The sequence below is a fragment of the Pseudomonas asplenii genome (genome assembly GCF_900105475.1).
Taxonomy (GTDB): Bacteria; Pseudomonadota; Gammaproteobacteria; order Pseudomonadales; family Pseudomonadaceae; genus Aquipseudomonas; species Aquipseudomonas asplenii.
This window is the reverse complement of record NZ_LT629777.1, coordinates 683,800-913,399: the sequence shown is the minus strand read 5'-3', so window position 1 is coordinate 913,399 and position 229,600 is coordinate 683,800. Positions and strand designations below refer to the sequence as shown.

Genomic DNA, 229,600 nt, shown 5'->3' with positions numbered 1-229,600 from the left:
ACCAGAGGTCTTCCGGCTGGGCCGGGTAGTGAATCTCGGCGAAGCGCTGGCGAATTTCCTCCAGCACTTTATAGGCCGATTCAAGGTCGGTATCGGGCATGACAATGGCGAACTCTTCGCCGCCATAACGGCCGATGAAGTCGGTCTTGCGCAGACGTTGCTTGAGAAACAGTGCCAGGCTCTTGATCACGCGGTCGCCCATCGGGTGGCCGTGGCTGTCATTGACCCGCTTGAAGTGGTCGATATCGAGCATCGCGAAGCTCAGCGGCTTGCACTCGCGACGCGCACGGAAGCTGCAGTCTTCGAGCAATTGCAGGATATGGGTGTGGTTGTACAGGCCGGTCAGGCTGTCGCGGATCATGCGCGCCTTGAGGTTACGCGCACGCGCCGCGCGGTTGCGCACGGTGGTGATCAGGTGGCGCGGCTTGATCGGCTTGGTGAGGAAGTCGTCGCCGCCCTCGCTCATCGCATCGAGCTGCTTGTCCAGGTCATCCTCGGCGGACAGGTAGATGATCGGCACGCTGACATAACGGTCGTTATGGCGAATCACTTTCGCCAGCTCGGTACCGGTGCAGGCCGGCATGTACATGTCGAGGATGATCAGGTCCGGCTGGAAATCGGCCAGTTCGGCCATGGCCTGGATCGGATCGATCAGGGTCCGGGTGACGATGCCGGCGCTGTTGAGCAGGCGTTCGGTATGCAGGGCCTGGGCCCGCGAGTCATCGATGATCAGGACCTTGTACGGGTCGTACTGGGCAACGCAGGTCAGGATCTCGATTTTTTCCAGCAGGCTGGACGCTTCCAGGGTGCCGGTGAGGAATTCCTGGCCGCCGGCGCGCACGGCGGCCAGGCGGGTGGGCGTATCGGTTTCGTGCAGGCTGAAAAACAGCAGCGGCAGTTTCTGTTCCAGGCCGAGTTGAGCCTCGGCTGCCAAGTGCAGGCCCATGCCGCTGCCACTGAAGTCGACGTCCATGACGATCGCGGCCGGCAGGCGTTCGGCCATCGATGAACGAAATGCCGCGACACTCCCCAGCGTCTGGGCGCTGAGCCCGAAGAACTCCAACTGCTTGACCAGCCGTTCGGCCCGCTCCTGATCCTGCAGCATCAGGTAGACCGGCCGGCGCAACGGTGGCAGGAAGGTGTGTTCGAGTTGGTCGCCATGGCGCAGGCCGGTGCGCGACAGGCGCTGCATCAGACGGTTGAGTTCAGTGATCAGGCCGCTGCTGAGGCGTCCGCGATTGGCATCGACCGCCTCCAGCGAGTGGCTGATGCCATGGGCCAGTTGGATGTGTTCCGGTTGCTCGAACCGCTCGGCGAAACGTAGCAGACGCAGGTTGGCCTCGCTGAGTTCGGACAGATCGCTGCCCGACCATTCGCTGCGCTGCAAGCGTTGCCATATCTCAAGAATCTGACGTGCCTGGTGGATGACCCGCTGGGCAAAGTGGTGCCTGAGGCGCTCGCGGTTGGGGTCTTCTGGCTCGCTCATATACTGACTACTGGTTAGCCGAACGACGGTGTGAGTAATGGCGCTATGCTAGCACTTCTGCGGCCCAATACACGTGCCGTGCGTCAACTTATCGGATTAATTTGGTGACTGCCCGGTCAGTGTTGGCAGTGATGGGGAGGGGCAATTCGGTGGCGCTTGCATGAAGCGTCGCGCGGCGGCTTGATTTATAGTGGTTCGATGGATGGCAACGCTGCCGTGCCGTGATCGATGAATGCCCAGTCTGATGCAATTGCGGGCGGACAGGGCACGATGGGCCAGGGTTGTGGTCAACCGATGAACTCAAGTGATCGAAAGGATTAGAGCCATGCTGGACTGGAAAAAACGCGCCGGCAGCGCGCCGGATCGTGCTGCTGAACCCTCGCCGGCCCGCCGCGGCTACTTCGCTGGCCTGCTGTTCAGTCGGGCCTTGGTGACCCTGGTCGGGTTGTACCTGGTGGTGACGATTCTGCTCGGCTGGTACTGGAGCCAGGAGCCGGCACTGTTTCCCGTCCAGCAGAACGCCCAGATCGCCGCCGAGAAAGAGGGCCGCAAGATGGTCGTGGGCTTTACCACGGTCGAAACCCTCAAGACCGTCGCCGATACTCTCCTGACCAAGCCCGGTGGCTATCTGTCCAACGACCGTTTCCCTCCGGGTGTGTGGCTGGACAACATTCCGAGTTGGGAATACGGCGTGCTGGTCCAGGTCCGTGATCTGACCCGCGCCCTGCGCAAGGACTTCGCCCGTTCTCAGTCGCAGTCGGCCGAAGACGTCGACCTGGCCAAGGCCGAGCCCCGTTTCAATTTCGACAACAGGAGCTGGATGCTGCCGTCCAGCGAGGCGGAGTACCAGGAGGGCATCAACTCTCTGGACCGCTATCAGGCTCGCCTGTCCGATCCGAACCAGAACAACGCGCTGTTCTACGCCCGGGCCGATAACCTCAACAACTGGCTCGGCGATGTCGCTACGCGTCTGGGCTCACTGTCCCAGCGCCTGTCGGCCAGCGTCGGACGGGTCAAGCTCAACACCACGCTGAAGACCGAAAGCGTGATCCCCGGCCAGGCACCACAGGTCGATGAAGAGGTGGTCGAGACGCCGTGGCTGCAGATCGACAACGTGTTCTACGAAGCCCGTGGTCAGGCTTGGGCGCTGTCGCACCTGCTGCGTGCCATCGAAGTCGATTTCGCCGATGTGCTGGCGAAAAAGAACGCCACGGTCAGCGTAAGGCAGATCATCCGTGAGCTGGAGGCGTCGCAGGAGCCGGTCTGGAGTCCGATGATCCTCAACGGCAGCGGCTTTGGCATGCTGGCCAACCATTCGCTGGTCATGGCCAACTACATCTCGCGGGCCAACGCCGCGGTGATCGACCTGCGCCAGTTGCTCAACCAGGGCTGATCGATGAATGTCTCCCCGAACGAGGCCGCGCATCGCGCCGCCTCCGATGCCGAACAGATCGCCTGGGTCGACGACCAGGATCGTCTGCAGGGCAGCATCGCCCGTGCCGACCTGCGTGAGCGCGGCCTGGTTGGGCGCGGGACGTATATCCTGCTGTTCAATTCGGCCGGCGAGCTGTGCGTGCATCGCCGGACCCTGAGCAAGGCGATCTATCCCGGTTACTGGGACGTGGCGGCCGGCGGCATGGTCCAGGCCGACGAAAGCTACGCCGAGTCCGCTGCCCGCGAGCTGGAGGAGGAGTTGGGCGTCAGTGGCGTGCCATTGACCGCCCATGAGCGTTTCTTCTTCGACCAGCCGGGCAACCGGCTCTGGTGTGCGGTGTTCAGCGCAGTCTGGGACGGGCCTTTGCGGCTGCAGCCGGAAGAAGTGTTGGAGGCGCGTTTCATCACGGTGGACGCCGCTCTTCAGGAAAGTGCGTGCAAGCCTTACTGCCCGGACTCCCTGGCGGCGCTGAAGCGCTATGTGCAGGGTGTCGCAAAACCTTTATGAAATGGCGCCGATTGGCTCTTGGGTCATCGGCTTTTTGCCGTTACACTGCGCGACTTTTCAAGCTCGCCCGGCCTGGCCGATCGAGTAGCGCTGCCCCTGCCTGAGTGGGGCTTCGCGGTCGTGGATGCCTGCCCAGGTGCAACGACCAGTCTTTGTCCTCCCAAGAGGATTGCCGGTGGCCAAAAAAGCCGCATCCTTCGCCGCCCTCGGTGGCCTGGTGTTCTCCACCGACGCAGGTCGACATTGCCCGGACTGTAGCCAGCCGGTGGCCGCCTGTATCTGCAAACAAACCCTGATTCCCGAAGGCGACGGCATTGCCCGCGTGCGTCGCGAAAGCAAGGGCCGTGGCGGCAAGACGGTGACCACCATCACCGGCGTGCCGCTGGCCGAAGACGCCCTCAAGGAGCTGGCGAGTACCTTGAAGAGACGCTGTGGCACGGGGGGCGCCCTGAAAGACGGCGTCATCGAGATCCAGGGTGACCATGTCGAGCTGTTGTTGGGCGAGCTGGTCAAACAGGGTTTCAAGGCAAAGAAGTCCGGCGGCTAGCAGCCTCTGTGAAAACCACCGTGAAGTCGACCCGTCAGCCCGGATGAAGGCGGCCGGCAGTCGTGCCCATGGTTTTCACAGAGTCTGTTCCCGAACAGTTTCTAAACTCGGAACTGGATCCGTGGTCTTACGCGGATGCAGGCGAATCGTCATTTTCATTCTTTAGACTGCGCGCAGCCTGGGTCCAGGCAGCGTTACCTGACTTCTTCTATAGGGGACTTCGATGTCCGTACGACGCACACGCAAAGACGATGGCAGCCAATGGACAGTTGCGGACAGCCGCAGTGTTTACGGGATTCGCCATTGGGGGGCCGGATATTTCGCGATCAATGACGCCGGTCGCGTAGAGGTTCGTCCGAACGGCCCGAAAAGTTCACCCATCGATCTCTTCGAACAGGTCGACGAGCTGCGCAAGAGCGGCCTCTCCCTGCCGTTGCTGGTGCGTTTCCCGGATATCCTGCAGGACCGCGTACGTCAGCTGACCGGTGCGTTCGACGCGAACATCGAGCGCCTGGAATACCAGAGCAAGTACACCGCGCTGTACCCGATCAAGGTCAACCAGCAGGAGGCGGTGATCGAGAACATCATCGCCACCCAGAACGTTTCGATCGGTCTTGAGGCCGGCTCCAAGCCCGAGTTGCTGGCGGTGCTGGCGCTGGCGCCGAAAGGCGGCACCATCGTCTGCAACGGCTACAAGGACCGCGAGTTCATTCGCCTGGCACTGATGGGCCAGAAACTCGGCCACAACGTGTTCATCGTGATCGAGAAAGAGTCCGAAGTGGAGCTGGTGATCGAGGAGGCCGCGGCCCTCAAGGTCAAGCCACAGGTCGGCCTGCGGGTGCGACTGTCGTCCCTGGCGTCGAGCAAGTGGGCCGATACCGGCGGTGAGAAATCCAAGTTCGGCCTGTCGGCGGCGCAACTGCTGTCGGTGGTCGAGCGCTTCCGCGCGGCCGGTCTTGACCAGGGCATCCGCCTGCTGCACTTCCACATGGGGTCGCAGATCGCCAACCTGGCGGACTACCAGTACGGTTTCAAGGAAGCGATCCGCTATTACGGCGAGCTGCGCAACCTCGGCTTGCCGGTCGATCACATCGACGTCGGCGGTGGCCTGGGCGTCGACTACGACGGTACCCACTCGCGTAACGCCAGCTCGATCAACTACGACATGGATGATTATGCCGGTGTCGTGGTGGGCATGCTCAAGGAATTCTGCGATGCGCAGAGCCTGCCGCATCCGAACATCTTCTCCGAGAGCGGCCGTTCGCTGACCGCCCACCACGCGATGCTGGTGGTGCAGGTGACCGACGTCGAGAAACACAACGACGACGTGCCGCATATCGAGAACCCCGGCAGCCTGCCGGAAACCGTGCAATGGCTGGTGGAACTGCTGGGGCCGACCGATATCGAGATGGTCACCGAAACTTACTGGCGCGCCACGCACTACATGAGCGACGTCGCCACCCAGTACGCCGACGGCAAGCTGACCCTGGCCGAGAAAGCCCTGGCCGAACAGTGCTATTTCGCCGTCTGCCGGCGCCTGCACAACTCCTTGAAGGCTCGCCAGCGCTCGCATCGCCAAGTGCTCGACGAACTCAACGACAAGCTGGCCGACAAGTACATCTGCAACTTCTCGGTGTTCCAGAGCCTGCCCGATACCTGGGCCATCGGCCAGGTCTTGCCGATCCTGCCGTTGCACCGCTTGAACGAGGAGCCGCTGCGGCGTGCCGTACTGCAGGACCTCACCTGCGACTCCGATGGCAAGATCAAGCAGTACGTCGACGAGCAGAGCATCGAGACCAGCCTGCCGGTGCACGCGCTGAACGAGGGTGAAGACTACCTGTTGGGTATCTTCCTTGTGGGCGCCTACCAGGAAATCCTCGGCGACATGCACAACCTGTTCGGTGACACCGACTCGGTGAACATCTACCAGAACGCCGACGGCAGCGTGTATCACGCTGGCATCGAAACCCACGACACCATCGAAGACATGCTGCGTTATGTGCACCTGTCGCCGGAGGAGCTGATGACGCATTACCGCGACAAGGTCGCCAGCGCCAACATCAGCGTCAAGGAGCGGACCCAGTTCCTCGATGCGCTGCGTCTGGGCCTGACCCGTTCTTCCTACCTGTCGTCTTGAGGTCAGGCCAATAGTTCCTGGGAATTAGCGCCTTCAATAAGGTGTTTTTTCCTTGGTTCATGTAGGTCAAGTCCGGTTGTTTAAAGACCCACCCTCAGCGGTGGGTTTTTTATTGGGCAAAGGCAAAATGATGGCTTCGTCATTTCCGTGTCTTGTGTAGGCGATTTCTCTAACACCTGTTCGGCCCTCTACTCGCTCTTGTCTCTCGGCGAGAATCCCGGATCAAAGTCGGGCCCATGTAGAGGAAAACCCATGTTCGATCCAGCCAACGAGCCGTTTTTCCGTCTGGATGTTGCCGGCTTGTCCCAGCCCTTGGCGGTCAGTTGCTTCAGCGGTCATGAGGCGCTCAGCGAGTTGTTTGCCTTCGAACTGGACGTGCCCAGCGAGGCGCTCAAGACGGACCCCGGCGGACTGATGTATCGCAGTTGTTTTCTGCGTTTGGGGGCGGACGGCCAGGGTATTCATGCGCAGATACAGGGGATCAATTTGCGGTGCAGCGGTTTGGCCCGTGACCATTTCCGACTTTTCCTGGGGCCGCGTCTGGGCGTTTTGGCGCAGCGCCTGCGACGCCGGCTGTTCCAGCAACGCACAGTGCCCGGCATCATCGCCCAGGTGCTCGGTGAACACGGCCTGCGCAAGGACGAGTTTCGCTTCATCCTCAAGGGCCATTGCGTGTTGCGGCCGTATTGCGTGCAGTTCGATGAGTCCGATTTGCGCTTCATCCAGAGGCTTTGCGCCGAGGAAGGCATCCACTTTCACTTCCGGCATTCCCGGGACAACCATCGGCTGGTGTTCGCCGATGGCCTGGGAGCCTTGCGGCGTAGCCGGCCAGCCCGTTTTTGTCCGGATGAGGACGGCGCGGTGGAGGATTTTCGTGTCAGCCTGTCGGGCAAGGTCCGTCGAGGAGGCGCGCGGAGCCAGGAGTTGGCGCAGGGTGAAAGCGATCTGCCGGGACTCCAGTGCGCCAGCTTCCTGCCGCTGTCCGGTCATCCCTGTGCCGCATGGAATCGTCTGTGGCTGCTCACGGCGCTCGAGCATCGTGGCGACAGCAGCGCCTTGGAGCCGCCAGGGCTGTTCTACCGCAACCTGTTCAGCGCGACCTCCTGGGAAGTCGCTCCGCGCTCGCCGGGCCATTATCCGAAACCGCGCTTGCCGGGGCTGTTTCGAGCCTGGGTGGCCGCCGGCGAGCCAGGCTCGCTTGTCGATTCGCAGGGACGCCTGGCGGTGCAATTGCGGGTGTTCTATCAGGGCGAAGGTGCCCGACCGGGCACTTGCCGGTTGCCGCTCGATCGCTCGGCGGTGGGCGATGTCGAGGCGTTCCTGGCTGGACTGGAGCTGGGGTCGCCGCTGTGGGTGCGTTTTGCCGATGGCGACCCGGACCGGCCAACGATTGTCGGGCGCGCCGATACCCGCCAGCCGCATCCGGCGGTGGCCGACGAGCAACGGCCGTGCACGAGCCCGGCGTTCGAGCTGTTACGGGCGGGGCACCCGCTGGTGCTCTTGTGTACGCCCGGATCGGATAGCCAGCCAACCGCCTGCGGTCGGCTGGGGCGCGCGGCGGGTGGTCAGGGCTGGCATTCATGAGGGCGAGCACGTTGTGGCTGTTGCTGGATATCCCCACGGCCCCCGGGCTGGTCGCGGCGTTGCGCGAGCGTTATGCACACTATGAGACTTACCCCTTGTTCGAAGACACGCCATTCCATGGTGTACGCGACTGGGGACCACGCTTGCTCCGGCTGACGGCGGATTGTCCGCTGGCAAGGTTGAGCCAGACCCGCCCCGAGGGCTGGAGCGGTCTGTTCCTGCGTAGCCGGGCGCCGGTTTCGGTGTTATTGGCTCATCTGCGGCAGATGCTGGTGGTGCGTTTCGACGCTGAACATCAGGGTGTGGTCAGCTACTACAATCCGCAGACCGCCAGTTATTTTTTCGACGGCACCGATAGCCGCGAATTGAGCCGCTGGCTCGGCCCGATCAGCCTGCTCTACTGGTACGGCGGGACCTGGGCCGACAAGGCCACCGGCAGCCTCGGCTGGCAACAACTGATCAATCCGCAACTGGCGGGGCCGCCCCTGGGTGTGCTGGAAACCCTCAGTGCGGCCCAGCAACAGCGCTTGCAAAGGTGCCTGCTGGAGCGGCATGCCTACCAGTGGAGCCGTGCCAGTGGTCATGATTACGGCAAGACCTGGAGCCATCTGCAGGAGGGCGTCGCTCTGGGCTTTCGCGACAGTGGCCTTCTCGATGACTGGCTGGGGTTGCGCGCGCAGTACCCGGCGGCTTCATTTCCGCCAGGTTTGCCGGGTGATACGCCGGGTGAGCGGCTGGAGAGCCTGCGCCGGGCCTGGATGGGCGAGCAGGGATGATCGGCTACGGGGTCCAGCGATCCTGGCGGTGCAATTGCCAGGCATAGGACCCCAGGGTCAGGCTGCGCAGCGCCATGAACAGCAGGAAGCCGAGCCACAGTCCGTGATTGCCGTAGTCGCTCAGGGCCCAGGCGAAGGGCAGGCTTATCAGCAGGCTCACGAGCATCGCGTCACGCATTTCCCGAGCCCGGGTGGCACCGATGAACAGGCCGTCCAGCAGGTAGCTCCAGACCGCGACCAGAGGCAGTACGGCCAGGTACGGCAGGTAGCCGAAGGCGGTTTCACGCACGCTGGGGATATCGGTCTGCAGCGTGATGAACAGATGGCCGCCGAATAGGAACAGCAAGGCGAACCCGAGGCTGGCCAACAGCGACCAACCACTCGCAACGACCAGCGAGCGGCGCAGTTCCTGGCGTTGCCCGGCGCCGATGGCATGGCCGCACAAGGCCTCGACCGCATGGGCCAGGCCATCGAGGGCATGGGCGGTCAGCAGCAGACCGTTGAGCAGCAGGGCATTGGCGGCGACTGTTGCATCGCCGAGGCGGGCGCCTTGCACCGTGATCAGAAAAAACACCGATTGCAGCGCCATGCTGCGGATGAAAATGTCGCGGTTGACGGCCAGCAGCGGTTGCCAGTTGCGCCATTGCTTCAGGGCTGCCCAGGCCAGTTGTCCGGGGTAGGCGCGCAGGGCGCTGCCGGTCAGCGCCAGGCCGAGCAGGGCACCGCTCCATTCGGCGATGACCGACGCACGTGCCGCACCGACCACGCCCCACTCCAGGCCGAGCACGAACCACAGGTTCAGGGCGATGTTGATCAGGTTGGTGGTCAGCAGGATCGCCAGCGGCGCCCGTGCATTCTGGGTGCCGAGGAACCAGCCGACCAGGGCGTAGCTGGCCAGTGCCGGCGGTAGCCCGAACAGGCGGGTATAAAAGAAGTCCTGGGTCAGTTGATGCAGCTCGACCGAAGGTTGCATCAGGTTCAGCGCCAGGTGACTGAACGGCAGGGCAATCACCCCGAGGAGCAACGCCAGCAGCAGGCTCAGCAACAGCCCTTGCAGCAGGATCTGACGCAGTGCCGTGCCGTCGTTACGCCCGGCAGCCTGGGCGGCGAAGCCGGTGGAGCCCATGCGCAGGAAGCCCATGGCCGAGGCCAGGAAAATATACAGGCTGGCGCCCACTGCCACGGCCCCCAGTTGGTGGGCATGGGGCAGGTGGCCGATCACTGTGCTGTCGACCAGTGCCACCAGCGGAACGGAAATATTCGACAGAATCATCGGCGCGGCCAGCCCCCAGACCCGGCGATGGGTCGGGCGGTCGCGCCAGTCAGCGATCAGGGTGGACATGCGGGCTCCTCACAAGAGCGCGCATTGTAGCGTCAACCTTCGGGATGTACGGCGCTGATCAGTGAATGATCCCGCTCAGCAGCCAGAGTCCGATCATCAGCCAGATAATGCCGAGGATGATCGAGGCCCGCATGAAGGCCCGGATTGCCGAGTAAAGAAACATCAGGCCGACGATGAGGGCCAGGATACTGATCAGCGAAGTATCCATGCCCAACGCACGGGCCAGACCGTCAACGAAATTGCCGCCAGCATGGGTCAGCAGGTCGAACAGCCCGCTCAGGCCGTCGACGATGAAGCGGATCACCGATCCCAGCACCCGACCCAGCCACTCGAAAAAGCTTTCTACCTGCATGTGCGTACCCTGATGAGCCAATGGCGACGGATTGTAGCCTTTGGCCATGGATCTGGCTGCCAAGTTCCCCGGCGTCAGGAGTCTGCTGAGTAAAAAAGACAGTGCTATCGCTGGCAGTAAACCGACGAGGCCTCAGGAGCCCACGACATGGATCCGCGGCTGCGGAAACAGGTTGTTGAGGGTTTCCAGCAGGCGCACGTGATAGATGGGTTTGCGGAACAGGTCCAGTACCTGCAGGCGCAACATGTCGCTGACATCGTCCATGTCGGCATGGCCGGACGTCACGATCACCGGCAGGTGCTGGCGCGAGGTATGTTCGCGCAGGCGCTTGATCAGCGACATGCCGCTTTCCTCGGGCATGCGCAGGTCGGTGATGACCAGAGCGATGTCCGGGTGTTTGGTCAGGTGGAACAGCGCCTGCTTGACCGAGGTCGCGGTGAAGCAGGAGAAGCCTTCACCCTCCAGCAGCTCGGCCAGTTCCAGGAGGGCGTCCTCTTCGTCATCCACTAGAAGGAGCTGCTGGCGTGGGGGAACAGAGGAAGTCATGGGGGATTCCTGTTGCAGGGTTCGTGTTCCAGTTTAGCGCCTCTTTGATGGGAAGGGGCTCAGGTGCCCAGACCGTTGCTGATACCTTTGAATACGTTACCGATCTTGGTGGATATATCAGTGGAATAACCGATGATCACTACCGCCACCATGGCTGCCACAATCGCGTATTCGATGCCCGAAGCCGCCTCCTTGCGTTGAATGAACAACTGAACCTGCACATACAGTCTGGTAATGAAATCCCGGATCATCTGACAACTCCTTACGCCTTTAAACGCCGTATCAGCTTGTCTTGCGTCATGGTTTCCCTATGCCATCACAGCATTGTCAACAAAACGGCGGGCAACAACTGTAAGAAAGGACTAATCACAAAGTATTAGTTCGGAAGTTCATAGCCATACCTGTCCGCTTTCTTGCTCTTTTCAGCGAAATTTTCCGCCGGTTAATGGCATTTCGTCCTAGCTGCGCTACCGTCAAATAGCGAAAAAGTTGATGTTCATAGCTGCCTGAATGCGATAGCTACAGGGGTCGCGCAGTAGGAAAGGGAGAGCCGTCATGAACAGTCGCGTCACTATGGGGTTGGCGGTCATCTTGTTGATCGCAGCCCTTGTGGCCGGATATTGGGGGTGGATGCTCAGCCACCAGCCCGCACCGTTGGTTCCTGCCGAAGCCCCCGTTGCCGCTCCCGTGAGCAGTGAGGCCGTGGCCGGCAGCGAAGAGCCGATTCGCCAGCCGGTGGTGGTGTTGGCCCACGATGTTCCCGCCTTTGTCCCCCTGACCGCCGCCGACCTGGTGATCGAGAAATTGCGCAATGCGCCCGCTGGCAGTCTCGGTTCGTTAGCGGAGGCGGTGGACCGGATCCCCTGGCGCCCGTTGAAAGCCGGCACCTGGCTCAGCGACGAGAGCTTCCAGGCCGGTGGCGCCTTGGCGCGGATGATTCGCGCCGATGAGCGGGCCCTGGCCGTGGCTGTAGATGAGGTGATCGGTGCCGGAGGGCAATTGAGCCCCGGCGATTATGTCGATGTGCTGCTGTACTTGCGCCAGGATGCCAGCAACGTGCAGCAGTCGGCCCAGGTGGTGATTCCGGCGATGCGCCTGCTCAGTGTCGGCGATCAACTGGGCCTGACCAATGATGGCAAGCCCGCTTCGCCGGGCGACCGGGCCAGTCAGGACGCGCGTCGCGCCGCTGCTCGGACCGTGGTGCTGGCGGTTCCCGAACAACTGCTGAACCGGCTGATGCTGGCGACTCAGGTCGGCACTCTGCGCCTGGCGGTACGCAGTGCCGACGAACATCTGTTGCCGCGCTACTGGGCCGGGGAACAGGTCGGTGCCGGTAGCCTCGATGTGGCCAGCCATGCGTTGTTCCAGTTTACCCAACTGGCCCTGGCCGGGGCGCCGCGAGGCCAGCCGTCGACGGCCATGGGGGCGAGTCGTGCCTCGGGTGTCGAGGTGATTCGTGGCAACCAGACCAGTCAACAAACGCCCTGATCTGCAAGGAAGTGCCGGATGAGTGCAACGCTGTCGAACGTCAAACGAGTGGTCTGGGCCCTGCTCCTGGGGCATCTATCGATACCGCCGGTGCTGGCTGCTACCGCCGCTTGCGGCAGCCTCGGCCCGTTGCCTGCGGTGATCGAGTTGGGCGAAGGGTTGCAACAGGAGTTGCAGTCGCCGTTGGCGATCACCCGGCTGGCGGTGGGGGATCCGAAAGTCGCCGACGTGCGCCTCAACGGCAACAAGGCGTTCCTGCTGACCGGCATGGCTGCGGGAGCCACCAGCCTGATGATCTGGACCGCTTGTGACAGCGCGCCGCGCCAGAGCATGGTGTTTGTCCAGGGCAAGGCCGCGACAGGGCTGACCAGCGCCGCGCTCGTGCCGTCTGTGGATCCGTCGTTGCCCAGTCAGGTGCAGACCGATATCCGCTTCGTCGAGGTCAGTCGCACCAAGCTCAAGGAGGCCAGCACGGCAATCTTCGGCCAGGGCGGGAATTTCCTGTTTGGCTCTCCGGGCACTCAGGTTGTCAATGCGTCGAGTGGTGTCATTACCGGTGGGGTGGCTCCGGATAACGGCAGCTTCAACATCGGTTTCGGTGGCGGTCGGGTCAGGGCGTTGATCAATGCCCTTGAAGGCAGTGGCTTCGCCTATACCCTGGCCCGGCCCAGCCTGGTGGCCTTGAGCGGGCAGAGCGCGAGCTTCCTCGCCGGCGGCGAGATCCCGATCCCGGTGCCCAGCAGCGGTAGCAATACAATTACCATCGAATACAAGGAATTCGGCATTCGCCTGACACTCACACCGACGGTGATCGCGAAAAATCGCATTACCCTCAAGGTCGCGCCTGAAGTCAGCGAGCTGGACTACAGCAACGCGGTGACCATCTCCGGTACGCCGGTGCCGGCGCTGACCATCCGCCGCACGGACACCAGTATCTCCCTGGCCGATGGCGAGAGTTTCGTCATCAGCGGCCTGATCAGCACGCGCAACAGCGCCCAGGTCAACAAGCTGCCCGGACTGGGGGATATCCCCGTGCTGGGGGCGTTCTTCCGTAGCTCCAACCTGCAGCGCGAAGAGCGCGAGTTGCTGATGATCGTCACCCCGCATCTGGTCCAGCCGCTGGCAGCAGATGCTCAACTGCCCGGGTTGCCCGGGGAAAAACTGCGCCAGTACGATCCGAACTGGTTCCGGCTGTTTTTCCTCGACAACGGCAACTATGACCGCCGTACGGGGTTATCGAAATGAGCCAGAGTCTGAGCCAGACCTTCCTGGCAATCACGCGCAACACCACCGACCTTGAGTGGCTGCAGGGTGCATTGGCGCCGTTGGGCCAGGTGGTCAGCGCCGGTGGTAGCCTCGACGAGTTGTTGTCGTTGGTGGATGTCACCTTTGCCGGGCTGATCTTCGTCGGCCTCGATCGGGAGAACCTGGTGGCCCAGAGCGCCCTGATCGAAGGGCTGCTGGAAGCCAAGCCGATGCTGGCCATCGTCGCCCTCGGCGATGGCATGGACAACCAGCTGGTACTCAACGCGATGCGGGCCGGGGCGCGGGATTTCGTTGCCTATGGTTCGCGCTCCAGCGAGGTGGCCGGGCTGGTCCGGCGCCTGAGCAAGCGCCTGCCGACGGTGGCACCGAGTGCGCAACTGGGCGGTTTCACCGTGCTCTATGGCTCCCAGAGCAATGCCGATGGCGCGTTGCTGGCGATACATCTGGCGCTGGTGGTGCAGAAACGTGGACAACAGACCCTGCTGCTCGACCTCGGCCTGCCCCGGGGCGACAGCCTGGCGCTGCTCGGTCTGGAAAGCTCGTTCCATTTCGGCGATGCCCTGCGTCACTTGCGTCGTCTGGACACGACGATGATCGACAGTGCCTTCACCCGCGCCGAGGCGGGCTTGCGCATCCTCACCTATGCCGGGGGGGACGAGCCGCTCAAGCGCACCAGCGCCGCCGAGCTGTACATGTTGCTCAGCGCCTTGCGCCAGCACTTCCAGCACATTGTCGTCAACCTCACCGGGCAGTCCGACAGCGATGCGCTGCGGACCTTCGTCAGCCACTGCGACAAACTGCTCTGGTATACCGATCAGAGTGTGCTCGACTGTCGGCGCAACCTGACGATCCTCAACCAGTGGCGCGAAAAAGGCATGAAGCTCGACCATGCGCGCCTGCTGGTCGATCGATACCTCAAGAACGTCTCGCCCGACTCCGAAACCCTGGGCAAGACCTTTGGTTTGCCGGTCCTGTCGGTGTTGCCGCTGAACGCCGAGGTGCGGATGAATGCCAAGAACCAGGGTCAGACGCTGTTCGAACTGGCCCCGCGTGAAGCCTTGACTGTCGGTCTCAAGACCTTGGGCGAACGGCTGGCCAAGCGTTCAGAAGGGCGGACCAAGGCTGCCGAGGGCTGGCTCAACCGGCTCTGGGGGAACAAGTAATGGCGGAGAAACTGTTCGGTGGCCAAAACCGTTCATCGGCCGGTAATAGCGACCATGAAGGGCTCAAGCTGGTATTGCATCGCTACATCATCGATGCCATCGAAGAGTCGGGAAAAAACCTGCTGGAAAGTTCACGCCAGGCGCTTGCCCAGTTCGTCATCGACAAGGTCGGCGAGTACGTGTCGCGCCTGCATCTGGCAATTTCCCGTTATGAGATGGAACGGCTGGCCGAGGAAATCGTCGATGAGCTGACCGGCTTCGGCCCGCTGGAGGTGTTGCTGCGCGATCCCGCCGTGACCGAAATCCTGGTCAACGGGCCGCACCGGGTGTTTCTCGAACGCGATGGCCTGCTGCACCAGAGCGACCTGCGGTTTATCGACGATCATCATGTGGAGCGAGTCATCCAGCGCATCCTCGCCCCCCTCGGCCGGCGCCTGGACGAATCGTCGCCGATGGTCGATGCGCGAATGCCCGATGGCAGCCGGGTCAATGCGATCATCCCGCCGATCGCCCTGGACGGCCCTTGTCTGTCAATCCGGAAATTTCGCAAGGACATGCTCAAGAGCAACGACCTGGTCGCGATGCAGACCATTGACCAGGCCATTCTCGAGTTCTTCCAGGAGGCCGTGGGCAAACGCTGCAACATCCTCATCAGCGGTGGTACCGGCACCGGCAAGACCACCCTGCTCAACATCCTCAGCCAGTTGATCAATCCTCATCAGCGGCTGGTCACCATCGAAGACGTTGCCGAACTGCAACTCAACCACCCCCACGTGGTTCGCCTGGAAACCCGCCCGCCGAATGCCGAGGGTCATGGTGAGGTGAAGTCCAGCGACCTGATCCGCAACGCCCTGCGGATGCGTCCGGACCGGATCATTCTCGGCGAGATTCGCGGCGTGGAAGTGCTCGACGTGTTGACGGCGATGAACACCGGCCATGATGGTTCGATGAGCACGGTGCACGCCAACAATGCTCAGGACGCGCTGTTGCGGTTGGAGACCCTGGTCGGGCTGACCGGGCGCCAGGTGGCGGAGAAGACCCTGCGTCAGATGATCTGTGCGGCGCTGGACGTGGTGATCCAGCTGACCCGCCTGCCCGACGGCCGGCGTTGTGTCAGCGAGGTGGTGGAGGTGGTCGGGGTGCGTGATGACATCTACGTCACCAACACCCTGTTCCGGCTCGACCGCCGCAGCGGTTCCACCTTCCAGCGCGAAGCGGTCAACCCGGCAGGCGACAAGCTGCGGCGCGAGTCGTACCTGACCTTTGACGATTGAGGAGGTCTGCACATGCTCGGTCCGCTGTTGCTCGGTCTCATGTGCCTGCTGCTGCTCGGCTTCTCGGTGCGGCTGTTTTACCGGGGCCTGCGCAAGAGCGGTGACGAGCGGGTATTGAGCCGGTTGACGGCGGGGCAGCCGCAACTGAGCGCAGCCGCCAGCGCCGTCAGCCCCGCCAGGGAGCGCCTGGACCGCCTGTTCCTGCGTGCCGGGCTGGATCGTCCTGGCGAGCGGCTGGTCCTGTGGCTGCTGGCCTGGGCGTTGCTGGTCATGCTGGGTCTACTGATGGCCGGTTCGCTCGGCCTGCTGGTGATGGTGCTGGCGCCGCCGCTCGGTCTGCGATGCTTCGTCGGCTGGCGTTATCAGCGCCGGGTGCGGCGCATGATCGAGCAACTGCCGCAATTGCTCGATCATGCGGTACGCAGCCTGAAATCCGGCAAGACCCTGGCCGATGCGATTCTCGGCGGGATCGAGGCCTCGACCGATCCGTTGCGCGAGGCCATGGGCCGGGTGCGGCGCAATGTCGAACTGGGGGTCAGTCTGCCGGAGGCGGTCAGTGACTTTGCCGAATTCTACGAGCGCGAAGAGTTTCGGTTTCTCGCGCTTGGCCTGAAGGTCAATCACCGTTATGGCGGCAACGCCAGCGAACTGCTGGAAAACCTGATGAAACTGATCCGCGAACGTGAACAGGGCGCGCGGCAATTGCGTGCGATGACCGGCGAAACCCGCATGACAGCGGTCGTCCTGGCGCTGTTGCCGATCAGTGTGGCGGGTTACTTCATGCTGACCAATCCCGGTTACCTGATGAACATGTGGGCTGACCCGAGTGGCCAACAGATGCTGCTGATGGCCTTTGGTCTGCAGATATTGGGCTGCCTGGCGCTCTGGCGCATGTTGCGGAGCGTGTGACATGGTCCTGTTGATGAGTGCGCTGCTGTTGCTTGCTGCTGTTGTGCTGATCGTCGGCAACCTGCTGCAGACGCGTCAGCGCCAACGGGCCGTCACCGAGCGCTTGCAGGGGCACATGGTGCGTGAGCAGAGCAAACTCAAGCTGAGCGGCTTCTTGCAGTCCCTTGGCGAGACACGTGCCGGCCAGCGTTCGGTGAGCCTCGATAACGAGACTCAGCTCCTGCTCAACCGTATCGGCTGGCGCAAGGCGAACCAGCGCTCGCTGTATGCCGCCTGCCAGATCGGCCTGCCGGTTGTGGCGCTGGTGCTGGTATTGCTCATTCAGCAGGTGTTCTTTCCCGCAGTGGCCTCACCCTGGGTTGCGCCATTCCTCGGCCTGTCCGCCGGCTACCTGCTGCCCAAGCGCTTGCTGGCCCTGGCCGCCGAGCGTCGCAAGCGCCAGGTTATCGTCGAAATCTCGACCTTCATTCCGCTGCTGCGCATCCTGTTCGAGTCGGGAATGGCCGTGGAGCAGGCGCTGCGGGTGCTCGCCAACGAATCCCGGCAGTTGTTGCCGGTGTTGAGCAGCGAGTTGCAAATGGTGCTGGCGCGGGTCGATTCCGGGCTGGAACTGAGCGAGGAGTTGAACAAGATGGCTCGGCTGCTGGCGGTCGATGAGTTGGACGACACCAGCGTCATTCTCCAGCAACTGCTGCAGCAGGGTGGCGGGGCGATGAAGTCGTTGCTGACGCTCAAGCAACTGCTCGATGACCGGCGCCTGACCCGCTTGCAGGAATACATCTCGAAGATGTCGGCGAAGATGTCGGTGGTGATGATGGTGTTTCTGTTCCCGGCGTTGCTGATCGTGCTCGCGGGACCGGGTTTTACCGCCTTGAGTCGGGCCTTCGGTACGTCCTAGGAAGAGCCAGGCAGCAGTTGTTGTACTTGGGTTGCATCAGCGCGTGAACATCAGGGAGTGAGGGAATGAGAGCAGTGATTGCGGGACTGGCCCTGTTGGCGCTGGGCGGGTGTGCCAGCGATGGCCTCGCGCCGTGGGCGGCGCTGGCGGGTGGCACTTGTGGCAAGCCCAGCGCCGATCAGGAACTGGCGCTGAACCTGGCGGACGACATGGCCAACGAGGGCAAACCGCACGCCAGCCTGGCCAATCTGCAGAAGCTGCCGGAAAGTCTGGGCGAGGTGCGCTTGCGCAAGGCCAGGGTCTATCGGCAGTTGGGCCGCAGCGAAGCGGAGCCCCTGTACCGCAGCCTGCTCGGCACCTGCCTGGCGGCCGAGGGCGAGCATGGACTCGGCCAGTTGGCGGCCGCGCGTCAGGACAACGGCCAGGCCATGGCCCATTTGCAGCGCGCGGCACGCCTGGCGCCCACCGATGAAAAGGTGCGCAATGACCTGGGGGTGGTCTACCTCAATCAACTGCGGATCGAGGACGCGCGCTTCGAGTTCCTGACCGCCATTGAACTCAAGCCGGCCGATCAGTTGGCGGCGGTGAACCTGGTCACGCTGCTGCTCTATCAGGACAACTGGAGCCAGGCGGCCGAACTGGTGACCCGCCTGGGCCTGAGTCCCGAGCAGGTCAGCGATGCCCAGGTCCGCGCCCAACAACTGAAGAATCCGCAGCGGTCTGCGGCGAACCGGATGGTCGCGGCCGATGACGCTGGCAAGCCAGCGATCAAGTAAGCCGACGCAAGGGAGGTCGAAATGAAATACCGTGCAGGTTTTGCTCTGGGGTGCCTGTTGTCGTCGCTGACGGTTCAGGCCATCGAACCGGGACCGTCGTCGGGTTATCAGGCACAGACGGAGGCCTGGTTGCAACTTCAACCCAAGGGGCAGGAGCGTTCTCCCACGCCGCAGGTGGTGACGCCGAGCGAGCGTGAACAGATCCTGCAGCGGTGGCTGGACAGCTACAAGCACCCGATTCCGGATTTCTTCAAACAGGACGAAGGCGGGTCGTTAAAGGGCAATTGACTCGCCCCCGTGAATTCAATGAGCCGTCAAATTTCGCTGCCGAAGCCCTCCCGGTGCCAGCGCCAGTGCCAGTTGCGTACGGTTATGCATGTGAGTCAGACGCAGCACCTGGGAGACATAGAGTTTCACGGTATTTTCGGTGATGCCCAGCTCACAGGCGATCTGGTAGTTGGTCTGGCCCTTGCCCACCAGCCGCGCCACCTCCACCTGGCGGGGTGACAACTGACTTGTCCGCGCCACGGTCTCCAGGTTGTCCGCCTCGTTCGGCGCCCCTTCGTCGCTCACCTCGCGCTGAGCTGGCGACGGGCGGCGGACGTTGTCCAGGTCGCGATAGAGGTCGTCGATGGACTCGGCGAGAAATTGCAGTTTCTGATTCAACTGCCCCAGGTTTTCATTCTGCTTGCGTTCGGCGATCACCGCTTCCTGGCGTTGGATGCCTTCGAGCAGTTCATCGAGGTCTACCGGTTTCTGGTAGTAATCGGCGATGCCCGCGCGCAGTGCCTTGATCACATCCTGTTTGTCGGCGAGCTCGGTCAGCATGATCGATTCGAAGATCCGGCGCTTGCCGGCGAAACGTTGCAGCTCGCGCACCAGTTCGACACCGTCCAGATCGGGCAGATGCAGGTCGCACAGCACCAGGGCAACTTCGGTATCTTCCTTGAAGCGGTCGATGGCCACCTGGCTGGACAGGGCGGGCACACAGCGATAACCACTTTTTTCGAGAAACTCGCAGAGTTCATCCACGATCAGTGGTTCATCGTCAACCACCAGGATCTTCACCTCGGATACAAGCTTGTTCACGCGCTACTCCATGCCTTGTCAGCCAATGACTACGAGTTCCCTGCCCACGCGCGCAGCTCTGGGGGCCTGCGAATAAAAATAGACGCACTTTCCCGGCCTGTACATAAACGGTATCCGTCATGAGTGGAGGCTGACGGTCGTACAAAGCAGGCCGATCCAGAGAAAGGGCGCGAACGGCTGTTTCTCCGAGGCTTGCGGCTCAAGGTGCTGCAGCAGTTGTCGGCGACGTTTGCCCAACCGGGACCAGAGCCTGGGCCCCAGCCACAGCCAGAGCAGGCTGCTCACGCCAGCGCCGATCAGCGTGCCGAGCAGGTAGCGGCTGTCGCTGGCCAGGGCCAGGGCGATCAGCAGCTTGACGTCGCCGGCACCGAGGCGCGCCGTGGCATAGCCGGGCATAGTCAGCAGCAGCGCCAGCAGAAAGGCCCAGCCGCCCTGTTCCGCCGTTGCCCCCAGCCAGGTATTACCGCTCCAGAGCAGATAGAACAGCGCCAGTGCCGAGCCACCCAGGGTCAGGCTGTTGGCGATTTCCCGCTGGCGCAGGTCCTGCGCCGCACAGAGTGTGAACCAGACAAGCAGGATGAGGCTGTGCATCGGCTAAAAAACGTCCTTTTCCGATGAATGATTCTATGCTGATAGCAATGTGCAGTTGTCAGGGTAGACGCAGTCATGATCCCGGGCCTCCCCAAACAGCAAAAAGGTGCCGCCGCCATCGAGTTCGCGTTGGTGTTTGTGATGTTCTTCGCGGTGCTCTACGGTTTGATCAGCTACAGCCTGCCGATGCTCATGGTGCAGTCCTTCAACGCCGCGACCGCCGAAGGCGTGAGGCAGGGCGTGCAGGTCGATCCGGTGGCCAGCGGCAGCAATTACGGCAATCTGCTCAAGTCCACGGCAAAGGCGGCCGCGGCACAGCGGGTCACGAGCTGGATTCCACCCGCGCTGAATTTCAATGTGACCACCGATGTCGATGCCACCTACACGGGCGGTGTGCTGACGGTCACGATCAGTTACCCGACTTCCCGCCTGCGCAACGTGTTGCCGTTCCTGGTGCTGCCCGGGATCGGTACGGTGCCCAATCTGCCGGCCAATCTCCGGGCCACCACGAGCATGCAGCTTTGAGTTCCGGGGAGAAGCTGTTCGGCCGTCTGCTCGGCCGTGGGGGTGGGGCGCAGCCATCGCTCGTCCCCCTTGTCGAGTCGCCGGCCTCGGCGGCCGAGTTGCGGGTTCGACTCGACGGCGACGGCCGGGTGCTGGAAGTCAGCGGGCCGCTGCGACATGGCCTCGCGGCGGTCCCTCACGACGATACTTATCCGCTGCGGGATCTGCTGGCGCCGTCCAGCCACTTGTCGGTCGAAGGCGTGCCGGCGGATTGGCTCGGGCAAAGCCTGGACCTGGACTTCAACGGCCTGGCCGGACAGGTTGTGCATACTCGTGGCTGGCTTCAGCCCCACCAGGGCGGCTGGCTGTTGCAGGCGATGGATATCGGTGACCTGCTCAAGGGCAGCCAGACTGCGGAAAACCGTGAATACCTGCAGCATTTCGCCGCGCGAATGAGCGAGCAATTGCGCCTGTGCAGCCTGGCGCGGCTGCCCCAGGTGCTGAGCGAGCAGATCCAGAGTCTGGCGCAGCGCTGGCATGTTCCCTGTCTGGCCCTGGCGTTGCTGGATGAGCCCGGGCAGCAGTGGCAGATCCACAGTCACTATCGCGCCCATGACGCACCGCCGCTCTGGCACGATGGCCAGGCCCTGGGTTCGGGGCTGGACAGCCTCAACGGTATGGCGCCGTTGCGCCTGGAGGTACGTGATGGCCTGAGCGAGCATCCGCGGCTGCTGACGGTGATGGGCAACGCCGATGGGCTGCTTGTGCCCTTTCGCGACGAGCATGGAGTGGCAGCCTGGCTGCTCTGCGGTTTTTATCCGGTTCGGCAACGCGCGCCACAGCTCAGTGATCAGGATTGGTTGCAACTGGCGGCGGCGCTGGCCGCACCGCTGCTGGGGCGCCGTCGGCAGCAATCGCACCAGCAGCAACTGGAACGCCTGGAGTTGCTGCAGGGACTGCTGGGTACCGGCTGGTGGGAGTGGTCGCCGGCCAGGGACCAGATACAACTGGCTGCGTCTCTGGCCCAGGCGCTGGGGCTGCCTGAGTCGGCGGCGGCGCTGTCGCTGGACGATTGGCTGGCGGCGATCCATCCCGCCGACCGCGAGGAGTTGGTCAGTGGCATGCGTGATCTGCAGCGGGGTCAGTCGCTGCTGCTTTGCGTGCGTCTGTATCAGGACGATCCGAGGGACAATCCGCGCTGGTATCGGCTCCAGGGACAGGCGCTGGGCATGGGCGATGCGCAACGGATCGTCGGCTTCATGCTCGATATCAGTGACGTCAAGAATCAGGAACAGGCCGCCGCCGCCGCTCATGCGCGGCTGGACAACCTGATCGCCAGTTCGCCGGCGGTGATCTATGTCCAGCGTTATGTCGAGGGGGCGCTGCTTCCGGTGTTCTTCAGCGACAGCCTGCAGCCATTGCTCGGCCGGACCCTGGACGATTGCGTCCGCGACGGTCTGGCGCAATGGATTCATCCCGAGGACCGCGACCGCTACTTCGAACGGACTCGCCAGTTGTTGCGCGAAGGTTATGTCCATTGCCGTTACCGGCTGCAGGACCAGCGTGGCGAATACCACTGGCTGCTCGACGAAGCCCGGCTGTTGCGTGACGACCTGGGCATGCCGGTGGAGGCGGTGGGGCTGTGGATGGACGTCACCGAGGCGACCCTCGCCGCTGAACGAATCGAGAAGAGCGAGGAGCGCTACCGGATTCTGGTGGAAGACTCGCCGGCGATGATCTGCCGCTACCGGCCGGACCTGACCCTGATCTTCGGCAACAAGCCGCTGGCGACGTATCTCGAATGCGCACCGGAACAATTGCCGGGGGTGAACCTGGGCAGTTGGATGTCGCCGGAGCAGCATGCGGCGTTTACCCGGCGCCTGGAGCAACTGACCCCCGAGGTGCCGGTCAGCACCGCTGAAATCAGCCTGCAATTGCCCGGGCGTGAACATGCCTGGTGGGTCTGGTCGGACCGTGGCGTGTTCGACGCCCAGGGGCGTCTGCAGGAAATCCAGGCGGTGGGGCGCGACAACACGGAAGTGCGCCGCTCCCAGCAGCAACTGACCCAGAGCGCGAAGATGGCCACCCTCGGCGAGATGGCGACCGGCCTGGCCCACGAGATCAACCAGCCGCTGAATGTGATGCGCATGGCTATCGTCAATGTGCTCAAGCGCCTGAGCAACGGCGATGTGCAGATCGACTACCTGCAGGACAAGCTCAACCGTATCGATGCCCAGGTCCAGCGCGCGGCGCGGGTAGTCGATCACATGCGGGTGTTTGGCCGTCGTTCGGAAGTCGAGGCTGCCCCGTTCAATCCGGCCCAGGCGGTTGAGGGGACGTTGTCGCTGCTGAGCGAGGGCATGAAGGGCAAGGGCGTGCAGTTGCGTGTGCCGCCAATCGAGTTCGAGGTTCAGGTGCGTGGTTTTGTCGATCAGTTGGAGCAGGTGCTGATCAACCTGATGGTCAACGCCCGGGATGCGCTGCTCAGCAAACGCGAGAAGAACCGCGATTTCGAACCCTGGATTTCGGTGACGGCCGAGCATGATGAACGTGCGGTGCGGCTGATCGTCGAGGACAACGGCGGCGGTATCGACCCGCGCTTGCTGGAGCGCATCTTCGAACCGTTCTTTACCACCAAGCCGGTGGGCATCGGCACCGGCCTGGGACTGTCGGTGAGCTATGGCATCGTCGAAAACATGGGCGGGCGGATGAGCGTGCGCAACGGCGGCGACGGCGCGCGGTTCTGTGTGGAGTTGCCGCTGGTGCTAGATCACTAGGTAGGCCTTGCCGGTCTGGCCGCAGGTGAGGTTGGCGCCGACGTCGGTTTCGTTGAGATTGATCCCCAAGGAGGACAGCAGGTTATTGACCAGCGGGTCCAGCAATGGGCTGAGCAGGCCAGTTATCACGGGAGTCAGCAGGCTGCTGACACCGCTTATCAGGCCGCCAGCAACGGCGGCAAGGCTTCCCAATGGATTGCCATTGACTGGCTGGTAGACGTTCAGGGTGATCCCCGACAGCGTGTTACCCAGACTGGCGACCACATTCGCCGCGGGGGTTGCGGCAAGGACGCTTGGAGGGAGATTGAGGTTGGGTGGTGTTGCATAGGGTGAAGCAGCGCTGGCAAACACCAGGTCCTGGCTGTTCTGTCCGACGCTGGTATTCACCAGAAGGCCAATGCCACCTGCTGCAAATGCGTTTCTGGCTGGACCGCAACTGCCTACGCCGAGGACTTTGTGGCAGGTCCAGGTTCCCAGGTCGATCAGCGGTAATGGTGTGACTGCCGGTTCTGCTGCCGAGGAGAACGCGCTGGCTGGATCCATCTGGCCCACTTTCAGGTTGGCTATTGAGCTGGTGGTACGAGCCGTCAGGCTTTTGGTGCCGCTGTTGTTTCCTGGGCAGCTATAGGCTGTGACATAACTTTCGGCACCTCCGGAGTCCAGATTGACGTTGAGTTGCTTGGTGTTGAGGACCTGCGGACTGAGTTGCATGCAACCGGCCCCCAACAGGCATGTCGCCGAGTTGATGGTTGCGGCAAGGTTTAGGCTCAACAGTGCGTTCAGGGTGGGTGTCAGATTCGCAACAAGCCCCAAGGTTGCGTTGGCCAGGCCTGTTATACCTTGCAATGCGGGCAGGTTGACGGTGATGAGGGTTCTGATTTGTGCTGTGCGTACATAGATGCGGTTGGGCCCTGATCTTGGATCGCCAGCGACTGCCAGCCGGGGGTCGCCCATCGCGGACAGTTGTGGCGCTTGTATGACTTTCACTTGCAAAGTCACACCAGCCAGCCCCAGTACGTTGATCGGGATAATCGCTACCGCAGCGCTTTGGCTGTTTGCCAACTGGATGACCCCCTGAATCAACTGGAGCAACTGGATATTGGCGTTGAGCCCGCTTGTGAGGGTGCCGGTTTGCAGTTGCAGCAGATCTCCGAGTTTGATCGGGGGGGCATTGGCTGCGGCGATTTGCAGATTGCCCAGAGCCGTCATTACATCAACGCTTGCGCCATTTATTTGCGCCACTGTCGCGGCTACCTGGATCAACTGGGGAACAGATACGGTCGTGCTGAGTAGCTGCGTGTAGTTGCCTGCCGAAACATTCAATTTGATTGCCAGTTGATTCAGATAACTGAGCAGGTTGATGTCTGTGCTTAGCAGGCCATTCCAGCCGGCAGCTGTCAGGCTTACATTGCCCCCCAGCAGCCCCGAAAAGATCGGATTGAGCAGGTTGGACTTGGCCGTATCGATCGTTCCCAACGAACTACGCAGCGTCAATTGGGCCAGTGTCGGTTGGGGCGTTGCAGCGACGGCGGTAGTCGTCAACTGAGTGGTCAGGTTGGTAGCTCCACTTGAAAACAGCGCCTGTATGCCTGCTGCAATGCTGGTTGCAACGGTCTTGCTGGCGATCACGCGAATGGCCGTCGATTGATTTGCGTCGGCCGTGAACGTTCGCAGGTTGGCTGCGTTGGTTGCGATGCTACCGCAGGTGACGTTCAGCGTTTGTCCTGTACCTGGCGTAAACCCGTTACGTGTCGCGCTTTGAGTTGCATAAGTGGCCGCGCTCAGTCCTGCCTGGCAGTTCCCGCCACGGCTGGCAGCTTCCAGCGCCGCCGTATCGGCGACCCGTTGCAGGGTCCGTTTCGCCAGGTACAGGCGCCCGCTATCAACCACCACCACCATGCTCAGTAGCGCCAGCCCGAGTGTCAGCGCGGCCATCAGGCCAATGGCGCCGCGTTGCCGAGACGGACCGTGAAACACCGGAATGCGGCAGGGGAAAGACATCGAGCACTCCTTTGCCGGCTCGTGGCCGAGCGCTTACTTTCCTGTACTGCATGGCAGTGTAGTCAAGGCTGGGAGAGCCGTGGCGAAGGGCCTGGCTGTTGTGGCGAGCAGGATTGCCCGCTCGCCACAATGGGGGGACTTACCTGGGCGGATAGTTCGCCATCACCTGGGCCACGGTCTTGTTGATCGCGGCGCTGCGTTCGGTGGGTGTCGGCAGGTCGTTCACCGGCTGCTCGGCAGTGCCGCGCCATACCAGCTTGCCGTCCTTGCCGTCGAGCAGGTCTACCTGAATGGTCGCAACCTGATAGTCGATGTTGCGGATCTCGGTATAACCCGGGCCGCCCCACAAACCGCCATGCCACGGGCCACCCCAGCCACCGCCGTAATTGGTGCTGACCTGTTGCTGGCGGTTGTCGACGATCAGGTAGGCCTGCACCTTCACATCGGCCGGGCTACCGGCCGGCGCCAGACGCAAGCCACGCTGGTCCAACTGCTCGCTGATCGCCTGGCGGATGCGCTGTTCGGTCAGGTCGCTCTTGATCCGTGGATCATCGGGTCGATACTGCAGCGCGGGTTCTTTCCAGCTCCAACTGCGGTAGCCAGCGAAATCGCGGCTGGCGTCGAAGTCGTGGGTGACCTGTGCGGTCTGGCAGGCACTGAGCAGTATGGCAAAGGCCAGTAAGGCAAGACGGCGGAACATGATTTTTCTCCGGTAGCCTGGCAAGTTGGTTAACTGGGAGGATAGGCCGCCAGGGCTTTTTGCACGGCTTCGCGCAGCGCATCCGCGCGTTCGAGCTGATTGCCCTGGTTGGCGGTTTCGGCGCTGGCGCTCCAGACCGGCTGGCCGGTCGCCCCATCGAACAGGCTGACCCGCGCCACCAGCACCTGGACTTCATAGGTGCGTACGATCGGAACGCTGTTATACACACCGTAGCGGTTGCCATACGGCCCCCCGCCATAAGCCCCGGCGTAGCCATAGTCCTCCTGGACCTGGCGCAAGCGCTTCTCCATATGTACATCGGCGCTCACCCGCAGATCGGCTGGTGCCCCCTCGCGGCGCGGCCTTAGCCCCTGCTCGTCGAGGGCATTGCCGACCATTTCGGCCAGTTGCGCCGAGTCGGCCCAGGTCGTGCCGGCGGGCAGCCGGTCATTGAGCCAGGCCCAGGTCCGATAACGGCCATAGTCGCGGGCCGGCGCCGGGTAGGCGCTCAGGTCCAGCGTTCTGGCCGCCTGGGCCGGTGCCGGCGGGATCGGCATCGAGCTGGCGGTATACGGGTTCGGGCTCGAGCAGGCCGCCAGCCCGAGGCAGAGCGTTGACAACAGGAAACGGCGATTCATTGCATCCTCCGTATTACACCGGACGGCAGATCCAGTGCAGATAACGTCCAAGCCCGGCAAAGCTCGGGTGACGGCGGTGGGCCAACTCCATTTCCAGCAGGTCGACCAGTTCGGCACGGGCCTGGAATTCGACCGGCATGTAGTCATGGAACACCCGCACGCCGCTCTGGCTTTCGACGTGCCACAGACCTTCAAGTTGCGCCGCCAGTTCACGGGGATCAAGCGGTTGTTGCGGGGTCAGGCTCTGTTTTTCACCGGCCATGTCGTTCTTGCGCATCTTGCGGAAATGGCCCTTGAGCAAGTTGCGGTAGATCAGCGCATCGCGGTTGTAGAAGGCCAGGGACAACCAGCCACCGGGCTTCGTCAGTTGGTGCAGCACCGGCAGGATCGCATGGGGCTCGGCCAGCCATTCCAGCACCGCGTGACACAGCACCAGGTCGTAGGGCTCGTTGAGCTGGCCGAGCAGGTCCTGCCACGGTGCCTGGATGAAGATCGCCAGCTGACCGGCCTCGGCGAAGCGCTGGCGGGCGCCTTCGAGCATCGGTTCGGCGGGTTCGGCCAGCGTCACGTGGTGGCCGCGCTGGGCCAGCCACAACGACATATGGCCCAGCCCGGCGCCGATATCCAGCACCCGCAGTGGTCGCTCCGGCAGGGTTTCGGCGAGGTCGGCCTGCAGCACCGCGAGGCGGATCGCCCCCTTGGCACCGCCGTAGATCTTCTCGGCGAAGCGGGTGGCCAACTGATCGAAATGACGGTCGCTCATTGGGCGAACCGCCGTTCGCTGTCGGCCAGCTTGGCCCGCACCACTTCGTTCATGTCCAGCCCCAGCTCGCTGCAGAGCAGCAGGAGATAGAGAATGATGTCTCCGACTTCCTGCCCGGCATGGGCGAGTTTTTCCGCTGGCAACTGGCGCGACTGATCTTCGGTCAGCCACTGGAAAATCTCCACCAGCTCGGCCATCTCGACACTGGCGGCCATCGCCAGGTTTTTTGGGCTGTGGAATTGCTTCCAGTTGTTGCGATCACGGATGCCGTGCAGGCGTTGGGTCAGTTCGTCGAGGTTCATGCGTGGTGTTCTCCTTCCAGGCGACTAGCTTCCGGCGGATGGGAGCGGGAAGCAAGGGCCTTGCTGTCGGGAGAACGCCCAGGCCAGATGAAATATTCATCGACCTCAGCCAATTGTCAGCTTGGCAGGTAGGCCTCAGGCAATCGGCCGCCAATGACCGATCATGTGCTCCAGTTCCCCGGCGCCGGCCAGTCGCAGATCGCCGCTGGAGCCGGGAGCACTGGCGTATAGCACCAGCTCATTGGGCAGGAGCACCGGTTTTCTGAACGTCACGTCGATCTCGATATTCGCCGCCGGCAGGTGATTGCCCAGGGCCGCCAGGGTGCGCGCCTTGTTCCACAGGCCGTGGGCGATGGCCTTGGGAAAGCCGAACAGCCGGGCGCTGAGGGCGCTCAAATGGATCGGGTTGTAGTCGCCGGAAACCTTGGCGTATTGGCGGCCGATATCGCTGGGGCACGCCCAGCGCGTCAGCTCCGCCATCGGTGTCGGTTCGCCGTGCAGAGCCGCAGGCGGTTCGCCCGGCAACTCGACGCCGCGACAAAGCATACGGCTCTCGGCTTCCCACAGCGGCCCCAGGGCATCGTCGATCTGGGTCACCAGGTCGAAGGTCGCGCCCTTTGCGTGGGGTTGCAGGTTCTGCACCTGGACGCCGACCCGCAGGCTGGTGACGCCGCCCAGTGGGCGCAGGATGCGGATGCGGTTGCTCAGGTGCACCAGGCCCAGCAACGGAAAGGGAAAGTGGTGGGCGGTCAGCAACTGCAATTGCAGGGGAAAGGCCAGCACATGAGGGTAGGTGGCAGGCATCAGACCGCTATCGGCAAACCCGCAGATCCGGCGGTAGGCCGCCAGGCGCTTGGTGTCGACGGTGACCCAGCAGCGCAGGCCGTCGCTCGGCAGTTGCGTGCCGGTAATCCTGCGGCGGCGGGCTGCCCGCAGATACAGTCCGGGCAGCTCCGGCGCAGTGGTCAGGTATTGCCAATTCACCAGCATGCTCAGGCCCCCAATACACTTTGTCCACAGACCCGCAGGACCTGCCCGCTGATCGCACCGGAGCCCGGTTGGGCGAGCCAGGCCACGGCTTCGGCGACATCCTGGGGCAGGCCGCCCTGGCCCAGCGAACTCATGCGCCGTCCGGCCTCCCGCAGGGCGAAGGGGATGTGCGCCGTCATCTGCGTCTCGATGAAGCCGGGCGCCACGGCATTGATGCTGATGCCACGCTCGCCCAGCAGAGGCGCCCAGGCCTGGGCCAGGCCGATCAGTCCGGCCTTGCTCGCGGCATAGTTGGTCTGGCCGCGGTTACCGGCGATGCCGCTGATGGAGGCGAGCAGGATCACCCGGCCCTGATCGCGCAGGGTACCGCTGTCGAGCAGCGCCTGGGTCAGCACCTGGGGCGCATCGAGATTGACCGCCAGCACCGCGTCCCAGAACTCCGGGGTCATGTTCGCCAGGGTCTTGTCGCGGGTGATACCGGCGTTGTGCACGAGGATGTCGAGGCCGTCCGGCAATTGCTCCACCAGTTGCGCGGCGGCGTCTTCGGCGCAGATATCGAGGGTAATACTGCGAGCACCGAGACGGGCGGCCAGGGCATCGAGATCGGTCTTGGCCTGGGGCACATCGAGCAGGATGATTTCACTGCCGTCGCGGGCCAGGGTTTCTGCAATCGCCGCGCCAATCCCACGGGCGGCGCCGGTGACCAGGGCCTTGCGGCCGGCCAGCGGTCGGCTCCAGTCATGGACTCGGCTGTTGCAGGCGCCCAGGCGCAGGACCTGGCCGCTGACGTAGGCGCTTTTCGGCGACAGAAAGAAGCGCAGGGCGCCTTCGAGCTGGTCCTGGGCCTCGTCGTCGATGTACAGCAACTGCAGGGTACCGCCGTTGCGCAGCTCCTTGGCCAGCGAACGGCTGAAACCTTCCAGGGCCCGTTGTGCACTGGCGGCGAACGGATCGCGCAGCCCCTGGGGCGCACGGCCGAGAATCACCACATGGGCGCACGATTCGAGGTTTCTCAGCAGCGGCTGGAAGAACTCGCGCAGTTGCTTGAGCTGATCCACCTGCACAAGGGCGCCGGCATCGAACACCAGCGCCTTGAGTTTGGGCCCGTGACCGGGAATCCAGGCACTGCAGCCCGGTATTTCACTGCCGTAGCTGTAGACGGCATCGGTCAGGCGCTGGGCGAAGCCGCCGATCTGCGCGGCCAAGGGCCCACCGCCCAGCAGCAGGGCGCCCTCGACCGGCCGCAGGCGTCCGGCCTGCCAGCGTTCCAGACGCGTCGGTGCCGGCAGGCCAAGCGCGCCGACCAGACGTTGGCCGATCGTCGAGTTGGCGAAGTCGATATAACGGTCAGACATGGAACGCTCTCCGGCGACAGGGGTTCAAAGGTGGACCGCAAAGGCCTGGCGGTGGTTCGTTTTTCTAAGAAAGGTCCTACTCTTTTATCGGCAGTGTCATTCGAATAATAGGGAGTTTTTTATGAATACGTTGCGCCGTGTTGCCATCATCGGGGGCAACCGCATTCCGTTTGCCCGCTCCAACGGTCCCTATGCCAGCGCGAGCAACCAGGCGATGCTGACGGCGGCGCTGGAAGGGCTGATCGAACGCTTCAACCTGCATGGCCTGCGACTGGGCGAGGTGGTGGCGGGAGCGGTGCTCAAGCACTCGCGGGATTTCAACCTGACCCGCGAATGTGTGCTGGGCTCGCGACTGTCGCCGCAGACGCCGGCCTATGACCTCCAGCAGGCTTGCGGCACCGGCTTGGAGGCGGCGTTGCTGGTGGCGAACAAGATCGCCCTGGGGCAGATCGACTGCGGTATTGCTGGCGGTGTCGATACCACGTCCGATGCGCCGATCGGGGTCAACGAAGGGCTTCGACAGATTCTGTTGCAAATCAATCGAAGCAAGGGCCTCGGGGACAAGCTCAAGACGCTGTTGCAACTGCGTCCGGGGCACCTCAAACCGGAGTTGCCGCGCAATGGCGAGCCGCGTACCGGATTGTCCATGGGGCAGCACTGCGAGTTGATGGCCCAGACCTGGAACATTCCTCGTGACGAACAGGACCAGTTGGCCCTGGACAGCCATCGCAAGCTGGCTGCCGCCTACGCCGAGGGTTGGCATGACGATCTGCTGACGCCGTTTCTCGGCCTGACCCGTGACAACAACCTGCGTCCCGACCTCAGCCTGGAAAAGCTCGCTGCGCTCAAGCCGGTGTTCGAGCGTAGCGCCAGGGGGACGTTGACGGCGGGCAACTCCACGCCGCTGACCGATGGGGCTTCGTTGGTGTTGCTGGGCAGCGAAGACTGGGCGCGCGAGCGCGGGCTGCCGGTGCTCGCCTATCTGCGCGATGGCGAGGCGGCGGCGGTGGATTTCGTCAAGGGCGCCGAGGGCCTGCTGATGGCGCCGGTCTACGCGGTACCGCGCCTGCTGGCGCGTAATGGCTTGACCCTGCAGGATTTCGACTACTACGAGATTCACGAGGCCTTTGCCGCTCAGGTGCTGTGTACGCTGAAGGCCTGGGAAGATCCCGACTACTGCAAGAGCCGCCTGGGGCTCGATGCGCCGCTGGGGTCGATCGACCGGAGCCGGCTCAATGTCAAGGGCAGTTCCCTGGCGGCGGGCCATCCCTTTGCAGCGACGGGTGGACGTATCGTCGCCAACCTGGCGAAGCTGCTCGACCGGGCGGGCCAGGGGCGCGGGCTGATCTCGATCTGCGCCGCAGGTGGGCAGGGAGTGACGGCGATTATCGAGCGCTGAGACGCGACCTGCAGGCACTCTGTTCCCCCTGTGGCAGCCGGCTTGCAGGTGATCGCGGCGGATCAGCCGGCAGAGGTATCGACTGACGGATCGCGATCGCCAGCAAGCCGGCTCCCACAAGGTGGACTGCCCCCCAAAAGTTGGACAGTTTCAGCTGCCAGCCTGAGTCCTGTAATCGACTGGACTGCCCCTAAGAAGTTGGACACTGATCCAACCTTTGGTGGGCAGTCCAAGGAGCGAATGGCATTGGAACCTGGCCGTCTGCCCGAGATGGGGTTCTCGGCCATTGTCTTATGCCTGGCGCTGGCCTAAGGTCGCACCCGCCAGCCATCAGGCGATACAAGGGTTAACCATGTCGAGCAACGGACAACGCGGACCACAAAGACAGATTCCAGCCCTGTCGGCTCTGCCACGCCCGCTGTATGCCCGGGCCGAAAGCCTGAATGCCGGTTCCTGGACTCCGCGCCATCAGCATGACTGGGTGCAGTTTTCCTATGCCATCAGCGGTGTACTGGGCGTGCATACCGCCGAGGGCAGTTTCTTTGCGCCACCCCAATGGGGCGTGTGGATTCCGGCGGGGCTGGAGCATGAGGTGGTGACTTCGATGCGGGCGGAAATGCGCAGCCTGTACGTGCGCAAGGAAGACTGTCCGTGGGCGGCGGAACGTTGTCGGGTGCTGGAGGTGACCCCGCTGGCGCGGGAACTGATCAAGAGTTTCTGCCTGCTGCCGGTGGATTATCCCCAGGCGAACAGCGCCGAGTCGCGTCTGGTCCAGGTGTTGCTGGATCAGTTGGCGAGTCTGCCGGAGGTGGGCTTCTCACTGCCGTTGCCACGCCATCCGCGTTTGCTCGGCTTGTGCAATGAGCTGATCGAAAGTCCGGAGCAGGGGGCGAGCCTGGGGCAGTGGGCGCAGCGTCTGGGGGTGTCGGAAAAAACCTTGATGCGGCTGTTCCAGCGTGAAACCGGGCTGAGCTTTCGCGGCTGGCGCCAGCGTATGCGCTTGCTGTCGTCGCTCAGTGCGCTGGAGGAGGGCGACAGCGTGACACGGGCGGCGTTGTCCTGCGGCTATGACTCGACCTCGGCGTATATCGCGGCCTTCAAGGGGCTGTTTGGTTATACGCCAGGAGAATTGTTTCGGCACTGAAGCAGCGACTGGGCGCCATCTTGAGGGGCCATTCGCGGGCAAGCCCTGCTCTTACAGGTTTATCTCGTACACAAAACGGCTGTACGACACTGAGCTGTAGGAGCAGGGCTTGTCGGAGCGCCGAACCGCCGTCAAGAGGCCCTCAAACCCTGCCAAAAAAACTGACTGGATACGTTGATCAGGTCCGGAAACGCTTGACCAGACTGTCCAGCTCGTTGGACAGCCCCGCCAGGCTCTGCGAGTCCTGGCGCGCCGAGTTCGCCAGTTCTGCCACCAGTTGCGCATCGCCGTGGATCTGGCTGATATGCCGGTTGATGTCTTCGGCCACCTGATGCTGCTCCTCCGCTGCCGTGGCGATCTGGGTGTTCATGTCGCGGATCACGTCCACCGATTCGCGGATCTGCCCAAAGCTGTTGCGCGCCAGGCCGATGCGGGTCACCGACTGTTGCGACACTTCGAGGCTGGCGTGCATCTGCTGGGCCACCTGGCTGGTGCGCTTGGCCAGGTTGCCGAGCAGGCCGTCGATTTCCGCCGTGGAGTCGGCGGTGCGCTTGGCCAGGGCACGGACTTCGTCGGCCACCACGGCGAACCCCCGGCCCTGTTCACCGGCCCGGGCTGCTTCGATGGCGGCGTTCAACGCCAGCAGGTTGGTCTGCTCGGCAATGGAGCGGATCGTGCCGAGGATCGACTGGATGTTGTTGCTGTCGTTTTCCAGTTGTTGCATCGACTGGGCCGACTGCTCGATTTCCTGGCTCAACTGGTCGACGCTGTGCACCGCCGCATCGATCTGTTGCTGGCCTTCGCGGGCTTGGCGCTGGCCGCTGTCGGCGGATTCGGCAGCCTGGCTGCAGGAGCGCGCGACCTCGTTGGCCGTCGCGACCATTTCGTGGAACGCGGTGGAGACCATGTCCACCGCCTCGCGCTGACGCCCGGCGGCGTCGGCCATGTCGTTCGACACGCGGGTGGACTTGTGCGACGAGTCGAGGATCTTGTTCGCCGACTGGCCGATATGCTGGATCAGCCCGCGAATCGCCCCCAGGAACTGGTTGAACCAGCCGGCCAGTTGCGCGGTTTCGTCACGGCCACGCACGGTCAGGTTCTGGGTCAGGTCGCCATTGCCCTGGGCGATGCCTTCCAGGCCGCTGGAAACCCCGCGGATCGGCCGTACGATCAGGCTGGCGAAGCTGGCACCGACGATGCCGAAGACCACCACGAGCACGACGGCGATGATCGCGATCAGCCAGGTCAACTGGTTGGCGCTTTTCATCACTTCGCTTTGCTTGACCATACCGATGAAGGTCCAGCCCAGTTGTTCCGATGGCCAGATATTGGCCATGTAGCGTTCGCCATTGATTTCGACATCCACCAGGCCTTTGCCGGCCTTGGCCAGTTCGGCATAACCGCCACCCAGGCTGTCCAGATTCTTGAAGTTGTGCTCCGGTTGCTTGGGGTCGACCAGCAGGTTGCCGCTGTTTTCCATCAGCATCAGGTAGCCGCTGTCACCGAGCTTGATCTGCTTGACGATCTCGGTGAGCTGCTTGAGGGTCACGTCGACACTGACCACACCGCCCTGGGCACCGAGCTTGTTGTCCACGGTGCGCACGGTGGCGACCATCACGGCGTCGTCGGGCGCCCAGTAGTAGGCAGCGGTGCGCAGGGTCTTGCCGGGGTTGGCCTGGGCCGTCTTGTACCAGGGACGTACACGCGGGTCGTAGTTGCCGTACTTCTGATCTGCCGGCCAACTGACGTAGCCGCCGTTGTTGACACCGTAGGACACATAGGAATAGGCCGGATGGCTCTTGCCCAGGCCATCGAACAGGGCGAGCAGTTGCTTGTCCTCTTCGCTCAGCGGGATCTGCGAGGGATCGGCGCTCATGTAGCTCTTGAGCCCGTCATCGGCATTTTTCAGCAGCGGATGATTGGCCATGTACTCGATGTTCTGGCTGACACTGTCGAAGAACACCTGCATCGCGTTATTGACTTGGCGGATCTCCCGGGTACTGCCGTCGAGGAAATTCTCACGCGCTTCACTGCGCAGATTCAGCACCACCAGGATGGCGACCAGCACCACCGGCAAACAGGCCACGATTGCAAACGCCCAGGTCAATTTCTGCTTGATGTTCATCCGTGCTCCAGTTTTTTGTAGGCCCGCAGGTGTCGATGACACGCGGAACAGTGCTGTCGTGAAAGTCGAGCGGTACGAAGCTCCGTTTCGCAGGCGACATGTCGAGGGCTCGACAAAATAACAACTCTCCTTGAACGCTTCGGCCAGGGAGAAAGAAAATTTAGGCCGTCTGGCGAATATTCAGATTTTTGTCGAGTATTCGTGTCCCGGGAATTGTCGCAATTGACAGCATATGAGCACGATCATGGTCCGACGGGTGTCGGCTATTCTGCTTGGGGCACTGGCTTTACTGCAGTAATCTGGCACATTGAGTGCATTGGAGAGCATTCGGGGTCGGCATCTTCCACTCGCTGTGAGAGGATGGCCACGCAACGAATGATGGTCGCGTATTTGGTAATAAAGGACCCAGAATAAAAGCTGATGAAGACTCCAAAACGCATTGAACCGCTGATCGAAGACGGTCTGGTCGACGAAGTGCTGCGCCCTCTGATGAGTGGCAAAGAGGCAGCTGTCTATGTGGTGCGCTGTGGCAAGGAGCTGCGCTGCGCCAAGGTTTACAAGGAGGCGAACAAACGAAGCTTTCGTCAGGCCGCCGAGTATCAGGAAGGCCGCAAGGTACGTAACAGCCGTCAGGCCCGGGCGATGGCCAAGGGCTCCAAGTTCGGGCGCAAGGAAACCGAGGATGCCTGGCAGAACGCCGAGGTGGCAGCCCTGTTCCGTCTGGCCAGTGCCGGGGTGCGGGTGCCCAAGCCGTTCGACTTTCTCGATGGCGTATTGCTGATGGAACTGGTCGCCGACGAATACGGCGAGGCGGCGCCACGTCTCAACGATGTGGTGTTGGAACCCGAGCAGGCGCGTGAGTACCACGCGCTGCTGATCTCGCAGATCGTGCTGATGCTGTGCGCCGGTCTGGTGCACGGTGACCTGTCGGAGTTCAACGTGCTGCTGGCGCCGGATGGCCCGGTAATTATCGACCTGCCCCAGGCCGTCGACGCGGCGGGCAACAACCATGCGTTCAGCATGCTGGAGCGGGACGTCGGCAACATGGCGTCCTATTTCGGTCGATTTGCCCCGGAACTCAAGGAAACCCGCTACGCCAAGGAAATATGGGAATTGTACAAGGCCGGCACCTTGCATCCCGGCAGTGTGCTGACGGGTGAGTTCGACGATCCCCAGGCGCAGGCGGACGTAGGTGGCGTACTGCGCGAGATCGAGGCGGCGCGTTTCGATGAAGAACGCCGGCAGGCGATCCGTTCGGCAGACGATGCTCCTCGCGGCAAACCGGCCGAGGAGCCGACGCCGCCCTGGATGCAGCACTGACAGTGCTGTTGCCCCCCCTGTCGAGAGGGCACCGCGCTCAGTTCTGTGTACAGCAACTGCCCGAGGCCAGATCCTTGAGGATCGGGCAGTCCGGGCGGTGGTCACCGTGGCAGTGTTCCACCAACTCCTGCAGGGTATCGCGCAGGGTGGCCAGTTCGTCGATCTTGCGGTTCAGATCGTCGATGTGCTGGCGCGCCAGGGCTTTCACGTCGGCGCTGGCGCGCTGGCGATCCTGCCAGAGCGTCAGCAGTTTGCCGACTTCCTCCAGCGAGAAACCCAGGTCCCGCGAGCGCTTGATGAACGCCAGGGTGTGCAGTTCGTCCGGGCCGTACACGCGGTAGCCGCTGTCCGTACGTGTGGCGGCCTTGAGCAGACCGATCGACTCGTAATAACGAATCATCTTCGCGCTCAGGCCGCTCTGGCGGGCTGCTTGGCCGATGTTCATGACGTCTCCTTCAGTCGATGTCTTGGGGTTTCCAGGTCTTGAGCAACAGCGCGTTGCTGACCACACTGACGCTGGACAGCGCCATTGCCGCCCCCGCCAGCACCGGGTTGAGCAGGCCGAAGGCGGCCAGCGGGATGCCGATCAGGTTATAGACGAAAGCCCAGAACAGATTCTGCCGGATCTTCGCATAGGTCTTGCGGCTGATTTCCAGCGCTGCCGGTACCAGCCGAGGATCGCCGCGCATCAGGGTGATGCCGGCGGCCTGCATGGCGACATCGGTGCCGCCGCCCATGGCGATGCCGATATTCGCAGCAGCCAGCGCCGGCGCATCGTTGATGCCGTCGCCGACCATGGCCACCACGCCGGTCTTTTTCAGTTCGCCGACGATGGCGGCCTTGTCGGCCGGCAACACTTCGGCGTGCACATCGGTGATGCCCAGGGCCTGGGCGACCACATGGGCGCTGCCACGATTGTCGCCGGTCAACAGGTGGCTGCTGATCTGCCGTGCATTGAGTTGCGCGATGGCTTGCGCCGCGCCGGCCTTGAGGGTGTCGCCGAAGGCGAACAGGGCCAGTACTTGTGGCTGCGGGCTCTGCTCGATCAACCAGGACAGGGTACGACCCTCGGTTTCCCAGGCGTTCGCCAGCTCTTGCAGAGCGCCTGGCGGCAGGCCGCTTTCGTCGAGCAGGCGGCGGTTGCCCAGTGCCAGCGCGCGGTCGTCCAGTTCACCGGCGATGCCACGTCCGGTCAGCGAACGGCTGGCACGGATATCCGCGACTGCCAGGCCACGTTCGGCGCAGGCGTCGAGCACTGCCCTGGCCAGCGGGTGTTCGCTGCCGCGTTGCAGGGCGCCGGCCCATTGCAGCGCCTGCGCCTCATCGCCGTTCACGGCTGACAGGTGGGCGATACGCGGAGTGCCGGAGGTCAGCGTGCCGGTCTTGTCGAATACCACGCGGCTGACCTCATGGGCGCGTTCCAGGGCTTCGGCATCCTTGATCAGGATGCCGTGGCGCGCGGCGACGCCGGTGCCGGCCATGATCGCGGTCGGCGTCGCCAGGCCCAGGGCGCAGGGGCAGGCAATCACCAGCACCGCTACCGCGTTGATCACTGCGGTTTCCAGCGGGGCGCCGTACAGCCACCAGCCGAGCAAGGTCGCCAGGGCCAGCAGCAAGACGCTGGGGACGAACACCTGGCTGACCTTGTCCACCAGTTTCTGGATCGGCGCCTTGCCGGCCTGGGCATCTTCCACCAGGCGAATGATCCGCGCCAGGACCGTCTCGGCGCCCAGCGCCAGGGTCTTGACCAACAGCCGGCCTTCACCGTTGATGGCGCCGCCGGTGACTGTGTCCCCCGGCTGTTTCGGCACTGGCAGGCTCTCGCCGCTGATCAGTGCTTCGTCGGCGTGGCTCTGGCCGTCGACCACCTCGCCGTCCACCGGGAATCGTTCGCCGGGCTTGACCAGCACCAGGTCGCCCAGCCGCAGGGCGCTGATGGCGACTTCCTGTTCACGGCCGTCGATCAGTTGGGTCGCCCGTTCCGGACGCAAGGCCTCCAGGGCGCGGATGGCGCTGGCGGTCTGGCGTTTGGCGCGGCTTTCCAGGTATTTGCCCAGCAGCACCAGGGCGATCACCACCGCCGAGGCTTCGAAGTACAGATGGGGCATGTGGCCCGGATGGGCATTGGCCCACTGGTAGAGACTCAGGCCGTAGCCGGCGCTGGTACCGAGTGCCACCAGCAGGTCCATGTTTCCGGTGCCGGCCTTGAGCGCTTTCCAGGCCGCGACATAAAAGCGCGCGCCGAGAATGAACTGCACCGGCGTTGCCAGGGCGAATTGCAGCCAGGCCGGCAGCATCCAGTCATGCCCGAACGGCTGGGCGAGCATCGGCAGCACCAGCGGCAGGGCCAGCGCGAGGGCCAGCAACAATTGCCAGCGCTCACGTCCCAGGCGTTGTGCCTGGGGCTGGGCGACGGGGCTCTGGTTGTCGTGCAGGCTGGCCGAGTAACCGGCGGCCTCGACCGCAGCGATCAGCGCGGCGTGGTCGAGAGGCCCCACTGACTCAAGGTATGCGCGTTCGCTGGCCAGGTTGACGCTGACAGCACGCACGCCGGCGACCTTGTGCAACGCCCGCTCGACCCGGCCGGCACAGGAGGCGCAGGTCATGCCGCCGATATCCAGTGCCAGCGTCTGGCTGGGAACCTGGTAACCGGCCTGTTCCACCGCCTGCAGCAGCGCCGGCAGGCTGTCGGCCGGTGCCTGGACTCGGGCCTGTTCGGTGGCGAGATTGACGCTGACCGCGCTGGCGCCTGCCACCTTGCGCAAGGCCCGTTCGACCCGGCCGGCGCAACTGGCGCAGGTCATGCCGGCGATCGGCAGATCAAAGGTGGTGGATTGCGGCATGGGCGATACTCCTGAAGAAGTTGCCCACAGGATCAACCTTGCCACCTTGGCAAGGTCAAGCCTCTATTCGCGACATTGTCCGGTTTACTGATAACCCAGCGACACCTGCTTGAGGCGCAGACCGGTCGGGCTGGCGACAATGGCGAACTTGCGCACGTCGCCGCCATTGAGCTTGATCACCTGCTCGGGCGTTGCCAACAGGCTGGCGTTGCAGCCGGGGGCCTGGCCCGGCAAGGACTTCAGGCGAATCGACACATCGCCCGGCGGCAGATTGAAGGAGATGGCCTGTTCGGCGAACAACCGCCCCGACAACTGATCCTGCAGGTAAACGCCGATTTCACAGGACGTGGAGACCTCCAGGCGTTCACGGGAGATGATCAGCACCCCGTAGTTTTCTCCGGCGGCGCTGGCAAAAGGGGAGGCCCCGAACAGGCTGAGAAGGCCAAACAGGCCGAAAGCTGACCAGCGCATGACTGAATCTCCTACGGTTGAATCGTTGATGACGAAGCTTGGCGCAGGGGCGAGCGAAATGCCAGCCCGGCAGATCATTCAGGAACTTGACCTTGCTATGGTGGCAAGCTTGAAACTGTCGCCACCTCAATACAGGAGAAGCATCATGCAAGTCTTCAATGTTCAGGGTATGTCCTGCGGTCACTGCGTCAAGGCGATCACTTCTGCGGTCCAGGCCAAGGATCCGGCGGCCAGCGTCCAGGTCGACCTGGGGGCGAAGGAAGTCGGGGTGCAGAGTCGCTTGTCGGCGGATGAAGTCATCAGTGCCATTGTCGAAGAAGGCTACGAGGCGAAGCTGGCCGGCTGAAAGTGAAGTGATTTGAGCAGCTTGCCCGGCCAACCGAGTACGTGGGTCGGGTATTTATTTAGTTAGCGGCCTATCGGAATGTTCAAGGTATCCGCGCACGGTTAAACTAGCCGGCTGTGCACACAGCTGTTTACCGGATGCCTGATGAACCTACGAACGATCCTGATTCTCGGTGCCCTGAGTGCCTTCGCGCCCCTGGCCATCGACTTTTACTTGCCGGGTTTCCCGGCGATGGCCGTTGCTTTCGGTACCGATGAAAAACATATCCAGCTGACGCTGGCGGTGTATTTCTTCGGCTTGTCCATCGGGCAACTGGTGTATGGCCCGTTGGCGGATCGTTTCGGTCGGCGTGGTCCCTTGCTTGTCGGCGTCGCGCTGTTCACCCTGGCTTCCCTGGTCTGTGCTTTCGCGCCGAGTCTGGAGTGGCTGATCGCCGCACGTTTCCTGCAGGCGCTGGGTGGTTGCGCGGGTACGGTGATTTCCCGGGCAATGGTCAGCGACAAGTGTGATGCCATCGGGTCGGCCAAGGTCTTTTCGCAACTGATGCTGGTCACCGGGCTGGCACCGATCCTCGCGCCGATGCTCGGCGGGGTGTTGGTCAACCTTTACGGTTGGCAGTCGATTTTCATCGTGCTGACGTTGTTCAGTGCGTTGTCCGCCTTTGCCGTGGCATTCGGCCTGCCGGAGAGCCTGCCTGTCGACCAGCCGCGCCAACCATTGTCGGGGGCTTTGCGCCAGTACGGCCGCCTGCTGTCCGACCGGGTGTTCGTTGGCCACGCGCTGACGGGCGGTATCGCCATCGCCGGGATGTTTGCCTATATCGCCGGCTCGCCATTCGTCTTCATCAAGCTGTATGGCATTCCTGCCGAGCATTACGGCTGGTTGTTCGGTAGCAATGCGGCAGGCTTCATCCTGGTGGCCCAGGTCAATGCCCGGCTGCTGGGCAAGTTGGGGCCGGCGCTGCTGCTGGCCCGCGCGGTCTGGGTCTATGTGGCGGCGGGACTGTCACTGCTGGGCATCAGCCTCTTGCACACCACGCAGCTCTGGCCGTTGCTGGTCCCGTTGTTCATCTGCATCGCCAGCCTGGGCTGCATCGTCCCTAATGCCGCCGCCTGCGCCATGCGCGGGCAGGGCGCACGAGCCGGCAGCGCCTCGGCGATGTTCGGCTGCCTGCAGTTCAGTGTTGCCGCAGGCGCCGCATCCCTGGTCGGGCTGCTGCACGATGGCAGCGCCACTCCGATGGCGCTGGTGATCGCCCTGTGCGGGGTGTTGGCGGTAACAGTCGCCATGGTGACCCGGCGCCTGGAAATGGCGCGTGGTTAGTCAGCCAACGGCTCGTTGCTCGGGGAAGGCGTGAGGGGCTTGCAGGCGTGCCTGCAGGGTGCTGGCGAAGGCACGGGCTTCGGCTTCGCTGCGGAAGGTGATCGCGTGCTGGTCGAGCCGGACCTGCCATTGGTTGCCGCGGGATTTTGCTAACGCTTTGACAAGGATCTTCATGGCTGACTTCCTCTGGTTGGCAAAGGCGGCCATTGTAAACCTGATTCCGTGTGGGGATAAGAGGGCGATCACAGATCTGACTGACGGCATTTCTGCCTGTTCTGTCAGAGGGCAATGACGGTTTTTCGCTGAGTCATTGCGCTATCTCTACCGCGCGACCAGGTGGCGGGACGAGCCGAGGTGCCGCCCCGCCGCCCTGACTCAGAACCCTTCCAGGACGATCTTGCCCTTGGCCTTGCCGCTTTCCAGCAAGGCATGGGCCCGGCGCAGGTTAGTCGCGTTGATCTGGCCGAAGTGCTCGCCGACCGTGGTTTTCAGCACGCCCGCATCGATCAGTTCGGCGACCCGGTTGAGCAGATGGTGTTGTTCGATCATGTCCTCGGTCTCGAACATCGAGCGGGTGTACATGAACTCCCAGTGCAGCGACAGGCTCTTGCGCTTGAGTTGACTCACCTCAAGGTTTTGCGGGTCGTCGATCAGGGCCAGCTTGCCCTGAGGCTTGAGCGCTTCGACCAATTGCGCCAGATGCGTGTCGGTCTGGGTCAGGCTGGCGACATGGGTGACGTGCTGCTGGCCGTGGGCCTTGAGTTCTTCGCTCAGCGGCTTGCTGTGGTCGATCACCAGGTCGGCGCCGAGTGCCTGCACCCAGTCCCGGGTCTCGGGCCGCGAGGCGGTGCCGATGACTTTCAGTCCGGTCAACTGGCTGGCCAGTTGCGTCAGAATCGATCCCACGCCACCGGCCGCACCGACGATCAGCAGGCTCTGACCCAGGTCGGCCTTGCCTTCGGGAACTTGCAGGCGCTCGAACAGCAACTCCCAGGCGGTGATCGCGGTCAACGGCAAGGCGGCTGCGTCGGCGAAACCCAGGCTTTGCGGCATGCGCCCAACGATCCGCTCGTCGACCACATGCAGTTCGCTGTTGGCACCAGGGCGGATCAGGGAACCGGCATAGAACACCTTGTCGCCGACCTTGAACAGGCTGACGTCGCTGCCGACCGCCTTGACCACACCGGCTACGTCCCAGCCCAATACCTTGGCTTCACCGTTTGCCGGCGGCATGTGCTGGCGGACCTTGGTGTCCACGGGGTTGACCGAAATGGCCTTGACCTCGACCAGCAGATCACGGGGGCCGGCGATCGGGGTGGGCAGTTCGATATCTTGCAGCGAGTGTGGATCGCTGATGGGCAAGGCGCTGTAGAAGGCAATGGCTTTCATGCTCGGGTCTCCGTAAACGAGATAGGAAGAGGTGAAAGGTCTGGCCTTTCGATGCTTCCATGATTGGCGATTTCCTTCGGCGATAAAACCGGCTAAAACGGCAGTCTCTTTCAATATTTTTTTGATAATGCCGAGGTCGGGATGTTGCGCTTCGATGATTTGCAATTGTTCGTGCGGGCCGCCGACCTGGGCAGCCTTTCCGCAGCAGCGCGGGTCATGGACCTTTCTCCGGCGGTGGCCAGTGCTTCGCTCAAGCGCGTCGAGCAGCAACTTGGCGCGCGCCTGCTGGCTCGCTCGACCCGCAGCCTGCGGCTGACCGCCGAAGGCGAAGGTTTTCTGGCGTACGCACGGGCGGCGCTGGGCAATCTGGATGAAGGGCGACGCTTGCTGGCCAGCGGTCAGGAACAGGTCAGCGGCATTCTGCAGTTGTCGGCGCCTTCGGATTTTGGTCGCAATGTGTTGCTGCCCTGGCTCGACGAGTTCCAGCGCGAGCATCCGCGGCTGACGGTCCGGCTGCTGCTGGGCGACCGGATCGCCGACCTGTTCCGTCAGCCGGTGGATATCGCCCTGCGCTATGGCGAGCCGGAGGATTCGAGCCTGGTGGCGCTGCCGATCGCCGCGGACAATCGTCGGGTGTTGTGCGCGGCGCCTTATTACCTGGCGCGTCACGGTGAGCCGACGACGCTTGAGCAACTGACCCAGCACAACTGTCTGCTGTTCATGCTGGGCGGTCGGGTCCACGATCACTGGAGCTTTCACGATGGCCGCCGTGATATCGGCCTGACGGTCAGCGGCGATCGTCTCAGTGACGATGCCGATGTGGTGCGCCTGTGGGCACTGGCCGGAGCGGGGGTCGTCTACAAGTCCTGGCTGGATGTCGGCAGTGATGTGTTGGCCGGGCGCTTGAAGGTGCTGTTGCCGGAGCTGTCCTGCGAACGAGCGCCGCTGAATCTGTTGTGCGCCCATCGCGCGCAATTGAGTAAGCCGGTGAACCTGCTGCGTGAAATGCTCAGCCGACGTTGCGCCGAACTGTCGCGCCAGGCCCCGGTTCGCCTGGTGCGCGCAGGGCAATAAACGAGGGCTTCTTGTTACAACCCATTCAGGAATAAAGTCGGCGCCTGTTCCATTGTGGTTTAGGCTTGAATCATTGGATCCAGCGCCTAGGCAGTGAAACGCATTTTGTTACGTTCGCCGGAGTTGATCGGGATATAAGGAAAAATTCCCGGCTTTTGGCACTTTTGCGTCTTGGTTTGAATTGAGTAACTTCTCAGTATGGCGTTGTGCAGTCGATCAGTGTTTCAACAGGGAGTGAAAACATGGAATACGCACCTTGCATCAGCCAGATAGCCACGCTGCTTGCCGACCCCAAGCGCAGCGCCATGATGTGGGCGTTGCTCGATGGCAGCGCACGATCCGCCGATGAGTTGGCTCTGCTGGCCGGTTTGTCCCTTTCATCTGCCAGTGCCCATCTGGCCCGCCTGAGTGCCGGCGGTCTGTTGCGCCTGGAAGCCCGTGGCCGCAAACGCTTCTTCCGCCTGTCCGCACCGGAGATCGCGACCGCCGTGGAAGCCCTTGCCAATGCCTCGCTGGCCAGCGCGCCGTTGGCGGTGAATCATTCGATCAAGCTCCAGACCCCGGATACGGCGGCGCTCAAGCGCGCCCGGCAGTGTCACGACCACCTGGGTGGGGAACTGGCCTGTGAGCTGTATCAGCGCCTGCTGGCGGCCGGCTGGATCGAACAGCACGATCAGCGCATCCGGGTGACCAGCGTCGGTGCCCAGCGCTTCGCCGAGCGCGGCTTGTACATCCAGGCGCTGGCCCATGGGCGCCATGAGACGGTTTGTGTCTGCCATGACGTGCGTGAGCGTCGCCCGCATCTGGGCGGCGTGCTCGGCGCGGGGTTGCTGCAGTTGTTCCTGCAGTCGGGCTGGCTCGGCGCGATGGAGGATTCCAGGGCTCTGCGCATTTCTCCCAACGGCGAGCGGCAGATCGACAAGTTCGCCGCCCTGGTCGAGCTGGAACTGGCCGGCTGAATCACACCGTCACCTGCGGCAGGGAAGCTGCAGGCGTCGCTCACGGCTGTAGACAGGTCGCACTCAGGCTTAACGTCATCCGGTGATACCGCACACTCGATCGAGGCATTCGAATCGAGGGACATCCCATGGAAACTCAAGGCTATAGTGCGGCTGAACGACTGGAGCGGTTGCCGATCAGCGGTTATCACCGGCTGATCTTCATCATCATTGCCCTGGCCTTTTTCTTCGACTCGATGGACCTGGCGATGATGACGTTCCTGCTCGGCTCGATCAAAGCCGAGTTCGCCCTGAGCAGCGCCCAGGCCGGGCTGCTGGTCAGTTCGAGCTTCTTCGGCATGGTACTGGGGGCCTCGCTGTCGGGTCTGCTCGCCGACCGTTTCGGGCGCAAGCCGGTGTTCCAGTGGAGTATCGTGTTGTGGGGGCTGGCCAGCTATCTGTGTTCCACGGCACAGACCGTCGAGACGCTGACGCTGTTCCGGGTACTGCTGGGGATCGGCATGGGCATGGAATTTCCGATCGCCCAGTCGATGCTGTCGGAGTTGATCCCGACCAAGCGACGCGGGCGCTATATCGCCCTGATGGATGGTTTCTGGCCACTCGGTTTTGTCGCGGCGGGGTTGTTGTCGTACTTCCTGCTGCCGCTGGTGGGCTGGCGTGACATCTTCCTGGTGCTGGCCGTGCCGGCGGTATTCGTGCTGGCGATTCGTTTCTTCATTCCCGAGTCGCCGCGCTGGCTAGAGCAGGCGGGCCACCACGCGGTGGCGGACAAGGTACTGAGCGGGATCGAGGAGCGGGTCCGTGTTTCGCTCAAGCTCAGTTCATTGCCTACACCTGCGCACCTGCCCCGGGGTGTCGAGCGTGAGCCGAGTTTCTTCTCGGCGTTCCGGCAGTTGTGGTCGCCGATGTACCGCCAGCGCACGATGATGATCTGGAGTGTCTGGTTCTTTGCCTTGCTGGGCTTCTATGGCCTGACGTCGTGGCTCAGCGCGTTGCTGCAGCAGTCGGGTTTTGCCGTGACCCAGTCGGTGTACTACACGGTGCTGATTTCTCTGGGCGGCATTCCCGGTTTCCTGGCGGCGGCCTGGCTGGTGGAGCGCTGGGGGCGCAAACCGGTGTGCATCGTTACCCTGCTCGGCGGCGGGGTGATGGCGTTTTTCTACGGGCAGAGCGCGGTGTTTGGGGGGAATGTGAGCCTGCTGATCGGTTCCGGCCTGCTGATGCAGTTCTTTCTGTTTGGCATGTGGGCGGTGCTCTATACCTACACGCCGGAGCTGTATCCGACCTCGGCGCGGGCCACCGGCTCGGGGTTCGCCTCGGCCATCGGCCGGGTCGGGTCGCTGCTTGGACCCTTGGTGACCGGGTTAGTGTTTCCGGTGATGGGCCAGGGCGGGGTATTTGCGTTGGGCGCGTTGTGCTTTGTGATCGCGGCGCTGGTGGTCGGCTGTTTTGGTATGGAGACCCGAGGGCGCTCGCTGGAGGAGTTGAGTGAAGAGGCGCGCTGATTCGCTCTGTCATCCCGTGTAGGAGCAGGGCTTGCCCGCGAAGGCGTCCTCAATGACGCCAAAAGCTTCGCGGGCAAGCCCTGCTCCTACCGATATCAGCGAGATACAGATATCAGCCAGATACTGATATCGCTCAAGGCTTGACCAGGCGGGCATCCAGGCTGTTCTGCGCCAGGCGTCGGGCCTGGTCCTGGGTCATGCCGAGATGGGTGTGCAGGGCATGGAAGTTCTCGGTGACATAACCACCGAAGTACGCCGGATCATCCGAGTTCACCGTCACCTTTACGCCACGTTCGAGCATGTCGAGGATGTTGTGCTGGGACATGTGGTCGAATACACACAGCTTGGTGTTCGACAGCGGGCAGACGGTCAACGGAATCTGTTCGTCGATGATGCGTTGCATCAGTCGCTCATCTTCGATGGCCCGGACGCCGTGGTCGATCCGCTGGATTTTCAGCAGGTCGAGGGCTTCCCAGATGTACTCCGGTGGACCTTCTTCACCCGCGTGGGCCACGGTGAGGAATCCTTCGGCGCGTGCGCGGTCGAACACCCGCTGGAACTTGCTGGGCGGGTGGCCCATTTCCGAGCTGTCCAGCCCGACCGCGACGAACGCGTCACGAAACGGCAGGGCCTGGTCCAGAGTCTTCTGCGCTTCGTCTTCGCTCAAGTGACGCAGGAAGCTGAGGATCAGGCCGCTGCTGATGCCCAGTTGCTGCTCGCCATCCTTGAGTGCGGCGGCGATGCCGTTGAGCACCACCTCGAAGGGAATGCCCCGGTCGGTGTGGGTCTGCGGGTCGAAGAACGGCTCGGTATGGATGACGTTCTGTTCCTTGCAGCGCAGCAGGTAGGCCCAGGTCAGGTCGTAGAAATCCTGTGAGGTGCGCAGCACATCGGCGCCCTGGTAGTACAGGTCGAGGAATTCCTGCAGGTTGTTGAAGGCGTAGGCCTGGCGCAGGGTGTCCACATCGTTCCAGGGCAGGGCGATCTTGTTGCGTTCAGCCAGGGCAAACAACAGCTCGGGCTCCAGCGAGCCTTCCAGGTGCAGGTGCAGTTCGGCCTTGGGCAGGGCGTTGAGCCAGTCGTACATGTTCGGTTCTCATCAGGTGCAGATGGCGAACATTCTACAGATGTGAAACAAAATATTTGCTAAAACCTGACCAGGCGTTCAGCGTGCTCTCTGTCGCCGACCAAGGAAGAAACGCTGTCGGTTCGCCGCAGTCTGTCAGTCATCACCCTCGAGACCTTGCGATGCTCACTCTGTTACGAGAAGAAAAATTCCTGTTGTTAGCCCTGATCATGGCGGCCCTCGCGTTCCCTCTGGAACACGCGCTGCTGCACAACGGTCGCGGCGTGGCGCTGATTTCCGGGCTGGTACTGATCGGTGCGATCGTCTGTGCCTCGCTGCGTGTGGCCCACCATGCCGAGTTGTTGGCGGAGAAGGTCGGCGATCCCTACGGCACGATGATCCTGACCCTGTCGGCGGTGCTGGTGGAAGTGGTGATCCTGGCGATCATGATGAGCAACGAGGCCTCGCCGACTCTGGTGCGCGACACTATCTATTCGGCAGTGATGCTCGATATCAACGGCATCCTCGGCCTGGCCGCGCTGATGGGCGGGATCAAGCATGGCGAGCAGCCCTACAACGATGACTCGGCACGCACCTACAGCGTGATGATCCTCACCGCGATGGGGGTATCGATGGTGGTACCGGAGTTCATTCCCGAAGCGGACTGGAAAGTCTATTCGGCGTTCACCATCGGCGCGATGGTGCTGTTGTACACCCTGTTCCTGCGCATGCAGGTCGGTTCCCACAGTTATTTCTTCAGCTACAGCTACCCGGAGAAAAAACGCCGGGAGCCCGGTCATGAGGAGCATCCGCAAGGCAATCTGAGCCGGTCCATCGCCATCCTGGTGCTGGGCATCGTGGTGATCGGCGCGCTGGCCGAGGTGATGTCCAAGGCGCTCGACCTGGGACTGGAAGGTACCGGCGCACCGCCGGTGATCACGGCCATTCTGGTGGCGGCGATTTCCGCGGCCCCGGAAATCCTCACGGCCCTGCGCGCGGCGCTGGCCAACCGCATGCAGTCGGTGGTCAATATCGCGCTGGGGGCGTCGTTGTCGACGGTGATCCTGACCGTGCCGGTGATGGAGGCCATGGCGCTCTATACCGGCCAGCCGTTCCAGATGGCGATGACGCCGGTGCAGACGGTGATGGTGTTCATCACCCTGATCGTCAGCGCGATCAACCTCAACGATGGCGAAACCAATGCCATCGAGGGCATGACTCACTTCGTGCTGTTCGCCACGTTCATCATGCTCTCGCTGCTGGGGCTCTAGTGGCTTACCAGGGAATGGTCTCGCCCTTGTAGTTGATGAAGTGATGGCCGCCGCGACCGGCGAAGGCGTTCACCTGGTCGATCAGGCCACGGGTGCTGGTTGCGACATCGATCTGTGCGTCTTCGCCGCCCATGTCGGTCTTCACCCAGCCCGGGTGCATCGACAGCACGGTGAAGGTCGGTGCCTCGATTTCGCTCAGGAAACTGTTGGTCATCGAGTTCAGTGCGGCCTTGCTGGCCTTGTAGAAGGCCAATTCCGGCGCATCGGGGGTGGTCACGCTGCCCAGCCCCGAACTCATGAAGGCGATCACGCCATAGCCGGAACGGATCTGCCCGACGAAACGCTGGGCCAGGGCGATGGGGGCGATGGCGTTGGTCAGGAACAACTGGCCGATCTGCGCCTGTGTGGCATTGGCTGGTTTCTGGTCGGCCGGGCCCTTGACCCCGGCGTTGACGAACAACAGGTCGAAAACCTGGCCTTGCAGGCGTTCGGCGAGGGCGCCGACGGCGGCCTGATCGTCCATGTCCAGGGTTTCGATCTGCACCGGGCCCGCGGCTTTCAGCGCATCTGCCTTGCCGGCATCGCGCACGGTAGCGGTGACGTTCCAGCCATCGGCCAGCAGTTGCTGTACCAGTCCCAGACCCAGGCCTCGTGAGGCGCCGATGATCAATGCGTTCTTACTGCTCATGGGATAATTCCTTGTGTCATGAAGTCTGCGTTCTCAAAGGACAACTCTGTTGCAGCCGATGTTGCAACTCCTGGCGCAACTCGCCAAGTTCGGCGATACGCGTCTCGATCAGGTTCAGCTTGTCCTGTAGCAACTGCGTGACCGCACTGTCCGGATCGGGGGCGTTCCACAGCGCGGCGACGCTATTGCCGATCTCGCCAAGGCTGAAGCCCAGGCGCTGGGCGGTCTTGATATAGAGCACCAGTTGCAGCATGTCCGGTGAGTAGTCGCGATAGCCGTTGGCACTGCGCCGAGCAACGATCAGCCCGCGCTGTTCGTAGAATCGCAGGGTATCGCGGCTGACGGCGCTGGCCTGGGCTAACTCACCGATGCGCATGGGCGGGTCTCTTTGAAAGGCTTGACCTTGGAGCATACTCCAGGCCTTAGGCTCTGTACTCCTTTATGAGTCTGGAGTTGCACCATGTGGAGTACGCAGCACTACCGTCACCTGGTTCGGGTCAGCGGTTGGTACGATCTGATCGTCACCGCCGCGTTTGTCACGCCCTGGACGTTCCTGGCGTTGCACGGGCTTTTGCAGGGCTGGGGGCAGGCGATGGGATTGGCGGGGACACTGCCGTCATTCGAACCGCTGCATGTGCTGATGGCCAACCTCATGGGCTCGATCGTCTGTGTCTGGGCGGTATTGCGCATCCGCGATCCACAGCCGGTGTTCGGTCGTTATGACGCTGTCGGTCGGATGCTGTTCGCGACCTGGCAGGCCTATGCACTGAGCCAGGGCGCCAGTGCATTTATCGCGGTGATCCTGTTTTTCGAGATCGCCTGGGCGATCGCACAGTCGTTACCGATAAAGGATGGGCAGTTGCCATCGGAGCAGGGGGCGCAAGCCTGATGGGCTTTGGTTTGGTTGATCAAAAAACAATCAATTGTTCGCCAGCCGTATCAGGCCGGCCGCCGGGCCACCCTTGCACGGGTTATCCACAGCTTGCTCCACAGTATTTGTGAGCAAGCGCCGAGGCAGCGCATCAGCGTCGTGCAGCTCTCGTCGACACACGCTAAATGCGCCTAAGCCATTGTTTCGAGAAAGTTTCGCCAGCCGTGGTGAGCAACTGTATAAAAATTGATCAGTGCCCGCAAAGCCACGTTACAGAAGGGTTACAGGCGGCTGTACTCAGGTTATCCACAGTCGGGTGCACAGTGATTGTGGGCAAAAGCCCGCGTGCGTTTTCGAGCACTGTCGGGGGCTGTGGACAATTATCGCTGCAGGAGAATGCGCCCGCGACTGAGGTCGGCCAGCTGACGTTGCAGGGTGTCGATCAGGCTGGCGCCGACGGCCAGTTGCAGTTCCACGCCATTGGCGGTGAAGTCTTCCGCGACCACCAGCCCGCCGGCTTCGGCCACCCGCAGCTTGACCAGGGCCAGTTCGCTGAAGCTGCAGGCACAGCGCAATGGCACCCGGCTGATCAGCTCGATACGCTCGGCATTCTGCAGGCACTTGTTGGCGCCGCCGCCGTAGGCTCGGGCCAATCCGCCGGTGCCCAGCTGGATGCCGCCGTACCAGCGGATGACCAGTACCGCGACCTGGTCGCAGTCCTGAGCCTCGATGGCGGCCAGGATCGGTCGCCCGGCGGTGCCGCCGGGCTCGCCGTCGTCGCTGCTGCGGTACTGGTCGGCGAGCTTCCAGGCCCAGCAGTTGTGAGTGGCATCCCGATCACTGTGCTGCTCGATGAAATCCTGAGCCTGGGCAGCGCTGGTGACCGGTGCCGCGAGGGTGATGAAGCGGCTTTTGCGAATTTCCTCTCGGTATTCGCAAAGGCCGGCAAGGGTAAAGGGCATACGAAATCGGCTTTGAGTGAAGGGTCAGAGCGGTGGTGTCAGGCCACAGCCTTTGAGGATGATACGGATCAGGTTGTTGCCGGCCTCTTCCATGTCCTGCTTGGTCAGGCGCGAGCGCCCGGTGACGCGGCAGATCTGCGTGGCGAAGTCGGCATAATGCTGGGTGCTGCCCCAGAGCAGGAAGATCAGGTGGACCGGGTCGACCGGGTCCATCTTGCCGGCGTCGATCCAGGCCTGGAATACGTTGGCCCGGCCCTGGAACCAGGTGCGGTAGTCCTGGCTGAAGTATTCGCTCAGGCATTCGCCGCCGCTGATGATCTCCATGGCGAAGATCCGCGAGGCCTGCGGCTGGCGGCGGGAGAACTCGATCTTGGCGCGGATGTAGCGGGCCAGGGCCTCGGCCGGGTCGTCCTCGGCTCTGAGGTGATTGAAGGTGCTGTCCCACAATTCGAGGATGTTGCTCAACACGGCGACGTACAAGCCCAGCTTGTTGGTGAAGTAGTAATGCAGATTGGCCTTGGGCAGTCCGGCATTCTGCGCGATGGTGTTCATGCTGGTGCCTTTGAAACCATGACGGGCGAATTCATCTTCGGCGGCCTTGATGATCGCTTCTTCGTTTTTCTGGCGAATACGGCTGGCGGGTTTTCCGGCGTGGGCAGGGACTTCAACGGTCATGGGCAGTTCCGGGCTGGTCTGTGGGTGCAACCTGTGCACAGATAACTTACCCGGTGGGTTCAGACAAGTCCCGCCATCATATAAAGCCTGAATATGCCGCGATGGCTGGTCTTTGGGCAGTTAATTGGCGCCAAATCCTTGGATTTTCAGGCCTCCAACAGCCAGCCGGCTTTCACAGATGCCTGATTCCAGAAGGTTCCTGGGCTCAGCGGGTCGCCGCCAGGCTCTCCAGGAAACTCTCCAGCACCAGGTGCGGGCGCCGACCCTTGCGTGTTACCGAGGCCAGGCTCAGGTCGTAGAAACGGCTGCTGGCCTTGAGCGCGCGCAGCCGCCCTTGTTGGACCCAGAGGTTGGCGTAGTGATCCGGCAGGTAGCCGATGTAACGTCCGGTCAGGATCAGGAACGCCATGCCCTCACGGTCGGAGGCGCTGGCGGTGCAGTTGAGTGCCTGGTAATGCGCCTGGATCTCTGCTGGAAGGCGGAAGGTCGGGGCGATTGCATCCTGGCTGTTGAGGCGGGCGTCATCCAACTGCCGGTCATCGACATAGAACAGCGGGTGCCCCACCGCGCAGTACAACAACGAGCGTTCGCTGTACAAAGGCTGGTATTCCAACCCCGAGAGGGCGCTGGCCTGGGGTACTACGCCGACGTGCAGGCGTCCGTCGAGGACCCCTTGTTCGACCTCGTTGGGCGCGATCATGCGGATCTGGATCTGCACGTCCGGCCCGCGTTCCTTCAGTTGTGCCAGGGCATGGGTGATACGCATGTGGGGCAGGGTGACCAGGTTGTCGGTCAGGCCGATGGTCAGTTCGCCGCGCAGGTGCTGATGCAGGCCGTTGACCTCGGTGCGAAAGCTTTCCAGTGCACTCAACAGTTGCAGGGCGGACTGATAGACCTCGCGACCTTCCTCGGTCAGAGAAAACCCCGCCCGCCCGCGCTGGCACAGGCGTAGACCCAGACGCTGCTCCAGGTCGCTCATCTGCTGACTGATCGCCGAGCGACCGATACCGAGCACGGTCTCCGCTGCCGAGAAGCCACCGCATTCCACGACGCTGCGAAAGATCCGCAAGAGACGGATATCGAAATCGCTGACTTGCGCCAGGGGATCGGGGCGGCGGCTGCTCATGGTTTAGTCTGCTGTTAACTGAAGGTTAGAAAAGTTGCATTTCACCGACTTTATCCTCGTGGCAACTTACTCGCAATAACGCTTTCAATGCCCACGCCGCTTAAATGCCTTGCGAGGTTTCGCCAATGAACATGCCAGAAAACGCTCCGTCTTCCTTGGCCAGTCAGCTCAAGCTCGATGCCCACTGGATGCCCTACACCGCCAACCGCAACTTCCAGCGCGATCCGCGACTGATCGTCGGCGCCGAAGGCAGCTGGCTGATCGACGACAAGGGCCGTAGGGTCTATGACTCGTTGTCGGGTCTGTGGACCTGTGGTGCCGGCCACACCCGCAAGGAAATCCAGGAGGCGGTGGCCAGGCAACTGGGCACCCTCGACTACTCGCCGGGCTTCCAGTACGGCCATCCGCTGTCGTTCCAACTGGCAGAGAAAATCACGGCGCTGACCCCGGGCAATCTGAACCACGTGTTCTTCACCGACTCCGGTTCCGAGTGTGCCGACACTGCGGTGAAGATGGTTCGTGCCTACTGGCGGCTGAAAGGCCAGCCGACCAAGACCAAGATGATCGGCCGTGCCCGTGGCTATCACGGGGTGAATATCGCCGGTACCAGCCTCGGTGGTGTGAGTGGCAACCGCAAGCTGTTTGGCCAGGCGATGCACGATGTCGATCACCTGCCTCACACCCTGCTGGCCAGCAACGCCTTCTCCCGTGGCATGCCGGAGCAGGGCGGTATTGCCCTGGCCGAAGAACTGCTCAAGCTGATCGAGCTGCATGATGCCTCGAACATTGCCGCGGTGTTCGTCGAGCCCATGGCTGGTTCCGCCGGTGTGCTGGTGCCGCCGCAGGGCTACCTCAAGCGCCTGCGCGAAATCTGCGACCAGCACAGCATCCTGCTGGTGTTCGACGAGGTGATCACCGGCTTTGGCCGTACCGGCGCGATGTTCGGCGCTGACAGCTTCGGCGTGACCCCGGACCTGATGTGCATCGCCAAGCAAGTCACCAACGGTGCCATCCCGATGGGTGCGGTGATTGCCAGCAGCGAGATCTACCAGACGTTCATGAACCAGCCGACTCCCGAGTATGCAGTGGAATTCCCCCACGGCTACACCTACTCGGCACACCCGGTGGCTTGCGCGGCGGGCCTGGCGGCACTCGATCTGCTGCAGAAGGAAAGTCTGGTGCAAAGCGTGGCCGAAGTCGCGCCGCATTTCGAGAACGTCCTGCATGGCCTCAAGGGCAGCAAGAACGTCATCGACATCCGCAACTTCGGTCTGGCGGGGGCGATCCAGATCGCCCCTCGCGATGGTGACGCCATCGTGCGTCCGTTCGAAGCCGGCATGGCGCTGTGGAAAGCCGGGTTCTATGTGCGCTTTGGTGGCGACACCCTGCAGTTCGGCCCAACCTTCAACAGCAAGCCGCAGGACCTCGATCGCTTGTTCGACGCGGTGGGCGAAGTGCTGAGCAAGCTCGACTGATTCCTTAAATAGACAAGATCCTTTGCGGGGGCGAACGCTTCGCTCCCCGCCGACCCACTTCAGGAGCCCCCATGAGCGCAATCCAGCATTTGATCGATGGCCAGTTGGTCAATGATTCCGGTCGCACCGCTGCGGTGTACAACCCTTCGACCGGCCAGGCCATCCGCCAGGTGCCGTTGGCGAGTCGCGAGACCATCCAGCAGGCCATCGACTCGGCCACGGCGGCATTTCCCGCCTGGCGCAAGACGCCTGCCGCCAAGCGCGCCCAGGTGATGTTCCGTTTCAAGCAACTGCTGGAGCAGAACGAGGCACGCATTGCCCAACTGATCAGTGAAGAACACGGCAAGACCCTGGAAGATGCTGCCGGCGAACTCAAGCGTGGGATCGAGAACGTCGAGTACGCGTGTGCCGCGCCGGAAGTACTGAAGGGCGAATACAGCCGTAACGTCGGACCGAACATCGATGCCTGGTCGGATTTCCAGCCACTGGGCGTGGTAGCGGGGATTACCCCGTTCAACTTCCCGGCCATGGTGCCACTGTGGATGTACCCGCTGGCGATCGCCTGTGGCAACTGCTTCATTCTCAAGCCGTCCGAGCGTGATCCGAGTTCGACGTTGCTGATCGCGCAACTGTTGCATGAAGCCGGCCTGCCCAAAGGCGTGCTGAACGTGGTGCATGGCGACAAGGGCGCGGTGGATGCACTGATCGAGGCGCCGGAAGTGAAGGCGCTGAGTTTCGTCGGTTCGACGCCGATCGCCGAATACATCTATGCCGAGGGCACCAGGCGCGGCAAGCGTGTCCAGGCCCTGGGCGGCGCGAAGAACCATGCGGTGCTGATGCCGGATGCGGATCTGGACAATGCCGTCAGCGCACTGATGGGCGCGGCCTATGGTTCCTGTGGCGAACGCTGCATGGCAATTTCGGTGGCGGTGTGTGTGGGTGATCAGGTGGCGGATGCTCTGGTGGCCAAGCTGGTGCCACAGATCAAGGCGTTGAAGATCGGTGCCGGTACTGCCTGTGGCCTGGATATGGGGCCGCTGGTGACTGCCGCTGCTCGGGACAAGGTGGTCGGCTATATCGATGACGGTCTGGCTGCTGGCGCCGAGCTGGTGGTGGATGGTCGTGGTTTCAGTGTGGCCGGTCATGAGGAGGGCTACTTTGTCGGCGGCACCCTGTTCGACCGTGTAACCCCGCAGATGCGTATCTATAAGGAAGAGATTTTCGGGCCCGTGCTGTGCATCGTTCGCGTGGACAGCCTGGAAGCGGCCATGCAACTGATCAACGAGCACGAATACGGCAACGGTACCTGCATCTTCACCCGTGATGGTGAAGCGGCTCGGCTGTTCTGCGACGAAATCGAAGTCGGCATGGTCGGTGTCAACGTACCGCTGCCGGTGCCGGTGGCCTATCACAGCTTCGGTGGCTGGAAGCGTTCGCTGTTCGGCGACCTGCATGCCTACGGCCCGGATGGTGTGCGCTTCTATACCCGGCGCAAGGCGATCACCCAGCGGTGGCCGCAGCGTGCCAGTCATGAAGCTTCGCAGTTCGCGTTCCCCAGCTTGTCATAAGTAGAAGGGAAGAAGGCCGGCCCCTTGGGGCCGGCCTTCTGCTTTTAAGGGCCTTTCGACCTTTATGACCGAAATCTGAAAATAACGGTTGACGCTCGCTGTCAGGGGCCTATAATTCGCCCCACTTCCGGCGCAGCCAGAACGGAAAACTCCTTGAGATTCAATGAGTTATCTAGTTTCAGGCGGTGCAGCTTCAGGTCATCGAAGCACGGAACAAGCTGTAAAAGAGGTGTTGACAGCAGCGTGTAATGCTGTAGAATTCGCCTCCCGCTGACGAGAGATCGGAAGCGCAAGTGGTTGAAGTTGAAGAGGAAATTCTGAAACTTCTGAAAATAATCACTTGACAGCAAATGAGGCTGCTGTAGAATGCGCGCCTCGGTTGAGCGAACAGCTCACCCACCGCTCTTTAACAACTGAATCAAGCAATTCGTGTGGGTGCTTGTGGTGTCAGACTGAATAGTCACTAGATTATCAGCAACGCAAGTTACTCCGCGAGAAATCAAAGATGTAACCAACGATTGCTGAGCCAAGTTTAGGGTTTTCTCAAAACCCAAGCAGTATTGAACTGAAGAGTTTGATCATGGCTCAGATTGAACGCTGGCGGCAGGCCTAACACATGCAAGTCGAGCGGATGAGAAGAGCTTGCTCTTCGATTCAGCGGCGGACGGGTGAGTAATGCCTAGGAATCTGCCTGGTAGTGGGGGACAACGTTTCGAAAGGAACGCTAATACCGCATACGTCCTACGGGAGAAAGCAGGGGACCTTCGGGCCTTGCGCTATCAGATGAGCCTAGGTCGGATTAGCTAGTTGGTGAGGTAATGGCTCACCAAGGCGACGATCCGTAACTGGTCTGAGAGGATGATCAGTCACACTGGAACTGAGACACGGTCCAGACTCCTACGGGAGGCAGCAGTGGGGAATATTGGACAATGGGCGAAAGCCTGATCCAGCCATGCCGCGTGTGTGAAGAAGGTCTTCGGATTGTAAAGCACTTTAAGTTGGGAGGAAGGGCATTAACCTAATACGTTAGTGTTTTGACGTTACCGACAGAATAAGCACCGGCTAACTCTGTGCCAGCAGCCGCGGTAATACAGAGGGTGCAAGCGTTAATCGGAATTACTGGGCGTAAAGCGCGCGTAGGTGGTTCGTTAAGTTGGATGTGAAATCCCCGGGCTCAACCTGGGAACTGCATCCAAAACTGGCGAGCTAGAGTAGGGTAGAGGGTGGTGGAATTTCCTGTGTAGCGGTGAAATGCGTAGATATAGGAAGGAACACCAGTGGCGAAGGCGACCACCTGGACTCATACTGACACTGAGGTGCGAAAGCGTGGGGAGCAAACAGGATTAGATACCCTGGTAGTCCACGCCGTAAACGATGTCAACTAGCCGTTGGGAACCTTGAGTTCTTAGTGGCGCAGCTAACGCATTAAGTTGACCGCCTGGGGAGTACGGCCGCAAGGTTAAAACTCAAATGAATTGACGGGGGCCCGCACAAGCGGTGGAGCATGTGGTTTAATTCGAAGCAACGCGAAGAACCTTACCAGGCCTTGACATGCAGAGAACTTTCCAGAGATGGATTGGTGCCTTCGGGAACTCTGACACAGGTGCTGCATGGCTGTCGTCAGCTCGTGTCGTGAGATGTTGGGTTAAGTCCCGTAACGAGCGCAACCCTTGTCCTTAGTTACCAGCACGTCATGGTGGGCACTCTAAGGAGACTGCCGGTGACAAACCGGAGGAAGGTGGGGATGACGTCAAGTCATCATGGCCCTTACGGCCTGGGCTACACACGTGCTACAATGGTCGGTACAGAGGGTTGCCAAGCCGCGAGGTGGAGCTAATCCCACAAAACCGATCGTAGTCCGGATCGCAGTCTGCAACTCGACTGCGTGAAGTCGGAATCGCTAGTAATCGCGAATCAGAATGTCGCGGTGAATACGTTCCCGGGCCTTGTACACACCGCCCGTCACACCATGGGAGTGGGTTGCACCAGAAGTAGCTAGTCTAACCTTCGGGAGGACGGTTACCACGGTGTGATTCATGACTGGGGTGAAGTCGTAACAAGGTAGCCGTAGGGGAACCTGCGGCTGGATCACCTCCTTAATCGACGACATCAGCTGCACCATAAGTTCCCACACGAATTGCTTGATTCATTGAAGAAGACGATAGAAGCAGCCCGATATTGGGTCTGTAGCTCAGTTGGTTAGAGCGCACCCCTGATAAGGGTGAGGTCGGCAGTTCGAATCTGCCCAGACCCACCAGTTTAGGTGGGAAGTTGTAGGAACCTGTAGCGATACGGGGCCATAGCTCAGCTGGGAGAGCGCCTGCCTTGCACGCAGGAGGTCAACGGTTCGATCCCGTTTGGCTCCACCATTTACTGCGGTTAACTGTTTCTGCGTTAAAGCTTAGAAATGAGCATTCCATCGTTGTGATGGTGAATGTTGATTTCTAGTCTTTGATTAGATCGTTCTTTAAAAATTTGGGTATGTGATAGAAAGATAGACTGAACGTTACTTTCACTGGTAACGGATCAGGCTAAGGTAAAATTTGTGAGTAATTGCAAATTTTCGGCGAATGTCGTCTTCATAGTATAACCAGATTGCTTGGGGTTATATGGTCAAGTGAAGAAGCGCATACGGTGGATGCCTTGGCAGTCAGAGGCGATGAAAGACGTGGTAGCCTGCGAAAAGCTTCGGGGAGTCGGCAAACAGACTTTGATCCGGAGATGTCTGAATGGGGGAACCCAGCCATCATAAGATGGTTATCTTGTACTGAATACATAGGTGCAAGAGGCGAACCAGGGGAACTGAAACATCTAAGTACCCTGAGGAAAAGAAATCAACCGAGATTCCCTTAGTAGTGGCGAGCGAACGGGGACCAGCCCTTAAGTGGCTTTGAGATTAGCGGAACGCTCTGGAAAGTGCGGCCATAGTGGGTGATAGCCCTGTACGCGAAAGTCTCTTAGTCATGAAATCGAGTAGGACGGGGCACGAGAAACCTTGTCTGAATATGGGGGGACCATCCTCCAAGGCTAAATACTACTGACTGACCGATAGTGAACTAGTACCGTGAGGGAAAGGCGAAAAGAACCCCGGAGAGGGGAGTGAAATAGATCCTGAAACCGTATGCGTACAAGCAGTGGGAGCAGACTTTGTTCTGTGACTGCGTACCTTTTGTATAATGGGTCAGCGACTTATATTCAGTGGCGAGCTTAACCGAATAGGGGAGGCGTAGCGAAAGCGAGTCTTAATAGGGCGTTTAGTCGCTGGGTATAGACCCGAAACCGGGCGATCTATCCATGGGCAGGTTGAAGGTTAGGTAACACTGACTGGAGGACCGAACCGACTACCGTTGAAAAGTTAGCGGATGACCTGTGGATCGGAGTGAAAGGCTAATCAAGCTCGGAGATAGCTGGTTCTCCTCGAAAGCTATTTAGGTAGCGCCTCATGTATCACTGTAGGGGGTAGAGCACTGTTTCGGCTAGGGGGTCATCCCGACTTACCAAACCGATGCAAACTCCGAATACCTACAAGTGCCGAGCATGGGAGACACACGGCGGGTGCTAACGTCCGTCGTGAAAAGGGAAACAACCCAGACCGTCAGCTAAGGTCCCAAAGTCATGGTTAAGTGGGAAACGATGTGGGAAGGCTTAGACAGCTAGGAGGTTGGCTTAGAAGCAGCCACCCTTTAAAGAAAGCGTAATAGCTCACTAGTCGAGTCGGCCTGCGCGGAAGATGTAACGGGGCTCAAACCATGCACCGAAGCTACGGGTATCACGTAAGTGATGCGGTAGAGGAGCGTTCTGTAAGCCTGTGAAGGTGAGTTGAGAAGCTTGCTGGAGGTATCAGAAGTGCGAATGCTGACATGAGTAACGACAATGGGTGTGAAAAACACCCACGCCGAAAGACCAAGGTTTCCTGCGCAACGTTAATCGACGCAGGGTTAGTCGGTCCCTAAGGCGAGGCTGAAAAGCGTAGTCGATGGAAAACAGGTTAATATTCCTGTACTTCTGGTTATTGCGATGGAGGGACGGAGAAGGCTAGGCCAGCTTGGCGTTGGTTGTCCAAGTTTAAGGTGGTAGGCTGAGATCTTAGGTAAATCCGGGATCTTAAGGCCGAGAGCTGATGACGAGTGTCCTTTAGGACGCGAAGTGGTTGATGCCATGCTTCCAAGAAAAGCTTCTAAGCTTCAGATAATCAGGAACCGTACCCCAAACCGACACAGGTGGTTAGGTAGAGAATACCAAGGCGCTTGAGAGAACTCGGGTGAAGGAACTAGGCAAAATGGCACCGTAACTTCGGGAGAAGGTGCGCCGGTGAGGGTGAAGGACTTGCTCCGTAAGCCCATGCCGGTCGAAGATACCAGGCCGCTGCGACTGTTTATTAAAAACACAGCACTCTGCAAACACGAAAGTGGACGTATAGGGTGTGACGCCTGCCCGGTGCCGGAAGGTTAATTGATGGGGTTAGCTAACGCGAAGCTCTTGATCGAAGCCCCGGTAAACGGCGGCCGTAACTATAACGGTCCTAAGGTAGCGAAATTCCTTGTCGGGTAAGTTCCGACCTGCACGAATGGCGTAACGATGGCGGCGCTGTCTCCACCCGAGACTCAGTGAAATTGAAATCGCTGTGAAGATGCAGTGTATCCGCGGCTAGACGGAAAGACCCCGTGAACCTTTACTATAGCTTTGCACTGGACTTTGAATTTGCTTGTGTAGGATAGGTGGGAGGCTTTGAAGCGTGGACGCCAGTCTGCGTGGAGCCATCCTTGAAATACCACCCTGGCAACTTTGAGGTTCTAACTCAGGTCCGTTATCCGGATCGAGGACAGTGTATGGTGGGTAGTTTGACTGGGGCGGTCTCCTCCTAAAGAGTAACGGAGGAGTACGAAGGTGCGCTCAGACCGGTCGGAAATCGGTCGTAGAGTATAAAGGCAAAAGCGCGCTTGACTGCGAGACAGACACGTCGAGCAGGTACGAAAGTAGGTCTTAGTGATCCGGTGGTTCTGTATGGAAGGGCCATCGCTCAACGGATAAAAGGTACTCCGGGGATAACAGGCTGATACCGCCCAAGAGTTCATATCGACGGCGGTGTTTGGCACCTCGATGTCGGCTCATCACATCCTGGGGCTGAAGCCGGTCCCAAGGGTATGGCTGTTCGCCATTTAAAGTGGTACGCGAGCTGGGTTTAGAACGTCGTGAGACAGTTCGGTCCCTATCTGCCGTGGACGTTTGAGATTTGAGAGGGGCTGCTCCTAGTACGAGAGGACCGGAGTGGACGAACCTCTGGTGTTCCGGTTGTCACGCCAGTGGCATTGCCGGGTAGCTATGTTCGGAATAGATAACCGCTGAAAGCATCTAAGCGGGAAACTAGCCTCAAGATGAGATCTCACTGGAACCTTGAGTTCCCTGAAGGGCCGTCGAAGACTACGACGTTGATAGGTGGGGTGTGTAAGCGCTGTGAGGCGTTGAGCTAACCCATACTAATTGCCCGTGAGGCTTGACCATATAACACCCAAGCAATTTGAGTCGAAAGGCCAGATTGCGGTGTATGAAGACGAAGTGAACCGAAAGTTTGCGACTCACAACACCGAAAGCTGTCACATACCCAATTTGCTGAAGCGCGGCCAACGGCCTCGATTCGGTACCCGAATTTCTTGACGACCATAGAGCATTGGAACCACCTGATCCCATCCCGAACTCAGCAGTGAAACGATGCATCGCCGATGGTAGTGTGGGGTTTCCCCATGTGAGAGTAGGTCATCGTCAAGATTAAATTCCGAAACCCCAATTGCGAAAGCAGTTGGGGTTTTGTTTTTGGGGCGTTGAAAAGTCCGGTGTAGGGCTTTTGCCCGCGAAGAGGCCACCACAGCCGACACAAGACCCAACCCCCTCGCCGCCAGCAACCACGCCGGAGGTGTTAAAGTCCTGCCTTCGTTTTTCCAATTCTCCAAGGAAGTCGTCATGCCGGACGCGACGTCACTCAACCCTGCGTTCATGGTTGTTCAGAGCAACAGCCCTGAGGAACTGCGCAGCCTGGTGATCAATGTGATGCGGCGTTATCCCCTGGCGCCTCTGGAGAATGAAATCGCCCTGGTGCAGAGCAACGGTATCGCCCAATGGCTGAAACTGGCCCTGGCCGAAGACGCCGAGGACGACGATTCCGGTGGCTGCGGCATCGCCGCCGCCATTGATGTGCAACTGCCCGGCACCTTCATGTGGCAGCTCTATCGTATGGTGCTGGGTCGCGACGAGATTCCACCCAAGTCGCTGCTCGATAAGGCCCCTCTGACCTGGCGCCTGATGCGTTTATTGCCGGAACTGATCGGCCAGCCACACTTCGAACCCCTGCAACGCTTCCTGACCCACGACAGCGATCTGCGCAAACGCTATCAACTGGCCGAGCGCCTGGCCGACCTGTTCGACCAATATCAGGTATACCGAGCGGATTGGCTGGAAGACTGGGCCGCCGGCCGCCATCAGTTGCGTAGCGTACGCGGCGAGATCAAGCCGCTGAGCCCGGCAAATTGCTGGCAGGCGGAGTTGTGGCGTGCATTGCTGCTGGATGTCGGCACCGAAGGCATGGCTCAGAGCCGAGCAGGGGTGCACCAACGTTTCATCGAGCGCATCAACACCCTTGAGACGGCACCACCAGGCCTGCCACCCCGGGTGATCGTCTTCGGTATTTCCTCGTTGCCGGCCCAGGCCCTGGAAGCCCTGGCCGGTCTGGCACGTTTCAGCCAGGTGCTGCTCTGCGTGCACAACCCCTGTCGTCACCACTGGACCGACATCGTCGCCGACAAGGACCTGCTGCGTAACGAATACAAACGTCAGTCACGCAAGGTCGGCATGCCGCTGATTCTCGACCCCGAAGCCCTGCACCAGCACGCTCACCCATTACTGGCCGCCTGGGGCAAGCAGGGTCGTGACTACATCAACCTGCTCGACAGCTACGACGACCCGAACAGCTACCGTGCGGCCTTTCGTGATGGCCGCATCGACTTGTTCAGCGACAGCACCCCAGCGACCCTGCTCAACCAGTTGCAGGACGATATCCTCGAACTGCGTCCGTTGACCGAAACCCGCGAGCGTTGGCCCGCCGTCGACCTGCAGCAGGACCACTCGGTCCGCTTCGAGATCGCCCACAGCGCCCAGCGCGAAGTGGAAATCCTTCACGATCAGTTGCTCGCCCGTTTCAGCGCCAACCCGGACCTGCGCCCGCGGGACGTGATCGTCATGGTCCCGGATATCGACAGCTACGCCCCGCATATCCGCGCGGTCTTCGGGCAGCTCGAACGCAATGACTCACGCTTCATTCCGTTCACCCTCGCAGACCAGGGCCAACGCGGGCGCGACCCGCTGCTGATCGCCGTCGAACACTTGCTGAAGTTGCCCGACAGCCGTTTCCCGGTCAGCGAAATCCTTGATCTGCTCGACGTGCCGGCTCTGCGCGCCCGCTTCAATATCCAGGAGCGCGACCTGCCTACCCTGCACCGTTGGATCGAAGGCGCGGGCATCCGTTGGGGCCTCAGCGCTGAGCAACGCGCCGACCTCGGCCTGCCCGAAGCGCTGGAGCAGAACAGTTGGCGTTTCGGCTTGCGCCGCATGTTGCTGGGCTATGCGGTCGGCACGGGGGAGGGGTGCGAAGGCATTGAGCCCTATGACGAAATCGGCGGCCTCGATGCCGCGCTGATCGGTCCGGTGGTGGCCTTGCTCGATGCCCTGGAAATCGCCCACCAGGAACTCTGCGAACCGGCTCGCCCGCAGCAATGGGGCGAACGCCTGCAAGCGCTGCTGCAACTGTTCTTCCTGGCCAGCACCGAACACGACGATTATCTGCTGATCCAGCTCGAACAACTGCGCGCGACCTGGCTGGAAACCTGCGAAGCCGTCGACCTGCAGGAACAACTGCCTCTGACGGTGGTCCGTGAAGCCTGGCTGGCTGGCCTCGATCAAGGTCGGCTGTCCCAGCGCTTCCTCGCCGGTGCGGTGAACTTCTGCACGCTCATGCCGATGCGGGCGATCCCGTTCAAGCTGGTCTGCCTGCTCGGCATGAATGACGGCGACTATCCGCGCGCCCAGCCGCCGCTGGACTTCGACCTGATGGGCAGCGACTACCGCCCCGGTGACCGTTCGCGCCGTGAAGACGATCGCTACCTGTTGCTCGAAGCGCTGCTTTCGGCCCGTGAGCAGTTGTATATCAGTTGGGTGGGCCGCAGCATCCGCGACAACAGCGAGCGTCCGGCCTCGGTACTGATCGGTCAACTGCGCGACCATATCGCCAGCGGCTGGCGACTGTCGGATGCCGATGGCGAGCACCTGCTCGAAGCCCTGACCCAGGAACACCCGCTGCAACCCTTCAGCGCCCGCTATTTCCATGCAGGCGATGCCGGTCTGTTCAGCTACGCCCGTGAATGGCAGACATTGCACGAACAGCAGGATGCCGGCGAACCTGGAAGCGAACTCGCACCCTACACTCAGGACGAGCCTCTGACCCTGGCGCAGTTGCAGGATTTCCTGCGCAACCCCGTCCGGCATTTCTTCAGCCAGCGTCTGAAAGTCTTCTTCGAGTCTGCCGAAGCACCGTTGGCCGATGAAGAGCCGTTTGTCCTCGATGCCCTGCAACGCTACAGCCTCAGTGACAGCCTGCTCAATGCCGCCTTGCAGCAGGCGGACAACCCCGAGCAGGCGCTGAGCAACCAGGCTCGCCGTCTGCAAGGCAGCGGCCTGCTGCCCATGGCCGGCTTCGGCGAACTGCTGCAACAGGAACTGATCGAGCCACTGCCCGGTCTGCTGGAACGCTACCAACAACTGTTGATGTTATGGCCGACGCCGGTTCCCAGTGCCCTGCCGGTCAGTGTCGACAGCCAGGGCGTACGCCTCGAAGGCTGGCTGGCCGGCTTGCATCAGCGCAGCGATGGCGGTTACCTCGCCGTCACCACCATCCCCAACAGCATCGGTTCGCTCAAGGCCCGCAAATGGCATCGCCTGATCAAGCCCTGGGTCAATCATCTGGTGGCCTGTGCCTGCGAGCTGCCGCTGACCACCGCGCTGGTTGCCAGCGACGATACTTTGCTGCTGACACCACTCGAGCCGGAGCGGGCCAAGACCCTGCTCGGCGAATTGCTGCTGGCCTGGCAGATCGGCATGCGCCGACCGCTGCCGGTGGCGGTCAAGACCGCCTTCGCCTGGTTATCCCAGCCGGACCCGCTCAAGGGCGAGGCCGCCGCACGCAAGACCTACGACGGTGATGGCATCAACAGCGAAGGCGAACGCCGTGAAAGCGCTGCCCTCGCCCGGCAGTTCACCGACTACAACGCGCTGGTCGCCAGCGAAGAGTTCGAGGGCTGGTGCGACAGCCTCTATCGACCTTTGCTCCAAGCCCCCTGGCGTTCACTGACCGCCGAGGAACCGCGTCCATGAACGACCTCAAGACTCCACTGGCCCTGGCCTTCCCGCTACGTGGCAGCCAACTGATCGAAGCCAGTGCCGGCACCGGCAAGACCTTCACCATCTCCGCGCTGTACCTGCGCCTGGTGCTCGGCCACGGCGGCGAAATGGCCGGTTTCGGACGCGAGCTGCTGCCGCCGCAGATCCTCGTGGTGACCTTCACCGATGCCGCGACCAAGGAACTGCGTGACCGCATCCGCACCCGTCTGGCCGAAGCTGCGCGGTTCTTTCGCGACGAGATAAAGGCCCCGGACGACCTGATCGCCCGACTGCGCGCCGAGTACGCTGCCGAGCAATGGCCGGCCTGCGCCAACCGCCTGGACATCGCCGCACAATGGATGGACGAAGCCGCCGTCTCGACGATCCACGGCTGGTGCCAGCGCATGTTGCGCGAGCACGCCTTCGACAGTGGCAGCCTGTTCACCCAGACCCTGGAAACCGACCACAGCGATCTGCTCGGCGAAGTGCTGCGCGATTACTGGCGGCTCTATTGCTACAAGATGCAGGGGGACGCGCTGCACTGGGTCCGCGCCAACTGGGGCGGACCTGATGCCTTGTTGCCGAGAGTGCGTGCGCTGTTCGGCAACGTGGATCGTGACAGTGAGGACGATGAGCCGGAGCCTGCCGAGCTGATCGAGGCCTGTCTGCTCGAACGCCGTGAAGCCCTGCAGCAGCTCAAGGCACCCTGGAAGCAGTGGGCCGTCGAGCTGCGTGAACTCTGCCTGCAAGGCGTGGCGAGCAAGGCGGTCGATGGCCGCAAGATGCAGGCGCGCTACTTCGAGCCCTGGTTCGAAAAGCTCACCGCCTGGGCCGAAGACGAAGCCTTGGAGCCATTGGATATCGGCACCGGCTTCACCCGGCTGACCCCGGCGGGTATGGCTGAAGCGTGGAAAGGCGAAGCGCCACAGCATCCCGCGCTCGACGCGATGGCCGGCCTGAAGGCCAGCCTCGATGCCTTGCCCACCCCCGATGCCGCCGTGCTGGAGCATGCCGCCCGCTGGGTCGGCGCACGCTTCGAGGATGAGAAACGCCGCCGTGCCGAAATGGGTTTTGACGACATGCTGTTGCGCCTCGATGCCGCCTTGCGCGCCGAGGGTGGCGAGCGTCTGGCTGGACTGATCCGCGAGCAGTTCCCGGTGGCCTTGATCGACGAATTCCAGGACACCGATCCGGTGCAGTACCGGATCTTCGAAAGCATCTATCGCATCGAGGACAACAGCCCCGACGGTGGTCTGTTCCTGATCGGCGACCCCAAGCAGGCGATCTACGCCTTCCGCGGCGCCGACATCTACACCTACCTGCGCGCACGCCAGGCCACCAGTGGTCGCCTGCACACCCTGGACACCAACTTCCGTTCCAGTCACGCGATGGTTCGCTCGGTCAATCACGTGTTTGAACGCGCCGAGCAGCGTGAGCAGGGCCGGGGTGCGTTCCTGTTCCGTGACGGCGAAGAGAATCCGGTGCCGTTCGTGTCGGTGGCGTCCCAGGGCCGCAAGGAAGCATTCCAGATCGACGGCCAGCCACAGGCGGCCCTGAACGTCTGGCAGTTGTCCTCCGAGCAGCCGCTGTCCGGTGCGGTCTATCGCCAGCAGTTGGCGGCCAGTTGCGCCAGCGAAATCGTCGGCCTGCTCAATGGCGGGCAGCAGGGGCGCGTCGGCTTCAGTCGCGACGGTCAGCTGCAGGGCGTGCGGCCGTCGGATATCGCCATTCTGGTTCGGGACGGCAAGGAAGCGCAGGCGGTGCGTGGTGAGTTGGCCGCGCGCGGTGTGCGCAGCGTCTACCTGTCGGACAAGGACTCGGTGTTCGCCGCCCAGGAAGCCCACGACCTGCTGACCTGGCTCAAGGCCTGTGCCGAGCCGGACGTCGAGCGCCCGCTGCGCGCGGCCCTGGCCTGCATCACCCTGAACCTGCCGCTGGCCGAACTGGAGCGGCTGAACCAGGACGAGTTGGCCTGGGAGGCGCGGGTCATGCAGTTCCGTGGTTATCGCACGTTGTGGCGGACCCAGGGTGTACTGCCGATGCTGCGCCGGCTGCTGCATGACTTCCAGTTGCCCCAGACACTGATCGCCCGCAGCGACGGCGAGCGGGTGCTGACCAATCTGCTGCACCTGTCCGAACTGCTGCAACAGGCCTCCGGCGAGCTGGATGGCGAACAGGCGCTGATCCGCCACCTAGGTGAGCACCTGGCGTTGTCCGGGCAAGCCGGTGAAGAACAGATCCTGCGCCTGGAGAGCGACGAGCAACTGGTCAAGGTGGTGACCATCCACAAGTCCAAGGGGCTGGAGTACCCGCTGGTGTTCCTGCCCTTCATCTGTTCGGTGAAGCCAGTGGACGGCAGCCGGCTGCCGCTGCATTACCACGACAGCGCCGGCAAGGCCCAGGTCAGCCTCAAGCCCACTGCCGAACTGATCGCCCAGGCCGACGACGAGCGTCTGGCCGAAGACCTGCGCCTGCTCTATGTGGCGTTGACCCGAGCCCAGCACGCCTGTTGGCTGGGCGTGGCCGACCTCAAGCGCGGCAACCACAACAGCTCGGTGCTGCACCTGTCGGCCCTGGGCTACCTGCTCGGCGGCGGCGCGGTGCTGGCCGAGTCCACTGGCCTGGCCGGCTGGCTGCGGGATCTGCAACAGGACTGCCCGGCCTTGGCCTGTCAGGAGCTGCCCGCGCCCAACGACCTGTCGTACCAGCCACCCCGTAACCAGGCGACCTTGCTCGAACCACTGTTGCCCAAGCGCAAGGCCACCGAGCATTGGTGGATCGCCTCGTACAGCGCCCTGCGCATCAGCGAACAGTTGGGCGCCGGCAGTGACGAAGCACCGGAAAACCCCCAGGCCCAGAAACTCTTCGACGACGAGCGGCTGGACCCGGATGCACCACGCGAAGTCGTGGCCAGCGGCGGCGACATTCACCGTTTTCCCCGTGGCCCGAATCCCGGCACCTTTCTCCATGGTCTGTTGGAGTGGGCCGGTGACGAGCGCTTCACGGCCGACCGCGAGCTGATCGAAAAGGCTGTCGCGCCTCGCTGCAACCTGCGCGGCTGGAAGGGCTGGATCGAGACCCTGAGCGACTGGCTCGCGCATTTGTTGCAGTTACCGTTTCGTCTCGGCGACGGCCAGCCGCCCGTGGCGCTCAACAGCCTCGTCAGCTATCAGGTGGAGATGGAGTTCTGGTTCGCCAGCCACAAGGTCGATGTGCAGCAGGTCGATGAACTGGTCCGTCGCCACACCCATGGCGGCGTTGCTCGGGCGGCTGCCGAGCCGGTGCTGCTCAATGGCATGTTCAAGGGTTTCATCGACCTGACCTTCGAACACCAGGGCCGCTACTACGTGGCCGACTACAAATCCAACTGGCTGGGCGCCGATGATGCGGCCTATACCGAGCAGGCGATGGCAGAGTCGATCCTCGAGAACCGCTACGATCTGCAATACGTGCTCTACCTGCTGGCCCTGCATCGCCAGCTCAAGGCGCGGGTGCCGGACTACGACTACGACCGGCACATGGGCGGTGCCCTGTACCTGTTCCTGCGTGGCTCACGCGCGCCGAGCCAGGGTGCCTATTTCGCCAGGCCGCCACGCCAGTTGATCGAACAACTGGACCTGCTGTTCCAGGGTAAATCCGTACCGAAATCCGAACCCGCCTGGGAGCAGGGGAGTCTGCTATGAAACGTTCCTTTGCCGAGCTGCTGCCCACCGCACTGAACGACGACAGCCTCGCCGAACTGGCGCCACTGAGTCGCGCCGAAGACCTGCTGCTGTTGCTCGAACGCTGGTTCGAACGGGGCTGGGTACGGGCGCTGGACAAGGCCTTCGTGGCCTTCCTGCATGAACTCGATCCCGAGGGTGATCCGCTGGTGCTGCTGGCGGCGGCCCTGACCAGTCACCAACTTGGTCACGGGCATGTCTGCCTCGACCTGTTCGAAACCCTGAGTGAACCGGACTTCGCCCTGTCGTTGCCGCCGGAGGGCGACGTGCAGAGTGGGGCGCTGCTGCTGCCGTCACAGTTGTTGGTGGCGCTCGATGGTGAGGCCTGGTGCCAGGCGTTGCAGTCCAGCCCGCTGGTCGCGCAGGCCGACGATCCGAGCCTGGACGCCGGGCAACGACCGTTGGTGCTCAGTGGCCGACGGCTGTACCTGCGGCGCTACTGGAGCTACGAGCGCCGTATCGACAGCGCTCTGCGCCTGCGTCTCGCCGAACAGGAAGCCACCCCGGACGACCTGCCCCGGCGCCTCACCGAGCTGTTCGGCGCCGCTGGCAGCAGTGGCCGTATCGACTGGCAGAAGCTCGCCTGCGCCCTGGCCACGCGGGGTGCCTTCAGCATCGTCACCGGCGGCCCCGGCACCGGCAAGACCACCACCGTGGTGCGCCTGCTGGCCCTGCTCCAGGCGCCAGCGGTGGAGGCGGGCAAGCCGCTGCGCATTCGCCTCGCCGCCCCGACCGGCAAGGCCGCCGCGCGCCTGACCGAATCCATCAGTGCCCAGGTGCGTTCGCTGACCATCGATGAATCGGTCCGTGCCCGGATCCCCAGCGAAGTGACCACCGTGCACCGCCTGCTCGGCAGTCGCCCGGGCACCCGGCACTTCCGCCATCACGCCGGCAATCGCCTGCCACTGGATGTGCTGGTGGTGGACGAGGCGTCGATGATCGACCTGGAGATGATGGCCAACCTGCTCGATGCGCTGCCGGTGCATGCGCGGCTGGTGTTGTTGGGGGACAAGGACCAGTTGGCCTCGGTGGAAGCCGGAGCCGTGCTCGGCGACCTGTGCCGCGATGCCGAGGACGGTTGCTACAGCGCCGCCACGCGCGCCTGGCTGCAGGCGGTCAGTGGCGAAGACCTCGGCACCAGCGGCTTGCGCGAAGTCGCCGAGGGCAGCCATCCACTGGCCCAGCAGGTGGTGATGTTGCGTCACTCACGGCGCTTTGGCGAAGGCAGCGGGATCGGCCAGCTGGCGCGGCTGGTCAACCAGCAGGCAGCGGACGAAGCTCGTGCCCTGTTGCAGGCAGGCAACCATGCCGACCTGTTCGCCCTGGCGCTCAAGGGCGAGCAGGACCGCAAGTTCGACAAGCTGCTACTCGATGGCGAGGGCAGCAACCGCAAGGGCTATCGCCATTACTTCGACGTGATGCGCAGCGGCCGCCCGCCGGCCTACAGCGACCTCGATGACCCGTGCTGGGAAGACTGGGCGCGCTCGGTATTGCGCGCCTTCGACGAGTTTCAGTTGCTCTGTGCGGTGCGCAAGGGGCCCTGGGGCGTCGAGGGTTTGAACCAGCGGATCACCGCCGCGCTGTTCGCCAAGCGACTGATCGACAGCGACCAGCACTGGTATGAAGGCAGGCCGGTGCTGATGACCCGCAACGACTATGGGCTGGGCTTGATGAACGGCGATATCGGCATCGCCCTGCGTCTGCCCGAGCGCGAGGGGGCTGACAGGAGCCAGCAGGTGCTGCGGGTGGCGTTTCCGCGTAACGATGGTCAGGGCGGAGTCCGCTTCGTCCTGCCGAGCCGATTGAACGACGTGGAAACCGTCTACGCCATGACCGTGCACAAATCCCAGGGCTCGGAGTTCAGCCATACTGCGCTGATCCTGCCCGAGGCGCTGAATCCGGTGCTGACCAAGGAGTTGATCTACACCGGCATCACCCGCGCCAAGGACTGGTTCAGCCTGCTCGAACCCCGTGGCGGGGTGTTCGAGGAGGCGGTGCGGCGCAAGGTCAAGCGCTTGAGCGGGCTGATGCTGGAGCTGGGGTAGCGGTTGTCCAAGCGAGCCTCTTCGCGGGCAAGCCCTGCTCCTGCAGGCTCACGCCCCCTGTAGGAACAGGGCTTGCCCGCGAAGAGGCCCCGACAGACCCCACCCTCTCAACTCCCCACGCTATCCAACGCCGCCGCCTCCTGCCGCCCGATCCCCATGAACCGCCGCACGCGTTCACCCTGGTCACCCTCGCGAATTTCCTGCGGGCTGGCGTCGAGCTGGACCACGCCGTTCTCCATGAAAATCACCCGGTCGGAGATCGACATGGCGAAATCCATCTCATGGGTGACGATCAGCATCGTCATGCCTTCACCCGCCAGGTCGCGGATCACCTTGAGCACGTCCCCCACCAGTTCCGGGTCCAGCGCCGAAGTGGGTTCGTCGAACAGCATGATCTGCGGCTCCATTGCCAACGCCCGGGCGATCGCCACCCGCTGTTGCTGGCCGCCGGACAACTGGTGCGGATACTTGTGGGCATGGGCCAGCAGGCCGACCTTGTCCAGCAGCGCCAGGGCCTGCTGTTCGCTCGATTCGCGACGGGCACCGTGATAACGCGGGGCCAGGGTGACGTTGTCGAGGATGGTGCGGTGCGGGAACAGGTTGAAGTTCTGGAACACCATGCCGATGCGGCGCACGCCCTGGCGTATCTGCGGGCTGTTGGCGCGGTCGCTGGCGCTGATGAAACTCTCGCCGAACAGCACGACTTCACCCTGATCGATACTTTCCAGGCCGTTGAGGGTGCGGATCAGTGAGGTCTTGCCGGAGCCCGACGGGCCGATGATCGAGATCACCTGGCCGCTACCGACGTTGAGGTCGATGCCCTTGAGTACTTCATGATTGCCGTAGTGCTTGTGGATGTTGCGCAACTGCAGCGCTGGGGCGGCTCCGGCCATAGGCCGCGTGCGGACGCTCGCCGGTGACGGCAGCAGGCGCGCCCTGAGGTTGGCGGTGGCGCTGTCGGTGAGCGTCTGTGGCGTGCGCTGGTTGAGGTCCAGATAACGTTCCAGACGCTGCAGCAGCCAGCCGAACAGGCTGACGATCAGCACGTAGTACACCGCCACCGCGCCGAGGGTTTCCATCACCAGAAAATTCTGTGCGTAGAGACGCTGACCGACCGTGAGGATCTCGGTCAGAGAGATTACCGAAACCAGCGAGGTCAGCTTGACCACGGTGATGTATTCATTGATCAGCGTCGGCAGCGCGATGCGGAACGCCTGCGGAATCACGATCAGCCGTTGCAACCCGAGCAGGCCGATGCCGAGGGCACGACCGGCCTCCTTCTGGCCCTTGGCGACCGAGATCAACCCGCCTCGATGGATCTCGGCCATGTACGCCGCTTCGGTGACCACCAGGGCGAACAGCCCGGAGTAGAATGGGTTGGACAGCACCCTGCCGCTCGCCGGGAACAGTTGCGGCAGGTTATAGACGAACACCACCAGCACCAGCAGCGGGATACTGCGAAAGAACCAGATGTACACCGCTGCCGGGGTGCGCAGCCAGGCCAAGGCTGACAGCTTGGCCGAGGCCAGCATGAAGCCCAGCACCATGCCGATGAACCAGGCCAGGGCGCTGAGCTCGACCACCGTGACACAGGCCTGCCAGAAGGCGGGCATCGAGAACAGCGAAAGGAAATAGGGCCAATCGAATTGCATGGAAACCTCGGTGATTCAGGGCCTGGCGCCTGTGGGGCAGAAACACGGCCCCTGTAGAAACGGATGGGCGCGGGTGACACCCTCCTGGTGTGAGCCGGCTTGCTGGCGATAGCGGTATGTCAGGTCATGACGAAATACCTGATTCACCACTATCGCCAGCAAGCCGGCTCCCACAGGGTTGTGTTTACTCCGCCGCCTCCAGTGCGTACTTGTTCAGAATCGCCGCGTATTCACCGCTCTTTTTCGTCTCCTCGAACGCCTTGAGCAGTGCCTGGTACGTCGCGTCATTGCCCTTCTTCACGAAGATCCCCAGGGTCTGCTGGTAGATCGGATGCTCGGTGGTCACCACCACCCGGCCCTTGGTCCGCTCGGCGATCATCTTCGCGGCGCCGGCGATTTCCACCTGTGCCTGGATGTTGTTCGACAGCAGTGCCTGGGTGACCTCCGGCGCCGACGGGTATTCGCTCACGGTGATCGCCCCCTTGCCCTTGGGCACGCAATACTCGCTGGACAGCTTCTGGAACTGTGCCACCCAGGTAGTACCCTGCTCCAGCCCGACCTTCAGCCCGCACAGATCCTCGGGCACCTTGGGCTTGAGCCCGCTGTCCTTGGGCACCATGATCGCCGCGCCGGTCTTGGCGTAGGCAATGGTCATGGCCTGGGTCTGGCGCTCGGGGGTGATGTACATGCCGGAAATGATCGCGTCGAACTTGCCGGCATTGAGCCCCATGATCAGGCTCGGGAACTTGGTGTCGATGAACTCCACCTTGCTCTCCAGATGCTTGGCCAGGGCCTGGGACAGCTCCGGATCGGAGCCGACCACGTTCTTGTCGGCGTCGTAGGATTCGAACGGCGGATAGGTGATTTCCATGCCGATTTTCAGTTGGCCGGGCGTGGCCGTTGCGGCGGCGAAGGCACTGGCGCTGCAGAACAGGGCGGTGGCGAGCAGGGTCAGACCAGGGAGATGTTTGAGCATGGACGGTAACTCCGGGTTGGGTAGGTGAGCGACAGGTTCAGGAAGGCTGCGCCTGGTTTTTCAGGTGACCGAAGCTCGAAGGCTTGCGGGCTTTTTCCGGCAGGGCGATCTCGCCGTTCTCCACGCGTCGGCGCAGGTACTGGTAGGTCTGTAGTGCCTGGCCGTACATGTGCTCGCCGATGGTGATCTGTTCGTATTGCTGGCCGGCCTTGGCGAAGCTCGGCAGCGGCTGGATCAGGGTGTGGAAGTCGCAGGCATAGAACAGCGGGAAGGCATAACGCTCCTCGCTCACGCTACGCACCCGGTGAGCGGTGGCGACGAAGGCACCGGCGGTCATCACTTCGAGCATGTCGCCGATGTTCACCACGAAGGCGCCGGGGATCGGAGGCGCATCGATCCACTGGCCCTGGTCGTTCAGCACTTCCAGGCCGGGCTTGTCGGCCAGCAGGATGGTGAAGCACTCATAGTCGGTGTGTGCGCCGATACCCGGGGCGTCCTGGGCGGCATCGTCGAACGGATAGTGAATCAGACGCAGCTTCGACGGTGGTCGGCTGACCATGGCATCGAAGGCGTTTTCCTCCAGCCCCAAAGCCAGGGCGAAACCGCCGAACAGCTTGCGCCCCAGAGCGAAGACCGCCGCGTAGTAAGCTTGTGCGGCCTCCTTGAAACCCGGCAGCGTCGGCCATTCGTTCGGCCCCAACAGCGGGGTGCCGGCGAGCACCAACGGATCGTCCGCGGGCACTTCGAAACCGATATCGAAGGCTTCCTTGTGGTCCGGCTTGCCCTTGGCATAGACCTCTTCGCCTTCGGGCACGAAGCCCTTGTGGGTTTTCGAGGTGCCGATGTAGTGCTGCATCTTGATGTCGAACGGTTGCGCAAAGTAGTTTTTGGCCGCCTGGCGCAAGTCGGCGATCAGTTGCGGGTCGATACCGTGCCCGGTGATGTAGAGGAAACCGACCTCGCTGGCCGCTGCACCCAGTTGCTCGGCGACCGCCAGGCGGTGTTCCAGCTCGACGCTGAACAACCCGGCGATATCCACCACCGGAATGCTCTTGAAGTTGGCCTGGGCCGGAATGTTATGACTGTTCTCGGGCATGACGCGAACGCCTCACGGTTGGGTTGGGTGACAGAAACGGTCGAAGTGCTCGCGCTCGGTGCGGGCCATCCACACGTTGAGCGACCACAGGTCGGCGACCGGGACGTTGGTGAAGGGCAGGTGATGCAGGTAGCCGTCGGCGCCGAACTCCGGGGTCAGCGTGCTGACGCGGTAGCCACGGGCCTGTTGGGAGCGCCAGACGGCTTCCCAGTGGGCCTGGTGGAAGGCCAGTTCACGGGCATATTCCGGGGCGCCGGGGTGGGGCACCTGCGGCCCCTGGTCATAGCCGACTCGCGCCTGGACGTGGTGGACGCGCTCGATGAAGGGCCCGAGGTCGTCGGCCGGATCATCAAGCAGGCGCTCGCAGGTGACGACCCAGTGGCTGATATCGCTGGTGAAGCGCAGGTCGGGCAGTTGCCGGATCAGTTCGAGGGTCACCCAGGGATTGAACAGCGAGCGGGCACGGTGGGTTTCGAAGCTGCACGTCAGGCCCTGCTGGCGGGCCAGCTCCATGGCCTGGCCGAAGAACGCCACCTGCTGCGCCAGGGGCCAGCGATCGTTGCCGGCCAGCACGTTGACGAAGCGTGGCTCCAGCTCGGCCGCCCAGGCGAGCTTCTGTTCGAGATCGCGCAAGTGTTCGGCAGGTGTGGCCGATTGTTCGGGGAGCACATCGTAGGCAGTGAAGACGGTGCTGATGTAACCCGTGCGGTTGGCGCGCAGGAAGGCGGCGAACTCGGCACGTGCTCCGGCCTGCAGCGGCAGTCGGGCTTCCATGCCGTCAAAGCCGGCTTCGAGCAATTCGTCGAGAGCCTGGGCCTTGCTGGCGGTATAGCCCCAAAGGGTGCGGAAAATCTCCAGTTTCATCAGTGGACCTCGACCAAACCTCAAGCTGCTCGGAACCCTCCAGGGCACTGGGCCTGGACGAGTGGTTGGGGCAGTTGGAAAAGGTTTTCATCGAGCCGGCCCTCTGTGGGGCGGTCTCACTGACGCCAGGTGCCGGGCTTGCCGACGCCTATCGGAGTATCGCGTTGCGGACCCTTGGCAGAGCATGAGCGAAACGCGATGTGCCGATCTTAGGCAACTCCGAAGGCCAGGAAAAATAGTAAACCTCAAATCGATACTTCAGAGATTTCTAAACCATTAGCGGGCTATGCATGGTCTCAGTCTAATCTCGTATCGATGGGCTATCGGTGCGGCATTATTCTGATGGGGCATTGAGAGCGTTCTCACGTGAACGTGGCTGCATGTGCCGGTGGGTGGGCGAGCCCGCTCGCCACAGGGGACGGCGTACTAATCGATGAATCGAAGCTCCCGCGCCTCACCTAGCAGCAACGGCCGATTCAGCTCCGTGACTTCGCGGATGTAATCCCACAACAGATTGATCCGCTTCAACTTGCGCAAATCTTCCCGGCAATACATCCAGAACTGCCGGGTGAGACTCACATCATCCGGCAACACCGGCAGCAGATTCGGGTCCTGGGCCGCCAGGAAGCACGGCAGGATTGCCAGCGCCCGGCCCTGTTGCGCCGCGACGAACTGGGCGATCACGCTGGTGCTGCGCAAATGGGCGGTGGCATTGGGCAGCAGATTCGCCAGGTACAGCAGCTCATTGCTGAACGCCAGGTCGTCGACATAACTGACAAAACGATGCTGCCCCAGATCGCTGGCGCGGTGGATCGGTGGGTGCTGGTCCAGGTACTGCTGGGTCGCATACAACTGCAGCCGATAGTCGCACAGCTTGCAGCACACATACGGCCCATGCTCCGGTCGCTCCAGGGCGATGACGATGTCCGCTTCGCGCTTGGACAGGCTGATGAAATGCGGCAGCGGCAGGATGTCCACCGAGATCGCCGGGTAGGCGTCGACGAAATGGCTCAATTGCGGGGTGATGAAGAAGCTGCCGAAACCCTCCGTGCAGCCCATGCGCACATGCCCCGAGAGCGCCACGCCAGAACCCGAAACCTGCTCGCAGGCCATGTGCAGGGTGCTTTCGATGGACTCGGCATAACCCATCAGCCGTTGCCCCTCGGCGGTCAGGACAAAGCCGTTGGTGCGCGATTTTTCGAATAGCAGGGTACCCAGTGCCGCTTCCAGCGAACTGATGCGCCGCGACACCGTGGTGTAGTCCACAGCCAGGCGCTTGGCCGCGCTGCTGGCCTTGCGGGTACGGGCAACCTCGAGGAAAAACTTCAGGTCGTCCCAGTTCAATGAACCCAAAGACGTGATGTTTTTTTGCATGTTGATCCGGTTTTTATGTGCGTTCTTATTAGAAGAATGCACATCTATACTCCAAAAACAGCCTGGTCACCATGCTCGTCCGTTTCAGGATTCGGCCATTACAATAATTCAGGAGACTTCCATGAACGTTTCTCTCAAGCCCGACGCCACCCTCAAGACCGCCCGGTTGCTGATCAACGGCGAGTGGGTCGAATCCCAAAGCCATGAATGGCACGACATCGTCAACCCGGCGACCCAGGAAGTGCTGGCCAGGGTGCCCTTCGCCACCGCCGCTGAAGTGAACGCCGCGATCGATGCCGCCCAGCGTGCTTTCCAGACTTGGAAGCTGACCCCCATCGGCGCCCGCATGCGCATCATGCTCAAGCTGCAGGCGCTGATCCGCGAACACTCCAAGCGCATCGCCGCGGTGCTCAGCGCCGAGCAGGGCAAGACCCTGGCTGACGCCGAAGGCGATATCTTCCGTGGCCTGGAAGTGGTCGAGCATGCCTGCTCGATTGGCACCCTGCAAATGGGCGAGTTCGCCGAGAATGTCGCCGGTGGTGTCGATACCTACACCCTGCGCCAGCCGATCGGTGTCTGCGCCGGCATCACCCCGTTCAACTTCCCGGCGATGATCCCGCTGTGGATGTTCCCGATGGCGATCGCCTGCGGTAATACCTTCGTTCTCAAGCCGTCCGAGCAGGACCCGCTGTCGACCCTGATGCTGGTGGAGCTGGCGCTGGAAGCCGGCGTGCCGCCGGGCGTGCTCAACGTGGTGCACGGCGGCAAGGAAGTGGTGGATGCGTTGTGCACCCACAAGGACATCAAGGCGGTGTCCTTCGTCGGCTCGACCGCTGTCGGCACCCACGTGTATGACCTTGCTGGCCGCCACGGCAAGCGCGTGCAGTCGATGATGGGCGCAAAGAACCATGCGGTGGTGCTGCCTGATGCCAACCGTGAGCAAACCCTCAATGCCCTGGTCGGTGCCGGTTTCGGCGCGGCTGGCCAGCGTTGCATGGCGACCTCGGTGGTGGTGCTGGTAGGCGCGGCGAAACAGTGGCTGCCGGACCTCAAGGCGCTGGCGCAGAAACTCAAGGTGAATGCCGGCAGCGAGCCGGGCACCGACGTCGGTCCACTGATTTCCACGCGGGCGAAAGAACGCGTGCTGAGCCTGATCGAAAGCGGCATCAAGGAAGGCGCCAAGCTCGAACTGGACGGCCGCGATATCGTCGTGCCGGGCTTCGATCAGGGCAACTTCGTCGGCCCGACGCTGTTCTCCGGGGTGACCACCGACATGCAGATCTACACCCAGGAAATCTTCGGCCCGGTGCTGATGGTGATGGAGGTCGATACCCTCGACGAGGCTATCGCCCTGGTCAATGCCAACCCGTTCGGCAACGGCACCGGCCTGTTCACCCAGAGCGGTGCGGCGGCGCGCAAGTTCCAGAACGAGATCGATATCGGTCAGGTCGGCATCAACATTCCGATCCCGGTGCCGGTGCCGTTCTTCAGCTTCACCGGCTCGCGCGGCTCCAAGCTCGGCGACCTCGGTCCGTACGGCAAGCAGGTGGTGCAGTTCTACACTCAGACCAAGACGGTCACCGCGCGCTGGTTCGATGACAACAGCGAGAACCATGGCGTGAACACCACCATCAACCTGCGCTGAGTGAGGAACAGGCCATGAAGATCGCATTTATCGGACTGGGCAACATGGGCGCGCCGATGGCGCGCAACCTGATCAAGGCCGGGCACAGCCTGAACCTGTTCGACCTGAACCAGGTGGTGCTCAAGGAACTGGCCGCTCTCGGCGGGACGATCAGCCGTTCGCCCAAGGCTGCAGCCGAGGGCACTGAACTGGTGATTACCATGCTGCCGGCCGCCGTGCATGTACGCAGTGTCTGGCTGGGTGAGGACGGCGTCCTGGCCGGGATCGGCGCCGGGGTGCCGGCGGTGGACTGCAGCACCATCGACCCGCAGACCGCCAAGGAGGTTGCCGCCGCCGCAGCGAAACAGGGCGTGGCGATGGCCGATGCGCCGGTTTCCGGCGGCACGGGCGGTGCGGCGGCCGGGACCCTGACCTTCATGGTCGGCGCCTCCCCGGAGCTGTTTGCTACCCTGCAACCGGTACTGGCGCAGATGGGCCGCAATATCGTCCATTGCGGCGAGGTCGGCACCGGGCAGATCGCCAAGATCTGCAACAACCTGCTGCTGGGCATCTCGATGATCGGCGTCAGCGAGGCCATGGCCCTCGGCGCCGCACTGGGCATCGATACCCAGGTGCTGGCCGGGGTGATCAACAGCTCCACCGGGCGTTGCTGGAGTTCCGATACCTACAACCCGTGGCCGGGCATCATCGAGACCGCACCAGCCTCTCGTGGCTACACCGGCGGCTTCGGTGCCGAGCTGATGCTCAAGGACCTCGGGCTGGCCACCGAGGCAGCGCGTCAGGCTCACCAGCCGGTGGTGTTGGGCGCCGTGGCGCAACAGTTGTACCAGGCCATGAGCCTGCGCGGGGAGGGAGGCAAGGACTTTTCGGCCATCATTGGTGCCTATCGCAAACCCGAGTAAAGGTTCTTCCCGGGGGCTCGCGTCGGGCGGGTCCTCGGTTTTTTCCGGGCTTTGTGCCCAAACGTTATCCGCCCACTCCCCGACACAGTAGAATCACTGCCAGGAATCGGTTTCGAGGTAGCGGTGGTGGATCTACAGCAGGGTTTTGTCCTGACCCGGCATTGGCGCGACACCCCCGCGGGTACGCAGGTCGAATTCTGGTTGGCGACCGACGACGGTCCCCGCCATGTGCGTTTGCCGCCGCAACCTTCGGTGGCGTTCATTCCCGCAGAACAGCGTGAGCGCGCTGAACGCCTGTTGCGCAGCGAGCGAGGCGTGGAACTGCGTGCGCTGGAACTGTTGGATTTCCACCACCGCCCGGTGCTCGGCCTGTACTGCCAGCAGCATCGCCAACTGATGAACATCGAGAAGCTGCTGCGCCAGGGCGGCGTGGATGTCTACGAAGCCGATGTCCGCCCACCCGAGCGTTTCCTGATGGAGCGTTTCATCACCGCGCCGGTGTTGTTCGCCGGCACGTCGAATGCCGATGGACCGTTGCTCGATACCCAGCTCAAGGCCACCTCGGACTACCGACCGCGACTGAAACTGGCTTCCCTGGATATCGAAACCACCCGGCGCGGCGAGCTGTACTCCATTGCCGTGGAGGGGTGTGGTGAGCGTCAGGTGTACATGCTCGGGCCGCCGAATGGCGATGCCAGCCAGGTCGACTTCAACCTCGAGTATCGAGAGAGCCGTGGCGAACTGCTCGAAGCCCTCAACGATTGGCTGGCCCGGCACGATCCCGATGCGATCATCGGCTGGAACCTGGTGCAGTTCGACCTGAAGGTGCTGCATGAACATGCCCAGCGGCTGAACGTCCCGCTGCGCCTGGGGCGTGGCGGTGATGTCATGGGCTGGCGCGACAACGGCGCGCGTAATACCCATTACTTCGCGGCGGCCGCCGGGCGGCTGATCATCGATGGGATCGAGGCGCTGCGTTCGGCGACCTGGAGTTTCCCGTCCTTCAGCCTCGAATACGTGTCGCAGCATCTGCTGGGCGAAGGCAAGGCGATCGACAACCCCTACCAGCGCATGGACGAAATCGACCGCATGTTCGCCGAGGACAAGCCGGCCCTGGCGCGCTACAACCTCAAGGACTGCGAACTGGTCACGCGGATCTTCGACAAGACCCAGTTGCTGACCTTCCTGCTCGAACGCGCCACCGTCACCGGCTTGCCGGTCGACCGCAGCGGCGGCTCGGTGGCGGCCTTCACCCACCTGTACATGCCGCTGATGCATCGTCAGGGCTTCGTCGCGCCGAACCTTGGCGAGCGCATGCCCGAGGCCAGCCCCGGCGGTTTTGTCATGGACTCGCGACCCGGCCTCTACGAGTCGGTGCTGGTGCTGGACTACAAGAGCCTGTACCCGTCGATCATCCGCACCTTCCTGATCGATCCGGTGGGGCTGATCGAGGGCCTGCGGCATCCCGAGGACAGCGAGTCGGTGGCCGGTTTTCGCGGCGCGCGCTTTTCCCGCACGCGGCATTGTCTGCCGTCGATCGTCGAGACCGTCTGGCAGGGGCGCGAGGCGGCCAAGCGCGAAAGCAATGCGCCGCTGTCCCAGGCGCTGAAGATCATCATGAACGCCTTCTATGGTGTGCTCGGTTCCAGCGGCTGCCGTTTCTTCGACACGCGGCTGGCTTCGTCGATCACTCTGCGCGGGCACGAGATCATGCGTCAGACCCGGCAACTGATCGAAGCCCAGGGCTACACGGTGATCTATGGCGACACCGATTCTACCTTCGTCTGGCTCAAGCGCGCCCATGGGCAGGAGGAGGCCGCGCAGATCGGTCGCCAACTGGTGACAGCGGTCAACGACTGGTGGCGTGAGCATCTGCAGCGCGAACTGGGTTTGAGCAGTGCCCTGGAGTTGCAGTTCGAGACCCATTTCAGCCGTTTCCTGATGCCGACCATTCGTGGTGCCGAGGAGGGCAGCAAAAAGCGTTATGCCGGGCTGGTCGTCCGCGCCGACGGCAGCGAGGAGGTGATCTACAAGGGGCTGGAAACCGTGCGCAGCGACTGGTCGCCGTTAGCCCAGCAATTCCAGCAGGAACTCTACCAACGGATCTTCCGCCGCCAGCCATACCAGGCGTATGTCCGCGAGTATGTCCGGCGTACCCAGGCGGGTGAGCTGGATGACCTGCTGGTGTATCGCAAGCGTCTGCGTCGGCAACTGGGCGACTACCAGCGCAACGTCCCGCCCCAGGTGCGGGCGGCGCGGCTGGCCGATGAGTACAACGTCGCCCAGGGGCGCCCGCGGCAGTATCAGAGCGGTGGCTGGATCAGCTACGTGATCACCCTGGCCGGACCGGAGCCGTTGGAGGTGCGTCGCTCGCCCATCGACTACGACCACTACCTCACCAAGCAGTTGCAGCCGGTGGCGGATGCGATTCTGCCGTTCGTGCAGGACGATTTCACGACGCTGATCGGCGGCCAGATGGGCCTGTTCTGAGCACAATCAAAACGTAGCGGGATGTCAGGCGAATACAAAGTACTTGCGCACGGTCTCGACGACTTCCCAAGTGCCCTTCATGCCGGGCTCGACGATAAAGATATCGCCGGCTTTCAAGTGGATTGGCGCCTGACCGTCTGGGGTGATGATGCAGTAGCCTTCCTGGAAGTGGCAGTATTCCCACTTCACATAATCGACCCGCCACTTGCCCGGGGTGCAGATCCAGGTACCCATGATCTTGCTGCCGTCATCGCTGTGATAGGCGTTGAGATTGACGGTGTGCGGATCGCCTTCGAGCTTTTCCCATTTGCAGGCGTCGAGCACCGGCAGTGGGTGGGTGTCGCGCAGGACGGTAATCGGTGGATTGGACATGCTGGGCTCCGGGCTCAGGTTCTGAAGGAAGCCTGCACCCTAGCGGTGGTGGTCGTCGTGCGGATGTCCAGGTTCGACATTCACCTGTCCATACGCGCACGAGCTGTCTCGGCCGGCTTGCTCAGGGCATCGAGCAGGGCCTTGGCATAGGACGGCAGATGCTCGAACGAGCGTGCGCATAGCAGCAGCTTTCGTCGGGCCCAGGGTTCGGGTAATGGTCGGCTGACCAGGCGCGGGTCGACCGGCCAGCGCTCGAGGGTGGCCTGGGGCACGATGCCAGGGCCTGCTCCCCGGGCGATCATGCGCAACACCGCGTCGAAGCTCTCGACCCGTACCCGCAGTTGCATACGCAGGCCCAGGTGCAGCGCCTGCTCCTCCAGATACACCGCCAGCGCACTGCCGGCAGCCAGGCCGACCAGTTCATGACGCAAGGCATCACTGAACGTCGGTTGCGGGACTGCGGCCAGCGGATGCTCAGCGGACATGACCAGCACCAGAGGATCGTCCTGAAACGGCCGGGTCTGCAAATCCTGGGTATCCACGGCATCGGAGACGATCCCGAGGTCAGCGACGCCCTGGCCGAGGGCGTGGACGATACGCAGGCTCGGCAGCTCCTGCAGGTCGACATCCACCGGCGGATGCTCACGCAGAAAGTCGGCAAGGCGTTCCGGCAGATACTCGCTGAGTGCGGTGGTATTGCACAGCAGGCGGACCTGGCCTTTCACGCCGTTGGCGTAGTCGGCCAGGTCTTCGCGCAGGCGTTCGCTCTGCAGCAGGATCAGCCGCGCATGCTGGGCCAGCGCTTTGCCGGCCGGGGTGGGGCTGACGCCACGTCGGCCGCGCAGGAAGAACGGCGTGCCGAGTGAGGCTTCCAGGGCACGGATCCGCGCGCTGGCCGCAGCCAGTGACAGATGGCTGCGGGCCGCACCGGCGGTGATGTTCCCGGCGTCGAGGATATTCAGGTACAGGCGCAGGTCGATCAGATCGAAGTGCATAGGCAAGCCTCTTGTTTTCACAGAGGCTAGCTCAGGGAATCGCAGATTTTCAAATGGAGCCCGTCGGTTCAGCATGGGCCCATGAATACCTTCATCGACTTCTATCAAACACTCGGCTTTACCCTTTCAATGCTGGTGCTGGCGACCTTTCTGCTGGCCGGTATGGTCAAGGGTGTGATTGGCCTCGGCCTGCCGACTGTTGCCATGGGCCTGCTCGGTTTGGCTATGCTTCCGGCGCAGGCTGCGGCGCTGCTGATCATCCCCGCGACCCTGACCAACGTCTGGCAACTGGCGGCGGGGGGGCATCTGTCGGTGTTGCTCAATCGTCTGTGGCCGATGCTGCTGGCGATCTTCCTCGGTACCGGGGCCGGCAGCCTGTGGTTGGGTGGGATCGAAGGTGGCGGCTGGGCGGTGCGGGGATTGGGCGCGGCGCTGCTGGTGTACGCGGTGTGTGGACTGTTCCTGCCCACCTTGCACGTCGGCGGGCGGACGGAACGCTGGCTGGGGCCGCTGTGTGGCGTGGTCACGGGCATCATCACCTCGGCCACCGGAGTGTTCGTGATTCCGGCGGTTCCCTACCTGCAGGCCCTGGGCTTGAACAAGGATCAACTGGTACAGGCGTTGGGCCTGTCGTTCACCGTGTCGACCCTGGCCCTGGCGGCAGGGCTGTTCTGGCGCGGCGCTCTGGGCGAGGGCGCGCTGGGTGCCTCGCTACTGGCGCTGCTGCCGGCGCTGCTCGGCATGCTGCTCGGTCAATGGCTGCGCCAGCGGATCAGCGCCGTACTGTTCAAGCGGGTGTTTTTTATCGGGATGGGCTTGCTGGGCGGGCACCTGTTGATCAGCGGCTAGCCGACGACGGGCTGAGCATCTCGATCAGGCGGATATCGAAATCCCGTTCGAGGAACACCATGCGCTGCTCGTGGAAGGCTCGCATGTGTGGCAGTGCCGAGTGGACGTCCAGGTGGGTTTTCGACTGCCAGATCTCATAGAAGATGAACAGGGTTGGATCGGCCAGGTCGCGCAGCATGTGGTATTCGATGCAGCCGTCTTCCTCGCGGCTGGGTTCGACGTAGGCACGAAACAGTGCCTCGAAGGCCTCGGCCTTTTCCGGGCGGGTCTTGGCATGCAGGATAAAACCGTAGGGTTGGCTCATGGATTCACTCCGTGCGGGGCAGGTTCTGGGAGCGGCCAATGCTAAGGCAACAATAGGCGCTGGATTCATGCCGTTAAGGCAAAAGCGATTTGCGTGAGTCCGTCTTTTTCGCGCAGGGTACGAGGACTAACCTGCGGCCCGTACTTGAACCTGTCGACCCTGACTGCCACTGGGCAGTGCCCTTGGGTCCGTGCTCCACGAGGCTGCTCATGAAAAAGATCCTGTTACTCAACGGCGGCAAGTCGTTCGCCCACTCCGCCGGTCGCTACAACGCGACCCTGCATGAAACCGCCCTGGCGTATCTCGACCGCTCCGGTTGCGATGTCCAGCAGACCTGGATCGACCAGGGTTATGACGTCGCCGCAGAGGTTGCCAAGTTTCTCTGGGCCGACGTGATCATCTACCAGATGCCAGGCTGGTGGATGGGCGCACCCTGGACCGTGAAGAAGTACATCGATGAAGTCTTCACCGCTGGCCACGGCAGCCTCTATGCCAACGATGGCCGGACCCGCTCCGATGCTTCGCAGAAGTACGGCAGCGGCGGCCTGATCCAGGGCAAGCAGTACATGTTGTCGCTGACCTGGAATGCACCGCAGCAAGCCTTCGACGACCCTGCCGATTTCTTCGAGGCCAAGGGGGTGGATGCGGTGTACTTTCCGTTCCACAAGGCCAACGAGTTCCTCGGCATGACTGGCCTGCCGACCTTTCTCTGCGTCGACGTGATGAAAGTCCCGGCCATCGAGGCGGATATCCGGCGCTACGAGCAGCACCTGGCGAAGGTTCTCGATTTGCCGGCGTGAGGTTCCTTTTGCCTCATGGCCGGTTACTATCAGGACCTTGAGTCGAGAGGTGAGCGTGAAAGCCAGGTCGGATGAGTTGCAGATTTTCGTGTGCGTGATCGAGTGCGGTTCGATCTCTGCGGCGGCCGAGCAGGTCGGGCAGACGCCGTCGGCGGTCAGCCGCAGCCTGTCGCGGCTGGAGGCCAAGCTCGAGACCACGCTGATCAACCGCACCACGCGGCGCATGGACCTGACCGAGGAGGGCAAGTTCTTCTTCGAGCGCGCCAAGCAGATCCTGAACCAGATGGACGAGCTGGAAGAGCGCCTGTCCCTGCGCCAGCAGACACCCGCCGGGCGTCTGCGCATCAACGCCGCCTCGCCGTTCATGCTGCATGCGGTGGTGCCGTACATCGCCGAGTTCCGCAGCCTCTATCCGGACATCCAGCTGGAACTCAACAGCAACGACCTGATCATCGACCTGTTGGAGCAGAGCACCGACATCGCCATCCGTATCGGCAACCTGGCCGACTCGACCCTGCACGCCCGTTCGCTGGGCAGCAGCCCGTTGAACATCCTCGCCAGTCCCGCCTACCTGGCGCGTCACGGCGTGCCGACCAGCGTCGACGCGTTATCCACCCATACCCTGTTGGGGTTCACCCAGACCGAAAGCCTCAACCACTGGCCGCTGCGTCATGCCCAGGGTGACCGCTGGCTGATCCGTCCCGACATCGCTGCCTCCAGTGGCGAGACCCTGCGTCAATTGGCGCTGGAAGGCCAGGGCATCGTCTGCCTGTCGCACTTCATGACCCACCAGGACATCCAGTCCGGTCGCCTGCAGGTGATCCTGCCCGACGCCAACAGCGGCTACCGCCAGCCGATCCATGCGGTGTATTACCGCAACTCGCAGTTGGCGTTGCGCATTCAGTGTTTCCTTGATTTCATCCAGGGCAAGTTGGCGGGGTATGCGGGGCCAGGGGTGGCCTAGAGGTCGGCCGCGGCAATCCAGACCGGGTGCTGGCTATCAGTCGGCTATTCGTGACTCCAGCGCAAGAGTGAATTGGGTAATAGGGGCTTATTCGGCACGGATAAGTTTTCGATACTGGCCTCATCACTTATTCATGCACGGAGTTTCTTCATGAACGTATTCGTTACCGGTGCAGCCGGATTCATTGGTGGTTCCATCGCGACCGGTCTGGTCGCCGCTGGCCATCAGGTCACCGGGCTGGTGCGCAGCGCCGAGCAGGCGCAGGAGTTGCGCGGGCTGGGTATCACACCGGTGATCGGCACTCTGGATGACAGCCCACTGCTCACCGAGCAGGCCCGCCAAGCCGATGCGGTGATCAATGCCGCCAGCAGCGACCATCGTGGGGCGGTCGAAGCGCTGCTCGGTGCTTTGCGCGGCAGCGGCAAGGTGTTCCTGCACACCAGCGGTTCGAGCATCGTCGGCGACGCTTCCGGTGGCAAGGCCAGCGATGTCGTCTATTACGAAGGCCGCCTGCCGGAGCCGACCGTCGATAAGGCCGCGCGCGTGGCCATCGACAACCTTGTTCTCGACGCGGCGAAATCCGGCGTGCGCTCGGCGGTGCTCTGCAACACCCTGATCTACGGCCACAGCCTGGGCGTGAAGCGCGACAGCGTGCAGTTGCCGCGGCTGCTGAAACAGGCACGCAAGAGCGGTGTGGTACGCCATGTCGGTACAGGGCAGAACATCTGGTCCAACGTGCACATCGAGGATGTGGTGGCGCTCTACCTGCTGGCGCTGACCGGCAATCCGGCGGGCACCTTCTATTTCGTCGAGAGCGGCGAAGCCTCGTTCATCGACATGACCACCGCGATGGCCAAGGCGCTGAACCTGGGTGAGTCGCAGGACTGGCCGTTGGCCGACGCCGAAGCCGAATGGGGTTACGAAATGGCCAACTACGGTCTGGGCTCCAACAGCCGGGTCCGTGGCAGGAACGCGCGTGAACGGCTGGGCTGGGCGCCCAAGCGCACTTCGGTGATCGACTGGATTCTCAACGATATGCTCTGAGCCAAACCGGCTATTCTGGTGATTGGCGTCAGGTTTTTGCGAGCGATGTCGCGATTTTGCGCAATGATGGCTCTAAGCCATTAAAGAAACTCGCTCCGTGGCCGAAGCGCTTTGATCAAGAATAGTCAGGAAGACCCGACAATGAGCTTCGGCAAGACCACACCCATTCTGCGAATTTTCGACGAGGGCAAGGCGTTGGAGTTCTACGTCGACTTCCTGGGTTTTCACATCGACTGGCAACATCGCTTCGAGCCGGGTTTCCCCTTGTACCTGCAAGTGTCCAAGGGCAATTGCGTCCTGCACCTGAGCGAGCACCATGGCGATACCACTCCGGGCTCGGCGTTGCGCATCGAAACCGACGAACTGGAAGCCTTCCGCGAACAACTGCTGGCCAAGGGTTTCGGCTATGCGCGTCCGGAAATCCAGGCCATGCCCTGGGGCAGCATGGACATGCCGATCGCCGATCCGTTCGGCAACCGTCTGGTGTTCACCAACGCGATCAGTGTCTGAACGACAGGGCGCGAAGCCCTGTCAGTCGCCTCGAATCTGAAACACAAGGTGCGATTTCGCCCGCCCTGGGCTAACCTGCGGCCATGTTTTACGAGGTCGACTATGCACATTCATATTCTGGGTATCTGCGGCACCTTCATGGGCTCGATGGCTGTTCTGGCCAAAGAGCTGGGTCACCACGTGACGGGCTCCGATGCCAACGTCTATCCACCGATGAGCACGCAACTGCAGGCCCAGGGCATCGAGCTGACCCAGGGTTATGACCCGGCCCAGCTCGATCCGGCGCCGGACCTGGTGGTGATCGGCAATGCCATGTCCCGTGGCAACCCGGCGGTCGAGTACGTGTTGAACAAGGGGCTGCCCTACGTGTCCGGCCCGCAGTGGCTGGCCGACCATGTGCTGCAGGGGCGCTGGGTCCTCGCGGTTGCCGGCACCCATGGCAAGACCACCACCAGCAGCATGCTGGCCTGGGTGCTCGAACACGCGGGCATGAGCCCGGGTTTCCTGATCGGCGGTGTGCCGCAGAACTTCTCGGTCTCGGCGCGCCTGGGCGATACGCCGTTCTTCGTGATCGAGGCCGATGAATACGACAGCGCGTTTTTCGACAAGCGTTCCAAATTCGTCCACTACCGTCCGCGGACGACGATCCTGAACAACCTGGAATTCGATCACGCGGATATTTTCCCGGACCTGCCGGCCATCGAACGGCAGTTCCACCATCTGGTGCGGACCATTCCCAGTGAAGGCCTGGTCATCCACCCGACCACCGAACCGGCATTGCAGCGGGTGATCGAGATGGGCTGCTGGACGCCGGTGCAGACCACCGGTGCTGGCGGCCAATGGCAGGCGCGTCTGCTCAGTGAAGATGGCTCGCGTTTCGAGGTGTTGTTCGAGGGCCTGGTCCAGGGCACGGTCGAATGGGAGCTGACCGGCCAGCACAACGTCGCCAATGCCCTTGCGACGCTGGCGGCGGCCCGGCATGTCGGCGTGGTGCCTGCGATGGGGGTTGCGGGCCTCAGTGCCTTCAAGAGCGTCAAGCGGCGCATGGAAAAGGTCGCCGAGGTCCATGGCGTCACCCTCTACGATGACTTCGCGCACCATCCGACCGCCATTGCCACGACCCTCGACGGTCTGCGCAAGAAGGTCGGCGATGCACCGGTGATCGCCATCATCGAACCGCGTTCCAACTCCATGAAACTGGGTGCCCACCGTGATGGCTTGCCGGGAAGTGTGGTCCAGGCCGACCAGGTGATCTGGTACGCACCGGCCAATCTCGGCTGGGACCTGGGGGCAACGGCGGCCTTGTGTACGGTGCCGTCGATCGTCAGTGACTCGCTGGAGGGGATCATCGAACGGGTGAAAAGCCAGGCCAAGCCCGGCACGCACGTAGTGATCATGAGCAACGGCGGCTTTGGCGGCCTGCACGGCAAGCTGGCCGAGGCTTTGCAGTGAGCGGCCCGGAGCGCATCACCCTGGCGATGACCGGCGCCTCCGGTGCGCAGTATGGTTTGCGCCTGCTCGATTGCCTGGTGCGCGAGGATCGCGAGGTGCACTTCCTGATCTCCAAGGCCGCGCAGTTGGTGATGGCGACGGAAACCGACGTGACCCTGCCGCCCAAGCCGCAGTCGATGCAGGCGTTCCTGAGTGAATACACCGGGGCGCAGGCGGGGCAGATCCGCGTGTATGGCAAGGAGGACTGGATGTCCCCGGTGGCCTCCGGTTCGGGTTCGCCGGCGGCGATGGTGGTGGTGCCTTGCTCCACCGGGACCTTGTCGGCCATCGCTACCGGTGCCTGCAACAACCTGATCGAGCGGGCGGCGGACGTCACGCTCAAGGAGCGCCGGCAGTTGATCCTGGTGCCGCGCGAGGCGCCGTATTCGAGTATTCACCTGGAGCACATGCTCAAGCTGTCGAACATGGGCGTGACGATCCTGCCGGCGTCGCCAGGCTTTTATCATCAGCCGCAAACGATTGATGACCTGGTGGACTTCGTCGTCGCGCGGATTCTCAACCTGCTGAATATCCCCCAGGACATGTTGCCGCGTTGGGGTGAGCATCATTTGAACAGCAATGAGTAAGTCGCTGCTGTGCCTGATGCTGGTGTTGCAACTGGCAGGGTGTGCGACAGCGCGGACGCTGGATGCCGGCAAGACCGGCGCGCCGCTTGTCTATGCCGGGACGCGGTTGGATCTGTATGCGTTGCAGGGTGGCTGTTGTGCCCGTGACCGGTTTGGCGCCGAGGCGCCCAGCTATCCGGGAGTGGACCTGCCGGCGAGTGCCTTGCTCGATACGCTGTTGTTGCCGCTGTCGGTGTTCACGGCGTTGGGCGTCGGGTTTCAGGCGACGGGTGGGTTGTAGGGTTTGAGTCTTGTGTGGTCCCCTTCGCGGGCAAGCCCTGCTTCTACATGGGCTCGAGTGCTCCTGTAGGAGCCGGGCTTGCCCGCGAAGGGGCCCGCCCTGGCAACGAAAATCTACCTGTCGAAATCTATTTGCCGAGGCGGCGCAACTCGTCCGACTCGACGATCCGTACCCCATCCTGTTCTTCCAGTGCCAGGCGCCACAGCGCTCGGGCCAGTTGGCAGGCTTCGATCCCACGGTACTTGCCGGGAATCAACTTCGACAGCGGCGCCGCCAGTTGCTCGGCCAGGCGCGGTTCGCGGCGTTCGCCAATCAACAGTGACGGACGGGTGATGGTCAATTGCGGCCAGCCCTGCGTTTTCAACGACTCTTCCATCTCGCCCTTGACCTGGCTGTAGAACACCTTGGCTTTGGGGTTGGCATCCACCGCGCTGATCACGATCAGGTGGCGGGCACCCAGCTCCCGCGCGCGTTTGCCGAAGGCCACGACCATGTCATGGTCGACGGCGCGGAAGGCTTGCTCGGAGCCGGCGAGCTTGATCGTGGTGCCCAGGCAGCAGATGGCCAGGTCGACGCGACCGCTCAGTTGCGGCAGGCAGGTCACCAGGTCGCCGACCGGGTTTTCCAGATGCGGATGTTTGGCCAGCGGTCTGCGCGATGGGGCGAGGACGCGGCTGACCGTCGGCTCGTTGAGCAGGCGGTCCAGTAGGTGTTCACCGGTCAGGCCGGTGGCTCCAGCGAGGAGAATATGCTGAGGCGTCAAGTACATGAGTTGTCTCCCTTGATACGAATCAGCTTAGTTGCTCTTGGCTTCCTTGCTGTCCAGTGAAGCGCTTTGCAATGCTTTTCTTGCCTGTTGCTTGCGCAGTTGCTGCCAGTGGGCCAGTACGCCCTTGGGCGCCCAGATCTGCGGTTCCGAGGCTTCAAAGTTGTCGGCCTGTTCGCGTTCGGCGACGTGGGTTTTGGCCAGGTTGAAAGCTTGCTGCAAGTCGTCGGTCTGGTTCAGTGCCTGGGCGAACAGGGCGTCGCCGAAGTAGGTGAAATCCGCTTCCTCGGAACAGCCGAAGGACACCCGATCAGCCCGCGAGGCGGTCATGATCAGGGTCTTTTCATCCTTGAGGGCCGGGATGAAACCACCGGAGTAGCAGGCTGAAATGACGATGACCTTGTCACGGTTCTTCAACGGGGCCAGGGCCGAGGCCATTTCATCGGCGGGCAGGTCGGCCAGTTCCAGGCGCGGCTGATCCAGTACCAGTTCGTGGTCGTGGGTGCCGTGACTGGTCAGGTAAATGAAGATCAGGTCTTCCGGGCCGCTGCGTTCGGCCAGCGTCTGAGCGGCACGGTGCAGGTTCTCACGGGTGGCCATCGGTCGGTCGAGCAGATGGTCGCGGTGGTTCACCAGTCTGATCTGGCCATAGGCGCCAAAGCGGCTGGCGAGCATGCTGTTGACGTAGTCGGCCTCGCGCATGAAGACGCTTTGCTTGCCGTCTCCGGCCAATACCAGGCTGTACAGCTCGATGGCCGGGGTCGATGCCGGCACTGCGCTCAGGGCCTTGTCCAGCAATGGACCCTGGGCCAGCAGGCCGAGTTCCAACTGGTCCGGCAGCAGTTTGCCGTTGGCATCGCGAACGCGCTGGCCATTGGCCCAGATGCCGCTTTGGGTGTTGCCATCAGCCAGGGTCAGGATGCCCCGGCCCTCGTAGGTATCGCTGGCGAATTCGCCGATGTAGCTGCTGCCGTCGGCCAGGTTCAGGTGGCCAAAACCGTTGAAGCGCCACTCGCTGAACTCGCCGCGATAATGGCTGCCGTCGACACCGATCAGTTCGCCCTTGCCATTGAGCACACCATCCTTGAATTCGCCGATCCAGACATCGCCGTCGGCATTTTCATAGCGGCCCTTGCCGTTCAACTGGTTGTGCTTGAACCCTCCGGCGTATTGATCGCCCTCGGCACTGTTGAACGTACCGGCGCCTTCCAGTTGGCCGTTGACGAAGCGTCCGGTGAACTGGTTGCCGCTGGAGTCGCTGCGCTGGCCTTCGCCGTTGGGTTTGCCGTGGGCGAACTCGCCCTGGTATTGGCTGCCGTCTTCCAGCTCCAGGTGGCCGAGGCCGGAATACTGGTCGTCCTTGAATTCGCCCCGGTAGGTCATACCGGCTTCCTTGAGGGTGCCTTCGCCGTTGCGCCGGCCCAGTTTGAAGCCGCCGGTGTAGCTGCTGTCATGGAGCGTCAGGGTGCCCTGGCCGTGGAACAGGCCGTGTTGGAACTGGCCCTTGTAGACCTCGCCATTACTGCCGTGCCACTCGCCATCGCCATGCCACTGACCATCGACGAACTGGCCGGCATACCAACTGCCACTCGGGTAGTCGATGCGCCCCTGGCCTTGCAGCAGACCGTTGACCACTTCCCCACGGTAGCGGCCACCGTCCGGCAGACGGGCGTCTGGCGGCAACAGTGATTCGCCATCACCGCAGGCGGTGAGCAGCAAGGTCAGGGCAACGGGTACAAATGGGCGCATAACGGGATCCGGGCAATTAAGGGACCGAGTATGCCGTAGCATTATGTTGTGTCTAGTGGGAAAGCATGAAACAGCGCGTGGCGCTGTTTCATGCCTGTACTCGGGTTTTGCTTCAGACGAAGCAGAGCGACAGAGGTTCAGCGATGTAGGCAGGTTTTTCCTGGCCTTCGATCTCCAGAGTGGCGGTGGCCTTGAGCAGCCATTGGCCGGGTTTCTTCTCGACGGCGCTGACCAGGTCGACCTTGAGTCGTACCCGGGAGTCGACTTTCACTGGCTGGATGAACCGCACGCTGTCCAGGCCATAGTTGACAACCATCTTCACGCCCTCGGGCAGGATCAGGATGTCTTCCATCAGCTTGGGCATCAGCGACAGCGAGAGGAAACCATGGGCAATGGTGCTGCCAAATGGCGTTTGCGCAGCCTTGACCGGGTCGACGTGAATGAACTGATAATCGCCGGTGGCCTCCGCGAACAGGTTGATGCGCTCCTGGTCGATGGTGAACCATTCGGAACGTCCCAGTTCCTTGCCGACATAGTCATTGAGTTGCGCTACGGGTACATAGGGCATTGAGCCTCTCCTTGGTCTATCGAGTTCTATCAGGCCTTGGGCAGGCGCTCTACGAAAACGGCCGGCGCGGCGAATTTTCGTAGAGCGCCTTGCAGCCCTTGGCATCCACTGTAGATCATCATGGTGCTTGTGCCCGGTCAAGCTTCCATGGCTTTGGCGAATACCGGCGTATCGGCATGCTTATAATGGATGCCTTATCGAGGGGGAGCTCCGATGTTGCTACGCGGCCTGACCTGGCTGGTGCTGTTTCAGTTGCTTGGTACGGCGATCAATCATTTGTGTGTATCGGTGTTGCCGGGACCGATCATCGGCTTGCTGCTGCTGCTGGCTTTCCTGCTGATTCGCGGCGAGGTCGGTGCGCCGTTGAACGAGGCCGCCAGCAGCCTGCTGCGTTACCTGCCGCTGCTGCTGGTGCCGCCGGCCGTTGGGGTGATGGTCTATGCCGCGGAAATCGCCGCGGACTTCTGGGCCATCGTTGGCTCGCTGGTGGTGTCGGTGCTGGTTTCCATGGCCCTGATCGGGGTGTTGATGAACTGGCTGATCCAGCGCAAGGATCGGCGCGAGGGCGGACAATGACACTGGACTGGCAAGGTGCGTGGGCGGCGGTGATTCATCATCCGCTGTTTGGCATCGGTATCACCCTGGGGGCCTATCAGTTGGTGCTGGCCGGGTTCGAGAAAACCCGCTGGATCTTCCTGCAGCCGGTACTGGCTTCGATGGCGCTGGTGGTTGGCGTGTTGCTGCTGTGCGGCCTGGATTATGCCGAGTACCGCAAGAGCACTGAAATTCTCGGTATTCTGCTCGGCCCGGCGACGGTGGCACTGGCGGTGCCGTTGTACCTCAACCTGCGGCGGATCCGGCAATTGTTCTGGCCGATTTTTACTACGCTGGTGATTGGCGGCGTGATTGCCACAGGCTTGTGTGTCCTGTTGGGCTGGCTGTTCGGTGCCGAGCCGAGGATGTTGATGACCATGGCACCGAAGTCAGTGACATCACCCATCGCCATGCTGGTGGCCGAGCAGATCGGTGGTGTGGCAGCCTTGGCTGCTGTCTTTGTGCTGATCACTGGCGTGATCGGGGCGATTGCCGGTCCCGCGTTGTTGACGCGCCTGGGCGTGCATCGGCCCGAGGCCCGGGGCATGGCCCTGGGCATGACCGCCCACGCGGTGGGGACCTCCGTGGCCCTGCAGGAAAGTGACGAATGCGGTGCCTTCGCGGCGCTGGCGATGAGTTTGATGGGTGTGAGCACGGCGGTCCTGTTGCCGTTGATCGTGACTTGGGTGGTTTAAGGAAGTCTCTATGAGCTTGGCGCTGTTCCCCCTGAACACTGTGTTGTTCCCCGGTTGTACCCTCGATCTGCAGATTTTCGAGGCGCGCTACCTGGACATGATCAGCCGCTGCATGAAACAGGGCAGCGGTTTTGGCGTGGTGTGCATCCTTGACGGTGAAGAAGTCGGCCAGGCGCCACAAGGCTTTGCGCTGATTGGCTGCGAGGCGCTGATCCGCGACTTCCAGCAGCAGGACAATGGCCTGTTGGGGATTCGTGTTGAAGGCGGTCGGCGCTTTCGGGTGCTCGACAGCACATTGCAGAAGGATCAGTTGATCGTTGCCGAGGTCGAGTGGCTGGACGAGATTCCCGAGCAGCCGTTGCAGGAGGAGGACGAGGATCTGGTGGCCTTGCTCAAGGCGTTGGCCGAGCACCCGATGGTCGCCGCCCTGGACATGGGCAGCGAAGCCTCCGGGCAGCAGTCGCTGGCGAATCAACTGTCTTATCTGCTGCCCTTTTCCGATGCGGACAAGATCGATCTGCTGGAACTCGACGACCCGCAGCAGCGGCTGGATGCCATCCAGGCGCTGCTCGACGAGTTGCAGGGAGAGCTGTTCACCTGAGTCGGTGCCTATGGCCGTTGGCTAGTAGGCGTACCGCAGCACCTGATGCTCCACGTGCCACAGCGCATGAAAACCGTACAACGCCACGGCCGCTGGCAGAATCAGCCACCAGGCTTTGGGTGGCATGGCTGTCAGTGGCAAGTGACGCTGGCTGAGGGTCAGGCTGGCGGCCAGTACGCCGATGGCCAGCAATGCCCCGGCGAGAATGTCCGTCGGCCAGTGTGCGCCCAGATACACCCGCGACAACGCCACCGCGAACGCCGGCAGGCAGCCCAGCAGGAGCCAGGTCACGCGCATTCTGGGCGGTTGCTCGCGACCGGCCAGCACCGCCAGCATCAGGAAGAAGGCAAACGACCCCGAACTGTGCCCGCTGGGCATGCTGTAGCTGGTGATCGGATCGGTCAGCACTTCCGGGCGCATGCGTGCGAACAGGTGCTTGGTGACGGTGTTGCCGATTGCCGTGAGCGCCAGGGTGGCACCAAAAAACACCGCATGCCGCCATTGCCGGGCAAGGAACAGCAGGACCGTGAGCACGGCTGCGACGATGAACTGGGTCCGGAAATCGCCCAGGCGGGTGATGATCACGGCGATCAGGTCGAGGGTGCTGTCGCGATGTTCCTGGATCAGCGTCATCAGGCCCTGGTCGAAGGCGTGCAGGTGCGGGTAGCCGAGAAACAGACCGATCAGCAGCGCGAGGCACAGGCCCGAGATCAGCAGCGTCGCCCGCGGATGGCGCTTGAGGCTGCAGTGGATGCACAGGCCGACCAGCGCCGCCAGGCCGGCCGCGACCACTGCGGTCTGTGGCCAGAAGCCCTCGGGCAGCGGCAGGCGCAAGGCCGCGCCGGTGGCCCAGCCCGGTAACAGATAAACCACCGACCAGCCGGCTCCGGCGATCAGGCTGACGCCGATGAAGCGTGGCAGTGGCATGTCGCACATGCCGGCAATCATCGGCAGCATCGGCCTGAGTGGGCCAATGAAGCGTCCGACCAGCAGGCTGGCGATACCGTAGCGCTGGAAGTAGGACTCGGCACCGCTCATCCATTCCGGATGCTGGCGCAGGCCGGGCAGGCGCCGGATGTTCTGGTGAAAGCGCCGGCCGAGGGTGTAGGACAACCCGTCACCGAGCAAGCCGCCTAGGAATCCCAGCAGCAAGGTTTCACCCAGGGGTAGGGCGCCGCTGCCCGCGAGGGCCGCGATGGCGAACAGCAGTACCGTGCCGGGCACGATAATCCCGGCGATGGCCAGGCATTCGATGCAAGCGACGATGAACAGGGCCATACCGAGCCACTGGGGATTGGCTGTCAGCCAGCCGGTGATGCTATCGAGCCATGGACCCATGGAAAATTTCCTTGTTCAGGGGAGTCGGTGGTAGTCCTTGCCTTCGACCTGTCCTCGCCGCAAGGGGTTGCGGGTGCAGCAGGTGGCATACTCGGCATCGACGAAGCGGTACAACAGATGTTCGTCCCGCCCGTGGGGAATGCCCAAGCGGGTGGTCTGAATGATTTGTTTCGGTTTATTGCCGACGTCTTCGACATACAGCCGTTGCGGATCGAAGCGTTTGGCGTCCCAGATCGGCACCTTCAGCCCCAGTGCCTTGCACAGCAGTGTCTGGCCGGCACACAGTTTCTGCGCCGGGCGTGGGCCGCCCCGGCTGTCGGGGTTGTTCAGTTGCATCTGCGCCAGGCTGGCGGGTCCGGAGCGTTCATCGGTCCAGGGATAGGCCGATTTGATCAGGACCGCGTTCCCCGGTCCCTGGGCGCTGAAGTTCAGCGAATCGCCACCCCGGGCGTAATACATATAGATGTGTCCGCCATCCAGAAACAAAGCCTTACGCTTTTCTGTATAGCCGAGCGAGGCATGGCTGCCTTTTTCCTCGAAGTAATAGGCTTCGGTTTCTATGATGCGCGCCGCGAGCCACAGATCGCCGACGCGGTGGCGTATGACTTTTCCCAGCAGCTCGCGGGCGAGCAGTTGTGCGTCGCGGTCGAAAAAGCTGTCTGGCAGGGCGTTTGGCAGAGGAAGGGGTGTCAGGTTGGACATCGTTGCTGAAAGGCATCCAAGGCTGTTTGGTGATCGATCATACCGATTTTGCCCTTAATCCAGGCTGAATGGCCGTTATTTGTGGCGCATTTCGACCATCCGCCCGGCACCGCTGTCCGTGAGGCGGCGCGAGAGCTATAATCGGCCGCTTTCTTCTTTGCCAAGACCTCCTTAGACCATGACCGAGTCCGTTCTTGACTACATGACCCGCCTGGGTCGCGCAGCCCGCGAGGCTTCCCGCGTGATCGGCCGTGCCAGCACCGCGCAGAAGAATCGTGCGCTGCATGCCGCCGCCGCCGCGCTGGATGGTGCGCGTGACGAACTGGTTGCCGCCAACGAGCTCGACCTGGCCGCTGCTCGCGCCAATGGTCTGGAGCCGGCACTGGTCGAGCGTCTGGCGCTGACCCCGGCGCGGATCGACAGCATGATCGTCGGCCTGCGTCAGGTGGCGAGCCTGCCGGACCCGGTCGGTGCGATCCGTGACATGAGCTACCGCCCGTCGGGGATTCAGGTCGGCAAGATGCGGGTGCCCCTGGGGGTCGTGGGGATCATCTACGAATCGCGGCCGAACGTGACGATCGATGCCGCCAGCCTGTGCCTGAAGTCCGGCAATGCCACCATCCTGCGTGGCGGTTCCGAGGCGATCAACTCCAACCGTGCCATTGCCGCCTGCATCCAGCGCGGCCTGGACGAGGCCGGCCTGCCGGCCGCCGTGGTGCAGGTGGTGGAAGTCACCGACCGCGCCGCCGTGGGTGCACTGATCAGCATGCCCGAGTACGTCGACGTGATCGTTCCTCGCGGCGGCAAGGGCCTGATCGAGCGGATCAGCCGCGACGCCCGGGTACCGGTGATCAAGCACCTGGACGGCATCTGCCACGTCTATGTCAGTGCCCATGCCGACCTGGACAAGGCCCGGCGCATCGCCTTCAACGCCAAGACCTACCGCTACGGTATCTGCGGCGCCATGGAAACCCTGCTGGTGGACAAGGCCGTTGCCGAGTCCTTTCTGCCGGCCATGGCCGAGCAGTTCCGCGCCAAGGGTGTCGAGCTGCGTGGTTGCGAGCGGACCCGGGCGATCATCGAGGTCGTGGCCGCGACTGAAGAGGACTGGAACACCGAATACCTGGCGCCGATCCTGTCGATCCGCGTCGTCGATGGCCTGGACATGGCCGTCGAGCACATCAACGGCTACGGTTCCCACCATACCGATTCGATTGTCACCCAGGACCTGGCCGAATCCCGGCGTTTCATGGCTGACGTCGATTCCAGTTCGGTGATGCTCAACACGCCGACCTGTTTCGCCGATGGTTTCGAATACGGATTGGGTGCCGAGATCGGCATTTCTACTGATAAGCTGCACGCCCGGGGACCTGTGGGTCTGGAAGGCCTGACCTGCGAGAAGTACATCGTGGTCGGCGACGGGCAGTTGCGTGGTCAGGAGTCGCTCTGACTTGGTCGATAAACGCCAGTCAGCCGCCTTGACCCTTCGCGAAGTTCCACCTCGGCGTATTGGCGTGCTCGGCGGAACCTTCGATCCGGTGCACATCGGCCATTTGCGCGGTGCCCTGGAAGTCGGAGAGTTGATGGACCTCGATGAGTTGCGCCTGATGCCCAGCGCCCGGCCACCTCATCGCGACACGCCGCAGGTCTCGGCACTCGATCGGTTGGCGATGGTCGAGTGCGCAGTGGCAGGCATCTCGCCGCTGGTGGTCGACGACCGCGAGCTACAGCGGGACAAACCGTCCTACACTATCGACACCCTGGAACTCATGCGGGCCGAGTTGGCCGCCGAGGACCAGTTGTTTCTGTTACTGGGCTGGGACGCATTCTGCGGCCTGCCCACGTGGCATCGCTGGGAGGAACTGCTCCTGCATTGCCATATTCTGGTGCTGCAACGCCCGGATGCCGACAGCGAGCCGCCGGATGCCTTGCGCAACCTGCTGGCCGCGCGGTCGGTCAGCGACCCGAAGGCCCTGCCGGGGCCTGGCGGGCACATTACATTCGTCTGGCAGACACCCCTCGCGGTGTCGGCCACCCAGATCCGTCAACTGCTGGCCAGCGGTAAGTCGGTACGTTACCTGGTGCCTGACGCGGTCCTGGCCTATATCGATGCGCACGGGCTGTACCGTGCGTCGAACTGAAAAGGCGCGCTTGAACACACGGACAGCCGTGTATTGAAGCGCCCGAACATACGAGCAAAACGAGTTTTATATGACGAACAACGACGTAAACAAAGTAAAGCGCAAAGGCACCTTCAAAAGTGCTCCGTTGCCTGAGAAAGTGATCAGCGGTGAGCCGCTCAAGGGCGACGAACTGGTCAAGATTGCCGTGGCGGCACTGGAAGACGTCAAGGCCCAGGACATCCTGGTGATCGACGTTCGCGAAAAGCAGAGCATCACCGACTTCATGATCATCGCCACCGGTACCTCCAACCGCCAGATCGGCGCGATGCTGGACAAGGTCCGCGAAGCGGTCAAGGCACTGGGCGTCAAGCCGCTGGGCGAGGAAGGTCGGGGCGACAGCGACTGGGTACTGTTGGACATGGATGACGTGATCGTCCACATGATGACCGCCAGCGCCCGTCAGTTCTATGACCTGGAGCGTCTGTGGCAGGGTGCCGAGCAGAGCCGTTCGGCCAGCGCCGCACACCACAGCCCGGAAAATACCCATGAGTATTTCACCAAGCTCAACAAGGACATGGAATAAGGTTCGCCCGTGCGTCTGCGTCTGATTGCCGTCGGTTCCCGCATGCCCAAGTGGGTGGAAGAGGGTTGGCACGAATATGCCAAGCGTCTGCCTTCCGAACTGGCGCTGGAGTTGGTGGAGATACCGCTCAATACCCGGGGCAAGAATGCCGACGTGGCCCGCTTTATCCGTCAGGAGGGCGAAGCCATGCTGGCCAAGGTCGGCCCCAACGAGCGGGTCGTCACGCTGGAAGTCCATGGCAAACCATGGAGCACCGAGCAGTTGGCGGTCGAACTGGATCGCTGGCGGCTGGATTCGCGTACGGTCAACTTCATGGTGGGCGGCCCCGAAGGGCTGGCGCCGGAAGTCTGTGCGCGGGCTGACCAGCGCTGGTCGCTGTCGCCGTTGACGTTGCCGCACCCGCTGGTGCGGATTCTGATCGGCGAACAGTTGTATCGAGCCTGGACCGTGTTGTCCGGCCACCCCTACCACAAATAAGCCTGCCGAATGACCCAGCCGATTCGCCTCAAGGACCACGAGAAAGACGCCCGTCTGGTGCGTAACCGTGTCGTGGTCGGCGCGGTGGTGGTCGTGCTGCTGATTTGTGTGCTGATCGCGCGCCTGTATTTCCTGCAGGTGATCCAGTACGACTACCACTCGACCCTGTCGGAAAACAACCGCGTCCACGTGCAGTCGATCCCGCCGCCCCGCGGCTTGATCTACGACCGCAATGGTGTGGTGGTTGCCGATAACCGGCCGAGTTTCAGCCTGAGCATGACCCGCGAGCGGGCCGGCAACTGGCAGGAAGTGCTGGATGTGATCGTCGAGGTGTTGCAACTGACGCCCGAGGATCGCGTGCTCTTCGAAAAACGCATGCGCCAGGGGCGCCGGCCGTTCGAGCCGGTGCCGATCCTGTTCGAACTCACCGAAGAGCAGATCGCCCGGGTCGCCGTTAACCAGTTCCGCCTGCCGGGCGTCGAGGTGGTTGCGCAACTGGTACGTCACTATCCACAGGGTGCGCACTTCGCCCATTCGGTGGGCTACATGGGGCGGATCAACGAGAAAGAGGCCAAGGTTCTCGACGCGGTGAACTACAGCGGCACCCACCACATCGGCAAGACCGGCATCGAACGCTTCTATGAGGCGGAGTTGCATGGCCAGGTCGGTTACGAGGAAGTCGAGACCAACGCCCGTGGACGTATCCTGCGGGTGCTCAAGCGTACCGATCCGGTGCCGGGCAAGGACATCGTCCTGAGTCTGGACATCAAGTTGCAGGAAGCCGCCGAGGAAGCCCTCGGGGGGCGACGCGGCGCGGTGGTAGCGCTCGATCCGAACACTGGCGAAGTGCTGGCAATGGTCAGTCAGCCGAGTTTCGATCCGAACCTGTTCGTCACCGGCATCAGCTTCAAGGCCTACGCCGAACTGCGCGACTCCATTGACCGACCGCTGTTCAACCGGGTTCTGCGCGGCCTCTATCCGCCGGGCTCGACCATCAAGCCGGCGGTGGCAATCGCTGGCCTGGACAGTGGCGTGGTCAGTGCCTCGACGCGGGTTTTCGACCCTGGCTACTATGAGCTGCCGAACTACGATCACAAATATCGCAACTGGAACCGTACTGGTGACGGCTGGGTCGATCTCGACACCGCGATCATGCGTTCCAACGATACCTATTTCTATGATCTGGCCCACAAGCTGGGCATTGACCGCCTGGCCAGCTACATGAACAAGTTCGGCCTGGGTCAGAAGGTTTCCCTGGACATGTTCGAGGAATCGCCAGGGTTGATGCCGTCGCGCGAGTGGAAGCGCACCACGCGCCGCCAGGCCTGGTTCCCGGGCGAGACGCTGATCCTCGGGATCGGCCAGGGCTACATGCAGGCCACGCCGCTGCAACTGGCCCAGGCCACGGCCCTGGTGGCGAACAAGGGCGTGTGGAACCGGCCGCATCTGGCGAAGACCGTCGAGGGCCAGCGGCCGAAGGATGACAACCCGATGCCGGACATCGTCCTGCGCAATCCATCGGACTGGGACAAGGTCAACCACGGTATGCAGCAGGTGATGCACGGGGCACGGGGTACCGCACGCAAGGCTTCCATCGGCGCGCAGTACCTGATCGCCGGCAAGAGCGGTACGGCCCAGGTCGTGGCGATCAAGCAGGGCGAGAAATACGATCGTTCCAAGGTCCTTGAGCGCCATCGTGACCACGCCCTGTTCGTCGGCTTTGCTCCGGCCAACAATCCGAAGATTGTCGTCGCGGTGATGGTCGAGAACGGTGAGTCCGGTTCCGGCGTCGCGGCGCCGGTGGTTCGTCAGGTGATGGATGCCTGGCTGTTGGGCCCGGACGGCCGGATCAAGCCTGAATATGCGGGCACTACTACAGCGGAGGCTACGCCTTGATCGCCAATTTCGATCGCATCCTCTCCAGCGAGGATGTGATGCGCCGCCGCGCCACGTTGCTGCAGCGCATGCACATCGACGGTCCACTGCTGGTCCTGTTGCTGACCCTGGCGGCGGGCAGCCTGTTCGTGCTGTATTCGGCCAGTGGGAAAAGCTGGGACCTGTTGATCAAACAGGCCACTTCCTTCGGCATCGGCCTGGTGTCGATGATCGTCATCGCCCAGTTCGAGCCGCGCTTCATGGCGCGCTGGGTGCCACTGGCCTATGTGCTGGGGGTGATGCTGCTGGTGGTGGTGGATGTCATGGGCCACAACGCCATGGGCGCCACGCGCTGGATCAACATTCCCGGAGTGATCCGCTTCCAGCCGTCGGAATTCATGAAGATTCTGATGCCGGCGACCATCGCCTGGTATCTGTCCAAGCGCACGCTGCCGCCGCAGCTCAAACATGTGGGGATCAGCCTGATGCTGATCGGCGTGCCCTTCATCCTGATCGTGCGCCAGCCCGACCTCGGCACCTCGCTGCTGGTGCTCGCCGGCGGCGCATTCGTGCTGTTCATGGGCGGCCTGCGCTGGCGCTGGATCCTCAGCGTACTGGCTGCTGCGGTGCCGGTGGCGGTGGGCATGTGGTTCTTCATCATGCACGACTACCAGAAGCAGCGGATCCTGACCTTCCTCGATCCGGAAAGCGATCCGCTGGGCACCGGCTGGAACATCATCCAGTCCAAGGCGGCGATCGGTTCTGGCGGCGTATTCGGCAAGGGCTGGTTGCTGGGAACCCAGTCGCACCTGGACTTCCTGCCGGAAAGCCACACCGACTTCATCATCGCCGTGATGGGCGAAGAGTTCGGCCTGGTGGGAATCTGCGTGCTGCTGCTGCTCTACCTGTTGCTGATCGGCCGGGGCCTGGTGATCACCGCCCAGGCCCAGACCCTGTTCGGCAAGCTGCTCGCGGGCAGCCTGACCATGACTTTTTTCGTTTATGTTTTCGTCAATATCGGTATGGTCAGTGGATTGTTGCCGGTGGTGGGGGTGCCGTTGCCATTCATTAGCTACGGCGGAACTTCGCTGGTGACCCTGTTGTCAGCGTTTGGGATTCTGATGTCGATCCATACCCACCGCAAATGGATCGCACAGGTTTGATTAAGGTGAACAGTTCAATGCAAGTGATGCGCGACTGGGTCGCTCGATACGCTCCCTGGATGGGCCTTGTCGGCTGTCTGGGGACGGCGCCGGGTGCGCTGGCCGGTGATTACGAAGGATCGCCGCAAGTCGCCGAGTTCGTCGGTGAAATGACCCGCGACTATGGTTTTGCCGGCGAGCAGTTGATGGAAGTGTTCCGTCAGGTCGAGCGCAAGCAGAGCATTCTTGATGCGATTTCCCGGCCGGCCGAACGGGTCAAACCGTGGAAGGAATACCGGCCGATGTTCCTCACCGATGCCCGGGTCGCCCGTGGTGTGGACTTCTGGCGCCAGCACGAGGCGGCCCTGGCCCGCGCCGAGCAGGAATACGGCGTGCCGGCCCAGGTGATTGTCGCGATCATTGGCGTGGAAACCTTTTTTGGCCGCAACACCGGCAATTACCGGGTGATCGACGCGCTGTCGACCCTGGGCTTCGATTATCCGCCGCGTGCCGAATTCTTCCGCAAGGAGCTGCGCGAGTTCCTGCTGCTGGCCCGCGAGGAGCAGCTCGATCCTCTGAGTCTGAAGGGCTCCTACGCCGGGGCGATGGGCTTGCCGCAGTTCATGCCGAGCAGTTTTCGCGCCTATGCGGTGGACTTCGACGGCACCGGCCACATCAATATCTGGACCAACGCCGACGATGCCATCGGCAGCGTTGCCAGTTATTTCAAGCGCCACGGCTGGGTGACTGGCGAACCGGTGGTTAGTCGGGCTGACGTGCGCGGCGATCAGGTCGACCAGGGGCTGAGCCCAGGTCTTGACCCGGTGAAGACGGTCGGGGAGTTGCGGGCACTGGGCTGGTCGAGTCATGATGCGCTGCGCGATGATATGCCGGTGACGGCGTTTCGCCTGGAAGGCGACAATGGGCCTGAATACTGGATGGGCCTGAAGAATTTTTATGTGATCACGCGCTATAACCGCAGCGTAATGTACGCCATGGCCGTGCATCAGCTGTCTGACCTGTTGGTCCAAGCACGGGGCGTCAAGTAATGCAGGCTTTACCGATTGCAAAACCACTGAAGCTGTTGGCCTACACCACGCTGGCGGTGCTGGTGGTCAGTTGCTCGACCAGTCGCTCGCCCTACCAGTCGTCATCTTCCAATGCGGTGCGCTCCAAGCCCGGCCTGGACATCAATCGGGCCCACAAGGATGGCGCGCCGTGGTGGGATGTCGATGTGTCGCGGATTCCCGACGCCACGCCGACCCTGCACTCCGGCCCCTACAAGGCCAACTCCTACACGGTATTGGGCAAGACCTACTTCCCGCTGCAGGACTCCAAAAACTACGTCGCCCAGGGCACCGCGTCCTGGTACGGTACCAAGTTCCATGGTCAGAACACCGCCAATGGCGAGGTCTATGACCTGTACGGCATGAGTGCCGCACACAAGACGCTGCCGCTGCCCAGTTATGTGCGGGTGACCAACCTGGACAACAACCGCAGCGTGATCCTGCGCGTCAACGATCGCGGGCCGTTCTATTCCGACCGGATCATCGACTTGTCCTATGCCGCAGCGAAAAAGCTCGGTTATGCCGAGATCGGTACGGCACGGGTCAAGGTCGAGGGCATCGATCCGCAGCAATGGTGGGCCCAGCGCGGCCGGCCGGCGCCGTTGATGCTCAACGAGCCGCAGGTGGCCCAGGCCTCGACGCCGGCGTTGACGGCCTCCACCGGCGCCATCGAGCAGTGGACACCACCGCCGCAACAACATGCCACCGACGTGGTTCCCGTTCAGGTCGAGGCAAAAAAAAACGCTCCTGCGTCAGCCTCTGGCCAGTATCTCCAGGTGGGCGCCTTCGCGAACCCGGACGCTGCCGAACTGCTCAGGTCGAAGCTGAGCTCGATGGTCAAGGCGCCGGTGTTCGTCAGTTCGATCGTGCGCAACCAGCAGACACTGCATCGGGTGCGGATGGGACCGATCGGCACGCCGGATGAGGTCCTGCAGGTGCAGAACAGTGTCCGTCTGGCCAATCTCGGCTCGCCGAGTCTGGTGACGTCGGAGTAACACAGGCAAAATGGTGGATTCGGCAGCCTCTCAGGAGCCGGGTCCTGGTTGTTGGTTCGTTTAATAATAAAAGCCTGGAAAGGGTGGTGGAGCGAGCAACCGAATACGGGGCAGCCTTCGGCTGTCTGATTAGTTTTGCCCGCAAGGGCAAGTTTCCATTAGCGATTTCGAGAGACGGATGAACATCACCACCTTTGCCAAACGTTTGTGCCTGCTTGTGCCGTTGATCATTGCGCCCGCCGCCTGGGCTGCCGATGACATGGCCTTGCCGGCTTCGCCGCAACTTGCCGCCAAGGCCTATGTGCTCATGGATGCCGCCAGCGGCAACGTGCTGGTCGAGAACAATGGCGATCAGCGCCTGCCACCGGCCAGTCTGACCAAGCTGATGACTGCCTACATCGCCACCCTGGAAATCCGTCGTGGCCAGATCGGCGAGAACGACCCGGTGACCATCAGTGAAAACGCCTGGCGTACCGGCGGTTCGCGGATGTTCGTCAAGGTCGGTTCGCAGGTCACCGTCAGCGATCTGCTGCACGGGATCATCATTCAGTCCGGCAACGACGCCAGTGTGGCGCTCTCCGAGCATATCGCCGGTAGCGAAGATGCCTTCGCCGACATGATGAACAAGACCGCCGCCGATCTGGGTATGAGCAACAGCCACTTCATGAACCCGACCGGTCTGCCGAACCCGGAGCACTATTCGTCGGCCCACGACATGGCGCTGCTGGCTCGTGCCATTATCCGTGTCGACCCGGTGCACTACGCGATCTACTCGCAGAAGGAGTTCTTCTGGAACGGCATCAAGCAGCCCAACCGCAACCTGTTGCTGTGGCGTGACAAGACCGTTGACGGCCTGAAGACCGGCCACACCGAAGAGGCCGGCTACTGCATGGTGTCTTCGGCGGTCCGTGACGGTCAGCGTCTGATCGCGGTGGTGTTCGGCACCAACAGCGAAGCGGCCCGTGCGGCCGAGACCCAAAAACTGTTGACCTACGGTTTCCGCTTCTTCGAAACCCAGACCTTCTATCAGAAGGGCACCGAGCTGGCCAAGGCTCCGGTCTGGAAAGGCACCACCCACGAAGTCAAGGCCGGCCTGGCCGAAGACCTGACCATGACCATGCCTAAAGGCCAGTTGAAAAAGCTTGCCGCCAGCATGACCATCAACCCGAAACTGGTCGCCCCGATCGCCAAGGGTGACGTGATCGGTAAAGTGGAAGTCAAACTGGATGACAAGGTTGTGCACAGCGCCGATCTGATCGCGCTGGATGCGGTCGAGGAAGGTGGTATCTTCCGTCGCCTGTGGGATAGCATCCGCATGTTCTTCTACGGCATGTTCAACTGACGCAGTTTCAACCGCGGCATTTTCATTACATCGTGTCGATTTGCGTGCCCCCACCCGACCAGGGTGTGGGGCACGTCCGTTGCCTGGGCTTACGAGGCCGTTATTGTCATGACAGACACTGAAGTAAAAGCTCCTAAAATCGAGTTCCCGGTTACCGACTATCCGGTCAAGGTGATCAGTGACACCGGTGTGGGCAACAAGGACAAGATCGTCGAGATCGTGCGCAAACATGCGACGGTCAACGACCAGCGGGTGGACGAGCGCCAGAGCAGCAACGGCAAGTACACCACGATCCAACTGCACATCGTGGCCACCGACCAGGATCAGTTGTACAACATCAACAGCGAGTTGCGGGCCACCGGCTTCGTACACATGGTGCTGTGATGACGGGCGTGTTGGGCTTTCGTGAGCTCGGTCAGACGCCTTACGAGCCGGTCTGGCATGCCATGCAACGTTTCACCGACGGGCGCAAGTCCGAAGAATTTCCCGATGAAGTCTGGCTGGTGCAGCACCCGCCGGTCTTCACCCAGGGGCAGGCCGGCAAGGCCGAACACCTGTTGCTGCCGGGCGACATTCCGGTGGTGAAGGTCGATCGTGGCGGTCAAGTGACTTATCATGGTCCTGGCCAACTGGTGGCTTATCTGTTGCTGGACGTTCGCCGCCTCGGTTTTGGCGTGCGCGAGCTGGTCAGCCGGATGGAGCGCTGCCTGATCGAATTGCTCGCCGAATACGGCGTGCAGGCCCAAGCCAAGGCCGATGCCCCCGGGGTCTACGTCAATGGCGCGAAAATCGCCTCACTGGGCCTGCGGATTCGTAATGGCTGTTCCTTCCATGGCTTGGCGTTGAACGTCGACATGGATCTGGCACCGTTCCGACGGATTAACCCCTGCGGTTATGCGGGGCTGGCGATGACCCAGCTGCGTGACCACACAGGACCGATTGAATTTGCCGAGGTAAGTGCCCGGCTGCGCGCGCAGCTCGTCAAACACCTCGACTATGCTGAGCAGACGACCCTCACGGGCGGAATCGATTGATATGACTACTGCGCAAGACGCTGTGCAAACCCTGATCCCGACGCTGGATGTTTCCGAGCGCCCGGCCCGTGCGAAAGTCGAAACCGGCGTCAAGCTGCGTGGCGCCGAGAAGGTCGCGCGGATTCCGGTGAAGATCATTCCGACCACCGAGTTGCCGAAGAAGCCCGACTGGATTCGCGTGCGCATCCCGGTATCGCCGGAAGTCGACCGCATCAAGCAATTGCTGCGCAAGCACAAGCTGCACAGTGTCTGCGAAGAAGCGTCCTGCCCGAACCTGGGTGAATGCTTCAGTGGTGGCACCGCGACCTTCATGATCATGGGTGACATCTGCACCCGTCGTTGCCCGTTCTGCGACGTCGGCCACGGCCGGCCGAAGCCTCTGGACGCCGACGAGCCGATGAACCTGGCGGTGGCGATTGCCGACCTGCGTCTGAAGTATGTGGTCATCACCTCGGTGGACCGCGACGACCTGCGTGATGGTGGTGCCCAGCACTTCGCCGACTGCATCCGCGAGATCCGCAAGCTGTCGCCGGACGTACAGTTGGAGACCCTGGTCCCGGACTACCGTGGCCGCATGGACATCGCCCTGGAAATCACCGCCGCCGAGCCGCCGGATGTGTTCAACCACAACCTGGAGACCGTGCCGCGTCTGTACAAGGCCGCTCGTCCGGGTTCGGACTACCAGTGGTCGCTGACCCTGCTGCAACGCTTCAAGCAGATGATGCCGCATGTGCCGACCAAATCCGGCCTGATGCTGGGCCTGGGCGAGACGGACGACGAAGTCATCGAAGTGATGAAGCGCATGCGTGAGCATGACATCGACATGCTGACTCTCGGCCAGTACCTGCAGCCGTCGCGCAGCCACTTGCCGGTACAGCGTTTTGTCCATCCGGACACCTTCGCCTGGTTCGCCGAGGAAGGCTACAAGATGGGCTTCAAGAACATCGCCTCGGGCCCGCTGGTGCGTTCCTCGTACCACGCCGACGAGCAGGCCAAGCTGGTCAAGGCCGAGCTGCTGGGAGCTTCGTAAGAGATATGGGCAGCCTTCGACCCGTGCGGGATTTCTACCCGGAACAAAGCGCGGTGTCGGCGCTGCCCAGGGGCGGGGTGATCGGCCTGATCGCCCCGGCCGGGCCGGTCGCCATCGACCCGCTCGAAGCCCGGCAATGGGCTCGGTCGCGTGGCTATGAGCTGCGGATCTTTCCAGGCGTCTCGCAGCGGGACGGCTACCTGGCTGGCAGCGACGAGGTCCGTTTGCGCGACCTGCACGATGCCTTTTCCGACCCAGAGATCGACGCCATCTTCTGCCTGCGTGGCGGTTACGGCTGTCCACGGCTGCTGGATCGGATCGATTACCCGCTGCTCGCCAATCATCCCAAGTTGCTGGTCGGGTACAGCGATATCACCGCGCTGCACCTGGCGATTGCCCGTCATGCCGGGTTCATGACGTTTCATGGACCGATGTTCAACATCGATCTGCTCAAGGGCAAGCAGTCGCCGACCGAGTCTTCGCTGTTCGATCTGCTCAGTGGGCGTTTGAAGGCCGGTGACGCGCTGGAACACCCCAATGCCTATCCGTTGACCACCCTGGCCCCTGGAAGCTCCTCTGGGCGCCTGCAAGGCGGCAATCTGACATTGGTGTGCGCCAGCCTGGGCACGCCTTACGAGATCGATACCGATGGCGTGATCCTGTTCATCGAGGACGTCAACGAGCCGCTGTACCGGGTCGACCGCTTGCTCACCCACTTGCGCCTGGCGGGCAAGCTGCAAGGTCTGAAGGGCGTGTTGGTGGGAGATTTCGCAGGAGTCGATCCAGAGGCGCTGGCCCGCCTGCTGAAGCAGGAACTGGGGCCGTTGGGGATTCCGGTATTGGCCGGATGGCGTAGCGGGCATTGTGATCCGAACCTGACACTGCCGCTGGGCGCGCGGGTGCGCCTGGATGCCGATGCGCGGCGGTTGGTGCTGGAGCAGGACGTGGTCCGACTCTGACTTATCCAGATTCGACACGACTCCTGTAGCCGCAGAAGGTGCGGCGATCCGGCGTGTCCGCGAAAGGGGGCCGCTACTACAGCGACACAACATGCATTGTAGGAATAAGGCTTGCCTGCGAAGAGGCCAGTGCGGCCTCTAGACGCTTCGCGGGCAAGCTCTGCTCCTACAGGAACTGCGCCGCTTTCTAGCGCTCGCGCAGGCTCTCCAGCAGCTTGTGGTTCGGATAGCCATCCGCCGGCCAACCCAACGACTGCTGTGCACCTCGAATCGCCTTGCGGGTATTGGCGCCGATGATCCCATCCGGGTTGCCGGCATCGTAGCCGTTGGTGCTGAGCAGTGTCTGCAATTCGATCCGCTCGCTGCGACTGAGCGGCAGGTCATCCTTGGGCCAACTGCCACGAATCACCCCGCCACTGTTGAAGCGCTGGGACAGCAGGCCGACCGCCAGGCCATAGGACGACGAGTTGTTGTACTTGAGGATGGCGCGGAAGTTGTCGAGTACCAGGAACCCCGGCCCGCGATAGCCCGCCGGCAGCAGCAGCGACGCCGAGAGCGGTGCGGCGCCAGGTGGCAGGGCGACGCCTGCGGGCAATTGCAGACCCAACTGCAGCCACTCGCTGACCGGCTTGCGGATGGCACCATCGGCCAGTGCATAGTCGAAACTGGTCGGTAGCGTGACTTCGAAGCCCCACGGCTGGCCTTTCTGCCAGCCCGAGCTTTGCAGGTAGTTGGCGGTCGAGGCCAGGGCGTCGGCCGAGTCGTTCCAGATGTCCCGCCGGCCGTCGCCGTCGAAGTCCACCGCATAGCTGTTGTAGGTCGTCGGGATGAACTGGGTCTGGCCCATGGCGCCGGCCCAGGAGCCGAGCATCTGCTCGGGACGGATATCGCCGTGCTGGATGATCTGCAATGCAGCCAGCAACTGGCTCTGCGCGAAGCCCGGACGACGGCCTTCGTAGGCCAGGGTCGCCAGCGAGCGGATCACCGACTTGTCGCCCTGGAACTGGCCGAAGTTGCTTTCCATACCCCAGACCGCGACGAGGGCCTCGCGGTCGACGCCATAACGTTGTTCGATGCTTTGCAGTACCGCGCTGTTCTGCAGCAACAGGGCCTGGCCCTTGCGCACGCGGGTTGCCGAGAGCGCGCCATCGAGGTATTCCCATACCGGTCGAGTGAACTCCGGCTGGCTGCGATCGGCCTTGATCACGCTCATGTCCGGGCTGACGTCGGCGAAGGCATTGTCGAAGGTATTCGCAGTGATCCCGGCGCGCAGCGCCTCGATACGGAAAGCCGTTCGCCATTCCTCGAAACTCTGGGCGGGCTGGATAAAGGGGGTATCACCGGCCGGCTGTGCTGCGGGAGGCGGCACCGGTGCTGCGGGCACTGTCGGCAGCGGTTGGGCGTCGGCGGCCGTGGGCTTTTCCGCACAGGCAACGAGCAGGATGAAACTGGTGGCGGCGAACAGTCGGCGCAGTGGCCAACCGAGGGTGAGACTAAAGGGCATGCGCGGGTCCGGATAATACGAATCAGGTGTTGACCTTATCATGCCTTGGGGGTGCAGGTCGTGATGACACTTTTACGCGGCCAGAAAGTCAGAAGCCTCCCAGCTTTTAGACTGGAAGGCTTCGCGACGGTAGCTGCCCTTGCCCTTGGCGGGTTGTTCCTGGCGGCTTCGGAACAGGGGCTGGGCGATGATCGATTTGGCTTTGTTGGGACGCCGGGACGGCTTGCTCATGGCAGTGCACTCTTGGTGTGGAAGAGCGCGAATCATCAGGCAGATGGGCTTGCGTGTCCAGTGTGGTTATTCGGCTGGCAGCGCCAGACGTTGGCCACACATCAGTAGGCAAAGTCGGCTCAGGCTGCTCCAAGGCGAGCCGCTGGCCTGGCCCTTGATCTGTGCGTCGATGCGCTGGGCGTCCATCAGCAACTGGCTCCAGCGTTGCGCCGAATGCCGCTGCAGGGCCTTGCTCATCAACGGGCGGCGTTTGTCCCAGACCGGAGGCCTGGCCTGGCTGAACGCTTTCTCCAACGGTACGCCCTGGCTGTACTGCTGGGACAGGTTGGCCAGCAACCGCAGTTCCCGGGCCAGGGCCCAGAGAATCACCGGTGGCTCGACGCCCTCGCCACGCAGCCCTTCGAGCATGCGCAAGGAATGCGCCGCCTCGCCATTGAGCACCGCATCGACCAGTCCGAATACATCGAAGCGGGCACTGTCGGCCACCGCCGCCTGCACCGTGTCGAGGGTGATCTGCCCACCTTCGGCCATCAGCTTGAGCTTTTCGATTTCCTGAGCGGCGGCCAGCAGGTTGCCTTCGACCCGTGCGGCAATCAATTCCACGGCATCCTGCTGGGCGGACAGCCCGGCCTGGGCCAGGCGCTGACGAATCCACTGTGGCAGCTGGTTGGCGTCCACCGGCCAGATCTGGATGAATTGGGTCTGCTGGCCTTCGATCAGCGCCTTGCCCCACTTGGTCTTCTGCGCACTGCCGTCGAGTTTGGGCAGGCTGATCAGTAACAGGGTATCGTCGGCGGGGCGCGCGCAATACTCCATCAGCGCGGCGGCACCCTTGTCGCCCGGTTTGCCCGACGGCAGGCGCAGTTCGAGCAGGCGTTTCTCGGCGAACAACGACATGCTGGCCCCGGCTTGCAGCAGGGTGCCCCAGTCGAAATTGGCGTCGGCGCTGAACACCTGGCGTTCGTCGAAGCCTTGCTGGCGCGCGGTGCTGCGAATGGCGTCGGCCGCTTCCTGGCACAGCAGCGGATCGTCGCCGCTGATGACATAGACCGGCGCGAGGCCACCTTGCAGGTGTTTGGCGAGTTGGGCGGGAGCGAGTTTCATAGGCGGGTCGCCAAGGGGCGCCAGAGGCGCCCCACAGGGCTTACTGGTTCGGCAGTTCCAGAGGCGATTGCTGTGGCTGCGAGGCTTCGAACTTGCGCGCGGCTTCCAGGGCGTCGGCGTCTGCCTTGGCTTTGGCGTTAGCGGCCTGTTGCAGGCTGTCCAGTTGTTCCGGCGTCAGGATCTGCAGTCGGATGACCATCTGCTGCACCAGGTCACGACGCATTTCCTTGCGCAGTTCGGCGGCCTCGGCGTCGCCGCCGGTGATGTTGTTGCCGTCGTGCACGTAGTATTTCTGCACTTCCAGCTTGCCGCTGGTCAGGAGCAGGTCCTTCTCACCACGGATCTCGTAGTTCAGCACGGTGTTGAGTTCGTACTCGGCGTTACGGCCCGAGCCGCTGTAGCTCGCCGCGCGCTGGGTTTCCTGCTCGTCGGTCAGGACCAGCTTGTAGAGCGCACCCTTGTGGACATCGACGCCGCTATGTTCCAGCACCTGGGTCAGTTGCTTGATCGTATCCCCATAGGCGTTACGGGCGCTGACCGACAATTCCTTGATCGTCAGTTCGGAGGTGCCCGTGCCACGCAGCTGGAAGCCGCATGCGCTGAGCAGCACTGCAAGGCCCATTACCAGCAGATTGCGTTTGATCATCTTGTTGCTCCCCTTGAAACCGTGGGCCGACACGGCGGCCCCGGAAATCTTTTAAAGCGTCCGCACTGGCGGACGCCTGGTCCAATTAGCTGGCGACGATATTGACCAGCTTGCCGGGCACGACGATGACCTTGCGGATCGTCAGGCCATCAATGAAGCGCAGTACGTTTTCGTTGACCCGGGCCGCCGCTTCGATTTCCTCGCGGGTGGCACTGGCCGGCATTTCGATCTGGCCGCGCAGCTTGCCGTTGACCTGGATCACCAGCACCAGGCTGTCCTGGACCAGGGCGCTGTCATCCTGCACGGGCCAGCGGGCGTCGATCACCGGGTCGGCGTGACCCAGTTGACTCCACAGTTCGTGACAGATGTGCGGAGTGATCGGCGCGAGCAGCAGGGTCACGGCTTCCAGGCCCTCCTGAACCAGCGCGCGATCCTGATTGGTGCCTTGCGGGGCCTTTTCCAGCACGTTCATCAGCGTCATCACCTGGGCGATGGCGGTGTTGAACTTGTGATTCTGACCGACGTCATGACTGGCCTGCTTGATCGCCAGGTGGATCGAGCGGCGAATGGCCTTCTGCTCATCGTTCAAGCCGGCAATGTCCAGTTTACCCGGTAGACCCTGGGCAACATGGCTTTGCGCCAGGCGCCAGACGCGCTTGAGGAAACGATGCGAGCCTTCGACGCCGGAGTCGGACCATTCCGCGCTCATGTCGGGTGGCGAGGCGAACATCATGAACAGGCGGCAGGTGTCCGCGCCGAACTGATCGATCATCGACTGTGGATCGACGCCGTTGTTCTTCGACTTGGCCATCTTCTCGGTGCCGCCGATCTCTACCGGCAAGCCATCGGAGATCAGTTTGGCGCTGATGACCTTGGCCTTGCTGTCGCGTTCGAGTTCGACGTCCGCCGGGTTGAACCAGGTGTAGGCGCCATTGGCTTCGCGACGGTAGTAGGTCTCGGCGATCACCATGCCCTGGGTCAGCAGGTTCTTGAACGGCTCGTTCGAGCTGACCAGGCCTTCGTCGCGCATCAGCTTGTGGAAGAAGCGCGCATACAGCAGGTGCAGGATCGCGTGTTCGATACCACCGATGTACTGGTCCACCGGCAGCCAGTGGTTGGCGGCTTTCGGGTCGACCAGGCCACCCTCGTAATGTGGCGAGGCGTAGCGTGCGTAGTACCAGGACGACTCGACAAAGGTGTCCATGGTGTCGGTTTCACGCTTGGCCGGCTTGCCGCATTTGGGGCAGTTGCACTCGTAGAACTCGGGCATGCGCGCCAGGGGCGAGCCAGCGCCGTCCGGTACCACATCTTCCGGCAGTACGACGGGCAGTTGGTCTTCCGGTACCGGCACGTCGCCACAGCTGTCGCAGTGAATGATCGGGATCGGGCAGCCCCAGTAGCGCTGGCGGCTGATACCCCAGTCGCGCAGGCGGAACTGGGTGCGCGAGGCGCCGAGATTTTTCTTGATCAGGGCGACTTCGATCGCGTCGAACGCGCCGGCAAAGTCCAGGCCGTCGAATTCGCCGGAGTTGATCAGGGTGCCGTGTTCGCCGTAGGCGTCCTGCCACGGGGCAGGGTTGCTGTCGCCGGAGCTGGTGCGCACCACCGACTTGATCGGCAGGTCGTACTTGCTGGCGAACTCGAAATCACGTTCGTCGTGGGCCGGCACTGCCATGACGGCGCCGTCGCCGTAGTGCATCAGCACGTAGTTGGCGACCCACACCGGCAGTTTTTCGCCGGTCAGCGGATGCGCAACGAACAGGCCGGTCGGCAGGCCTTTCTTCTCCTGGGTGGCGACGTCGGCTTCGGCGACGCTACCGGCCTTGCATTCGGCGATGAAGGCTTGCAATTGCGGATTGTTGGCGGCGGCCTGGGTCGCCAGCGGGTGTTCGGCGGCCACGGCGACGTAGGTCGCGCCCATCAGGGTGTCCGGACGGGTGGTGAAGACTTTCAGCGTACCGGCTTCGCCGATGGAGTCGACGTCGTACGGGAACTGCACTTCCATGCCGCGGGACTTGCCGATCCAGTTGCGCTGCATGGTCTTGACCTGCTCGGGCCAGCCCGGCAGTTCGTCGAGGCCTTCCAGCAGCTCATCGGCGTAGGCGGTGATCTTGAAGTAGTACATCGGGATTTCGCGCTTTTCGATCAGCGCGCCCGAGCGCCAGCCGCGGCCGTCGATCACCTGCTCGTTGGCCAGTACGGTCTGGTCCACCGGGTCCCAGTTCACGGTACCGTTCTTGCGGTAGATCACGCCTTTTTCGAACAGGCGGGTGAACAGCCACTGCTCCCAACGGTAGTAGTCGGGCTTGCAGGTGGTCACTTCGCGGGACCAGTCCACCGCGAGGCCCAGGCTGCGCAGCTGGCTCTTCATGTAGGCGATGTTTTCGTAGGTCCACTTGGCTGGCGCGACCTTGTTCTTCATCGCGGCGTTTTCCGCCGGCATGCCGAAGGCATCCCAACCCATGGGTTGCAGGACGTTCTTGCCCTGCATGCGTTGGTAGCGGGCGATCACGTCGCCGATGGTGTAGTTGCGCACGTGCCCCATGTGCAGCTTGCCGCTGGGGTAAGGGAACATCGACAGGCAGTAGTAGGTTTCCTTGCCTGGTTGTTCACTGACTTCAAAGGACTTTTGCTCGTCCCAGAACGATTGGGCGGCGTTTTCGATTTCACGGGGCTGATAGTGTTCGTGCATGGCTACTTGTACTGGAAAGGGTGGCCTAATCCTCTTCAACGCACTGTGCGGGTGCTGCTGGAAGTGGAGTTACAGGAAGCCCCGTAGCATACATGAGGCCGCTCTACCGAGGGAAACCCTGATTGCGTGACAAGGGCCGTTGGTCGCGGCGCCGGGCTGGTTGGCCGTGCACCGCTAAGCTCATTGAGGGGGAAGTGATACTTATCTTCAATGAGGTGAACGGATGGTGGAGTCGCAGCGAAATGTAACTGATCCCGAACTGTACGAACGTCTGATCACGCGTCTTGGGGTGGCCCTGGACGCGGCAAGGACGGCGGTCCGCCTGCGTGACGAGCGGCCTGCCGAGCTGGAATTGCGGGGCTTGAGTCGCGCCGAGTTCGAACTGATCAGGGCCTATCTGGACCTGAGCGGTCGCGGCGTACCCACATCCGAGACGACAGTGCCACAACACAGGGAAGAAGTACGTTCGGCCGAGATCATCTGGTTGAAGGACAGGGCGCCCAAGCTCTATTCGGCGCGGTTCAAGTCATTTCGGGCCAAGTGAGGTCCGCCCGGCTGCATCCTGTTGTCTGTCGTTGACCTGGCTTGTGGGTCGAGCCAAGGATCTGCAAGGTTGTTGATTGATCCTTATGCACTTAGGCTTCGGGCATCTTCTGGAGGTGCCCGATGCCCGTTCGCTATATCCTAAAGCAATTGCTCCTGCCGCCCGGCCTGTTACTGCTGTTGCTGGCGCTGGGCTGGTGGCTGCGACGCAGCCGTCCACGTCTGGCGGCACTGTGTTTTGGCCTGGGTTTGGGTGGTTTCTGGCTGATCAGCCTGCCGGTGGTGGTCGAGTGGTCCGCGCGCGCTCTCGAAACCGTGCCACCGCTGGAGCAGGGCGAGTGGGCGGGGTTGGCGCAGCGCGCCGATGCCATCGTGGTGCTTGGCTCGGGGCGCGAGCGGGGCGACCCGGCCTGGGGCAGTGACCAGCCGACCGGTATCGGCCTGGAGCGCCAGCGTTATGCCGCACGGCTGGCCAAGGCCTCGGGCTTGCCGGTGCTGACCAGTGGTGGTCTGCATTACGGTACACCGCCCAGCGAGGCCGCGTTGATGGCCGAGTCGATGCGTGACGATTCCGGGGTGGTGGTGCGCTGGTTGGAAGAGCGCAGTACCACGACCTGGGAGAACGCCCGGTTCAGTCATGAGTTGCTGGCGCCGTTGGGGATCAAGCGGGTGGTGGTGGTTACCCATGCTGCGCACATGCCGCGGGCGGTGTGGAGCTTTGAACGGGCCGGCTTCAGCGTGGTGCCGGCGCCGGTCGGCTTCCTCGGGCGCGACAACGCCAGCCCGCTGGGCGGCTGGATGCCGGAATTCAAGGCGATCTGGCGCAGCGGGCAATTGATCAATGAAGCGGTGGGGCAGGTGGGGTACCGGCTCTTTTATCGCGCTGCGCCCTGATATATTCCAGGCTCCGCCCTGAACACACCGCCAACCGTTGTAGGAGCGGCCGGCCGACGCTCCTACAAATAGGTTGGCGGTGTGTCTCAGACCGTCTTGGCAATCCGGCTCGCCAGCAGTGCCCAACCGAACAGCAAACCACACAGGATGATCAACGGCCACGAACGCCAATGCAGGTACGGCGTCAGGTTATGCATCGGCACCACTTCGCCATACAGGATGCCGCGTTCGAACTGCGGAATCTGCGCGGTGATCTGGCCGAACGGGTTGATCAGCCCGGTGACGCCGTTGTTGGTCGCGCGAATCATCCAGCGTCCGGCCTCCAGCGCCCGCATCTGCGCCATCTGCAGATGTTGCAGCGGGCCGATCGAGGTGCCGAACCAGGTGTCGTTGCTGATGGTCAGCAGCAGGTCGCTGCGTGCCGACAGGCTGGCGGCGAACTCCGGGTAGACCACTTCGTAGCAGATGAACGGCGCAATCTGATAGCCCTTGGCTTGCAGCAGCGGCTGGTCGGCGGGGCCGCGGGCGAAGTCTGACATGGGCAGATTGAAGAACTCGATCAGGCCCCTCAGCAGGTCCTGCAAGGGAACGTACTCGCCAAACGGTACCAGTTTCTGCTTGAGATAGATTCCGTCACCTTCGCCGACCGCGACGATGCCGTTGAAGTAGCGTTTCTCGTTATGCACCACTTGGCGAATCGGTACGCCGGTGATCAGCGCCGAATGCCGGTCAGCGGCAAAGTTGCCCATCATCGACAGATAGCCTTCGGCGGACTCCTTGAGCACCGGAACGGCCGTTTCCGGCCACACCAGCAGGTCGACCCGTTTGGAGCTGAAGCTCATGTCGCGGTACAGCGCCAACTGGGCATTGAGCTGCGCCGGGTCCCACTTCATGCTCTGTTCGATATTGCCCTGGATGGCGGCAACGCTCAGCGGTTCGCCCGATGGGCTGGTCCAGGCGTGGTGCTTGAGTGCCAGGCCAATGGCCCATGGGCCGACCAACAACAGTACGCCTGCGGCGATGAACGCCTTGCGGCCGCCCTTGAGCAGGCGCCGGGTGTTGTAAAGCAGGGCGGCGGTCAGGGCCAGGGCAAAGGATATCAGCCAGATCCCGCCCAGCGGCGCGAGGCCGGCCAGCGGGCCGTCCAGCTGGCTGTAGCCGGAATAGAGCCATGGGAAACCGGTCAGGAACCAGCCGCGAAAGGCTTCCTGTGCAACCCATAGGGCGGCGAAGGCCAACGCGTCGGCCAAGGGCGCTTCATTGCGGCGGATCCAGCGTGCCCAGACCCAGGCCGGCAGGGCGAAGAACCAGGCGATGGCGGCGATGAACGCCAGCATCAGCAGGCCGGCCAGCAGCACCGAGGCACCGCCGTAGGTGTGGATGCTGACATAAATCCAACTGGTGCCGGCGCCGAACAGGCCGAAACCGAAACTCCAGCCGCGCCACAGGGCCTGGCGTGGTGAAAGCTCGCGCAGGCCGGCATAGAACAGGCCGACCGACAGCAACGCCAGCGGCCAGATGTCGAACGGCGCCAGGGCCAGTGTAGTCAGAGCGCCAGCCACCACGGCCAGCAGGTTACCGGGCCAGCCGGGACGGGTTAAGCGCAGCATGGGAGCTTCGGTCCTTAGCGGTTGACGGGCGTCAGGCGGATCAGATGAATTCGACGGCTGTCGGCATTCAGGATACGGAAACGATACGCGCCAATCTCGGTGGTTTCATTACGCTTTGGCAAATGACCGAACGCACTCATCACCAGGCCACCCACGGTATCGAACTCGTCGTCGGAGAACTCGCTGTCGAAAAACTCGTTGAAGTTCTCGATCGGCGTCAGCGCCTTGACCAGGAAATCACCGCTGGGCAGTGGCTTGATGTAACTGTCTTCCTCGACATCGTGCTCGTCCTCGATGTCGCCGACGATCTGCTCGAGCACGTCCTCGATGGTCACCAGGCCCGCCACACCGCCGTATTCGTCGATCACGATGGCCATGTGGTTGTGGTTGGCGCGGAACTCGCGCAACAGCACGTTCAGGCGCTTGGATTCGGGGACGAAGGTCGCCGGACGCAGCAGATCCTTGATATTGAACCCGTCGCCGTTCTCCTGGAGGATCAGCGGCAGCAGGTCCTTGGCCAGCAGAACGCCCATGACGTCATCGTGGCTTTCGCCGATCACCGGGTAGCGCGAGTGCGCGGCGTCGAGGACGGCGGGAAGGAATTCGCGGGGTGTCTGGGTCGCCTTGATGCTGATCATCTGCGAGCGCGGGACCATGATGTCGCGTACCTGCAGGTCGGCTACCTGAATGGCACCTTCGACGATGGCCAGCGCTTCGCTGTCCAGCAATTTGTTCTGGTGGGCTTCGCGCAGCAGTTCCAGCAACTCCTGGCGGTTTTTCGGCTCATGGGCAAAAGCCTGGGTCAGTTTACCCAGCCAGGACTTCTGCCCGTTGCTCGATCGGTCTTCGCTCATAGCGATTTACTCGTTTCCCTTGATTGAGTGATAAGTTGAGTGATCAGTGTTCGTCATCGGCATAAGGGTCGGGATGACCCAGTTCAGCAAGCAACTCTCGTTCCAGCGCTTCCATTTCCTCGGCTTCCTCGTCATCGATGTGGTCGTAACCCAACAGATGCAGGCAGCCGTGAATGACCAGATGGGCCCAATGGGCCTCCAGTGTCTTGCCTTGCTCGGCCGCCTCGCGGGCGACCACCGGAACGCAGATGACCAGATCTCCCAGCAAGGGAATATCCAGCAGTTCGTCCGGCACATCGGCGGGGAAGGACAGCACGTTGGTCGCGTAGTCCTTCTGTCGCCAGGTATGGTTCAGTTCGCGGCCCTCGGCCTCGTCCACTAGGCGGATGGTCAGCTCCGAGTCGGCGCTGCGCTGGCGCAGGGCCAGGGCGCACCAGGTGCGCAAGTCGGCTTCGCTCGGGACGGGTGCGTCACTGGCCAGTTGCAGATCGAGTTCAAGCATCGCGCGGGCTGTCCTTGGCGTGGGACGGCTCGACGGGGCGGTTCTCGAAGCGCTCGTAGGCTTCGACGATACGCTGCACCAGTGGATGGCGAACCACGTCCTTGGGCTGGAAGTGGGTGAAGCTGATCCCTGGCACGTCTTTGAGCACTTCGATGACATGCGCCAGGCCGGACTTGGTGCCACGCGGCAGGTCGACCTGGGTGATGTCGCCGGTGATCACGGCGGTGGAGCCGAAGCCGATCCGGGTCAGGAACATTTTCATCTGTTCGACGGTGGTGTTCTGGCTTTCGTCGAGGATGATGAAGCTGTTGTTCAGCGTTCGGCCGCGCATGTAGGCCAGCGGAGCGATTTCGATCACCTGGCGCTCGATCAGCTTGGCGACGTACTCGAAGCCGAGCATTTCATACAAGGCGTCGTAGAGCGGTCGCAGGTACGGGTCGATCTTCTGGGCCAGGTCGCCGGGCAGGAAGCCGAGCTTTTCGCCGGCTTCGACTGCCGGCCGGACCAGCAGGATCCGACGTACCTGTTCGCGTTCCAGGGCGTCCACGGCGCAGGCCACTGCCAGGTAGGTCTTGCCGGTGCCCGCAGGGCCGATACCGAAGTTGATATCGTTGGCCAGCACTTCCTTCACGTAGCGCTGCTGATTGAGGCCGCGCGGGCGAATCATGCCCTTTTTCGTGCGCAGGGCCACGGCGGCTTCGGCGACCGGATTATTGGCCAGGTCGTCGTCGGTCGATTCCTGCAGGAACAGGTGCACCATATCCGGAGACAGTTCGGTCCCCTTGGTTTCCCGGTACAGGCGGCGCAGCAGTTGTTCTGCGGAGGTGGTGAGCTTGGGTTCGCCGATCAGTTCGAACTGATTGCCGCGGTTGCGGATCTGGATGGCCAGGCGCTGTTCGATCAGGCGCAAATGCTCATCGAACTGCCCGCACAGATTGGCGAAGCGATGTGCCTCGAAAGGTTCGAGGATGAAACGATGGGGTTCTATAGGTGCGTTCAAGGTCGTTTATCAGCCGCCCGACGGCAATGGAGATGGGTTCAAGGATAACGCTAGCAGCCTGGGGACGAAAGCGCTTCTGTCTGACAGACGTCCCCGTTTGTTGCAGGCTTCCTCACTGTGTGGCGAGGGGGCTTGTCGGCACAGCGCACCGCCCCGCTCGCCACAGGCGCTGGTTCATCGATCGTGGAGTTGTTATTGCAGCATCGAACCGCGCAGCGAATGCGGCTGCGCCGAGTCGATGTGGACGTCGACGAACTGGCCGATCAGTTGCGGATTGTCGCAGCGGAAGTTGACGATACGGTTATTCTCGGTGCGTCCCTGCAGTTCGCCCGGGTCTTTTTTCGAGTAATCGGTCACCAGGATGCGCTGGGTCGAACCAACCATCTGTCGGCTGATCTCGAAGCCCTGCTGGTTCAGGCGATGCTGCAGGGCGTTCAGGCGCTCTTTTTTCAGTTCTTCCGGGGTGTCGTCCGCAAGGTCCGCCGCCGGGGTGCCGGGGCGCTGGCTGTAGACGAACGAGTAGGAAAAATCGAAACCGACGTCTTCGATCAGCTTCATGGTCTGCTGGAAATCCTTCTCGGTTTCGCCGGGGAAGCCGACGATGAAGTCCGAGCTGATGCAGATACCCGGCACGGCGGCCCGCAGCTTGCGCAGTTTGGACTTGTACTCCAGGGCGGTGTGGTTGCGTTTCATTGCCGCCAGAATCCGGTCCGACCCCGACTGCACCGGCAGGTGCAGGTGTTTCACCAGCTCAGGCACCTCGGCGTGGGCCTGGATCAGGCTGTCGGAAAACTCCAGCGGGTGCGAGGTGGTGTAGCGGATGCGCTCGATACCGTCGACGGCGGCCACGACCCGGATCAGTTCCGCCAGGTCGGCCAGACGGCCATCGTGGGTGACACCGCGATAGCCGTTGACGTTCTGCCCCAGCAGCGTCACTTCGCGCACACCGTTCTCGGCCAGGTGGATGACTTCGCCGATCACGTCGTCGAACGGTCGGCTGACTTCTTCGCCACGGGTGTACGGCACCACGCAGAAGGTGCAGTACTTGCTGCAGCCTTCCATCACCGAGACGTAGGCGCTGGGGCCGTCGATGCGCGGTTCGGGCAGATGGTCGAATTTCTCGATTTCCGGGAACGAGATGTCCACCTGCGGCAGGCGGGTGATGCGCGCGGCATCGATCATTTCCGGCAGGCGGTGCAGCGTTTGCGGGCCGAAGACCACGTCGACGTAAGGCGCGCGCTTGCGGATCGCTTCGCCTTCCTGGCTGGCAACGCAGCCGCCCACGGCGATCACCATGTCCGGGTTGCTTTCCTTGAGTTCGCGCCAGCGGCCCAGTTGGGAGTAGACCCGGTCCTGGGCGCGCTCACGGATCGAGCAGGTGTTGAGCAGGATGACATCCGCGTCTTCGGCTCGGGCGGTGACTTCCAGGGCCTGATGTTCGCCCAGCAGGTCGACCATGCGCGAGCTGTCGTACTCGTTCATCTGGCAACCGTGGGTTTCTATATAGAGCTTCTTGGCCATGGGTCGGGGTCATCGAGTGATTCAAAGAACCGCGCATTATAAGGGTCATCGCGGTCGCTTCCTAGCATTGTGCGTCCGGCGGCTATGCTATAGTTCGCGCCCTCTTTCCATAGCCCCGATATGTTGCCCGCCCACCATGAGCAAACGTGAAACCCCGATCTACAAGGTGATTTTCCTCAACCAGGGCCAGGTGTTCGAGATGTACGCCAAGCAGATCTATCAAAGCGATCTGTGGGGTTTCCTGGAGGTCGAAGAGTTCGTCTTTGGCGAGCGTACGCAGTTGGTGGTCGATCCGGGGGAGGAAAAGCTCAAGGCCCAGTTCGAAGGCGTGTTGCGCAGCTTCGTGCCGATGCACTCGATCGTGCGGATCGATGAGGTCGAGCGCCTGGGCACACCGAAGATCAGCGAAGCGCGGGGCATGGGTAACGTCACGCCGTTTCCGATGCCGATGCCCGATAAATAAGCGCTGCCCTGAAGCTGGGCACTTCCTGAGGGGAGCCGGCTGGCTCCCGCTAAAGCATCAGGGAAGTGGTGAAAAGGGCGTCCGCCCGTCCGCTGTCTGCAGTTCCAACAGGTACTTGCGGAAGATCTGCCCCAGTACCTGGGTCGCCATTTCCAACTGATCCCGTGGCATCTGTGCCGCGACTTCGTCGGCGACATCCAGCGCGTCCTCGGCACCGTTGACCGCCGCCATCTTCAGGACGATATAGGCCTGGACATTGTTGGCCGGTACGCCTTCGCCCTTGTAGAACATGGTGCCGAGCTTGAACTGTGCCTGGGCGTGGCCCTGCAGCGAAGCCAGTTCGAAGTTGCTCAGGGCCTTGTTGAGGTCGCGTGGGGCATTCTTGCCGTCGTAGTAGAACTCGCCCAGCTCGTATTGCGCCTGTGCATCCCCGCCCTTGGCAGCCTGTTCGCAGGCTGCCAGCGCCTCGGCGAGATCCTGCGGCTGTGTATTGAGGGTGCAACGCCCCATTGCCGGGATCAGCAACGAGTTACCGCCTGCATGTGCCAGCAGCGGCTGAAGGAGCAACAGGCAGCCCAGTGAAAGGGCGCGGCCGGTGCGGTTCATGGGAATCGACGTACCTCTGAAGGGCGGGCGTACCCGGCCAGGGGATGTGTATGGCGCGCATTATGAAATAAGCGAGGGCCACCTTACAAAGTCTTTACTCGTTTTTCTGCTGCGCGGGCGTTATATCGCCTTGTTTTGCCGATCACGCGTACGCAATTGCCGCCTGTCACCTACATCGATACTCGTTTCCTCGCCCTGGCACTAACCCGCGACGGTGTTGTCAGTATTTCGCACCTATAGCGACGAGTGTCATCCCGATAGCGTTCCGTCAGCTGCATTTATGCGATTGCACGAACGCCTTCGGGCAAAACCCAGGACTCTTCTTCCTTGCGGGTTGACTCTCTATGCGCTTGCTACTCGATCCGCGTCAGGACATTGATGCCGCCCTGCTGGGTTATCGCCGAGTGTTCTGGTCGTTGGCACTCTTCAGCGGGGTGATCAATCTGCTGGTGCTGGTGCCATCGCTGTACATGATGCAGGTGTACGACCGGGTCCTCACCAGCCGCAACGAAACCACACTGTTCATGCTGACCGTGATTGCCCTCGGACTGTTCATGTTCAGTGCGCTGATCGAGTGGGTACGCGGTGAAGTGATGATCCGCATGAGCGCCGGCTTGGACAATGCGCTGGGCGAGCGTATTTTCGACGCCGCTTTCGCCCGTAGCCTGCGCGAGCACAACGCCAACCCGGCGCAGGTGCTCAGCGACCTGGCCACGTTGCGCCAGTTGATCACCGGCCAGGGCCTGATCGCCTTGCTCGATGCGCCGTGGTTGCCGATCTTCCTGTTGGTGGCCTTTATCTTTCATCCCTGGTTTGGGGTACTGACGCTGGTGCTCGCCCTGGTGCTGATCGGCCTGGCGCTGTGGGGCGAGCTGGCGACGCGGACGCCCCTGGGGGAAGCCAATCGACTGGGGGTGCAGTCGGCGACCTATGTCAACAGCACGCTGCGCAATGCCGAGGTCATCCGTGCGCTGGGCTTGCTGGGGCCATTGCGCCAGCGCTGGAGCCTGCTGCAACAACGTATTGTCGCGGCCCAGGCCCGTGCCAGCGCCCGCAGCGCCGGTATCACCTCGACGACCCGATTCGTGCGTGTTTCCGGGCAGTCACTGTCCCTGGGTTTGGGCGCGCTGCTGGTGCTTGAAGGCCAACTGTCGGCAGGCATGATGATCGCCATGTCGCTGCTGCTGGGGCGTGCCCTGGCCCCCGTGGAAATTGCCATCGGCTCCTGGAAACAGTTCAATGCCGGACGCCTGAGCTACCAGCGTCTGGCCCAGCTCCTTGGCCAGTACCCGCGCGATCGCCCACGCATGCCGCTGCCGCCGCCTACCGGCGTGGTGCGCCTGGAACAGCTGTATGTCGGGCCGCCCGGTGCTTCGCAGCCGATTTTGCGGGGCATCAATTTCAGCCTGGACAAGGGCGAAGTGCTTGCGGTTATCGGCCCCAGCGCCAGCGGTAAATCGACGCTGGCCCGCGCGCTGGTCGGCGTATGGCCGGCCATGGGCGGCTCGGTGCGCCTGGATGAGGCCGAGATCGGCCAGTGGTCTGCCGAGGCCTTGGGGCCCCACCTGGGATACCTGCCCCAGGACATCGAATTGTTCGACGGCAGCGTGGCCGACAATATCGCCCGTTTTGGCGAACAGGATGCCGGCAAGGTCATCGCCGCCAGCCGCCAGGCGGCTGTCCACGAAATGATCCTGAGGTTTCCCAAGGGCTATGACACGCCGCTGGGTCCTGGCGGTCTCGGCTTGTCCGGTGGCCAGAAGCAACGCCTCGGCCTGGCTCGTGCGCTCTACGGACAGCCGTCGCTGATCGTGCTCGACGAGCCCAACTCCAACCTTGACGAAGCCGGCGAACTGGCGCTGGTACGGGCCATCGGCATGCTCAGAAGCGCCGGCAGCACCGTGGTGCTGATCACCCATCGGCCCAGTGTGCTGGCATTGGTCGATCATATCCTGCTGCTCAAGGACGGTACCCAGCAAGCGTTCGGCCCACGGGATCGGGTGCTCAAGGCACTGATGCCGGGGCACAGGCCGGCGGTCGTCAGGGAGGCCGGCGAAGATGCATGACCTGACACCGGGTGCGGACGCTTCCCGCGAGCAGGCGTTGAGCGTGCCTGGCCCCCATGCACTGCCCGGCGCCAGTACCGATGCCGCGCGCGCGGCGCGGCATGGCGTGGGTTTCCTGGTGCTGGCGCTCGGCGGTTTTTTGCTCTGGGCTTGCCTGGCGCCGCTCGATCAGGGTGTGACGGGCAGCGGTACCGTGGTGGTGGCCGGGGAGCGCAAGTCCGTGCAGTCGCTGGTGGGGGGCGTGGTGGAGCAGTTGCTGGTCAGCGATGGCGATCGTGTCGCCCGTGGCCAACTGCTGGTGCAGCTCAATACCGTGCAGGCGCAGTCGCACCTGGACGTGACCCTGGGCAAGTTGCTCAACGACCGCAGCATCGAGGCCCGCTTGATTGCCGAACGCTTGGGCAACGCCGAGATCCAGTGGCCGGTTGAACTGCTGGAACGGGCCGCCGAGCCGCAGGTCAAGGCAGCGATGGCGCTGCAGGGCCAATTGTTCGCAAGCCGCCGCGCGGAGCTGGGCAGCCGCTTGCAGATCATCGAGCTTGAAGCAGCGGCGTTGCGCCAGCAATTGCTCGGCTATGAAGGCGTCAAGCGCAACTACGATGCGCAGATACGCTTCCAGCAACAGGAACTCGAAGGCTTGCGCGACCTGGCTCGTGAAGGTTATGTCCCGCGCAACAAACTCTTCGAGGCCGAGCGCAATGCCGCGCAACTGGCGGGGCAGATCGCCTCTGCCGTGGGCGATATCGGCAAGACCCGCCAGGCGATCAACGAAAGTCGGTTCAAGGCGTTGCAAACACAACAGGAGTTCCGCCGCGATGCCGAGACCCAGCTCAGCGAGGTCTCCGCCGAGGCGGCAGGTTATGCCGATCAGATCCGTGCCTTGCAGTTCGAGGTCGACAACGGTGCGATCCGCGCACCGGTCGCCGGACAGGTCATGGATGTAAACCTGCATACGGAGGGGGGCGTTGCGCAGGCCGGGCAAACCCTGATGCAGGTGGTGCCGCTGGAGGCGCCGATGGCGATCACGGCACGCTTCGAGCCGCTGATGTCCAACAAACTGCGCCCGGGACTGCCCGTGCATGTGCATTTTACCGCGCTGCAGCGGGTGGATACGCCAACGGTCACCGCCATGCTGACCACTGTGTCGGCAGACCAACTGCTCGATGAGCAGACCCATCGTCCGTACTTTTCCGCCAAGATCGAGATTGCCGCCGACACGGTCGCCGCGCTGCAGAACGCCGGTCTGCTGGTGCGCCCCGGCATGCTCGCCGATGTCACGGTAGTGACGGGGGAGCGGACGCTGATGAATTACCTGATGAAACCCTTGCGTGAGCGCCTGCTGGCTGCCTTCAAGGAAGAATGAGCATGATCGACCGTAGCCGCTACCGCTGCTGTGTCCTGTTAAGCCTGTATGGCAGTTGGGTCGCGCTCCTGCCCGCCTGGGCTGCCGATGGGGGGCTGAGCCTGACCGCCGTCTACGATGCCTCGCGCCTCAACGATCCGACTCTGCAGTCGGCCACCCATGCCTATGAGGCTTCGCGGCATGAGGCCGCGATCGGCCGCGGTGGTCTCTATCCGCAAGTATCGCTGACGTCGCGCTATGGCCGGGGCGGGCGCACCGATGGTGGCGACGACAACCGCTACGTCGGGAGCAACGATTACCAGGCCGACAATATCACCCTGGCGGCGCAACAACCGCTCTACGACAAGGGGCGCTGGGCGGCATACGAGGAGGGCAAAGCCCGTGGGCAATTGGGTGGCCTGCAGTTCGACGTTGCCGGCCAGACCCTGTACGACCGGGTCGCCAAGGGGTATTTCGAGGTGGCCCGGGCCGAAAACGAGATCAAGTTGATCGCCCAGCAGAAAGCAGCCATCAACGCTTTGGTCATCCAGAGCAAAAAACTCTATGAGGGCGGCCAGGGCGCGATCACCGATATCGATGAGGCCCGGGCGCGGCTGGATCTGGTCGAGGTACAGAAGGCCGAAGCCGATGCTCGGCGTGGGGCGGCATTACGGGCGTTGTCCGGACGTGCCAATGTGCCCATCGAGGATATCCAGCCGATGCGCGAGGAACTGGCCGCCAGCAGCCCGATCCCGGCGGAACGGGACCTGCCGTACTGGGCGGCGATTGCCCGCGACGCCAGCCCCGAGCTGGCGGCCCGCCTGTCGGCGGTGAAAGTCGCCGAGGCACAGGCCGACAGCCAGCGCGCCGGACATTATCCGACCTTGTCTCTGACCACCCAGTTGACCCGCCGGGAAACCCGCCAGTACCACGAACTTGATCCGCGCCAGGACAGCTACTACGTGGGCGTGCAGCTGGAAGTGCCGTTGTATCGCGGTGGTGCGGTGCGTGCCTCGGTGGCAAAGGCCGAGGCGCAACTGGCCGGGGCCCGGTCCGATTACGACGTGCAGCGCCAACAATTGGCCGAAGACATTGAAACCGATTACCTGGGGGTGGTGACCGGGTTCGCCAAGAGCAAGGCTATGCAGCGAGCGGTGGAGTCCAACCAGCGGGCGCTGATTTCGACGGAAAAGGGTTTCCAGGGCGGCGTACGCTCCACGGTGGATATTCTTGATGCCCAACAGCGGCTGTTCCAGGCGCGTCGGGACCTGCTCAATACCAAGCTGGACATGCTGCAAAGCTATGTGAGCCTGCACAGTCATACCGGCCAGATGAGCCGGGCGGTCCTGGAGCAGGTGCAAAGTCTGTTCTGACGGCTCCAGGGTCGCGGTTCCGGCGGTTCAGGCGGCGAAGTCGCCGGCATGCAGCTCCCTGACACCCAGCAGCTCGAATTCGAACTCGGCGGTGGCGTCGGCATTGATACTGCCATAGAGAATGCCATCGGCAAGGCGCAACTGGCCGGTGGCGTTGCTGGTGTCGAAGGCATTGCCGCCGATGAACGTGAAGGCATCGTGCTGGGCGGTCAGCGGGTTGGCGTCTATCCCACGCAGGTCCAGTTGATCTCCCTCGCTGCTCTTGAAACCGATGATCACATCGCGCTGGGGCCCGACGCCCATGTCCGCCAACGAGCCGAATGCGTAGGTATCCGCCCCGGTGCCGCCGGTCATGTTGTCGCTCCCCTCGCCGCCGATCAGTCGGTCATCGCCCGCGCCGCCTACCAACGTATCGTTGCCCGCGCCGCCATTCAGGACGTTGGCGCCGCTGTTGCCCGTCAGGTGGTCTGCATAGGCGCTGCCGGTCAGGTTCTCGAAGAATTTCAAGGTGTCGAGCCCGGCCCCCACGGTGTTCTGTTGCGCCGATGTCGAGAGGTTGACGGTCACCCCGGCCAGGGCCCGTTCGAAGGAGACCGTATCGTTGCCGTCGCGACCGTCCAGCACATTGTTGCCGGCCCCTGCGAACAGGGTGTTGTCCAGGGCATTGCCGGTGCCATTGGCGGCGCCGGGGCTGTCGATATAGAGGTTCTCGACATTGTCGCCGAGGGTATAGCTCGCCAGGCGGCTGTGGACACTGTCGATGCCTCCCGACACCGGATCACTGTTGGTTTCGATCACCCTGTCGTCGGTGTTGTCGACATAATAGGTATCGTTGCCGTCGCCACCACTGATGCTGTCGGCTCCGGCGGCGCCATCGAGGACGTTGTCGGCGGCATTGCCGGTGATGAAGTTGCGCCCCGCATTGCCGGTGCCGTCGATGGTTGATACACCCGTCAGCACCAGGTTTTCGAGATTGGCGCCAAGGGTCCAGCTGACCGAGGCCTTTACCGTATCGATCTGTGCAGCCGAGGTATTGGTTTCCACCACGCTGTCGAACGCATTGTCGACCACATAGATGTCGTTGCCATCGCCGCCGGTCATGGTGTCGGCGCCCAGTTCGCCATCCAGCGTGTCATTGCCTGCGGTGCCCACCAGGGTGTCCGCCTGATCGGTGCCGGTAATGACCCCGCCTTCCTGGCCGTGGTCGAAAATGTCCTGCACGCTGTGGTTGTCGTTGGGGTTGCCATGGAAGCCCAGGTCGTCGGCGATGTAGTCGGCCAGGCGCTGCCCGACGATCTCAGCCGACTCTTCGTGCAGGTGCCAGACATCGTCGGGATACACCAGTGGATCGACCTCGTGGCGCAAGGGCAGGTCGGTGTAGTCCACTGCCAGCTTGACGTCGGCGCGCTCGGCGGCCATGGCCTCCTGGGCGGCGCGGACATAACCGACGCCCTCGACGATGGCGGCGATCTTCTCCTCGGAATACCCCCGGACGCGCGCCGCATCCTGGTCGTAGTGGCCGGTTTCCATCAGGTAAACGCTGAAATTGCCGAACTGCCCATGCAGGTAGTCAAACACCTTCAGGGTCGCGGCCTGGTAGGCCGCCGCCGCTGCCTGTTTGTCCGTGGCCCGGGCGATTTCCTGGGCCGCTTCCTCGCCCTGGCCCCAAATGATGCCCATGGTGACCTTATCGATGGCCTTGAGTTCGCCGAGTTGCTCACCGAGCAAGCCCACGGCCCTCAGCAGCGCAGGTCCGGGCTGGTTGGTGTCGGTCAGCCACCAGCACAACCTGAGTTCCTCGGGGCTGAGGGTCGACAGGCCGTTGACCGTGCTGCCACCCACCGCGATATCGATGCCATTGCCGTCGCTGTCGGTGAACTGGCTGCGCACGTCATAGGGGGTATAGCGGTCCAGGTCATCGACCAGCAACGAGGTGCCGGACTGATTGTCGTCCTCGGTCATGCGCAGCAGGCGCGCGTTGGACTGGCCGAGGGTCGGCAGATAGAGGATGTCCTGCGGGGCGCGTTCACTGAACACGAAGTCATTGCTCGTCAGGGTGTCGAGGTAGTTGCCGTCGAGGGCGATTTCGAAGCGATTGCCGTTGGCGTCCGCTTCACTGGACTTGACGTAGGTCTTGTCGCCGGCGGCATTGAGGGTGATGTACAGGGTGTCATGGCTACCATCGCCGAGGCCGAGAAAGCCCAGCGCGGAAACGTCGATCTTGTCGACGCCCACGGTGAAGTCATGGATCGTGTCGGTGGCCGTGATACCGCCGCTGTCGTAGTCGCGATAACTGTCGAGCAGATGCGTGTAGCGGAACGTGTCGGCACCGTCGCCACCCGACAACTCGTCCCGTCCGGCGCCGCCGTCGAGGATATCCCTGCCGCCGCCGCCATTGAGCGTATCGTTGCCGTCGAGCCCGAGGATCAGGTCCGCGCCGGTCGTGCCATTGAGGGTGTTGGCGTTGTTGTCGCCGGTAATGGTATTGGCCGGCGCGTCTGCCACCGCCAGGGCGAAGTTGTCGCTGACCGACGCGCCCGAGGGATCGCTGGCCTTGACCAGTACGTCGTAGTTGCCTGCCGCGGTGCTGGTCGGCGTACCGCTGAAGGTCAGGCTGGTGGCATTGAACGTCAACCAGGCGGGCAGGGCGCTGCCGTCGGCGAGGGTGGCCGTGTAGGTCAGCAGATCCTGGTTGGCATCGGTGAAGCTGTCGTGGTTCAGGGTATAGGAGAACGGCGTGCTTTCGCTGGCACTCTGGTCGAGGAGCGGGATGGCGACGACCGGCGCCACGTTGCCGGGTACGTTATGGTCGGCGAAGACGAAATGACTGGCTGTCAGGCTGGCGGCCAGGTTGCCCGCCAGTGACACTTCGAAGCGGTTGCCGTTGGCGTCGACGGTGAGGTCCTTGAGGTACGTGCGGTTGGTCGAGGCGCTGTAGCTCACCTGCAGCGTGCCGTTCAGGCCATTGCCCAGGCCCGTGTAGCCGAGCGTGGAGACGTCGATCCTGTCGGCGCTGGTGTCGAAGTCGAGGATCTGGTCGCTGGCGCTGGTGGAACCGGTGCGGTAGCTGTCGAGTTTCGAGGTGAAGCGGAAGATGTCGGCACCCGCCCCGCCGGTCAATTTGTCCACGCCGGTGCCACCGACCAGGATGTCGTTGCCGGCGCCACCGCTGAGGATATCGTTACCGGCACCGCCGAACAGTTGCTCGTTGGCCGTGGTGCCGGTCAGGGTGTCGTTGCCCGGCGTGCCATTGATGACGACGGTCGTGGGCACATCCTGCACCGCCAGGGTGAAGCTGTTGCTGACGGTCGCGTTGCTGCCGTCGGCCGCGGTGACCTGTATGGCGTAGGTGCCCGAAGCACTATCGCCGGGTGTTCCGGTGAACGTACGCGTGACGGCATCGAAGGTCAGCCAACCGGGCAAGGCGCTGCCATCGGCTAACCTGGCGGTGTAGCTCAGGGTGTCGTTGTCCGGGTCGCTGAAGCTGGTAGCCGGTACCACGTAGCTGAAGGGCGTGTTTTCGCTGGCATTCTGGTCCAGCAGCGGCGTCGCTACCACAGGGGCATGGTTACTCGATGGCGACGTGGCGAAGATGAAATTGGCGCTGGTCAGGGTGTTGAGGTAATTGCCGTCCAGCGCCACCTCGAAGCGGTTGCCATTGGCGTCGGCGGCCAGGGACTTGACGTAGGTCTTGGTGCCGTCGCTGTTGAGCACCAGGTACACCGTGTCGTTCTTGCCGTCCCCAAGGCCGGTAAAGCCCAGGGCCGAAAGATCGATCTTGTCGGCGCTGACGTCGAAATCGGTGATCAGGTCGCCCAGGTTGGCGCCGCCTGTGTTGTAGTTGCGGTAGCTGTCCAGACGGTTGGAGAAGACAAAGGTATCCGCTCCCGCGCCGCCGGTGAGGATATCCATGCCGGCACCGCCGTCGAGCTTATCGTCGCCTGCGCCGCCATTGAGGCCGTCGTTGCCAGCCAGGCCGAGCAGGGTGTCGGCCGCATCACTGCCTGACAGGGCGTCGCTGCCACTGGTGCCGGTGATCACCCGGTTGAAGATGAAGTTGCTGGCGGTCAGGGTGCCGGCGAGGTTGCCTTCGAGGATCAGCTCGAAGCGATTGCCGCTGGCGTCGGCGTCGTAGTCCTTGAGGTAGGTGCGATCGTTGCTGGCGTTATAGCTGACTTGCAGGGTACCGCCGTGGCCGTTCCCCAGGCCGGTGAAGCCCAGGCCCGCGAGATCGATCCTGTCCTGGCTGACATCGAAATCGGTGATGGTGTCATCCAGGCTGGTGGTCGTGGTGCGATAACTGTCCGACTGGGTGGTAAAGCGGAACGTATCGGCGCCGGTGCCGCCGGTGAGCTTGTCGAGGCCGGCCCCCCCGACCAGGATGTCGCTGCCGGCCCCGCCATGGATGGTGTCGTTGCCGGCCGCGCCGTAGAAAATCTCGTTGGCGCTGGTGCCCACCAGCGTGTCGTTACCCGTCGTCCCCTGGACGGTGGTCATCGGCAGCGTGGCGCTGACGTAGCTGCCGTCGCCATAGACCAGCGTGGCGCCCTTGCTGGTGTGGCTGATGGTGTTGGCGATGATGGCATTGTGATCGGTGCCGTCCTCGTTACGCTCGGCGACACCGTAGGTCGAGTGGTCGCTGCCGCTGATGGTGTTGCCCTGGATGGTGTTGTCGCTACCGTTGAAGTACTTGCCGGAAACGCCGTGGGTGTCGTCATAGGACTGGATGATGATTTCCGGGACGGCGGCGCCCAGCGCGTTGTTGTTGAGGGTACTGTCGATGACATCGACATGGTTGCTGCCGTAGATGCGCACCCCGGCGCCGACGTTGTCATGGATATTGACGCCGCTGACGCTCACCTCGCTGGACAGCTTGACCAGCACTCCTTCGGCGCCGTTGCCGTACACCTGGCCACCGCTGATGGTGATGTTGCTGGGCGAGGGGATGTCCTCGCTGCCACGCTGCACGACGATACCGTTGCCGCCGTTTTGGTAGGCAACGTTGTTGCTCATGATGAAGTCGTGGGTGCTTGTGACGATGTTGAAGCCGTGGCGGTCGTTGTCGTAGGCGGTGTTGTTTTCGAAGGTGCTGTCGCTCAGGAAGTCGGCGACGAAACCGTCCAGGCCGTTGCCGTGGGAAACGCTGTTCTTGATCACCATGTTGACGGTCTGCTCGTGGGGATCGAAGCCGTACCCGGAGCAGTTCTTGATCTCGACGCTGTCGAGGGTGACGTTGGAATCGTAGCCTGCCTGGCCGGGAATGTAGCCGTTGAACCAGCCATCGATCTTGCCGGTGGTGTGCTCGCGGTTGCCGTCGATGCTGAGTTGGCTGACGCCGAAATCGTGGGTTTCCTCGCCATAGGCCGAACGGATGATACCGGTGATCTTGGTGTCGGAACCGTCGGCCACCTTGATCGTGGTTTCGCCCATGCCATCGCCGTACAGATGGACGTTGCTCTTGAGCATCAGGCAGCCGTCGGACGGCTCCTCGCCTGCCGAAACGATATACGTCCCGCTCGGGGCGTATACCTGGCCACCCCCTGCGGCGGCGGCCGCATCGATCGCATGCTGGATCGCTGCAGTGTCGTCGGTGACGCCGTCTCCTTTCGCGCCAAAATCTTGTACGTTGAAAATCATGAACTTATCTCCGTATCAGGTTCAAACTCCGGGAAGTGCCAATATTTAATTGGCAATCTCGTTGTTATGGCCCGTAGGAGCGCAAAAGTGGCGACCGTCTATCGGTAATTCGTCAATAATTTGAATTAAATGATCGGTGGTTATTGGGTGTGGCGGGAAGTGTTGATTTTTTGACGATTCAAGGCGGGGCGATTCGGGCAGGAAAACCGACGCCGGCTGCACCGGCGTCGGACATACTACTTATTTCAGGGCGGCAAAAGCGCGCTCGGCGGCATCCAGGGTCAGTTTCAGCTCGGTTTCGCCGTGGGCAATCGAGGTGAAGCCGGCTTCGAAGGCGCTTGGCGCCAGGTACACGCCACCTTCAAGCATCAGATGGAAGAACCGCTTGAAGCGCTCGGCATCGCTGGCCATCACGTCGTCGAAGGTGACGATGTCATCGGCGCCGCTGAAGTACAGGCCGAACATGCCACCGGCCTGAGTGGTGACGAACGGGATGCCGGCGGCATCGGCGCGCTGTTGCAGGCCGTCGAGCAGGCGGGTGGTGTAGTCGGTCAGTTCGGCATGGAAGCCCGGACGGCTGATCAGGCGCAGGGTGGTCAGGCCGGCGGCCATCGCCAGTGGGTTGCCGGACAGCGTGCCGGCCTGATAGACCGGGCCAAGCGGGGCGATGCACGACATGATCTCGCGCTTGCCGCCGAAGCAGCCGACGGGCATGCCGCCACCAATGATCTTGCCGAAGGTGCTCAGGTGCGGGGTCACACCGTAGTGGGCCTGGGCACCGCCGAGGGCGACACGGAAGCCGGTCATCACTTCGTCGAAGATCAGCACCACGCCGTACTGGTCGCAGAGGCGGCGCAGGCCTTCGAGGAAGCCCGGCGCCGGTGGTACGCAGTTCATGTTGCCGGCCACCGGCTCGACGATGATGCAGGCGACTTCCTGGCCGACATCGCCGAGCATCTGCGCCACTGCGTCGATATCGTTGAATGGCAGGGTCAGGGTGTGTTTGGCGAATGCCGCTGGTACGCCGGCCGAACTCGGTACGCCCTGGGTCAATGCGCCGGAGCCAGCCTTGACCAGCAGGCTGTCGGAGTGGCCGTGGTAGCAGCCTTCGAACTTGATGATGCTGTCGCGGCCGGTGTAGCCACGGGCCAGGCGGATGGCGCTCATGGTCGCCTCGGTGCCGGAGCTGACCATACGGACCATTTCCATCGAGGGCACGATCGAGCAGACCAGGTCGGCCATTTCGGTTTCCATGGCAGTCGGTGCGCCATAGGACAGGCCGTGTTCCAGCTGCTTGCGCACCGCATCGAGCACGTCCGGATGACTGTGGCCGAGGATCATCGGGCCCCAGGAACCGACGTAGTCGACATAACGCTTGTCGTCTTCATCGGTGACGTAGGCACCTTCGGCATGCTTGAAGAACAGCGGGGTGCCGCCGACGCTCTTGAACGCCCGAACGGGCGAGTTCACGCCACCGGGAATGTGTTTCTGGGCATTGGCAAACAGCGTTTCGGAACGGGACATGGTCGGGCTCTCAAAAATCATGAAGTGAAGAGGGCGTTGAAGGCGAGCGCGCGGCGCGTCACTTCCTGAGCGCTTTCGGCGCCGAACAGGCCGTGGATCACCGCCAGCAAATCGGCGCCATGGGCCACCAGCGGCGCCGCGTTATCAAGGGTGATACCGCCGATCACGCAGATCGGCAGGTGCAACGCAGGACGTGCCCGTTCGAGCAGGGCGATATCGGCCGCCGGGGCTCCGGGCTTGGTAGTGGAATTGAAAAAACGGCCGAAGGCGACGTAGCTGGCGCCTTCCTTGGCCGCCTGTTCGGCCAGCTCCAGTTGCGCGTGGCAGGTGGCGCCGATGATGGCCTTGCTGCCGAGCAGGGCGCGGGCCGGGGTCAGCGGGCCGTCGGTCTGCCCCAGGTGCACGCCAACCCCGAGGCGTGCGGCGAGTTCGGCATCGTCGTTGATGATCAGCCGGGTCTTGTAACGCTCGCAGAGTTTGAGCAGCGCCTCGGCCTCGCGCAGTCGGCGGGGCTCGTCATTGCTCTTGTCGCGATACTGCAGCAGGGTCACGCCACCTTCCAGCGCCGCCTCGACATAGGCGAGGAACTTGCCGGCCAGCAACTGGCCATCAGTGATGGCATACAGACCACGTAGTTTCATCGGTTCGGCCTCAAGGCGTTACGGGTGGTGCATCACGAGCAGAAGTCCAGCGGCAGGCGACGTGGCACGAATTGTCCCTTGCCCAGTTGTTCGGCATCGCGCAGGGTGCGCCAGGTGTAGTTCAGGGCCGATTGGACGGCACTGACCAGTTGCTCGCCCTGGGCCAGGCGGCCGGCGAGGGCGCTTGCCAGGGTGCAGCCCGAGCCGTGATAGCTGCCGGGCAGGCGCTGGCACTTGAAGGTCTGGCGGCTGCCGTCACGACCGTACAGGCGGTTATGGATCTGCTCTTCGTCGCCATGGCCGCCGGTGATCAGCAGGTACTGGCAATACGGCAGGAGTTTTTCTGCGCATTCATCGGCACTGCCTTCAGGCAGCTCGGCGAGAATGCGGGCCTCGGGCAGGTTGGGCGTGGCGATCTTCGCCAGCGGCAGCAACCGCTCGCGCATGGCATAGCCCACCTCGTCCTTGCCCAGCCGACCGCCGCCGCCGGCCCGCAGCACCGGGTCGCAGACCATCGGCAGGTGCGGGTGCGCCTGGAGCAGTTCGACCACGGTGTCGACCATTTCCAGGGAGCCGAGCATGCCCAGCTTGACCGCCGCGACCGTCGAGTCGTTGAGCACCGCATTGGCCTGGGCCAACACCCACTCACGGTCGAGGACGCGGAAATCGCTGACATTGACCGTGTCTTGCACGGTCAGCGCGGTGACCGCAGGAGCGGCATGACAGCCCTGGGCGAGCAGGGCTTCGATATCCGCCTGGAGGCCGGCACCGCCACTGGGGTCGTGTCCGGATAGGCAGAGAACAACGGGACGAGAGCTGTAGATATTCATGGGGCGCGAGCTTACCACCAATCGCTTTTTTCGGAATCGTCCACGCAGCGCTGCATTTATAACCTGAAGGTTTGTCCGATGCGGCCGATAGCGGCTGCTCATTCATTCGATTTGGTCGCTGAAATGCCCGTTCTAGAGCCTTTTGGTGAAATATTTCAATGGTGTTTTTTAGCCATCATTGGCTATGCTAGAGTGGATCCAAACGAATAACAGGCTATGCGGCATCACGTCGTCTCAAGGGAATGGAGGCTCCTGACGCGACCGGAATGGCTATGCTGGAGCCGTATGCGCTATTTGCTGATGATGTTGTTGAGCTGGCTGCCGCTGATGGCGAGCGCGGTCGAGTTTGATGAGTCCACTCAGAACTTGCCCCTGGGGCGGGTCATGCAGGTGTACGAGGACGTGAGCGGCCAGGCCGCGATCGCGGATGTTGCCTCGCCTGCGATGGCCAGTCACTTCCATCGACACGACAAGGACGCGCTCAACGCGGGCTATTCGCGTTCGGCGTTCTGGCTCAAGGTCGACCTGACCTACAAACCGAAAAAACCCGGAGTCCGGCGAACCTGGCTGTTGGAAATGGCCTACCCGCCGATGGACCGCATCGACCTCTACCTGCCGAACGCCAGTGGCGGATACCAACTGAGTCAGCGCACCGGTGACGAATTGCCTTTCGCCAGCCGGCCGATCAAGCAGAACAATTACCTGTTCGAGCTGGATTTCGCGCCCAATGAAAGCAAGACCCTCTACCTGCGCCTGAAAACCGACGGTTCGGTCCAGGCACCGCTGAGCCTGTGGTCGGAGCAGGCCTACCTGGAAGACCAGCCGGTGCGCCTGTATGTGCTCGGCCTGATCTACGGCGTTCTGCTGGGGATGCTGGTCTACAACCTGTTCATCTACCTCAGCGTGCGTGACACCAGTTATCTGTACTACATCTTCTATATCGCTTCGTTCGGCTTTTACCAGTTGTCTGTCAATGGTGCGGCGGTCCAGTACTTCTGGCCGGACAACCCCTGGTGGGCGAATGCCGCGACGCCGTTCCTGATCGGCTCGGCGGGTTTCTTCGGTTGCCAGTTCACCCGCAGTTTCCTGGGGACGGCGGCCCATAGCCGCTGGCTGGATCGCCTGTTGCTGCTGTTGATGGCGGTTGGCGTGCTGGTCATGGCCCTGTCGCTGATGACCGGTTACGGGCTGGCCTTGCGCGTGGCAACGGCGCTGGCGCTGGCTTTCACCGTGACCATCTTCTTCGCCGGGGCCCGTGCCTGGTACCGTGGCCTGCGGGTGGCGCGCTATTTCCTCATCGCCTGGTCGGCATTCCTGTTGGGCGGGCTGATCAATACCCTAATGGTGTTGGGCTACCTGCCAAACATGTTCCTGACCATGTATGCCAGTCAGATCGGCTCGGCGCTGGAGGTCGGTCTGCTGTCGCTGGCCCTGGCCGACCGGATCAATGCCATGCGCGAGCAGCAGTCCCGGACGCTGCTGGAGTCCGGGCAGAAACTGGAAGTGCTGAACCGGGAACTGGCCAACAGCAACCGCCTGAAAGATGAGTTTTTGGCGACGGTCACCCATGAACTGCGCACGCCGATGAACGGCGTCATCGGTTCGTTGGAACTTATGCAGACGCTGGAGTTGAGTCCGGAACTGGAGCAATACCAGCAGACCGCCGCCGGTTCGGCGCTGGACATGATGCGCATGGTCAACGGCCTGCTTACCCTGACGGAGTTGCAGGCCGGGCGACTGAAGGTCTACCCGCAGACGTTCAGCCTGCGCGGCCTGCTCAGTAATTTGCAGGAGCAGTTCTCCGGGCATGTGCTGCATAAGGGGTTGCACTTTGCCATCGAAGTTGCCGAGGAACTGCCCGACAGCCTCCATGGCGATGCGACGAAGATCCTCCAGTGCCTGGAATGCCTGGTGGACAACGCCATCAAGTTCACCCGCGAGGGCGGAATGGTATTGCGCGTGATTGGCCATTCGGCCGAGCCAGGGCAACTGACCCTGTCCTTTGCCGTGATTGACAGCGGAATCGGTTTCACCCACCTGGACGAAGCCTCGCTGTACCAGCGATTCTTCCAGCTCGATGGTTCGATGACCCGTGAGTACGGCGGCCTGGGTATCGGCCTGGCGATCTGCCGGCAGTTGATCGAGCTGCTGGGCGGACGCCTGACCCATCAGTCCGAGCCCGGGATGGGCAGTCGCTTCCAGATCGAGGTCGACCTTGAGGTGCTGGCGCCCCGCAACGCGAGCCTCGCGTCAGCGTCGGCGACGCGCAATCCGCAGGCGTGCACCGTGTTGCTGGTGGACGGCAATGAAGTCAGCCAACTGGTGGTCAGGGGAATGCTGCTCAAGCTCGGTTATCGGGTGCTGACCGCCAACGATCCGCGTTTGGCCATCGATATCCTGCGCCGGGAAAGCATCGATGTCCTGTTGCTCGACGGTGCTGCCGACCTGCAGGGCGGTGCTATGTTGTGCGAGCAGTTGCGCGGGGGCCTCGGCTCCACGGCCGTACCGATCCTGGCGATGACCTGCCTGGTCAATGGCGTGGAAGACGAGCGTTGCCGAGCGACTGGGGTGACCGATTACTTGCATAAACCGGTACGTTTCGAAGAGCTGCAGAGTGTTCTGGCACGTCGGTTGTTGATGCCTGTCGAGGGTGAAAGCGCCGATATTTAGGCGTATATGTCGCTTTTTTAACGCGGGTGTGCGTGATTCACTGGGCTGCCAGGTACTTCCTGCAGGAGCTCGCCCCGATGAACCTCCATCAGTACGCCGAAACCCACGAAGTCACCAATCAGCCGCCGTCGCTCGATGGTGCCAACCTCTATCGTATCGACCTGCCGCTACAGGAGTGGTCGCAACGCTTGGGTGCCGGTTGGGCCCAGGCACGGATCGATGAGTATGGGGCGTTGGCCGGTGGACCGCTGATGGCGGCTGGGTTCCTGGCCAACCAGAACAAGCCGGTGTTCGTCAGTCATGACCGTTATGGTCATCGCCAGGACCTGGTGGAGTTCCATCCGGCTTACCACGAGCTGATGCGTACCGCCATCGAGCACGGCTTGCCCTCGCTGCCCTGGACCGACCCACGGGACGGTGCCCATGTGGCCCGTGCCGCGATGACTTATCTGCACAGCCAGGCCGAAGCTGGCAGCGGTTGTCCGCTGACCATGACTTTCGCTTGTGTGCCTGCGTTGAAATTGCAGGCGGACATCGCCGGGCAGTGGCTGCCGAGCATCCTCAGTCGCCAATACGATCCGCGCAATATCGGCATCGCCCACAAGAGCGGTGCCACCATCGGCATGGCGATGACCGAGAAGCAGGGCGGCACCGATGTCCGCGCCAATACCACGCGGGCTTATCCGGTGGGGGCGAGCGGTCCTGGTCAGCCCTATGAGCTGGTGGGGCACAAATGGTTCTGCTCGGCGCCGATGTGCGATGCCTTCCTGACCCTGGCCCAGACCGACAAGGGCCTGACCTGTTTCCTGCTGCCCCGGCACCGTCCGGACGACAGTCGCAACCAGCTCTATATCCAGCGGTTGAAAAACAAGTTGGGCAACTGCTCCAACGCGTCGAGCGAGGTCGAGTTTCGGGGGGCTCTGGCCTGGATGATCGGTGAGGAGGGGCGGGGCGTGCCGACCATTATCGAAATGGTGGCCATGACCCGCTTCGACTGCATGGTCGGTTCCAGCGCGTTGATGCGCCAGGCACTGACCCAGGCCAGTCACCATTGCGCGCATCGGCGGGTCGGCGGGCGCCTGCTGAGCGAGCAGCCGCTGATGCAGAATGTGCTGGCGGACCTGGCGCTGGAGAGCGAAGCGTCGCTGGCCCTGAGCCTGCGCATGGGCCGCGCGCTGGACTGTTTGGGTGACGAGCGCGAGGCCCGCTTCGCTCGATTGGTCACGGCGGTGGGCAAGTACTGGATCTGCAAGCGGGCCCCGGCGATGATCAACGAGGCTGCCGAATGCATGGGCGGTGCCGGCTATGTGGAAGACAGCATCCTGCCGCGTCTGTACCGCGAGGCGCCGGTGAACTCGACCTGGGAGGGTTCGGGGAACGTGCAGTGTCTGGATGTGCTGCGTTCGCTGTCCAAGGAGCCGGGTGTGCTCGAGGTGCTGTTCGACGAGCTGGGTGACGGGCATGGCGACAAGCGCCTGGCCCGGCATATCGGGCAGCTCAAGCAGGCGTTCAGCGATACCGGCGACATCCAGTATCGTGCCCGGCAACTGACCGAAGATATCGCGCTGGCCTTGCAGGCCAAGCTGTTGCTGGAAGCGGGTAACTCAGCGGTCAGCGACGGCTTTATTGCCGCGCGCCTGGGTGAGACCGGCCTGGCCTATGGCTGCTTGCCTCGCGGGGTGAATGTCGAAGCGATCGTCGCCCGCTCGACCCCCCAGGGTTTCTGACCGTACAGGCAGAATGAGCGGGTCACTGACTACTGTGGCCTTTCCACAAATCGCGATACGGAACGAAAAGCCGATGTTCCCGTCCGACGCTGTTGCAGGCAAGATGAAGGCCTGCAACATCAAAAGACAGGATACTTTCCGTGACTGAAGCTTTTATTGTCGTGCAATCCCCCGAACAGGCTGTCGACCGCCTGGCTGAACTCCACGAGCGTGCGACCACTTCCCTGAGCCAGGCGCTCAAGCGTTACCTCAAGGACCGCGTCGAACCTGACGCCGAACAGCGTGCCCTGTTTCGTTATCCCGAACTGCGCCTGACCTACACCTACCAAGGCGAAGTTCCGACGATCACCCGCGCCTATGCCAAGGTCCAACTGCCGGGCACCTACAGCGCCACCGTCACCCACCCCAAGGCGTTTCGCAAATACCTGCTGGAACAGTTGGTGCCGTTGATGCGTGATTTCACCGTAACGGTGGAAGTCGGTGTCAGCGAGCAGAACATTCCTTACCCCTATGTGGTCGAGCAAGGTGATGAGCTGGCCGGTTCCGGCGTGACCGCTGCCGCCCTGGCGCGCGTGTTCCCGAGCACCGACCTGTCTGCCGCCACCGACGATATCGCCGATGGCCTGCACGACTGGGAAAGCGCCGAGCCGCTGCCGCTGGGGTTGTTCGACGCGGCCCGGGTCGATTTCTCCCTGCGCCGCCTGGTGCACTACACCGGCAGCGATTGGCGCCACGTGCAGCCGTGGATCCTGCTGACCAACTATCACCGCTATGTCGACCAGTTCATCCTTCATGGCCTGGAGCAACTGCGCGACGATCCGCGTTTCGTGCGCATGGTGTTGCCGGGCAACGTGATCATCGAAAAGGGCATGGACTACGCCGAGGCCCAGGCGGTCGCGGCCGCAGTGGTCTGGCACCGCTACCAGATGCCCGCCTACCACCTGCAGGCGGCCGATGGTCATGGCGTGACCCTGGTCAACATTGGCGTCGGCCCATCCAACGCCAAGAACATCACCGATCACCTGGCGGTGCTGCGCCCGCATTGCTGGCTGATGATCGGCCACTGTGGCGGCCTGCGCCAATCGCAGACCATCGGCGACTACGTGCTGGCCCACGCCTACATGCGTCGCGATGGCATTCTTGACCGGGTGGTACCGCCGAACATCCCGATCCCGGCCCTGGCCGAAGTGCAACTGGCGCTGCAACAGGCGGCTGCCAACGTCACTGGCGAGAAGGGCGATGACCTGAAGAAGCGTCTGCGCACCGGCACCGTCTTGACCTACGACGACCGCAACTGGGAACTGCGTTGGGCCCAGGAGCGTCCGCTGATCAACCTGTCCCGGGCTGTGGCGGTGGACATGGAAAGCGGCACGATCGCTGCCCAGGGTTATCGTTTGCGTGTGCCTTACGGGACCTTGCTCTGCGTGTCGGACAAACCGTTGCACAGCGAGATCAAGCTGCCGGGTTCGGCCAACGCCTTTTATGAGCGGGCGGTCAGCCAGCACCTGAAGATCGGCATCGCCGCAGTGGACCTGTTGCGCACCGAGCTGCATTCGCTGCACTCGCGTAAATTGCGCAGCTTCGACGAGCCGCCGTTCCGCTGATATGGATGGCGTGGGCGGCCGGGGATCTTGGGTCGTCCATGCTGGCCTCTTCGCGGGCAAGCCGCGCTCCTACAGGGCAATGTCGTTCACAGATGTTGTGTACGACGCAGTACTTGGAGGAGTCGGGCTTGCCCGCGAAGCTTTTAGCGTCCTCAAAAACGCCATTGTCAGTGCCCGCCTGGAAATAATTCCCGGCACGCCCTAGCATGACGGCTCCTGATCCTCAGATGTCCACATTCGCTATGTCTCGTCCCCCGCGTCCCGTCGCCCGCCGTTCGGCAGCGAAAAGCCCTATAGCTCCCCGCCGTGTCGCCAAGGTGCCACCGAGCGAGCCCAAGCTTATTCTGTTCAACAAGCCCTTCGATGTGCTGACCCAGTTCAGCGACGGCGAAGGGCGGGCGACGCTCAAGGACTTCATCGACGTCGCGGGTGTCTACCCGGCCGGCCGCCTGGACCGCGACAGCGAGGGCCTGCTGTTGCTGACCAATGACGGCCAGCTCCAGGCGCGTATTGCCGACCCCAGGCACAAACTGGCGAAAACCTACTGGGTGCAGGTGGAGGGCACTCCCACGCCGGAGCAGATCGAGCGCCTGTGCAAGGGAGTCGAATTGAACGATGGCATGACCTTGCCGGCCCAGGCCCGGCTGCTCGATGAGCCGCAACTCTGGCCGCGCAATCCGCCCGTGCGCTTTCGCCAGAGCATTCCTACCCATTGGCTGGAGCTGATTATCCGCGAAGGTCGCAACCGTCAGGTTCGGCGAATGACGGCGGCGGTGGGGCTGCCGACCCTGCGTCTGGTGCGGGTACGGATAGGTGACTGGACCCTCGACGGCCTCGACCAGGGCCAGTGGAAGGAAGTCCCGGCGCGCTTATAAAGTGCCGGATTCGATCAGGCCGATCACCACGCTCTTGATCACGAACGCGGCCACGCCCAGGCCCAACACGAAGAACAGGATCAGGGTACCGAAGCGTCCGGCCTTGGACTTTTTCGCCAGGTCCCAGACGATGAAACCCATGAAAATGATCAGGATGCTGACCAGGACGGTCATCATCCACTCTTCGAAAACGGCAGGATCCATCGACATTCTCCAGCGCACGCGGGGGGTAAAAAGCCCCTCGAGTATACGCCAGCGAGGATCAGTCAAAATTGACCTGCGTCGGTTTGACTCAGCCCAGTTCCGCAGCCTCTCTGGGTGACGTGAAACGCACGCTGCTCCTACAGGTGAGGTGTGGGCCGGGTCAGCTGCGCAGGTGATTCAGCGGCAGCTCGGTGCTGTTGAGCACCTGGTTGAGCACGAAGCTGGAGCGCACGCTGGTTACGCCTTCGATACGGGTCAGATGGCCCAGCAGCAGCTTCTGGTAGTGATCCATGTCCGCCACCACCACCTTCAACTGGTAGTCGGCATCCATCCCGGTCACCAGGCTGCATTCCAGCACCTGCGGCAAGCTGCGGATCGCCGCCTCGAAGTTCTCGAAGCGTTCCGGTGTGTGTCGGTCCATGCCGATCAGCACGTAGGCCGTCAGGCTCAGACCGAGCTTCTTGCGGTCCAGCAAGGCAACCTGGCGCGAGATGTAGCCGTCGTCTTCCAACTGCTTGACCCGCCGCGAGCAGGGTGATGGCGACAGGCCGATGCGCTCGGCCAACCCCTGGTTGGAGATACGCGCATCACGCTGCAATTCCGCCAGGATGCTCAGGTCGTATCGATCGAGTTTGCTCATCATTCAGGCCTTTTTCTTAACTATTGCGCTGAATTATCTATCTGAAGTGAAATATTGCGCAAGTAATGTTTATTTGAGCAATATTAGCAATCGCCTGTCGCCGCTGTCGGCCTATTCTTATCACCAGAATCACTGCAACAAGAATCACTGCCCGGACATCCAGTCCACAGCGGCCCGCCGAATCAGGCGTGTCGCGGCCGGCAACCCGACAGGGTTGTGCAGGCCCCCGGGCTACACACTGTCCAGAAGACGGCGTGAGGTGAGCCGGCGTCAAAAGCGCCGAGCACGGACGAAATTCCCCAAAGGGAGGCTGACGAGCCTCCCTTTTTTATTGCGCGTAAAATAAGTCTCGTGACTGATAGAGTGTTGCAGAACCGCAATCCGCTTTCCCAGTCTTATGGCTATGCCCTGAACCGCAGTGAGGAACCGCATGAAATCGCGCATCTGGCGTCTGGCAGGTGTTGGCTTGCTCTGTATGAGTGTCGGTGTGCAAGCGCTGGCTGAAGATCGGGGTGACGAGAACCCGCAACGTCCGCACCCGAACGGTGATCAGCGTGGCCCCGAAGGGCGCCCGGGTGGTCACGAGGGACGGCCGGAAAACAATCAGCGGCGTCCGGAGAATGCTCAGCCACGGCCCGAGGCTCCCCAGCCGCGTCCACAGGCGCCGGAGGGTCGACCGCCGGCACCGCAGTTCCGTCCTGAGGCAAATCAGCCCCGTCCGGAAAACAATCAGCACTTCGAGCGCCGTGAGCCGAATGGGGGTGGGCAATGGCAGCCGCGTCCGCCCCAGAACGACCCCAACCAGCAGAGTCGGCCGGCGCCGCAGCCGCAGAACAACCTGCCGATCCAGGGGCGGCCGGATACCGTGCGCCAGACCCAGGAACCGTTACGCGGCAACTACTCGGACATTCCCCGGCGCAATGGCTACAACCCGGGTTGGCAGCCTGGCGGCAACAATGGTCGTCCTGGCGGCAACTTCGATCACCCCAACGACCACCGCTGGCCGGGGCGCCCGTCCGGGCACGGCAATGGCTGGGGGCCAGGTCCGCAGTATCGTCCCGGTTATGTGGTCGACCGCTTCCCTGACCGCAACTGGCGCGTGCCGTACCGCGGGCAGGACTATTTCTTCTCTGGCGGCTACTGGTATCGCCCACAGGGACCACGCTACGTGGTAGTGGCGCCGCCGCGCGGGATCCGCGTCAGCTATCTGCCCGATTATGCGCGGGAGGTCTGGGTCGGCAGTTCGCTGTTCTTCCTCGCGGCCGGGGCCTATTACCTCTACCAGGAAGATACCCAGGACTACGTGGTGGTCGACCCGCCCACCGCCGCGCCGCAGGTGGCACCGCCGCCCTCGGGTAACGGTTATGACGTGGTGGCGTACCCGGCCAACGGCCAGAGCCCGCAACAGGTGCAGCAGGATGGTGAGGATTGCTACCGTTGGGCCGTGCAGCAGAGTGGTTTCGACCCGGCCCGGGTCACCTATGCGCCCGACCCGGCAGTCGTGCAGACCTATCGCCAGGCCCAGGGCAGTTGCCTGAGCAGCCGCGGCTATCAGGTCAACTACTGATCAATCGCGGTGTTTCACCACTTCCCGAGGGTCGGCGTGCACCAGCACTTCGGCCTTCGGATACACGGCATGGATCGCCTCGGCGGCCTGGTCGCTGAGGCCGTGGGCCACTGACAGCGTCAACTCTCCCGGCAATTCCAGATGCAACTGCACGAACCAGTGGTTGCCCGACACCCGTGTGCGCAGGTCATGCGCCCCCAACACTCCCGGTACGCTCTTGGCGAGTTCCAGCATGTGCTGGCTGATTTCGGGGGACAGTTCCTCATCCATCAGCACGGCAAAACTCTCGCGGCCGATCTGGATCGCACTCCACAGGATATAGGCCGAAATGCCCAGGCCGAACCAGGCATCCACCTGGGCAAACCCGATGCTTGCGAACACCAGTGCCAACAGAATGCTGCCGTTGAGCAACATATCCGAACGGTAATGCAGGGAGTCGGCGCGCACTGCGGTGGAGCCGGTTTCACGGATGACCCGATGTTGCAGCACCAGCAACGCGGCGGTGAGCGCCAGCGACAGCACGATCACGCCGATACTCAACCAGGGCGCGCCGACCGGCTCCGGCTGACGGATCCGGTCGACCGCCTGCACCGCGATCAGCACGGCGCTGCCTGCGATGAACAGTGCCTGGGCCATGCCCGACAGAGACTCGGCCTTGCCGTGCCCGTAACGGTGATCGTCATCCGCAGGGCGCAATGCATAGTGCACCGCCAGCAAGTTGAGGAACGACGTCACGCCATCGAGCGCCGAGTCGGTCAAACCGGCGAGCATGCTCACCGAACCGCTCAGCCACCAGGCGATGGCCTTGGTCACGATCAGGATACTGGCGACCGCCACCGAGGCCCGGGTGGCCAGGCGTAACAGGCGAGCGTGTTCGGGGCTGCTGCTCATGCGGGGCTTTCCTCGGGGATCAGGCGGAAGGACGCAGACCGTACAGGGCCAACTGCTGCAGACTGCCCTTGTGTTGGATCAGCCTTGGATCGTTCAGCGGCAGGCTCTGGCCCAGCTCGGTCTGGATGATGGCCTGCAGTTTCTGATTATCGACCCGGCCGTCGGCACCGATCGACTCATGGAGTTTTTCCGGCGCGATCTGCGCGGTGGTGCCGTTGGGCAGGTAGATGGCGCCGGTGGCGAAGTCGATACCGAAGGCGATCAGCCCGGGGATGACATAGAACAGGATGCCGATGGCATCGAGGCCGGCGACCAGCGGGTCGATCTTGCCTTCGATCTGGCCGCGACGGTCGGGGAAAAAGATCGAGCCGCAGGCAGTCAACTGGGTCAGCAAGGTGGCAACCACTACACCACCGATAAGGCGCGAAGGAATACGCATGCAAGGATCTCCTGAAGGGAAAGACAAACTATACAAGGGTCGACGGATAAGACCTTGAATAATGCCGCTCGGTTCGCCGTTATACTCGGCGGCCAGTTCTGGAGCCACCATGATTTCTTTGCCGATTGATGAAGTTTTGCCTGCACTGCGCCAAGCCTTGGGCGAACGCGACGAAACCGTGCTCGAAGCGCCCCCCGGCGCGGGCAAGACCACCCGCGTGCCACTGGCGCTGCTGCATGAGCCTTGGCTGGCCGGGCAAACCATCCTGATGCTCGAACCCCGGCGCCTGGCGGCCCGGGCGGCGGCCGAGCGGCTGGCAGCAGAGCTGGGGGAAAAGGTGGGCGAAACGGTCGGCTACCGGATTCGGCTGGAGAGCAAGGTCGGCCCGAACACCCGGATCGAAGTGGTCACCGAAGGCATTCTCACCCGGCGCCTGCAGGACGATCCGGCGCTGGAGGGTGTCGGTCTGTTGATCTTCGACGAATTCCACGTTTTGCCATTTTCACCGAAATACCCTGGAATCTTGTCAAGGTACAGGACATTCTCCTGCCACAACTGACCTCCCTCTAGGACATCTCCCCAGCCTTTTTGTCGCTTGTCCCTCCCTGACCAACCCAAGTGAGATCCCCATCCTACCCCCGGTAGGTGCCAAGGTCTCTAATCCGAATTACCCGATTACGTCTTACACCAACCCCGAGTTCAACAACGCCACCTCATACTGGTATGTGTAGACACTCATCAGCAGACACCACAGCTTCGGCCCATGGTGCGCACCCAAACGGCGTCCTAGGTGACGGGTCAATTTCGCAGTTCTTAGTCGCAGAAATAACTTTGGTGTCACTATGATGGCGTTGTACCTTGGCCATTCACACACGCATAAGGATCTGCACATGACGATGATTTCAGGCTACAAGTTGAAGGAAGGTGGTTTCCTACAGGCTGACATTCTGCTCACCAGCTCAAGTAAGAGGGTGCGTCCATCGCAGATCCCATCGTTCAAGCCTGATGCCGGAAGCCCTGCATTGCGTGCTCACGCCGTGGCTGGTTTGTGTCAAAAAATTCTCGTGGTGAACGATCACTTCGCCATAGCTTTCGCCGGGGATGTGCGATCGATTCAGGCGGTTGTACGGCTTATCGAGAGGCTAGTGGATGAGCACCCCGTATTGACGGGGAAGCGTTTTTCGGATGCAGTACTTGCCGACGATACCATTGATAGTGAAAAGATCAGAATTATCGCCCTAAGTTTTGAAGAGGATGAAATCCACATATCTAATGTTTATGCGGATTGCGGGCATCGCAATGAAAATTTTGAGCTTTGGGTTGGTGGGTCTGGTGCGGGTCATGTAAAGGCGCATTATCAGGATTACCCACGACATGCGTTTGATGTTCTTGAAGAAAATATTGTGGTGCATGGCACCTGCATGGCTCTCGATCAATTTGCAAACCATTTAAAGAGTGAATTTGAGAACAAGTATAAGTCGGAGTCGATTGCGAATCTGTTTGGAGGCGGTTATGAAGTAGTGGCATTTTATGATGGACGGTTTCAAAAGATATCTAACATCGTTTATGCCTTTGCGGATGCAGAGCTTGACGCTGAGGGGATGTTGCAAGTCGACTTTCCAAAATGTCTGATTAAGTCCGAATATAAAGGGGAGGACTTAAAAATCAGGAGTGTTGAATTGCAATTTGACGAGGACTTCGATGAGTATGTTCCTGTTAATGACCGAACATTCACGATCGCGCCTATATCACGCTATGAAGAGACTACGGTTGAAGATGATGTCGATGAGTTGAGGTTTAGGGGGCATTTCCTTTGCTTCCTAATAAACTACAAGACTGAGAAAGGCGCCATGACTATACCTTTTATCAAAAAATACGAAAATGATTTGTATTTTTTGTATAAGGCATTCACGGCCAGCGTGGAACCTGGATTTGCTCAAATAAACTACTCAGATATATTCCGTGATGAAGTAAAGGATCACGTGCTGGGATTCGTGGAGCAAGTCAAAACTAGCTTCAACTCTAAGTAAGTCAAGATTTGGTTTACCCAGCTTTGGTTTATGCCCCCTAAGGCAAGCAGATACAAAAAAGCCACCTTGCGGTGGCTTTCAAGTGGTAGCGGAGAGCGAATAGGCCTGCGCCATGTTCGGTATGATTTTATGGGCTTAGCTCAGCTCCCAGTGACCCTCATCTTTCTTCGTGATTCCTGCGCGCTGGTCAGGTTTGTGCCGATGCCGGACAATGTAGAACAGATCCCGGAACACTTTCGTCACGTCGGCTACATAGCTGTGGCCTAAGCCGAACATGTCCCTACCAGCACTGGAGACATCGATAGTCGACAGGTGATCCATGACCAGAGGTGGATTGGCGCCGCCCGCCCTTGGATTGCTGTGCACAAGTTGAGACGCAGTGATCGCTCGATCGTTGCGGGACGCATAAAGCGTTACTTGCTCGTACAGGTTGAACACCCGTCCAAATTGCTTGAAGCGCTTAGCGTCGACGTCAGGAGCAGCAAGGATGATCTGGCTGATCGGGGTAGCGCCCGGCTTGTTTTCCCAGTTTTCTAGTACAGCGAGAAGCGCCCGATTACCCATGCTGTGGGCGACAATGTGCAACGACGTCAGGCCCAGGTTTTCTGTGATGTTCGTCAGATATTCCTTAAGATGGGCTGCTGACCAATCTACCGTCGCCTCGTCGGCAGGGTAGCCAGTCGTACTGCCAAGCGACGCCCAGGAAAAGCACAGCATTAGACCTGGGAATTTGAGGTCATGGCACAGCTGCGCAGACCGGCACAATGCTGCGTCGAAACTCACGTTGTACCCGTGGATGAATAGCAAACCTTCACGGCTAGTGGATGTTTCGCTGATCTTCGCGAGATAGGTCTTGGCGTTGTCGTACCACTCTTCCAGCTCAAAAAGAGCAGACTCGTGGATGACGATATGCTTGTTGGGGTTCCCCTTTGAGGTAGAAGGCCACAACACGGGCCGTTCCAGTTTGCCTTCCTTATGGATGTGAGGGATGGAAACCTCTGCGATGCCATAGGACACGACGTCATCACTGCGGAACCCGCCAAACCTCACAGTCCTTGGTGATTCCAACAGTCGATCCGTTCCGAAGCAGACGGCGTATTTCGTGAATTTTTGATCGACCGGAGCTCGGCTGTAGTGGATGGGGTAGAGTTCGCTGCCGAGCGATGCACCAATGCTGCCCTCTAGCTGGGCGATGCATTCTTCATACTCCACCATATCTTCAGGGACGCTGATCATTCGCTTGACCGCTGCCTTGAAGGTCGGCTGTCGGATCGTAGATAAAGCCGACGCGAAGCCATCGCTCAGTAGCCGTGTAGCCTCCACAACGTCCGTCAGCAACTTCAGCTCATCTGCTCGTTGGATGAGCTGCGTAAAGGCCTTCTTGGCCCTGCTGCCTGTGACCCTGTCGTGCAGGACATCAATGAACATACCCGCCGGCGCCTTTCTCCAGCATAGGAGCAACTGCGATGAACTCAGTATCCGCTTGTGCGAGTTATAGGTGGCGAAGTTGATGTGGAGAATCGCGAGCGCGATCTTGAGGTCGTCCGGACTCCGGAAAGGCATTTCCATATGTGGGCTCTGTTGAAAAAAGCTCAATCTAGTGCCGCTTTGCCATCATGACAACTGGCACGCTATTGCCACGCGGTGAGGTGCTACGCTGCTGCTTGAGAGCTAAGTGCCATCATTTGATGGACTCCGGCAGCAGAATCCCCTAGATTCTCGGCAAAATGTCACGGACGTCGAGATGGATTCTAATGATTCGGGTGGTGTAGCCGCCAAGCACGGTTTCCTATTCCAGGACTGCGTTGCCGCTTTCCATGTCACCCGGATGCTCCGCGACAAGACCATCCGCAGTGTCCGCTGCGAGGTCACGGACGATATCGATATCGTCTCCGACGGATACGTCGATTTTGTACAGGTCAAAAGTACCGAGAAGACCCGTTGGAACATTTCGGATATTGTCAAAAACGGGAAGGGCGCTGACAAGAAAACCATTCCTTGCAGTTCGATCTTGCACAAGTCGATGCAATGCGAGCCAGACCCAGACCTGACACGGCGATACTCGATCGTCACTGAAGACAAGGTCAACAAGACCCTGGAGTATCTGACGATCAAGTCCTCGGCTCGGAATGGCAAGCCTGGTAGGCAAGAGCTGATCGACGACCTCAACGAGCGAACCAAGGACTACCAGACGGCCTCAGGCGTTACCGTCGCTGATTGGGTTGATGCGGCTACCTGGGAGGTGTATCACACCATTCGCGAGTTGGAGCTATTGGGGATAGCCAACATTCGAAGGTCGTCCGAGGATCTGCACGGGGTGACCCTCAGCTCTGAGGCTGCTGCTGAAGATATATGGTGTTTGATCCTCGATACGGTGACCCGCAAGGGCGAGCGTTCCCGCCGTATCCACAGTGCTGACGATAAGTCCTATGTCAGGTCAGACCTTTTTGAGTGGTTCAACCAACGGGTGGTGGATGACCAGACCAAGGCAGGCCGCAAAATCTACGTCAAACGTAAGTTGCCTCACATCCTCACTCCCTTCAGAGCCCCGATGGCTTCGGTCTGCGACAAGCGTCGAGCACAGGTACTGCACCAAGAATATTTTCTAAGCCAATACCGCTACAAACATATTGTCGAGAACGTGTGCGGATGGCTTGACGAGGTCTTTCTCCGGCCCAGGGAGATTGCCGATATACACAAGCTCACGCTCGTGGAGAAACGCGAGCGGCTGCGTACATCTGTCTTCAAGTCTCTTCACGATGTCCGAGAGTTCCTGGGTCGAGTGCTGCTCCACGCGACCATTCGGCAACAGCACGAAAGCCAGCCAATACCCTGCATGCTGCACGTTGAAAACCCAGGGGAAGAGAGAATTCTCGAAAATGTGCACATTGTTCGTCGTGCATCGGAAGGTGATCAGCTTTGGATCGGCTTCAGCGAACTGGTGACCGAAACTGACATCTCTGTGCGGTTGCCGGAAATCCGGAATGAGCTCTATGAGGTCATCGAGGAATGCTTCGATTCGGCGCGTAGCAAAATACTGGACGTCAAGGACGATGAGTATCTGCTGCGACATGACATCGACGAAATCCTGGACGGCAGTCGGCCTTTAGACGCACACCTCGATCGCTTCAGGTTCGTACTGTTTGTTGGTTATGACTCCTGCTTGGTAACCGACCCTGAAACCCCAGGGCATGAAGACGAGCTACAACGGGAAACGGCAGCTCTGTTTGAAGAGTTCGCCGCCGATCTTGTAGAGGGTTCGCCGTTTGGGCAGTTAGGCATCCACATCTTCATTTACCCCGCTCCAAGCCTCAAGCGGCTAGTCAGGATGGTCGAAGACAAGGTGAGGGAAGTGGTATGACGCAGGTATATGAGCAAGCGAAACACAGCCTTCAAAGCAAGGACTTCTCGTCTTTCAAATACTTGGCTGTGATCAATAAGCTGCTGTCCAACCCGGTGTCGTATGACCTGGGACGTGACTTGATTGTCCGAGCTCTCGATGCACGTGAACGCTTCTCTGAGCACACCACCTTGCTCAAAAATATGGTGAGAAAGTCTGGGTTGTTCCCTTACCTGAAAAAGGAGTTCTCCGACCTGACGTCGGATGAGCTAAGGGTGCTGGATCTGTATCGCACCCCCTTCTCGGACAGCTTTGTTTTCCACTCGATGCAGTTCCACATTTTTGATCTGCTCAAAGCAGGGCGCAATGTGGTGCTCAGCGCACCTACCAGCATGGGCAAGAGTGCCATCGTCGACTCGTTGCTGGGCCTAGGTGAGCTGAAGCGGCTTGTCCTGGTGGTACCGACCGTGGCGCTTGCTGACGAGACACGGCGTCGACTCCAGGTCAGGTTCGGTGAGCGGTACCAGATCATTCACCACAGCTCGCAGGAATGTCATTCCGACCGGGCTGTGTACGTGCTCACCCAGGAGCGCGTGAATGAGCGAAACGACATCGTCGACATCGATCTGTTCGTAATCGATGAGTTTTACAAGCTGGCGTTCCGGGAGCTCAAGAACGGAACAACGGACTACAAGGACGAGCGCGTCATCGAGCTCAATATCGCGTTGAGCAAACTGCTTAAAGTCTCCAAGCAGTTCTACCTCACTGGGCCGTTTATCAACAGCATTCGCGGCCTGGAAAACCTAGGCTACCCACATACCTTCGTCTCCAGTGACTTCAACACCGTAGCACTCGACGTCCATACGTTCGGCATCAAACCCAACGATCAAAGAAGCAAGCTCAAGGCGCTTGGAGCGATCGCCCAACACTGCGACGAAGCGACAATCATCTACTGCAAGTCGCCAACGGTCGCCGGCACCGTGGCGCGTGAATTGATCCGGTATGGCTATGGCACCCTGACCAGCAATCCACATATCGATTGGGTGAGCCAGGAATTCGATCCCGAATGGGACTACGCCGTGGCATTGAAGAACGGTATCGGCTTGCACTTCGGCGCACTGCCCAGAGCGCTGCAGCAGTACACCGCTGATCAGTTCAACGCTGGCAATCTGCGCTTTCTTATCTGTACCTCGACCATCATCGAAGGCGTAAACACCATTGCCAAGAACGTGGTGATCTACGACAACCGTGACGGCACCCGCAGCATCGACAAATTCACCCACGGCAACATCAAAGGGCGCGCTGGGCGGATGGGCGTGCATTTCGTGGGTACGATTTACTGCCTAGAGGAAATCCCGGAAGACAACCTCAACCAGGAGGTTGAAATTCCGCTTGGTACTCAGGACGTCGAGACGCCGATTAATCTGCTCGCCAGCGTTCAGCCGGATCACCTGTCTGAGCTTTCTCAAGATCGCTTCGAGGAGGTCTTCGCTAGCGATCGTGTCTCCTTCGACCTTGTGAAAAAGCATTCCTACTTCCGATTCGAGCAGTTCGAAGAGCTGCAGAGCATGGTCGAAATGATGGATGACACGGAATTCGCTACGCTCGTGTTCCACTGGGGGCCAGCAACCAATTTCCTCAAGACATTCGCGAAAATCATTGCCAGGCTGGTGCCTCATACGTTCAGCCGCAACGGCGTCAGCGTCAACCCGCCAGATCTTCTGATCGCCAAGCTGGCTGGCTACGTCAACGCGACCAGTTTTTCGAATTACCTGAAGAGCCAAATTGAATACGCTCGGCAATGGGTGACCGAGGGGACGAAGCGCACACTCTCCGAAGCACTGAACAACGACCTGAAGATCATCACCAATACTTACGGGTTTACCTTGCCCAAGCTCCTCGCACTTATGGAGGATGTCGTCAAACACCATGCGCTCAAGCGTGGCTTCCACAGCAAGGTCGATTACTCGCACGTCAGAATGGTCTTTGAAAGTTTCCACCTACCACCCGGTGTGAATGCCCTGGAGGAAATGGGCATCCCTATTCAGACCCTACATCGCCTGGCTGACCTCGTGGATTTCCCTGAGAAGGCAGACGTGGATCAGCTTGGTCAGTTCATTCGAGACAACCAGCACGCCTGGGTACGATCCGTTGGTTACGTGGATCGGATGTTCATCCAGCGCGCGCTGCGTATTGGATGACTCCAACCCAGCATTCTGGAAAAGGAGGGTGATGGTCGATGAGGCCCTGGTTAGGTTGGCCAGGGCTCTAGTTTTTTCGCAGCCAGATTTTCTGTTACGTCGTTCTCGGCGACGTTGCGCGTTTCTCTGCGCTTTCGGCGCACTGTTGGACATCCGCTCCAGGTCATTCAACTGTTTGAGGTAGTCGGCGATCACAGGCTACAGTTTGAGGAACGGCAAATTCTTGCAGGCGGACATACTTCTTACGAGCAATAATAAATGGCTGCCCCCTGCGCAGATTCCATCGGTTCCAACCAAGACGTATCCTTCCGGCTAGGTTCCAAGAACTCGATCTTCCGATTCGATATAATTGTGTCGTTCCTCGGGAGATCCTATGAGTTTGTTGCCAATCAGCGCTGCCTTGCCAGCCCTTCTAAAAGCCCTGAACGAGCGGAATGAGGTGGTGCTCCAGGCACCGCCAGGCGCGGGTAAAACCACCCGAGTCCCCCTCGCTCTACTAGATGAGCCCTGGCTCCAAGGCCAGACTATCATCATGCTCGAACCTCGTCGGCTTGCTGCACGGGCTGCAGCGGAGCGTATGGCGAGCGAGCTGGGTGAGAAGGTAGGTGAGACGGTGGGCTATAGGATCCGCTTAGAGAGCAAGGTAGGCCCGCGCACCCAGATCGAGGTCGTCACAGAAGGTGTCCTGGCTCGCCGGCTGCAGGATGATCCAGCGCTAGATGGTGTAGGTGTGGTGATCTTCGACGAACACCACCTGCGCAACCTCGATTCAGACCTGGCATTGGCCCTTTGCTTGAGTGGCCGAGAACTCTTACGGGACGACCCTCCGCTGAAGCTGCTGCTCATGTCGGCGACGCTCGAAGGCGCTCGTCTTTCTAAGACCCTAAATGATGCTCCTGTGGTCAGCAGTGAAGGACGCATGCACCCTGTTTCCACGATCTGGGGTAGCCCGTACCAGCCAGGCGAGCGTGTCGATGCGCGGGTCACGGACACCTGCTTGGCCGCTATCAACGAGCAGTCAGGAAGCGTTCTGGTTTTCCTGCCTGGTCAGGCAGAGATTAGGCGGGTGGCGGAGACACTCAAAGAGGAGTTGGGCAGCCGTCCAGACGTGATCGTGTGCCCGCTGTACGGCGATCTCGACCTGAACGCACAGCGCGCTGTTATAGACCCGGCACCCAAGGGCTCCCGGAAGATCGTGCTGGCCACTAACATCGCTGAGACCAGCTTGACCATTGAAGGTGTCAGGGTGGTGGTGGACAGTGGTCTCGAGCGAGTGCCGAAGTTTGATCCTCGCAGCGGGATGACTCGACTCGACACACAGCGTATCTCGAAGGCCAGCGCTACTCAGCGAGCAGGGCGGGCAGGGCGATTGGAGCCAGGTGTCTGCTATCGCCTATGGTCGGAATCGCAGCACGAACAAATGGCAGGCTACAGCACCCCAGAGATCTTGCAGGCTGATCTTGCAGCCCTGGCTCTCCAATTGGCCCGGTGGGGAATGAAGCCGGAAGAGATGACCTGGTTCGACCAACCTCCGTCAGCCCCTTTCGGCCAAGCCAGAGACCTGCTGAAGCGGCTGGGTGCACTCAACGATGCTGGACAGCTCACACCACACGGTTCGGCCATGAGCGAGCTCCCAGCACATCCACGGATCGCCCACATGCTCATCAAAGGTAACGCGATGGGACTGGATGATTTGGCTTGCAACGTCGCCGCGCTGCTGGGTGAGAAAGACGTCCTGCGTGGAGAAGGTGCCGACCTTCACACTAGGCTGATTGCATTGTCAGGAGAGCAACATTCGCGCCGAGGCGGTGCCTCTTTTCAGCGAGTAAAGCAGTCTGCTCGGCAGTACCGATCCCTGCTCCGTGGAAGGGCCTATAGCCCCGCCAGCGAGCCCGATCACCCACGATGGGTAGGATGCCTACTGGCGTTCGCCTACCCTGACCGAATTGGCCTCCAGAGGCGTGCAAGTGCATCCGAGTACCGTCTCTCCAACGGGCGGGCTGCCGTGTTCTCAGAGCCTGATGCTCTCACCAAGCACGAGTGGCTGGTAGTGGCCGACCTGGGTAGCCGGCAAGGGCAGCGTGAGGAGCGAATCTACCTGGCAAGTGACCTTGATCCGGCCCTGTTCGATGACGAGCTGGCTTACCTTGTGAGGTTTGTCGATGAGGTCGACTGGGACGAGAGGGAAGGAGTACTCAAGGCTGAGCGGCAGTTGAAGGTGGGTCAGTTGGTGCTGTCCACAACACCTCTGCTAAATCTTGATGAGCAAACCCGTTCGCTTGCCTTGGTCAACCTGGTGAGGCGGAAAGGCATTGAGCTCCTGCCTTGGAACCCTGAGCTGCGGCAGTGGCAAGCGCGGGTCGATCTGCTGCGTCAGCTCGATCTTCAAAATGGGCAGGCAGAAACCAAGTGGCCTGATCTCAGCGATAACAACCTCCTGGACACGCTGGAGGAGTGGCTCACGCCGTATCTGAGAAAAATCACTAGGCTCAGCCAGTTCAGCCAGCTGGATCTGTCTTCGATAGTTAGAAACCTCCTGCCTTGGCCGCTCCCACAGGATTTAGAGGTTCAAGCGCCGCAGACGATTCAAGTACCTTCTGGTTCGAATATCCGCATTGATTATTCAGAGTACCCGCCAATCCTTGCTGTGCGACTACAGGAGTTGTTCGGGCTGACCGAAACGCCTCGGATTGCTCGGGGGAAACAGGCCCTGACACTGCATTTGTTGTCGCCGGCTCGGAGGCCTGTACAGGTCACCCAAGATCTTGCCAACTTCTGGCGGAGTACCTATGTGGAAGTCAAGAAAGACCTCAAAGGTAGATATCCAAAGCACTTTTGGCCAGACAATCCTTTAATCGCAGAAGCGACAGCTAAATCCAAGCCCCGAAGGTCATGAGTGTCTAAGTAATCCCCAGCCTTATTGGCGACTGGGGGAATTACCAGAAGGTTTAGAACTGCAGTAGGCTCATGCTCATGAGCAGAGGTACGCTCTCAACGACATGCACCTCTTACTCAGGGGATGCCCGAACACAAGATTTCTGGCATTCCTTTACAGCACGTCAGTCCAAAGACGATAACCAGGCTCGCCAGCCACCCCAATCGCTGATATCGGTAGCACCCACCAACCCATAGCCTTCGCAAATGAAGCCGGTTTCCCAGCGGCCGTCCTTGAGCTCTACCTTGCCCAAGCCCAAAGGAGCGGGAATTCCATTCAGGAAAGAACCCAACTCTGCGCTCGGCAGTTGCCATACCTCTACCGCGATTTCAACGCCGCCCTCAGCGACACGCACCATGGCTGGACGTTTCACCAGCCCACCCGCAAGCGCATGCAGCCGATAGTGAGGCGCGCTTGCCGTAGCCTCCAGCAGGGTGCCGCCACGTTGCTTGAGCTGCCAGTTGAGCGCCAAGCCGTCGAGATGAGCTCCGCATACGACCAACCGGGTTTGATCGTTGCGTGCAACGTTATCGGGAGCCTTACCCGCCTGGTAGGCGTTGGCAAGGCTCAGAAGGTATTGATCGGTAAACGGCCTGCCAAATAGCGTTACACCCCAAGGCAAACCGTTGGCCATGAAACCACTGGGTACGGCCACCGCGGCGTAATCGAGCAGGTTCATGAAGTTTGTGTAGTAGCCGAGTTCCGAATTGCGAAGCACGGGCTCTGCCGCGAGTTCTGCCAGCGTAACTGGCCGCCCTATGGTCGGAGTCAGCACGCAGTCGAGCCCGGCCATCACGCGGTCGCACTCGGCCTTCAGCGTTTGCATGCGGTACTGCGCGCGAAAGGTATCCACGCCTGTCACATCCGGACCTTTGGCGAGAACGGCGTGAATCACTGGCAGAACGGCCTCTGGCTGGGCGCGTGCCAGCTCTCCCACCACGCTATAACGTTCAGCGACCCAAGGCCCTTCGTATAGCAGCCGCGCCGCTTCCAGGAACGGTGAGAGATCCACAACCACCAGCTCGCCGCCCAGCGCCTTTAACCGCTCTACGGCTGCCGAGAACAGGCTTGGGCCCTCGGGGCATCCGAAGAACTGGAGGTCTTCAGCGCGAGGCACTCCGAATCGGAATGCTCTGATGTGCCCGAATGCAGATTCATCATTCCAGCTTGGGTTGGCGCGACTGTATTCGTCTTTGGGATCAAGCTCTGTAGTGAGCGCCAGAAGGCGGCTGGCCTCCGCAGCGGTAGCGGTGAAGGTAGTGACGCAATCCAATGTGCGGCATGCGGGAACAACACCGGCTGTAGAGATCAGCCCCTTGGTTGCCTTTAGCCCTACCAGATTGTTCAACGCGGCCGGGACTCGGCCTGATCCGGCGGTATCGGTGCCGAGCGCGAAAGTGGCCAATCCTAAAGCGACCGCCAGAGGCGATCCGGCGCTTGAGCCACCGGATGGGTACTCGCGTAGCACGCTGTTGGGGCACGCGCCGAAGGGCGAGCGTGTGCCGTTGAGCCCGGTGGCGAATTGATCAAGGTTCGTTTTGCCGAGTGGAACCGCGCCAAGGTCGATCAGCCTCTGAACAATGGTCGACGAACGTTCTGGCGTATAGGCATAAGCGGGGCAAGCCGCAGTCGTCGGGATGCCGGCAAGATCAATGTTGTCTTTAATGGCGAATGGAACACCGTACAGCGGCAGATCTTTGATCTGGCGGGTTTCAAGCGCCGCCAGGTAAGGCTCCAGCTCCTCGACACTGAGAAGATGGATGAACAGGTTGAAATCAGGGTTCAGCGTCTTTGCCTGCTCTCGGAGCGCCAGAATGAGGCTGCGCGGGGAGCATGTGCCGCTCAGGTAGCGCTCTCTCAGTACATCAAGTCTCAGATCGTTGTTCATGCTTTCTCTCCTTTGACCATCACCGGTTCGAGAACGATTACCCGTTGGCCCGCACGTATCGCTGAGCCAGGTTCCACCAGCACTTCGCGAACGATGCCGGAGCATGGGGCAAGCACCGGGATTTCCATCTTCATCGATTCGAGTACCACCAAAGCCGTACCTGCTGTGATGTCATCACCGACGGCTACCTGGACTTGCCATAAATTGCCGGCAATGGGGCTTTCGACACCTGTCTGGTGAGGAGGCAGGAGTGCTTCTTCAGTAGCCTGCGCCACCGCTTCATTGCTCTCGAAATGCGCTTGGCCACTGTCGATCCAGCGCTGCCTTTCCGCTGCAAATGCCGCCTGCTGCTGGCCTCTGAATGACAGGATGCTTTCTGCTTCTTGCGCCAGGAAATCCTGGTAGTCGGCCAGTCGTAATTGGCTTTGCTCGATCTGCAGGTCGAAGCGACCAAGAGGGAAATCACGACGGATGCGCAGGAGTTCCTCGGCAGTGACGGGATAGAAACGAATCTGGTCAAAGAAGCGTAGCAACCAGGGCTTGCCCGAAAAGGCGGCCACCTCTCGGTAGCGGTTCCACATCTGCAGCGTACGGCCGACGAACTGGTACCCACCCGGGCCTTCCATGCCGTAAACGCACATGTATGCGCCGCCGATTCCGACAGAGTTTTCTGCTGTCCAGGTGCGTGCCGGGTTGTATTTTGTCGTTACCAGCCGGTGCCGGGGATCCAGTGGAGTCGCCACTGGAGCACCCAGGTAGACATCCCCAAGCCCCATGACCAAATAGCTGGCGTCGAATACTGTTCGTTGAACCTCGTCCAGATTCGGCAGGTCGTTGATACGCCGGATGAACTCAAGGTTGCTCGGGCACCACGGCGCATCTTTGCGCACCGTGGTCATGTACTTTTCAATCGCCAACTGGCACGCAGGGTCGTCCCAGGACAAAGGCAAATGCACGATGCGCGAAGGCACTTGCAAGTCACCTGCGGCACACACTGCATCCCACTCGCCTGCGACAGCCTCAAGCAGGGCCGCCAGCGACAATGCCTCGGGCTGATAATGAACCTGCAGCGAACGGATGCCGGGAGTCAGATCGATCACCCCAGCCAGCTGCTTGGCTTCCAGCGCCTGCATCAAGGCATGGCCACGGAAGCGCAGAACCAGATCCAGCTCGGGAGCCCCGATCTCCAACAGAAGATGCGTATCACCCGCTACCCGTGCCACCAAGCGAGTGTCATCGCGACCGATATCCAAGACGATTGGAGACTGCAGTACGATGGCCTCGACTGAGACGGCATGGCTTTGCGCGCTGAGTAACGACGCAGTGGCAAGCTGACGGGCATGGGCAAGATCTGTCGGGACGAAGCGAACCTTGTCGCCGGCTTTGAGTTGGCCCAGCTGCCACAGGTCTGCCTCGATAACCGTCACAGGGCACACGAAACCGCCCAGGCTTGGGCCGTCTGGGCCGAGTATTACGGGCATATCCCCGGTGAAATCCACGGCACCTATGGCGTATGGGTTGTCATGGATATTGGAGGGATGAAGCCCCGCTTCCCCGCCGTCAGCACGAACCCACTCAGGTTTCGGCCCGATCAGGCGAACACCGGTACGGCTCGAGTTGAAGTGCACTTCCCAGTCGGTGGAAAAAAACGTGTCTATGTAGTGCTCAGTGAAATACTCCGGTGCGCCATGGGGGCCATAGATCACCCTGATGTGGCGAAGCGCCCCAAGTTGGGGTTGCTCAGGAAGCACTGCCCCGACAGTTTTGTCTGTCAGTGGTGCAAGGTGCAAAACATCCCCTGCACGCAGCGCACGACCACCGTGTCCGCCGAATTGACCCAAGGTAAAGGTACTTTTACTGCCGAGATAGTCCGGCACCTGAATGCCGCCGCGAACGCAGAGGTAACTCCGTGCACCGGCACCCGCTATCGTGCCCAGGCTCAGGACTGAACCCGATTTGATCAGGATCACAGCGTTCATGGCGACATCTGCGCCATCCAGCGTCACCGGCACTACCGCGCCCGTCACAACCGCGACCGCATCGGTATTGAACCGAAGGGTAGGGCCGCTCATGGTGATCTCCAATCCGGCGGCACCTTCAGGATTACCCAGGAGCTGATTGCCCAAGCGCAGGGCTCGACTGTCCATCGGGCCCGACGGCGGTACCCCGACTGCCCAGTAGCCCAAACGCCCAGGGTAGTCCTGAACACTGGTCTGGGTGCCGCCGCTCAATACTTCCAAGGTGTCGGCCTGGTAAACCAGCCCCTCAAGGCAGCGTGTCCAAGGGTGACCGCTGGTGAAGGGCTTATCGAGCAGTATTTGACGAAGGTAGTCGCGGTTGGTCTCGACCCCGTATAGCTGACTTTCGCCGAGTACCTTATGCAGGTGCAGACGGGCTTCTGCCCGGTCAGGGGCCCACGTGATGATTTTGGCAAGCATCGGATCGAAGTAGGGCGCAATCTCGCATCCTGCCTCCACCCACGTATCGATGCGCAACGCTTTGCCATCTGTCGCAGGGAAGCGGACAGCCGTCAAAAGGCCAGGGCTTGGCTGGAAGTCTTTACCCGGATCTTCGGCGTAGAGCCGTGCCTGTACAGCGTGGCCGCTAGGTACCAGGTGCGCACCTATCTCGCTCAACGGGGGCAAGTCGCCTGCAGCCAACTGGATCATCCAGCGCACCAGATCCACGCCCCAGACCTGTTCTGTCACGCCGTGCTCGACCTGCAGGCGGGTGTTCACTTCCAGAAAGTAGAAGCGCTGCTCATCGCTGTCAAAGACGAACTCGACGGTCCCTGCGCTCCGATAATTAACGGCTTTCGCGAGTTTGATCGCGGCCTCGCAAAGTGCCTCAGCCATGCCATCCGGGAGATTGGGGGCTGGGGTTTCTTCGAGTACCTTTTGATTGCGTCGCTGAACCGAACAGTCCCGAACCCCTAAGGCCAAGACCTCGCCGGCGCCGTCGCCGAAGATCTGAACTTCAAGGTGACGAGCACGTTGGATGTACTTTTCGATGAACACGCCAGCGTCGCTGAAATTGTTCTGACCTAAACGCTTGACCGTCTCAAACGCCTCGTGCAGCTCATCGGCCGAACGACATACCCGCATCCCGATCCCGCCGCCGCCGGCGGTGCTTTTCAGCATGATCGGATAGCCGACCTGGGTTGCCGCTTGTAAAGCGTCCTCAACACTGTCCAGAAGGTCGGTACCCTCCAGGAGGGATACACCCTGCTCATGTGCCAGAGCACGGGCTGTGTGTTTGAGCCCGAACAGGCGAAGTTGCTCAGGCGTCGGTCCAACGAACACGATGCCAGCAGCTTCACAGGCCTCAGCAAACGCCGCGTTTTCAGAAAGGAAGCCGTAACCTGGATGAATAGCCTGAGCGCCGCTGGCTTTCGCCGCGGCGAGAATCTTGTCTACAGCGAGATAGGTTCCAGCGGCGGCACCTTCACCAAGGCTCAGCGCCTGGTCTGCCTCAAGGATATGACGGCTGGCGACATCTGCTTCCGAGTAGACGGCAACGCCTTTGACTTCGAGTTCGCGCAATGTACGCAAAATCCGGCAGGCGATAGCCCCTCGGTTAGCTATTAACAGCGTGTTGAACATACAAACCCCTAAAGACGGCAAGTGTCCGCCTCAACTGGGTTGCGGGTCGTCCCGCAGTTTTTCGAAAGGTCGTGGGGCCGTCCCCAGACAATAGTCAGTCAGGCTTGCGGGGCGTTTCATGATGATCGTTGCGAGGCCAAACCTGGGCCGCACGGCTTTTGCAGATCATGAACAGCCAAGCTCTCCAGGTGCACAGCCAGGCTTTCATTCCCATATCAATAACTCTGCCGGGGTGGGGTTGTAGCCATTGCATGGATTGTTCAATTGAGGACAGTTGGAGATCAGTACGATCACATCCATCTCTGCACGCAGTTGTACGTACTTGCCCGGAGCGGAGATGCCGTCCTCGAACGTGAGTCCACCGTCTGGAGTGACAGGCACGTTCATGAAAAAGTTGATGTTTGGACTGATATCTCGTTTGCCTAATCGGCCATCGTGGCAACAGGCCCGCAAGTAGTTGTCACGGCAGCTGTGCATATGGCGCTTATCAAGCGCATAACGGACGGTATTGCTTTCTTGTGCGCACGCTCCACCCAGCGTGTCATGACGGCCACAGTTGTCTTCGAGGATGGTCAGCAGGGGCCGGCCGAGGTTCGAGTAGAGCACGCTGCCCACGCCGAGATACACATTGTTCTGCCGACGAAGCGTGCGCTGCACGTCATATCGCTCGCGTGGATCAGTCGCACTGTAGAACAGAGTATCAATGGCCTGATTACCTTCCAGGTCCAGAATCCGGAGTGTTTGACCTGCTTTGACTTCGGTCAGCCAAGGTTCGCCAGCGGGAATCGTGGCTCGATAAATGGCGGCTTCTGGATTGAGATTGGCTGTCATGGAAGAGTCCTCAGGCGAACAAACGGTCGGTATTGGTAAAGCCGCGCTGATTTTCAGGGCGCGAAGTGCGGCAATGCTCTGCGACACTGGCATCCGCATTCATGAAGGTGAGTTGAACGGGTTTAGGGGAGTATTCGCTTGCCGGATCCATCGGATGCTGCAAGGCGGTGATGATGAACAGCGTGTCCATCGGCGCGTACAGCTCAATGCAATCGCCTGCCTTGGAGTTTCCCTGAGCGAAGCTCAGCCCGCCGTTGTCATCCACGTCAACCCGGCTAAACAGATTCAAGACCATGGATAAGTCAGTCAGACCCAGATCCCATTTGCCCATTTCGACCAGAAGGTTGTCTGCGCCGTTACGGAAGAAACCATTCCGTAATTCCTGGTAGCGTCCTTGACCGTACTTTTCCTCCACCTCAGCCGCGCACAGGACGCCGCCAATGCTGTCGCTCCACCCACAGGTATCGCGAGTGATAGCCGCCAGTACACGGCCCATGTCCGAGTACAAGCAATGGCCCGCAGTCAGCTTGGCCGTGTGCTGACCTTTGAGGCTGTCAGGCAGATTCAGCCGCTCGCTTTTTTCGTTCGCGTTGAACAGCATGAGGCTGACGTTAGCGCCGCCTTCCAGGTCCGTCAGGCGCAGCAGTTGACCGCGTTTGAGAACGAAGGAAAGGTGGCCTCCACCTGGCAATAGTTCGTTGGAGAAAACGGTACTTTCACTCATGGGAATACCTCAACATCAGTTAGTGAGAGCCTGGCCGTGCCGAGGCTATGGTCAGTTGCGCCTCGCTACGCTTCGCGTTTAGCGGCAGATCATAGGTAATGCGGGCGCCATAAGCGTTTGGGGCATGGGGGTCAACGCGAACCTTGTCGAACACCATCAACCGAGTGCCCAGGCTGAACCCCTCGCGAAGGTCATGAGTGACCATGAACACGGTTAGTCGAGTCTCACGCCAAAGTTCCAGCAGCAGTGTGTACATGTCTTTGCGGATACCTGGATCAAGCGCGCCAAACGGCTCGTCCAGCAGGAGCACGCGGGGCTTCATGATCAAGGCTTGAGCGATGGCAAGCCGTTGCTGCATGCCGCCAGACAGTTGCGATGGGTATTTTTCCAACGCGTGGCCAAGCCCTACCTTGGCGAGCAGTTGCGCGGCCTCCTCCCTTGCGAGCCGTTTACGCTGTCCGAACAGGCGTCCTGTCAAAGGGGCGTTGGGAAGCTCCAGCCCCAGAGCCACGTTGTCCAGCACATTCAAGTGCGGGAATACGGAGTAGCGTTGGAACACAACCCCTCGGCTAGGATCGGGGTCAGCGGCCAGCGGCCGACCCTCCAGCAGGATCTCACCTTTGCTGGCTCTTTCCTGACCCAGCAGTAGGCGTAGAAAAGTGGATTTGCCACAGCCAGATGTTCCGACCATGGTGCAAAACTCGCCCTCTGCGATGCTCAGATTCAGGCCTTCCAGCACGACGTGATCGCCGTATTGCTGCCATACGTTATTCACTTGAATGAAGCTCACGAACGGGCCCCCTCATACCATGGGAAAGCACGGTGGGTGAGGCTCTTGAGTGCCCAATCCATTAGCCAGGCCAGGAGTGTGATCCACACGACGTAGGGCAGGATGACGTCCATCGCCATATAACGACGCACGAGAAAAATCCGATATCCCAACCCGCCTTCCGAAGCGATGGCCTCGGCTGCGATAAGAAACAGCCATGCAGAGCCCAACACCAAACGCAGTGAAATGAGCAGGCGAGGAAGCAATTGAGGAAGTACCACTCGCAAGATCAGCGTCCAGGTCGACGAACCCAATGTCTGAGCCTTGATGAGAAGCTCTACCGGTATTTCCCGTGCACGTTGTTCAAGATCCCGTGCCAGGATCGGCGTTATCCCTATAACAATCAGCATGACCTTGGAGAGCTCGCCGAGGCCGAAGACAATGAAGAGGATCGGCAAGATCGCCAGTGGCGGCACCATGGACAGCACCACCAGGAGTGGCGACAACGTAGCCCCGAACAGCGGTAATGTGCCTGATGCGATACCCAGGCACAGCCCCACCAGAGCGCTTACGGCCAAGCCAATCGCCAAGCGCTGCAGACTGGACGCCGTGTCCTGCCAGAGAAGATATCCCCCGCTGCGTTTGTCCTCCGTAAAGGCCATGCGCTTGACCGCATCGGTCATTTGCACCGCACTCGGTAGCAGCTTGTCATTCGGGTTGTCCGCAAACCTTTGCGCTGATCCCAGGAAGTAGGCACCCAGCAACAATACGAACGGAAGGATCACCAGCAGCAGTCGCGTAGGGCGATCAGGGTGACGGTTAATCAGCTGCATAGTGCGAGCTCCTGATCACAGGCTGCCGTCGACGGCCATCTGTACGTAGCCCGGATCGAAGCGCAATTTGATATTGCCCTTGTCTCCGCGGATGACGTCATGAGCGAAGCTCATGCCCACGGCGCTACTGTCCTTTGCTCCTTCCCCGAGCAGACCGTGCTCGAAGGAAAAGCCAGCCACCTTGGCCATGGTCTTGGGAAGCTCAGGGCTGTTCGCAAAATCCAGAGTTTCCTTGGGGGTGTAGAACAGCTGTGTCGTTGCCAATTGCGATTTGAAACCGGCCAGATCAGTCCCGGAGGCTTTGGCCATATGCTCAAGCGCAGCATCGCCGGCAGCGCTTTTACTGTTCATCAGTTCCATGACTTCAAACCAGGCGCCGGTCAGCACTTTCCCCAGGGCAGGGTTGTCCTTCAGCGTTTGGGTGTTGACGACCATCATGTCCAGGATTTCGCCGGGAATCTTGCTGGAGTCGAAGACTTCGGTGACCCCTGGCTTGGCCTTGATGTCGGCAAGCATGGGGTTCCAGGTGGTGACGGCTTGCACGTTGTCGGTGTTGAAGGCTGCAGATATATCCGCATCCGAAGTGTTGACGACCTTCAGGTCTTTCTCGCGCAGATCGACAGTATCGAGGGCTCGGGCCAGTAGGTAGTGGGATACGGACAGCTCAACGAGATTGACGTCCATGCCCTTGAGATCAGCAACCGTTTTACCGGTGCCTTTGATGACGATGCCGTCATTCCCGTTAGAAAAATCGCTGACTATCAGCGCAGTGCTGTCGACACCACCGGCAGCGGGGATGGTCAGGGCATCCATGTTGGTCATGGTGCAGCCGTCGAACTGGCCTGCGGTGTACTGATTGATAGACTCGACGTAGTCGTTGAGTTGAGTGACCTTGACGTGAATACCGTATTTTTTGGCCCACTTGTCGACGACGCCTTGAGCCTGTGCATATTCCCAAGGCATCCAGCCCGCATAGATCGTCCAGCACACATTAAAATCCGTCTTCGCAGCGGCGTGGGAAGACGTGCTCGTCAACAGGGCAAGACCTGCTGCAAGGCAGGCGGAGAGAAGAGGATTTCTCATGGTAGGACTCCAGTTGAGGGTGGACGGGCAGGGAGCAGCGCAACACCTGTGCAACGAGGTGGTCTGTCTCCCGGGCTTTTATCCCGCCGTGTAACCTCAACCAGAGGTCGTCAGCTCTCGGCCCAGACGCTCACTTTTCAGTGAGCCGGAACCCTAGCCAACCATTTTCAAATTGTGGTGCGCTCAGCATTGGCTGCTCCTGCACGCTCACATCAATGCGAGAAGCATGCCAATCAATAATAGGTCTGCAAATCCTGCTCAGACCCGAAGGGTTACGCTGTGGCTCATGGCGCCGCAGGTTTCTGGCATGAACGAAAAGAAGAGTTTCAGCATGCGTGCCTGCACCAAAATCAGAACCCTTGCCCTTCTTTGGAGCGGTCCTGAACGCGCCAGCAGTCGAGACGAACGCCCGGCAAACGCGTAAATAGTCGCAGGCACTGTACTTCCCTTTAGGCGCAGGGTGTGCCCGCGAACAAGGGCGACGCGGTGGCTCAGTCAGCCCGCGTCATCGTTTTCGCGGGCAAGCCCTGCTCCTGCAGGCGTTCTGCGTTAATGCGGCGCCGGCAGCAGAAACCGCGCCACCAGCGGCAGGTGATCGGAGATCTTCAACGTATCGTCCTGGCGCACCTGCGCCTCCACCCGGCGCATCTTCGCGCTGTAGAAGAAGTAGTCCAGCGTCCGATCCGGGGCGCTGACGGCGGGGTTGTTCGGGTAGAAAGTCAGCCACTGTTCACGGTCGATGCCGCTGGCCTCGTTGTTGCTCGGCACCATCGGGTACTTGTCCCACAGCACATGCAGTTCGCTGTCCGCCGAATAGCCGCCGCGCAAGTTGGCCGGCAGGCGCAGGTACTGGCCCAGCGGCAGCAGGTTGAAATCCCCGCCGATCAGCCAGGGCGTCCCCTGGCTTTCGAGTTTGTCCAGCAACCGGGTGGTTGCCTGGACCTGGCGCAACGGGGTCTCGTCCTGGGTAAAGGGCGCCAGTTGGGTATTGATCACCGCCAACTGATCGCCATTGCTCAAGGGCAGGTAATTGAGCAGCAGCGCCTGGCGAGGCTGGAACTGGCGCTCTATCAGGTTGGCTGGCGCCAGAGGCAGTTGCAGGCGTTCGGCATGTTCGACCTGGTAGCGGCTGAGGATCGCCAGTTTGCGGCCGACGCTGCCGAGGATATGCCAGTTGGGCACGAAGTCGGCTTTCCAGTCGAAGGCCTGCGTGCTGCACGGATAGAGGTCGGCGACCCGCTCCTGGAGCAGCTTGAGCTGATCCTGGTAGGCACTGGCCTTGGCATTGTCATCGAGTTCCTGCAGCAGTACGAGATCCGGCTGCTCGTCGCGAATCACCCGGGACACCTCATCGAGGCTGAAGGCCATGTCGGCCGGTGTCGGGCGTTCATCCTTGCCGCTGCCGTCGGCCATGTCGTACCAGAACACGTAGCGCTTGCCGGCCAGGTACTGGACGTTCCAGGTCATCACCTTGAGTGCCTGGCCTGCGACCAGCACCGGTGCTTGGGCCGTGCAACTGACCGGCAGGATTTCCTTGGCGGCGGGCCGCCAGGTCAGGCTGTAGAGGGAAAGGCCGAGCACGGTGGCGACAAGGGCCAGGCCCAGCAAGGTGTAACGTAATAAACGGATCATGGGCACGGCTTATGACGTTGCAGTTGGTGTAGGAGCATATCCGACGTCCTGTCAGTGATCAGCCCCTGTCCTCAGGGTTGTCCGGTTAGTGCCGGTCAGCTTTTTCGCTGAGCAGCATATATAGCCGGAACAGTACGACGCTGGTGAAAAGTTGTAAAAAACTGTGGGCGCTGTCGATGACCAGGGTCAGCAGCGGATTCTGCGGCTCCGGATACAGGTTGGCGCTGATCCCCTTGAGCAGCCACAGCGGCGCCATGACGCAGAGAATGCAGGTGAAGGTTAGCCAGAAATTCCCGCGACACAACATGAAGCTCTCTTTCAACGCCCGCAGCGGCTCGCTCCGGTTTAACACCAGCCGGTACTCGGCGAAGGCCAGGACCACGGTCAGCCAGATACCGGGCAGAAAGAACAACGACAAGCCCAGCACGATTGCCACGGTGGTGGTCGCGGCCAGCAGGGCCATGCGCGGCCACAGGGTCAGGGCGGCGGCCAGCAGCACGCGGTTGCTGGGCGCTTCTCCTCGGGTACGGGCATCCAGGAACAGGATCAGCGCCGCGGTGTACAGCGGGTACACCACCAGCCCGGCCAACAGGTCGTAGATGGGCGGGGCGTCGGGGCCGATGGCATTGTCCAGCAGTTGCTGGAGCACCGTTTCGAGCACCACCAGGGGCAGGCAGAGCAGGGCGATCCGCCCCAGGTTGCGGCGGAAGAAATAGAAGGAGTCGCGTAATACGGTGAACGGAGTCATGGGATCGCTATCAAGATCAAAGCAAGGCGACACTTTAACCGATACTCAAATGTAAACGTTGCGTAAGGATCATTGAAACTTCCAGCAACAACCCCATAACTGATGTACGTCCCTGCCACGTCGGCCCGGACGACCGATTTCTACCCGGCAATCTGATGAGGTCGCCATGAATAGCGAAGAGCAAACCCTGATCGATGGACTGTTTTCACGGTTGCAACAAGCCGAAAAGGATTCAGCCCCGCGTGACGCCCTGGCCGAAGCGCGGATCAAGGAGCATCTGACGCGCCAACCGGCTGCGCCGTACTACATGACTCAATCGATTCTGGTGCAAGAGCACGCGATCAAGAGTCTCGACGAGCAGAACAAGCAACTCCAGGCCCAAGTCCAGCAACTTCAGGCTGAACTGCAACAGGCCCGTTCCCAGGGCTCGGCACCGGCAGCGAGCAGCGGCGGGTTCCTGTCGAGCCTCTTCGGTGGTGGCAGTCGCGAGCAGGCCCCGGCCCCCGCACCGAGCAGTTCCGGCAGCGGTTGGCGTGAGCCTGCACGGCCGGCCTTCAATGCGCCGCCGCAGCAGAACTACAACTCGCAGCCCAACTACGCACCGCAACAGGCCCCTGCGGCAGCGCCGATCGGTAGCGGGTTCCTCGGTGGCGCGTTGAAAACCGCTGCTGGCGTTGCCGGTGGTGTGATGTTGGCCGAAGGCATCAGCAGCCTGTTCCATCACAACCAGCAACCCTCGCAAGTCATCGAGGAAATCATCGAGCCCAGCCCGATGAGCAACAACGATGGCTGGGGTGGTAATAACGGTGGCGGCTGGAACGACGAGCCGCGCATGGCCAACAACGACTCCTGGGGCAATAACGACCAGGGCGGTTTCCTCGACAGCGACGACAGCTCTTTCTCTGACGACGATTCCTACGTCTGATCCTTCGCGATTCCGGGGCGCCCATGCGCCCCGGACTGCCTGTTGAACCGCACGAAAACCTTGCGCCCCGACCGTTTCCGACACGCGTCAGGCGGCGATTGTTCGCGGACTCCTCCCCCATGCTGTCATACTAGGCGCCAGCTCGCTCTCGAGTGTCTGTCAGCCCGTCAGTGCGCGTCTGCGCCATGAGGATTCGCGGTGAAGAAAATCGCAGTGTTCGCCGATGTGCAGAACCTCTACTACACCGTCCGCCAGGCCTACGGTTGTCACTTCAACTATGCCGCCCTGTGGGCCGATATCCGCCAACGCGGGGAGATCGTCGAGGCGTATGCCTATGCGATCGACCGGGGCGACAGCAAGCAGCAGCAATTCCAGCAGATCCTGCGCAACCTGGGCTTCACGGTGAAACTCAAACCGTACATCCAGCGCAGCGACGGTTCGGCCAAGGGCGACTGGGACGTGGGCATCACCATCGACATCATGGACGCCGCGCCGAACGTCGACGAAGTGGTGCTGGCTTCCGGCGATGGCGATTTCGACCTGCTGCTTGAACGCATTATCGGCAAGCACGGAGTCGAGGCGGTGGCCTATGGCGTGCCGGGGCTGACGGCCAACTCGCTGATTCGCGCAGCGAGCCGCTATGTGCCGATCGAAGGCGCGTTGCTGCTGAAAAACTGAACAACCGATTATTGAAAGGGCAGGGCTTTTGGAACGTATTGCGGTCATCGACTTTGAAACCACGGGGATCTCGCCGAGCAGCAGTTGCCGGGCGACGGAAATCGCCGTGGTCATCCTGGAAGAAGGGCGCATTGTCGACCGTTACCAGAGCCTGATGAATGCCGGCGTGCGTGTGCCGGCGTTCATCGAACAACTGACCGGCATCAGCAACGCCATGTTGCGCACGGCGGCGCCTGCCGAGCAGGTGATGAACGAGGTCAACGAATTTGTCGGCATCACGCCTCTGCTGGCGCACAACGCGGCGTTCGACCAGAAGTTCTGGGACTACGAACTGTCGCGTATCAAACGCACCCGGCTGCAGAACTTCGCCTGCTCGCTGCTGCTGGCGCGCCGCCTGATGCCGTCGGCGCCTAACCACAAGCTCGGCACCCTGACCACTTATGCACAGCTGCCGAATACCGGCAAGGCGCACCGGGCCATGGCCGATGCCGAGATGGCGGCGAACCTGCTGGCGCATATGGCGGGGGAGTTGCGTGACAGGCACGGGCTGCGGGAATTGTCCCATGACCTGCTGTGCAAACTACAGAAGGTGCCGGCGGCGAAGGTGGGGGAGCATTTGAAGCGGTATCGGGGTGTCTGAAACAGCCGGTCAAGTGCGTTTCCTGGCCTGCTCATACACGGCGCTACGCTCTCGTTTGCCTATCGCCAGTACGACAACGACGATTCGTTCATCTTCGACACGGTAGACGAGTCGGTATCCTGCTGCGCGCAACTTGATCTTGTAGCAGTCCTTAAGCCCATGTAGTGCATCACTTTGCACGCGTGGTGCATGCCGACGCTCTTCCAGTTTGCGCAGCAATTGCAATCGAAGAGCCGTGTCCAGGCTACGCAGCTCCTTTAAGGCCTTGGGATCCCATTCAACACTGTATTCAGCGCCCATCTTCGAGATCGGCCTGAGCTTCAGCAATCAAATCGTCTAAAGAGATCTGCACTGGCGTTTCATTGGCTTCGATGCGCTCTCTGGCCAATTGAGCCAGTTCCAGGTCATCCAGTCGCTCCATTAGTGCTTCGAACACGTCAGCAGGTACCATGTAACCCATGACACGGTTATGGTTGAGCACGGCCACAGGTTCTCCCCCTGCGCCATTCAACACGGCGGACGGATTCTTCTTGAGCTCGGAGACGCTGACAACCATCTTGCTCAAAACGCTTTGCATAATAAGGACTCCTTGATCGGTCTTTATTTTGGTCTTTATTTCGCTGCCGATCAATGTTCGTACCTCACCGTCAGTCGTCTGCAGAGGTAGGGATAGTATGAGGGATTGGGTAGGCCTGCATGATCACGCACGGGTCGCCCGTCACCCGATGGCATTCGGTGATCTGTGGGATCTGCACCAGTTCGTCGTAGGTCTGCTGCTTGCCATGCTGGTTCAGCCGCAACTCGATCACGCAACGGATCGGCAGGCCGAGCTTGTCCAGGTCGACCTTGGCCTGGTAGCCGGTGATGACGCCGCTGCTCTCAAGCTTCGACACCCGTTCTGCCACCGCGGGGGCGGAAAGATTGACCTTGCGCGCCAGTTCGGCAAACGAAGCTCGGCCGTTTTCCAGCAGGGCGCTCAGGATCAAACGGTCGTATTTATCCATCTACCAGGCCTGCGCGAGATCAGCTTTCGAAAGTAGGGCTTATACCCACAATATCCGTGGTTTAGAAAGTGTACGGGCGTGATAACGCGGTTTTGTAACTTATTATTTGCCGATAGCCTTTCTAGAATAGCTTTTCCTTGTCCTGCCCTGAGCCTCCCATGCCTGTCCCTCGCCGCTTTCCGCTACCGTTGATCGGTGCTTTTTTCGCGTTGTATTTCATCTGGGGCTCGACCTATCTGGCGATCCGAATTGGCGTCGAGTCGTGGCCGCCGCTGCTGATGGCTGGTGTCCGCTTCGTCATCGCCGGCGCCCTGCTGTATGCCTACCAGCGCTGGCGCGGCGTGCCGGCGCCGACCTGGCAGCAGTGGAAGGCCGCGGCGGTGATCGGTGTGCTGTTGCTGACCGTCGGCAACGGTGCGGTCACCCTCGCCGAGCACATGGGGGTCGCTTCGGGGATCGCCGCGCTGACGGTCGCTACCGTACCGTTGTTCACCCTGCTGTGTGGCTACTTCTGGGGCGGGCGCGCCACCCGCCTGGAATGGGCCGGCATCGTGCTCGGGCTGATCGGCATCGGCCTGCTCAACATGGGGGCCAACCTGCAGGGCAGCCCGTTGGGCGCCGGCCTGATCCTGCTGGCGGCGGCCTCCTGGTCGTTCGGTTCGGTCTGGAGCAAGCACCTGCCGCTGCCGCCCGGAGGCATGGCAAGTGCGGCAGAGATGCTGGTGGCGGGTGTCGTATTGCTGCTGGCGAGCTTTGCCCGGGGGGAGCGGCTGACCCACATGCCGTCCGTCGAAGGTTGGGCGGTCATGGCCTACCTGGTGTTCTTCGGCTCGATCATCGCCTTCAACGCCTACATGTACCTGCTCAAGCATGTGCGCCCGGCGGCGGCCACCAGCTATGCCTACGTCAACCCGGCGGTGGCGGTGCTGCTGGGCATCCTGTTCGCCGACGAGCACATCGGCTGGCCCGAGTGCATGGCCATGGCGGTGATCATCAGCGCCGTGGTGTTGATCGGTTTGCCGCAGTGGCGCAAGCCGAAAGAGGCCTGACAGGGTAAACTGCCGCGCATTGCTTCTTGCGCTGACAATTTCCTTACGGTGCTCTTTTTTATGGTACTTGCATGACATTCGCCACTCTTGGCCTGATCGAACCCCTGACCCGCGCCCTGGACTCCCTTGGCTACAAGGAGCCGACGCCGGTTCAGGCCCAGGCCATTCCCGCCGTACTGGCTGGCCGCGACTTGATGGCCGCAGCCCAGACCGGCACCGGCAAGACCGCCGGTTTCGCCCTGCCATTACTGCAACTGCTGGCCATGGAAGGACCCAAGGTCGCCGCCAACTCGCTGCGCGCACTGATTCTGGTGCCGACCCGCGAACTGGCCGAACAGGTCCATGAGAGCGTTCGCCAGTACGCCGAACACCTGCCGCTGAGCACTTATGCGGTGTACGGCGGGGTCAGCATCAACCCGCAGATGATGAAGCTGCGCCGCGGCGTCGACGTGCTGGTGGCGACTCCGGGACGTTTGCTCGACCTGTTCCGGCAGAACGCCCTCAAGTTCAACCAGTTGCAGACCCTGGTACTCGACGAAGCCGACCGCATGCTCGACCTGGGTTTCCAGGAAGAGCTGGGCAACATCTACCGGGCCTTGCCGAAAAAGCGCCAGACCCTGCTGTTCTCGGCGACCTTCTCCGATGCCATCCGCCTGCTGGCCGGGCAGACCCTGGATAACCCGCTGAGCATCGAGGTCAGCCCGCGCAACGTCGCGGCCAGCACCGTCAAGCAGTGGGTGGTGACGGTCGACAAGAAGCGCAAGTCGGAACTGTTCGTGCACCTGCTGCGCAAGAACAAGTGGAAGCAGGTGCTGGTGTTTGCCAAGACCCGCAACGGCGTCGACCAGTTGGTGGAGAAACTCCAGGGCCTGGGCATCAGCGCCGACGGTATCCATGGCGACCGGCCGCAAGCCACTCGCCAGCGCGCGCTGGACAGTTTCAAGCAAGGTGAGGTGCAGATCCTGGTGGCGACCGACGTCGCGGCCCGGGGCCTGGATATCGAAGACTTGCCGTTGGTGGTCAACCTCGACCTGCCGATCGTCGCCGAGGACTACGTGCACCGGATAGGCCGTACCGGACGCGCCGGTGCCACGGGCGAGGCGATTTCCCTGGTGTGTGCCGATGAAGTGAACCTGCTGTCGGCGATCGAGACTCTGACGCGCCAGCCCCTCAAGCGCCACGACGAAGCGGGCTTCGAGCCTGATCACCGGGTGCCGGACACCGACGCGGCGGGCAACGTGGTGAAGAAACCGAAGAAGCCGAAGAAACCCAAGGAGTCGGGCGGCGGCAAGCGCAACCTGGGGCGTTGGGTGGACAGTGGCGAGAAGCCGGAAGATGTGGCGCCGCCGGTCAAGCCGGTGCGCAAGGTGCCGGCGTTCAATACCGGGCCGCGCAAGCGCAAGCCCTGAACCCGCCACCGTACTGGTAGGAGCCGGCTTGCTGGCGATAGCGACCTGCCAGTCAACATCTTTGCTGGCTGATACACCGCAATCGCCAGCAAGCCGGCTCCCACGGGGTGTTGTGGTGTACAGGGAGTGTACGCCGCTGTACTAGCAGGAGCAGGCGATGCGACTTGCCCGCGAAGGCGTCCTCAAGAGCGCTAAAAGCTTCGCGGGCAAGTCGGATCGCCGCACCGCCTGCTCCTTGTATGTTGTGTCTGGCCGAGGCTGTGGGGTTTTCAGGGCTGGCGCCGCAGCCATTCCAGAATCCCTTTCCCCGCCACCCGCCCGCTGGCGAAGCAGGCGGTCAGCAGGTAGCCGCCGGTCGGCGCTTCCCAGTCGAGCATTTCGCCGGCGCAGAACACCCCCGGCAACGCCTTGAGCATCAACTGCTCATCCATCGCTTCGAATGTCACACCGCCAGCACTGCTGATGGCTTCTTCCAACGGGCGAGTCGCCACCAGCCTCAATGGCAGGGTCTTGATCGCTGCGGCCAGTTGCTCGGGATCGCTGAAGCAGGCGGCATCCGTCAACTCACGCAACAACGCCGCCTTGACCCCGTCGATACCAACCTGGCTGTGCAGATGCTTGGCCATCGAGCGTGAGCCGCGTGGCTTGGCGAGGGCGGTGCGCAATTGTTCGCGGGTCTTGCCGGGCAGCAGGTCGATCTCGATGACGGCTGAGCCGTGCTGGTTGATCTGTTCACGAATCCCGGCAGACAAGGCGTAGATCAGGCTGCCTTCGATTCCGCTGGCGGTGATCACACATTCACCCAGGCGCATGGCGTCGTGTTGCAGACCGATGGCGACGTTCTTCAGCGGCGCGCCGGCGAACTTGTCCCGCAGCAGTGGGCTCCAGGCCTCGACCTCGAATCCGCAGTTGCTCGGTTGCAGCGGCGCCACACCGACATCGTGCTGCTTCAGCAGCGGCAGCCAAGCCCCGTCGGAGCCCAGCCTGGCCCAACTGCCGCCGCCCAGCGCGAGCAATGTTGCTTCGGCGCTGACGAGTTTTTCGCCGTCCGGGCTGTGGATAACCAGCTTGCCGTCTTGCCAGCCGGTCCAGCGATGACGGGTGTGGATAACTACCCCGGCATCGCGCAGGCGCTTGAGCCAGGCGCGCAGCAGCGGGGCGGCCTTCATGTCGCAGGGGAAGACCCGGCCGGAAGTGCCGACAAACGTAGTTATCCCCAGGCCGTGAATCCACTCGCGCAGTTCATCGGCGCCGAAGGCCCGCAGCATCGGTGCGATCTGTGGGGCGCGTTCGGCATAACGCGAGAGAAAAGCCGGGTAGGGCTCGGAATGGGTGATGTTCATGCCGCCGACGCCGGCCAGCAGGAATTTGCGTCCGACCGAAGGCATGCCGTCGTAGAGGTCGACCTGGATACCTGCCTGGCTCAGCACCTCGGCGGCCATCAGGCCGGCCGGGCCCCCGCCGATAATGGCGACGCGGGAAGGGGTATCGGGGGCTGTGCGGGTCATGGTGGGCTGCGAATCGGTTGGACGGGCCGCGCATTCTACGTTTTTTCCACAGCCTTGTGCGGTGTGGGCGGTTGTCAGAGGTGTGGCAAAACGGTAGGGCCTCTTCGCGGGCAAGTCGGATCGCCGCACCGCCTGCTCCTAGAGTGACCGCGTCAGACACATTTCTGGTGTACGTCGCAAACTCGGTAGGAGCAGGGCTTGTCGGAGCGCCGAACCGCCGCGAAGAGGCCATCACGCCGTACACAGCGATCAAATACCCCACAACGGGATAGTGTGTACGAAAAACATACAGCCGTCTGTAAGCCTTGCCTCGCAAGGCCTGTGGAGCCTTCCCCGCAGGTTATCCACAGGCGGTTCCACAGGCATTGTGGGTAAGCCTGCACAACTCAATGACAGCCTGATGACTTCCACACCCGTTGCGCACTGTGATGCAGGATCCCATGGCGCCGCGCCAAGGCCAGGCGGTCCTTGCTGTAGCCGCCGCCGATCACTCCGACCACCGGAATGTCCCGCCCCAGGCAATGACGCAGGACCTTTTCATCGCGGGCCGCAACGCCTTCGTCGGTCAGTTTCAAGTAGCCCAGGGCATCGTCCTTGTGTACGTCGACGCCGGCGTCATACAGCACCAGGTCCGGCTGATACAGCGGCAGCAGGTAATTGAGCGCGTCATCCACCACCCGCAGGTAGTCGGCATCACCCATGCCCATGGGCAAGGGAATGTCCCAGTCGCTCTGGGCCTTGCGCTCGGGGAAATTTTTCTCGCAGTGCAGGGAAACCGTAATGGCCTCGGGCGTGTCTTCAAGGATGCGGGCAGTGCCGTCGCCCTGATGGACGTCGCAGTCGAAGATCAGGACGCGACCTACGCGTCCGCTTTCAAGGAAATAGCGGCTGATCACCGCCAAGTCGTTGAAGATGCAGAAACCTGCCGGATGATCGTAGTGGGCATGGTGGGTACCGCCGGCCAGATGGCAGGCCAGGCCGTGTTCCAGGGCCTGTTTGGCGGCCAGCAGCGAGCCGCCCACTGCCCGTATGGTGCGCCGGGCCAGGGCTTCGCTCCAGGGCAGGCCGAGGCGGCGCTGGTCTTCGCGGGACAACTCGCCGGCCCTGTAGCGCTCGATATAGTCACGGTCATGTGCCAGGGCGAGGATATCCACAGGGCAGAGGTCCGGGCGCAGCAGTTCCTGGTCACGGGTCAGGCCGCTGTCGACCAGGTGATCGCGCAGCAGGCGGAACTTGTCCATGGGAAAACGATGCTCCGGCGGGAACTCGGGGCTGTAGTCGTCGTGATAGATCAGCGGCAGCGGCATGGCGATTTCATATAGGAATGAGTGAAGGATCTTATCAGCGCGATACACTGGCGGGCAGGGCACCGCGTGACAGGGAATCCTCGAGGGGGAGTGATGGAGCCGATATTGGAACTTGAGAGCGCGCGTCTGCTGTTGCGTCAGTGGCGCGACGAGGACTTGCCGGAATTCGCCCGGATGTGCGCCGACCCTCAAGTCATGCGCTATTTCCCGGCGGCGCTGAGCCGGCTGGAAAGTGCGGCGCTGATCGGGCGCATCCGTGGGCATTTCGCCGAGCACGGTTTTGGCCTGTGGGCGCTGGAGCGCAAGGACACCGGCGCGTTCATCGGCCTCACTGGGCTGGCCCACGTCAATTTCGACGCCGACTTCACCCCGGCGGTGGAGATCGGCTGGCGCCTGGCTCGCGAACACTGGGGTCTGGGCTACGCCAGCGAGGCTGCCTGGACCGCCTTGCGGGGAGCCTTTGACCGCCTGGCACTGGAAGAGGTGGTGGCCTTTACCACCGAAACCAACACCCCTTCGCAGAAGGTCATGCAGGCCATTGGCATGCATTACGACTCGGAGGCGGATTTCGAACACCCCAATCTGGCCGACGATCATCCTTTGCGCAAACATGTGCTCTACCGCATCAGCCGCGACCAGTGGCTGGAAACCCTGCACGGCTAGCGGCACCACGCCTGCACTTGCAAACGCTGTATCATTTACGGCATGAGCGCTGTCATCGAACAGCGAATGACCTCGACCGCCGCAGCCAAGGCTGATCGGCATTGCCCTGTATGAGGAGCGTTTCAATGAGCGACGTGTTGGAAGATCTGGTCGACTTGCTGACCCTGGAATCTATCGAGGAAAACCTCTTTCGTGGGCGCAGCCAGGACCTGGGTTTTCGTCAACTGTTCGGCGGCCAGGTATTGGGCCAGTCGTTGTCGGCGGCCAGCCAGACCGTTGAGGACGCGCGGCATGTGCATTCGCTGCACGGGTATTTCCTGCGCCCTGGCGATGCGGGCCTGCCGGTGGTGTATTCGGTCGACCGCGTGCGGGATGGCGGCAGCTTCAGCACCCGGCGCGTGACCGCGATCCAGAAGGGCCACCCGATCTTCACCTGCAGCGCCTCGTTCCAGTACGACGAACAAGGCTTCGAGCACCAGAGCAGCATGCCGCAGGTGGTCGGGCCGGAGAACCTGCCGTCGGAGCTGGAGATCACCCGCCAGCGTGCGCACCTGATCCCCGAGCACATGCGCGACAAGCTGCTGTGCCCCAAGCCGATCGAAGTGCGCCCAGTGACCGAGAAGGACCCCTACAATCCGCAGCCGGCCGATCCGATCAAGTACGTCTGGTTCCGTGCCGACGGCGCCCTGGCCGATATCCCGGCGCTGCACAAGTACCTGCTGGCCTACGCCTCGGACTTCGGCCTGCTGACCACCTCGATGCTGCCCCATGGCAAGTCGGTGTGGCAGAAGGATATGCAGGTCGCCAGCCTCGACCACGCCTTGTGGTTCCACGCTGACCTGCGCGCCGACGACTGGCTGCTGTACGCGATGGACAGCCCCTGGGCCGGCAACTCCCGGGGTTTCTCCCGTGGCAGCGTGTACAACCGTGCCGGTGTGCTGGTGGCGTCGGTGACCCAGGAAGGGCTGATTCGGCATCGCAAGGATTGGGCATGAGCCTGGCCGAGGTGCGTCACTGGGTGTTCGACATGGACGGCACCCTGACCGTCGCCGTGCATGACTTCGCGGCGATTCGCGTGGCACTGTCGATTCCGCCGGAAGACGACATCCTCACTCACCTGGCGGCGCTGCCGGCTGATGAAGCGGCGGCCAAGCATGCCTGGTTGCTGGAGCATGAGCGTGACCTGGCGCTGGGCTCGCAACCGGCGGTGGGTGCTGTGGAACTGGTGCGCGAACTGGCCGGACGTGGTTATCGCCTGGGTATCCTGACGCGCAATGCCGGCGAGCTGGCCCATGTCACGCTGGAAGCCATTGGCCTCGCCGACTGCTTTGCGGTCGAGGATGTGCTGGGGCGCGACGATGCTCCGCCGAAGCCGCATCCGGGCGGCCTGCTGAAACTGGCCGAGGCCTGGGACGTGGCGCCGAGCGAGATGGTGATGGTGGGTGACTACCGCTTCGACCTCGACTGCGGCCGTGCGGCCGGCACTCGCACGGTGCTGGTGAACCTGCCGGATAACCCGTGGCCGGAACTGACGGACTGGCATGCCGAGGATTGTGCGGCACTGCTGCGGATGCTGTAGGAGAGCCTACGCTGCTGATCTGTGTGGCGCGTGGGCTTGTCGGATCGCCGCCCCGCCGCTCTGGGGCGCCCGCAAACCAGGCGCCCCAGAACGGTGGTGACTACTGGCTGAACAGAGCCTGCTGCCCCTGCGGCGACGTGAACATCCCGTTGCCGTCATGCCCCACCCCCGGCACCTCCACCAGCCTTTGTGCCAGGCCTTGTGGATGCCGTTGCTGCAGATAGGCAAAGTAATTGTGCCCACGAATCAATCGATACGCGCCCTGGGCTTCGGCCGCGCAACTCTTGTCCAGCGCCGGGTGGTTCGGATTGGTGTCTTTCTGCCCCAGCAGGTAGGTCACGTCGCGCTGCACGTAGGTTTGTTCCAACTGCGTCGCCGATTGCCCGGTGACATAGGCCGGCAGGTTCTGCAGGCCATACTTCCAGTCATTGAAACCCGGGCAACCGGCCGGATCGAAGCCCTTCGCCGGTCGTTGTGGGCTGAAATAGGCATAGGACGACGGGTTGGCGACCACATAACGCAACCGGACACCGCTGCCGGCCAGTTGTGCATCGCCATGCCCGACCAGCGCATACCGCTGGACCACCTGGCCACCGCCGGAATGCCCGGCGATCACCACCTCGCGCAGCGCCGGGAATTTCTTGCGGTTCCCCAGGCGTGCCAGGATTTCATCCAGCGCCGCATAGGAACTCATGCCGGCCGGTCCGATAGCGGGGTCGCCGGCCATCCAGTCGTTGCCGTGCCAGCGCAGTAGCCGGTCGGGCAGATGATTGCGCCGCACATCGCTGTCGTTGAGGAACTGCGGCGCGATGATCAGCGTGTTGCGCTCCTGGCCTGCCTGGGAGGCAGCCGTTTCGGCGCTCTGGAGATAGGTCATGGCATTGCGCAATCGACCGTGGACGATGATCAGTACCCGTTGCACATCGGGCATCGGGCCGCGCCAGTCGCGGTTGAGGCCGACGCTCAACTCGCCGGACGACAGTTTCAGGTGGTTGGGGCTGACCTCGCGGACGCCATGTTCCGCCGCTCCTGCCAGCCCTGTCATTGCGCACATCCCGAGCAGCACCGCCCCCCGCAGGAGGCGGCCGAGCGGTGTTGTGCTTGCTGGCGATAGCGTTGCATCAGACGACAGGGTAGTCAGTGGCCGAAACACTTGCGCCGGCCCGCTGTAGTCCCGTTCATTCACAAACTCTTTGTGGCAAAGGTATCGCATTGACTGAGTTGCCCCTGAGCGAAGCCGATCTTGAACCAGCGCACCCGCTGTGCGGAGGTACCATGGGTGAAGGAGTCTGGTACCACATGGCCCTGACCCTGTTGCTGGAGGCGATCATCACCGATTGCATTGGCGGCATTCAAGGCTTCTTCCACATCGCCGGGCTCCAGCCAGTTCAGGCGTTTCTGCGCATGCCAGGCCCAGACCCCGGCCAGGCAGTCGGCCTGCAGCTCCTGGCGAACCAGCAGCCCGCCATCCCCCTCCATCCGCCGTCCCTGCTGGCGCGCTGCCTGGATCTTGGCCGACACACCGAGCAGCGTCTGCACGTGATGACCGACCTCGTGGGCGATCACATAGGCTTGGGCGAAGTCGCCGGCGGCCTTGAAACGCTGGGACATTTCGCGGAAGAAATCCAGGTCCAGGTAGACCCGCCGATCCGCCGGGCAATAGAACGGCCCGGTGGCCGAGGAAGCCAGGCCGCAGGCCGATTTGACCTGGCCGCGGAACAGCACCAGCGTCGGGTCCTGATACTGGCGTCCGGCCTGTTGGAAGATCTGGCCCCAGGTGTCCTCGGTGTCGCCGAGAATCGCCCGAACGAAGTCCGCCTGCTGGTCACTTGCCGCAGGCGCCGGGCGTGTTTGTTGAGTGCTTGGAACCGCCGATGGCTGGCTCATCTGGCCACTGAGTTGCCCGAGGATCTGCATCGGGTCCTGGCCGGTCAGCAGGCCGATGCCGACGATCAGGACCACGGCCGCCAGGCTCAAGCCCTTGCCACCGCCGAAACGTAGACCACCACCGCCAGCATTGTTGTCGTCGCGAGCATCCACCACATTGTCGCTGCGCCGTCCTTTTTTCCAGAGCATGTGGGAATCCTCCCGTCATTGTGCCTATTGAGTGTTGTTGCCGGGACGCACTACCGCCAGTCCGATCGTCAGGCCATGCAGATAGACGCCCAAGCGCGGATGGGGTTCAGAAATCGCCGTCCGCGCTGAATATCAGACACAATTGCCGCAGTCCCGATCCGTACCCGGAGCCCGCCGTCTCGTGAACATCGATACCCGCATCAAATTCCGCCACCTCGTCTGCTTTCTCGAAATGGCTCGCCAGGGCAGCCTGGCGCGGGCGGCGGATGCCCTGGCGGTGAGCCAGCCGGCGATGTCGAAGACGCTCAAGGAGTTGGAAGAGCTGCTGGCGACTCGCCTGTTCGTGCGCAGCAAGAGTGGCATCAGCCTGACCGAAGCCGGGGTGGCCTTCCTGCGTTATGCCGGGCCTTCCGTGCAAACCCTGCGTGAAGGTGTGCAAGCGCTGCGTGAGGGTGAATACGCCGACAGCGTGGTGCGGCTCGGGGTGCTGTCGACCGTGGAAAGCCTGCTGGTCCCGGAAGTGGTGCGACGCCTGCACGAGCGTCATCCCGCGTTGGTGGTCAGCGTGGTGACCGGGCCGAGCGCCTATCTGCTCTCGCAATTGCGGGTCGGCGATGTCGACCTGGTGGTCGGGCGGATGACCGACAGCCCGGAAATCCAGGGCCTGACCTTCGAGCATCTCTACAGCGAATCCATGACCCTGGTGGCCCGTCCCGATCATCCGCTACTGGATGGCCCACTGGATCGCGCGGCGGTGGAGAACTTCCCGCTGGTGTTGCCGCTGGCGGGCACCACTATCCGCAAGTTCGCCGACAGCCTGTTCGTGCAATGCGGCCTCAGTCCGTCGCGGCAGCGCCTGGAAACCCTGTCGGTGGCGCTGAGCCGACGCTACGTGCTGTCCAGCACGGCGTTGTGGTTGGCGCCGCTGGATGCGGTGCGCCTGGACCTGGAGTGCGGTGAACTGCGCGAGATCGATCTCGGGCAGCGTGAGCCGGGTGGGTCGGTGGGCATTTCGAGCAACGCCAGCTTGCCCTTGTCGCTGGCTGCGCAATGGGCCGTCGAGGTGTTGCGCGAAGTGGGGCAGGCTTATCGAGAAGGGCAATATCCATAACCATATGGTTATGGGTAGAGCCCGGCTTTTCAGTTTTCAACGGTTCCCTGTTGGGGCAGGCTGCAAGCGCGTGATTTGCAGGGTGTAGCGTGCAGCTACCTCTACCCATAAAAACAACAGGAGACCGACATGTCTGAAGCAGACAACAGTCGTTTTGTCATTCGTGACCGTAACTGGCACCCCAAGGCCCTGACCCCCGACTACAAGACGTCCATCGCCCGTTCCCCGCGCCAGGCGCTGGTGAGCATTCCGCAGTCGGTCAGCGAAAGCACCGGCCCGGATTTTTCCCATCTGAAGTTCGGCCGTTTCGATAACGACCTGTTGCTCAATTTCAATAACGGCGGCTTGCCGGTGGGCGAGCGCATCATCCTCGCCGGGCGCGTCTGCGACCAGTACGGCAAACCGATCCCGCATACCCTGGTAGAGATCTGGCAGGCCAACGCCGGTGGCCGCTACCGCCACAAGAACGACCGCTATCTGGCCCCGCTGGACCCGAACTTCGGTGGTGTCGGCCGGGCGCTGACCGACCGCGATGGCAATTACACCTTCCGCACCATCAAGCCCGGGCCATACCCGTGGCGCAACGGCCCGAACGACTGGCGTCCGGCGCATATCCACGTGTCCATCAGCGGCCCGTCGATTGCCACGCGCCTGATCACCCAGCTGTATTTCGAAGGCGACCCGCTGATCCCGATGTGCCCGATCGTCAAGTCGATCGCCAACCCCGAAGCGGTGCAGAGCCTGGTGGCGAAGCTCGACATGGCCAACGCCAATCCGATGGATTGCCTGGCCTATCGCTTTGACATCGTGCTGCGCGGCCAGCGCAAGACCCACTTCGAAAACTGCTGAGGAGACCGACCATGCCTGTTCAATTGCTCATGGAAACCCCGTCCCAGACCGCTGGCCCCTACGTGCATATCGGCCTGGCGCTGGCGGCTGCCGGCAACCCGCCACGGCCCGAGGAAATCTGGAACCGGATGGCCAGTCCCGAGGCGCCTGGTGAACATATCCTGCTGTTCGGCAATGTCTACGATGGCAACGGCCACCTGGTGCGCGACTCCTTCCTGGAGTTCTGGCAGGCCAACCATGAAGGTGTCTACGACAGCGAATTCGATTCGGAGAAGCCCTTCAACAGTTTTGGCCGTACTGCGACCACCTTCGATGCGGGGGAGTGGACTCTGGAAACCATCAAGCCGGGGGTGGTGAACAACGCTGCTGGCGTGCCGATGGCACCGCATATCAACGTTTCGCTGTTTGCCCGGGGGATCAATATCCACCTGCAGACCCGCCTGTACTTCTCCGACGAGGCTGAAGCCAACGCCAAATGCCCGGTGATCAACCTGATCGAGCAGCCGCAGCGTCGGGAAACCTTGATTGCCCAGCGTTGCGAGGTGAATGGACGGACGGCCTATCGGTTCGATATCCGCATCCAGGGTGAGGGCGAGACGGTGTTCTTCGACTTCTGAAAAAAACGGTGGGCGATGCCAGCATCGTCCACCGTGTTTTTTGCTACGGCGCGAATCAGTCAGCCAGATTCGGGATCTTGCGCGGCGCCATGAAGTACATCCAGGTCAGCGCCAGGAAATACATCGCCGGAATCATGGTGAACAGCACCGTGTAGTTGTTATTGGTGATGGTCAGGACATGGCCCACCAACTGCGTCATGAACATCCCGCCGATCGCCGCACACATGCCACCAAAACCGAACACCGTGCTCACCATGTGCTTGGGCGTGTAGTCCATCACCAGGCTCCAGATGTTCGCGGTCCAGGCCTGGTGCGCGCCGATTGCCAGGGAGATCGCTCCCACCGCAACCCACAGATGGCTGGAGCCGGCCGCCATGACCACGCCGATGATGCAGCAGGCGAACAGCAGCATCGACAGCAGGCGGGCGCGGATCGGGTTGATGCCACGACCGATCATGAACGACGACAGGATGCCGCCCCCGACGCTACCGAAGTCGGCAGTCAGGTAGATGATGATCAGCGGGATACCCATCTGCGTCACGCTGATGCCCAGGTTGTATTGCTGGTTGAGGAACGGCGGCAACCAGTACAGGTAGAACCAGAACACTGGTGCGGTCAGCGAATAGGCCAGGGCAAAGGCCCAGGTGCCGCGCATGCGCAGGATGCGCGAAAACGGTACGCCAGGTTGTTCCGGCTCAGCGTCCTTCTGGATGTACGCCAGCTCCGAGGTTTTCACCGAGGGGTGATCTTCCGGGTTGAAGTATTTCAGGCCCCAGAACAGCAGCCAGATGCCGCCCAGCGCTGCCATGCACAGGAAGGCTGCCTGCCAGCCCCAGACCTGCAGGACGATCGGCAGCAGCATCGGCGTGAACATTGCCCCGACGTTGGTCCCGGCGTTGAAGATGCCGGTGGCCACCGCACGCTCGCCAGCGGGGAACCACAACCGGGTGGTCTTCACGCAGGCCGGGTAGTTGGCGGCTTCGGTCAGGCCGAGGATGAAACGGCAGATCATGAAGCCCACGGCCGAAGTCGCCAGGCCATGGGCGCCGGTTGCCAGGCTCCACAGCAATACGGCGCAGAAGAACACCTTCTTCACACCGAGCCGGTCGATCATCCGGCCCTGCAGGACGAAGCCGACGGCATAGCCGACCTGGAACCAGAAGTTGATGTTGGCGTAGTCCATCGCCGTCCAGCTCATTTCCTTGGCGAGGATGGGCTGCATGACGCCCAGGGCGGCACGGTCGATGTAGTTCAGGGTGGTGGCGAAAAACACCAGGGCCAGCATGCCCCAGCGGGTCGAGCCGACGGCCATTGCGCCGCGAAGTTTGGCGGCAATGCCGCCGCCGGTGCTGCCCTGGTTCACAGGGGAGCTTTGTGAGGATGAAAGCATGAGCGATTACCCGTTTTTTGGAATTGTGACTGGGTTTGCGGAACGTTTGAAGCACTGCCTTGGCCCGGACGATGGTGCGCAGCGGGCAAAAAACCGTCAATTCGCTGCGGACCATTGTGGTCGATAATCGCACACAAAACTAACTGGTTCGTACACTTTGATTGAAGTCGTGGCTTCGCTGCATCAATAATCCGGTCACTTCCCGAGGCTCTACAACCCTCGGTTTCGGTCCGTGTCCACAATAAGAAGCCCACTGCCGGGAGTCGATTCATGCAGCGTTCCATAGCCACCGTTTCCCTGAGCGGCACCTTGCCGGAAAAGCTCGATGCCATTGCCGCCGCTGGCTTCGATGGTGTGGAGATCTTCGAAAATGATCTGCTGTACTACGACGGCAGCCCGCGGGAAATCCGCCAGAGGTGCGCGGACCTGGGCATCGCCATCACTCTGTTCCAGCCTTTCCGTGATTTCGAAGGTTGCCGCCGCGACCGCCTGGCGCGCAACCTGGAGCGGGCCGAGCGCAAGTTCGATCTGATGCAGGAATTGGGCACCGACCTGGTGCTGGTGTGCAGCAACGCCTCCGCCGACAGCCTGGGCGATCAGCAGATTCTGGTCGACGACCTGCGTCTGCTCGCCGAACGCGCTGGCGCCCGGGGCCTGCGTATTGGCTACGAGGCCCTGGCCTGGGGCCGGCACGTCAATACCTACCAGCAGGTCTGGGACATCGTCCGCCAGGCCGATCACCCGAACCTTGGGGTATTGCTCGACAGCTTTCACACCCTGTCGCTCAAGGGCGACCCGAGTGCCATTGCGCAGATTCCCGGTGACAAGATCTTCTTCGTGCAGATGGCCGACGCGCCCATCCTGGCGATGGATGTCCTGGAGTGGAGTCGGCATTTCCGCTGCTTCCCCGGGCAGGGCGAATTCGACCTGCCGGGGTTTCTCGCGCCGATCATCAAGAGTGGTTATACCGGGCCGCTGTCGCTGGAAATTTTCAACGACGGTTTTCGCGCCGCGCCACCGCGGGCCAATGCCGCCGATGGCCTGCGTTCGTTGCTGTATCTGGAGGAGAAAACCCGCGAGCGGCTCGCTCAGGAGGCCGCACCGGTGGCCAACCTCGACACGCTGTTCGCGCCGCCCTCGGTCAGTGAAAACGATGGCATCGAATTCCTTGAGTTCGCCGTGGATGAAAGCCTCGGTGCCAAGCTGAGCCACTGGCTGGAGCGCCTGGGTTTCAGCAAGGCCGGGCAGCACCGCTCGAAAAGCGTCAGCCTGCTGCGCCAGGGTGATATCAACCTGATCCTCAACTCCGAGCCCTATTCCTTTGCCCACAGCTTTTTCGAGGCCCATGGCCCGTCGCTGTGTGCCACGGCGATCCGGGTCAAGGACAGCGCCAGCGCTCTGGCCCGCGCGGTGGCCTACAAGGGCCAACCCTATCGTGGCCTGGTCGGTCCCAACGAATTGGAGTTGGCGGCGGTTCGTGCACCGGACGGCAGCCTGATCTACCTGACCGACCAGGAGACGGCCGGGCAGAAACTCTACGAGACCGATTTCCGCCTGTTGCCCGTCACGCCCGCAGGTACGGGCGGTCTCAAGCGTATCGACCACATGGCCATGGCCTTGCCCGCCGACAGTCTCGATAGCTGGGTGCTGTTCTACAAGAGCCTGCTGGACTTCGAGGCCGATGATGAGGTGGTGCTGCCCGACCCCTACGGGCTGGTCAAGAGCCGGGCGCTGCGCAGCCGCTGCAGCTCGATCCGCCTGCCACTGAACATCTCCGAGAACCGCAATACGGCGATTTCCCACGCTTTGTCGAGCTATCGTGGTTCCGGCGTGCACCATATTGCCTTCGACTGTGAGGATATTTTCGCCGAGGTCCGTCGGGCCAAGGAAGCCGGTGTGCCGCTTCTGGATATCCCGCTCAACTATTACGATGACTTGGCCGCGCGTTTCGATTTCGACGACGAGTTCCTCAGTGAACTGGCCTATTACAACGTGCTGTACGACCGTGATGCCCAGGGCGGCGAGCTGTTCCACGTGTATACCGAACCCTTCGAAGGGCGCTTCTTCTTCGAGATCCTGCAACGGCGCAACGGTTATGTCGGCTATGGCGCGGCGAACGTGGCGGTGCGCCTGGCCGCGATGGCCAAGTCTCGCAGCGGCGCGGGGCGTCAGGCCCGCTTGTGACGATGACTGACGCAGGGGGATGAATTGGCCGGTCTCCCTGCTTCCTTCAGCGTGGCATGCGTCCCATAATCGCCTGCATCTGCCGAGATGGCTGTGAGCCCAGAGTGACCATGACTTCAGATCTACCCGCCACGACCGAAGCGCCCGCTGTCGTGTTGCGCAAGAGTCGCAAGAACAATCCCGAAAAGACCCGCGAGAATATCCTCCAGGAGGCTATCGTCGAGTTTGTCCAGCAGGGCCTGTCCGGCGCGCGGGTCGACGCGATCGCCGAGCGGACCCATACCTCGAAACGGATGATCTATTACTACTTCGGCAGCAAGGAACAGCTCTACGTCGAGGTGCTGGAAAAACTGTACGGTGAGATCCGCAGCACCGAAAGCCGCCTGAACCTGACGGCGCTGGAGCCGCGTGAAGCGATTCGGCGGATGGTCGAGTTCACCTTCGATCACCACGACCGCAATGTCGATTTCGTCCGTATCGTCAGCATCGAGAACATCCACAAGGGTGAGTACGTCAAGCGATCCGGGGCGATCCACTCGTTGAACGTGACCATCGTCACGGCGCTGAGCGAGATCCTCGAGCGCGGCGCCCGCGAAGGTGTGTTCCGTAGCGGCCTGGACCCGCTGGACGTGCACATACTGGTGAGTTCGTTCTGTTTCTACCGGGTCTCGAACCGCCACACCCTTGGGGTGCTCTTCCAGATCGACCTGCCGGACGAGCAGGTCAAGGCCCGGCATCGGGAGATGATCTGTGAGGCGGTGCTGCGCTATTTGCAGGCTTGAGGGCCTTACCTTGAGTTACGCCACCGGCTGAGCGCCTATCGTCAGGTCTGGCGACTGCTGCTTTCATTGAGTGCTATTATTCTGGCTTTTATAGCTGGAAAGTGAAGGAATATTAGCACCATGGCCAAAAAAACTGCGCCGTTGCTGCCAGCCACGGCTCAACTGCTCTCCGACCTTGGGGAACGGCTCAAGCTTGCCCGTTTGCGGCGCAAACTGACCGCCAAGCAGGTTGCCGAGCGTGCCGGCATGTCCTTGATGACCTTGCGTTCCCTGGAGTCTGGTGGCCCCGGCGTGACTATCGGGGCCTACCTTTCGGTGATGCAGGTACTTGGGTTGGAAAGGGATCTGAGCAAGGTTGCGGCAGCGGACGATGTTGGTCGTCACCTGCAGGATGCTCAGCTATCCCGGCCAGGGCGCGCGGGGAGTGGCAAGCCGCGCAGTGTTTCTCGTCCGATGCGCTCAGACGTACCGCCCGTCTCGGCGAGTCAGATGGAGGTAGTGCAGGAGTCCCCCCCGCCTTACCTGCAGGCGCAACCGTTTGAATTTTCCAGCAACACACAATCGCTATCCCAATTGGTCTCGAAGAAGCTATCCAGCACTCTGGCGAAAAGGCCAGGACGCAAACCTGTGACAGGTGACGAATGACTGAGATTGCTGTGTATGCCGATTGGGAAGGGTTGGCTGGCCCCAGGCGCCTGGGTGTGTTGCATGTCAGGAGAACGAGGGCCACCGATGTGTTCGAGTTCGAGCATGATCGAGGAGCATTGAGCGATCCTGACTTGAACGTTATCCCCCTGGACCCTCGTATTGGTTTCTTCGAAGGGCCCCAGTACCCAGGTCCGCACCAGAGCCGGTTTGGCATGTTTGCCGATTCCAGCCCGGACCGCTGGGGTCAGTTATTGATGAAGCGCCGTCTGGAGCGGGATATTCGTGAAGGGCTGGCCCCCAAGGGGAGCAAACTTCATGAGTCTGATTTCCTGCTCGGCGTTCATGACCGCTACCGGGTGGGTGCCATTCGCTACAGGCTCAATGATGAAGGCCTGTTTCTGGATGATCGCGAAGGTGTTGCTGCTCCTCCTTTTGTGCAACTGCGAGCACTGGAGCGGGCCAGCCGTGCCTTGGAAGCGGACTCGGGCAATAACGCCGCCGAAGGGGGAGACTGGCTGCGAATGTTGATTGCTCCTGGCGGATCCTTGGGCGGAGCCAGGCCAAAAGCCAGTGTCGTCGACGATGACGGCCATCTCTGGATCGCGAAGTTTCCCAGCATACGCGATGACCACGATGTCGGCGGTTGGGAAATGGTGGTCAATGCACTGGGTGACAGTTGTGGTTTGCGTATGGCTAGCGGCATGGCACATAGGTTTGCCAGCGATCATCACTGTTTCATGGTCAAGCGTTTTGATCGAACTGACACGGGAGGTCGCCTGCACTTTGCCTCGGCCATGACCCTGACTGATCGGGTTGACGGTGATGATGGGGCGGTGGGCGCAAGCTATCTGGAATTGGCCGAGGTACTGATCAGGGAGGGGGCGCAAACGAATGCGGATCTTCGTGAGTTATGGTCGCGGATTGTCTTCAACATCCTGGTTTCCAATACGGACGATCACCTTCGCAACCATGGCTTTATCCTTGAGCCGGGTCGAGGCTGGAGATTGTCCCCGGCTTATGACTTGAATCCAGTTCCCCACGCTGATGGTCTGAAGCTCAATATCACCGACGCAGACAATGCTCTGGACCTCGAGCTTGCGCGGGAAGTAGCCGGGTATTTTCGCGTACGGCGTGATGATGCCGAAGACATCATCAGTGACTTTCAGGACGTGGTCCGGCAATGGCCTTTGGTGGCGGATGCGTTGGGTCTGTCGAAACGAGAGCAGGACCATATGGCGCCGGCATTCCGATTGGCGACCCATTAGACGGGCGCACAAGCGCCACCATCCAGAGGCAGGCGCTTTTTTTGTGCCTGTTCATTCGTATAACAGGGCTGCGCGCGGGACACCTTTGCGTATGCCGGGGCCTTTTCCCCCGGTCGGCTCACCTAATGAGCTTTAAAAACTCTGAAAGTGCTCCAGCATCCGCTGTGAGTCCGGCGTGACGCCGCTGAACAGTTCGAACGCCTTGACCGCCTGGAACACCGCCATGTTCCCTCCATCCAGCGTGCGGCAGCCCAGGGCTCGGGCGTTGCGCAGCAGTTCGGTTTCCAGCGGGAAGTAGACGATTTCCGCGACCCACAATTGCCCCCGCAGCAATTCCAGCGGGACCGGCATGCCGGGTAGCTTGGCCATGCCCATCGGCGTGGTGTTGACCAGGCCATCGGCCGCCGCCATGGCGCTTGGCAGGTCGCTGCCGGCGCTGGCCCGGCTGGCGCCGAAATGCTGGTTGAGGTTGTCCGCCAGGCTCTGGGCCCGTTCGGTGTCCACGTCGAAAATAGTCAGTTGTTTCACGCCTTCGCCGAGCAGCGCGTGGGCAACCGCCGCGCCCGCACCGCCAGCACCCATCTGGACCACGCGCTCCACGGCAACCCCTTTCAGGCCACGGCGAAAACCTTCAGCGAAGCCCAGGCAGTCGGTATTGTGGCCGATCCGTTTGCCGTCCTTGAATACCACCGTATTGACCGCGCCAATGCCTCGGGCCTCGGCGGACAGCTCGTCGAGCAGCGGAATGATCGCCTGTTTGCACGGGAAGGTGATGTTCAACCCGGTGAAGGCCATGCGTTCGGCGGCTTGCAGCAGCTCGGGCAGGGCGTTGACGTCCAGTTGCAGCGGGTCCAGGTCGATCAGTCGATACAGATAGCGTAGCCCCTGGGCATCGCCTTCGCGTTCGTGCATGGCGGGTGTGCGCGAGGCCTGGATGCCGGCGCCGATCAGCCCGGCCAATATGGCGGTGGGGGTGTTGCGGCTCATGGCTTCGCTCCCTTGAGCGTCTGGCTGAAATAGTCGAGCGCCAGGCGGTAGCCGTGGCTGCCGAAGCCGCACATCACCGCCTTGGCGATAGCGGAAACGAATGAATGATGACGGAACGGTTCGCGGGCATGGACGTTGGACAGGTGGACCTCGATTACTGGCAGCTCACTGGCCACCAGCGCGTCACGAATCGCCACCGAGGTGTGGGTCCAGCCGGCCGGGTTGATGATGATGCCGGCGCAGCGGCCGCGGGCCGCATGAATCCAGTCGAGCAGTTCGCCCTCATGGTTGGTCTGGCGGAACTCCACGGTCAGGCCCAGTTCGGCGGCCGTGCGTCCGCACAAGGCGGAGAGGTCGGCCAGGGTTTCATGGCCGTAGGTCGCCGGTTCACGGGTTCCCAGCAGGTTCAGATTGGGGCCGTTGAGCACCAGCACGATAGGGGGCATGGGCAAGTCTCCATTGTTGTTTTTGGCTTGGACCGCAAGGCAATCGGGTCTGTAAGAATAAAATGTACTAACTGGTTAATCCAAGTCAAATGAACGACAGAGGTCAGGGAAGGCCGTGATGTTTTAGTGTTCGATCAGCGGACAGTTCTTGATGACGTGGGCGTGGACTGAGCGCTATTGCGCAGCCGGGCAGGGGGCCACTCACAGCATGTACTTGACGCTTTTTCATCCAGGGAGAATACTCGGTAAAAATTCATATAGATGACTGGATGATTATAAAAATGAATGCCCTCTCCAGCGACGAACGTCTTCCGCTCTATCAACGCCTGCGCGACGAACTCGCCCGGCAGATCGCCAATAACCGCTGGCGCCCCGGTGAGGCGATACCCACCGAGGCGGTGCTGGCCGGCGAGTACCAATTGTCCATCGGTACCGTGCGTAAAGCCATCGACAAGCTGGTGGAGGAGGGCATGCTCGAACGCCATCAGGGGCGTGGCACCTTCATCCGTCGACCGCAGTTCCAGTCTTCGCTGTTCCGCTTCTTCCGCTTCCAGAACCTGGCCGGTGAGCGCCAACTGCCCCAAAGCCGGATTCTGACCATCGATTCGTTGCCCGCGCCGTCGGCGGTCAGTCAGGTCCTGGGACTGCCGCCCGAGGCTGAAGTGATCCGCTTGGTCCGCCTGCGTCTGCTCGAAGGCACGCCGGTGCTGGCCGAGGAAATCTGGTTGCCCAAGGCGCCATTCCAGGCGTTGCTGACCGTCGACCTCGACCAGCAGGGTCCGCTGCTCTACCCCATCTACGAAACACTTTGCGGCCAGGTCGTTGCCTGCGCCGAAGAGAGCCTGACCGCCGAAGCGGTGGGCGAGGTGCATGCCCGGCTGTTACAGATCGAGCCCGACAGCCCGGTGGTGGTGATCGAGCGGCTGGCCCGCGATTACGCCGGCCGGCCGCTGGAATGGCGTCGCTCCCGTGGCCATGCCAGCCACTTCCGCTACAGCGTCGAGATTCGCTGAGCCCCGATCGGGCTCCCCGTTTGTCTATAAGGATAAGAAATCATGTTCAGTTGGTACCGCGACATCACTTCAAGGGAACGCAAGACGTTCTGGGCCTGCTTTGGCGGCTGGTCCCTGGATGCACTGGAAGTGCAAATGTTCGGCCTGGCGATCCCGGCGCTGATCGCCGCCTTCGCCCTGAGCAAGGGCGAGGCCGGCATGATCAGCGGCGTCACGCTGGTCACCTCGGCCATTGGCGGCTGGCTCGGCGGGACCTTGTCCGACCGTTATGGCCGGGTGCGGACCTTGCAGTGGATGATCCTCTGGTTCTCGCTGTTCACCTTTCTCTCGGCCTTTGTCACCGGCTTCAACCAGTTGCTGATCGTCAAGGCGTTGCAGGGCTTCGGCATCGGCGGTGAGTGGGCCGCAGGTGCGGTGCTGATGGCCGAGACCATCCAGTCGCGTTATCGCGGCAAGGTGATGGGCGCGGTGCAGAGCGCCTGGGCGGTTGGCTGGGGAGCGGCAGTCGGAGTCTTCACCCTGGTCTACAGCTTTGTGCCCGAGGCCATGGCCTGGCGCGTGATGTTCCTGGTCGGCCTGCTGCCGGCGCTGCTGGTGATCTATGTACGGCGCAGCGTGGTCGAGCCGGATGCCGGTCAGCGCCAGGCCAAGGCTCGCGAGCGCAGCCTGCTGGCGTCGATGGCGGCGATCTTCCGTCCTGAGCTGCTACGTGTCACGCTGCTCGGCGGCCTTCTCGGCCTCGGCGCCCATGGCGGTTATCACGCGGTAATGACCTGGCTGCCGACCTTCCTCAAGACCGAGCGCAATCTGTCGGTATTGAGTTCCGGCGGCTATCTGGCGGTGATCATCGTCGCGTTCTGGTTCGGCTGCGTGGTCAGCGGGATGCTGCTGGACCGCATCGGTCGGCGCAAGAATATCCTGCTCTTTGCCTGCTGCTGCGTGATCACGGTGCAGTGCTATCTGTTCCTGCCGCTGAGCAATGCGCAGATGCTGTTCCTCGGTTTCCCCCTCGGCTTCTTCGCTGCCGGTATCCCGGCCAGCCTGGGTTCGTTCTTCAACGAGCTGTACCCGGCGGACGTGCGCGGGGCTGGCGTGGGCTTCTGCTACAACTTTGGCCGGGTGCTGTCGGCGGTGTTCCCGTTCATGGTCGGGCATATGAGCGAGTCGATGTCGCTCGGTTCGGCCATCGGTATCGATGCCGGCATTGCGTATGGCGTGGCGGTGCTGGCGGCGCTGATGTTGCCGGAAACCCGTGGGCGCAATCTGCAGGAGAGCGCATCGCCGGCCGAGTCCGGCAAGGACGCAGCCCAACTGTCCCATTGATTCCCTATTCGCCCCGCCCTGCAAGGCGGGGCTCTTGAGTTTATAGATGAGTTCCATGTCCGAGACTTGCCCATTGCCGATCAGCGGCATCGATGCCCACGCCCATGTCTTCGAACGAGGTCTGGGCCTGGCGGCAGTGCGCCGCTATGCGCCGGATTATGACGCCACCCTGGCGGACTATCTGGCGCGGCTGGAAGAAAACGGCCTGAGCCACGGCGTGTTGGTGCAGCCGAGTTTCCTCGGTACCGACAACAGTTACCTGCTGGCCGCGTTGCAGCTGGCTCCCGAGCGGCTGCGCGGAGTGGTGGTGGTCGAGCGCGATATCGCCTTCGACACGTTGCAGCGGATGGCCGCGCTTGGCGTGACAGGCGTGCGCCTTAACCTGATGGGGCAGCCGTTACCGGACTTCGCCGAATCGACGTGGCAGCGTTTTTTCCAGCACTTGCGGCAGTTGGACTGGCATGTCGAGTTGCATCGCCCATTGGCGGATCTGCCGGGATTGGTCCAGCCATTGCTGGCGATGGGTTGCAAGGTGGTGGTCGATCACTTCGGCCGTCCCGATGCGCGACTCGGTGCCGAGCAGCCGGCCTTCGCCCGCTTGCTTGAGCTGGGAGAGAGCGGGCGCTTGTGGATCAAGGTCTCGGGTATCTATCGGCTGGGAGGGGCTCCGGAGCAAAACCTGCACTTTGCGGAAAAGGCCCTGTCGCTGATGCTGCAGAGCCTGGGGCCGGATCGCCTGCTATGGGGCAGCGACTGGCCGCATACCCAGCATGAGCAGGAGGTGAGTTTCGCCAGCGAGTTCGAGCGCCTGCGTCGCCTGGCCTGTGCACCGCCGTTGCGTCAGCATCTGCTGTGCGATACGGCGGCGCAGTTGTTCGGTTTCGCTCAGGCGTAACTCAGTTTACATCTCTGCTGGCTGACTAGGCGCCATCGCCAGCAAGCCGGCTCCCACCAGTGTGGAGTTCAGCGGCGGGTCAGCAGGACCCCGGATTCCATGTGGTGGGTCCAGGGGAACTGATCGAACAGCGCGCAGCGTTCGATGCGGTGGGTGTCGTGCAGTTGCGCGATGTTCGCCGCCAGGGTCTCGGGATTGCAGGAGATGTACAGGATGTTGTCGAAGCGCCGGGTCAGCTCGCAGGTGTCCGGGTCCATGCCGGCGCGGGGCGGGTCGACGAAGACGCTGCCGAACTGGTAGCTCTTCAGGTCGATGCCCTGCAGGCGGCGGAATGGCCGTACATCGTTCAGCGCCTCGGTCAGTTCCTCGGCCGACAGCCGCACCAGGGTCACGTTGTCCACGGCATTTTCGTCGAGGTTGCTCAGGGCGGCGTTGACCGAGGTCTTGCTGATCTCGGTGGCCAGCACCTTGCGCACCCGGGTCGCCAGCGGCAGGGTGAAGTTACCGTTGCCGCAATACAGCTCCAGCAGGTCGTCCGAACGCTGGCCCAGGGCTTCATAGGCCCAGTTGAGCATTTTCTGGTTCAGCGTGCCGTTGGGCTGGGTGAAGGCGCCTTCCGGTTGCCGGTAGCTGAAGGTGCGCCCGGCGATCTCGAACTGCTCCACCACGTAATCGTGGCCGATCACCACACGTTTGCCCTTGGAACGGCCGATGATGCTGACGCCGAGGTCGGCGGCCAGTTGCTCGGCGGCGGTTTGCCACTGTTCATCCAGCGGGCGGTGATAACACAGGGTGATCATCGCGTCGCCGGCCAGGGTGGTCAGGAACTCCACCTGGAACAGTTTGTGGCTCAGTGGTGCGCTGGCTTGCCAGGCGGCCTTGAGCTTTGGCATCAGTTCATTGATGCGCAGGCTGGCGATCGGGAACTGCTCGATCAGGATCGGCGTGCGCTTGTCGTCCTGGGCAAACATCGCGTAGTGGCGCTCGCCGGCTTCGCGCCACAGGCGGAATTCGGCGCGCAGGCGGAAGTGTTGCAGCGGCGAGTCGAAGACCTTCGGCTCGGGCGCATCGAACGGCGCCAGCAGGTCGCGCAGGCGCGCGACCTTGTCGTTGAGCTGGGCGGTGTAAGTGGTGGAATCGAAAGTCATGCGTTGAACCAACCCAACTTGATCACAAACAGAATCGACAGAATCACCAGCGCCGGGTTCAGCTCGCGGCCACGACCGGACAGCAGCTTGATCGCGGTCCAGGCAATGAAACCGAAGGCGATGCCGTTGGCGATGGAGTAGGTGAACGGCATCGCCAGGGTAGTGACCACCACGGGCGCGGCCTCGGTGATGTCTTCCCAGTTGATTTCCGCCAGGCCCGAGGCCATCAGCACGGCGACGAACAGCAAGGCCGGGGCGGTGGCGAAGGCGGGCACGCTACCGGCCAGTGGCGAGAAGAACAGCGCCAGCAGGAACAGGATGGCGACCACGATGGCGGTCAGGCCGGTGCGGCCGCCGGCGCTGACGCCCGCTGCCGACTCGATGTAGCTGGTGGTGGTCGAGGTGCCCAGCAGCGAGCCGGCCATGGCGGCGGTGCTGTCGGCAATCAGTGCGCGGCCCATTTTCGGCATGTGGCCGTCCTTGCCCATCAGTCCGGCGCGCTTGGCGACGCCGATCAGGGTGCCGGAGTTGTCGAACAGATCGACGAACAGGAAGGCGAAGATCACGCTGACCAGGCCGATATCCAGGGCGCCCTTGATGTCCAGCTGCATGAAGGTCGGTGCCAGCGAGGGCGGGGCCGAGATAATGCCGCCGAACGGGCTGAAGCCCATCAGGATCGAGACGATGGTCACGCCGAGGATACCGATCAGCACGGCGCCACGGACTTTCAGCGCATCCAGGGCGACGATCACGGCAAAGCCCAGGGTGGCGAGGATCGGTGCCGGTTGCTTGAGGTCGCCGAGGCCGACCATGGTCGCCGGGTTGCCGACGACGATACCGGCGTTATGCAGGGCGATCAGCGCCAGAAACAGGCCGATACCGGCGGCGATCGCCGAACGCAGCGGCAGCGGGATGCTGTTGATGATCCACTCGCGGATGCGGAAGATCGACAGCAGGAAGAAACACACCGCCGAGATGAACACCGCGCCCAGCGCCACCTGCCAGGTGTGGCCCATGTGCAGAACCACGGTGTAGGTGAAGAAGGCGTTCAGGCCCATGCCCGGGGCGAGGGCGATCGGGTAGTTGGCGATCAGGCCCATCACGGTCGAGCCGATGGCGGCGGCCAGGCAGGTTGCGACAAAGACCGCGCCCTTGTCCATGCCGGTTTCACCGAGAATGCTCGGGTTGACGAACAGGATGTAGGCCATTGCCAGGAAGGTCGTGACGCCCGCGAGAATCTCGGTGCGCACATTCGTATTGTGTGCCTTGAGTTGAAACAGCCTTTCCAGCATCTCTGCTCCCCAATGGCGCTTTCGGCGCCTCGAATGAATCGGTCCCGACAGCCAGGCACAGACGCTGATGGCCTGATGAAATTTGGCTGTGGGAAAAACCGTCTATGATACCAGCCGAATGGCGCAATAGGGACGGCTGTTGAACCGCCCATTTCGCCGCGACTGTGCACGAACTACTCCGAAAACCGCCCGCTGAGGCATACTCTCGGCACGGAAAGAGGGAGAAGTATGAAATCAGTCAGCAATTGCCGTGCCATGGGTCGGCTGCTCTGCGCCGGCCTACTCTCGCTGGCGGCCATCGGGCCGTTGCAAGCGGCGCCGGCGGCGGCCTTGAAAGGCGTGGCGATCTACACAGTGGCGTCGCAGGGAATCATCGAGGATGTTTCTGACGGACGCCAGCGTACACAGAACGTCCATCGCGGGCCGAACATCACGGTGACCGTGGTCGAGCTTGGTTACGGCCGTGCACCGGGGGCTACATTCAATGGCACGCCGCTCAATTACAGCCAGCGCTATTCCCTGTGTGACTTCAACAAGCCGTTCGTGCCGTGCAGCGGCGGCGCGGTGGTGGGCTATAGCTATATCTACGACCTGCAGGGCCTGCAGCAAGGCACCTTCAGTTTCAGCGACCGCTCACTGACGATGCCGGTACGGACGATGACTGCGACCATCGAGATCAACTGATCGCCGTCCGGAACCCACGTATCAGGCGTTTTCGGGCTGGCGTTCATGCATGCGGTCGCGGTTGGCGAGGGTCGGGAACAGCTTCATCCAGGTCCCGGTCACCACCAGGGTGCCGATTCCGCCCAGCACCACGGCGGGCACGGTGCCGAACCAGTGGGCGGTCAGCCCCGACTCGAACTCACCCAGTTGATTGGACGCACCGATGAACAGGCCGTTCACCGCGCTGACCCGGCCGCGCATTTCGTCGGGGGTTTCCAACTGCACGAACGAGGCGCGGATCACCATGCTGATCATGTCCGCGGCGCCGAGTACCACCAGCACGGCCAGCGAGAACCAGAACGAGGTCGACAGGCCGAAGGCGATGGTCGCGACACCGAACACCCCGACGGCGGTGAACATGATGCGTCCGACCTTGCGTTCCACCGGGAAGCGCGCCAGCCACAATGACATCAGCAGCGCGCCGACCGCCGGCGCCGAGCGCAGCAGGCCCAGGCCCCAGGCGCCGGTCAGCAGGATGTCCTTGGCAAATACCGGCAACAGCGCGGTGGCACCGCCGAGCAGGACCGCGAACAGATCCAGAGAGATGGCACCGAGTATGTCCGGGCGGCTGCGGATGAAACGAATCCCCGCCAGCAGTGAATCGAGGGTGGCCTTGGCCTTGTTCAACGGCGTCTGCCGTGCTGGCAGGTTGAGCATCAGCAGACAGGAAATGACGTACAGCGCAACCGTCGGTCCATAGACCCACACACTGCCGAATGCATACAGCAGACCGCCGACGGCCGGCGCGACGATGGTCGCCAGTTGCTGCGCCGACTGGGCAGCGGCCACCGCGCGGGGAAATAACGTCGCCGGCACGATAGATGGCAGCAGCGCCTGGGTAGTGGGCATTTCGAAGGAGCGGGCGCCGCCGAGCAGGAACGCGAGGATGAAGATCATCTCGCGACTGACCTGATCGGTCAGGCTGCCGATCGCCAGGCTCAGCGCGATCAGCGCCTGCAGGGTCTGGCACAACGCGGCGACCTTGCGCCGGTCGTAGCGATCGGCGACGTGCCCGGTGTGCAGCATGAACAAGACCCGCGGTGCGAACTCCACCAGCCCGACCAGGCCCAGGTCGAGCACATTGCCGGTCAACTGGTAGAGGTTCCAGCCAATGGCCACGGTGAGCATCTGGAAGCCGCTGGCGGTGAAGATCCGGGCCAGCCAGAACGCGAGGAAGGGGCGGTGATGACGCAGCAGCAAGGGTGTCTCGGTGGACATCGGGAGGGCTCGCCTGGGCGGATGAAAGGGGCAGATTATCATTCTGATGTAACAAAAGGTTGCTGAGCTGTTCATGACGCACCCGCCTGATTTTCCCGGGCGGCGGATTTTTGCCGAGCCGTTGCCCTCTGCTCCTGAGACAACCTGTCGCGCGGCAACCGACCACGCCACCCGGTCGTCGGAATGGGACTACTCTTTCAGCGTTGATTGATCCAGATCAATTGCCTTGCGGTATTGATCGGGTTGCGACTCCCTGCGTTGCGATGGGTTGAAAAAAAGAACGAATCCGAACCCGTCGTACTCCATATCCGTGGGGACAGTGGCTGGGCCTGCTGGCCGACAGCCGGTATTACCTGACAGAGGAAAACGTATGTTCGGTTTAGAGGCACTCGATCTCGCCCGAATCCAGTTCGCATTCACCGTTTCCTTCCATATCCTGTTCCCGGCCATCACCATTGGCCTGGCGAGCTACCTGGCGGTGCTCGAGGGCCTGTGGCTGAAAACGCGTAACGACACTTACCGCGATCTCTACCATTTCTGGTCGAAGATCTTTGCCGTCAACTTCGGCATGGGAGTGGTCTCCGGGCTGGTCATGGCCTATCAGTTCGGCACCAACTGGAGCCGTTTCTCGGACTTCGCCGGCTCGGTCACCGGACCGCTGCTGACCTACGAGGTGCTGACCGCGTTCTTCCTTGAGGCCGGTTTCCTCGGTGTCATGCTGTTCGGTTGGAACAAGGTCGGTCGTGGGTTGCACTTCTTTTCCACCGTGATGGTGGCGATCGGCACCCTGATTTCGACGTTCTGGATTCTCTCTTCCAACAGTTGGATGCAGACTCCCCAGGGCTACGAAATCATCGACGGCCGGGTGATTCCGGTGGACTGGCTGGCGGTGGTGTTCAACCCCTCCTTCCCTTATCGGCTGATGCACATGGCCACTGCGGCATTCGTGGCGACGGCCTTTTTCGTCGGTTCCTCGGCCGCCTGGCACCTGCTGCGTGGGCGTGATAACCCGGCGATTCGCACGATGTTGTCGATGGCCATGTGGATGGCGTTGATTGTCGCGCCGATCCAGGCGGTGATCGGCGACTTCCATGGTCTCAATACGCTCAAGCACCAGCCGGCGAAAATCGCCGCCATCGAAGGGCACTGGGAAAACGTCGGTAACGAGCCGACCCCGCTGATCCTGTTCGGTTGGCCGGACATGAAGGCCGAGAAGACCCGCTTCGCCGTGGAGATTCCCTACCTGGGCAGCCTGATCCTGACCCACACCCTGGACAAGCAGGTGCCGGCCCTCAAGGAGTTCCCGCCCGAGGATCGGCCGAATTCGACCATCGTGTTCTGGTCGTTCCGGGTCATGGTCGGCCTGGGTTTCCTGATGATCTTCACCGGCGTGTGGGCGCTGTGGTTGCGCAGACGTGATCGCCTCTACGAAAACCGTATGTTCCTCCACCTGGCCTTGTGGATGGGGCCCTCGGGACTGATCGCGATCCTGGCTGGCTGGTTCACCACGGAAATCGGGCGCCAGCCTTGGGTGGTCTATGGGCTGATGCGCACGGCGGATGCCTCCTCGGGGCACAGCGTCATGCAGATGAGCATCACCCTGGTGCTGTTCGTCGTGGTGTATTTCTCACTGTTCGGGGCCGGCCTGGGCTACATGATGCGCCTGGTTCGCAAGGGGCCCAAGACCCATGAAGGTGCAGAATCCAACCCTGGTGGTCCTGGCCAGCAACGGACTCCGGCCCGTCCGCTTTCCGCGGCCGATGAAGACAGTGAAACCGGCCAAGGCGACAGCCTGAACAAGGGGAATTGAATCATGGGTATTGATCTTCCGCTGATCTGGGCCGTGATCATCATCTTCGGCATCATGATGTACGTGGTCATGGATGGTTTCGACCTGGGCATCGGCATTCTCTTTCCCTTCATCAAGGGCAAGAGCGACCGCGATGTGATGATGAACACCGTGGCCCCGGTCTGGGACGGCAACGAAACCTGGCTGGTGCTCGGCGGTGCAGCGCTGTTCGGGGCCTTCCCGCTGGCTTATGCGGTGGTGCTGTCGGCGTTGTACCTGCCGCTGATCTTCATGCTGATCGGACTGATCTTTCGTGGCGTGGCGTTCGAGTTCCGCTTCAAGGCCAAGGACGACAAGCGGCATATCTGGGACAAGGCGTTCATCGGCGGCTCGATCGCCGCGACCTTCTTCCAGGGCGTGGCGTTGGGGGCGTTCATCGACGGGATCAAGGTGGTCGACCGGCAATTCGCTGGCGGTTCGCTGGACTGGCTGACCCCGTTCACGCTGTTCTGCGGTGTGGCGCTGGTAATAGCTTATGCCTTGCTCGGCTGCACCTGGCTGATCATGAAAACCGAAGGCAAGTTGCAGGAGCGGATGCACGATCTGGCACGGCCGCTGGCATTCGTGCTGCTGGCGGTGATCGGTGTCGTCAGTCTCTGGACCCCGCTGACCCATGCCGAGATTGCGGCACGCTGGTTCACCCTGCCGAACCTGTTCTGGTTCCTGCCGGTGCCGATCCTGGTGCTGGTCACGCTGTACGGGCTGATCCGCGCGGTGGCGCGCAATGCGCACTACACGCCGTTCCTGCTGACCCTGGTGCTGATCTTCCTCGGCTACAGCGGGCTGGGCATCAGCCTGTGGCCGCATATCATTCCGCCGTCGATCTCGATCTGGGATGCCGCCGCGCCGCCGCAGAGCCAGGGTTTCATGCTGGTGGGGACGCTGTTCATCATCCCGTTCATCCTGGGCTACACCTTCTGGAGCTACTACGTGTTCCGCGGCAAGGTGACCCACGAGGATGGTTATCACTAGTTACCAGTGGCCCTCGTCTCTGGGGGCCGCCGTTTCGACGAGGAGGAACCGGCTATGAGCGGCAAGCATTCGTTGCAGGAAATCGAGCAGGCCGAGAAGAAACCGCTGTGGCAGCGCCTGGGCTGGCTGGCGATGATCTGGGCGGGGAGTGTGCTGGCGTTGTTCGTGGTTGCCAGCCTGATGCGCCTGTTCATGAGCGCGGCCGGGCTGACCACCCACTGACCGGCTGACGCTTTATTCTGCGCGAGCCTTCTCTGTAAAAGCCTGATTCGGGAACCTTCTGTAGGAGCCTGGCTTGCCAGCGAAGCTTTTAGCGCCCATGAGGTCGCTTTCGCTGGCAAGCCAGGCTCCTGCAATGGTCGGCGTTTACTTGCGGGCCTTCAGCACCACGAATTTCGGCGTCGCCGCCACTTGCTCGACACCGCGGAACAGCCGCGCCAGCTTGCTGTGATAGCCCAGGTGGCGATTGCCGACGATGTACAGCGAACCACCGACCACCAGCGCATCCCGCGCCTGCTGGAACATCCGCCAGGCGAGGAAATCGCCGACCACCTGCTGCTGATGGAAGGGCGGGTTGCACAGCACCACATCCAGCGACTGCGGCGCCTGCCCGGCCAGGCCGTCGCCGGCGCGAACGATCACCTCACGTTCGCCAAGGATGGCCTGCCAGTTTTCCCGCGCCGATTGCACCGCCATGAACGATTCGTCCACCAGCGTGTACTGGGCCTGCGGGTTCTGCAGGGCGCTGGCAATCGCCAGCACGCCGTTGCCGCAACCGAGATCGGCAACGCGGGCCGTGCCGAGGTTTTCGGGCAGGTGCGGGAGGAAGGCGCGGGTGCCGATGTCCAGACCGTCACGGCAGAACACGTTGGCATGGTTGAGCAGTTCGATCGCCGGCCGGTCGAGCCGATAGCGCGTCGGGTAGGGCGATGGGAGCGTAGCGCGGGGCTCGGCGGTTGCCACCAGCAGGCGGGCCTTCTTCACCGCCAGCGAGGCCTGCACGGTACCGACATAACGCTCCAGCAGGTCGCCTGCCGCCCGGGGCAGGTGCTTGATCATGGCGCCGGCGATTACCTGGGCGCCGGGGGCCAGTTGTCCCTGCAGACGAATCAGCTGTTCTTCCAGCAGTGCGAGGGTCTTGGGCACACGGATCAGTACCCGATCGAACGGGCCGACCAGCGCTTCGCTGGCCGGAACATGACGAACCGCGTCGAAGGTCTTGCCGTTGCGTGCCAGGTTCTTTTCCAGGCCGAGTGCGGCGAGGAACGAATCGCCGCTGCTGGTGAGTTGCACATGGCCTTCCAGGCTGGCGGCCAGAGCGCCGAAACTGTCATTGAGCACCAGTACTCGGGTGTCGTGCGAGACGCCTTGTCCGGCCAGGTGGTCGAGCAGGTATTGATCGGCCGCGTCGAACGCCTGCAAGGGTTCGCCCTGTTGTTCAGGCTGGCGTATCAGGTCGAGATGGGCGAACGGGCTTTCTAGCAGGGGCATGGGACACGGGCTCTGGGGGACGGTTCACGGTTGCCTTGAAGCGCTGTGCGCAATGGGCAACGGTATGGCAGGAGAAGGATTTTACGTGGGTTTCGAGCAGATTGCCTGTTGCGTGTTTAGGTGGCAGATCCTTCTGCCTGGAGAGGAGCTATGAATCAGTACAGCAGTCCGGATTTGGCCGCGCGCAGTACCGCCGAGGCCTTGTTGCTCACGCCGAGTTTTCTCATGATGGTACTCATGTGGAAACCTACGGTACGCGTGGTCAGATTGAGGATGTTGGCAATCTCGGCAGCGGTCTTGCCTTCTGCCGTCCACTGCAGGATCTCGGTTTCCCGGGGCGAAAGCGGATGGCTGCTGGGCGGCGGGGAGGAAGTGACCAACCGTTGCGCCATGAACGAATGCAACCAATTGCACAGCCACAACACATGACCTGTCTTGGAGTAGAACTCGTTGGACGTGATGGGCTCGCAGGTTCGGGAAAGACTCAGGGTGCTGACAATACCGCGAATATCATGGACTGACTGCGACCAGCCGTGGTTGAGACCATGAGCCTGCATGTCACGCCACAATGCCGGGGTGTTCCTGAACGTATCAGGTACCCACAGGATCGGGAAAACCGAGTTGTGGCAGTGCGTGACTAGAGGGTCGACGGCAAGGTAGTTGTTACGTTGATAACATGCATTCCATTCTGCTGGATAGTTATTGAAAGATGCTGTGTTCGGTTGAGTGCCTCCTAATAAGCTGCTGACTCTGAATGATACGAAGCTGAAGCGTATTTGCCCTGCCAGATTGAAAACCGCATTGAAGACTGCCTGTTCTTCTTTTTCACTCATGAGCTGGTGCAGTTGATTATCCTGCCAGTTCTCCATTGAGATACCCTTCCTTGACGCAATATTCGTTGAACTCAACGTGCTCGGATAGTGTAGGAAAATTCTTGAGTGGGGTGTGGTTTTTTTATATTGCGCTGATATTTTTATCGACTTTCAAGGGCTGCGGTTATCGCGTCGTGCCTAATATCATTAGGCCCGGTGCGGTTGTTTTGTGCTTTTATGCGAGTTGGAAAAGTGGCTGAAGTGAGGCGTGATCTGTTGGATTGCGATCGGTATATCTTCGTAACTATATGTTTTACTTAGTTGCTGTACTTTTTTATTGTTTTGTATATGTTTTTTCAAAAAACTTATACCACTACAAATCGCCGGTGTTTCTGTCGCCGGCTTTGCGAGACACTGGCCACCTATTTTCGAGGGAGCGTGCAATGACCGCCAGTGCCGAAAAATTTACCCGGCAGACCTTGCTCGAGGTTTGTCCGCTGACTCCGAGCCTGTTCACCCTGCGGACCACGCGCGATGCCGGGTTCCGTTTTCGTGCCGGTCAGTTCGCGCGCCTGGGCGTGACCAAGGCTGATGGCAGTGTAGTCTGGCGGGCCTATTCGATGGTGTCCTCGCCCCACGACGAATTTCTCGAGTTCTTTTCCATCGTTGTCCCGGGAGGGGAGTTCACCAGTGAACTGAGTCGTCTGAAGGTCGGTGACTCGCTGTTGATCGAGCGCCAGTCGGTGGGCTATCTGACCCTCGATCGTTTTGTCGATGGGCGCGATCTCTGGCTGCTGGCCACGGGCACCGGGGTCGCGCCGTTCCTGTCGATTCTGCAGGACTTCGAGGTGTGGGAGCGCTTCGAGCGGATTCTGCTGGTCTATAGCGTGCGGCACGCGGGCGAACTGGCCTATCGCGAACTGATTGCCGGACTGGCTGAGCGCGATTACCTGGCCGAGCAGGCCCACAAGCTGCGTTTTGTGCCCATCGTCACCCGTGAGGCGGTGCCAGGGGCGTTGGCCGGGCGTATCCCGCAGTTGATCGAAAATGGCCAGTTGGAGCAGGCCGCCGGAGTGGCACTGGACCCCGCGTATTCGCGGGTGATGATCTGCGGCAACCCGCAGATGATCGACGACACCCGCCAGGTGCTCAAGCAGCGCGATATGCAGCTGAGCCTGAGTCGTCGCCCGGGCCAGGTGGCGGTGGAAAACTACTGGTAGAAAAACGGCGCCCAGCAGGCGCCGTTGGCGGGTAGAAGCCGCTCAGGGCTTCTCGCTCTGGGCCTTGAGCAGATCACGGATTTCGCCCAGCAGGGTTTCTTCACGGCTCGGTACCGGCGGCGCGCTTGGCGCCACGGCTTCCTCGCGCTTCAGGCGGTTGATGGCCTTGACCCCCATGAAGATGGCGAAGGCGACGATCAGGAAGTCGATGCAGGTCTGGATGAACTTGCCATAGGCCATGACCACCGCTGGCGTATTGCCTTCGGCGGCCTTGAGGGTAATCGCCAGGTTGCTGAAGTCCACCCCGCCGATCAGCAGGCCAATCGGTGGCATCACCACATCGCCGACGAAGGACGAGACGATTTTGCCGAAGGCCGCGCCGATGATGATACCCACCGCCATGTCGACCACATTGCCCTTGACCGCGAAGGCCTTGAACTCACTGAGCACGCCCATAGGTTATTCCTTGTTACAGATGAGTGGAGTGAACGCAGTGTAATTCAGCCTCGAGCATCTTGCTCCATGCCGGGCTCTACACTTCCTGCTTAATCGACCTGTTGCCCGGCAATAAGTTTGCAAAGTGCCACCAATCGCGCGAAATACGCCTCCTGAAGCGTTTTGCCCCGTCGAATTTTTCAATCGGGGTCTTTGAGCTTTTCTATTTAGAATTTGTTGAATCGATCTCTAGCCTTTGTCGAGCGCACCTGGATGCGCATAACAAAATCTCGAGGATTCCGACATGCAGATCACTCCTGTTCCGGGAGCTATTCCCACTCGGCGCGTGCTGGGTATTTTGACCGCCAGCCTGCTTTCCCTTTCTGTCCATGCCGCTACGCTGACCCGTGACAACGGTGCGGCGGTAGGTGATAACCAGAATTCGCAGACCGCCGGCGCCACCGGGCCGGTGTTGCTGCAGGACGTGCAACTGATCCAGAAATTGCAGCGTTTCGATCGCGAACGTATCCCCGAGCGGGTGGTGCATGCCCGTGGTACCGGGGCCCATGGCACGTTCACCGTGACCGACGACCTGAGCGACCTGACCAAGGCCAAGGTCTTTGCCGCTGGCGAGAAAACCCCGGTATTCGTGCGCTTCTCGGCCGTGGTGCACGGTAACCACTCCCCGGAAACCCTGCGCGACCCGCGGGGTTTCGCCACCAAGTTCTATACCGCCGACGGCAACTGGGACCTGGTGGGGAACAACTTCCCGACCTTCTTCATCCGTGATGCCATCAAGTTCCCGGACATGGTCCATGCCTTCAAACCGGACCCACGCACCAACCTGGACGACGATTCGCGGCGCTTCGATTTCTTCTCCCATGTGCCTGAAGCCACACGCACCCTGACCGAGCTGTATTCCGACTCCGGCACCCCCGCCAGCTATCGGGAGATGGACGGCAACGGCGTGCATGCCTACAAGCTGATCAACGCCAAGGGCGAAGTCCACTACGTCAAGTTCCATTGGAAGAGCCTGCAGGGCATCCGCAACCTCGATCCGAAACAGGTCGTCGAGGTGCAGGGGCGTGACTACAGCCACATGACCCATGATCTGGTCAGCCATATCAACAAGGGCCAGTTTCCCAAGTGGGATCTGTATGTCCAGGTGCTGACGCCGCAGGACTTGGGCAAGTTCGACTTCGACCCGCTCGATGCGACCAAGATCTGGCCCGGTGTGCCGGAGCGCAAGGTCGGTCAGATGGTGCTCGATCGCAACCCGGCCAACGTGTTCCAGGAGACCGAGCAGGTGGCCATGGCGCCGGCGAACCTGGTGCCGGGCATCGAACCATCCGAGGATCGTCTGCTGCAGGGACGGGTGTTCTCCTATGCCGATACCCAGATGTACCGCCTGGGCCCGAATGCCTTGCAACTGCCGATCAACGCACCGCTTGTGGCAGTGAACAACGGCAATCAGGATGGCGTGATGAACAGCGGGCACAGCAGCAGCGGCGTGAACTACCAGCCGAGTCGCCTGATGCCCCGCGACGAGCAACAGTCGGCGCGCTACAGCCAGTTGGCCCTGTCGGGCAGCACCCAACAGGCGAAGATCCAGCGTGAGCAGAACTTCAAGCAGGCCGGAGACCTGTATCGCTCCTACAGCAAGAAGGAGAAACAGGACCTGATCGAGAACTTCGGTGGTTCGCTGGCCGATACCGACGACGAGAGCAAGCACATCATGCTGTCGTTCCTCTACAAGGCCGATCCCGAGTACGGCACGGGCGTGACCCAGGTCGCCAAGGGCGACCTGGCGCGAGTCAAGGCGCTGGCGGCGAAACTGACCGACTGACCTGCCGTGTGAAAGCCAGCCCACTTCATGGCACCTGCCATGAAGTGGGCTGGGACAACCGAGGCCCTATTGCAACGGAGTCTTTCCATGCGTATCCCTGTCTTGTTGTTCCTCTTTGCCTGGGCTTGCAACGCCTCGGCCGCTGAGCCGGCGATTGCCGCCGATCCGCAAGCCCTCAAGGCGCAGATCCAGGACTATTACTTCGATGCCGCCCGCCGTGGCGACGTCGAGATGTTGCAGACCTTCATCGAGTCCGGCTATCCGCTCGATACCCAGGACGCCAATGGCTACACCGCGCTGATCCTGGCGGCCTACCACGGCCAGGGACCGGCGGTTGAGCGCTTGCTGGCGGCCGGGGCCAACGCCTGTACCCAGGACAAACGCGGTAACACCGCGCTGATGGGGGCGATCTTCAAGGGCGAAGTCCGGATCGCCCGGCGCCTGTTGAGCAGCGACTGCAATCCCGACCAGCGCAATGCTGCCGGTCAGACGGCGGCCATGTACGCCGGGTTGTTCAAGCGCACCGCGCTGCTCGAGGCCCTGGCGGCCAAGGGCGCCAATCTCGATGCCGAGGATCCTTTGGGCAATACTGCGGCCCGTCTGGCCGAGGGTGAAATCCGTACACCGCCACCGCGCTGATCGGCGCCGGCTGAGCTATCATCGCGGTTTTGCCATGGGGGACCGAGATGGCCAAGGCCAAGCGCATGTACGGCTGCACCGAGTGCGGCGCGACCTTTCCCAAGTGGGCCGGCCAGTGCGGCGAGTGTGGCGCCTGGAACACCCTCACCGAAACCCTGGTGGAGAGTGGTGGCGCCGCGGCGCCCAGCGGGCGCACCGGCTGGGCCGGGCAGCAGGCGCAGATCAAGACCCTGGCCGAAGTCAGTGTCGAAGAGATTCCGCGTTTTTCCACCGCGTCCGCCGAACTCGACCGAGTGCTCGGTGGCGGCCTGGTGGATGGTTCGGTGGTGCTGATCGGTGGTGATCCGGGCATCGGCAAGTCGACCATCCTGTTGCAGACCCTGTGCAATATCGCCACGCGCATGTCGGCCCTGTATGTCACCGGCGAGGAATCGCAGCAGCAGGTGGCGATGCGGGCGCGACGGCTGGGTTTGCCCCAGGACCAGTTGCGGGTGATGACCGAGACCTGCATCGAGAGCATCATCGCCACGGCGCGAGTGGAAAAGCCCAAGGTCATGGTCATCGACTCGATCCAGACGATTTTCACCGAACAACTGCAATCGGCCCCGGGTGGCGTGGCCCAGGTGCGCGAAAGTGCGGCGTTGCTGGTGCGTTATGCCAAGCAGAGCGGCACGGCGATCTTCCTCGTCGGTCACGTGACCAAGGAGGGCGCGCTGGCCGGTCCGCGGGTGCTGGAGCACATGGTCGACACGGTCCTGTACTTCGAGGGTGAGTCCGATGGCCGTCTGCGCCTGCTGCGGGCGGTGAAGAACCGCTTCGGCGCGGTCAACGAACTGGGTGTATTCGGCATGACCGACCGCGGCCTCAAGGAGGTTTCCAATCCCTCGGCGATTTTCCTCACCCGTGCCCAGGAAGAGGTCCCCGGCAGTGTGGTCATGGCCACCTGGGAAGGCACCCGGCCGATGCTCGTCGAGGTCCAGGCGCTGGTCGACGACAGCCACATGGCCAATCCGCGCCGGGTGACCCTGGGCCTGGACCAGAACCGTCTGGCGATGTTGCTGGCGGTGCTGCATCGGCATGGCGGTATTCCGACCCACGACCAGGATGTCTTCCTCAACGTGGTCGGCGGCGTGAAGGTGCTGGAAACCGCCTCCGACCTGGCGTTGATGGCGGCGGTCATGTCCAGCCTGCGCAATCGGCCGTTGCCCCATGACCTGCTGGTGTTTGGCGAGGTCGGGCTATCGGGCGAGGTGCGCCCGGTACCCAGCGGCCAGGAGCGCCTGAAAGAGGCGGCCAAACATGGTTTCAAACGCGCTATCGTGCCCAAGGGCAACGCGCCGAAAGAATCGCCGGCCGGGCTTAAAATCATTGCGGTCACACGCCTGGAACAGGCGTTGGACGCGTTGTTCGAGTAACGGGATAAAGGAGTCAGCGGGATGCGGATAATCGGTGCGGCAATGTGTTTGGCAGGTTGGATGCTCTGCGCCGGTGCGGCCAGCGCGGCCACGGCGCAGGTGCCGGAGGGCTATCGGTTGGCCCAGCAGATGTCCACGGGTGATGGCGGCGAGTTGGAGTTGCTGGAGGATGCGCGGATCTCTGCGGATCTGCATCAGTCGCTCTGGGGCAACGGCAGTGCGTTCGACGAAGACGCCTTCGACGACGAAGCGTTGGCGAAGGATGTCGCCAACCGGCCGATTGTCGAGGCCCGCCTGCGGCTGTTGTCGGCCTCTGGGGAGGAGGTCGAGAGTGTCGGTTTGGCCTATCCGCTGGCAACCCTGGAAAAAGCGTCGATGGCCGGTATGCCGAGCCCGGCATTTTTCCTCACGGTTGATCAGACCGCGCCGATGGGCAGTTACAGTGGGCCTGCGACCCAAATACTCATGCCTGCCCTGCACAAGCTGCAACCGATGCAGTCCCAGGCAGCGGATGGCACGCTCAAGCCGTTGTTCCTGGCCCAGACCGGCAAGGCCGCCTGGCAGGCCAGTGATGCGCTTCCGGAAATTCTGCAGGTGTCGTCGTCGCCGGCAGACGATGAGAGTGAAGATTTCGTGACGGTCTACCGGACCTATCGCCTCAAGGGCGATGTCTGGCAGTTTTCGTCACGGGAAGAAAATAGCTACTGGGAATCCGAAGGCGACTTCCCCCAGCGCTCGGCATTTCCCTGATGCAATGACCCGAGGCGCCGCCGCTGGGGTGGCGCTTGGCGGGTCAATCCTCGAACAGCGCGTCCAGCTCGCGTTCCAGTTCCTCTTCGTCGCCCAGGTTCAGCTCGATCAGGCGGCGCAGGTGCTGGATCGATTCCAGGCCGATATGCAGGCATTTGAAGCCCAACTGGTGGTGATCCACATGGACCAGTTCGGCATCCATTTTCACATGGGCATTTTTCGCCAGGCGGATATCGACCAGGAAGATGCCCGTCAAGCCGGCGGGCCAGTTGCCCGGCTGCTGGACCAGCAGCCCCTTGAGGGAAAGGTCTACCAGTTGTGCCGACCACACTGTGCCGCCCTGGCTCAAGGTGGTGATGGCATCGAACGCGATACGCTTGAAACGGCGACGGTTGATCGAAGAGTCACTCATGTTCAGGTTCCTGTGCGGACTCTGCTGACTATAGCCTTCATGCCGTGCCAGGCAAGCGCCAAGGCGGGCAGGTGACTGTTGGTTGTTGCGCGTGATGTCCCTCCATATTCCCGGCAGCAATAAAAAAACGCTCTATACCAAGGTTGGGTATGGTCATCGCGCACTTTGGCGCTAAACTCAAGATGGCTGTCTTTCTGTCCATCTGGCTGGAATATCAAAATGAAAAATAATAATAGCCCGCTCCGCCATCTACCCTGGCTGGTGCTGGCAATCGTGGGAGCGTGCGCCCTGGGCGTAGTGGCCTTGCGCCGCGGCGAGGCGATCAACGCCTTGTGGATCGTGGTCGCCGCTGTGGCGATCTATCTGGTTGCCTATCGTTACTACAGTCTGTTCATCGCCAATAATGTCATGCAGCTCGACGGCCGTCGGGCGACGCCTGCGGTGCTGAACAACGATGGTCTGGACTATGTGCCGACCAACAAACACATTCTTTTCGGTCACCATTTTGCGGCGATCGCCGGCGCCGGTCCGCTGGTCGGCCCGGTATTGGCGGCGCAGATGGGCTACCTGCCCGGTACGCTCTGGCTGATCGCCGGGGTGGTGCTGGCCGGTGCGGTTCAGGACTTCATGGTGCTGTTCCTGTCCACCCGTCGCAACGGTCGTTCGCTGGGCGACATGGTGCGCGAGGAAATGGGCCGGATTCCGGGCACCATCGCCCTGTTCGGCTGCTTCCTGATCATGATCATCATCCTCGCGGTGCTGGCGCTGATCGTGGTCAAGGCCCTGGCCGAGAGCCCATGGGGCATCTTCACGGTGATGGCGACCATCCCGATCGCGATGTTCATGGGTGTCTACATGCGCTACATCCGCCCGGGCCGCATCGGTGAAATCTCGATCCTCGGCGTGATCCTGCTGCTCGGCTCGATCTGGCTGGGTGGGCAGATCGCCGCCGATCCGGTCTGGGCCAAGGCCTTCACTTTCACCGGCGTGCAGATCACCTGGATGCTGATCGGCTACGGCTTCGTTGCCGCCGTTCTGCCGGTATGGCTGATCCTGGCGCCGCGCGACTACCTGTCGACCTTCCTCAAGATCGGTACCATCATCGCCCTGGCGATCGGTATCCTGATCACCATGCCCGAGCTGAAAATGCCGGCGCTGACCCAGTTCGTCGACGGCACGGGGCCGGTGTGGAAAGGCGGGCTGTTCCCGTTCCTGTTCATTACCATCGCCTGTGGCGCGGTCTCCGGCTTCCACGCGCTGATCTCCTCGGGGACCACGCCCAAGCTGCTGGATAACGAAACCAACGCCCGCTACATCGGCTACGGCGGCATGCTGATGGAGTCGTTCGTGGCAATCATGGCGATGGTCGCCGCTTCGGTCATTGACCCGGGCGTGTACTTCGCCATGAACAGCCCGGCTGCCGTGGTCGGCGCGGATGCGGTGACCGTGGCGCAGACCGTTACTGGCTGGGGCTTCGCGATTACCCCTGAAGCGCTGCAGGCGGTGGCCAGGGATATCGGCGAAACGACCATCCTGGCCCGTGCCGGCGGTGCTCCGACCCTGGCGGTCGGTATCGCGCAGATCCTGCACCACGTCCTGCCGGGTGAGAACACCATGGCGTTCTGGTACCACTTCGCGATCCTGTTCGAAGCGTTGTTCATCCTGACTGCCGTCGATGCGGGTACCCGTGCCGGGCGTTTCATGCTGCAGGACCTGCTGGGCTCTTTCGTCCCGTCGCTCAAGCGTACCGAGTCCTGGACTGCGAACCTGATCGCCACGGCCGGTTGCGTCGCGCTTTGGGGCTACCTGCTGTATCAGGGCGTGATCGATCCGCTGGGTGGCATCAACACCCTGTGGCCGCTGTTCGGCATCTCCAACCAGATGCTGGCGGGTATCGCGCTGATGCTCGGCACCGTCGTGCTGATCAAGATGAAGCGCCAGCGCTATATCTGGGTGACCCTGGTCCCGGCGCTGTGGCTGCTGATCTGCACCACCACCGCCGGTTTCATCAAGCTGTTCGATGCCAACCCGGCCATCGGCTTCCTCGCCCTGGCGAAGAAGTACAGCACCGCGCTGGACGCCGGACAGGTGCTGGCACCGGCCAAGGACATCACGCAGATGCAGCACGTGATCTTCAACGCGTACACCAACGCGACGCTGACGGCGCTGTTCCTGTTCGTGGTTTTCAGCATCCTGTTCTATGCCCTCAAGGTGGGTGTCGCGGCCTGGGGCAACAAGGAACGTACGGACAAGGAAACACCGTTCCAGGCTGTACCTGAGGCCTGATTAGGAGGGTATGCAATGTTCAATGACCTGAGTCGCCTCGGTAAATACCTCGGGCAGGCCGCGCGCCTGATGGTCGGCATGCCCGACTACGACACCTATGTCGAGCATATGCAGACCAAGCACCCGGACAAACCGGTGATGAGCTACGAGGCGTTCTTCCGGGAACGCCAGGAAGCCCGTTACGGTGGCAAGGGTGGGCCGAAGTGCTGTTGAGTCGTTGACTCAACGCATTCCGTTGTGGGAGCCGGCTTGCTGGCGATAGCGTTCCGACCGTCGACATCTTCTGGTCTGACACAGCGCTATCGCCAGCAAGCCGGCTCCCACATTCATTTTTAGCGTATGGGAGATTCGCGTTTGTCCGTTCCTATTCCCGTCACCGTCCTCAGCGGTTTTCTCGGCGCCGGCAAGACCACCCTGCTGCGTCATCTGCTCAAGGCCGAGCACGGCCTGAAGATCGCCGTGATCGAGAACGAATTCAGCGACGCCGGCATCGACACCCAACTGCTCGGCGCCGAGCCGGTGCAGGTCATGACGCTGTCCAACGGCTGCGTCTGCTGCACCATTCACACCGACCTGACCAAGGCGCTGTACCTGCTGCTCGAACGCCTGGACAGTGGTGAACTCAGCTTCGACCGGCTGGTGATCGAATGCACCGGGCTGGCCGATCCGGCGCCGGTGGCCCAGACCTTCTTCATCGATGAAGAGCTGCGCGAGCGCTACCTGCTCGACGGCATCATCACCCTGGTGGATGCCGCCCACGCCGAGCATCATCTGACCCAGACCATCGCCCAGGCACAGATCGGCTTTGCCGACCGCCTGTTGGTGAGCAAACGCGACCTGGTCGACGCAGCGACCTTCGACGCCTTGAGCGAGCGCCTGACGCGTATCAACCGTCGGGCGCCGATCCGCATCGTCGAGCATGGCCATATCGACCTGGCCGAGTTGCTGGACGTCCGCGGTTTCAACCTCAATGCCGACCTGGGCGGTGGCGTGAGCCTGCGCCCGGTCAGTCAGGGACGCGGCATCGACCGCATTTCCAGCCTGGTGCTGCGCACCGATCAGCCACTGGATATCGACCGGCTCAGCGAGTTCATGAACGAGCTGCTGGAGGACCACGGCAAGCAGTTGCTGCGCTACAAGGGCGTATTGAACATTGCCGGTGAGTCACGCCGCCTGGTGTTCCAGGGTGTGCTCAAACTCTACGGTTTCGACTGGGATACCGAGTGGGAAGAGGGTGCGGTTCGTGAGAGTGTGATCGTGTTCATTGCCGACGATTTGCCTGAAGAGAGCATTCGCGAGGGTTTCGCGAGAATGGCGCAACTCTGAGCCCGGGGGGAGCCGGCTTTTGCTCGGCTCACCCCACTGCCAAGGTCTCGAGCTGTTGCAGATACTGCATTATCCTCTCGGTGCCTTCCCGCGCATTGCCGGCCTGTAGGGCATCGAGAATGGCCTGGCGCACTTGCCAGCCTTGGCCATGCACCACCGAGCGGGCGGCCAGCGCCAGCCCGGTCAGCGGAATCAGCCCTTCCAGAAAGTGCATCATGGGCGCATTGCCGGCCATCCGCGCCAGTTGCAAGTGAAACTCGCCACCCAGCCGGGTTGCCGTACTGTGCAGACGCTCCTCGATGCTCTGACGCTCCCGGCGAATCAGCATCTGAAGGGAGTCGATAGCCGATCCATCGGCGCTCGCGCAGAGTAGCTGGATGACCGTGCTTTCAGCCATCCGCCGCGCCTGGAGCACCTGCCGTATCTGGTGGGCATCCGGCTCGGTGACTCGGGCCCGTTGATTCGGGCGGGCGTGGATGACCCTTTGGTGTGTCAGGCGGCTCACCACGCGGCGTACCTCGCTGCGACCGGCTGCGTAGGTTTGCATCAGCAGGTCTTCGCTCAGCCCGGCCGTGAATTGTCCTTCGAGAATATCCTCGAAGACCCTGGCGTAGAGATCTTCGGCACACGACGGTCCTTGCAGGGCGCGGGACTGCCTGCGCGTGCGGGCGGTAGCGAAGGGCTGAAGTGTTGCAACGCTGGTCATGACCGGTCTCCCGTCGAGGTGGATTACTGCTCGATACTGCCCAGATGGTCGTCCGGGATGGTGAGTTCGATGCCCATGCGCAAGCTTTCCTGCAGGATGTGCCGACGCATCTCCGCACTGGCCAGGGCGCTGTTCTTGTTGCGGATGGCACGCACCACGGCTTCGTTTTCCTCCAGGCGTTCTGCCAGGTGCTCGGGTGAGTTGCGCAGCACCTCGGCGCTCTGCTTGAGCGCGTTGCTGGTCTGCTGCACCACGTTCTGGAAAATCGGGTTGGAGGTCAGGGCGAACAATTCTTCGTGGAAGGCGATATAGGCGTTCAGCCCGGCCTCGCTGTCATTGGCCTCCAGGGCTTCGCGCATGTCCATCAGGGTCAGGCGCAACTGGCCGACTTCCTTGCTGCTGATCGATTGCGCCACCAGTCCGACGATGAACGGCTCCAGGGTGTAGCGCAGTTGCAGGATGTCTTCGAGGCTGGCGTCGGCCACGCCGCTGTGGGCGCTGGCGGTGTCCAGCACCACCACGCCTTTGCCGGGCATGGAGCGGACCAGGCCGAGGGTTTCCAGGACGGTGACGGCTTCGCGCAGGCTCGGGCGGCTGATACCCAGTTGTTCGGCCAGCTCACGTTGGCCCGGCAGCATCTCGCCGGAGCGCCATTGGCCACGGGCCAACGCGGCGCGGAGTTTTTCTACCACTGAATTGACGACGGTCGATGAGCTGATCACGGTGCTCTCCAGGTGAAGCGGTCAGGCCCCGACGCGTGGGCGGCATGCGGCTGCCGCTCGCGGTTCGGCACACGTGCCCATCCATGGGCGTATCGCATCAGAACTCCTGCTGCTGAGCCGAAGGACCCGGCTTTTTAGGGGTAAAGGCATAACCCTGTTGGCCTTCCAGAACCTTGTGAGCCCGTTGTACATCGATGTCCTTTTCCCAGCGGGCGATGGCCACGGTTGCCACGCAGTTGCCGATCAGGTTGGTCATGGCCCGGCCGATGCCCATGAACCAGTCGACCGCCAGCACCAGCACCAGGCCGACCACCGGAATCGCCGGAATTGCCGACAGGGTGGCGGCGAGAATCACCAGGGCCGAGCCGGGAATGCCATGGGCACCCTTGGAGGTGATCAGCGATACCAGCAATATGGTCAGCAGATCCGTCATTGCCAGCGGTGTGCCGGTGGCATTGGCGATGAAGACGATGGCCAGGGTCAGGTAGATCGAGAAACCGTCGAGGTTGAACGAGTAGCCGGTGGGGATCACCAGGCCGACCGTCGAGCTGCCGATGCCCAGGTGTTCGAGTTTGCGCATCACTTGCGGCAGCACGGCATCCGAGGATGCGGTGCCCATGACGATCAGCAGGTCTTCCCGGAAGTACTTGAGGAACGGCAGCATTCTCAGGCCCGACACGCGCATCACCAGGCCTAGGATCAGCAGCACGAAGGCCAGGCAGGTGATGTAGAACAGCGCCACCAGGTTGCCCAATTGTCGCAGCGACTCCAGGCCGTAGGTGCTGGTGGTGAAGGCGATGGCACCGAATACGCCGATCGGCGCCAGGCGCACGATCATACCCATGATCCGGAAGATCACATGGCTCAGTTCATTGATCAGGCGCGAGATGCCCGAAGCCGACTCGCCCACCAGGTTCAGCGCGCTGCCGAACAGCACCGAGAACAGCAGCACTTGCAGGATATTGTTGTCGGCAAAGGCGCTGAGCACCGAGTTGGGGATCAGGTCCATCGCGAACTGCGTGGCCCCGCGTAGGTGCTGGCCACGATCGGCCAGATCACCCAGGGCGGCCTTGGACAGTTGCTCCAGATGGATATTGGCACCGCTGCCGATATGGGTGGAAAAAGCCAGGATCAGCCCTATCAGCAGGGCGACGGTGGTCAGGACTTCGAAGTAGATCACCGACTTGAGGCCGATGCGCCCGACTTTCTTCAGGTCGCCGGCACCGGAAATGCCGCTGACCACCACGCAGAACACGATCAGCCCGATCAGCATCTTGATCAGTTTGATGAAGCCGTCGCCCAGGGGCTTGAGTTGGGTGGAGAACTCGGGAAGGGCGAGCCCGCAGACGATGCCAAGCATCAATCCAAGGATGACCTGAAGGAAAATCGAACGCGAGCACCATTTGAGCATGGGGAGGATCCTGGTCGGCGTTCCTTGGCCGGACCTTGGGTCGCGACATTGGAACTTAATTTTTGTGGTCTTACCGGTATGTCCAGTGCCAAGCCAGTCTACGCCCGATTTTTTTGAAGTCGCAAGTGAATTCCGAAAAATTGGTTAGACCGGTCTGACCAGTGATCGCCAGTTAATGCATATTCCCGTAGGCGCGCGGCTTGCCCGCGAAGCTTTTGGCGGCCTTGCCGGCCTCTTCGCGGGCAAGCCGCGCTCCTACAAGGGAGGGAGGGGCTTCTTTCGGGCGAAAAAAAGCCCGGTCATCGCTGACCGGGCTCTCTTGTGCTACGGGATGCGGGCGTATCAGGCGCCGTATACCGGCAGCTTCTTGCAGATGGCCTTGACCTTCTCGCGAACGGCGTCGATCACCGCTTCGTTGCTCAGGTCAGCCAGGATGTCGCAGATCCAGCCGGCCAGCTCGCGGCATTCGGTTTCCTTGAAGCCACGGGTAGTGACCGCTGGGGTGCCGAAACGCAGGCCGGAGGTGACGAACGGGGAGCGCGGATCGTTCGGTACCGAGTTCTTGTTTACGGTGATGAACGCCTTGCCCAGGGCGGCGTCGGCATCTTTACCGGAGATGTCCTGCTTGATCAGCGACAGCAGGAACAGGTGGTTCTGGGTGCCGCCGGAAACCACGTCGAAACCACGTGCAATGAACACTTCGGCCATGGCCTGGGCGTTCTTCACCACTTGTTGCTGGTAAGCCTTGAACTCAGGCTGCAGCGCTTCCTTGAAGCAGATGGCCTTGGCGGCGATCACGTGCTCCAGCGGGCCGCCCTGGGCGCCTGGGAAGACGGCTGAGTTCAGCTTTTTCTCGATGTCGGCGTTGGCACGGGCCAGGATCAGGCCGCCACGCGGACCGCGCAGGGTCTTGTGGGTGGTGGTGGTGACCACGTCGGCGAATGGCACCGGGTTCGGGTAGACGCCAGCGGCAACCAGGCCTGCCACGTGTGCCATGTCGACGAACAGGTAGGCACCCACCTTGTCGGCGATGGCGCGGAAACGTGGGAAGTCGAGGATCTGCGAGTAGGCGGAGAAACCGGCCACGATCATTTTCGGCTTGTGCTCGACTGCCAGGCGCTCGACTTCGTCGTAGTCGATCAGGCCGTTGGCGTCGATACCGTATTGGACGGCGTTGTAGAGTTTGCCCGAGGACGACACGCTGGCGCCGTGGGTCAGGTGACCGCCGTGGGCCAGGCTCATGCCCAGGATGGTGTCGCCACCTTGCAGCAGGGCCAGGTAGACCGCGGCGTTGGCCTGGGAACCGGCATGCGGCTGGACGTTGGCGTAGTCGGCGCCGAACAGTTCCTTGGCGCGGTCGATGGCCAGTTGCTCAACCACGTCGACGTATTCGCAGCCGCCGTAGTAACGCTTGCCTGGGTAGCCTTCGGCGTATTTGTTGGTCAGCACCGAACCTTGGGCTTCCATCACCGCTGGGCTGGTGTAGTTTTCCGAGGCGATCAGCTCGATGTGCTCTTCCTGGCGCTGAGCTTCTTGCTCCATGGCGGCAAAGAGATCGGCGTCGTACTTGGCAATAGTCAAATCACGGCTGAACATGGCGGTCCTCAAGGATCGGGTGGCAGAAAAAGAAGGCATTCTAACCCAATGGGTTTTATCTGGCATATGAAAGGGCATCATGTCGCAGATAAGCGACGTTCACCTTGGAATTACGCGGGGTGCAGGGCTTCAGTCGAACATGAACAGCGCATCATTGCTGAACTGCGCCTCGAAGCGGCTGGCCGCCATCGGTCGACCAAACAGGTAGCCCTGCACTTCGTCGCAGCCGTGTTCACGCAGGAAGTCCAGTTGCTCATGGGTTTCCACGCCCTCGGCGATCACCGCCAGGTTCAGGCTGTGGGCCATGGCGATGATCGCTCGGGCAATCTGCGCATCCTGTTCGCCTGATGGCAATCCGTCGACGAAGGTGCGGTCGATCTTCAGCACGTCGATAGGGAACTGCTTGAGGTAGTTGAGCGACGAGTAGCCGGTGCCGAAGTCGTCCACCGCGATGCTCAGGCCGAGATTTTTCAGCCCGTCGAGGATCAGCATGGCTTCGCTGACTTCGCGCATCAGGATACTTTCGGTCAGCTCCAACTCCAGGCACGCCGGCGGCAGGCCGGTGTCGCGCAGGATCGTGGCGATACGCGTGCCCAGTTGGCCGTCGGAGAACTGCCGTGCGGAGATGTTCACCGACACCTTGGGCACCCGGACCTTGTTCTGATGCCAGGTCTTGAGCTGGCGGCAGGCCTCGGCCAGCACCCAGTCGCCAACATCCACCACCAGCCCGAGTTCTTCCAGTACCGGGATGAAGTCGCCCGGCGGCACCAGCCCGCGCCGCGGATGGCGCCAGCGCAGCAGCGCCTCGGCACCGGTCAGGCGCTTGCCATCGCCGCTGAACTGCGGCTGGTAGTAGAGCACGAACTCGTTCTGCTCCAGCGCGTGGCGCAGGTCGCTTTCCAGCTCCAGGCGCTCCAGGGCGCTGGCGTTCATGTCGGCCTGGTAGAACTGGAAGTTGTTCTTGCCACGCTCCTTGGCGTGGTACATCGCGGTGTCGGCGTTCTTCATCAACTGGCTGAGTTCGCCGCCATCCTGCGGGCTCAGGGCGATACCGATACTGGCGGTGACGAAAAACTCGCGCCCTTCGAGCACGAATGGCGTGACCAGGCTCGAGAGAATCTGCTCGGCGACGTTGATCGCCCGGTTCAGCGCCATCTCGCGGGTTGCCCGTGGCTGCAGCAGCAAGGTGAACTCGTCACCGCCCATGCGCGCCACGGTGTCATCCTCGGCGACGCAGGCCAGCAGGCGGGTACCCATCTCCTTGAGCATGCGGTCGCCGGCGGCGTGGCCGAGGGAGTCGTTGATCGGTTTGAAACGATCGAGGTCGAGGAACATCAGCACCACCCACGACTTCTGCCGCTCGGCTTGCTGCAACGCGGTGTGCAGGCGGTCCTGGAACAGCGTGCGGTTGGGCAGGTGGGTCAGGGCATCGTAGTACGCCAGGCGATGAATGCGCTGCTCGCTGGCCTTGCGCTCGCTGATGTCGCTGAAGAAGCACACGTAGCTGGCCAGGTCGCCCTCATCATCGAGCACGGCGGTGATGCCGACCCAGGCCGGGTAGTGCTCGCCGCTGCGGCGCTTGAGCCAGACTTCGCCTTCCCAGGTGTTGTGCTGCTCCAATTGCTTGAGCACGTAACGCAGGTGGGCTTCCTGCTGGTCGTCGACCGTCAGCATGCTGGGCAACTGGTCCAGCACATCGGACACCGCATAACCGCTGACGCGACTGAAGGCTTCGTTGGCCTGGACAATATAACCGGCCGGGTCGGTGATCAGAATCGCCGAGGTCGAGTGCTCGAATACCGTCGCGGCCATGCGCAGATCTTTCTCTGCCCGGCGTTGCTGGCTGATGTCGCGGCCGACGCCGAGAATGCCCTCGAAGGTGCCGTGTTCGTCCCAGACCAGCACCAGCCGCAGTTCGATCGGGATCTTGCGTCCGTCGGCCCGCAGGCAGTCGAACACGAACAGTTGGGTGCGGACATTGCGGCGCAATTCGGCCAATTGTTCGGGTTTGTCCAGGGCTTTGCTGACCCGCTCCATCATTTGATAGATGCCGGTCAGTTGCGCCGGGTTGGCAATGGTCGATTGCCAGCCATGTTTGAACACCCAGTCGGTTTCATAGCCGAGGACGGTCTGCACCGAGGGGCTGACATAATTCAACTGCAGCCTGCTGTCGGTGGAAAAAATCACGTCGCTGATGCTTTCGGCCAGCATCCGGTAGCGTTGTTCGCTGTCACGCAGCGATTCGCTGGCCTCGATCTGGTCGGTGATGTCCTTGGCCACGCCGATGATCCGCGTGACCTGATCATACTTGTCCCGCGCCAGCGCCTGTTCGCGGATCTCGAAGCGCCGCCACTGGCTGTCACGATGGCGAAAGCGCAACTGGCACTGCAGCAACTGGCTGTAGCCGGCATGGCGCTGCTGCTGGCGCAGGCGATGATAATGCTCGGCATCTTCGGGATGCAGCAGGATTTCCCAGAAGTACTCGCCCATCTGGTGCAGCTCGTTCTTGTTGTAGCCGAGCGTCTGGCCCAGGTGGTGGTTGCTGAAGATCATCCGCTGGCTGATCACGTCCTGAACGTAGAGGTGATCGGGCACCGTGCGCACCACATCGGACCAGAAACCTTCGCGCTCGAGCAGCGAGAGCTCGATCAGCTTGCGACTGGTGATATCGCTGATGCTCAGGATCACCGCCGTGTAGTCGCTGGCGTCTTCCGGCAGGCGCATGACCAGCCACAGATGCTGGTCCTGACCATGGGCATCGGTCTGCCGGATTTCCACTTCCAACTGGCTCTGGCGGTTGATCAACGCATCGACCAGTGAGTAGCCGATGCCGGTAACCTGGCTCGGACAACCCTCGACCAGGCATTTCCAGGCGCTTTCGCGGGAGTCGACATTGAGCAGGCGCAGGGCGAGCAGGTTTATTTCGGTGAGACGCAGTTGTTCGAGCAGCAGACGACGGTTTTGCGGGTCGTGGGTTACCCATTTCCTGAGGCTTTCGCTGTCGATCAGTTGATGGTTTTCGAGCCACGCCGGCAAGCTGGAGAGGTCGAGAACGCACAGCGCCACGCCGGTGCCTTCGAAGATCTCCTGATAGCGGCGGCGGCCTTCATGCACCTGGTGCTGGCGACGACGCATGTTGATCAGCGCCAATACTGGCAGCATCGACAGGCCCAGGCCCAGCAGGCATTTGCCGATCAGCGCCGGCAGCAGTTCCTCGAGCATCTTGCGCTGGTCGAACAGGCCGCGCAGTTGCCAGTCGCTGTTGGACAGCGGCGCGATCAATACGCTGTTGGCTTCATCATCCGGTTGCAGCACCGAAGGACGCGGACTGATGTCGTTGTCGCGGCTGATGACACGGTGGTTCTGGCGGTTCTCGATGACCCAGGATGGGCGGAATTTCTGCCCGGTCTGGCGTGTCAGACTCTGGAACAGACTCGAGTCCAGGCGCAGCGCCCAGTAGCCGTTGGTCTCGCCGCTGGCTTGGCGCAGCAGCAGATGCACCATCGAACCGTCATCGTCGTTGGTGAAGTAATAGGCCTGGGTCCGGTTGCTGCGCCGGACCAGCTCGCCGAGGTACTCGGTGTCGTGGCTGTCGGTGGCGCTGTCGGTGATGAGATTGCCCTTGGTGTCGAACAGGGCAAAGCTCTTGATGGCCGGCAGGGACAGGCGCAGTTTGTCGAGCAACTGCCGTTGCTGCTCGGGGGTCTCGGGTTTCTCGAAAATCGGCAGCAGGTTGGCTGCGATCTGCGCATCGAGCTTCATGTTCAGGCTGATGTGATCGGCCAACTCGGCGCTGTAGTCGATGCTGTATTGGCGCTGGACCTTGCGGGTTTGTTGGAACTGGTCGATCAGTTGCCAGAGCAGCACCGCGAGCATGAGCAGCACCAGAATCGCCAGTACACCTTTTATCGTGCCGCGCAGGGGCGCGCCGGACACATAACGGGGTGCGCGCACGGGCGATGGCGGGTTGGCGTTGCTCAAACTGTGATCCTGCGGTTGGGCTGGATTGGCGCGACGTGCACTATAAGCCGGACGCCCGCAGGGCGGCTAGCATGCCTTGAGTTGTGGCAAAGTGCCAGTCCTGTTCCCCCGAGCGGTTTGCCCTGGTGCACACATTCAGGTAATTTTACCTGTTACGCGGGCGTTTTTGCGCTCCCTAATTGACGCTGGATGGGCGCTGCATTCGATAATGCATAACGCATGCCGCGCAATGCCGCCTGGTCCGGGCTACACCTTTCTATTCAATCAGTCACTGACACTAGGTTCTCCATGGCTCAATACGTCTTCACCATGCATCGGCTGGGCAAAGTTGTGCCGCCGAAGCGGGAAATCCTGAAAAACATCTCCCTGTCGTTTTTCCCTGGCGCCAAGATCGGCGTTCTGGGCCTGAACGGCTCGGGTAAGTCCACACTGTTGAAAATCATGGCGGGCGTCGACACCGAGTTCGACGGTGAGGCGCGGCCGATGCCGGACCTGAACATTGGCTACCTGCCACAGGAACCGCAACTGGACCCGAACAAAAGCGTGCGTGAAGTGGTCGAGGAAGCGGTCAGCGTGATCAAGGACGCCCAGGCTCGCCTGGATGAGGTCTACGCCGCTTACGCCGATCCGGATGCCGACTTCGACAAGCTGGCCGCCGAACAGGCCAAGCTGGAAGCGATCCTGCAGGCCAGCGACGGCCACAACCTGGAGCGTCAGCTGGAAGTCGCCGCCGATGCGCTGCGCCTGCCGGCCTGGGATGCTCGTGTCGAGCACCTGTCTGGTGGTGAAAAGCGTCGCGTTGCCCTGTGCCGCCTGCTGCTGTCGGCCCCGGACATGCTCCTGCTCGACGAACCGACCAACCACCTGGACGCCGATTCCGTGGCCTGGCTGGAGCACTTCCTGCACGACTTCCCGGGCACCGTGGTTGCGATCACCCACGACCGTTACTTCCTGGATAACGTCGCCGGCTGGATTCTCGAACTCGACCGCGGCGCCGGTATTCCGTACGAAGGCAACTATTCGGGCTGGCTGGAAGCCAAGTCCGATCGTCTGGCCCAGGAATCCAAGCAGCAGTCGGCGCATGAAAAGGCCATGAAAGAAGAACTGGAGTGGGTGCGCAAGGGCGCCAAGGCACGCCAGTCGAAATCCAAGGCTCGTCTGCAACGTTTCGAGGAAATGCAGTCGCAGGAATTCCAGAAACGCAGCGAGACCAACGAGATCTATATCCCGGCCGGTCCGCGCCTGGGTGACAAGGTCATCGAGTTCAAGAACGTCACCAAGGGCTATGGCGACCGCGTATTGATCGACAACCTGTCGTTCAGCATGCCCAAGGGCGCGATCGTCGGCGTGATCGGCGGTAACGGTGCGGGTAAATCGACGCTGTTCCGCATGCTGATGGGCAAGGAAACCCCGGACTCGGGCAGCATCGAGATCGGCGAAACCGTGCAACTGGCCTGCGTCGACCAGAGCCGCGAGGACCTGGACGGCAGCAAGACCGTGTTCCAGCAGATCTCCGATGGTTCCGACCAGATCCGCATCGGCAACTACGAGATCCCGTCGCGTACCTACGTCGGTCGCTTCAACTTCAAGGGGGGCGACCAGCAGAAATTCGTCAAGGACCTGTCCGGTGGTGAGCGCGGCCGCCTGCATCTGGCATTGACCCTGAAGGAGGGCGGTAACGTCCTGCTGCTCGACGAACCGTCCAACGACCTCGACGTCGAAACCCTGCGTTCCCTGGAAGAAGCCCTGCTGGACTTCCCGGGTGCGGCCATCGTGATTTCCCACGATCGGTGGTTCCTGGACCGTGTGGCCACGCATATCCTGGCCTACGAAGACGATTCGCAAGCGGTGTTCTTCGAAGGCAACTACACCGAGTACGAGGCCGATCGCAAGAAACGTCTCGGCGAGGCTGCGGCCCAGCCGCATCGTGTACGACACAAGAAACTGGCCTGATCGGGCCGGTGGTGGAAACGGCGGAGCCTTGGGGCTCCGCTTTTTTTTGCTCGTTTTTCCGGTATTTCCACCCTGGTGCGTCAAGGGTGTTCTTGTGCTTTTTAATGGTGCCTTAAAAGCCCATTTGGTACGGAGTTTTATATAAAAAGCACCATTTAAATTCATAAGTGCGACATTTTGCACTGTCATAGTGCTCGGTCAGTTGCTAAAGTCCGGGTCGAATTATTGAAAATGACAACTCATTGACGAGACCCTCCCATGACCGAATCTGTCGACCACTTTCTCGCCCGTCTGAAAACACGTGATCCGGATCAACCGGAATTCCACCAGGCGGTGGAGGAAGTCCTGCGCAGCCTGTGGCCTTTTCTGGAGGCCAATCCGCACTATCTGACGTCGGGCATTCTCGAACGTCTGTGTGAGCCGGAACGGGCCATCACGTTTCGCGTGTCGTGGGTCGACGATCAGGGCAAGGTCCAGGTCAACCGCGGTTTCCGTATCCAGATGAACAGCGCCATCGGCCCGTACAAGGGCGGTCTGCGTTTCCATCCGTCGGTGAACCTCGGCGTGCTGAAGTTCCTCGCTTTCGAACAGAGCTTCAAGAACGCCCTGACTTCGCTGCCGATGGGCGGCGGCAAGGGTGGCTCGGACTTCGATCCCAAGGGCAAGAGCGATGCGGAGGTCATGCGGTTCTGCCAGGCGTTCATGAGCGAGTTGTATCGCCATATCGGTGCCGATGTGGATGTACCGGCCGGCGACATTGGTGTCGGCGCCCGCGAGATCGGTTTCCTGTTCGGTCAGTACAAGCGCCTGGCCAACCAGTTCACTTCGGTGCTGACCGGCAAGGGCATGAGCTACGGCGGCAGTCTGATCCGTCCGGAAGCGACCGGTTTCGGCTGCGTGTATTTCGCTGAGGAAATGCTCAAACGCAAGGGTGAACGGGTCGAAGGCAAGCGGGTGGCGATCTCCGGTTCCGGCAACGTCGCCCAGTATGCGGCGCGCAAGGTCATGGACCTGGGCGGCAAGGTGATCTCACTGTCCGACTCCGAGGGCACGCTGTATTGCGAAACCGGCCTGACGCAAGAGCAATGGCAGGCGCTGATGGACCTGAAGAACGTCCAGCGCGGGCGGATCAGCGAGCTGGCGCAACGTTTCGGCCTGGAGTTTCTGGCCGGCCAGCATCCCTGGAGCCTGAACTGCGATATCGCGCTGCCCTGCGCGACCCAGAACGAGCTGGATGCCGAAGCTGCCCGGACCCTGCTGCGCAATGGCTGCATCTGCGTGGCCGAAGGCGCCAACATGCCGACCACTCTGGAGGCTGTGGATATCTTTATCGAGGCCGGTACCCTGTTCGCTCCGGGCAAGGCCTCGAATGCCGGCGGTGTAGCGGTCAGTGGCCTGGAAATGTCGCAGAACGCCATGCGCCTGTTATGGACGTCGGGTGAGGTCGACAGCAAGCTGCACGGCATCATGCAGGCGATCCATCATGCCTGCGTGCACTACGGCGAGGAGAATGGTCGGGTCAACTACGTCAAGGGCGCCAACATTGCCGGCTTCGTCAAGGTCGCCGAAGCCATGCTGGCCCAAGGCGTGGTCTGAGCGGGCTGACAGGGCTGGCGGCGTCAACGGTCAGGCCGGATCGATCCGGCCTGGCACAGGCTATTGCGAGCGGTAGGCCCGTGCGGCGTCGCGGTCCTTTTCCTGTTGCCAGGCTCGCTCGCGTTCGTCCCAGTGGCGATTCTTGTAGGCCTCGCGGTCTTCATTTTCGCGCATCGCCTGGCACTGGCGGAATCCATCGTCCCAGCCAGTTGAGTACTCACGCTCGTGCAGGTAGCGAGGCACGTTTTTCCTGAACTGGCCGGTGATGACACCGGCTGCCTGCCGACCGCTGGCGCAACCGTCGTCGAAGCCATCGGCAAACGCTGGTGGATAACCTTGCATGAGCAGATGGTCGTGGGTCGACTCGCAACCGGCGAGCACGAGCAGCACGCCCAACAACAGCCAACGCCACATCATGGACACCTTGATTCCTCGACCGGTATGTCATTGAGTGTAGGCCGTTCTTTGTGAGTGGCGCGTGAAGGCACTGTCGCCAGAGCGTTGCAGTTGAGCGCTTTGTGGCGCTCGACGGTAAATTTTCCTGACGCCGGTCGTCATCTTTCGAGTAGGTTAATCCCGCATCGAGCGTTCTGCGCCGAGTGTTTCAGCCCCGTGCATGTGTGCCGGGGACGTTTGTCGTCACAGTAAAAGAGAGTGGTGTATGAGTTGTTTCAAAGCCCATGGCATGGGTGTCGGCCTGACCTTGTCCGCCTGCGTTGCCATGGGAGAGCCCTTGCCCGAGAGTTCCCTGTTGGGCCGTTTTGGCATGACGGTGGACGATTTGCCTGCTGCTGCCGTGCCGGAGCCATCCAGGAC

General features: G+C 61.8%; 196 protein-coding genes, 2 tRNA genes, 3 rRNA genes, 3 pseudogenes and 1 riboswitch (2 of these 205 running past the window's edge). Of the genes and pseudogenes, 112 read left to right on the top strand and 92 right to left on the bottom strand.

Going from position 1 to position 229,600, the window contains the following annotated elements:
- A protein-coding gene (locus tag BLU37_RS04160) for a response regulator (RefSeq protein WP_090202518.1) crosses the window boundary here: on the bottom strand, positions 1–1,486 show its 5' portion. The gene continues 176 nt to the left of window position 1, outside the view; only the first 1,486 of its 1,662 coding nucleotides appear in the window; the start codon lies at positions 1,484–1,486; the stop codon falls past the left edge of the window.
- A gap of 325 nt (positions 1,487–1,811) precedes the next feature.
- Between BLU37_RS04160 and BLU37_RS04155 the strand changes: the two genes are divergently transcribed.
- The 6 genes from BLU37_RS04155 to BLU37_RS04130 all read left to right on the top strand — a co-directional run bounded on the left by BLU37_RS04155 (position 1,812) and on the right by BLU37_RS04130 (position 8,472).
- Positions 1,812–2,879, top strand: a complete 1,068-nt coding sequence (locus BLU37_RS04155) for a DUF2333 family protein (protein ID WP_010444354.1) — start codon at positions 1,812–1,814, stop codon at positions 2,877–2,879.
- Between the two features lie 3 nt (positions 2,880–2,882).
- Complete coding sequence (locus BLU37_RS04150) at positions 2,883–3,428, top strand: NUDIX hydrolase (protein WP_090202514.1); 546 nt, start codon at positions 2,883–2,885, stop codon at positions 3,426–3,428.
- Between the two features lie 175 nt (positions 3,429–3,603).
- On the top strand, positions 3,604–3,975 hold the full coding sequence (locus BLU37_RS04145; protein WP_090202511.1) for a translation initiation factor Sui1: 372 nt from the start codon (positions 3,604–3,606) through the stop codon (positions 3,973–3,975).
- Positions 3,976–4,198: 223 nt separating this feature from the next.
- Positions 4,199–6,112: an arginine decarboxylase gene (gene speA, locus BLU37_RS04140; protein WP_090202508.1), complete on the top strand. Its 1,914-nt coding sequence runs from the start codon at positions 4,199–4,201 to the stop codon at positions 6,110–6,112.
- Positions 6,113–6,364: 252 nt separating this feature from the next.
- Positions 6,365–7,696, top strand: a complete 1,332-nt coding sequence (locus tag BLU37_RS04135; RefSeq protein ID WP_090202505.1) for a contractile injection system protein, VgrG/Pvc8 family — start codon at positions 6,365–6,367, stop codon at positions 7,694–7,696.
- The gene (locus tag BLU37_RS04130) at positions 7,693–8,472 is read left to right on the top strand and encodes a DUF4123 domain-containing protein (RefSeq protein ID WP_172832998.1); all 780 of its coding nucleotides are present in this window, start codon (positions 7,693–7,695) and stop codon (positions 8,470–8,472) included. The genes BLU37_RS04135 and BLU37_RS04130 overlap by 4 nt, the downstream gene beginning before the upstream one ends.
- Positions 8,473–8,476: 4 nt before the next feature.
- On the opposite strand, the gene BLU37_RS04125 is transcribed toward BLU37_RS04130, so the two are convergent.
- The 4 genes from BLU37_RS04125 to BLU37_RS04110 all read right to left on the bottom strand — a co-directional run bounded on the left by BLU37_RS04125 (position 8,477) and on the right by BLU37_RS04110 (position 10,963).
- Entirely contained in the window at positions 8,477–9,814 is a 1,338-nt protein-coding gene (locus tag BLU37_RS04125) for an MATE family efflux transporter (RefSeq protein ID WP_090202499.1), read from the bottom strand.
- 58 nt (positions 9,815–9,872) lie between these two features.
- Positions 9,873–10,166, bottom strand: a complete 294-nt coding sequence (locus BLU37_RS04120; RefSeq protein ID WP_010444347.1) for a hypothetical protein — start codon at positions 10,164–10,166, stop codon at positions 9,873–9,875.
- Positions 10,167–10,298: 132 nt separating this feature from the next.
- The gene (locus BLU37_RS04115) at positions 10,299–10,712 is read right to left on the bottom strand and encodes a response regulator (RefSeq protein ID WP_026007664.1); all 414 of its coding nucleotides are present in this window, start codon (positions 10,710–10,712) and stop codon (positions 10,299–10,301) included.
- 59 nt (positions 10,713–10,771) lie between these two features.
- Positions 10,772–10,963 carry a Flp family type IVb pilin gene (locus BLU37_RS04110; RefSeq protein WP_090202497.1) on the bottom strand — a complete coding sequence of 64 codons (192 nt, stop codon included), beginning with the start codon at positions 10,961–10,963 and terminating at the stop codon, positions 10,772–10,774.
- A gap of 304 nt (positions 10,964–11,267) precedes the next feature.
- Here BLU37_RS04110 and cpaB point away from each other — a divergent pair, with 304 nt between their 5' ends.
- The 8 genes from cpaB (at position 11,268) to BLU37_RS04070 (ending at position 18,774) form a co-directional block, all read left to right on the top strand.
- Positions 11,268–12,200, top strand: a complete 933-nt coding sequence (cpaB, locus tag BLU37_RS04105) for a Flp pilus assembly protein CpaB (protein WP_090202494.1) — start codon at positions 11,268–11,270, stop codon at positions 12,198–12,200.
- Positions 12,201–12,218: 18 nt separating this feature from the next.
- Positions 12,219–13,445, top strand: a complete 1,227-nt coding sequence (locus tag BLU37_RS04100) for a type II and III secretion system protein family protein (protein ID WP_090202491.1) — start codon at positions 12,219–12,221, stop codon at positions 13,443–13,445.
- A complete protein-coding gene (locus BLU37_RS04095; RefSeq protein ID WP_010444338.1) occupies positions 13,442–14,629 on the top strand; it encodes a pilus assembly protein CpaE in 1,188 nt (395 codons plus the stop codon). The genes BLU37_RS04100 and BLU37_RS04095 overlap by 4 nt, the downstream gene beginning before the upstream one ends.
- Entirely contained in the window at positions 14,629–15,903 is a 1,275-nt protein-coding gene (locus BLU37_RS04090; RefSeq protein WP_010444336.1) for a CpaF family protein, read from the top strand. Before BLU37_RS04095 ends, BLU37_RS04090 begins: the two co-directional genes overlap by 1 nt.
- A gap of 12 nt (positions 15,904–15,915) precedes the next feature.
- Complete coding sequence (locus BLU37_RS04085; protein ID WP_090202488.1) at positions 15,916–16,812, top strand: type II secretion system F family protein; 897 nt, start codon at positions 15,916–15,918, stop codon at positions 16,810–16,812.
- A 1-nt stretch (position 16,813) separates the two neighbouring features.
- Positions 16,814–17,710, top strand: coding sequence for a type II secretion system F family protein (locus tag BLU37_RS04080; RefSeq protein ID WP_090202485.1), 897 nt, complete (start codon positions 16,814–16,816; stop codon positions 17,708–17,710).
- A gap of 65 nt (positions 17,711–17,775) precedes the next feature.
- On the top strand, positions 17,776–18,486 hold the full coding sequence (locus BLU37_RS04075) for a tetratricopeptide repeat protein (RefSeq protein WP_090202482.1): 711 nt from the start codon (positions 17,776–17,778) through the stop codon (positions 18,484–18,486).
- Between the two features lie 21 nt (positions 18,487–18,507).
- The gene (locus tag BLU37_RS04070) at positions 18,508–18,774 is read left to right on the top strand and encodes a DUF3613 domain-containing protein (RefSeq protein WP_090202479.1); all 267 of its coding nucleotides are present in this window, start codon (positions 18,508–18,510) and stop codon (positions 18,772–18,774) included.
- A 15-nt stretch (positions 18,775–18,789) separates the two neighbouring features.
- Here the strand turns inward: BLU37_RS04070 and BLU37_RS04065 are convergent, their stop codons facing one another.
- A complete protein-coding gene (locus BLU37_RS04065; protein WP_090202476.1) occupies positions 18,790–19,575 on the bottom strand; it encodes a response regulator transcription factor in 786 nt (261 codons plus the stop codon).
- Between the two features lie 117 nt (positions 19,576–19,692).
- Positions 19,693–20,166, bottom strand: a complete 474-nt coding sequence (locus tag BLU37_RS04060) for a prepilin peptidase (RefSeq protein ID WP_090202471.1) — start codon at positions 20,164–20,166, stop codon at positions 19,693–19,695.
- Between the two features lie 75 nt (positions 20,167–20,241).
- Here BLU37_RS04060 and BLU37_RS04055 point away from each other — a divergent pair, with 75 nt between their 5' ends.
- Together BLU37_RS04055 and BLU37_RS04050 are read left to right on the top strand one after the other, a co-directional pair.
- On the top strand, positions 20,242–20,691 hold the full coding sequence (locus BLU37_RS04055; protein WP_019362256.1) for a TadE/TadG family type IV pilus assembly protein: 450 nt from the start codon (positions 20,242–20,244) through the stop codon (positions 20,689–20,691).
- Positions 20,688–23,447 carry a PAS domain-containing sensor histidine kinase gene (locus BLU37_RS04050; protein WP_090202468.1) on the top strand — a complete coding sequence of 920 codons (2,760 nt, stop codon included), beginning with the start codon at positions 20,688–20,690 and terminating at the stop codon, positions 23,445–23,447. The genes BLU37_RS04055 and BLU37_RS04050 overlap by 4 nt, the downstream gene beginning before the upstream one ends.
- Here the strand turns inward: BLU37_RS04050 and BLU37_RS04045 are convergent.
- The 7 genes from BLU37_RS04045 to BLU37_RS04015 form a co-directional block, all read right to left on the bottom strand.
- On the bottom strand, positions 23,436–25,448 hold the full coding sequence (locus BLU37_RS04045) for a pilus assembly protein TadG-related protein (protein WP_090202465.1): 2,013 nt from the start codon (positions 25,446–25,448) through the stop codon (positions 23,436–23,438). The genes BLU37_RS04050 and BLU37_RS04045 overlap by 12 nt on opposite strands.
- Positions 25,449–25,587: 139 nt before the next feature.
- The gene (locus tag BLU37_RS04040) at positions 25,588–26,148 is read right to left on the bottom strand and encodes a DUF4136 domain-containing protein (protein ID WP_090202463.1); all 561 of its coding nucleotides are present in this window, start codon (positions 26,146–26,148) and stop codon (positions 25,588–25,590) included.
- 29 nt (positions 26,149–26,177) lie between these two features.
- A complete protein-coding gene (locus BLU37_RS04035; protein ID WP_029533618.1) occupies positions 26,178–26,786 on the bottom strand; it encodes a DUF4136 domain-containing protein in 609 nt (202 codons plus the stop codon).
- A gap of 13 nt (positions 26,787–26,799) precedes the next feature.
- Complete coding sequence (locus tag BLU37_RS04030) at positions 26,800–27,549, bottom strand: methyltransferase domain-containing protein (protein WP_090202459.1); 750 nt, start codon at positions 27,547–27,549, stop codon at positions 26,800–26,802.
- On the bottom strand, positions 27,546–27,851 hold the full coding sequence (locus BLU37_RS04025) for a MazG-like family protein (RefSeq protein ID WP_010444318.1): 306 nt from the start codon (positions 27,849–27,851) through the stop codon (positions 27,546–27,548). The genes BLU37_RS04030 and BLU37_RS04025 overlap by 4 nt, the downstream gene beginning before the upstream one ends.
- A 135-nt stretch (positions 27,852–27,986) precedes the next feature.
- The gene (locus tag BLU37_RS04020; RefSeq protein WP_090202456.1) at positions 27,987–28,841 is read right to left on the bottom strand and encodes a MaoC family dehydratase; all 855 of its coding nucleotides are present in this window, start codon (positions 28,839–28,841) and stop codon (positions 27,987–27,989) included.
- Between the two features lie 2 nt (positions 28,842–28,843).
- A complete protein-coding gene (locus tag BLU37_RS04015; RefSeq protein WP_090202453.1) occupies positions 28,844–30,196 on the bottom strand; it encodes a 3-oxoacyl-ACP reductase in 1,353 nt (450 codons plus the stop codon).
- A 121-nt stretch (positions 30,197–30,317) separates the two neighbouring features.
- Between BLU37_RS04015 and BLU37_RS04010 the strand changes: the two genes are divergently transcribed.
- Positions 30,318–31,595 carry an acetyl-CoA C-acetyltransferase gene (locus BLU37_RS04010; protein ID WP_090202450.1) on the top strand — a complete coding sequence of 426 codons (1,278 nt, stop codon included), beginning with the start codon at positions 30,318–30,320 and terminating at the stop codon, positions 31,593–31,595.
- A 352-nt stretch (positions 31,596–31,947) separates the two neighbouring features.
- Positions 31,948–32,739 (top strand): AraC family transcriptional regulator, encoded by a 792-nt coding sequence (locus tag BLU37_RS04005; protein WP_090202448.1) that lies wholly within the window; start codon positions 31,948–31,950, stop codon positions 32,737–32,739.
- 178 nt (positions 32,740–32,917) lie between these two features.
- Here the strand turns inward: BLU37_RS04005 and BLU37_RS29820 are convergent, their stop codons facing one another.
- Complete coding sequence (locus BLU37_RS29820; RefSeq protein WP_397428736.1) at positions 32,918–33,646, bottom strand: methyl-accepting chemotaxis protein; 729 nt, start codon at positions 33,644–33,646, stop codon at positions 32,918–32,920.
- A 129-nt stretch (positions 33,647–33,775) separates the two neighbouring features.
- A pseudogene (locus BLU37_RS29815) lies at positions 33,776–34,666 on the bottom strand (HAMP domain-containing protein); the annotation flags it as partial.
- A gap of 618 nt (positions 34,667–35,284) precedes the next feature.
- On the opposite strand from BLU37_RS29815, the gene BLU37_RS03995 reads away from it, so the two are divergent.
- Positions 35,285–36,184, top strand: a complete 900-nt coding sequence (locus BLU37_RS03995; protein ID WP_090202445.1) for a PA4780 family RIO1-like protein kinase — start codon at positions 35,285–35,287, stop codon at positions 36,182–36,184.
- Between the two features lie 37 nt (positions 36,185–36,221).
- Here BLU37_RS03995 and cueR read toward each other — a convergent pair whose 3' ends face one another.
- From cueR to BLU37_RS03980, 3 genes are all read right to left on the bottom strand, one after another.
- Positions 36,222–36,629, bottom strand: a complete 408-nt coding sequence (gene cueR / locus BLU37_RS03990; protein ID WP_090202442.1) for a Cu(I)-responsive transcriptional regulator — start codon at positions 36,627–36,629, stop codon at positions 36,222–36,224.
- Positions 36,630–36,639: 10 nt separating this feature from the next.
- On the bottom strand, positions 36,640–39,027 hold the full coding sequence (locus BLU37_RS03985; protein WP_090202440.1) for a heavy metal translocating P-type ATPase: 2,388 nt from the start codon (positions 39,025–39,027) through the stop codon (positions 36,640–36,642).
- 84 nt (positions 39,028–39,111) lie between these two features.
- Positions 39,112–39,498 (bottom strand): hypothetical protein, encoded by a 387-nt coding sequence (locus BLU37_RS03980; RefSeq protein WP_090202437.1) that lies wholly within the window; start codon positions 39,496–39,498, stop codon positions 39,112–39,114.
- 145 nt (positions 39,499–39,643) lie between these two features.
- Here BLU37_RS03980 and BLU37_RS03975 point away from each other — a divergent pair, with 145 nt between their 5' ends.
- Entirely contained in the window at positions 39,644–39,844 is a 201-nt protein-coding gene (locus BLU37_RS03975) for a heavy-metal-associated domain-containing protein (RefSeq protein WP_010444304.1), read from the top strand.
- A 144-nt stretch (positions 39,845–39,988) separates the two neighbouring features.
- Positions 39,989–41,167: a multidrug effflux MFS transporter gene (locus tag BLU37_RS03970; RefSeq protein WP_090202434.1), complete on the top strand. Its 1,179-nt coding sequence runs from the start codon at positions 39,989–39,991 to the stop codon at positions 41,165–41,167.
- Here the strand turns inward: BLU37_RS03970 and BLU37_RS29215 are convergent, their stop codons facing one another.
- The gene (locus BLU37_RS29215) at positions 41,168–41,341 is read right to left on the bottom strand and encodes a hypothetical protein (protein ID WP_010444302.1); all 174 of its coding nucleotides are present in this window, start codon (positions 41,339–41,341) and stop codon (positions 41,168–41,170) included.
- A gap of 201 nt (positions 41,342–41,542) precedes the next feature.
- Positions 41,543–42,556: a zinc-binding alcohol dehydrogenase family protein gene (locus BLU37_RS03965; protein ID WP_090202431.1), complete on the bottom strand. Its 1,014-nt coding sequence runs from the start codon at positions 42,554–42,556 to the stop codon at positions 41,543–41,545.
- Between the two features lie 141 nt (positions 42,557–42,697).
- Between BLU37_RS03965 and BLU37_RS03960 the strand changes: the two genes are divergently transcribed.
- From BLU37_RS03960 to BLU37_RS03950, 3 genes are all read left to right on the top strand, one after another.
- Positions 42,698–43,630 (top strand): LysR family transcriptional regulator, encoded by a 933-nt coding sequence (locus BLU37_RS03960; RefSeq protein ID WP_090202428.1) that lies wholly within the window; start codon positions 42,698–42,700, stop codon positions 43,628–43,630.
- Positions 43,631–43,872: 242 nt separating this feature from the next.
- On the top strand, positions 43,873–44,589 hold the full coding sequence (locus BLU37_RS03955; protein WP_090202426.1) for an ArsR/SmtB family transcription factor: 717 nt from the start codon (positions 43,873–43,875) through the stop codon (positions 44,587–44,589).
- A 128-nt stretch (positions 44,590–44,717) separates the two neighbouring features.
- Positions 44,718–46,094, top strand: coding sequence for an MFS transporter (locus BLU37_RS03950; protein WP_090202423.1), 1,377 nt, complete (start codon positions 44,718–44,720; stop codon positions 46,092–46,094).
- A gap of 133 nt (positions 46,095–46,227) precedes the next feature.
- Here the strand turns inward: BLU37_RS03950 and BLU37_RS03945 are convergent, their stop codons facing one another.
- Positions 46,228–47,181 carry an adenosine deaminase gene (locus tag BLU37_RS03945; protein WP_010444297.1) on the bottom strand — a complete coding sequence of 318 codons (954 nt, stop codon included), beginning with the start codon at positions 47,179–47,181 and terminating at the stop codon, positions 46,228–46,230.
- 161 nt (positions 47,182–47,342) lie between these two features.
- Here BLU37_RS03945 and BLU37_RS03940 point away from each other — a divergent pair, with 161 nt between their 5' ends.
- Positions 47,343–48,431, top strand: coding sequence for a calcium:proton antiporter (locus BLU37_RS03940; protein ID WP_010444296.1), 1,089 nt, complete (start codon positions 47,343–47,345; stop codon positions 48,429–48,431).
- A 4-nt stretch (positions 48,432–48,435) separates the two neighbouring features.
- Here the strand turns inward: BLU37_RS03940 and BLU37_RS03935 are convergent, their stop codons facing one another.
- Positions 48,436–49,119: an SDR family oxidoreductase gene (locus BLU37_RS03935; RefSeq protein WP_090202420.1), complete on the bottom strand. Its 684-nt coding sequence runs from the start codon at positions 49,117–49,119 to the stop codon at positions 48,436–48,438.
- A gap of 16 nt (positions 49,120–49,135) precedes the next feature.
- The gene (locus tag BLU37_RS03930) at positions 49,136–49,495 is read right to left on the bottom strand and encodes a MerR family transcriptional regulator (RefSeq protein ID WP_010444294.1); all 360 of its coding nucleotides are present in this window, start codon (positions 49,493–49,495) and stop codon (positions 49,136–49,138) included.
- Positions 49,496–49,579: 84 nt separating this feature from the next.
- On the opposite strand from BLU37_RS03930, the gene BLU37_RS03925 reads away from it, so the two are divergent.
- Positions 49,580–50,008: a hypothetical protein gene (locus BLU37_RS03925; protein ID WP_090202417.1), complete on the top strand. Its 429-nt coding sequence runs from the start codon at positions 49,580–49,582 to the stop codon at positions 50,006–50,008.
- Between the two features lie 362 nt (positions 50,009–50,370).
- On the opposite strand, the gene BLU37_RS03920 is transcribed toward BLU37_RS03925, so the two are convergent.
- The 3 genes from BLU37_RS03920 to BLU37_RS03910 all read right to left on the bottom strand — a co-directional run bounded on the left by BLU37_RS03920 (position 50,371) and on the right by BLU37_RS03910 (position 52,753).
- On the bottom strand, positions 50,371–50,952 hold the full coding sequence (locus BLU37_RS03920; RefSeq protein WP_010444292.1) for an IMPACT family protein: 582 nt from the start codon (positions 50,950–50,952) through the stop codon (positions 50,371–50,373).
- 24 nt (positions 50,953–50,976) lie between these two features.
- Complete coding sequence (locus tag BLU37_RS03915; RefSeq protein ID WP_010444291.1) at positions 50,977–51,627, bottom strand: TetR/AcrR family transcriptional regulator; 651 nt, start codon at positions 51,625–51,627, stop codon at positions 50,977–50,979.
- Between the two features lie 205 nt (positions 51,628–51,832).
- On the bottom strand, positions 51,833–52,753 hold the full coding sequence (locus BLU37_RS03910; RefSeq protein WP_010444290.1) for a LysR family transcriptional regulator: 921 nt from the start codon (positions 52,751–52,753) through the stop codon (positions 51,833–51,835).
- A gap of 125 nt (positions 52,754–52,878) precedes the next feature.
- Here BLU37_RS03910 and BLU37_RS03905 point away from each other — a divergent pair, with 125 nt between their 5' ends.
- The 10 genes from BLU37_RS03905 (at position 52,879) to recD (ending at position 70,986) form a co-directional block, all read left to right on the top strand.
- Positions 52,879–54,228, top strand: coding sequence for an aspartate aminotransferase family protein (locus BLU37_RS03905; RefSeq protein WP_090202414.1), 1,350 nt, complete (start codon positions 52,879–52,881; stop codon positions 54,226–54,228).
- Positions 54,229–54,299: 71 nt separating this feature from the next.
- Entirely contained in the window at positions 54,300–55,796 is a 1,497-nt protein-coding gene (locus BLU37_RS03900) for a CoA-acylating methylmalonate-semialdehyde dehydrogenase (protein WP_010444288.1), read from the top strand.
- A gap of 562 nt (positions 55,797–56,358) precedes the next feature.
- Positions 56,359–57,895, top strand: a 16S ribosomal RNA gene (locus tag BLU37_RS03890).
- 81 nt (positions 57,896–57,976) lie between these two features.
- A tRNA-Ile gene (locus tag BLU37_RS03885) sits at positions 57,977–58,053 on the top strand.
- A 36-nt stretch (positions 58,054–58,089) separates the two neighbouring features.
- Positions 58,090–58,165, top strand: a tRNA-Ala gene (locus BLU37_RS03880).
- Positions 58,166–58,407: 242 nt separating this feature from the next.
- Positions 58,408–61,298, top strand: a 23S ribosomal RNA gene (locus BLU37_RS03875).
- A 148-nt stretch (positions 61,299–61,446) separates the two neighbouring features.
- Positions 61,447–61,562: ribosomal RNA gene (rrf, locus tag BLU37_RS03870) — 5S ribosomal RNA — on the top strand.
- Together the 16S, 23S and 5S rRNA genes with 2 tRNA genes alongside form the textbook arrangement of a ribosomal RNA operon.
- Positions 61,563–61,754: 192 nt before the next feature.
- Entirely contained in the window at positions 61,755–65,213 is a 3,459-nt protein-coding gene (gene recC / locus BLU37_RS03865) for an exodeoxyribonuclease V subunit gamma (protein WP_090202411.1), read from the top strand.
- Positions 65,210–68,902, top strand: a complete 3,693-nt coding sequence (recB, locus tag BLU37_RS03860) for an exodeoxyribonuclease V subunit beta (RefSeq protein ID WP_090202408.1) — start codon at positions 65,210–65,212, stop codon at positions 68,900–68,902. Before recC ends, recB begins: the two co-directional genes overlap by 4 nt.
- On the top strand, positions 68,899–70,986 hold the full coding sequence (gene recD / locus BLU37_RS03855; RefSeq protein ID WP_090202406.1) for an exodeoxyribonuclease V subunit alpha: 2,088 nt from the start codon (positions 68,899–68,901) through the stop codon (positions 70,984–70,986). Before recB ends, recD begins: the two co-directional genes overlap by 4 nt.
- Before the next feature lie 107 nt (positions 70,987–71,093).
- Here recD and BLU37_RS03850 read toward each other — a convergent pair whose 3' ends face one another.
- The 5 genes from BLU37_RS03850 to BLU37_RS03830 all read right to left on the bottom strand — a co-directional run bounded on the left by BLU37_RS03850 (position 71,094) and on the right by BLU37_RS03830 (position 76,948).
- The gene (locus BLU37_RS03850) at positions 71,094–72,638 is read right to left on the bottom strand and encodes an amino acid ABC transporter permease/ATP-binding protein (protein WP_090202403.1); all 1,545 of its coding nucleotides are present in this window, start codon (positions 72,636–72,638) and stop codon (positions 71,094–71,096) included.
- A 184-nt stretch (positions 72,639–72,822) separates the two neighbouring features.
- On the bottom strand, positions 72,823–73,614 hold the full coding sequence (locus tag BLU37_RS03845) for an ABC transporter substrate-binding protein (RefSeq protein ID WP_010448825.1): 792 nt from the start codon (positions 73,612–73,614) through the stop codon (positions 72,823–72,825).
- Positions 73,615–73,651: 37 nt separating this feature from the next.
- Positions 73,652–74,710: an isopenicillin N synthase family dioxygenase gene (locus tag BLU37_RS03840; RefSeq protein WP_090202400.1), complete on the bottom strand. Its 1,059-nt coding sequence runs from the start codon at positions 74,708–74,710 to the stop codon at positions 73,652–73,654.
- A gap of 12 nt (positions 74,711–74,722) precedes the next feature.
- On the bottom strand, positions 74,723–75,574 hold the full coding sequence (locus BLU37_RS03835; RefSeq protein WP_090202396.1) for a sugar phosphate isomerase/epimerase family protein: 852 nt from the start codon (positions 75,572–75,574) through the stop codon (positions 74,723–74,725).
- 426 nt (positions 75,575–76,000) lie between these two features.
- Positions 76,001–76,948 carry a LysR family transcriptional regulator gene (locus tag BLU37_RS03830; protein ID WP_090202391.1) on the bottom strand — a complete coding sequence of 316 codons (948 nt, stop codon included), beginning with the start codon at positions 76,946–76,948 and terminating at the stop codon, positions 76,001–76,003.
- Between the two features lie 121 nt (positions 76,949–77,069).
- Here BLU37_RS03830 and BLU37_RS03825 point away from each other — a divergent pair, with 121 nt between their 5' ends.
- The 3 genes from BLU37_RS03825 (at position 77,070) to BLU37_RS03815 (ending at position 81,985) form a co-directional block, all read left to right on the top strand.
- Positions 77,070–78,593 (top strand): CoA-acylating methylmalonate-semialdehyde dehydrogenase, encoded by a 1,524-nt coding sequence (locus BLU37_RS03825; protein ID WP_090202388.1) that lies wholly within the window; start codon positions 77,070–77,072, stop codon positions 78,591–78,593.
- Between the two features lie 14 nt (positions 78,594–78,607).
- Positions 78,608–79,495 (top strand): 3-hydroxyisobutyrate dehydrogenase, encoded by an 888-nt coding sequence (gene mmsB, locus BLU37_RS03820; RefSeq protein ID WP_029533661.1) that lies wholly within the window; start codon positions 78,608–78,610, stop codon positions 79,493–79,495.
- A 126-nt stretch (positions 79,496–79,621) separates the two neighbouring features.
- Positions 79,622–81,985, top strand: coding sequence for a DNA polymerase II (locus tag BLU37_RS03815; protein ID WP_090210898.1), 2,364 nt, complete (start codon positions 79,622–79,624; stop codon positions 81,983–81,985).
- A gap of 24 nt (positions 81,986–82,009) precedes the next feature.
- Here the strand turns inward: BLU37_RS03815 and BLU37_RS03810 are convergent, their stop codons facing one another.
- Positions 82,010–82,357 (bottom strand): cupin domain-containing protein, encoded by a 348-nt coding sequence (locus BLU37_RS03810; RefSeq protein WP_010446772.1) that lies wholly within the window; start codon positions 82,355–82,357, stop codon positions 82,010–82,012.
- 80 nt (positions 82,358–82,437) lie between these two features.
- Complete coding sequence (locus BLU37_RS03805; RefSeq protein ID WP_090202385.1) at positions 82,438–83,352, bottom strand: LysR substrate-binding domain-containing protein; 915 nt, start codon at positions 83,350–83,352, stop codon at positions 82,438–82,440.
- 81 nt (positions 83,353–83,433) lie between these two features.
- Here BLU37_RS03805 and BLU37_RS03800 point away from each other — a divergent pair, with 81 nt between their 5' ends.
- Entirely contained in the window at positions 83,434–84,201 is a 768-nt protein-coding gene (locus BLU37_RS03800; RefSeq protein ID WP_090202382.1) for a sulfite exporter TauE/SafE family protein, read from the top strand.
- On the opposite strand, the gene BLU37_RS03795 is transcribed toward BLU37_RS03800, so the two are convergent.
- Positions 84,191–84,505 (bottom strand): putative quinol monooxygenase, encoded by a 315-nt coding sequence (locus BLU37_RS03795; RefSeq protein ID WP_090202379.1) that lies wholly within the window; start codon positions 84,503–84,505, stop codon positions 84,191–84,193. The two genes, BLU37_RS03800 and BLU37_RS03795, sit on opposite strands and share 11 nt — an antisense overlap.
- A 209-nt stretch (positions 84,506–84,714) precedes the next feature.
- On the opposite strand from BLU37_RS03795, the gene BLU37_RS03790 reads away from it, so the two are divergent.
- The 7 genes from BLU37_RS03790 to BLU37_RS03760 all read left to right on the top strand — a co-directional run bounded on the left by BLU37_RS03790 (position 84,715) and on the right by BLU37_RS03760 (position 90,181).
- Positions 84,715–85,305 (top strand): NAD(P)H-dependent oxidoreductase, encoded by a 591-nt coding sequence (locus tag BLU37_RS03790; protein WP_090202376.1) that lies wholly within the window; start codon positions 84,715–84,717, stop codon positions 85,303–85,305.
- Between the two features lie 55 nt (positions 85,306–85,360).
- Positions 85,361–86,269, top strand: a complete 909-nt coding sequence (locus tag BLU37_RS03785) for a LysR family transcriptional regulator (protein WP_090210897.1) — start codon at positions 85,361–85,363, stop codon at positions 86,267–86,269.
- Between the two features lie 150 nt (positions 86,270–86,419).
- Positions 86,420–87,313 carry an NAD-dependent epimerase/dehydratase family protein gene (locus BLU37_RS03780; RefSeq protein ID WP_090202373.1) on the top strand — a complete coding sequence of 298 codons (894 nt, stop codon included), beginning with the start codon at positions 86,420–86,422 and terminating at the stop codon, positions 87,311–87,313.
- A gap of 141 nt (positions 87,314–87,454) precedes the next feature.
- On the top strand, positions 87,455–87,823 hold the full coding sequence (locus tag BLU37_RS03775) for a glyoxalase superfamily protein (protein WP_010446758.1): 369 nt from the start codon (positions 87,455–87,457) through the stop codon (positions 87,821–87,823).
- Between the two features lie 102 nt (positions 87,824–87,925).
- Positions 87,926–89,275, top strand: coding sequence for a UDP-N-acetylmuramate:L-alanyl-gamma-D-glutamyl-meso-diaminopimelate ligase (mpl, locus tag BLU37_RS03770; protein ID WP_090202369.1), 1,350 nt, complete (start codon positions 87,926–87,928; stop codon positions 89,273–89,275).
- Positions 89,272–89,901 (top strand): flavin prenyltransferase UbiX, encoded by a 630-nt coding sequence (ubiX, locus tag BLU37_RS03765; protein ID WP_010446755.1) that lies wholly within the window; start codon positions 89,272–89,274, stop codon positions 89,899–89,901. Before mpl ends, ubiX begins: the two co-directional genes overlap by 4 nt.
- Complete coding sequence (locus BLU37_RS03760; protein WP_090202365.1) at positions 89,894–90,181, top strand: YceK/YidQ family lipoprotein; 288 nt, start codon at positions 89,894–89,896, stop codon at positions 90,179–90,181. Before ubiX ends, BLU37_RS03760 begins: the two co-directional genes overlap by 8 nt.
- A 127-nt stretch (positions 90,182–90,308) precedes the next feature.
- Here BLU37_RS03760 and BLU37_RS03755 read toward each other — a convergent pair whose 3' ends face one another.
- From BLU37_RS03755 to BLU37_RS03745, 3 genes are all read right to left on the bottom strand, one after another.
- Complete coding sequence (locus BLU37_RS03755) at positions 90,309–90,950, bottom strand: Rossmann-fold NAD(P)-binding domain-containing protein (RefSeq protein WP_090202363.1); 642 nt, start codon at positions 90,948–90,950, stop codon at positions 90,309–90,311.
- Between the two features lie 27 nt (positions 90,951–90,977).
- Positions 90,978–92,696, bottom strand: coding sequence for a C13 family peptidase (locus BLU37_RS03750; RefSeq protein WP_090202361.1), 1,719 nt, complete (start codon positions 92,694–92,696; stop codon positions 90,978–90,980).
- Positions 92,697–92,808: 112 nt separating this feature from the next.
- Entirely contained in the window at positions 92,809–93,264 is a 456-nt protein-coding gene (locus BLU37_RS03745) for a MaoC family dehydratase (RefSeq protein WP_010446748.1), read from the bottom strand.
- Between the two features lie 213 nt (positions 93,265–93,477).
- Between BLU37_RS03745 and BLU37_RS03740 the strand changes: the two genes are divergently transcribed.
- The 3 genes from BLU37_RS03740 to BLU37_RS03730 are packed head-to-tail and all read left to right on the top strand — an operon-like array spanning position 93,478 to position 95,154.
- The gene (locus BLU37_RS03740; protein ID WP_010446746.1) at positions 93,478–93,840 is read left to right on the top strand and encodes a CidA/LrgA family protein; all 363 of its coding nucleotides are present in this window, start codon (positions 93,478–93,480) and stop codon (positions 93,838–93,840) included.
- A complete protein-coding gene (locus BLU37_RS03735; protein WP_010446744.1) occupies positions 93,837–94,553 on the top strand; it encodes an LrgB family protein in 717 nt (238 codons plus the stop codon). Before BLU37_RS03740 ends, BLU37_RS03735 begins: the two co-directional genes overlap by 4 nt.
- A gap of 10 nt (positions 94,554–94,563) precedes the next feature.
- Positions 94,564–95,154, top strand: a complete 591-nt coding sequence (locus BLU37_RS03730) for an LON peptidase substrate-binding domain-containing protein (RefSeq protein ID WP_010446743.1) — start codon at positions 94,564–94,566, stop codon at positions 95,152–95,154.
- Positions 95,155–95,175: 21 nt separating this feature from the next.
- Here the strand turns inward: BLU37_RS03730 and BLU37_RS03725 are convergent, their stop codons facing one another.
- Positions 95,176–96,492: a bifunctional DedA family/phosphatase PAP2 family protein gene (locus BLU37_RS03725; protein WP_090202359.1), complete on the bottom strand. Its 1,317-nt coding sequence runs from the start codon at positions 96,490–96,492 to the stop codon at positions 95,176–95,178.
- A gap of 15 nt (positions 96,493–96,507) precedes the next feature.
- Positions 96,508–97,194 carry a DNA-3-methyladenine glycosylase gene (locus BLU37_RS03720; RefSeq protein WP_010446740.1) on the bottom strand — a complete coding sequence of 229 codons (687 nt, stop codon included), beginning with the start codon at positions 97,192–97,194 and terminating at the stop codon, positions 96,508–96,510.
- A gap of 178 nt (positions 97,195–97,372) precedes the next feature.
- Between BLU37_RS03720 and BLU37_RS03715 the strand changes: the two genes are divergently transcribed.
- The 13 genes from BLU37_RS03715 to BLU37_RS03655 all read left to right on the top strand — a co-directional run bounded on the left by BLU37_RS03715 (position 97,373) and on the right by BLU37_RS03655 (position 109,821).
- Positions 97,373–98,644, top strand: a complete 1,272-nt coding sequence (locus BLU37_RS03715) for a glutamate-5-semialdehyde dehydrogenase (protein WP_090202356.1) — start codon at positions 97,373–97,375, stop codon at positions 98,642–98,644.
- 28 nt (positions 98,645–98,672) lie between these two features.
- Positions 98,673–99,335: a nicotinate-nucleotide adenylyltransferase gene (nadD, locus tag BLU37_RS03710; RefSeq protein ID WP_026007729.1), complete on the top strand. Its 663-nt coding sequence runs from the start codon at positions 98,673–98,675 to the stop codon at positions 99,333–99,335.
- A gap of 70 nt (positions 99,336–99,405) precedes the next feature.
- Complete coding sequence (gene rsfS, locus BLU37_RS03705; RefSeq protein WP_010446734.1) at positions 99,406–99,900, top strand: ribosome silencing factor; 495 nt, start codon at positions 99,406–99,408, stop codon at positions 99,898–99,900.
- A 9-nt stretch (positions 99,901–99,909) separates the two neighbouring features.
- Positions 99,910–100,377 carry a 23S rRNA (pseudouridine(1915)-N(3))-methyltransferase RlmH gene (gene rlmH / locus BLU37_RS03700; protein WP_007937439.1) on the top strand — a complete coding sequence of 156 codons (468 nt, stop codon included), beginning with the start codon at positions 99,910–99,912 and terminating at the stop codon, positions 100,375–100,377.
- Between the two features lie 9 nt (positions 100,378–100,386).
- Positions 100,387–102,273 carry a penicillin-binding protein 2 gene (gene mrdA / locus BLU37_RS03695; RefSeq protein ID WP_010446725.1) on the top strand — a complete coding sequence of 629 codons (1,887 nt, stop codon included), beginning with the start codon at positions 100,387–100,389 and terminating at the stop codon, positions 102,271–102,273.
- A 38-nt stretch (positions 102,274–102,311) separates the two neighbouring features.
- A complete protein-coding gene (gene rodA, locus BLU37_RS03690; RefSeq protein ID WP_010446724.1) occupies positions 102,312–103,415 on the top strand; it encodes a rod shape-determining protein RodA in 1,104 nt (367 codons plus the stop codon).
- A gap of 17 nt (positions 103,416–103,432) precedes the next feature.
- Entirely contained in the window at positions 103,433–104,443 is a 1,011-nt protein-coding gene (gene mltB, locus BLU37_RS03685; RefSeq protein ID WP_010446721.1) for a lytic murein transglycosylase B, read from the top strand.
- Positions 104,443–105,456 carry a septal ring lytic transglycosylase RlpA family protein gene (locus tag BLU37_RS03680; RefSeq protein ID WP_090202352.1) on the top strand — a complete coding sequence of 338 codons (1,014 nt, stop codon included), beginning with the start codon at positions 104,443–104,445 and terminating at the stop codon, positions 105,454–105,456. The genes mltB and BLU37_RS03680 overlap by 1 nt, the downstream gene beginning before the upstream one ends.
- Before the next feature lie 178 nt (positions 105,457–105,634).
- On the top strand, positions 105,635–106,798 hold the full coding sequence (locus tag BLU37_RS03675; protein ID WP_010446717.1) for a D-alanyl-D-alanine carboxypeptidase family protein: 1,164 nt from the start codon (positions 105,635–105,637) through the stop codon (positions 106,796–106,798).
- Between the two features lie 108 nt (positions 106,799–106,906).
- Complete coding sequence (locus BLU37_RS03670) at positions 106,907–107,182, top strand: DUF493 domain-containing protein (RefSeq protein WP_010446715.1); 276 nt, start codon at positions 106,907–106,909, stop codon at positions 107,180–107,182.
- Entirely contained in the window at positions 107,182–107,832 is a 651-nt protein-coding gene (lipB, locus tag BLU37_RS03665) for a lipoyl(octanoyl) transferase LipB (RefSeq protein WP_010446713.1), read from the top strand. The genes BLU37_RS03670 and lipB overlap by 1 nt, the downstream gene beginning before the upstream one ends.
- 1 nt (position 107,833) lies before the next feature.
- Complete coding sequence (gene lipA, locus BLU37_RS03660; RefSeq protein WP_010446712.1) at positions 107,834–108,862, top strand: lipoyl synthase; 1,029 nt, start codon at positions 107,834–107,836, stop codon at positions 108,860–108,862.
- Positions 108,863–108,867: 5 nt separating this feature from the next.
- Complete coding sequence (locus BLU37_RS03655) at positions 108,868–109,821, top strand: S66 peptidase family protein (RefSeq protein WP_090202350.1); 954 nt, start codon at positions 108,868–108,870, stop codon at positions 109,819–109,821.
- A gap of 187 nt (positions 109,822–110,008) precedes the next feature.
- Here BLU37_RS03655 and BLU37_RS03650 read toward each other — a convergent pair whose 3' ends face one another.
- From BLU37_RS03650 to leuS, 5 genes are all read right to left on the bottom strand, one after another.
- Positions 110,009–111,325 (bottom strand): lytic murein transglycosylase, encoded by a 1,317-nt coding sequence (locus BLU37_RS03650; RefSeq protein ID WP_090202347.1) that lies wholly within the window; start codon positions 111,323–111,325, stop codon positions 110,009–110,011.
- 72 nt (positions 111,326–111,397) lie between these two features.
- The gene (gene arfA, locus BLU37_RS03645; RefSeq protein ID WP_010446709.1) at positions 111,398–111,556 is read right to left on the bottom strand and encodes an alternative ribosome rescue factor ArfA; all 159 of its coding nucleotides are present in this window, start codon (positions 111,554–111,556) and stop codon (positions 111,398–111,400) included.
- Positions 111,557–111,622: 66 nt separating this feature from the next.
- The gene (holA, locus tag BLU37_RS03640; protein ID WP_019363321.1) at positions 111,623–112,660 is read right to left on the bottom strand and encodes a DNA polymerase III subunit delta; all 1,038 of its coding nucleotides are present in this window, start codon (positions 112,658–112,660) and stop codon (positions 111,623–111,625) included.
- A gap of 40 nt (positions 112,661–112,700) precedes the next feature.
- Positions 112,701–113,306 carry an LPS-assembly lipoprotein LptE gene (locus BLU37_RS03635; protein ID WP_010446707.1) on the bottom strand — a complete coding sequence of 202 codons (606 nt, stop codon included), beginning with the start codon at positions 113,304–113,306 and terminating at the stop codon, positions 112,701–112,703.
- 85 nt (positions 113,307–113,391) lie between these two features.
- Positions 113,392–115,998, bottom strand: coding sequence for a leucine--tRNA ligase (gene leuS, locus BLU37_RS03630; RefSeq protein WP_090202345.1), 2,607 nt, complete (start codon positions 115,996–115,998; stop codon positions 113,392–113,394).
- Positions 115,999–116,221: 223 nt separating this feature from the next.
- Between leuS and BLU37_RS03625 the strand changes: the two genes are divergently transcribed.
- Positions 116,222–116,542: a hypothetical protein gene (locus tag BLU37_RS03625; RefSeq protein WP_019363319.1), complete on the top strand. Its 321-nt coding sequence runs from the start codon at positions 116,222–116,224 to the stop codon at positions 116,540–116,542.
- Between the two features lie 122 nt (positions 116,543–116,664).
- A complete protein-coding gene (locus BLU37_RS03620; RefSeq protein ID WP_010446704.1) occupies positions 116,665–117,435 on the top strand; it encodes a YdcF family protein in 771 nt (256 codons plus the stop codon).
- An 86-nt stretch (positions 117,436–117,521) separates the two neighbouring features.
- Here the strand turns inward: BLU37_RS03620 and lnt are convergent, their stop codons facing one another.
- The 5 genes from lnt to miaB form a co-directional block, all read right to left on the bottom strand.
- Complete coding sequence (gene lnt, locus BLU37_RS03615) at positions 117,522–119,045, bottom strand: apolipoprotein N-acyltransferase (protein WP_090202343.1); 1,524 nt, start codon at positions 119,043–119,045, stop codon at positions 117,522–117,524.
- 14 nt (positions 119,046–119,059) lie between these two features.
- A complete protein-coding gene (locus tag BLU37_RS03610; protein ID WP_090202341.1) occupies positions 119,060–119,899 on the bottom strand; it encodes an HlyC/CorC family transporter in 840 nt (279 codons plus the stop codon).
- 43 nt (positions 119,900–119,942) lie between these two features.
- The gene (gene ybeY / locus BLU37_RS03605; RefSeq protein WP_010446700.1) at positions 119,943–120,401 is read right to left on the bottom strand and encodes an rRNA maturation RNase YbeY; all 459 of its coding nucleotides are present in this window, start codon (positions 120,399–120,401) and stop codon (positions 119,943–119,945) included.
- Positions 120,394–121,401 carry a PhoH family protein gene (locus BLU37_RS03600; protein ID WP_010446699.1) on the bottom strand — a complete coding sequence of 336 codons (1,008 nt, stop codon included), beginning with the start codon at positions 121,399–121,401 and terminating at the stop codon, positions 120,394–120,396. Before BLU37_RS03600 ends, ybeY begins: the two co-directional genes overlap by 8 nt.
- A 192-nt stretch (positions 121,402–121,593) precedes the next feature.
- The gene (miaB, locus tag BLU37_RS03595) at positions 121,594–122,922 is read right to left on the bottom strand and encodes a tRNA (N6-isopentenyl adenosine(37)-C2)-methylthiotransferase MiaB (RefSeq protein WP_090202338.1); all 1,329 of its coding nucleotides are present in this window, start codon (positions 122,920–122,922) and stop codon (positions 121,594–121,596) included.
- 136 nt (positions 122,923–123,058) lie between these two features.
- Between miaB and BLU37_RS03590 the strand changes: the two genes are divergently transcribed.
- Positions 123,059–123,385 carry a DUF1820 family protein gene (locus BLU37_RS03590; RefSeq protein WP_010445098.1) on the top strand — a complete coding sequence of 109 codons (327 nt, stop codon included), beginning with the start codon at positions 123,059–123,061 and terminating at the stop codon, positions 123,383–123,385.
- Positions 123,386–123,442: 57 nt separating this feature from the next.
- On the opposite strand, the gene BLU37_RS03585 is transcribed toward BLU37_RS03590, so the two are convergent.
- Entirely contained in the window at positions 123,443–123,991 is a 549-nt protein-coding gene (locus tag BLU37_RS03585) for a tetratricopeptide repeat protein (RefSeq protein ID WP_010445096.1), read from the bottom strand.
- 344 nt (positions 123,992–124,335) lie between these two features.
- Between BLU37_RS03585 and BLU37_RS03580 the strand changes: the two genes are divergently transcribed.
- The 3 genes from BLU37_RS03580 to BLU37_RS03570 are packed head-to-tail and all read left to right on the top strand — an operon-like array spanning position 124,336 to position 128,772.
- Complete coding sequence (locus tag BLU37_RS03580) at positions 124,336–126,057, top strand: type I secretion system permease/ATPase (protein ID WP_090202336.1); 1,722 nt, start codon at positions 124,336–124,338, stop codon at positions 126,055–126,057.
- Positions 126,050–127,420: an HlyD family type I secretion periplasmic adaptor subunit gene (locus BLU37_RS03575; protein WP_090202335.1), complete on the top strand. Its 1,371-nt coding sequence runs from the start codon at positions 126,050–126,052 to the stop codon at positions 127,418–127,420. Before BLU37_RS03580 ends, BLU37_RS03575 begins: the two co-directional genes overlap by 8 nt.
- 2 nt (positions 127,421–127,422) lie before the next feature.
- Positions 127,423–128,772, top strand: a complete 1,350-nt coding sequence (locus tag BLU37_RS03570) for a TolC family outer membrane protein (protein ID WP_090202333.1) — start codon at positions 127,423–127,425, stop codon at positions 128,770–128,772.
- Between the two features lie 27 nt (positions 128,773–128,799).
- Here the strand turns inward: BLU37_RS03570 and BLU37_RS03565 are convergent, their stop codons facing one another.
- From BLU37_RS03565 to BLU37_RS03550, 4 genes are all read right to left on the bottom strand, one after another.
- Entirely contained in the window at positions 128,800–134,409 is a 5,610-nt protein-coding gene (locus BLU37_RS03565; RefSeq protein WP_090202331.1) for a putative Ig domain-containing protein, read from the bottom strand.
- A 240-nt stretch (positions 134,410–134,649) separates the two neighbouring features.
- Positions 134,650–135,933 (bottom strand): glutamate-1-semialdehyde 2,1-aminomutase, encoded by a 1,284-nt coding sequence (gene hemL / locus BLU37_RS03560; protein ID WP_090202330.1) that lies wholly within the window; start codon positions 135,931–135,933, stop codon positions 134,650–134,652.
- 17 nt (positions 135,934–135,950) lie between these two features.
- Positions 135,951–136,574, bottom strand: a complete 624-nt coding sequence (thiE, locus tag BLU37_RS03555; protein WP_090202328.1) for a thiamine phosphate synthase — start codon at positions 136,572–136,574, stop codon at positions 135,951–135,953.
- Between the two features lie 32 nt (positions 136,575–136,606).
- On the bottom strand, positions 136,607–137,404 hold the full coding sequence (locus BLU37_RS03550; protein WP_090202326.1) for a hydroxymethylpyrimidine/phosphomethylpyrimidine kinase: 798 nt from the start codon (positions 137,402–137,404) through the stop codon (positions 136,607–136,609).
- Between the two features lie 285 nt (positions 137,405–137,689).
- On the opposite strand from BLU37_RS03550, the gene BLU37_RS03545 reads away from it, so the two are divergent.
- From BLU37_RS03545 to BLU37_RS03525, 4 genes are all read left to right on the top strand, one after another.
- Positions 137,690–140,074 (top strand): hybrid sensor histidine kinase/response regulator, encoded by a 2,385-nt coding sequence (locus BLU37_RS03545; protein WP_090202324.1) that lies wholly within the window; start codon positions 137,690–137,692, stop codon positions 140,072–140,074.
- A gap of 77 nt (positions 140,075–140,151) precedes the next feature.
- The gene (locus BLU37_RS03540) at positions 140,152–141,801 is read left to right on the top strand and encodes an acyl-CoA dehydrogenase family protein (protein ID WP_090202322.1); all 1,650 of its coding nucleotides are present in this window, start codon (positions 140,152–140,154) and stop codon (positions 141,799–141,801) included.
- Positions 141,802–141,941: 140 nt separating this feature from the next.
- Complete coding sequence (amn, locus tag BLU37_RS03535) at positions 141,942–143,405, top strand: AMP nucleosidase (protein WP_010445086.1); 1,464 nt, start codon at positions 141,942–141,944, stop codon at positions 143,403–143,405.
- A gap of 242 nt (positions 143,406–143,647) precedes the next feature.
- A complete protein-coding gene (locus BLU37_RS03525; protein ID WP_090202320.1) occupies positions 143,648–144,280 on the top strand; it encodes a pseudouridine synthase in 633 nt (210 codons plus the stop codon).
- Here the strand turns inward: BLU37_RS03525 and BLU37_RS03520 are convergent.
- Positions 144,275–144,484, bottom strand: a complete 210-nt coding sequence (locus tag BLU37_RS03520; protein WP_010445084.1) for a DUF2788 domain-containing protein — start codon at positions 144,482–144,484, stop codon at positions 144,275–144,277. The two genes, BLU37_RS03525 and BLU37_RS03520, sit on opposite strands and share 6 nt — an antisense overlap.
- A gap of 160 nt (positions 144,485–144,644) precedes the next feature.
- Positions 144,645–145,124: an Lrp/AsnC family transcriptional regulator gene (locus tag BLU37_RS03515; protein WP_090210896.1), complete on the bottom strand. Its 480-nt coding sequence runs from the start codon at positions 145,122–145,124 to the stop codon at positions 144,645–144,647.
- Positions 145,125–145,554: 430 nt separating this feature from the next.
- Between BLU37_RS03515 and BLU37_RS03510 the strand changes: the two genes are divergently transcribed.
- A complete protein-coding gene (locus BLU37_RS03510) occupies positions 145,555–146,691 on the top strand; it encodes a DUF6515 family protein (protein ID WP_029534206.1) in 1,137 nt (378 codons plus the stop codon).
- Here the strand turns inward: BLU37_RS03510 and BLU37_RS03505 are convergent, their stop codons facing one another.
- Entirely contained in the window at positions 146,692–147,582 is an 891-nt protein-coding gene (locus BLU37_RS03505) for a cation diffusion facilitator family transporter (RefSeq protein ID WP_090202317.1), read from the bottom strand.
- Between the two features lie 19 nt (positions 147,583–147,601).
- Complete coding sequence (locus BLU37_RS03500; protein WP_090202314.1) at positions 147,602–148,021, bottom strand: polyribonucleotide nucleotidyltransferase; 420 nt, start codon at positions 148,019–148,021, stop codon at positions 147,602–147,604.
- Positions 148,022–148,130: 109 nt separating this feature from the next.
- Between BLU37_RS03500 and BLU37_RS03495 the strand changes: the two are divergent.
- A pseudogene (locus BLU37_RS03495) lies at positions 148,131–148,511 on the top strand (DEAD/DEAH box helicase); the annotation flags it as partial.
- Positions 148,512–148,911: 400 nt separating this feature from the next.
- The gene (locus BLU37_RS03490) at positions 148,912–150,051 is read left to right on the top strand and encodes an Ntn hydrolase family protein (protein ID WP_090202310.1); all 1,140 of its coding nucleotides are present in this window, start codon (positions 148,912–148,914) and stop codon (positions 150,049–150,051) included.
- A gap of 135 nt (positions 150,052–150,186) precedes the next feature.
- Here BLU37_RS03490 and BLU37_RS03485 read toward each other — a convergent pair whose 3' ends face one another.
- On the bottom strand, positions 150,187–151,620 hold the full coding sequence (locus tag BLU37_RS03485) for an alpha/beta hydrolase (protein ID WP_090202308.1): 1,434 nt from the start codon (positions 151,618–151,620) through the stop codon (positions 150,187–150,189).
- Between the two features lie 175 nt (positions 151,621–151,795).
- On the opposite strand from BLU37_RS03485, the gene BLU37_RS03480 reads away from it, so the two are divergent.
- From BLU37_RS03480 to hrpB, 3 genes are all read left to right on the top strand, one after another.
- Positions 151,796–153,412: a HamA C-terminal domain-containing protein gene (locus BLU37_RS03480; RefSeq protein WP_090202306.1), complete on the top strand. Its 1,617-nt coding sequence runs from the start codon at positions 151,796–151,798 to the stop codon at positions 153,410–153,412.
- On the top strand, positions 153,409–155,592 hold the full coding sequence (locus BLU37_RS03475) for a DEAD/DEAH box helicase (RefSeq protein ID WP_090202304.1): 2,184 nt from the start codon (positions 153,409–153,411) through the stop codon (positions 155,590–155,592). Before BLU37_RS03480 ends, BLU37_RS03475 begins: the two co-directional genes overlap by 4 nt.
- 373 nt (positions 155,593–155,965) lie before the next feature.
- The gene (gene hrpB / locus BLU37_RS03470) at positions 155,966–158,488 is read left to right on the top strand and encodes an ATP-dependent helicase HrpB (protein WP_090202302.1); all 2,523 of its coding nucleotides are present in this window, start codon (positions 155,966–155,968) and stop codon (positions 158,486–158,488) included.
- Between the two features lie 163 nt (positions 158,489–158,651).
- Here the strand turns inward: hrpB and atzF are convergent, their stop codons facing one another.
- From atzF to BLU37_RS03425, 9 genes are all read right to left on the bottom strand, one after another.
- On the bottom strand, positions 158,652–160,415 hold the full coding sequence (gene atzF, locus BLU37_RS03465) for an allophanate hydrolase (RefSeq protein ID WP_090202300.1): 1,764 nt from the start codon (positions 160,413–160,415) through the stop codon (positions 158,652–158,654).
- A complete protein-coding gene (gene uca, locus BLU37_RS03460) occupies positions 160,412–164,017 on the bottom strand; it encodes an urea carboxylase (protein WP_090202298.1) in 3,606 nt (1,201 codons plus the stop codon). The genes atzF and uca overlap by 4 nt, the downstream gene beginning before the upstream one ends.
- A gap of 204 nt (positions 164,018–164,221) precedes the next feature.
- Positions 164,222–164,848, bottom strand: coding sequence for an urea amidolyase associated protein UAAP2 (locus tag BLU37_RS03455; protein ID WP_010448438.1), 627 nt, complete (start codon positions 164,846–164,848; stop codon positions 164,222–164,224).
- A 10-nt stretch (positions 164,849–164,858) separates the two neighbouring features.
- Positions 164,859–165,572, bottom strand: coding sequence for an urea amidolyase associated protein UAAP1 (locus BLU37_RS03450; RefSeq protein ID WP_090202296.1), 714 nt, complete (start codon positions 165,570–165,572; stop codon positions 164,859–164,861).
- 19 nt (positions 165,573–165,591) lie between these two features.
- Entirely contained in the window at positions 165,592–166,362 is a 771-nt protein-coding gene (locus tag BLU37_RS03445) for an ABC transporter ATP-binding protein (RefSeq protein WP_090202295.1), read from the bottom strand.
- Positions 166,359–167,174: an ABC transporter permease gene (locus BLU37_RS03440; RefSeq protein WP_029534211.1), complete on the bottom strand. Its 816-nt coding sequence runs from the start codon at positions 167,172–167,174 to the stop codon at positions 166,359–166,361. The genes BLU37_RS03445 and BLU37_RS03440 overlap by 4 nt, the downstream gene beginning before the upstream one ends.
- A 15-nt stretch (positions 167,175–167,189) precedes the next feature.
- Entirely contained in the window at positions 167,190–168,257 is a 1,068-nt protein-coding gene (locus BLU37_RS03435; RefSeq protein WP_029534212.1) for a putative urea ABC transporter substrate-binding protein, read from the bottom strand.
- Positions 168,258–168,322: 65 nt separating this feature from the next.
- Positions 168,323–168,425: riboswitch (guanidine-I (ykkC/yxkD leader) on the bottom strand.
- A gap of 381 nt (positions 168,426–168,806) precedes the next feature.
- On the bottom strand, positions 168,807–169,889 hold the full coding sequence (locus BLU37_RS03430) for an endonuclease/exonuclease/phosphatase family protein (RefSeq protein ID WP_090202293.1): 1,083 nt from the start codon (positions 169,887–169,889) through the stop codon (positions 168,807–168,809).
- Between the two features lie 85 nt (positions 169,890–169,974).
- Positions 169,975–170,637 carry a YciC family protein gene (locus BLU37_RS03425; protein WP_090202291.1) on the bottom strand — a complete coding sequence of 221 codons (663 nt, stop codon included), beginning with the start codon at positions 170,635–170,637 and terminating at the stop codon, positions 169,975–169,977.
- Between the two features lie 166 nt (positions 170,638–170,803).
- Here BLU37_RS03425 and BLU37_RS03420 point away from each other — a divergent pair, with 166 nt between their 5' ends.
- The 3 genes from BLU37_RS03420 (at position 170,804) to BLU37_RS03410 (ending at position 172,880) form a co-directional block, all read left to right on the top strand.
- Positions 170,804–171,562, top strand: a complete 759-nt coding sequence (locus tag BLU37_RS03420; protein ID WP_090202288.1) for a DUF2076 domain-containing protein — start codon at positions 170,804–170,806, stop codon at positions 171,560–171,562.
- A 198-nt stretch (positions 171,563–171,760) separates the two neighbouring features.
- Complete coding sequence (locus BLU37_RS03415) at positions 171,761–172,240, top strand: LabA-like NYN domain-containing protein (RefSeq protein ID WP_010448453.1); 480 nt, start codon at positions 171,761–171,763, stop codon at positions 172,238–172,240.
- A gap of 28 nt (positions 172,241–172,268) precedes the next feature.
- Complete coding sequence (locus tag BLU37_RS03410) at positions 172,269–172,880, top strand: 3'-5' exonuclease (RefSeq protein ID WP_090202285.1); 612 nt, start codon at positions 172,269–172,271, stop codon at positions 172,878–172,880.
- 9 nt (positions 172,881–172,889) lie between these two features.
- On the opposite strand, the gene BLU37_RS03405 is transcribed toward BLU37_RS03410, so the two are convergent.
- The 3 genes and pseudogenes from BLU37_RS03405 to BLU37_RS03395 all read right to left on the bottom strand — a co-directional run.
- Positions 172,890–173,180: a type II toxin-antitoxin system RelE family toxin gene (locus tag BLU37_RS03405; protein WP_090202283.1), complete on the bottom strand. Its 291-nt coding sequence runs from the start codon at positions 173,178–173,180 to the stop codon at positions 172,890–172,892.
- Complete coding sequence (locus BLU37_RS03400; protein ID WP_090202280.1) at positions 173,170–173,457, bottom strand: type II toxin-antitoxin system Phd/YefM family antitoxin; 288 nt, start codon at positions 173,455–173,457, stop codon at positions 173,170–173,172. The genes BLU37_RS03405 and BLU37_RS03400 overlap by 11 nt, the downstream gene beginning before the upstream one ends.
- A 112-nt stretch (positions 173,458–173,569) precedes the next feature.
- A pseudogene (locus BLU37_RS03395) lies at positions 173,570–173,884 on the bottom strand (Lrp/AsnC family transcriptional regulator); the annotation flags it as partial.
- 158 nt (positions 173,885–174,042) lie between these two features.
- On the opposite strand from BLU37_RS03395, the gene yedA reads away from it, so the two are divergent.
- Together yedA and BLU37_RS03385 are read left to right on the top strand one after the other, a co-directional pair.
- Positions 174,043–174,933 carry a drug/metabolite exporter YedA gene (yedA, locus tag BLU37_RS03390; protein WP_090202278.1) on the top strand — a complete coding sequence of 297 codons (891 nt, stop codon included), beginning with the start codon at positions 174,043–174,045 and terminating at the stop codon, positions 174,931–174,933.
- Between the two features lie 71 nt (positions 174,934–175,004).
- Positions 175,005–176,342 carry a DEAD/DEAH box helicase gene (locus BLU37_RS03385; RefSeq protein WP_010448459.1) on the top strand — a complete coding sequence of 446 codons (1,338 nt, stop codon included), beginning with the start codon at positions 175,005–175,007 and terminating at the stop codon, positions 176,340–176,342.
- A 269-nt stretch (positions 176,343–176,611) separates the two neighbouring features.
- Here BLU37_RS03385 and BLU37_RS03380 read toward each other — a convergent pair whose 3' ends face one another.
- On the bottom strand, positions 176,612–177,850 hold the full coding sequence (locus BLU37_RS03380; protein ID WP_090202276.1) for a TIGR03862 family flavoprotein: 1,239 nt from the start codon (positions 177,848–177,850) through the stop codon (positions 176,612–176,614).
- Between the two features lie 386 nt (positions 177,851–178,236).
- Positions 178,237–179,157, bottom strand: a complete 921-nt coding sequence (locus BLU37_RS03375) for a histone deacetylase family protein (protein WP_090202273.1) — start codon at positions 179,155–179,157, stop codon at positions 178,237–178,239.
- Between the two features lie 93 nt (positions 179,158–179,250).
- Here BLU37_RS03375 and BLU37_RS03370 point away from each other — a divergent pair, with 93 nt between their 5' ends.
- From BLU37_RS03370 to BLU37_RS03360, 3 genes are all read left to right on the top strand, one after another.
- On the top strand, positions 179,251–179,820 hold the full coding sequence (locus tag BLU37_RS03370) for a GNAT family N-acetyltransferase (RefSeq protein WP_090202270.1): 570 nt from the start codon (positions 179,251–179,253) through the stop codon (positions 179,818–179,820).
- 125 nt (positions 179,821–179,945) lie between these two features.
- Positions 179,946–180,815: an acyl-CoA thioesterase II gene (tesB, locus tag BLU37_RS03365; protein WP_010448467.1), complete on the top strand. Its 870-nt coding sequence runs from the start codon at positions 179,946–179,948 to the stop codon at positions 180,813–180,815.
- Positions 180,812–181,399 carry an HAD family hydrolase gene (locus tag BLU37_RS03360; RefSeq protein WP_010448469.1) on the top strand — a complete coding sequence of 196 codons (588 nt, stop codon included), beginning with the start codon at positions 180,812–180,814 and terminating at the stop codon, positions 181,397–181,399. Before tesB ends, BLU37_RS03360 begins: the two co-directional genes overlap by 4 nt.
- Positions 181,400–181,499: 100 nt before the next feature.
- Here the strand turns inward: BLU37_RS03360 and BLU37_RS03355 are convergent, their stop codons facing one another.
- Positions 181,500–182,444 (bottom strand): alpha/beta hydrolase, encoded by a 945-nt coding sequence (locus BLU37_RS03355; protein ID WP_090202269.1) that lies wholly within the window; start codon positions 182,442–182,444, stop codon positions 181,500–181,502.
- A gap of 137 nt (positions 182,445–182,581) precedes the next feature.
- A complete protein-coding gene (ypfJ, locus tag BLU37_RS03350) occupies positions 182,582–183,475 on the bottom strand; it encodes a KPN_02809 family neutral zinc metallopeptidase (protein ID WP_019361403.1) in 894 nt (297 codons plus the stop codon).
- 181 nt (positions 183,476–183,656) lie between these two features.
- On the opposite strand from ypfJ, the gene pcaQ reads away from it, so the two are divergent.
- The 3 genes from pcaQ (at position 183,657) to pcaG (ending at position 186,052) form a co-directional block, all read left to right on the top strand.
- Positions 183,657–184,586 carry a pca operon transcription factor PcaQ gene (pcaQ, locus tag BLU37_RS03345; RefSeq protein ID WP_019361404.1) on the top strand — a complete coding sequence of 310 codons (930 nt, stop codon included), beginning with the start codon at positions 183,657–183,659 and terminating at the stop codon, positions 184,584–184,586.
- Positions 184,587–184,715: 129 nt separating this feature from the next.
- On the top strand, positions 184,716–185,435 hold the full coding sequence (gene pcaH, locus BLU37_RS03340) for a protocatechuate 3,4-dioxygenase subunit beta (protein WP_090202267.1): 720 nt from the start codon (positions 184,716–184,718) through the stop codon (positions 185,433–185,435).
- An 11-nt stretch (positions 185,436–185,446) separates the two neighbouring features.
- Positions 185,447–186,052 (top strand): protocatechuate 3,4-dioxygenase subunit alpha, encoded by a 606-nt coding sequence (gene pcaG, locus BLU37_RS03335; RefSeq protein ID WP_026007535.1) that lies wholly within the window; start codon positions 185,447–185,449, stop codon positions 186,050–186,052.
- A gap of 55 nt (positions 186,053–186,107) precedes the next feature.
- Here pcaG and BLU37_RS03330 read toward each other — a convergent pair whose 3' ends face one another.
- On the bottom strand, positions 186,108–187,442 hold the full coding sequence (locus tag BLU37_RS03330) for an MFS transporter (protein ID WP_090202265.1): 1,335 nt from the start codon (positions 187,440–187,442) through the stop codon (positions 186,108–186,110).
- Positions 187,443–187,712: 270 nt separating this feature from the next.
- Here BLU37_RS03330 and quiC point away from each other — a divergent pair, with 270 nt between their 5' ends.
- The 4 genes from quiC to BLU37_RS03310 all read left to right on the top strand — a co-directional run bounded on the left by quiC (position 187,713) and on the right by BLU37_RS03310 (position 192,321).
- Positions 187,713–189,626 carry a 3-dehydroshikimate dehydratase QuiC gene (quiC, locus tag BLU37_RS03325; protein WP_090202263.1) on the top strand — a complete coding sequence of 638 codons (1,914 nt, stop codon included), beginning with the start codon at positions 187,713–187,715 and terminating at the stop codon, positions 189,624–189,626.
- Between the two features lie 110 nt (positions 189,627–189,736).
- The gene (locus tag BLU37_RS03320; protein WP_019361408.1) at positions 189,737–190,408 is read left to right on the top strand and encodes a TetR/AcrR family transcriptional regulator; all 672 of its coding nucleotides are present in this window, start codon (positions 189,737–189,739) and stop codon (positions 190,406–190,408) included.
- Between the two features lie 120 nt (positions 190,409–190,528).
- Positions 190,529–191,053, top strand: a complete 525-nt coding sequence (locus BLU37_RS03315; protein ID WP_029532718.1) for a helix-turn-helix domain-containing protein — start codon at positions 190,529–190,531, stop codon at positions 191,051–191,053.
- Positions 191,050–192,321, top strand: coding sequence for a type II toxin-antitoxin system HipA family toxin (locus BLU37_RS03310; protein ID WP_090202261.1), 1,272 nt, complete (start codon positions 191,050–191,052; stop codon positions 192,319–192,321). The genes BLU37_RS03315 and BLU37_RS03310 overlap by 4 nt, the downstream gene beginning before the upstream one ends.
- Before the next feature lie 132 nt (positions 192,322–192,453).
- On the opposite strand, the gene BLU37_RS03305 is transcribed toward BLU37_RS03310, so the two are convergent.
- Positions 192,454–193,308 carry a shikimate dehydrogenase gene (locus BLU37_RS03305; protein ID WP_090202259.1) on the bottom strand — a complete coding sequence of 285 codons (855 nt, stop codon included), beginning with the start codon at positions 193,306–193,308 and terminating at the stop codon, positions 192,454–192,456.
- Positions 193,305–193,754 carry a type II 3-dehydroquinate dehydratase gene (gene aroQ, locus BLU37_RS03300; protein WP_019361410.1) on the bottom strand — a complete coding sequence of 150 codons (450 nt, stop codon included), beginning with the start codon at positions 193,752–193,754 and terminating at the stop codon, positions 193,305–193,307. The genes BLU37_RS03305 and aroQ overlap by 4 nt, the downstream gene beginning before the upstream one ends.
- A 281-nt stretch (positions 193,755–194,035) precedes the next feature.
- On the opposite strand from aroQ, the gene BLU37_RS03295 reads away from it, so the two are divergent.
- Genes BLU37_RS03295 through BLU37_RS03285 form a run of 3 tightly spaced genes read left to right on the top strand, consistent with a single transcriptional unit; the run spans position 194,036 to position 196,985 of the window.
- Complete coding sequence (locus tag BLU37_RS03295; protein WP_019361411.1) at positions 194,036–194,767, top strand: GntR family transcriptional regulator; 732 nt, start codon at positions 194,036–194,038, stop codon at positions 194,765–194,767.
- A 42-nt stretch (positions 194,768–194,809) separates the two neighbouring features.
- Positions 194,810–196,090: an MFS transporter gene (locus BLU37_RS03290; protein ID WP_090202257.1), complete on the top strand. Its 1,281-nt coding sequence runs from the start codon at positions 194,810–194,812 to the stop codon at positions 196,088–196,090.
- A 55-nt stretch (positions 196,091–196,145) separates the two neighbouring features.
- On the top strand, positions 196,146–196,985 hold the full coding sequence (locus BLU37_RS03285) for an amidohydrolase family protein (RefSeq protein WP_172832997.1): 840 nt from the start codon (positions 196,146–196,148) through the stop codon (positions 196,983–196,985).
- A gap of 68 nt (positions 196,986–197,053) precedes the next feature.
- On the opposite strand, the gene trmA is transcribed toward BLU37_RS03285, so the two are convergent.
- Complete coding sequence (trmA, locus tag BLU37_RS03280) at positions 197,054–198,133, bottom strand: tRNA (uridine(54)-C5)-methyltransferase TrmA (RefSeq protein WP_090202252.1); 1,080 nt, start codon at positions 198,131–198,133, stop codon at positions 197,054–197,056.
- A complete protein-coding gene (locus BLU37_RS03275) occupies positions 198,130–199,425 on the bottom strand; it encodes an NCS2 family permease (protein WP_090202249.1) in 1,296 nt (431 codons plus the stop codon). Before BLU37_RS03275 ends, trmA begins: the two co-directional genes overlap by 4 nt.
- A gap of 228 nt (positions 199,426–199,653) precedes the next feature.
- On the opposite strand from BLU37_RS03275, the gene BLU37_RS03270 reads away from it, so the two are divergent.
- On the top strand, positions 199,654–200,109 hold the full coding sequence (locus tag BLU37_RS03270) for a DUF4879 domain-containing protein (RefSeq protein ID WP_019363177.1): 456 nt from the start codon (positions 199,654–199,656) through the stop codon (positions 200,107–200,109).
- Positions 200,110–200,130: 21 nt separating this feature from the next.
- Here the strand turns inward: BLU37_RS03270 and BLU37_RS03265 are convergent, their stop codons facing one another.
- Positions 200,131–201,366, bottom strand: coding sequence for an MFS transporter (locus tag BLU37_RS03265; protein ID WP_090202247.1), 1,236 nt, complete (start codon positions 201,364–201,366; stop codon positions 200,131–200,133).
- A 370-nt stretch (positions 201,367–201,736) separates the two neighbouring features.
- Here BLU37_RS03265 and BLU37_RS03260 point away from each other — a divergent pair, with 370 nt between their 5' ends.
- The 3 genes from BLU37_RS03260 to BLU37_RS03250 are packed head-to-tail and all read left to right on the top strand — an operon-like array spanning position 201,737 to position 204,409.
- Entirely contained in the window at positions 201,737–203,176 is a 1,440-nt protein-coding gene (locus BLU37_RS03260) for a cytochrome ubiquinol oxidase subunit I (protein WP_090202245.1), read from the top strand.
- A 3-nt stretch (positions 203,177–203,179) separates the two neighbouring features.
- Positions 203,180–204,187: a cytochrome d ubiquinol oxidase subunit II gene (gene cydB, locus BLU37_RS03255; protein ID WP_010448495.1), complete on the top strand. Its 1,008-nt coding sequence runs from the start codon at positions 203,180–203,182 to the stop codon at positions 204,185–204,187.
- Positions 204,188–204,241: 54 nt separating this feature from the next.
- Positions 204,242–204,409, top strand: coding sequence for a DUF2474 domain-containing protein (locus BLU37_RS03250; protein ID WP_010448497.1), 168 nt, complete (start codon positions 204,242–204,244; stop codon positions 204,407–204,409).
- A 144-nt stretch (positions 204,410–204,553) separates the two neighbouring features.
- Here BLU37_RS03250 and BLU37_RS03245 read toward each other — a convergent pair whose 3' ends face one another.
- A complete protein-coding gene (locus BLU37_RS03245) occupies positions 204,554–205,678 on the bottom strand; it encodes a methyltransferase (RefSeq protein ID WP_090202242.1) in 1,125 nt (374 codons plus the stop codon).
- A 155-nt stretch (positions 205,679–205,833) separates the two neighbouring features.
- Positions 205,834–206,547, bottom strand: a complete 714-nt coding sequence (locus tag BLU37_RS03240; RefSeq protein ID WP_232000460.1) for an autoinducer binding domain-containing protein — start codon at positions 206,545–206,547, stop codon at positions 205,834–205,836.
- 386 nt (positions 206,548–206,933) lie between these two features.
- Between BLU37_RS03240 and BLU37_RS03235 the strand changes: the two genes are divergently transcribed.
- Entirely contained in the window at positions 206,934–207,710 is a 777-nt protein-coding gene (locus BLU37_RS03235) for a ferredoxin--NADP reductase (protein WP_090202239.1), read from the top strand.
- 42 nt (positions 207,711–207,752) lie between these two features.
- Here BLU37_RS03235 and mscL read toward each other — a convergent pair whose 3' ends face one another.
- Positions 207,753–208,166 (bottom strand): large-conductance mechanosensitive channel protein MscL, encoded by a 414-nt coding sequence (gene mscL, locus BLU37_RS03230; protein ID WP_090202237.1) that lies wholly within the window; start codon positions 208,164–208,166, stop codon positions 207,753–207,755.
- A 283-nt stretch (positions 208,167–208,449) separates the two neighbouring features.
- Between mscL and katB the strand changes: the two genes are divergently transcribed.
- The 4 genes from katB to BLU37_RS03210 all read left to right on the top strand — a co-directional run bounded on the left by katB (position 208,450) and on the right by BLU37_RS03210 (position 212,795).
- Positions 208,450–209,991 (top strand): catalase KatB, encoded by a 1,542-nt coding sequence (gene katB / locus BLU37_RS03225; protein WP_010448506.1) that lies wholly within the window; start codon positions 208,450–208,452, stop codon positions 209,989–209,991.
- 87 nt (positions 209,992–210,078) lie between these two features.
- Entirely contained in the window at positions 210,079–210,630 is a 552-nt protein-coding gene (locus BLU37_RS03220) for an ankyrin repeat domain-containing protein (RefSeq protein WP_090202235.1), read from the top strand.
- 47 nt (positions 210,631–210,677) lie between these two features.
- Entirely contained in the window at positions 210,678–212,045 is a 1,368-nt protein-coding gene (gene radA, locus BLU37_RS03215; protein ID WP_010448510.1) for a DNA repair protein RadA, read from the top strand.
- Positions 212,046–212,066: 21 nt separating this feature from the next.
- Positions 212,067–212,795: a hypothetical protein gene (locus BLU37_RS03210; protein ID WP_090202233.1), complete on the top strand. Its 729-nt coding sequence runs from the start codon at positions 212,067–212,069 to the stop codon at positions 212,793–212,795.
- A gap of 43 nt (positions 212,796–212,838) precedes the next feature.
- Here the strand turns inward: BLU37_RS03210 and BLU37_RS03205 are convergent, their stop codons facing one another.
- Positions 212,839–213,207, bottom strand: coding sequence for a PilZ domain-containing protein (locus BLU37_RS03205; protein WP_010448513.1), 369 nt, complete (start codon positions 213,205–213,207; stop codon positions 212,839–212,841).
- Between the two features lie 219 nt (positions 213,208–213,426).
- Between BLU37_RS03205 and BLU37_RS03200 the strand changes: the two genes are divergently transcribed.
- The 3 genes from BLU37_RS03200 (at position 213,427) to yjiA (ending at position 216,819) form a co-directional block, all read left to right on the top strand.
- A complete protein-coding gene (locus BLU37_RS03200) occupies positions 213,427–215,493 on the top strand; it encodes a carbon starvation CstA family protein (protein WP_010448515.1) in 2,067 nt (688 codons plus the stop codon).
- A 15-nt stretch (positions 215,494–215,508) separates the two neighbouring features.
- Positions 215,509–215,706 carry a YbdD/YjiX family protein gene (locus BLU37_RS03195; RefSeq protein ID WP_010448516.1) on the top strand — a complete coding sequence of 66 codons (198 nt, stop codon included), beginning with the start codon at positions 215,509–215,511 and terminating at the stop codon, positions 215,704–215,706.
- Positions 215,707–215,832: 126 nt separating this feature from the next.
- Entirely contained in the window at positions 215,833–216,819 is a 987-nt protein-coding gene (yjiA, locus tag BLU37_RS03190) for a GTPase (RefSeq protein ID WP_172832996.1), read from the top strand.
- A 28-nt stretch (positions 216,820–216,847) separates the two neighbouring features.
- On the opposite strand, the gene BLU37_RS03185 is transcribed toward yjiA, so the two are convergent.
- The 5 genes from BLU37_RS03185 to BLU37_RS03165 all read right to left on the bottom strand — a co-directional run bounded on the left by BLU37_RS03185 (position 216,848) and on the right by BLU37_RS03165 (position 225,235).
- Complete coding sequence (locus tag BLU37_RS03185) at positions 216,848–217,525, bottom strand: GntR family transcriptional regulator (RefSeq protein ID WP_090202229.1); 678 nt, start codon at positions 217,523–217,525, stop codon at positions 216,848–216,850.
- Between the two features lie 23 nt (positions 217,526–217,548).
- Positions 217,549–218,247 (bottom strand): FadR/GntR family transcriptional regulator, encoded by a 699-nt coding sequence (locus BLU37_RS03180; RefSeq protein ID WP_090202227.1) that lies wholly within the window; start codon positions 218,245–218,247, stop codon positions 217,549–217,551.
- 97 nt (positions 218,248–218,344) lie between these two features.
- On the bottom strand, positions 218,345–219,658 hold the full coding sequence (locus BLU37_RS03175; RefSeq protein WP_090202224.1) for a C4-dicarboxylate transporter DctA: 1,314 nt from the start codon (positions 219,656–219,658) through the stop codon (positions 218,345–218,347).
- Positions 219,659–220,000: 342 nt separating this feature from the next.
- Positions 220,001–221,254, bottom strand: a complete 1,254-nt coding sequence (gene glyA, locus BLU37_RS03170; RefSeq protein WP_019361561.1) for a serine hydroxymethyltransferase — start codon at positions 221,252–221,254, stop codon at positions 220,001–220,003.
- Positions 221,255–221,383: 129 nt separating this feature from the next.
- The gene (locus BLU37_RS03165; protein WP_090202221.1) at positions 221,384–225,235 is read right to left on the bottom strand and encodes a sensor domain-containing protein; all 3,852 of its coding nucleotides are present in this window, start codon (positions 225,233–225,235) and stop codon (positions 221,384–221,386) included.
- A 288-nt stretch (positions 225,236–225,523) separates the two neighbouring features.
- Between BLU37_RS03165 and ettA the strand changes: the two genes are divergently transcribed.
- Entirely contained in the window at positions 225,524–227,188 is a 1,665-nt protein-coding gene (gene ettA, locus BLU37_RS03160; protein WP_010451767.1) for an energy-dependent translational throttle protein EttA, read from the top strand.
- Positions 227,189–227,446: 258 nt separating this feature from the next.
- Positions 227,447–228,784 carry an NADP-specific glutamate dehydrogenase gene (gene gdhA / locus BLU37_RS03155; protein WP_090202218.1) on the top strand — a complete coding sequence of 446 codons (1,338 nt, stop codon included), beginning with the start codon at positions 227,447–227,449 and terminating at the stop codon, positions 228,782–228,784.
- Positions 228,785–228,844: 60 nt separating this feature from the next.
- On the opposite strand, the gene BLU37_RS03150 is transcribed toward gdhA, so the two are convergent.
- The gene (locus BLU37_RS03150; RefSeq protein WP_172832995.1) at positions 228,845–229,198 is read right to left on the bottom strand and encodes a hypothetical protein; all 354 of its coding nucleotides are present in this window, start codon (positions 229,196–229,198) and stop codon (positions 228,845–228,847) included.
- Positions 229,199–229,445: 247 nt separating this feature from the next.
- Between BLU37_RS03150 and BLU37_RS03145 the strand changes: the two genes are divergently transcribed.
- A protein-coding gene (locus tag BLU37_RS03145) for a hypothetical protein (RefSeq protein ID WP_090202215.1) crosses the window boundary here: on the top strand, positions 229,446–229,600 show its beginning. Its footprint extends 205 nt past the window's final position; only the first 155 of its 360 coding nucleotides appear in the window; it begins with the start codon at positions 229,446–229,448; the stop codon falls past the right edge of the window.

Coding starts and splice junctions, on each gene's coding strand:
- BLU37_RS04155 (WP_010444354.1), top strand. CDS start 1,812: ATGCTGGACTGGAAAAAACGCGCCGGCAGCGCGCCGGATCGTGCTGCT.
- BLU37_RS04150 (WP_090202514.1), top strand. CDS start 2,883: ATGAATGTCTCCCCGAACGAGGCCGCGCATCGCGCCGCCTCCGATGCC.
- speA (WP_090202508.1), top strand. CDS start 4,199: ATGTCCGTACGACGCACACGCAAAGACGATGGCAGCCAATGGACAGTT.
- BLU37_RS04135 (WP_090202505.1), top strand. CDS start 6,365: ATGTTCGATCCAGCCAACGAGCCGTTTTTCCGTCTGGATGTTGCCGGC.
- BLU37_RS04130 (WP_172832998.1), top strand. CDS start 7,693: ATGAGGGCGAGCACGTTGTGGCTGTTGCTGGATATCCCCACGGCCCCC.
- BLU37_RS04125 (WP_090202499.1), bottom strand. CDS start 9,814: ATGTCCACCCTGATCGCTGACTGGCGCGACCGCCCGACCCATCGCCGG.
- BLU37_RS04120 (WP_010444347.1), bottom strand. CDS start 10,166: ATGCAGGTAGAAAGCTTTTTCGAGTGGCTGGGTCGGGTGCTGGGATCG.
- BLU37_RS04115 (WP_026007664.1), bottom strand. CDS start 10,712: ATGACTTCCTCTGTTCCCCCACGCCAGCAGCTCCTTCTAGTGGATGAC.
- BLU37_RS04110 (WP_090202497.1), bottom strand. CDS start 10,963: ATGATCCGGGATTTCATTACCAGACTGTATGTGCAGGTTCAGTTGTTC.
- cpaB (WP_090202494.1), top strand. CDS start 11,268: ATGAACAGTCGCGTCACTATGGGGTTGGCGGTCATCTTGTTGATCGCA.
- BLU37_RS04100 (WP_090202491.1), top strand. CDS start 12,219: ATGAGTGCAACGCTGTCGAACGTCAAACGAGTGGTCTGGGCCCTGCTC.
- BLU37_RS04095 (WP_010444338.1), top strand. CDS start 13,442: ATGAGCCAGAGTCTGAGCCAGACCTTCCTGGCAATCACGCGCAACACC.
- BLU37_RS04090 (WP_010444336.1), top strand. CDS start 14,629: ATGGCGGAGAAACTGTTCGGTGGCCAAAACCGTTCATCGGCCGGTAAT.
- BLU37_RS04085 (WP_090202488.1), top strand. CDS start 15,916: ATGCTCGGTCCGCTGTTGCTCGGTCTCATGTGCCTGCTGCTGCTCGGC.
- BLU37_RS04080 (WP_090202485.1), top strand. CDS start 16,814: ATGGTCCTGTTGATGAGTGCGCTGCTGTTGCTTGCTGCTGTTGTGCTG.
- BLU37_RS04075 (WP_090202482.1), top strand. CDS start 17,776: ATGAGAGCAGTGATTGCGGGACTGGCCCTGTTGGCGCTGGGCGGGTGT.
- BLU37_RS04070 (WP_090202479.1), top strand. CDS start 18,508: ATGAAATACCGTGCAGGTTTTGCTCTGGGGTGCCTGTTGTCGTCGCTG.
- BLU37_RS04060 (WP_090202471.1), bottom strand. CDS start 20,166: ATGCACAGCCTCATCCTGCTTGTCTGGTTCACACTCTGTGCGGCGCAG.
- BLU37_RS04055 (WP_019362256.1), top strand. CDS start 20,242: ATGATCCCGGGCCTCCCCAAACAGCAAAAAGGTGCCGCCGCCATCGAG.
- BLU37_RS04045 (WP_090202465.1), bottom strand. CDS start 25,448: ATGTCTTTCCCCTGCCGCATTCCGGTGTTTCACGGTCCGTCTCGGCAA.
- BLU37_RS04040 (WP_090202463.1), bottom strand. CDS start 26,148: ATGTTCCGCCGTCTTGCCTTACTGGCCTTTGCCATACTGCTCAGTGCC.
- BLU37_RS04035 (WP_029533618.1), bottom strand. CDS start 26,786: ATGAATCGCCGTTTCCTGTTGTCAACGCTCTGCCTCGGGCTGGCGGCC.
- BLU37_RS04030 (WP_090202459.1), bottom strand. CDS start 27,549: ATGAGCGACCGTCATTTCGATCAGTTGGCCACCCGCTTCGCCGAGAAG.
- BLU37_RS04025 (WP_010444318.1), bottom strand. CDS start 27,851: ATGAACCTCGACGAACTGACCCAACGCCTGCACGGCATCCGTGATCGC.
- BLU37_RS04020 (WP_090202456.1), bottom strand. CDS start 28,841: ATGCTGGTGAATTGGCAATACCTGACCACTGCGCCGGAGCTGCCCGGA.
- BLU37_RS04015 (WP_090202453.1), bottom strand. CDS start 30,196: ATGTCTGACCGTTATATCGACTTCGCCAACTCGACGATCGGCCAACGT.
- BLU37_RS04010 (WP_090202450.1), top strand. CDS start 30,318: ATGAATACGTTGCGCCGTGTTGCCATCATCGGGGGCAACCGCATTCCG.
- BLU37_RS04005 (WP_090202448.1), top strand. CDS start 31,948: ATGTCGAGCAACGGACAACGCGGACCACAAAGACAGATTCCAGCCCTG.
- BLU37_RS29820 (WP_397428736.1), bottom strand. CDS start 33,646: ATGGTCTCCACCGCGTTCCACGAAATGGTCGCGACGGCCAACGAGGTC.
- BLU37_RS03995 (WP_090202445.1), top strand. CDS start 35,285: ATGAAGACTCCAAAACGCATTGAACCGCTGATCGAAGACGGTCTGGTC.
- cueR (WP_090202442.1), bottom strand. CDS start 36,629: ATGAACATCGGCCAAGCAGCCCGCCAGAGCGGCCTGAGCGCGAAGATG.
- BLU37_RS03985 (WP_090202440.1), bottom strand. CDS start 39,027: ATGCCGCAATCCACCACCTTTGATCTGCCGATCGCCGGCATGACCTGC.
- BLU37_RS03980 (WP_090202437.1), bottom strand. CDS start 39,498: ATGCGCTGGTCAGCTTTCGGCCTGTTTGGCCTTCTCAGCCTGTTCGGG.
- BLU37_RS03975 (WP_010444304.1), top strand. CDS start 39,644: ATGCAAGTCTTCAATGTTCAGGGTATGTCCTGCGGTCACTGCGTCAAG.
- BLU37_RS03970 (WP_090202434.1), top strand. CDS start 39,989: ATGAACCTACGAACGATCCTGATTCTCGGTGCCCTGAGTGCCTTCGCG.
- BLU37_RS29215 (WP_010444302.1), bottom strand. CDS start 41,341: ATGAAGATCCTTGTCAAAGCGTTAGCAAAATCCCGCGGCAACCAATGG.
- BLU37_RS03965 (WP_090202431.1), bottom strand. CDS start 42,556: ATGAAAGCCATTGCCTTCTACAGCGCCTTGCCCATCAGCGATCCACAC.
- BLU37_RS03960 (WP_090202428.1), top strand. CDS start 42,698: ATGTTGCGCTTCGATGATTTGCAATTGTTCGTGCGGGCCGCCGACCTG.
- BLU37_RS03955 (WP_090202426.1), top strand. CDS start 43,873: ATGGAATACGCACCTTGCATCAGCCAGATAGCCACGCTGCTTGCCGAC.
- BLU37_RS03950 (WP_090202423.1), top strand. CDS start 44,718: ATGGAAACTCAAGGCTATAGTGCGGCTGAACGACTGGAGCGGTTGCCG.
- BLU37_RS03945 (WP_010444297.1), bottom strand. CDS start 47,181: ATGTACGACTGGCTCAACGCCCTGCCCAAGGCCGAACTGCACCTGCAC.
- BLU37_RS03940 (WP_010444296.1), top strand. CDS start 47,343: ATGCTCACTCTGTTACGAGAAGAAAAATTCCTGTTGTTAGCCCTGATC.
- BLU37_RS03935 (WP_090202420.1), bottom strand. CDS start 49,119: ATGAGCAGTAAGAACGCATTGATCATCGGCGCCTCACGAGGCCTGGGT.
- BLU37_RS03930 (WP_010444294.1), bottom strand. CDS start 49,495: ATGCGCATCGGTGAGTTAGCCCAGGCCAGCGCCGTCAGCCGCGATACC.
- BLU37_RS03925 (WP_090202417.1), top strand. CDS start 49,580: ATGTGGAGTACGCAGCACTACCGTCACCTGGTTCGGGTCAGCGGTTGG.
- BLU37_RS03920 (WP_010444292.1), bottom strand. CDS start 50,952: ATGCCCTTTACCCTTGCCGGCCTTTGCGAATACCGAGAGGAAATTCGC.
- BLU37_RS03915 (WP_010444291.1), bottom strand. CDS start 51,627: ATGACCGTTGAAGTCCCTGCCCACGCCGGAAAACCCGCCAGCCGTATT.
- BLU37_RS03910 (WP_010444290.1), bottom strand. CDS start 52,753: ATGAGCAGCCGCCGCCCCGATCCCCTGGCGCAAGTCAGCGATTTCGAT.
- BLU37_RS03905 (WP_090202414.1), top strand. CDS start 52,879: ATGAACATGCCAGAAAACGCTCCGTCTTCCTTGGCCAGTCAGCTCAAG.
- BLU37_RS03900 (WP_010444288.1), top strand. CDS start 54,300: ATGAGCGCAATCCAGCATTTGATCGATGGCCAGTTGGTCAATGATTCC.
- recC (WP_090202411.1), top strand. CDS start 61,755: ATGCCGGACGCGACGTCACTCAACCCTGCGTTCATGGTTGTTCAGAGC.
- recB (WP_090202408.1), top strand. CDS start 65,210: ATGAACGACCTCAAGACTCCACTGGCCCTGGCCTTCCCGCTACGTGGC.
- recD (WP_090202406.1), top strand. CDS start 68,899: ATGAAACGTTCCTTTGCCGAGCTGCTGCCCACCGCACTGAACGACGAC.
- BLU37_RS03850 (WP_090202403.1), bottom strand. CDS start 72,638: ATGCAATTCGATTGGCCCTATTTCCTTTCGCTGTTCTCGATGCCCGCC.
- BLU37_RS03845 (WP_010448825.1), bottom strand. CDS start 73,614: ATGCTCAAACATCTCCCTGGTCTGACCCTGCTCGCCACCGCCCTGTTC.
- BLU37_RS03840 (WP_090202400.1), bottom strand. CDS start 74,710: ATGCCCGAGAACAGTCATAACATTCCGGCCCAGGCCAACTTCAAGAGC.
- BLU37_RS03835 (WP_090202396.1), bottom strand. CDS start 75,574: ATGAAACTGGAGATTTTCCGCACCCTTTGGGGCTATACCGCCAGCAAG.
- BLU37_RS03830 (WP_090202391.1), bottom strand. CDS start 76,948: ATGCAAAAAAACATCACGTCTTTGGGTTCATTGAACTGGGACGACCTG.
- BLU37_RS03825 (WP_090202388.1), top strand. CDS start 77,070: ATGAACGTTTCTCTCAAGCCCGACGCCACCCTCAAGACCGCCCGGTTG.
- mmsB (WP_029533661.1), top strand. CDS start 78,608: ATGAAGATCGCATTTATCGGACTGGGCAACATGGGCGCGCCGATGGCG.
- BLU37_RS03810 (WP_010446772.1), bottom strand. CDS start 82,357: ATGTCCAATCCACCGATTACCGTCCTGCGCGACACCCACCCACTGCCG.
- BLU37_RS03805 (WP_090202385.1), bottom strand. CDS start 83,352: ATGCACTTCGATCTGATCGACCTGCGCCTGTACCTGAATATCCTCGAC.
- BLU37_RS03800 (WP_090202382.1), top strand. CDS start 83,434: ATGAATACCTTCATCGACTTCTATCAAACACTCGGCTTTACCCTTTCA.
- BLU37_RS03795 (WP_090202379.1), bottom strand. CDS start 84,505: ATGAGCCAACCCTACGGTTTTATCCTGCATGCCAAGACCCGCCCGGAA.
- BLU37_RS03790 (WP_090202376.1), top strand. CDS start 84,715: ATGAAAAAGATCCTGTTACTCAACGGCGGCAAGTCGTTCGCCCACTCC.
- BLU37_RS03780 (WP_090202373.1), top strand. CDS start 86,420: ATGAACGTATTCGTTACCGGTGCAGCCGGATTCATTGGTGGTTCCATC.
- BLU37_RS03775 (WP_010446758.1), top strand. CDS start 87,455: ATGAGCTTCGGCAAGACCACACCCATTCTGCGAATTTTCGACGAGGGC.
- mpl (WP_090202369.1), top strand. CDS start 87,926: ATGCACATTCATATTCTGGGTATCTGCGGCACCTTCATGGGCTCGATG.
- BLU37_RS03760 (WP_090202365.1), top strand. CDS start 89,894: ATGAGTAAGTCGCTGCTGTGCCTGATGCTGGTGTTGCAACTGGCAGGG.
- BLU37_RS03755 (WP_090202363.1), bottom strand. CDS start 90,950: ATGTACTTGACGCCTCAGCATATTCTCCTCGCTGGAGCCACCGGCCTG.
- BLU37_RS03750 (WP_090202361.1), bottom strand. CDS start 92,696: ATGCGCCCATTTGTACCCGTTGCCCTGACCTTGCTGCTCACCGCCTGC.
- BLU37_RS03745 (WP_010446748.1), bottom strand. CDS start 93,264: ATGCCCTATGTACCCGTAGCGCAACTCAATGACTATGTCGGCAAGGAA.
- BLU37_RS03740 (WP_010446746.1), top strand. CDS start 93,478: ATGTTGCTACGCGGCCTGACCTGGCTGGTGCTGTTTCAGTTGCTTGGT.
- BLU37_RS03735 (WP_010446744.1), top strand. CDS start 93,837: ATGACACTGGACTGGCAAGGTGCGTGGGCGGCGGTGATTCATCATCCG.
- BLU37_RS03730 (WP_010446743.1), top strand. CDS start 94,564: ATGAGCTTGGCGCTGTTCCCCCTGAACACTGTGTTGTTCCCCGGTTGT.
- BLU37_RS03725 (WP_090202359.1), bottom strand. CDS start 96,492: ATGGGTCCATGGCTCGATAGCATCACCGGCTGGCTGACAGCCAATCCC.
- BLU37_RS03720 (WP_010446740.1), bottom strand. CDS start 97,194: ATGTCCAACCTGACACCCCTTCCTCTGCCAAACGCCCTGCCAGACAGC.
- BLU37_RS03715 (WP_090202356.1), top strand. CDS start 97,373: ATGACCGAGTCCGTTCTTGACTACATGACCCGCCTGGGTCGCGCAGCC.
- rsfS (WP_010446734.1), top strand. CDS start 99,406: ATGACGAACAACGACGTAAACAAAGTAAAGCGCAAAGGCACCTTCAAA.
- mrdA (WP_010446725.1), top strand. CDS start 100,387: ATGACCCAGCCGATTCGCCTCAAGGACCACGAGAAAGACGCCCGTCTG.
- rodA (WP_010446724.1), top strand. CDS start 102,312: ATGCGCCGCCGCGCCACGTTGCTGCAGCGCATGCACATCGACGGTCCA.
- mltB (WP_010446721.1), top strand. CDS start 103,433: ATGCAAGTGATGCGCGACTGGGTCGCTCGATACGCTCCCTGGATGGGC.
- BLU37_RS03680 (WP_090202352.1), top strand. CDS start 104,443: ATGCAGGCTTTACCGATTGCAAAACCACTGAAGCTGTTGGCCTACACC.
- BLU37_RS03675 (WP_010446717.1), top strand. CDS start 105,635: ATGAACATCACCACCTTTGCCAAACGTTTGTGCCTGCTTGTGCCGTTG.
- BLU37_RS03670 (WP_010446715.1), top strand. CDS start 106,907: ATGACAGACACTGAAGTAAAAGCTCCTAAAATCGAGTTCCCGGTTACC.
- lipB (WP_010446713.1), top strand. CDS start 107,182: ATGACGGGCGTGTTGGGCTTTCGTGAGCTCGGTCAGACGCCTTACGAG.
- lipA (WP_010446712.1), top strand. CDS start 107,834: ATGACTACTGCGCAAGACGCTGTGCAAACCCTGATCCCGACGCTGGAT.
- BLU37_RS03655 (WP_090202350.1), top strand. CDS start 108,868: ATGGGCAGCCTTCGACCCGTGCGGGATTTCTACCCGGAACAAAGCGCG.
- BLU37_RS03650 (WP_090202347.1), bottom strand. CDS start 111,325: ATGCCCTTTAGTCTCACCCTCGGTTGGCCACTGCGCCGACTGTTCGCC.
- arfA (WP_010446709.1), bottom strand. CDS start 111,556: ATGAGCAAGCCGTCCCGGCGTCCCAACAAAGCCAAATCGATCATCGCC.
- holA (WP_019363321.1), bottom strand. CDS start 112,660: ATGAAACTCGCTCCCGCCCAACTCGCCAAACACCTGCAAGGTGGCCTC.
- BLU37_RS03635 (WP_010446707.1), bottom strand. CDS start 113,306: ATGATCAAACGCAATCTGCTGGTAATGGGCCTTGCAGTGCTGCTCAGC.
- leuS (WP_090202345.1), bottom strand. CDS start 115,998: ATGCACGAACACTATCAGCCCCGTGAAATCGAAAACGCCGCCCAATCG.
- BLU37_RS03625 (WP_019363319.1), top strand. CDS start 116,222: ATGGTGGAGTCGCAGCGAAATGTAACTGATCCCGAACTGTACGAACGT.
- BLU37_RS03620 (WP_010446704.1), top strand. CDS start 116,665: ATGCCCGTTCGCTATATCCTAAAGCAATTGCTCCTGCCGCCCGGCCTG.
- lnt (WP_090202343.1), bottom strand. CDS start 119,045: ATGCTGCGCTTAACCCGTCCCGGCTGGCCCGGTAACCTGCTGGCCGTG.
- BLU37_RS03610 (WP_090202341.1), bottom strand. CDS start 119,899: ATGAGCGAAGACCGATCGAGCAACGGGCAGAAGTCCTGGCTGGGTAAA.
- ybeY (WP_010446700.1), bottom strand. CDS start 120,401: ATGCTTGAACTCGATCTGCAACTGGCCAGTGACGCACCCGTCCCGAGC.
- miaB (WP_090202338.1), bottom strand. CDS start 122,922: ATGGCCAAGAAGCTCTATATAGAAACCCACGGTTGCCAGATGAACGAG.
- BLU37_RS03590 (WP_010445098.1), top strand. CDS start 123,059: ATGAGCAAACGTGAAACCCCGATCTACAAGGTGATTTTCCTCAACCAG.
- BLU37_RS03585 (WP_010445096.1), bottom strand. CDS start 123,991: ATGAACCGCACCGGCCGCGCCCTTTCACTGGGCTGCCTGTTGCTCCTT.
- BLU37_RS03580 (WP_090202336.1), top strand. CDS start 124,336: ATGCGCTTGCTACTCGATCCGCGTCAGGACATTGATGCCGCCCTGCTG.
- BLU37_RS03575 (WP_090202335.1), top strand. CDS start 126,050: ATGCATGACCTGACACCGGGTGCGGACGCTTCCCGCGAGCAGGCGTTG.
- BLU37_RS03570 (WP_090202333.1), top strand. CDS start 127,423: ATGATCGACCGTAGCCGCTACCGCTGCTGTGTCCTGTTAAGCCTGTAT.
- BLU37_RS03565 (WP_090202331.1), bottom strand. CDS start 134,409: ATGATTTTCAACGTACAAGATTTTGGCGCGAAAGGAGACGGCGTCACC.
- hemL (WP_090202330.1), bottom strand. CDS start 135,933: ATGTCCCGTTCCGAAACGCTGTTTGCCAATGCCCAGAAACACATTCCC.
- thiE (WP_090202328.1), bottom strand. CDS start 136,574: ATGAAACTACGTGGTCTGTATGCCATCACTGATGGCCAGTTGCTGGCC.
- BLU37_RS03550 (WP_090202326.1), bottom strand. CDS start 137,404: ATGAATATCTACAGCTCTCGTCCCGTTGTTCTCTGCCTATCCGGACAC.
- BLU37_RS03545 (WP_090202324.1), top strand. CDS start 137,690: ATGCGCTATTTGCTGATGATGTTGTTGAGCTGGCTGCCGCTGATGGCG.
- BLU37_RS03540 (WP_090202322.1), top strand. CDS start 140,152: ATGAACCTCCATCAGTACGCCGAAACCCACGAAGTCACCAATCAGCCG.
- BLU37_RS03525 (WP_090202320.1), top strand. CDS start 143,648: ATGTCTCGTCCCCCGCGTCCCGTCGCCCGCCGTTCGGCAGCGAAAAGC.
- BLU37_RS03520 (WP_010445084.1), bottom strand. CDS start 144,484: ATGGATCCTGCCGTTTTCGAAGAGTGGATGATGACCGTCCTGGTCAGC.
- BLU37_RS03515 (WP_090210896.1), bottom strand. CDS start 145,124: ATGAGCAAACTCGATCGATACGACCTGAGCATCCTGGCGGAATTGCAG.
- BLU37_RS03510 (WP_029534206.1), top strand. CDS start 145,555: ATGAAATCGCGCATCTGGCGTCTGGCAGGTGTTGGCTTGCTCTGTATG.
- BLU37_RS03505 (WP_090202317.1), bottom strand. CDS start 147,582: ATGAGCAGCAGCCCCGAACACGCTCGCCTGTTACGCCTGGCCACCCGG.
- BLU37_RS03500 (WP_090202314.1), bottom strand. CDS start 148,021: ATGCGTATTCCTTCGCGCCTTATCGGTGGTGTAGTGGTTGCCACCTTG.
- BLU37_RS03490 (WP_090202310.1), top strand. CDS start 148,912: ATGACGATGATTTCAGGCTACAAGTTGAAGGAAGGTGGTTTCCTACAG.
- BLU37_RS03485 (WP_090202308.1), bottom strand. CDS start 151,620: ATGGAAATGCCTTTCCGGAGTCCGGACGACCTCAAGATCGCGCTCGCG.
- BLU37_RS03480 (WP_090202306.1), top strand. CDS start 151,796: ATGGATTCTAATGATTCGGGTGGTGTAGCCGCCAAGCACGGTTTCCTA.
- BLU37_RS03475 (WP_090202304.1), top strand. CDS start 153,409: ATGACGCAGGTATATGAGCAAGCGAAACACAGCCTTCAAAGCAAGGAC.
- hrpB (WP_090202302.1), top strand. CDS start 155,966: ATGAGTTTGTTGCCAATCAGCGCTGCCTTGCCAGCCCTTCTAAAAGCC.
- atzF (WP_090202300.1), bottom strand. CDS start 160,415: ATGAACAACGATCTGAGACTTGATGTACTGAGAGAGCGCTACCTGAGC.
- uca (WP_090202298.1), bottom strand. CDS start 164,017: ATGTTCAACACGCTGTTAATAGCTAACCGAGGGGCTATCGCCTGCCGG.
- BLU37_RS03455 (WP_010448438.1), bottom strand. CDS start 164,848: ATGACAGCCAATCTCAATCCAGAAGCCGCCATTTATCGAGCCACGATT.
- BLU37_RS03450 (WP_090202296.1), bottom strand. CDS start 165,572: ATGAGTGAAAGTACCGTTTTCTCCAACGAACTATTGCCAGGTGGAGGC.
- BLU37_RS03440 (WP_029534211.1), bottom strand. CDS start 167,174: ATGCAGCTGATTAACCGTCACCCTGATCGCCCTACGCGACTGCTGCTG.
- BLU37_RS03435 (WP_029534212.1), bottom strand. CDS start 168,257: ATGAGAAATCCTCTTCTCTCCGCCTGCCTTGCAGCAGGTCTTGCCCTG.
- BLU37_RS03430 (WP_090202293.1), bottom strand. CDS start 169,889: ATGATCCGTTTATTACGTTACACCTTGCTGGGCCTGGCCCTTGTCGCC.
- BLU37_RS03425 (WP_090202291.1), bottom strand. CDS start 170,637: ATGACTCCGTTCACCGTATTACGCGACTCCTTCTATTTCTTCCGCCGC.
- BLU37_RS03420 (WP_090202288.1), top strand. CDS start 170,804: ATGAATAGCGAAGAGCAAACCCTGATCGATGGACTGTTTTCACGGTTG.
- BLU37_RS03405 (WP_090202283.1), bottom strand. CDS start 173,180: ATGGGCGCTGAATACAGTGTTGAATGGGATCCCAAGGCCTTAAAGGAG.
- BLU37_RS03400 (WP_090202280.1), bottom strand. CDS start 173,457: ATGCAAAGCGTTTTGAGCAAGATGGTTGTCAGCGTCTCCGAGCTCAAG.
- yedA (WP_090202278.1), top strand. CDS start 174,043: ATGCCTGTCCCTCGCCGCTTTCCGCTACCGTTGATCGGTGCTTTTTTC.
- BLU37_RS03385 (WP_010448459.1), top strand. CDS start 175,005: ATGACATTCGCCACTCTTGGCCTGATCGAACCCCTGACCCGCGCCCTG.
- BLU37_RS03380 (WP_090202276.1), bottom strand. CDS start 177,850: ATGACCCGCACAGCCCCCGATACCCCTTCCCGCGTCGCCATTATCGGC.
- BLU37_RS03375 (WP_090202273.1), bottom strand. CDS start 179,157: ATGCCGCTGCCGCTGATCTATCACGACGACTACAGCCCCGAGTTCCCG.
- BLU37_RS03370 (WP_090202270.1), top strand. CDS start 179,251: ATGGAGCCGATATTGGAACTTGAGAGCGCGCGTCTGCTGTTGCGTCAG.
- tesB (WP_010448467.1), top strand. CDS start 179,946: ATGAGCGACGTGTTGGAAGATCTGGTCGACTTGCTGACCCTGGAATCT.
- BLU37_RS03360 (WP_010448469.1), top strand. CDS start 180,812: ATGAGCCTGGCCGAGGTGCGTCACTGGGTGTTCGACATGGACGGCACC.
- BLU37_RS03355 (WP_090202269.1), bottom strand. CDS start 182,444: ATGACAGGGCTGGCAGGAGCGGCGGAACATGGCGTCCGCGAGGTCAGC.
- ypfJ (WP_019361403.1), bottom strand. CDS start 183,475: ATGCTCTGGAAAAAAGGACGGCGCAGCGACAATGTGGTGGATGCTCGC.
- pcaH (WP_090202267.1), top strand. CDS start 184,716: ATGTCTGAAGCAGACAACAGTCGTTTTGTCATTCGTGACCGTAACTGG.
- pcaG (WP_026007535.1), top strand. CDS start 185,447: ATGCCTGTTCAATTGCTCATGGAAACCCCGTCCCAGACCGCTGGCCCC.
- BLU37_RS03330 (WP_090202265.1), bottom strand. CDS start 187,442: ATGCTTTCATCCTCACAAAGCTCCCCTGTGAACCAGGGCAGCACCGGC.
- quiC (WP_090202263.1), top strand. CDS start 187,713: ATGCAGCGTTCCATAGCCACCGTTTCCCTGAGCGGCACCTTGCCGGAA.
- BLU37_RS03320 (WP_019361408.1), top strand. CDS start 189,737: ATGACTTCAGATCTACCCGCCACGACCGAAGCGCCCGCTGTCGTGTTG.
- BLU37_RS03315 (WP_029532718.1), top strand. CDS start 190,529: ATGGCCAAAAAAACTGCGCCGTTGCTGCCAGCCACGGCTCAACTGCTC.
- BLU37_RS03310 (WP_090202261.1), top strand. CDS start 191,050: ATGACTGAGATTGCTGTGTATGCCGATTGGGAAGGGTTGGCTGGCCCC.
- BLU37_RS03305 (WP_090202259.1), bottom strand. CDS start 193,308: ATGAGCCGCAACACCCCCACCGCCATATTGGCCGGGCTGATCGGCGCC.
- aroQ (WP_019361410.1), bottom strand. CDS start 193,754: ATGCCCCCTATCGTGCTGGTGCTCAACGGCCCCAATCTGAACCTGCTG.
- BLU37_RS03295 (WP_019361411.1), top strand. CDS start 194,036: ATGAATGCCCTCTCCAGCGACGAACGTCTTCCGCTCTATCAACGCCTG.
- BLU37_RS03290 (WP_090202257.1), top strand. CDS start 194,810: ATGTTCAGTTGGTACCGCGACATCACTTCAAGGGAACGCAAGACGTTC.
- BLU37_RS03285 (WP_172832997.1), top strand. CDS start 196,146: ATGTCCGAGACTTGCCCATTGCCGATCAGCGGCATCGATGCCCACGCC.
- trmA (WP_090202252.1), bottom strand. CDS start 198,133: ATGACTTTCGATTCCACCACTTACACCGCCCAGCTCAACGACAAGGTC.
- BLU37_RS03275 (WP_090202249.1), bottom strand. CDS start 199,425: ATGCTGGAAAGGCTGTTTCAACTCAAGGCACACAATACGAATGTGCGC.
- BLU37_RS03270 (WP_019363177.1), top strand. CDS start 199,654: ATGAAATCAGTCAGCAATTGCCGTGCCATGGGTCGGCTGCTCTGCGCC.
- BLU37_RS03265 (WP_090202247.1), bottom strand. CDS start 201,366: ATGTCCACCGAGACACCCTTGCTGCTGCGTCATCACCGCCCCTTCCTC.
- BLU37_RS03260 (WP_090202245.1), top strand. CDS start 201,737: ATGTTCGGTTTAGAGGCACTCGATCTCGCCCGAATCCAGTTCGCATTC.
- cydB (WP_010448495.1), top strand. CDS start 203,180: ATGGGTATTGATCTTCCGCTGATCTGGGCCGTGATCATCATCTTCGGC.
- BLU37_RS03250 (WP_010448497.1), top strand. CDS start 204,242: ATGAGCGGCAAGCATTCGTTGCAGGAAATCGAGCAGGCCGAGAAGAAA.
- BLU37_RS03245 (WP_090202242.1), bottom strand. CDS start 205,678: ATGCCCCTGCTAGAAAGCCCGTTCGCCCATCTCGACCTGATACGCCAG.
- BLU37_RS03240 (WP_232000460.1), bottom strand. CDS start 206,547: ATGGAGAACTGGCAGGATAATCAACTGCACCAGCTCATGAGTGAAAAA.
- BLU37_RS03235 (WP_090202239.1), top strand. CDS start 206,934: ATGACCGCCAGTGCCGAAAAATTTACCCGGCAGACCTTGCTCGAGGTT.
- mscL (WP_090202237.1), bottom strand. CDS start 208,166: ATGGGCGTGCTCAGTGAGTTCAAGGCCTTCGCGGTCAAGGGCAATGTG.
- katB (WP_010448506.1), top strand. CDS start 208,450: ATGCAGATCACTCCTGTTCCGGGAGCTATTCCCACTCGGCGCGTGCTG.
- BLU37_RS03220 (WP_090202235.1), top strand. CDS start 210,079: ATGCGTATCCCTGTCTTGTTGTTCCTCTTTGCCTGGGCTTGCAACGCC.
- radA (WP_010448510.1), top strand. CDS start 210,678: ATGGCCAAGGCCAAGCGCATGTACGGCTGCACCGAGTGCGGCGCGACC.
- BLU37_RS03210 (WP_090202233.1), top strand. CDS start 212,067: ATGCGGATAATCGGTGCGGCAATGTGTTTGGCAGGTTGGATGCTCTGC.
- BLU37_RS03205 (WP_010448513.1), bottom strand. CDS start 213,207: ATGAGTGACTCTTCGATCAACCGTCGCCGTTTCAAGCGTATCGCGTTC.
- BLU37_RS03200 (WP_010448515.1), top strand. CDS start 213,427: ATGAAAAATAATAATAGCCCGCTCCGCCATCTACCCTGGCTGGTGCTG.
- BLU37_RS03195 (WP_010448516.1), top strand. CDS start 215,509: ATGTTCAATGACCTGAGTCGCCTCGGTAAATACCTCGGGCAGGCCGCG.
- yjiA (WP_172832996.1), top strand. CDS start 215,833: ATGGGAGATTCGCGTTTGTCCGTTCCTATTCCCGTCACCGTCCTCAGC.
- BLU37_RS03185 (WP_090202229.1), bottom strand. CDS start 217,525: ATGACCAGCGTTGCAACACTTCAGCCCTTCGCTACCGCCCGCACGCGC.
- BLU37_RS03175 (WP_090202224.1), bottom strand. CDS start 219,658: ATGCTCAAATGGTGCTCGCGTTCGATTTTCCTTCAGGTCATCCTTGGA.
- glyA (WP_019361561.1), bottom strand. CDS start 221,254: ATGTTCAGCCGTGATTTGACTATTGCCAAGTACGACGCCGATCTCTTT.
- ettA (WP_010451767.1), top strand. CDS start 225,524: ATGGCTCAATACGTCTTCACCATGCATCGGCTGGGCAAAGTTGTGCCG.
- gdhA (WP_090202218.1), top strand. CDS start 227,447: ATGACCGAATCTGTCGACCACTTTCTCGCCCGTCTGAAAACACGTGAT.
- BLU37_RS03150 (WP_172832995.1), bottom strand. CDS start 229,198: ATGTGGCGTTGGCTGTTGTTGGGCGTGCTGCTCGTGCTCGCCGGTTGC.